We start from the raw sequence: 186,059 nt of genomic DNA on the forward strand, positions 1-186,059 counted from the left end.
ACCGAAGGCTCCATGGTCAAAGTCACGCCTGAGGGCGTGGAGCTGATCGCGTTTCCGTTTTAACCCCCTTCATATCATTCTATTTTTTTGAACAATAACGGCAAATTGTTTCGATTTTAATCAGCCCGTGGTCGGCCTATTATTTATCACATCAGGGCAACATGCCCTATCCCAGACAAAACACTTAAGGAATACGACCATGAAATCCATCAAAACTTTCGTTGCAGTTGCGGCTCTCTCCCTGGTTTCTTTCGGTTCTTTCGCGCAGAGCGTGAGTGCAACCGCCTCTACCCTTGACCGCGCAGAAGCGAAAATCGCTGCACAGGCTGCTGAACAGGGCGCGTCTTACAAAATCACCAGCGCGAAGGTCGACAACCGCGTCTATATGACCGCAGAACTGACGAAATAATGATTGCCCTTCGACAAAAACAGACCGCCAGAATGCGGTCTGTTTTGTTATGAATTGATGGCAACAACGGCTCAAGATTTAACCGCGCAACCGTTTTCCTTGCCCGTATAACATGCTATTCTCTGTGCCCTCGAAAGCAGTGTGTTTCGCACCACAGGAGTTTTAAGACGCATGTCTTCCCGCAATAATCCGGCGCGTGTCGCCATCGTGATGGGGTCCAAAAGCGACTGGGCTACCATGCAGTTCGCCGCCGAAATCTTTGACATCCTGAATGTTCCGCACCACGTTGAAGTGGTCTCCGCGCACCGTACACCGGACAAACTGTTCAGCTTCGCCGAAAGCGCCGAAGAGAACGGTTATGAGGTGATCATTGCTGGTGCGGGCGGCGCAGCACATCTGCCGGGCATGATTGCCGCCAAAACCCTGGTGCCGGTGCTGGGCGTCCCGGTACAAAGCGCCGCGTTAAGCGGTGTGGACAGCCTCTACTCCATCGTTCAGATGCCGCGTGGCATTCCCGTCGGCACGCTGGCGATTGGTAAAGCGGGTGCCGCCAATGCCGCCCTGCTGGCCGCGCAGATCCTGGCGACGCACGATAAAGACTTACACCAGCGTCTGGCGGCGTGGCGTAAAGCCCAGACCGACGAGGTGCTGGAAAATCCAGACCCGCGGGGTGCCGCATGAAGCAGGTTTGCGTTCTCGGTAACGGCCAGCTAGGCCGCATGCTGCGTCAGGCTGGCGAACCGCTGGCGATTTCCGTCTGGCCCGTCGGCCTGGACGCCGAGCCGGAAGCGGTACCGTTCCACCAGAGCGTCATTACCGCTGAGATTGAACGCTGGCCGGAGACCGCCCTGACCCGCGAGCTGGCGCGTCATAACGCCTTCGTTAACCGCGACGTGTTCCCGATCATTGCCGACCGTCTGACGCAAAAGCAGCTTTTCGACAAGCTGGGTCTCGCAACCGCACCGTGGCAACTCCTGTCTGATAAAAGCGAGTGGAACGACGTCTTCGCCATGCTGGGCGAACTGGCGATCGTGAAGCGCCGCGTGGGTGGCTACGACGGCCGCGGCCAGTGGCGCCTGCGCGCAGGCGACACCGCCGAGCTGCCGGATGATTGCTACGGCGAGTGCATTGTTGAGCAGGGCATCAACTTTAGCGGTGAAGTGTCGCTGGTTGGCGCGCGCGGTCATGACGGACATACCGTGTTTTATCCGCTGACGCATAACCTCCATCAGGACGGCATTCTGCGCACCAGCGTGGCCTTCCCGCAGGCCAATGCTGACCACCAGGCGCAGGCGGAAGAGATGCTCTCTGCCATCATGCACGAGCTCGGGTACGTGGGCGTGATGGCGATGGAGTGCTTTATCACCCCGTCTGGTCTGCTGATCAACGAGCTGGCACCGCGCGTGCACAACAGCGGCCACTGGACGCAAAACGGCGCCTCCATCAGCCAGTTCGAGCTGCACCTGCGCGCGATTACCGACCTGCCGCTGCCGCAGCCGGTGGTGAACAGCCCGTCGGTGATGATCAACCTGATAGGAACCGATCTGAACTACGACTGGCTGAAGCTGCCGCTGGTGCATCTGCACTGGTATGACAAAGAGGTTCGTCCGGGTCGTAAGGTTGGCCACCTTAACCTGAACGACAGCGACACGGGCCGTCTGAGCGCCACGCTGGAAGCCATGATCCCGCTCCTGCCGCAGGAATACGCGAGCGGTATTGTCTGGGCACAGTCAAAGCTTAAATAGTTATCCCTCCGCCGGGGAGTTGACCTCCTCTTTCCCCGGCGTACAATTCCCGCCCATTGCTGCTTAGCTTTCTTCTGGAATAACCATGAACGATGGAACGGACTATCGCGCGATCCTCGCGTCCGATACCCCTTTAATCGACGTTCGCGCGCCGATCGAATTTGCCCAGGGCGCGATGCCAGCGGCAGTCAACCTGCCTTTAATGAACGATGACGAGCGCGCCGCCGTCGGCACCTGTTATAAACGTCAGGGACCAGACGCCGCGCTGGCGCTCGGCCATCGCCTGGTGAGCGGCGACACGCGTGAGGCCCGCATCACCGCATGGCGCGAAGCCAGCCTTGCCCATCCTGAGGGCTTTCTCTGCTGCGCGCGCGGCGGCCAGCGCTCGCATATCTCGCAGGCCTGGCTGAAAGAGGCGGGCATCGACTACCCGCTGATCCGCGGTGGCTATAAGGCCCTGCGCCAGACGGCAATTCAGGTGACCATTGAGCAGTCGCAAAAGCCGATGGTGCTTATTGGCGGCTGTACCGGGAACGGTAAAACCCTGCTGGTGAAGCAGCATGCACAGGGTATCGATCTGGAAGGACTGGCGCACCATCGCGGTTCATCGTTTGGTCGCACGCTGACGCCGCAGCTTTCCCAGGCCAGCTTTGAAAATCACCTTGCAGTTGAGCTATTGAAAAAAGACGCCGCGCGCTGGGTACTGGAAGATGAAGGCCGGATGATTGGCTCTAACCACCTGCCAGCCTGCCTGCGCGACCGCATGGTTGAAGCCCCTATCGTGGTGGTAGAGGATCCGTTTGAGATCCGTCTTGAACGCCTGCGCGAAGAGTATTTCGACCATATGTGCGCGGATTTTTCTGCTGCCTACGGCGAGGAAGCAGGCTGGAAAGAATACAGCGAGTATCTGCATCACGGCCTGTTCGCCATTCGTCGCCGCCTGGGGCTGCAGCGCTTTGCGGAATTTACCGCGCTGTTAGATTCCGCGCTGTTGGAACAGCAACGATCTGGCCGCACGGACGCGCACTTCAGCTGGCTTGCGCCGCTCCTGAAGGACTATTACGACCCGATGTACGGCTATCAGCTGGAGAAAAAGGCGGAGAAGATTGTCTATCGCGGGACGTACGGCGAGGTTGCTGAGTGGCTTAATCGCTGAAAAATAAAGGCCGGGTGGCGGCTACGCCTTACCCGGCCTACGCGTACTGTTGTAGCCCCGGTAAGCGCAGCGCCACCGTGGAACAGACGGCTTAGAAGTCGTAACGCAGACGCACCAGGTTCATGTCGCCCAGGTTGTCGGTGCTGGAAGTGAACACGTGTTCGTAATCCACGCGGAAACCGTAATCCAGCTGGAAGCTGATACCCACGCCGTTGTCGATGCGCTGGTAGTTACGGCCGTTCACGTACTCAATGCGGTCACCCATGAAGTAAGGCTGGATGGATTTAACCGCGTACTGACCGATTGGGAATTTATAACCTGCGAAGTACTCAATACCCCACGCGTCGCCCGCAAAGTAATCGTTAACAGACACTTTTTTGGTGGTCAGGAAGTTCTGGTACCAGCCGCCGCCTGCGGAGAAGGTCCAGTTGTCCGGGGTCCAGCTCAGCGCGGTACCGAGAATGTTCTGGTCGTAGGTTTTGCTGTCGCCGTTGTCCGGGTTACGCATGTCGGCGCGGGTGTAGTTCCACGCGGCGCCCCAGGTCAGGTCGGTAGTCAGGTGGTAATCCAGGCCCAGTGAACCGCCGCCTTTACGCTTGTAGCGCAGGCCGTTGCCCGGCAGGTATTCACTGTCTTCAAACAGGTAGGATGCATAAATATCAGCATCGCCCACGGTTTTCTTATATTTCAGCATCTGGCGTGAACGGTAAGAACCGTCGTAGTCGCCGTTGATCCCGTTACCTGGCGCCTGAGCGATCATGTCGTAGTCCCAGATATCAGTTTTCGCGCCCACCACATCATAGTAAACGCTGTTCTGTTGACCGAAGGTCAGCGTACCCCAGGTGTCGCTCTTCAGACCGGTGTAGAGCATACGACGCGTGGTGTCGTGTGCGCCTTCGGCGTAGTGGTGATCCCAGTTAAACTGCGCAGGAATGTTCACACCCAGCTCGTAGTAGCTGATCCAGCTGATGTCATCAAACAGGTAGTAATCTGCAGCGAAACGGAAGCGGGTGCCGCCGTCAAAGCCGTTACGCTTGTAGCTGTTTTTACCGTCGTCGCCGGTCATGTTCTGGAACTGAGGACGAATACTGCCGCCAACGGTGAAGTTCAGGCGGCTCAGCGGGTTACCCGCCTGAGGATCCTGCTTAAGAACGGTGATTTCCGCCTGAGAAGCGAAGGTCGTTAATGCCACTGCCGCGCCGATCGTTACCGCCAGCGCTGATTTTTTTATAGTCATTATTTTTCCTTAATAGACACGCTGCTAAATATTTAGCGGGTGAATATTAACTGGAAATAATCGGGCTGTGTGGTTGGGTTTTTAATGTTTTGTGCTACTAAATGAGTGGGTATTATCACTTTGTGCTACTTAAACACTACGCACCGGCATAAAAATCCGGTGCGTAATTATCACCATACTAAATCAACTCGCAAACTGACGGAACAGGGCTTTGCCCTTTAACAGCCGCGTGCCGAGCCAGCCTCCGCAGAGAGAAAGCAGCGCAGCGCCGCACAGAGGCAGAGTCAACCAAAGACGCCAGTCAGGCTCCCACGGGAAGTCGAAGACCTTTGTCTGCAGCACCGCCAGCGCCGTCTCTGCGCCAATGGCGGCCACCAGACCGGCCACCAGCCCCAGCAGCGCAAACTCGCTCCAGAGCGTCATTCGCAGCAGCCGCTTACCGGCCCCCAGCGTGCGGTATACCACCAGCTCCTGATGGCGCTGGCGCATGCCCACCTGCACCTGGGCCAGCAGCAACAGCACGCCGCAGATCGTCACCAGCACCACCATCACCTCCAGCGCGCGGCTCACCTGCTCCAGCACCTGCCCCACCTGCTTCAGGATCGCCCCAATATCCAGCAGGCTGACCGTCGGAAACTCCCGGTTAAGCTGGGTCAGCATGCCGTTGCCGTTTTCCCAGCGGAAGCTGGTCAGCCAGCTCTGGGGCTGCCCGTCCAGCGCCCCCGGCGGGAAGATAAAGAAGAAGTTGGGCCGCAGGCTTTCCCAGTCCACTTTACGCAGGCTGGTCACTTTCGCGGTGAAATCCTGGGTATCCCCTGTGAAGGTGACGCTGTCTCCCAGCTTCACGTTCAGGCGCGTCGCCAGTCCCTCCTCCATCGACACTTCTCCCGCTTTCGGCGGCCAGGTGCCGGCGGTTATCGGGTTGTGGTCAGGGCGTTTCTCCTGCCAGGTGAGGTTCAGCTCGCGGTTCAGCGACTCGTCCTTGTTCCCCTCCGTTGGCTGCCCGTTGATCTGCGTCAGACGCGCGCGAACGATGGGATAGAACGACTCAGGGATGATGTGATGCTCCGCCAGGAAGCCCTTCAGCGGCGTAACCTGCTCAGGGGCGATATTGATCAGGAAATAGTTCGGGCTTTCCGGCGGAAGCTGCTGCTGCCAGCGATCGAGCAGATCGCCGCGCAGCACCAGCAGCAGTGCCAGCAGCATAAACGACAGCGAGAACGCCGACAGCTGGCTGAGCGTAGACCAGGGCTGGTGCAGCAGACGGTTGACCGCCAGGCGCACGGGCAGGGATTTTACCGTCACCCTTTTCATGAGGTTGAGCAGTATCCAGCCCAGCACGCCGCACAGCAGCGCCAGCACAACCGCCCCGGCCAGCACCGCCCACAGCAGCGTGCTGCCGCCCATCAGCCACGCCAGCAGCCCCACCGCCACCGCAATAATCACCGGAAGGTAGAACTTCAGCGGCCAGACGTTCGCCACGACATCGTTGCGAAGCACGCGCAGCGGCTGCGTGGCGAGCAGCAGGCGGTAAGGCCGGAACCCCACCAGCACCGAGATCACCGTCATCGCGCCCATCGCCCACAACCACGGCCAGAGGCTGGCCGGCGGCAATGCGGCCGGGAGCACCGGTTTTAGCATCACCATCAGCAGTTTTTCAAACAGCAGCCCCATTATTCCGCCGGTCAGCGCCGACAGGACCAGCAGCATCAGCCACTGGCCGACGATCAGCTTGCGCAGCTGCGCCCGGCCCGCCCCCAGGGTTTTGAGGATCGCCACCAGGTCGTAGCGGCTGCGGCAGTAGTGCCCCATCGCCACGGCCACCGCCGCCACCGCCAGCAGCAGGGTCAACAGGGCCGACAGCAGCAGGAACTGCTGAGAGCGCTCCAGAGATTTACCGAGCGCCCCCTCGTCCTGCTCCAGCCCGTACCAGCGGTGTTCCGGTTTGAGCTGCGGCAGAAGCCATTTTTCATACGCGTCAAGCTGGGTGGGCGTGCCGCCAAATTTATAACGCCAGGTAACGCGGCTGCCCGGCTGTACCGCATGGGTGGCCGCGACATCCGCGGTGTTCATCAGCAGACGCGGCGCAAGCTGGAACGGGTTAAATCCGCCGTCGGGCTCCTGCACCACTTCCCCGGCAATCCTGAGGGTAGCGTCACCGACGTCGATACTGTCGCCGGGTTTCAGGTTCAGCAGCGCCATCAGACGCGATGCCAGCAGCACCGTACCGGGCGTCGGCTTTAATCCCGGCGGGCGGGTCTGCAAGTCACCGTACATCGGGTAGATATCATCGACGGCCTTGACGCTCGCCAGCTGCGGCGTGTCGCCCGCGAAGGTCATGGTCTGGAAGGTGAGCTGCTCCCCCACCTTCAGCCCTTCTTTGCGCGCTGCGTCAATCCAGCCCGGCGGCACGGGGCGGGAGCTTTCCAGCGCCCTGTCTCCCGCCATAAACTCCCGGCTCTGCTGGCTGAGCCCTTTTTCCATGCGGTCACTGACGCTGCCGAGCGCCAGCACGCAGGCCACCGCCAGGCTGAGCGCCAGCCAGACAATCAGCAGCGAGGGCGAGCGCCACTCGCGCCAGAACCAGCGGGTAATCATGCTTCCTCCTGCAGAACACCGTTGACCAGCCGCAGGCGACGGTCGCAGCGCGCCGCGAGCTGCGGATCGTGGGTCACGAGGATAAGCGTAGTGCCGTGCTCGCGGTTGAGCGAAAACAGCAGGTCGGCAATCCGGTCTCCGGTTTTACGGTCAAGGTTGCCGGTAGGCTCATCGGCAAACAGCACCTCAGGGCGGCCGTTAAACGCGCGGGCCAGCGCCACGCGCTGCTGCTCACCGCCGGAAAGCTGGGCGGGAAGATGGTCGAGACGTTTACCCAGACCGAGCTGTTCCAGCAGCGCCTTCGCGTGAGCGCGGCTTTCACGGCTGTTTTCACCGCGCAGCAGCGCCGGGAGCTCGACGTTTTCCAGCGCGTTCAGGGTCGGGATCAGCATAAAGGACTGAAAGACAAAACCAACGTGACGCGCGCGCAGCGCGGCCCGCGCCTCTTCATCAAGCTGATGCAGCGGCTGCCCGACAAGGTGGACCTCACCGCTGCTGCCGTCGTCCAGACCGGCTAAAATCGCCAGCAGCGTGGACTTACCGGAACCGGATTCGCCAATCAGCGCAATGGTTTCAGCGCGTTTGACAACGAGTTCAACTCCGGTAAGGATGGAAAGCTCGTGCTCCCCCTGACCGACGGACTTCTTAAGATGATGAACTTCAACACTGTTTTCCGCTGGCATTTGCCCTTCCTGTTTTTGATTCTGATGACTTTCCGCGCGGCGGCAGCGGACACGTTACTGGTTCTCGGCGACAGCCTGAGCGCAGGCTATCGCATGGCGGCCAGCGCGGCCTGGCCCGCTCTGCTCAATGACAAATGGCAGAGCAAAACGGCTGTAATCAACGCCAGCATTAGCGGCGACACCTCGCAGCAGGGGCTGTCGCGCCTGCCTGCGCTGCTCAAACAGCATCAGCCACGGTGGGTGCTGGTTGAGCTTGGCGGTAATGATGGCCTGCGCGGTTTCCAGCCTCAGCAAACGGAGAATACACTGCGCACCATTTTGCAGGACATCAGGGCGGCAAACGCCCAGCCGCTGCTGATGCAAATTCGCCTGCCCGCCAACTACGGTCGTCGGTATAATGAGGCCTTTAGCGCGATCTACCCCAAGCTTGCCAAAGAGTTTGATATTCCGCTGCTGCCATTTTTCATGGAAGAGGTCTATCTCAAACCCCAGTGGATGCAAGACGACGGGATCCACCCCAATCGCGATGCGCAGCCGTTTATTGCCGACTGGATGGCAACGCGGCTGGCTCCTTTAGTTAAACATGACTCCTGATTAAGCGGAGATCCTGACAGGTAAAGTTATGCAAAAATCGGTCTTAATTACAGGATGTTCCAGCGGAATCGGCCTGGAAAGCGCGCTCGAATTGAAGCGCCAGGGGTTTCGGGTTCTGGCGGCCTGCCGCAAACCCGACGATGTCGAACGCATGAACGGTCTGGGCTTTACCGGCGTGCTGCTGGATATGGACTCGCCGGAGAGCGTTGCGCGCGCCGCGGACGAGGTGCTCGCACTGACCGGTAATCGTCTGTACGGCCTGTTTAATAATGCCGGCTACGGCGTGTATGGCCCGCTGGATACCCTCTCCCGCGAAACGCTGGAGAAGCAGTTTTCGACCAACTTCTTCGGCGTGCATCAGCTCACCATGCGTCTGCTCCCCGCGATGCTGCCGCACGGTGAAGGGCGCATCGTGATGACGTCGTCGGTGATGGGGCTAATTTCCACCCCGGGCCGCGGCGCCTACGCCGCCAGCAAATATGCGCTGGAGGCCTGGTCCGACGCCCTGCGTATGGAGTTACGCCACAGCGGCATTAAGGTCAGCCTGATTGAACCCGGCCCGATCCGCACCCGCTTTACCGAAAACGTTAACCAGACGCAGGCGGATAAACCGGTCGAGAACCCCGGCATCGCCGCACGTTTTACCCTCGGGCCAGAGGCGGTGGTGGCCAAAGTGCGCCATGCTTTTGAGAGTGAACATCCCAAAATGCGCTATCCGGTGACGCTGGTCACCCATGCCGTTGGCTGGTTAAAACGCCTGCTGCCGGGCCGGATAATGGACAAAATTTTACACGGTTGAGTTGAAGCGCCGACGCGCATCCCCATGTAAAGAACAAACCGACAAAAGAGAAAGCCGCATGTCCGTACAGAATATCGTCAATATCACAGAAGCTAACCTGCAACAGACGCTTGAACAGTCGATGACCAAACCGGTCCTGTTCTACTTCTGGTCTGAACGTAGCCAACACTGTCTGCAGCTGACGCCGGTGCTGGAAAGCCTTGCCGCCCAGTACAACGGTCAGTTCATTCTCGCGAAGCTGGATTGTGACGCCGAGCCGATGGTCGCGTCTCAGTTTGGTCTGCGCGCCATTCCTACCGTCTATCTGTTCCAGAACGGCCAGCCTGTTGATGGCTTCCAGGGGCCACAGCCGGAAGAGGCAATCCGTGCCCTGCTGGATAAAGTGCTGCCGCGCGAAGAAGAGCTGAAAGCGCAGGAAGGCATGGCGCTGATGCAGGAAGGCAAATACGACGAGGCGCTGCCGCTGCTCAAAGAGGCGTGGCAGCTGTCAAAACAGAACAGTCAGATTGGCCTGCTGCTGGCGGAAACGCAGATCGCCCTGCACCGCTCAGAAGACGCGGAAGCCGTACTCAAGACGGTTCCGCTGCAGGATCAGGACACCCGCTATCAGGGGCTGGTTGCACAAATTGAGCTGCTGAAGCAGGCGGCGGATACCCCGGAAATTCAGCAGTTGCAGCAGCAGGTTGCCGACAACCCGGCGGATGCCGCGCTGGCAAGCCAGCTGGCGCTGCAGCTGCATCAGGTGGGGCGTAACGAAGAGGCGCTTGAGCTGCTCTTCAGCCATCTGCAAAAAGATTTAGCCGCCGCAGACGGTCAGGCGCGCAAGATGTTCCAGGAGATCCTGGCCGCGCTGGGCACCGGAGACGCGCTCGCGTCGAAATATCGCCGTCAGCTTTACGCGTTGTTGTATTGATGCACTTTGCCCGGTGACGGCTTCGCCTTACCGGGCCTACAAAAGCACGAATCGTAGGCCGGGCAAACGCAGTGCCGCCCGGCACAATCACCGCACCTTTTTCAACTGCGTCACCACCAGCTGGTGACGCGCGTTGTAGAACTTCCGATAGGTCAGGTAGCAGGCAATGATGGTGGACAGGCTTGCCGTGGAAAGCAGCATAAACGTCACCATGATCTGGTACTTAATCGCTTTTACCGGATCGATACCGGCAAAAATCAGCCCCGACATCATGCCCGGCAGGCTTACCAGCCCCACCGTTTTGGCGGAATCTACCGTAGGGATCAGCGATGAGCGAATGCTCTCGCGAATCAGCCGCGCCGAGGCCACTTTTGGCGTTGCCCCCAGGCTCAGTTTCTCCTGCAGCTGCTGCTGTTCGCTGCTGAAACGCTGGCCGAGGTTGTTATAACAGAGACCAACGGCCACCATCGCGTTCCCCGCAATCATCCCGGAAATAGGGATAACCTGCATCGGCGTAAACTCAATCGAGCCGGAAAGTACCAGCACCGCCAGCGTGAGCGCCGTTCCGGTGGTAATCGCGATAAACGATGAAACAAACGCCTTATCGATGTATTTACTGCGCTTTTGCGCATTCCACGCCGCGTTAAAGCAGATAAAGAGCACCATCAGCAGCGTCAGCACCGCGTGGTTAACGTTGAAGATATACTTCAGCACATAGCCGACGATGATGAGCTGAATCACCGCGCGGCAGATACTCCATACGATATCTTTTTCCAGCCCCAGCTTTTCGCGGTAGCTGACCACAATCGCAATCAGCACCAGCACCATCGAAAAGGCCAGCGATTCGTTGGTAATGTTGTGTTCACCCACGGTTTGCCTCCTGCATTTTCCCGCCGTGCGGCTGGAGCGTAATCACGTCATCCGCATGGGTTATTTCGTTAGCGTCGTGCGTCACCCACAGCACGGCAATGTTCTGCTCCCGGGCGTAACGATGAATAATCTCGTTAACGTTGCGCTTGTTGACGTCATCGAGCGCGCTGGTGATTTCATCCAGCAACAACACCTTCGGTAAAAACTGCAGGTTGCGGATCAGCGAGACCCGCTGCTTTTCGCCACCCGACAGCGCGTTGATGGATTTGCTCAGCGTCTCCTGCGCCAGACCAAAGCGGGCCAGATCCTGGATAAACTTTTCCGGCTCCGGCGTTTTATTGCGGATTTGCCACGGGAAAATCAGGTTGTCATAGACCGTATCGCCAAAAAGCACGGGCGTTTGCACGCAGTACGAGACCTGCTGGCGATAGCTTTCCGGAGAAAGCGAGGCGATATCCTCGCCTTCAAACAGAATGACGCCATCCGTCGGGCTGAGGAGTGACGCCACAATCTTCAGCAGCGTGCTTTTACCACAGCCTGAGGGACCCGTGATTAATTTAAACTCGCCCGGCGACAGGCTAAACCCGACGTGCTGCAGGATCGTGTTTTCCCCTACTCGAAATCCGACATCCCTGAGCAGTAATACGTTTCTTTTATCGTTCATCGCGCTTCCGTTGACCGCTTCGTGTAATAACCGCCTGTAGCATAATCCTTTCGCCCGCACAGAGCGAATAGCCTCACGCTGAAGCAAGTGTTAAACTTTTTGTTTGCAAATTGTCACCTTCATCACTACAGGAAGTATGCGGCATGGCACATATCTTTTATGAGTTTCCCTCCCTGAAGCCTGGTGTTCCTGATGTCGAAACATTAATGGAAGTCATCAAATCGTCGGAGCTGACGCGTTTTGTGATAGGTGCAGAGGTGGTGGACTTTGTTAAGAAGGCGCTCATCGTGAACACCACGATCGGCAGCTTCAAAAATTGCTATTTCGCCTTCGACAACGGAACACACTTCCTTGAATTTGACGGTGAAGGCAAATCAAAACGCTTCAATGAGGTGCCGGACTGGTTCGTCTCTCCGGCGGAATTTTCACGCACCCAGTGGCTTATCAACCACAATCTTGCGGATGTGAAAGCCACACAGTTCATTGACGTCCTGATGTCCTACCCGCTGAAAGCGCGCCGCGCGCACTGCAATTTGCTGTTCGGACTGGAGCTGGAAAAGGTGAACGCGGTTCCGGCCGCGGCGTCAGCGGCAGGTAAAATCGGCAATAAAAATGGTAAAACCACCAAGCCCCGCGTCACCGATCTGGGCTCGTTCGAGCTGTTCAGCCAGTTCTTTGCGCGCATGAAAACCGCCGTGCTGGCCGATGAGTTCCCGACTCTGCAGATCCTGACGGGCATGGATAACCTGGCAAAAGCGCCGCATAATTTAAAGCAGGGCATCAGAACCTGGTTTAAAGCCATCGCGGGCGACCTTCCACCGAATAACAAACGCGTTGAAGCGGGGAATGCCGTTCTGTTCTGCGCCCCCATTCGTGAACAGATCCAGCGTATCGAAGCGCTGGGGCTGGAGAATTACTACCAGGGATTATCGAAAGCCATTGCTGAAGCGGGTGATGGATTCATCTCTGACTTTACCTATACTTACGAGCAATAAATACACACTTTCACTCGCCACAGCATGCAAAACAGGAGGTTTTTATGCTTATCGTTGTTCCCGTCCTTATTTTCGTTGCGCTGGTTATCGTAGGCGCCGGCGTCAAAATTGTCCCTCAGGGTTATCAGTGGACCGTCGAGCGTTTCGGCCGATACACCAACACACTCCAGCCAGGCTTAAGCCTGATTGTTCCCTTCATGGACAGAATTGGTCGCAAGATCAACATGATGGAGCAGGTTCTGGACATTCCGTCCCAGGAAGTGATCTCCAAGGATAACGCCAACGTCACCATCGACGCCGTCTGCTTTATTCAGGTGATTGACGCGCCGAAAGCGGCCTATGAGGTCAGCAACCTGGAGCTGGCGATCGTCAACCTGACGATGACCAACATCCGTACCGTGCTCGGCTCGATGGAGCTGGACGAGATGCTTTCCCAGCGCGACAGCATCAACACCCGCCTGCTGCACATTGTCGACGAGGCTACAAACCCGTGGGGGATCAAAGTTACCCGCATCGAGATCCGCGACGTGCGCCCGCCGGCGGAGCTGATCGCCTCCATGAACGCCCAGATGAAAGCCGAGCGAACCAAGCGCGCCTATATTCTGGAAGCCGAAGGGGTACGCCAGGCGGAGATCCTCAAAGCGGAAGGGGAAAAACAGTCGCAGATCCTGAAAGCGGAAGGTGACCGCCAGTCCGCGTTCTTACAGGCGGAAGCGCGTGAGCGTTCAGCCGAAGCGGAAGCCCGCGCGACCCAGATGGTGTCCGAGGCGATTGCCGCTGGTGATATTCAGGCCGTGAACTACTTTGTCGCGCAAAAATATACCGACGCGCTGAAAGAGATTGGGTCGGCGAACAACAGCAAAGTGGTGATGATGCCGCTGGATGCCAGCAGCCTGATGGGCTCTATCGCGGGCATAGCCGAACTGATCAAGGACAGCGGAAACGAGCGTAAAAAATGATTGAGCTGATCGTTGCACATCCTCATGCCTTCTGGCTAAGCCTCGGCGGCTTATTGCTGGCGGCGGAGATGCTGGGCGGCAACGGCTACCTGCTCTGGAGCGGTGTTGCCGCCGTCATTACCGGTCTTATGGTCTGGATCCTTCCCCTGGACTGGGCGTGGCAGGGCGCGCTGTTTGCCGTGCTGACGCTGGTGGCCGCCTGGCTGTGGTGGCGCTGGCTCAACCGGCGGGTTAACGAGCAGAAGCCGGTGGACGCCCACCTTAACCAGCGCGGACAGCAGATTGTCGGCAAGCGTTTTACCCTCGACACCGCGCTGGTGAACGGACGTGGGCACATGCGGGTAGGTGACAGCTCGTGGCCGGTGGTGGCCGACGATGACCTCAGCGCCGGCACGCGGGTGGAGGTCATCGCGGTGGAGGGCATTACCCTGCGGGTAAAAGCCTGCTAAGCGTGGGTTTTGCGGTGGCAGCAGCCGGCAAGATTATCGATGATCGGGCAGTCGGCGCTGTCATCCCCCGGACAGGACGCCGCGAGCTGCAGCAGCTGTTCGCGCATCGCCTGTAGCTCGACGATGTGGCGTTCAATTTCGGCCACCTTTTCCAGCGTGCGTTTTTTCACGTCGGCGCTGTGACGCTTTGGATCGTTGAACAGGTTAACCAGCTCGCCGCACTCTTCCAGATTAAAACCGACCTGTCTTGCCTGGCGCAGCAGCGTCAGTTCATCCAGATGCAGCTGCGTGTAGCTACGGTAGCCGTTTTCACTGCGCAGCGGCGGCGTCACCAGCCCCTTCTCTTCATAAAAGCGAATCGCTTTGCTGGTTAAGCCGGTTTTTTTTGCCACATCACTGATATTCACATTTCCCCCTTGACCTTCCCCTTGATGGAAGGTTTAACCTTCATAACAGTTAGTGAAAAGCGTTACTCCGGTCAACAACTGACCAAAATATTATACGGGAGTTTTGTTATGTCTCACACTATTGACCTGACGCTGGACGGTCTCTCCTGCGGCCACTGCGTCAAACGCGTTAAAGAAAGCCTGGAACAGCGCCCTGATGTGGAAAGCGCTGACGTGACTATCGATCATGCCGCCGTGACCGGCAGCGCCAGCGCGGATGCGCTGATTGATACCATCAAGCAGGCCGGTTACGGGGCGGAGTTAAGCCACCCAAAGGCTAAACCGCTGGCAGAGTCATCATCCCCGTCGGAAGCACTGACAGCGGCCACTCCTGAGCTTCCGGCAGCGGATGATATTGATGACAGCCAACAGCTGCTGATCAACGGCATGAGCTGCGCCAGTTGCGTCTCCCGGGTACAAAACGCCCTGCAGGCGGTACCGGGTGTCGCGCAGGCACGGGTCAATCTTGCGGAGCGTACTGCGCTGGTAATGGGCAACGCCTCCGCCGCAGAGTTAGTGCAGGCCGTTGAGAAAGCGGGCTACGGCGCGGAGGCCATCGAAGATGATGCCGAACGCCGCGAGCGCCAGCAGGAAACGGCTATCGCCACCATGAAGCGCTTCCGCTGGCAGGCGATTGTCGCCCTGCTGGTCGGTATTCCGGTGATGGTGTGGGGCATGCTCGGCGACAACATGATGGTCACCGACGACAACCGCACGCTGTGGCTGGTGATTGGTTTGATTACCCTTGCGGTGATGGTGTTCGCAGGCGGACATTTCTATACCAGCGCCTGGAAGAGCCTGAAAAATCGTACCGCGACGATGGATACCCTGGTCGCCCTCGGTACCGGCGCGGCGTGGCTCTATTCGATGAGCGTGAACGTCTGGCCCCAGTGGTTCCCGATGGAAGCGCGGCATCTCTATTATGAAGCGAGCGCGATGATTATCGGCCTGATTAACTTAGGCCATATGCTGGAAGCCCGCGCCCGCCAGCGCTCCTCGAAAGCGCTGGAAAGATTGCTTGATTTAACCCCACCGACGGCCCGCGTGGTCACGGACGAAGGGGAAAAAAGCGTTCCGCTGGCCGAGGTTCAGCCCGGCATGACGCTGCGTCTGACCACCGGCGACCGGGTTCCCGTTGACGGCAAGATAACCCAGGGCGAAGCCTGGCTGGATGAAGCGATGCTGACCGGGGAGCCTATCCCTCAGCAGAAATCAGACGGCGACGCCGTGCATGCCGGTACGGTCGTGCAGGACGGCAGCGTGCTGTTCACCGCCAGCGCCGTCGGCAGCCATACGACGCTGTCGCGTATTATTCGCATGGTGCGCCAGGCGCAGAGCAGTAAACCAGAAATTGGCCAGCTTGCTGATAAAATCTCGGCCATTTTTGTGCCGGTGGTGGTCGGCATTGCCCTGCTGAGTGCGGCGATCTGGTACTTCTTCGGCCCGGCGCCGCAGATTGTGTATACCCTGGTGATCGCCACCACGGTGCTGATCATCGCCTGCCCTTGCGCCCTTGGTCTGGCGACGCCAATGTCGATTATCTCCGGCGTAGGCCGCGCGGCCGAATTTGGCGTGCTGGTGCGGGACGCGGACGCGCTGCAGCGGGCCAGCACCCTGGACACGCTGGTGTTTGATAAAACCGGCACGCTGACGGAAGGTAAACCGCAGGTGGTCGCCGTCCACACAGTGGGCATTTCGGAAGAGGATGCACTGCGTCTCGCCGCCGCGCTGGAGCAAGGCTCCAGCCATCCGCTGGCGCGCGCCATTCTTGATAAAGCCAATGCGTCTGCCCTGCCGCAGGTGAACCAGTTCCGCACCCTGCGCGGGCTCGGCGTGAGCGGTGAAGCAGAAGGCCACGCGCTGCTGCTGGGCAACCAGGCGTTGCTCAATGAAAACGGCATTGATACCGCCGCGCTGGACAGTGAGCTCAAGGCGCAGGCGTCACAGGGCGCCACCCCGGTTCTGCTGGCGGTGGATGGCAAAGCCGCCGCGCTGCTGGCCGTGCGCGATCCGCTTCGCCAGGACAGCGTGGATGCCTTACAGCGTCTGCACCGTGCGGGATATCGTCTGGTGATGTTGACCGGGGATAACCCAACCACCGCCAACGCCATCGCGAAAGAAGCCGGTATTGACGAGGTGATTGCGGGCGTACTGCCGGATGGCAAAGCGGACGCCATTAAAAACCTGCAACGTCAGGACCGTCAGGTGGCGATGGTCGGCGACGGCATCAACGATGCCCCGGCGCTGGCCCAGGCGGATGTGGGGATCGCAATGGGCGGCGGGAGCGACGTGGCCATCGAAACCGCGGCCATCACGCTGATGCGCCACAGCCTGATGGGCGTGGCCGATGCGCTGGCCATTTCGAAAGCTACGCTGCGCAACATGAAGCAGAACCTGCTGGGGGCGTTTATCTACAACTCGCTCGGCATCCCGATTGCTGCCGGTATTTTGTGGCCGCTGACCGGTACGCTGCTTAATCCGGTCGTCGCGGGTGCGGCGATGGCGCTCTCCTCCATCACCGTGGTCAGCAACGCCAACCGGCTGTTGCGGTTTAAACCGAAGGATTGAACCTTGTACCCGTACGCGCTAGCATGAACCTTTACGTTTATGGAGCGCGTATGGGTCTGTTTCATCGTATAAAAACATCGTTTCGCGCCCTTTTCCCTCGCCGTTACGCCTGGCCCGGTCTGGATATTTCGCTTCCCGGCGGGCAACACCTGCACCTGGTTGGCAGCATCCATATGGGCACGCAGGATATGTCTCCCCTGCCCCCCGGCCTGATTAAACTGCTGAAACACGCCGATGCGCTGGTCGTTGAGGCGGACATTTCGGGTCAGGAGTCACCGTTTGCCGGGCTCGAGAGCGATCTCACCCTGGCGGAGCGCCTGGATGAAGCCCAGCTTGCGGAACTGACGCGCGTCGCCGATGAGACGGGCGTCTCGCTCTCCATGATTGACACCCTGCCGCTGTGGCAAATCGCGATGGTATTGCAGGCTACGCAGGCGCAGCGTCTGGGGCTGCGGGGTGATTACGGCATTGATTACCAGCTGCTGAACGTGGCAAGGGCGCGCAGTTTGCCCATCATCGAGCTGGAAGGAACGGACAGCCAGATTGCGCTCCTGCGACAGCTTCCCGACGACGGTCTGATGCTGCTGGATGATACGCTGACCCACTGGCACACCAACGCGCGCCTGCTGCAAACCATGATTGGCTGGTGGCTGGATGCGCCGCCCGCGGACGGCAGACTGGCGTTACCGTCGACCTTCAGCGAATCGCTGTATGATGTGCTGATGAATGCGCGCAATAAAGCCTGGCGGCAGACACTGCATGCCTTACCTGCGGGGCGTTATGTGGTGGCGGTCGGGGCGTTACATTTGTACGGAGAAGGGAACTTGCCGTCGTTGCTGAAATAAAAAAATGGCCAATATTTCTATTGGCCCGTCAAAGAGGAATTTCATCGTTTTTATTATGCCGAAGGAGACCTTCGGTTGAGCCGATTGTCGCTCAAAGTGACCATCACTGCCAACACTATTGCGCAAGATGGTGCTATTTTTTAGACAAACGTCAGGCGTATGCTGTTGGCATGATTTGTCTGTCGTAAGAAGGATAGCTATGACTCCCGCCGTTAAATTACTCGAAAAAAACAACATTTCTTTCCGGATCCACACCTACGATCACGATCCGAATGAAACCAACTTTGGTGATGAAGTGGTGCGTAAGCTGGGGCTGAACGCTGACCAGGTTTATAAAACGCTGCTGGTGGCAGTGAACGGCGATATGAAGCACCTCGCCGTCGCGGTGACGCCCGTGGCAGGACAGCTGGATCTTAAGAAAGTCGCCAAAGCGCTGGGGGCGAAGAAGGTAGATATGGCGGATCCGATGGTGGCGCAGCGCACCACGGGCTACCTGGTGGGCGGCATCAGTCCACTCGGGCAGAAAAAACGCCTGCCAACGCTGATCGATGCCCCTTCACAGGAATTTGACACCATCTTTATCTCCGGCGGCAAACGCGGGCTGGACATTGAACTTGCCGCGGGCGATCTGGCAAAAATGCTGGACGCGAAGTTTGCGGATATTGCCCGCCGGGAGTAAAAAAAGCCGGGTGGCGGCTACGCCTTACCCGGCCTACATTTTGCACCCGTAGGCCCGGTAAGCGCAGCGCCACCGGGCAACACAACGGCACTACTGCCAGCTCACCTCACCTTTCGGCTCATACGCATTCACGTCAATCGGCGAATTCTGCTCGATATACTGCTTCAGCACTTCCGCGTCGATAAAGCCAGTGTTCACGTATCCCGGTTTATTATCAATATGCGGATAGCCGTCGCCGCCGGTGGCGTTAAAGCTTAACGTCGCCAGACGGTAGGTTTTCGCCGGGTCAACCGGTTCGCCTTTGATCTTCAGGTCGTTAAGCTTGCCGTCTTTCGCTACGAAGCTCACGTTGGCAAACTGCGGATAGGCCCCGGAATCCGGCTTCATCTGCGCCACGGCGGTCAGGTACTCAACAACCTCCTTCCCGCTCATGTCGGCATAAACCACCACGTTACCGAACGGCTGCACCTTCAGAACGTCTTTATAGGTGATGTTTCCGCCTTCGATGGAATCACGAATGCCACCGCCGCTCATTACGCCAAAATCAGCCCCGGTGCGCGCCATTTGCGCCGCCAGCACCAGGTGGCCCATGTTGGTCTGCACGAAGCGAACTTTACTGCGATCCCCCTCCAGACGCCCGTTCAGCGTGCCGATTTTCACATCCAGCTGCGCCTTGCCTTTGTTCTGGAACGGCGTCAGCAGGGAGAGCATCTGCTGGTTTTCAGCGATCTCTGGCGTGTAAAGTACGCGCTCGCTTTTCCCGTCAGGGTACGTGACTTTCTTCTTCAGGTTGACCGGAATGAGCTGATAATGGACCAGCTTCATCTCGCCGTTACGGAACTCAAAGTCTGCCCGACCCACGTATTTGCCCCACTCGTGCGCCTGCACAATCCAGATACCGTTCTGACGGTCTGGCGCGCACGGCGTACCCGGGACGTAGTCCACCTGCTTTTTGTTCTCGGATGCCATACACACCGGATCCTGTGAGTGACCACCCACAATCATCGCCAGAGAGCCCGCAGGCAGGCTGCGCGCCATCTCCACGTCACCGGGCGCGTTAGAGCCGTGCTCACCGTTGTCGTAGTGCCCCATGTGCGTGGTGGCGATAATAACGTCCGGCTTTTCGTTTTGCTGCAGCTCCTGAATCACCAGCTTCGCTTCGTCTGCCGGTTTGCGGAATTCGATATCGGTGAAGAACTCAGGGTTGCCAATTTTCGCCGTATCGTCGGTGGTTAAGCCGATGACCGCGATCTTCAGATCCTGACGCTTAAACAGCGCCCACGGCTTAAACAGACGCTCGCCAGTACTTTTTTGGTAAATATTGGCGGAGAGGAACGGGAATTTGGCCCATTTTTCCTGCTGACGGAGTACGGTCAGCGGATTATCAAATTCATGGTTACCGACGGCCATCGCGTCGTAGCCAATCAGATTCATGCCGCGAAAGTCGGGTTCGGCGTCCTGCAAATCGGATTCCGGCACGCCGGTGTTGATATCGCCGCCTGAGAGCAGCAGCACGCTGCCGCCCTGGGCTGCGACCTCTTTACGAATGCCGTCCACCAGCGTTTTTTGTGCCGAAAGGCCATATTCGCCGTATTCACTGCGCCAGAAATGACCGTGGTGGTCGTTGGTATGCAGAATGGTAATTTTATAGGTTTTGTCTTTTTCATACGCCTGCGCGGGCAGGCTTACCAGCCCCCACGCCGCGATGAGCGCCAGCGCGACGCCCCGCTTCATTAACTTCATCTTCTCTCTCCCTGACCAATAGACAAAGGCAGAAATTACAGTGACTAATAAGAATAGACAAATAAGTTTTCATAATTGCGACTTTCTTCAAATGTCGCAGGCGGGTATGTTAGTCGGATAATAATTACTCCCTGCACTTCTGCTAACAAAACGTGGTATTTATGGCAATCAGTGAATCAACCCAGCCCGTTCCGGGCGCGCCGGCGTCGCGCACCTCCTTTAAAGTCTTAGGTGCAATCAGTCTTTCACACCTGCTCAACGACATGATCCAGTCGTTGATTCTGGCAATTTATCCGCTGCTGCAGTCCGAGTTTTCGTTAACCTTCGTGCAGATCGGGATGATCACCCTGACCTTCCAGCTAGCTTCCTCGCTGCTGCAGCCGGTGGTGGGCTACTGGACGGATAAATACCCGATGCCGTGGTCGCTGCCGATCGGCATGTGCTTTACCCTAAGCGGTCTGGTGCTGCTCGCCATGGCCGGGAGTTTTGAAGCCGTGCTGATCGCCGCCGCGCTGGTGGGTACCGGCTCGTCCGTGTTCCATCCGGAGTCCTCCCGCGTGGCGCGGATGGCGTCCGGTGGTCGTCACGGCCTGGCGCAGTCACTTTTCCAGGTGGGCGGTAACTTTGGTAGCTCTCTCGGCCCGCTGCTGGCCGCAGTAATCATTGCCCCTTACGGTAAAGGCAACGTGGCGTGGTTTGTGCTGGCCGCGCTGCTGGCGATTATTGTGCTGGCGCAGATTAGCCGCTGGTATGCCGCTCAGCATCGCGTCAATAAAGGAAAACCTAAAGCGAAGGTTATCAATCCCCTGCCGCGCAATAAGGTTATCCTGGCGGTAGCCGTCCTGCTGGTGCTGATTTTCTCGAAATACTTCTATATGGCGAGCATCAGCAGCTATTACACCTTTTATCTGATGCAAAAATTCGGATTATCGGTACAAAATGCGCAGATTCACCTGTTTGCCTTCCTGTTCGCCGTTGCGGCCGGCACGGTCATTGGCGGGCCTGTGGGGGATAAGATTGGGCGTAAATATGTCATTTGGGGCTCTATCCTCGGTGTGGCGCCCTTTACCCTCATTTTGCCGTACGCCAGCCTTGAATGGACGGGAATTTTAACCGTGATTATTGGTTTTATCCTCGCTTCCGCGTTTTCCGCCATTCTGGTCTATGCCCAGGAGCTGCTGCCTGGCCGTATCGGTATGGTTTCCGGACTCTTTTTCGGTTTTGCCTTCGGCATGGGCGGTCTGGGTGCAGCGGTGTTAGGGATGGTTGCGGATCACACCAGCATCTTCCTGGTTTATAAAATCTGCGCTTTCCTGCCACTTCTTGGGATGTTGACCATATTCCTGCCTGATAACCGCCACAAAGCGTGAATTACGGGCAGCCAAAGTGTGACATTGGCTGCCTGACACCCTGATGCCATAAGGGTTTCTTCTTTCTCCTCTCGCTGAATTTATCAAAATGCGCTTTTTTACGCGCATATTGCTGTTTTATTCAAACTTCAACAATTATTCATAAACATAAGAGTAAAAATTGTCATAAACTATTACTCGGTTTTTTGGTTTTTCACCAAAAAGGAACACCCACAACGAAAGGAGACGGAATGCACCACGCCACACCGCTTATCACCACCATTGTTGGTGGACTTGTGCTCGCTTTTATCCTCGGCATGATTGCCAATAAACTGCGTATTTCTCCTCTTGTCGGCTATCTGCTGGCAGGTGTGCTGGCGGGACCGTTTACGCCAGGTTTCGTTGCGGATACCAAACTGGCCCCTGAACTGGCGGAATTGGGCGTGATTCTGCTGATGTTTGGCGTCGGTCTGCACTTTTCCCTGAAGGATTTGATGGCGGTAAAGTCGATTGCCATACCGGGAGCGATCGCCCAGATAGGGGTGGCGACGCTGCTTGGGATGGCGCTTTCGGCCGTGCTGGGCTGGTCGTTAATGACCGGTATCGTATTTGGGCTGTGTCTCTCAACCGCCAGTACCGTGGTGCTGCTGCGCGCGCTTGAGGAGAGACAGCTGATTGACAGCCAGCGCGGGCAGATCGCGATTGGCTGGCTGATTGTTGAAGATCTGGTCATGGTCCTGACGCTGGTGCTGCTGCCCGCCGTCGCCGGAATGATGGAAAAAGACAATGTCGGCTTTGCCTCGCTGGCGCTGGATATGAGCATCACCATCGGTAAAGTGGTGGCGTTTATCGCCATCATGATGCTGGTGGGCCGCCGTCTGGTACCGTGGATCATGTCCCGCAGCGCGGCGACCGGCTCCCGCGAGCTGTTCACCCTCTCCGTGCTGGCGCTGGCGCTGGGCATCGCCTTTGGTGCCGTTGAGCTGTTTGATGTCTCCTTTGCCCTGGGCGCGTTCTTCGCCGGGATGGTGCTGAACGAATCCGAGCTGAGCCACCGTGCGGCGCACGATACGCTGCCGCTGCGCGATGCGTTTGCCGTGCTGTTCTTCGTCTCCGTCGGAATGCTGTTTGACCCGCTGGTGCTGATCCAGCAGCCGCTGGCCGTGCTGGGCACGCTGGCGATCATTATTTTTGGTAAGTCGCTCGCCGCCTTCTTCCTGGTGCGAATGTTCGGCCACTCCCCGCGGACGGCGCTGACCATTGCCGCCAGCCTGGCCCAGATTGGCGAGTTCGCCTTTATTCTGGCCGGTCTGGGCATGGCCCTGAACCTGCTGCCGCAGGCCGGACAAAACCTGGTGCTGGCGGGGGCGATCCTGTCGATTATGCTGAACCCGGTCCTGTTTGCCCTGCTGGAAAAATACCTCGACAAAACCGAAACGCTGGAAGAGCAGACGCTCGAAGAGGCCATCGAAGAAGAGAAGCAGATCCCGGTGGATATCTGCAATCACGCCCTGCTGGTCGGCTTTGGCCGCGTGGGCAGCCTGCTCGGCGAGAAGCTGATGGCGCAGGGTATTCCGCTGGTGGTGATTGAAACCTCACGCACCCGCGTCGACGAGCTGCGCGAGCGCGGTATTCGCGCGGTGCTGGGCAATGCGGCGAACGAAGAGATCATGAATCTGGCGCATCTGGACTGCGCCCGCTGGCTGCTGCTCACCATACCCAACGGCTATGAAGCGGGTGAGATTGTGGCCTCCGCTCGCGCGAAGTGCCCAACGATTGAGATTATCGCCCGGGCGCACTATGACGACGAGGTGGAGTACATTACCGAGCGCGGTGCAGATAAGGTGGTGATGGGCGAGCGCGAGATTGCGAATACCATGCTGACGCTGCTGGAGAAACCGCCGGTTGAAGAGGCGGTGACGGGGTAGGTTTGGTGCGGCCTGATGCCCTCACCCTGGCCCTCTCCCACGGGGAGAGGGAACAAACATTAAAAAAGGCAACTTACGTTGCCTTTTTACATTTACCGATCCCAATACGCCTCTTCGAGGCTGTCTTCCCGTTCCGGCAAGCCACGCGTTAAGCGCGGTGAGTGCTGGTTCAGCACCTGATAGCTTACGCGGTTGGCGTACTTGCACACCTGCGCCAGCGACGAATAGGTCAGCCAGCTGAACTTATGCTTGCTGGAATTCGGCACGTTGGTTTTGTGGTAGGCATTGGCGGTAATGTCGTGCAGCAGCGCGGCCAGCGCGCCGTCGCCTGCGCCGTTGGTGTTCATGATCTTCTCCGGACCACCCATATATGGCGCGATGTGAGAGTAGATGCGCAGCGGGTTAATGCAATCTTTATAACGCATGCCGCGGCTGAACTCGTACTGGTTGAACTCGGCAATCGCGCCGGGCAGCAGCGGATGCTGGGTTTTGCGTTTGCTCTCTTCCTCCGTGAAGCCGGCCATATACAGTCCGACAGGGCCCGCGGTGCAGAGCACCAGATCCACCCAGTCCAGCGCTTTATCGGACGCCAGCAGCGGATCGCTTTCACCGGTCAGCGCTTCGGCCTCCTCTTCGTTCATCGCCAGAATCGAGACGTGCTCTTTCAGGAACGCCTGCCACCACTCTGGGTTATCGGCAATCACGAATTTGGTGCCCAGCGTCAGAACGACCGGCACGTCGTACTTCTTCGCGTACTCAATCGCCTTCATGGTCGCTTCAGGCATCGGCTCGCCCGGCTTGCAGCGCACCAGGTAGGAGGTCAGCACCAGCGCCGAGGCGCCCGCAATCACCTCTTCGGGAATGCTTTCCGCGCGCAGCTTGTTCATATGCCCAGGACTGATGGCAAAGGTCCGCTCGCCGGATTCGCCGATCAGCGTAAAGCAGCGGCCAATCGGGCCGTCGACGCCCTGAAGATAGTTCAGATCGGTACGGCTGGAGGTGTTGCACAGATAGCGGTAAGCGTAGCCGCCGATTTCAATGTTGCTGCACATCACGCCGAGCAGTACCGAACGGTCGTCGGCCAGCACGGAGTAGTTATGCATGGTATTGCCGATGGTACCGCCGGCGAACTGATGGGTAATCAGGTTTTCGCGCACCAGCTCCTGGTACAGCGCTTCGGCAACGTCATCCTCAATCACCAGCGAGTGCCCGGCGCTCAGACCGTAACGGGCGACAAACGCATCATCCACTTTCGCCTCAATGTCCACCAGCGTCTGATCGATACCGACGACCCACGCCGCGCTGGTTTCATTTTCTGGCTGGATTTGCTGCAGGAGCGGATCGCGGGCATCGACGGGGAAGTAGTGTTTGGATTTACGTTTACCGGGAAATTTCATGGTCTGAACTGTACGAAGAATATGGGCCGGGAATGGTAGCACAAACCCGGCCCGGAGTGCGATCAGCGGCTGTTCGTCACCAGTGAGACCATCATGTCGATATGTTCAGGCGAGTCGTTAAGCGCCGGAATGTACTCGTACTTTTCGCCGCCAGCCTCCAGGAAAAATTCCCGGTTTTGCACCGCGATCTCCTCCAGCGTTTCCAGACAGTCTGCCGAGAAGCCCGGCGACATCACCTGAATATGCTTCACGCCCTTCTCGCCGAGCATTTTGAGGGTTTCATCAGTGTACGGCGTCAGCCACGGCTCGCGGCCGAAGCGCGACTGGAAGGTCATCATCACCTTCTCCGGCGGCAGGCCAAGGGCGGAGACCAGTTCGCGGGTGGTATCGCGGCAGCGCTGCGGGTAATCATCACCCTCGTTAGCGAAACGCTGCGGGATCCCGTGATAGGAGAGCAGCAGCAGATCCGGCTCACCGTGCTTTTCAAACGACGCGCGCGCGCTGTTAGCAAGCGCCTTGATGTAGAGCTCGTTATCCGCGTAGTCGCGAATAAAGGTCACGCCCGGAATGCGGCGGCGGGTTGCCAGTATGCGCGCCAGCTCGTCCCAGACGGCGGCCACCGTCGAGCAGGAGTACTGCGGGTAGAGCGCCAGCACCACGATATGGTCCACGCCCTGCGCCAGCAGGGATTCTACCGCGCTTTCCAGAGAGGGTTTGCCGTAGCTCATGCCGAGCGCGACGGGCATCTCCGGCAGGCGGGCGGCCAGCGCTTTTTCCTGGCGACGGCTGTAGACCATCAGCGGCGAGCCCTCTTCCATCCATACGGACTGATAGAGTTTGGCGACGCGCGGAGAACGAATCGGCAGAATGACGCCACGCAGCAGCGGCCACCACAGCAGTCGCGGAAAATCCACGACGCGCGTGTCGCTTAAAAATTGTCGCAGGTAGCGTTTTACCGCGTCTGATGTAGGTGCTTCTGGAGTGCCCAGATTGGCAAGCAGGATGCCGGTTTTCGCCTGACTCATTCACGCCTCTTAACCATTTGAATGGTTGTCAATTGTAGCGGAAATGCGTTTAAACGGAACCCATTGCTGCAATAGGTAAGATGAGAATATTTCTCACCCGGAGGACCCGGGTGAGAGAAGTGCAATTAGCCGAGGATTTTTTCCAGCTCTGCACGTACGTCAGCCACGGCTTTGGTGCCGTCGACTTTGGCGTATTTGGTGTTACCCGCCTGCGCTTCTTTGGTGTAGTAGCCGATCAGCGGCGCGGTCATTTGATGGTATTCCACCAGGCGCTTGCGCACGGTCTCTTCCTGATCGTCTTTACGGGTGGTCAGCTCTTCGCCAGTCACGTCGTCTTTGCCTTCAACCTTAGGCGGGTTGAATTTGATGTGGTAAACACGGCCAGAAGCAGCGTGTACGCGACGGCCAACGATGCGGTCAACGATCAGCTCGTCCGGTACGTCGAACTCCAGAACGTAGTCCACGTTGATGCCCGCTTCTTTCATGGCGTCAGCCTGAGGAATGGTGCGTGGGAAGCCGTCCAGCAGGAAACCGTTACGGCAGTCTTCCTGAGCAATGCGCTCTTTGACCAGAGCAATTACCAGCTCGTCGGTCACCAGCTTGCCTGCGTCCATGATGTCTTTCGCCTGTTTACCCAGCTCGGAGCCAGATTTAACAGCGGCGCGCAGCATATCACCGGTGGAGATTTGCGGAATACCGTATTTCTCCATGATGAACTGAGCCTGAGTTCCTTTACCCGCGCCCGGAGCGCCAAGCAGAATAATACGCATTGCGAAAATCCCCTCAAAAGTCGTTTCAATTTTTCAAAAGCGCTAAACAATACCACCAGAACGGGCATCGCTCAAGGAAGGCAGGAAGGCTGAAACGGTTAATGGGGGGAGATAATTTGGAGTTGTGCGGTCTGGTGCCCTCACCCCGGCCCTCTCCCACGGGGAGAGGGAGAAGACCAGGAGAGGCGTGGTCAATTACGCCAGCAGCAGCGCATTCACACGTTTAATGAAGAGGTTAGGATCTTCCAGCGTGCCGCGTTCGGCCAGCAGGGACTGATCCAGCAGGAGTTCAACCCACTCGGCAAAGCGGGCGTCGTCCTGGGTATCCGCCGCGCGTTTCACCAGCGGATGATCCGGATTAAGCTCAAAGATATATTTCACTTCCGGTACCGCCTGGCCCGCTGCCGCGAACAGCTTCGCCATCTGGGTGCTCATTTCGTCGGCATCGGTGGTGACGATGGCCGGGGTGTCGGTCAGACGGTGAGTGAAACGCACCTCTTTCACGCGGTCGCCCAGCAGGGTTTTCACGCGCTCAACGAACGGCTCCAGCGCCTTCTCGGCTTCTTTCGCGTTCTCATCCACTTCATCCGCCAGCTTGTCGATAGATTCGTCGGCTTTGGCAACGGACTGGAACGCCTTACCGTCGAACTCGGTCAGGTAGTTCATCATCCACTCGTCGATGCGGTCAGAAAGCAGCAGCACTTCGATGCCTTTCTTACGCAGCAGCTCCAGGTGCGGGCTGCTCTTCGCCGCGGCGTAGCTGTCGGCGGTGATGTAGTAGATCTTCTCCTGCCCTTCTTTCATGCGGGAGACGTACTCTTCCAGCGACACGGTCTGCGCGGAGGAGTCGGTGTGCGTAGAGGCGAAGCGCAGCAGTTTGGCGATGGTTTCAACGTTCGCGGTGTCTTCTGCCGGGCCTTCTTTCAGCACCAGGCCGAACTGTTTCCAGAAGGTCTGATATTTTTCCGCATCGTCTTTCGCCAGTTTTTCCAGCATCTGCAGCGCACGTTTGGTCAGGGCGTTGCGCAGGTTACGGGTGACGGTGCTGTCCTGCAGAATTTCACGGGAGACGTTCAGCGGCAGGTCGTTGGAATCGATCAGGCCGCGGACAAAGCGCAGGTAGTTCGGCATGAACTGCTCGGCGTCGTCCATGATGAAGACGCGCTGCACGTACAGCTTCAGGCCGTGCTTGTGATCGCGGTTCCACATGTCCCACGGCGCCTGTGCCGGGATGTACAGCAGGCTGGTGTACTCCTGCTTACCTTCCACACGGTTGTGGCTCCAGGTCAGCGGGTCGGTAAAGTCGTGGGCGATGTGCTTGTAGAATTCGTTGTACTCGTCGTCTTTAATTTCAGACTTGTTGCGCGTCCACAGCGCCTGCGCCTTGTTGATTTTCTCCCAGGAAACCACGGTTTCACCGTCTTTCTCTTCCTGTTTTTCAATCTCAACCGGCAGGGCGATGTGGTCGGAATATTTGCTGATGATGGAGCGCACGCGCCAGTCGTTCAGGAAATCATCTTCCCCTTCACGCAGGTGCAGGGTGATTTCGGTGCCGCGGTCCGCTTTGGTGATGTCATCAACGGTGTATTCGCCTTCCCCTTTGGATTCCCACAGCACGCCGTTTTCAGCGCTGTCGCCCGCCGCACGGGTGCGCACGGTGACTTTGTCCGCCACGATGAATGCCGAGTAGAAACCGACGCCGAACTGGCCGATCAGCTGGCTGTCTTTCGCCTGGTCAGAGCCCATGGACTCCAGGAACGCCTTAGTGCCGGATTTCGCGATGGTCCCGAGGTGGTCGATCACCTCGTCGCGGTTCATCCCGATGCCGTTATCGGCGATGGTCAGGGTGCGGTTCTCTTTATTAAACGAGACGCGCACGCGCAGCTCGCCGTCGCCTTCGTACAGATCCGGGTTAGACAGCGCGCGGAAGCGCAGCTTGTCCGCCGCATCCGAAGCGTTGGAAATCAGCTCACGCAGGAAAATTTCTTTGTTGGAATACAGGGAATGGATCATCAGGTGCAGAAGCTGTTTTACTTCTGACTGGAAACCACGGGTTTCTTGTCCTTTCATCTATGTCGACCTCAACAATGCCATTTAATGGGGTTTTAAAACGTTGAGTGAGAGATGGGGATACGGGGGGAAATTTTCAAGCGGAGGCCGCGCGCGCAGCCTCCGTTTGGTCAGAAAATAATCTTGTGACGTCCGGCCAGAGAGTGCGACAGCGTGGTGCCGTCCACCATCTCCAGCTCGCCGCCGACCGGCACGCCGTGGGCGATGCGGCTGGCGTCAACTCCATACTGCGAGCACAGCTCGGCGATGTAGTTGGCGGTTGCCTCCCCTTCCACCGTGGGGTTGGTGGCGAGGATCACCTCTTTGATCGTTTCGGACTCAAGACGCTGTTCAAGGCGGTCAAGACCGATATCGTCCGGGCCAATACCGTCCAGCGGGGAGAGATGCCCCATCAGCACGAAATAGCGGCCGGAAAACTGCCCGGTTTGTTCGATGGCGTAGATGTCCGCCGGACTCTCCACCACGCAAATCTGGCCGTTTTCCTGACGACGCGGGTTCGTGCAGATGTTACACACGTCCTGCTCGGTAAAGGTACGGCAATCCGCACAGTGACCGATTTCTGACATGGCGCGGGTTAAAGCCTGCGCCAGGCGCATCCCGCCGCTGCGGTCGCGCTGCAATAGCGTAAACGCCATGCGCTGCGCCGACTTCGGGCCAACGCCCGGCAGGCAGCGCAGTGCTTCCATTAACTGCGTGAGCAGCGGACTGGTTTGCATCAGAACGGCATCTTGAAGCCAGGCGGCAGCTGCATGCCGCTGGACACGGAGGCCATTTTCTCTTTCTGGGTTTCGTCGATACGGCGAGCGGCATCGTTAAACGCGGCTGCAACCAGATCTTCCAGCATCTCTTTGTCGTCTTCGAGCAGGCTCGGGTCGATTTCAACGCGACGGCAGTTGTGCGCACCGTTGATGGTCACCTTGACCAGACCGGCACCGGATTCACCCGTGACTTCCAGCTGAGCGATCTCTTCCTGCATCTTCTGCATTTTTTCCTGCATCTGCTGAGCCTGCTTCATCAGGCCACCCAGACCGCCTTTTCCACCAAACATAGGCTTCTCTCTTCTTTCACGTTTAAGGATTACAACCGTAAGTCAGACTCACGATCAAATGGGGCGAATACTCTCTTCATCCAGATCGGCGTCGAAGAACCGGCGCAGGGTCTGAATGTTGTTATCCGCAATAATCGCCTCGCGCGCCTGCGCGAGCTTCTCTTCATAAATGGCCTGGCGCCACTCGAGCGGCGTTTTCACTGCCGGATTATCATCTTCAATGATAGTCAATTCAACCGGTGCCCCCTGTAATGTGGCCAGCGCCTCGGCCAGCGCCTTTTGCGCGCCAGGGGAATTGAGGTGCCGCTGGCCCGGACGCAGGTGCAGACGCACCTGATTGCCGTCCTGCTCTTTCCAGGCGTTCAGCGCGACCTGCTCGACCAGCTTCGGCAACTGGAGTTTGCTGACCTCGGCGGCCCAGGCATCGCGCGCAATCGACTCTTCGGCAAGCTTCGCGGAAAGCTCCGGCGTTTTTTCATGCTCCAGCGCCTTTTTCAGCGCTTTCGGCGTGGCCACCTCTTCCTTCACGGTTTCAGTGATGGTGGTTGCCTTCCAGCGGTAAGCCTCTTCTTTCACCGGGGCTTTCTGCTCGAGCGCGGACGGTGCCGGACGCGACTGTACGCGCTCCGTTACCGAGGCCAGTCGTTCAAGCGCGGCGTTGTTCACCGGCCGCGCTCTTCCAGGCGCTGCCGGTTCACTCTTTTTTGGTTTGGTTACTCCCTGGGCACGCTGCAGCTGGCTGCGCGCGGCAAGCACCGAACTGGTGGCATCCGACAGCGGTACGTTCTGCTGCGGCGGCGTCGGCTGCGGCGGCACCTGCTGCGGTGACATCACCGCCGTGGGCGCGACCGGCGCGAAAGACTGTCGCGGCACTTCCGGCTCCGGCAGCGGCATGCGCGGGTGGAACGCCAGCGCGCGCAGCAGCGTCATTTCAACGCCCATACGCGGATCCGGCGCAAACGGTAGCTCTTTGCGGCCAATCAGCAGCGTCTGGTAATAAAGCTGCACGTCGGCAGGCGGCACGGTGCGGGCAAGCTCACGCATCCGCTGTTCAATGGCCGCCATATCCGCACCAATCGCGGAAGGAGAAAGCTGCAGCATCGCCACGCGGTGCAGCAGACTGAGCATCTCAACCAGCAGCCCTTCCCACTCAATACCGCGGGCAGCGGCCGCGTTCACCTGCGACATCACGCGTTCGCCGTTAGCGGCAATCATCGCTTCGATAAGCGACAGCGCCTGATCGTCATCCAGCGTGCCAAGCATGGTGCTGACCGCCTCGGTGGAGAGCTTGCCGTCACCGCTGGCAATCGCCTGGTCGGTCAGGCTTAATGCATCACGCAGGCTGCCGTCCGCCGCGCGGGCCAGCAGCTGCAGGGCGCGCGGTTCATGGACAATCTTCTCTTCATCAAGAATATGCTCAAGCTGCGCACGGATCTGTTCGACGTCCAGTGCCTTCAGGTGGAACTGCAGGCAGCGCGATAAAATCGTGACCGGCAGCTTTTGCGGATCGGTGGTCGCCAGCAGGAACTTCACGTGCGCGGGCGGCTCTTCCAGCGTCTTCAGCAGGGCGTTGAAGCTGTGGCGCGAGAGCATGTGCACTTCATCGATCAGGTAGACCTTGAAGCGGCCGCGCGCCGGGGCGTACTGCACGTTGTCCAGCAGGTCGCGGGTATCTTCAACTTTGGTGCGCGAAGCGGCGTCGATCTCGATCAGATCGACAAAACGCCCCTGCTCGATCTCCCGGCAGTTATCACACACGCCGCACGGCGTGGCGGTGATCCCGGTTTCGCAGTTGAGACCTTTTGCCAGCAAACGGGCAATAGAGGTCTTACCGACGCCGCGGGTGCCGGAAAAAAGATAGGCGTGATGGATGCGACCTAGCGACAACCCGTTCGCCAGGGCCGTCAGCACATGTTCCTGACCGACAACGTCAGCAAAGGTTTGTGGTCGCCATTTACGGGCTAACACCTGATAACTCATGGGCAGGCTCTGCAACGCTGGAAGGTGAATTTATGGAGGGGAATGCTATCACAACCTCACCCATTGAGCGAGGTTGTGAAAACCGGGATTAGTGACCCGGGAAAGGCACCAGGCTGTAGCTGGTAATACCCTGTTTTTCCAGGCGCTGTTCACCGCCGAGATCGAACAGGTTGATGATGAAGGCCGCGTCGGTCACTTCCCCACCCAGACGGCGGATCAGCTTCACGGTCGCTTCAATGGTGCCGCCGGTCGCCAGCAGATCGTCAACCACCAGCACTTTGTCGCCAGGCTTGATCGCGTCAACGTGGATCTCCAGCTGATCGGTGCCGTACTCCAGCTCGTAGCTTTCTGCAATGGTTTCACGCGGCAGCTTGCGCGGCTTACGCACCGGCACAAAACCTACGCCCATCGCCAGCGCAACCGGTGCGCCAAACAGGAAGCCACGGGCTTCGGTACCTACTACTTTGGTGATCCCGGCGTTTTTATAACGCTCGACCAGCAGTTCAATGCTGAGCGCGTACGCTTTCGGGTCTTCCAGCAAGCTGGTGACATCACGGAAAAGAATGCCAGGCTTTGGGTAGTCCTGGATGCTTTTGATGCTGTTTTTCAGATATTCAAGCTGCTGTGCAGTTGCGGTCATCGGTTTGTGCCTAAATGAAACAGTGTTACTCACGGCGCGCAACGGGTCGGCAAAGGTAACAATTGTTTAACCTTTAACCAGGCGCGCCTGTGCTCGAAAACGGTCGAATTTACTGGCTGTACGCAATAATTGCAACAGCCATGATAAGGCTTCAGTGCTTTTGTTGCTTTTCATCAACCACGGGGATCCGCCACATGAAGATAAGCAGGCAGGTCAGGATGACCAGCAGCAGGATCCGCACCCACATCATTTTCACCAGCCATAATGAAATGGCGAAGGTGATGAGGATCACCGCGATCGCGCGCGGCTTGGCGCCGGGCGGCATGGCCCGGTGTTTTTGCCAGTGCCGCAGATAGCCGCCAAACCATGAGCGATAGAGCAGCCAGTGGTGAAAACGCGGTGACGAGCGGGCGAAGCACCAGGCCGCCAGCAGGATAAACGGCGTGGTCGGCAGCAAGGGTAAAACCACACCCAGCGTGCCAAGCACTACCGCGAGCCAGCCAATGATGATTAAAATAGTACGCTGCATAATGCGAATCGTTATCAAACTGAACGGCTACTTTACCACTGGAGAGCGCCTTGAAAACAGCACTGCTTCTTGAGAGGCTGCAAAATCAGCTGATTGCTCTGCGGGAGCAGGCCACGCCGCTGATGGGGCACGCCACGCTGAAACCGCGCTTTGACCGGCAGCTTTTTCGTACCCGCAGCACCGTTATTCAGGATTACCTGGCTGAAGCGCAGACGAACCTCGACGAGCTTCGCCATGCGGTTGAGCATGAACAGCAGGAACAGGTGGCGTGGCTTGCGGCGCATCTCACCGAGCAGATCACCGCGCTGCATCGCGAAATCGCCGCCTGGCCGCTGCGCGCCTGGGACAGCGCCTCGCCGGGGCTTGGCAAATGGCAGCGCAAACGGCTGGAGAACCAGGAATTTGAACGCCGACTGTTTGAGATGAAGCGCGAACGCGAGGTGCGCCTGAACAACAGCGAAACGCTGGAAGAGCAGCAGCTATTGATGCGCGAGATTAGCGCGCTGGAAGGACGCATCGTCCGCTGCCGTCAGGCGCTGGATGAAATTGAACGCGTCATAGAACGTTTGACCCGTTAACAGGAGCCACACCCATGTCACTGGAAAATGCACCCGATGAGGTCAAGCTGGCCGTCGATTTGATTATGCTGCTGGAGAATCATGAGATCCCCGCCGGGACGGTGCTTAAGGCACTGGAGATTGTACGGCGGGATTTTGAGGGGAAACTTCCCCCTCACCCTAACCCTCTCCCACAGGGAGAGGGAAAATAGATTAAGCCGGAGTTGGGTCGTCGCCTTTAATGTCGCGCTTCACTTCCGTATGCTCATCACCTTTCTCGTTACGCAGGTGAACCTCAAGCTGGTTGAAGGCGATATTAATATCGTTTTCACGGCACAGACGATCGATAGAGCGGTTAAGCTCATCCACCGTGTAGCTGCGGTCACGCAGTTCACGCACGTATAAACGCAGCTCGTGATCCAGCGTACTCGGCCCAAAGGTGGTGAAGAAGACCGCCGGAGCCGGATCGTGCATCACTTTCGGATGTTCAGACGCCGCCTTCAGCAACACCTCTTTCACCTTATCCAGATCCGATCCATAGGCCACGCCCAGGCGGATCACCACGCGCGTCACCGTATCCGAGAGCGACCAGTTGATCAGACGCTCGGTCACGAACGCTTTGTTCGGGATGATCACCTCTTTGCGATCGAAGTCGGTGATGGTGGTCGCACGAATGCGGATCTTGCTGACCGTTCCCGAGAACGTGCCGATGGTGACGGTATCGCCGATACGTACCGGACGTTCAAACAGAATGATCAGGCCGGAGACAAAGTTACCGAAGATCTCCTGCAGGCCAAAACCAAGACCGACCGAGAGGGCGGCCGCCAGCCACTGCAGTTTATCCCACGAGACGCCAAGCGAACCAAAGACCGTCATCGCTCCAACAATAATGATGACGTAGTTGAGGATCGTGGTGATGGCGTAGGACGCCCCCTGGCGAAGATTCAGACGTGACAGGAGCAGCACTTCGAGCAGGCCAGGCAGGTTGCGGATCAGCGCCCAGGCGACCACCGACGACACCAGCGCAAACAGCAGGCTGCCCATGGTCACGCTTTTCATGACCGCCGCGCCGGCTTCGGTTCCGTTGTATTGCCAGAGGGTAATACTGTCGAGATAGGCGAAAACGGTAATAAGATCGGACCAGATCGCCCAGAACATCACGGCAAACAGGGCGATCATCACCAGCATGGTGATGCGCAGCGTCTGCTGGTTAACCTGCTCCAGCGCGATGGTCGGCTCTTCCTGCGGCTCCGCGCCCTCGGCCCCCTCTTTCACCTGATGTTGACGACGCGCGATGGCACGGCGATAGGCGATGCGGCGGGCCGCCACGCTCAGGCCGCGCAGCACGGTCTGATAGAGCAGGTTCCAGACGATCACCAGATAGACCGTTTCAATCCAGCGCCCGGACAGGCGCAGCGTGGTATAGAAGTAGCCCGTTGCCGTCAGCACCATCAGCGCCAGCGGAATGATCGCCAGCACGGTCACGGTGGCCAGACGGATATTGTGGGACTCTTTATCACGCCAGCTGTCGCGGCACATCGGCCACATCAGGATAGCAATCAGCAGCAGGTTCAGCAGGATGACCAGCTGGCCCAGCACATCATCCATCAGATGCAGCGGGGAAAGCTCAGAGACAACCGACCAGAAGTGCAGCGGCAGCAGCGCCAGGCTGATGCGCACAATCTGACGACGCCAGTGGCTGGTCAGCTGCGCAGGCATGTTGAAATGACGCACCGCCACGCCGTCTTTTTCCAGCACCTTCCAGCACAGGCCAAACACCAGCCAGAACAGCGCCAGTTTTTTACTGAACGCCCACAGCAAATCGCTGACGTTGAGCTGCATGGTGAGCAGGATCAGGCCCACGGCCAGAATAATCAGGCACACCGGCAGGGCGCGAATGAGATCGATCAGAATCGCTTTTGGCGTGTGGAGCTGGCTATCGTTACGCAGCTGCCCCACTTCGGACGCCAGCTTCGCCTGGTATTTTTTCAGCCAGCCCAGACGCCAGCGAATCAGGCCTGCGATCAGCAGCAGCGGTAGCCCCGCCAGCAAGGCAATCATCACCGCAGGCCAGGCTTTCTCCCAGTTCACGGTGATCTTCATGCTCTTGATCTGCGTTTTCAGCGTCTCAGGGAAGGATTTAATCCAGTCCCAGTCCATCGGTTTGTTGCTGTTTACCCAGAAAATCTGCTGAGTCAGGATCTCCTGCAGACTTTTCGAAACGCTCACCAGCTGCTGCTGGTTGATTTGCAGGTTAATGGCCATCATCAGCTGGTTGCCCAGCTGCTTGTTGAGCTGATCCAGCAGCTCGCGACGCATATCCACGACCTGGAGCAGCGCGTCGTGCACTTCCGGGTTCACGTCGCTGGAGTGCCCTTCTTCAATTTTGGCGACAAAGGTATCGCTCTGGAAAAGGGCATCGCGCTGCTGGTTGACGTCAAACTGTTCCAGACGTAAATCCGCAATGCGGTTGGTCATGTCTTCCAGCTCATCGGCGGACGGAAGCGTCTGCTGCTGCTGGTAGAGAATACGCGACAGCAGGAGGCTGCCTTTCAGGACCGCGATCTGCTCTTTGATGTTGCGTTCCGCCTGCAGGGCGCGATCCAGCCAGTTCTTCACCTTGATATTTTGCTGAACCAGCGAGTTGCCGTTTTCGGTCGCCAGTATCAGGCGCTGGCTAAGCTGGTGGTTGGCTTCGAGCTCCTGCTTCACCAGCGGGTTGGCCTGGATGCGGGCGGTTTCGTCAGGGGATACGGCCTCCTGGGCGGTTTTTTCCGTCAGCGTCAGGCGCTTGCTGTTAACCGCCTCCTGCAGCAGCTGTAGCTGGTGTTCCAGACGATTAATGTTCGCGGTGACGTAATCGCGCTGTTTCTGCAGGGTGTCCTGCAGCACCGTATTCCCTTCCAGACTTTTACGCTGCTGTTCAATCTGCGCATTGAGCAACGTCTGCTGCACCAGCAGCAGGGTTTGCTGCGTCGGGCGCAGCGTGCCCTCTCCTACCGTTGTGCCGTTGAGGCGGTTACGGATCTGCTGCAGCTGCTGAGACGCGGCGTACATCGCATTTTGCACGCGCTCGGGCTGGGTCTGCAGTGAAACAAGCTGGCTGTTGTAGGTGGCGAGATCGGACTGCGCCGTTTGCAGGTCGTCGAGCAGTTGCGCCACGCGCGACTCGAGCTGGCGTAAGGAGAGCGCGGCGAGCGTTTTGCGCGTTTCGTCGTCGTTATCCACGTCGCTCAGGGCATTCAGCGATTCCGTCGCTTTGCGCATGTTTTCTGGGGCCTGGGCCACCTTCTGACGAAGCTGTGCGGTTTCGGCCTTAACGCGTTCAATTTTATCCAGCGTTTCCAGCGTTTCCGTCAGATCCTGCTGCGTCAGTTTTTCCTGAGGAGAGAGTTCTTTTTGTTTGTTCAGCGTGTCGAGCTGCGACTGAACATCCGCACGCGTGGGGATATCGTTGCTGTTGTCGGCGCGGGCCCAGGTCAGCGGCGCCGTGGCGAAGAAAAACAGCATCGCAAAGAGCAATGCAAAAACAGGATGTTGCGAGCGATTGATGGGCAGCATAGTTGTGAATGATGTCAGAAGATGACCGAAAATAGTCCGGCGTGAAGAATATCACGCTCGCCGGAAGCAGAATAGCGCGAACGTGAGCCTCTGAGATAAATCCTGGAAATGAGTCAGGCAGTTAGCGACGGCGCGTCGCTGCGCAGCGTCGGGCAGAGCTGTAGCATTTCCAGTAAAATCGCGACGTAGCTGCGGGCCTCCGTTTTAAGATCAAACGACTGTGGCGCAAACAGCCAGTTTTCCATCAGACCGGAAATGTAGCTACGCATCAGAATCGCCGCCCGGCGGGTCAACAGGTTGGCAGGCAGCAGTTTTGCCTGCATGCACTGATTCAGGTTGTATTCAATACGGTCATAGCTCTCCAGGCTGAGGCTGCGTTGCGCCTGCTGAACAATCGCCATCTCGCCCACGAACTCGCATTTATGAAAGATTATTTCCATCATTAATCTGCGACGTTCTTCAACTACCGTAGCTTCAAGGATATATACTAATATTTCTCTCAATACTGAGAGTGGATCGTCAGGGAATTTTGCCCGATACTCACTCTCGAGATCGCTAATGCTGGACTCTGAAAGCTCCCAGATTTCACTGAACAGATCTGACTTGTCTTTAAAATGCCAGTAAATCGCTCCCCGCGTCACACCGGCAGCCTGAGCAATTTGTGCCAGCGAGGTAGATGAAACACCCTGCTGCGAGAACAAACGTATTGCCACATCCAGAATGTGTTGTCGGGTTTCCAGCGCTTGTTGTTTAGTTTTTCGTGCCATAGGTGGGTGAATTTACAGGAGTCAGATTTACATACATTTGTGAATGTATGTACCATAGCATGACGATAATATAAACGCAGCAATGGGTTTTTAGACTCAGGACCCTTGATCAATTTGAAATCGGACACTCGAGGTTTACATATGAACAAAAACAGAGGGTTAACGCCTCTGGCGGTCGTTCTGATGCTCTCAGGCAGCTTAGCGCTAACAGGATGTGACGACAAACCGGCTCAACAAGGAGCTCAGCAGGCGCCAGAAGTAGGCGTTGTGACGCTCAAATCTGAACCTCTACAAATCACTACCGAATTACCCGGCCGTACAAATGCTTACCGCATTGCGGAAGTACGTCCTCAGGTTAGCGGCATTATCCTGAAACGTAACTTCACCGAAGGCGGTGATGTGAAGGCCGGTGAGTCTCTGTATCAGATTGATCCCGCAACCTATCAGGCGTCTTATGAAAGCGCTAAAGGCGATCTGGCTAAAGCACAGGCCGCGGCTAAAATTGCTCAGCTGACGCTGAACCGCTATCAAAAACTGCTCGGTACCAAGTACATCAGTCAGCAGGATTACGATACCGCCCTGGCGGATGCCCAGCAGGCTAACGCAGCCGTGGTGGCAGCCAAAGCGGCCGTCGAAACCGCGCGCATTAACCTGGCCTATACCAAAGTGACCTCGCCTATCAGCGGTCGTATTGGTAAATCTTCCGTGACGGAAGGGGCTCTGGTTCAGAACGGTCAGACCACTGCGCTGGCGACCGTGCAGCAGCTCGATCCGATCTACGTTGACGTCACGCAGTCCAGCAATGATTTCCTGCGCCTGAAACAGGAGCTGGCTAACGGCACCCTGAAACAGGAAAACGGCAAAGCCAAAGTGGAGCTGATCACCAACGACGGTATCAAGTTCCCGCAGGAAGGTACCCTGGAATTCTCTGATGTGACGGTCGACCAGACCACCGGTTCCATCACCTTACGTGCGATTTTCCCGAACCCTGACAAGAATCTGCTGCCAGGTATGTTCGTTCGCGCACGTCTGGAAGAAGGAACGAATCCAACCGCACTTCTGGTTCCACAGCAGGGTGTGACCCGTACGCCACGCGGCGATGCGAGCGCGCTGGTTGTTGGAGCAGATGACAAAGTCGAAACGCGCAATATCACCGCCACACAGGCGATTGGCGATAAATGGCTGGTGACGGAAGGTCTGAAAGATGGCGATCGCGTGATTGTTTCTGGTTTGCAAAAAGTTCGTCCTGGCGCGCAGGTTAAAGCACAGGAAGTGAAATCTGACGATAAACAACAAGCTTCGGCCGCTGGCCAGTCAGAACAAACCAAGTCTTAACTTAAACAGGAGCCGTTAAGACATGCCTAATTTCTTTATCGATCGCCCCATATTTGCGTGGGTGATCGCCATTATCATCATGCTGGCCGGGGGACTTGCGATCCTGAAGCTGCCTGTCGCGCAATATCCAACGATTGCGCCACCGGCGGTGACTATCTCCGCAACCTACCCGGGGGCTGATGCGAAGACGGTGCAGGACACCGTCACTCAGGTTATCGAACAGAACATGAACGGTATCGATAACCTGATGTACATGTCCTCAAACAGTGACTCTACCGGTACAGTTCAGATCACCCTGACCTTCCAGTCAGGTACGGATGCTGACATTGCGCAGGTTCAGGTGCAGAACAAACTGCAGCTGGCGATGCCTCTGCTGCCGCAGGAAGTACAACAGCAGGGTGTGAGCGTCGAGAAATCGTCCAGCAGCTTCCTGATGGTTGTCGGCGTTATCAACACCAACGGCACCATGACGCAGGAGGATATTTCCGACTACGTGGGTGCCAACATGAAGGACGCCATCAGCCGTACTTCCGGTGTGGGTGACGTTCAGCTGTTCGGTTCTCAGTACGCGATGCGTATCTGGATGGATCCGAACAAACTGAACAACTTCCAGCTGACCCCTGTTGACGTGATCAATGCGATTAAAGCGCAGAACGCCCAGGTGGCAGCCGGTCAGTTAGGCGGTACGCCGCCGGTGAAAGGCCAGCAGCTTAACGCCTCGATCATCGCACAGACCCGTCTGACCTCTGCCGATGAGTTCAGCAAAATTCTGCTGAAAGTGAATCAGGACGGTTCCCAGGTTCGCCTGCGCGACGTGGCTAAAGTCGAGCTGGGCGGTGAGAACTACGACATCATCGCGAAGTTCAACGGTAAACCGGCTTCCGGTCTGGGTATCAAACTGGCGACAGGGGCTAACGCCCTGGACACCGCCACGGCGATCCGCGCAGAGCTGAAGAAGATGGAACCGTTCTTCCCGTCAGGTCTGAAAATCGTTTACCCATATGACACCACGCCGTTCGTCAAAATTTCGATTCACGAAGTGGTTAAAACGCTGGTAGAAGCCATCATCCTGGTGTTCCTGGTGATGTATCTGTTCCTGCAAAACTTCCGCGCGACGCTTATCCCAACGATTGCCGTGCCGGTTGTTCTGCTCGGGACCTTTGCGATCCTGTCGATATTTGGCTACTCGATAAACACCCTGACGATGTTCGGGATGGTGCTCGCCATCGGCCTGCTGGTGGATGACGCCATCGTCGTGGTCGAGAACGTCGAGCGCGTAATGGCGGAAGAAGGTCTACCGCCGAAGGAAGCGACCCGTAAATCAATGGGTCAGATCCAGGGCGCGCTGGTCGGTATCGCGATGGTACTGTCTGCGGTATTTATCCCGATGGCTTTCTTCGGGGGCTCTACCGGTGCGATTTACCGTCAGTTCTCGATTACCATCGTTTCCGCGATGGCGCTGTCGGTGCTGGTCGCATTGATCCTGACCCCTGCCCTGTGTGCCACCATGCTGAAGCCAATTCAGAAAGGCGGTCACGGCGAGCATAAAGGGTTCTTCGGCTGGTTTAACCGCATGTTTGATAAGAGCACGCACCACTACACCGACAGCGTGGGCAACATCCTGCGCAGCACCGGTCGTTACCTGCTGCTCTATATCATCATCGTCGTGGGGATGGCGTTCCTGTTCGTTCGTCTGCCAAGCTCGTTCCTGCCGGATGAAGACCAGGGCGTGTTCCTGACGATGGCACAGCTTCCTGCGGGCGCGTCGCAAGAGCGTACCCAGAAAGTGCTGGACGAAGTGACGGACTACTACCTCACCAAAGAGAAAGACAACGTTGAATCCGTGTTTGCGGTTAACGGCTTTGGTTTTGCGGGTCGTGGTCAGAACACCGGTATTGCCTTCGTTTCTCTGAAAGACTGGTCTGAACGTCCAGGCAAAGAGAACAAGGTTGAAGCCATTACCGGCCGTGCGATGGGCACCTTCTCGCAGATTAAAGATGCGATGGTGTTCGCCTTCAACCTGCCAGCGATTGTTGAACTGGGTACCGCGACCGGCTTCGACTTCCAGCTGATTGACCAGGGCGGTCTGGGTCACGAAAAACTGACGCAGGCGCGTAACCAGCTGTTTGGCGAAGTGGCTAAGCACCCTGACCTGCTGGTCGGCGTGCGTCCGAACGGCCTGGAAGATACGCCGCAGTACAAAATCGACATCGACCAGGAGAAAGCCCAGGCGCTGGGCGTATCCATCAGTGACATTAATACCACGCTGGGCGCCGCCTGGGGCGGTAGCTACGTTAACGACTTCATCGACCGCGGTCGCGTGAAGAAAGTGTACGTGATGTCCGAGGCGCAATATCGTATGTTGCCAAACGATATCAACAGCTGGTTCGTGCGCGGCAGCAATGGTCAGATGGTACCGTTCTCGGCGTTCTCAACGTCTCGCTGGGAATACGGTTCGCCGCGTCTGGAACGCTATAACGGTCTGCCATCGATGGAGATCCTGGGTCAGGCCGCTCCGGGCCGAAGCACCGGTGAAGCCATGAACCTGATGGAAGAGCTGGCGAGCAAACTGCCTTCGGGTATCGGCTACGACTGGACCGGTATGTCCTATCAGGAACGTCTGTCCGGAAACCAGGCCCCTGCCCTGTACGCGATTTCACTGATCGTCGTCTTCCTGTGTCTGGCAGCGCTGTACGAGAGCTGGTCAATTCCGTTCTCCGTTATGCTGGTGGTACCGCTTGGGGTTATCGGTGCGCTGCTTGCGGCAACGTTCCGTGGACTGACCAACGACGTGTACTTCCAGGTAGGCCTGCTGACAACCATTGGCTTGTCGGCGAAGAACGCGATACTTATCGTTGAATTCGCCAAAGATCTGATGGAGAAAGAAGGTAAAGGTCTGATTGAGGCAACGCTTGAGGCTGTTCGTATGCGTCTGCGCCCAATCCTGATGACATCACTGGCGTTTATCCTCGGCGTACTGCCGCTGGTTATCAGCTCCGGTGCTGGCTCCGGTGCGCAGAACGCGGTTGGTACAGGCGTGATGGGTGGTATGGTTACCGCAACCGTACTCGCTATCTTCTTCGTACCGGTGTTCTTCGTGGTGGTTCGCCGCCGCTTCAGCCGGAAAAATGAGGATATTGAACACACGCATTCGGTAGAACCTCACTGATACCGGTTTCACATGATAAAAAGGCCGCATTAGCGGCCTTTTTCATTTTCAGAAAAAATCATAAATTACGCTTATTGTGGTTCTATTTATTTTCTGCCATCTTAATTAGACATATCATAATTAACTGATAACTTAATCGGTGAATTCAGGATTTTTTTAATTTCATTTCCCCGCTTAAGCTATTAGGAATATTCCTAATAAGAAGTTCTGACAAAGAGAAGTTCGAATCTGAACTTTTCAGGCCATTTTGCTAAGCCAATGAAACGTAAGGAAGCGATAAAAAATCGCGTTAATTTGGATAAAAAAAGGGTGTCCAGGACGGAACATTGCGTACATGCTCGCAGTCTACGGTTTTATTTGTAATTTTTCGTAATAGCGCGATGAAATCCAGGAAGGAGTGGCTTATAGTTAAGTTATCAGGAACACAGCACTCATGTAGCTAAGTCAGTTGTATCCATCCCGACTATGATGTTCGGTGAGTAAGAAATCACTCAGAAGGGGATGCGCTATGGACGAGTACTCGCCAAAAAGGCATGATATCGCGCAGTTGAAATTTCTCTGCGAATCCTTGTACCATGACTGCCTTGCCAACCTTGATGAAAGTAACCATGGCTGGGTAAACGACCCAACGTCTGCCATCAATTTACAGTTGAATGAGCTGATAGAGCATATCGCAACCTTCGCACTTAATTATAAAATTAAGTACAATGAAGATAATAAGCTCATTGAGCAAATTGATGAATACCTGGACGACACCTTTATGTTGTTCAGTAGTTACGGCATTAACGCCCAGGATTTGCAAAAATGGCGTAAATCGGGAAACCGGCTATTCCGCTGTTTCGTCAACGTGAGCAGAGCTAACCCGGTTAGTCTTTCCTGTTAAAATTATTACAATTACTAAGGTGAATTTATGTCTGATAAACCACTCACAAAAATCGATTATTTGATGCGCTTACGACGTTGCCAGTCAATTGACACGCTCGAACGCGTCATAGAAAAGAATAAATACGAGCTTTCTGATAATGAACTGGCCGTATTTTATTCAGCCGCGGACCATCGTCTTGCTGAACTGACCATGAATAAGCTGTATGACAAAATCCCTACTTCTGTATGGAAATTTGTCCGTTAATGTTTGAAGGGTGTCTGTAGAGTTCTACGCCACGTTCTAAGCTGTTTTTACCTATCCCGTTATGCTCCCTGTGCCCAGGCCAGGTCTCCGTGTAAAACGTGTTTATCAGCAACATTGTTGTGACGCCAGTCACATCGGCTTTTCGGGAACGTTCCCCTCCCGACCTGTTCCTATTACTCTGCGGTAATCTTTTCCAGAGAGGTTTCCTATGAGCGTAGAAAAACAGAAGATGATTGCCGGTGAACACTACCGCCCCGGCGATGAGACGTTACGGGCCGACAGACTGCGGGCCCGCCATCTGGTGTACCGCTATAACCACACCGCGCCCGATGAAAAGACAGAACGCCAGAACATCCTGGCGGAACTGCTGGGGCAAAGCGAAGGCGCTTATATCGAACCGAGTTTCCGCTGCGACTATGGATATAACATCTCTCTGGGTAAAAACTTTTACGCGAACTTCGACTGCGTGATGCTGGATGTCTGCCCCGTTCGTATCGGCGATAACTGCATGCTCGCGCCGGGTGTGCATATTTATACGGCCACCCATCCGCTGGATGCAGAGGAACGGAACAGCGGCGTGGAGTTTGGCAAACCCGTCACCATTGGGAATAATGTCTGGATCGGTGGTCGGGCGGTTATTAACCCTGGCGTCACCATTGGTGATAATGTGGTGGTGGCCTCCGGTGCCGTGGTGACGAAAGACGTCCCGGCTAACGTTGTCGTGGGCGGCAATCCGGCAAAAATCATCAAAACGCTGTGAGGGAGTGGGGAGCCAACTGTTATGGTCTTTTAGCGCCAGACTGTTACTTTTTTCAGCCCAATGGCTCCCCTAAAATTGGCAGACACCCTGTATTGTCAACTCTCATAAAGGCAAAAAATGACCGAGATACAGCGCCTGCTCACCGCCACCATCGACGATCTTAACCTCCGCGAAAAGCGCGACAATCGCCCGCGCTTTAGCATTAGCTTTATTCGCAAACATCCTGGACTGTTTGTCGCCATGTATGCCGCCTGGCTGGCGACGCTTATTGTGATGCTGAAGTCTGAAACGCTGGTAGACTCCGTCTGGCTGCTGGTTGTGCTGTTTGTGGTCTTTAACGCCTTTTTCTTTTTCGACGTGAATCCGCGCTACCGTTACGAAGATATCGACGTCCTCGATTTCCGGGTCTGCTATAACGGCGAATGGTACAACACGCGTTACGTGCCAGAGGAGCTGATCGACAGCATTCTGCACTCTCCGGCCGTTGAAACCGTGCAAAAAGAGAAGCTGCAAAAAATGGTCTCTACCAAAGGTCAGCTCTCTTTCTATGACGTCTTTACCCTTTCGCGCCCTGCTGCTGCGTAATGAGCGCCTGCAGACGCCGGATCCCCGGCGCAAACTGAGAAGCAGAGGTATTGCCGTAACCTAAAACCAGACCGGTTTGCCCCTGCTTCGCCTCCAGGTAGTACCCGCTCAATGCAGCGGGTGCCAGCTGAAACGCCCTCGCCTGCGCCACCAGTTTCTGGTCATCAATATCGTCTATCGCCAGCGTCAGATGCATCCCGCCTTCACCGGCCAGAATACGGTGCGGCGCATGAAGCTCTGCGCCCAGCACCTCCCGCAGCTGGCGGTATCGTTTACGATAGAGTCGACGCATGGCGGCAAGATGACGGGCATAATGACCTTCTTCGATAAACAGCGCCAGCGTGCGCTGTTCGGCACGATGCCCACCGCGCAACAGCGAGCCGATGGCCGGACGAACCGCCTTCGCCAGCGCAGGCGGCAAGACCATGAACCCTATTCGGAGCGACGGAAACAGCGTTTTACTGAACGTCCCGAGATAAACCACGGGTGCGTTGTTTACCATTCCCAGCATCGCCGGCACGGGCTCACCGGCATAACGGAATTCGCTGTCGTAATCGTCTTCTATGATCCACGCGTTGTGCTGCCGGGCGAGCTCCAGCAGCGCCAGACGCCGTCGGGCGCTGAGCACGCTTCCGTAGGGGAACTGGTGTGAAGGTGAGGTAAAAATTAACGAGGGAGAAGGGGCATTCAGTCCCTCCCAGCACATCCCCTCGTCATCAACCGGGATCCCCGTCATGGTCAGGCCGGTTTTAACAAACGCGCTTTTTGCCCCGCTATAGCCGGGGTTTTCTACCCAGGCGATATCCCCCGGCTCACTCAGCAGCATTGTGCACAGGTTGACGCCCTCAAGCGCGCCTTCCGTGATCACAATCTGGCTCGCGTCGCAGTCGATACCGCGAGACAGGGCGAGATGCCGGGCAATCGCTGCCCGCAGCGACGGTTCACCGGCCGGGTCGCCATACCCCAGCAGGGCATTTCCCTCCTCCCGCATCACGCGATCGTACAATCGCCGCCACAGCGGCAGAGGGAAATAGTTGATGGCGGGTGTCCCCGGCGTAAATGCCAGTACCGGGGTATCCCGCTGCACCGGCGCAGGCAGCAGGCCAACCCGCCGGGCGAGCCTGATGTCAGGGTCCGGCAATGTCCGGGTGGCCGAACGGTAAGCCAGCTGTGCCACCCGCGTTCCCTGGCGGTTACGCTGCAAATACCCTTCCAGCGTGAGCTGGTCCAGCGCCGCATTGACGGTATTGCGGGAAAGGGAGAGCTGCAGGGCCAGCGTTCGCGAACCGGGAAGCTGGCTGCCGGACAGGAGCCTTCCGCACAGAATCGCCTCCCGTAAAGCAAGATAAAGCGCGCGCTGGAGCGTCTCTTCCCCGCGTTTTTTCAGGGCTGCGTTGAGCAAGGTATAAAATTCATCACCCGGTATATTCATCTTGCCTCCTCGTGGCACCATCAAAACATAGCGCAGTGGTTCTTTTTAAGGAACCAGCAATTCACTAGTCTGAAACTCTTTTCAACGTCACGGAAATGAAGATGAAGACATTCAATCAGTTCGGACAGCCAGTGGGCGAAGCGCTTAGCGACTGGCAACCTCGTCAGCCCCCATCCCGGGTCGTGCTTCAGGGCCGGTATTGTCGCCTTGAACCGCTGTGCGTGGAGCATGCCAACGCGCTGTTCTCCGCCTATTCCCTGGCCGGAGATACGCGCAGCTGGACGTGGCTGCTGCGTGAACCCGACGCTACCGCAGAGGAGTTTGCCGAATGGGTGGCGAGCGTAAGTGAGTTATCCGACCCCATACACTTTACCGTTATCGATAACCGGACTCAGTCACCCGTTGGAACGCTGTCCCTGATGCGGATCGATCCTAAAAACGGGGTCGTGGAGGTGGGGCACGTTCACTTCTCGCCTCTTTTAAGCCGCACGCCCATGTCAACAGAGGCGCAATATCTGCTGATGCGGTATGTGTTCGATACCCTGGGCTACCGGCGTTATGAGTGGAAGTGCAATAGCCTGAACGAACCTTCCCGCAAGGCCGCCCTGCGTCTGGGTTTTCAGTTTGAGGGGCGTTTTCGTCAGGCGCTGGTGATAAAAGGCCATAACCGGGATACCGACTGGTTTTCGATTCTCGATAAAGAGTGGCCGACGCTGGCGAACGCCTTTGAAAGCTGGCTTGCCACCGACAATTTTACTGCCGATGGCAAACAGAAAAGATCCCTGGAAAGCTGGCGAGAAACGCGCGTTTAGCGTCTTTTTTTACGTCCCTGAACCGCCTTAAAGCGCGGATTGGATTTGCATATCACGTACAAGCGTCCCTTGCGTTTGACTATCTGGCAATCCGGGTGACGCTGTTTTGCACTGCGCAATGAGTTAAGTACCTGCATGGTTAGCCCCGCTTCGCATTGAGAAAACCACCAAAACGCTTGCGGAAGCGCGCTGCGCTACCGTCCGTGGAGAACGTTTTCTGCTTACCGGTATAAAACGGGTGCGATTTTGAAGAAACCTCGATGGTGATGTACGGATACGTTTCACCGTCGAGTTCAATTTCGCGGTCGGTCTTAATGGTTGAGCCCACTTTGAAGTATTCATTCGCGCTGGTGTCATGGAAGACCACGGTGCGATAGGCGGGATGGATATTGGGTTTCATCGTCAATCCTTTATGTTTTGTTATAACATAACAAAATAATATCCAGGCCAGATTCAAAAAACAACCCCTCCCCTCTGATGATATTTTCTGGTTTACCTGAGATAAAATGAAAACCAGGCCAGCCACGTGCTATAACTATATCATTTCGCGGTAAAATCTTTCTCTTCAGGCAGGGAACTCAGTGCTCAGGAACGGGTATACGAGGAAGGACACGACAGCATGAAAACCCGACATCTGGTCAGTCTGGTGACTGGCGTACTCATCTTTTCCGTGCTGGTCCCCATTTGCCTGAGCATCTGGCTGGCCCATCGCCAGGCGGAAGATAAATTTGTCGATGCGCTGGAAAACTATGCCTCACGTGTGTTGATACGCACCGACAAGGTCGTGGATCAGGCGAAAGAAGCGCTTAATCATCTGCAGGCCTTTGAGGGCGTGCCGTGCAGCCCGTTGCAGTTAAGAGAGATGCGACGGGTCGCTTTCTCGTGGCGATACGTTCAGGAAGTGATTTATATCGACAACCTCAGGCCGCTCTGCTCCTCTCTTGAGCAAACCAGCCATGCCGCCCCTTTCCCCCCGCCGATGCGCATTACCGAAGACGGTTACAGCGCATGGCTGACCACGCAAAACGATCTTGGGTTTCATCGCTACATGGCCGTGCTGGGGCAAGGTCATTACCTTGTCCTGGTCGATCCGGCCTCACTGGTGGATGTCATCCCTTTCGGCGAGATAGCGATTGATGCTGCCCTGGTAGGAAGCACAACACACCGTATCTTCGCCAGCAGCAATACACTCGATCCGCATATCCGTGACATGATCAAAGGTCAGGAGATGACCAGCATACAGTACGACGGTTCAATGTACGTTATGAAGCCTGTACCTGAACTGGGGTTTACCGTTGTCGCATGGGCTACGCTCAAACCGCTGGCGGAAACCTGGCACCGGCAGCTGCTTTTATGGCTGCCCTTCGGCGTCCTGATAAGCCTGCTTGCCGCGCTCTTTGTCCTGCGGATACTGCGTCGCATCCAGTCGCCGCGCAACCGCCTGCTTGACGCCATTAATAGCCGCGATTTTGTGGTTCACTATCAGCCCATCGTGGCGCTGTGTAGCGGAAAAATTGTCGGCGCAGAAGCGCTGACGCGCTGGCCGCAGCCGGACGGAAGCAGCCTCTCGCCTGATATTTTTATTCCCCTTGCTGAGCAAACCGGGCTTATCTCTCAGCTGACGCAGCTCGTTATCGAAAAAGTGTTCGAGGATATGGGCAGTTGGCTGCACCTTCACCCCGATCAGCATATCTCCATCAACCTCGCGCCCGCCGATTTGACCTCCGGCACGCTGCCGCCGCTGCTGAGTCACTTGCTGAACAAATGGAAGGTCCACCCGGGCCAAATCGCCCTTGAGGTCACCGAGCGCGGCTTTGCCGATCCCAAAATCAGCGCGCCGGCAATCGCCGCATTCCGCCGTTCGGGGCATCCTGTCTATATTGATGATTTTGGTACGGGCTATTCCAGCCTGAGCTATCTGCAGGATCTGGATGTCGACACGCTAAAAATTGATAAATCGTTCGTGGATGCGCTGGAGTACAAAAACGTGACGCCACACATTATTGAAATGGCGAAGTCGCTGAATCTGGCGATGGTGGCGGAAGGCGTCGAGACCGCCGGGCAGCTCGCCTGGCTGCACCAGCACGGCGTGCAGTACGGGCAGGGCTGGTACTACAGCAAAGCGCTGCCGAAAATGGAATTTATCCTTTGGGCAGAGAATAACCTCGGCACGCACGCTACTTAAGATAGGATTTGATCACCTGCAGCACCACGCCAAGATCGGCTTCACGCTGCGCTTCTTCAGGTTCTTTCACCACATGATCGGTTAAATGCCCTTCGATCACCTGCATCATCATGCCGTTGACCGCCCCGCGGATCGCCGCCAGCTGCTGTAACACCTCGGCGCATTCGTGATCTCTGTTCAGCATTTTCTCCAGAGCGTTGCTCTGCCCCTGAATTTTCTTCAGCCGAGTCAGTAACATTTTCTTGTCGCGAACGGTATGTGACATCTCTCTATCCCTTATTTTTGGCTTTTAAAGCATAACACGCTCTACTCCCCCTGAGTATTTTTCTACTGGGGGGTAGTATTACCCTACTGGGGGGGAGTAGTATTTGCAGACATTTTCCACGCCGGAATCCCCCATGACCGATTTTGCTTCACTTCTGCAGCAGGGTAATGCCTGGCTGTTTGTTCCCAGCGCCATCCTGCTTGGCGCGCTGCATGGCCTGGAACCGGGCCACTCAAAGACCATGATGGCCGCCTTTATCGTGGCTATCCGCGGTACGCTGAAACAGGCGGTCCTGCTCGGCCTGGCGGCCACGTTTTCCCATACGGCAGTGGTCTGGATCATCGCTATGGCGGGTTTATGGTTTGGGCGGGGATGGGATGCGCATACGTCTGAACCCTGGTTCCAGCTGATCTCAGGGGTATTGATCGTTGCGATCGCCCTGTGGATGGCGTGGCGAACCTGGAAAGAGAGCCAGCCACACGATCATCATCACGACCATGATCATCACCACCACCATGATCATGACCATCATCATGAACATCACCACCACGAACACCCGCTGGTTGAAGAGGAGTGGCAGGATGCTCACCAGCGCGCGCACGCGCAGGATATCAACCGCCGCTTTAGCGGACAAAACGTCACCACCGGACAGATCGTCATGTTTGGCCTGACCGGCGGGCTTATCCCCTGCCCGGCGTCCATTACCGTTCTGCTGATCTGCCTGCAGCTGAAGCATTTCGCCCTCGGCGCGACGCTGGTGTTCAGCTTCAGTATTGGGCTGGCGTTAACCCTGGTGGCTTCCGGTGCGATTGCCGCCTTAAGCCTCAAGCACGCGACAAAACGCTGGCCCGGGTTTAACGAGCTTTCCCGTAAAGCGCCGTGGATTTCCGCTGCGCTGATTACCGTGGTAGGAATTTATATGAGCCTGCACGGTCTGAGCGGCATTCTGGCGTAAGCCTGCGGCCACGCCCTGTGGCCGCATCTCAATGATCCGTTAAGGATTTTGCTGCCAGCTAAAGGTGTAGCGAAGCTGGCGTGTTTGCAGAATGAATTCCGGTGAAACGCTGGGGCTCCAGGAGTCGTCGCCGCCCACGCCCATATGGAAAGCATCGAGGTTGAGCCAGCACCCCGGCTCTTCCCGCAGCAGATGGTGATGGGTTGTCTCGCGCAGCTGCTGCTGGCTGTAGCGGCTCACCGAGAAATGGAACCGGCCATGTACCTGATGCGTTCCCAGCACCAGCTCCCGCGTATCACAGCGCAAACCATTTTCCGTCGGGAAGATATACGGCGTGTGCATCTCCGCCAGGGGTAATGTCCAGCGTCCCTGCTGTGCCGCCAGCGTTCTGTCCGGGTAGTTTTCATGCGGCCCCAGCCCCAGCCAGGACACGTTTTCCGGCGTTTCGGCGAGATGAACGCTCAGGCCAATACGTGCGGGTTCCGGGATATCGGACGCAATATCCACCTGAATATCGCCGTGCAGCCTCCCGTGGTCATCCACCCGCCAGACTTTACGGCTCAGGAACAGCGTTTTGCCATGATACTCCCCGACGTGAAGGGTATTGACCACGACTTCGCCCGCATGCTGCTCTGCCTCACAGTACAGAACGCGTGAGGTGAAATTGTACATGCCCGCCGCTTTCCAGCGTTCAACCCAGGCATTCGGATCGATCCTCGTCGCTTCACTCACGCCAATATCATTGTCCAGCGGCGCACGGCTGACGTTATCCGTCAGAGGTGACATCAGCGTTTCCACGCCATTTCGCCACCATTGGGTCAGGTTTCCGGATGCACGATCGAACTGCCAGCGCTGTTGACCATGCGCGATCGCCAGGATGCGGTCGTTTTGCGTCAAAACCGGCGGCTCGCCCGCAGAGGCTGGCGGTGCGACAAACAGCGGAGACGGAAGCGGCCACTGCTCCCACGCGCAGCGATGGTCAGCCGGTGACCACGGCGTTGCACGCGGCTGGCGCACTTCAACATTCAGCCAGACTTCCCCCGGTTCGGCTTTCAATTCCGGCAGAGCGATCTCCAGACGCTGAGCGCCTTCAGGGGCTATCGCCAGCATCACCTCGCCCGAAGCCAGTACCTTCCCATCCCGGGCAACCGTCCAGCTCAGCACTTCGTTATCGGTGTGGCGGAACAGGTAGCCGCTTTGCACCTCAATCACCAGCGGAGAGGTGCTGACCCGCGTAAAGGTGAAGAACTGCTGCGCGCGCTGCGCCTCGTACAGCGCCGGGTGCGGCGTGCGATCGGGGAAGACCAGCCCATTCAGGCAGAACTGTCGGTCGTTTGGCTTATCGCCAAAGTCCCCGCCGTATGCCCAGAACGAATTGCCCTCTTCATCTTGCTTCGTCAGAGCCTGATCGACCCAGTCCCAGACAAATCCCCCCTGCAGGCGAGGGTGGCTGCGAAACGCCTGCCAGTATTTCGCGAACCCGCCGAAGCTGTTCCCCATCGCGTGGGCGTATTCGCAGAGGATCAGCGGGCGTGTTTCATCCGGCATGCCGATCCATTTCTTGATTGACCATTTAGGCACCGCCGGGAAGGGTTGATCCTGATCGACCCGGGCATACATCGGACAGACAATATCAGTCGCCGCCGTGTTCGCGCCGCCACCTTCATACTGCACCGGACGCGTCGGATCCGTGGATTTCACCCAGCGGTACAGCGCGTCGTGATTTGCACCGTGGCCGGACTCATTGCCCAGCGACCAGATGATAATTGAGGGATGATTACGATCACGCTGCACCATGCGGGTCACGCGCTCGCTCATGGCGGGCAGCCAGCGCGGATCGTCAGCAAGGCGGCTCATCGGCACCATGCCATGGGTTTCGATATTGGCCTCGTCAACGACGTACAGCCCGTAGCGATCGCAAAGCCGGTACCACAGCGGATGGTTCGGGTAGTGCGAGCAGCGCACGGCGTTGAAGTTGTGCTGCTTCATGATCTCGATATCGCGACGCATCGTCGCTTCGTCCATCACCTGGCCGTTTTCCGGGTGATGCTCGTGCCGGTTAACCCCACGGATCAGCAGCGGTTTACCGTTGAGCTTCAGCAGGCCGTTGCTGATTTCAATCCGGCGGAAGCCGACATCGCAGGCCTCCGTCTCCAGCACGTTGCCCTGCGCATCCAAAAGCGCGATCGTCAGGCGATAGAGTTCCGGGGTTTCTGCACTCCATAACGCCGGGGCTGTAACCGGGATCGCCGCCGTTAACCGCTCGGCCCAGTTGCCGCGCTCGTCCACAATGGCAGAGCCTGGCCGTTGGGTAGTGCTGCCACAGCGTTCACCGTTGCGCCACAGCGTTATCGCCACGTCGCACTCCGCGTAGTCAGCGCCTGTCAACGCGACCTCAACTTTCAGCACCGCGCGGTCCAGCTCCGCATTCAGATCGGTGACCACATGATAATCCGCAATGTGCGTCTCCGGCTTATGCAGCAGGGAGACATCACGGAAAATGCCGCTCATGCGCCACATGTCCTGATCTTCCAGATAGCTGCCGTCGCACCAGCGCAAGACCATGACCGCCAGGCGGTTCTGCCCTGGGCGTAATGCCGCCGAGAGGTCAAACTCGGCGGGCAATCGACTGTCCTGGGAATAGCCTATCCACTGCCCGTTGCACCACAGATGGAACGCCGAGTTCACGCCATCAAAAATAATTCGGGTTTGCCCGCTCTGAAGCCAGGCGTCATCCACGTCGAATGTGAGCGAGTAACAACCTGTCGGGTTTTCCTGCGGTACAAAAGGCGGGTTAACGGGGATCGGATAGGTGACATTGGTATAGATGGGCGTATCGAACCCCTGCATCTGCCAGTTCGACGGCACGGGCATCGAGACGACATCAGCGCAATCTTCGGTGACCCATGCCTGAGGAACCCGCTCGGGAGCAGAAAAGTAGCTAAACCGCCAGATCCCGTTGAGGGAGCGCCTGCTGAGGGATCCAGCGTCATCCCTGGCGGAAGATTCATTACGCCAGCTGTGCAACGGCGCGTGTGCGGGCAGACGGTTCCACTGGGTAACGCCGGGGTTTTCCCAGTCCCGACGGGCCAGGATGTCGCTGAGGGTCAGCGAAGGTGTATGAGACATATCAACCTCTTTGCGAAGCGCTCACAATTTTGGTTAACATGCCCTGGCACTCTGCGACGGTAAAGCGTTCGATCGCAGGGTAGCGAGTCCGATCACAAAGTTTTATTTGCGGGCAAGCTGCTCGGCCAGAAGTGCCAGACTTCTGAGCTGCTGCGCCAGATCCTCGCGTTCGGCCTGCTGTGGCGCGCGGCGCGCGGTGGAATGCCGGGTAACCAGCGCCACCGGCAGCTGAACCTGCCAGCACGTCTCGCCTTCGGTGGGGGCCAGCAGCCACTCCACGCTGCGCTCGCCCGCCTCGCGAAATGCCTGGCGAATGGTCGTCAGCGGCGGGGAAAACCAGGCGCTGTCAGCCGTATCGTCGAACCCGACCACCGACATCTGACCTGGAATCGCGATCCCCTTTTCAGCACAGGCGCGCATCACTCCGAGCGCCATTTGATCGTTAGCCACAAGAATGGCATCCGGCAATGCGCTCCCCGACAGCAGCACATGTCCTTTCTCATAACCGCTGGCCGCGCTCCAGTCCCCGTAGACCACCGCAGCGGCGTCATGCCCCGCGCGGGCCAGAGCCGCTTTCCAACCTGCCAGACGCGCCCGAGCAGAGACCGAGCTTTCCGGCCCGCTCAGCAGGGCAATATGCTGATGCCCCAGCGAAAGCAGGTGCTCAACGCCCAGATGCGCCCCCTGCCCGGCGTTAAACACGAGGCTGTTTACCTGTGCTGAAGGCGAGACATCAAGGAACAGCACCGGAACCGGTGATGCCAGCGCCCTGAGCGCTTCAGCGTCAGGATCGTCGAGCGGCACATTCACCAGCAACGCCTCCACCCGCTGTGCCAGCAGCGCCTGAAGCGCGGCCTGACACTGCTGCGGCTGCTCCACCATAGAAATGAGGACGCTCGCCCCCTGTTCCGCCGCGCGGGATTTTACCGCCGACACAATTTGCGAAGGCGCATGCAGGGCCAGATCGGTGGTGATGAGTCCCAGCGTGCGGGTGCGTTTACCCGCCAGCTGCTGTGCCCGCAGGTTAGGCACGTAGTGCAGCTCCGCCATCGCCTGCTGCACCTTTTCCCGCGTGCGGGCAGAGACATGCTCCGCGTCGTTAATGACGCGAGAGACGGTCTGATAAGAAACCCCCGCAAGGAGGGCGACATCATAGAGAGTGATCGCTTTCATGCATTGTGGCATCGCGTGAGTTGTGGCCCATTATTGTGGCACAGCGACGCCGCTAAAACATGTGAGCGCTTCGCAAAATTAGACAACCCGCTCCGGCTGCGCGATTTCAGCAACGCGCGGCTTCTGGCGGAACCAGGGCAGACAGAGCTGGATAAGTGGGCCAATGGTCAGGGCATACACGACCGTTCCCACCCCAAACGTGCCGCCAAGCACGCACCCAATCAGCAGGACGGACACCTCAATGGAGGTACGCACGCTGCGAATGGACCACCCCAGACGGGCATGAATGCCGGTCATCAGGCCGTCGCGCGGGCCAGGCCCAAAACCGGCGCCAATGTACATGCTGGTCGCAATCGCGTTCATCACGATGCCCGACACCAGGAAAGCGATGCGAACAGGTAACGAATCCAGTTCCGGAATAAGCGCCATGCTGGCGTCCGCCGCCAGACCGATACAAATCACGTTGCTGATGGTGCCCAGGCCCGGCATCTGGCGCAGGGGGATCCACAGCAGCAGCACCGCAGCACCGGTTAAAATGATCACCGTCCCGATGGTCATCCCCAGCTGTATCCCCACCCCAAGGTGAAAAACATCCCAGGGATCGACACCCAAATCGGAACGAATAAACATCGCGGTGGACAGGCCATACAGTCCTAAACCGACATAGAGTTGTAGCAGACGACGTACCATTTTTATCTTCTCCAGTGAACCAGGCTTTCATCCTGACCTAAAATGGCACTATGATTAATGTCCAGTTTTCAAATAGTGGACTGCATATGTCGTCACGTCGCTTCGGAAGCCAGTCGCTGGTACGCCTTTTAGGCCACTGGCAGCAAACCTCATCCCGCACGCCGCTCTGGCGGCAGTTGGCCGATGCGCTGCGCCTGTTAATCCTTGATGGACGTCTGGCATTGAATACACGGCTACCGGGGGAGCGCGAGCTGGCCACGGCGCTGGACGTAAGCCGGACCACCATCAGCAGCGCCCTCGCCCATCTGCGCGAGGAGGGATATCTTGAGAGCCGCCACGGCAGCGGGTCACGCGTGATCCTCCCGGATACGCGCGCCGTTCCCACACTTTCCGCAGCGAGTGCCGCACTGGATCTCTCCACTGCCGCTCTCAATGCCGGGCCGGAGATCCACCAGGCGTATACCCATGCGCTCACGGCCATTACGCAGCACCTCTCGCTGACGGGCTACGATCAGCTAGGACTGCCAACGCTGCGGGAGGCCATCGCTGCGCGTTATACCGCGCGGGGCCTTCCCACCCGCGCGGACGAAGTGATGGTGGTCAATGGCGCCGTCAGCGGCTTCGCGCTGGTCCTGCGGATGATGACCGGGCCCGGGGATCGCGTCGTGGTCGATCACCCCACCTATCCGCTGGCGATTGCCGCCATTCAGGGCGCGCAGTGTCGGCCCGTGGGGGTGTCGCTGCCGGAAACGGGCTGGGATACGGATGGCTTCGCCGCCACGCTTGCCCAAACCGCGCCGCGCCTGGCGTATCTGATGCCTGATTTTCATAACCCCACCGGGCGCTGTATGGATATCGCGACGCGCAAGGCCATTACCGATATTGCTGCGCAAACCCGTACGGCGCTGGTGGTGGATGAAACGATGGTGGATCTCTGGTTTGACGCCCCACCTCCGCCTCCGCTGGCCTCCTTTAACCCGCAGGCCACCGTCATCACCTTAGGCTCCGCCGGAAAAAGTTTCTGGGGCGGGCTGCGTCTCGGCTGGATCCGCGCCTCCTCGCGCACGATCGCCACGCTTGCCCAGACGCGAGATACCCTCGATTTAGGTTCACCGCTGCTGGAACAGCTGGCGGCGCTGTGGCTCATCAACAACAGCGAGACGTTTCTACCCGCCCGCCGCAAAATGCTGGCGGAACGACGCAATCGATGCGGTGAACTGCTGCGTGAACATTTCCCGGACTGGACATTCCATGAAGCGGAAGGCGGGCTCTCTTACTGGATCGAGCTACCGGGCATGCTGGCGACACAGCTTGCCGCGCGGGCTGAGATTCTGGGGATTAATCTGGGAACCGGTACGCGGTTTGGCTTATCGGGCGCGTTTGACCGCTATTTGCGGATGCCCTTCTCGCTCGAACCAACAGAGCTTGAACAGGCGCTGCTGAGGATTAAACCGTTATGGCTCGCCCTGAATAAAAACGTGCCAGCCGTTAAACGCAGCGTGATTTAATAGCAAAAGTTTGAAGCCGATCATAAAAAATAAAAACTGCTGACTGTCACGGATACAGTCAGCAGTTTTCACCCATCCGGAATTAATGCTGAGCAGGAATAGGAAACCCTTTCAGTGAAATAACGAAGTTTTCACCGTCTTTCTTTATTTTTGCGCCAGTATCACACCAGTCAGACGCAATACGAAAGAACTCATCACTTCCGACATTCCAGCCAAGACGTACATGCTTCACGTAGCCTGAACGCAGCAGATCGCAGGCCTCTTTGTAGTCACTGGCAGTTGACAGTTGTTGTTTCATTTTCTCTTCTTCAGAAGTTTACGTAGAGCCTTGATTTCTTTAGGAGTAAATGGAGAAACACTCTCTTCTTCCGTATGCTGATTATCAATATCCTCTTCCGATACTCCCGCCTCTTCTACTGCTTCGAACGCCAGCAGCAGCAGTTTCTCTGTCGTCACGCTTAAGTTCTCGTTATTCACTTCCGCATAGTGGCGAAGCCTTTCTTTTAGCGCGTCATCAATCTTAACGTTTAATACCGCTGTAGCCATGTTTGTCACTTCCCTTCGGAATAAGTACTTTATTTAATACACGAAGTTAACAATGTTATCCAGATATATATTTTTTTGAGTTATGCCAGAAAATAAACGGCCAATGATAAAATGCCCGACTATTATTACAGGTTTATGACAATAATATTTCATCGCGATGAAATATATATTACACGATATAGGCATAATATTATTGTGGGATAGCAGTCAAAAGTGAGAGGTGAAAGCAGAAAGATTTTATGAGGGCGGAAATGGGTGGGGGCCCTGCCAGCTACATCCCGGCACACACGTCGTCTGCCCTGGCTGCTTCCTTCCGGACCTGACCTGGTGAACAGAGTAGCGTTGCGGGAGAACCAACAGAGCCCCCATTGAGAGCATTGATAACCAACGCGCTGGCGCATTATCCCTGTGCGAAGGCCCAATTGCAAGCCGCCAGGAACCGGATGCTGGTTTCTTGCGCAAACAGGGGCAGCAATCATGACGTTCTTCGTTTACCATGGCTCTCCAGAAACTCCCCACAGGTGAAGGTATGGACGAGCACGACTCCTTTCCACAGCGCGTATGGCAAATCGTGGCTTCAATCCCGGAGGGCTATGTTACCACCTATGGTGATGTCGCGCGCCTGGCCGGTTCCCCGCGCGCGGCGCGACAGGTTGGAGGCGTCCTGAAACGGCTGCCGGAAGGCAGTACGCTACCCTGGCATCGGGTGGTGAACCGTCATGGCGTCATCTCACTCACCGGGCCGGATCTCCAGCGTCAGCGTCAGGCGTTACTTTCAGAGGGGGTGCAGGTGTCAGGGTCGGGTCAGATCGATTTGCAGAAGTACCGGTGGGTGTATTAACCCCTCTCCCGAAGGAGAGGGGGATACCCATTACATCTGAGTGGGTGGGGTTGGCAGGGACGGCTGATTGGTCTGCGGGGCGATCGGCACTTCGGTCTGCTGCACAGGCACCAGGTTCAGGTCGATTTTGGTCCCACCGTTGTTAATCGCTTCCTGGACCGTATCGGTGATAAACACCAGCTTACCGTTGATGGTGACCGCTGCGCTCAGCAGAATACGGGCATTAGGCTGCACGTCCGACGGGTTATACGGCAACACGAAGCTAAACGGCGCCTGCTTGCCTTCAGTACGGACGGCACGCTGAGCCACGACTTTCGACGGCGCGTCGGCCAGGGAAGCATCAGACAGCGTCACCGTTAATACCGCATCCGGCGGCAACGCAACTTTCTGTTTAATCCAGATGGTACCGGAAACGTTAGGCTGCTGAATGGACTGCTGCGAAAGGGTATTAATCCCGTTCGGGTCAGCTGCTGGCACTGGCACCTGGGCGCTCTTACCGGCACAGGCGGACAACGCCACCGCAATCGCTACACCACTTAGCATAGGCACGAGTTTCATTGAAGTCTCCTTATCATCAATGCACCAGCGGGATCGATCCCATCCGATGTCGTTTCAATCACATAACGTAGTTAAGTGTGGCACAACTCACTGATTAATGCCTGAAATCATCCCGATATTCAGATTATTCTACCCATCGGACCACTTTCATTTCTGCGTTATACTCTGCCTATCTTTCGCTACGGCGTTTATTGAGGACAACTATGAGTCAGGCACTGAACAATCTGCTGACATTACTGAATCTGGAAAAAATTGAGGAAGGACTCTTTCGCGGACAGAGCGAAGATTTAGGCTTACGCCAGGTCTTCGGTGGGCAAGTCGTTGGACAAGCGCTGTACGCTGCAAAGGAGACTGTCCCGGCAGACCGTCTGGTGCATTCATTCCACAGCTACTTCTTACGCCCTGGCGATAGCGCGAAACCCATCGTGTATGACGTTGAAGTTCTGCGAGACGGTAACAGCTTCAGCGCGCGCCGCGTCGCGGCCATTCAGAACGGTAAGCCAATCTTTTACATGACCGCCTCCTTCCAGGCGCCAGAGCCGGGTTATGAGCATCAGAAAGTCATGCCCCCTGCCCCCTCGCCGGACGATCTCAAATCGGAGACGGATATCGCTCGCGCATTGGCGCATCTGCTGCCGCCGCAGGTCAAAGAGAAGTTTCTCTGCGATAAGCCGCTTGAGATCCGCCCCGTCGAATTCCACAACCCAATGAAGGGCCACACCGCCGAGCCAAAGCGTCAGGTGTGGATCCGTGCCAACGGCACCGTGCCGGAAGATTTCCGCGTCCATCAGTATCTGCTGGGCTATGCGTCTGACTTCAACTTCCTGCCGGTGGCGCTACAGCCTCACGGCGTCGGCTTCCTCGAAAAAGGGATGCAGGTCGCGACGATCGATCACTCGATGTGGTTCCACCGTCCCTTCAACATGAATGAGTGGCTGCTCTACAGCGTGGAGAGTACGTCGGCATCCAGCGCCCGCGGGTTTGTGCGTGGGGAGTTTTATACTCAGGACGGCGTGCTGGTCGCTTCAACGGTGCAGGAAGGGGTGATGCGTAACAGAGGTTGATGTAAAAAGCCCGGTGGTGCGACGCTTACGGGGCCTACGTTTTGTGCTGTTGTAGGCCGGGTAAGGCGAAGCCGCCACCCGGCAAGACACTCAGATCATGCGTTATACGCATTCTCGCCGTGGCTGTTCACATCCAGACCTTCGCGTTCCTGCTCTTCCGGTACGCGCAGACCGACCGTCATGTCCGCCAGCTTGTAGCCGATGAACGCGACAACCGCAGACCACACCACGGTGATAGCAATACTTTCCAGCTGCACCAGCACCTGATGAACCATGGTGACGCCTTCTGCATAGCCCACACCACCGAGCGATTTCGCCGCGAAGATACCGGTCATGATACAGCCGACAATCCCGCACACGCCGTGAACGCCAAATACATCGCAAGGGTCATCCACGCGCAGCAGACGTTTCAGTGCGGTCACGCCCCACAGACCCGCCAGACCGGACACCAGACCGACCAGCAGCGCGCCGCCGACACCGACATAACCACACGCAGGGGTGATACCAACCAGACCCGCAATCGCCCCCGAGCAGGCACCCAGCAGGGAAGGTTTACCGCGCACCGCCCACTCGCCAAATACCCAGGAGAGGATTGCACCCGCCGTGGCCACCACGGTGTTCACGAAGGCCAGCGCAGCAATTTCGTTCGCGGCACTGGCTGAGCCGGCGTTGAAGCCAAACCAGCCAAAGTAGAGGATCGCGGTACCGGTAAAGACCATCGGCAGGTTGTGCGGTTTGAACGCCTCTTTACCGAAGCCCACGCGTTTGCCAATCAGGTATGCGCCCACCAGACCCGCGACCGCGGCGTTGATGTGTACAACGGTACCGCCCGCGAAGTCCAGCGCACCGTGTGTCGCCAGCAGACCGCCACCCCAGACCATGTGCGCAATCGGCACATAGGAGAGCGTCAGCCAGACCACCACGAAGATCAGGACCGCAGAGAAACGAATACGCTCGGCGAGCGCGCCCACAATCAGCCCGACGGTAATGCAGGCGAAGGAGCCCTGGAACGCCACGTGAATATACTGATAGAAGCTGCCCATCAGCGCGGTCAGTTCAATGTTTTTCAGCATCACCCAGTCGAAGTTACCAAAGAACGCGTTGCCCGTGCCGAACGCCAGCGAGTAACCGTAAACCACCCACAGCACGCAGACCAGTGCGAACGTCACGGCAACCTGCGTCAGCATGGAGAGAACGTTTTTGCCACGGATCAGGCCGCCGTAGAACAGCGCAATGCCCGGAATGGACATGAACAGCACCAGCGCGGTGCTGATCATCATAAAGGCGTTATCGGCTTTGTCGGCCACCGCAGGGGCAGCAGCCATCGCCAGGCCCGGCAGCAGCGCCAGCGAACCCAGACCCGTTTTAAGTGTTGCTATCTTCATTTTCTCGATCCCTATCACTGTGTGCCAGGCGTTAATTACAGAGCCGCTTCGTCAGATTCGCCGGTACGGATGCGAATGACGCGCTGCAGTTCGGCAACGAAAATTTTGCCGTCGCCAATTTTGCCGGTGTAGGCCGCTTTGCTAATGACATCAATGACTTCATCAAGCTGATCGTCAGCAATCGCGACATCAATTTTTACTTTTGGCAGAAAGTTAACGCTGTATTCCGCCCCGCGATAAAGCTCGGCATGACCCTTCTGACGACCAAAGCCTTTCACTTCGGTGACAGTCAGTCCCTGAATACCCATTGAAGACAATGCTTCACGCACGTCTTCGAGTTTGAATGGTTTGATTACAACCGTAACCAGCTTCATAGATCCCCTCCAGTCAGAATTCGGTAATGGCCGCAGCTTACGCGGAAGGTATTGCAAGGGATGTGCCAGAAATGAAAACGGGAGGGAATCGCGGTGCGATGTGCGTTACACGCTCCTGATAAATGAACCGGTGAAAAAAAACGCACCATGCCGGTGCAGGGTGCGTTTCAGTTTTGCACCAACAGGAATGACTGTTAGCGCGGCGCCTCATTTTAGTGCATCAGGCGCTAAGCGACTCTTCATCACGCACGCTGGCGGCCAGCTCTTCACCCGCCAGCTGCAGCTGGTACATCTGCCAGTAGCGCCCTTTTGCTTCCAGCAGCTCGCGGTGCGTACCGCGCTCCACGGCCTGTCCGCGATGCAGCACCAGAATAGTGTCCGCGTCGACGATGGTGGAAAGACGGTGGGCAATCACCACCAGCGTCGTATGGTCGCGTACGGCGGCCAGCGCCTGCTGAATCGCCTGCTCGGTACCGGAATCTATGCTGGCCGTGGCTTCGTCAAGAATCAGCACCTGCGGCGTTTCAATCAGGACGCGCGCCAGCGCCAGGAGCTGTTTTTGCCCCACGGAGAGATTGTTGCCCTGCTCGCCCAGCTTCGTGTTGATCCCGTCGCTGAACCCGCGCGCCAGCTCTGCCAGCTGCACCGTTTCCAGTACTGCCCAAACCTGCTCCTCCGAATAGTCCCGTCCCAGGGTTACGTTGGCAAAGAAGGTATCGGCCAGTACGACCGGATCCTGCTGCACCATCGCAACGCCTTTACGTAACACCGTGTGGCTAAGAGACGCGAGCGGGCGTCCGTCGAGGCGGATTTCGCCTTGCGTGACCGGGTAGTAGCCCATCAACAGGCTGGCGAGCGTGCTTTTACCGCTGCCGGTATGACCCACCAGCGCGACGAAACCGCGCGACGGAACGTCAAGCGTGATGTCCTGCAACACCAGACGGTCTTCACGATAGGCAAACGAGACGTTATCAAAGGCGATAGTCCCGCTTTGCAGAGGTCGCTCATCATTGCCGTAGGCCTGACGCGGCCTGTCCATCAGCTCAAAGACGCGCTCACCGGCGACGACCGCCTGTTGCAGCATCGATTGCTGCGTAGTGAGCTCGATCAGCGGCTCGTTGAGGCGTCCCAGATAGCTAATAAAAGCGTACAGCACGCCCACCTCAATCGTACCGTTTGAGCTCAGGCCAAAGAGCATCAGCAGCCCACACAGCACCAGCGCTGAGAACAGGCTCAGCAGCGGTCGCAGCAGGAAACCATCCAGGCGCAGCGTCTGCATACGCGCCATATAGTGCGAACGGCTGGCTTCGCCCATGCGTTCGCCAAAGCGCGCCTGCTGGCGGAACTGCTGGATGACGCTCATGCCGTTAATCACTTCGTTGAAGCCATCGTTGATGTCGGCCAGATAGGCGCGAACCCGACGCACAATCGGCGTGCTGTAACGCTGATAAATCACCATGACGATCAGCACCGCCGGGAAGATGGTGATCGCCACCAGCGCCATGCGCCAGTCGAGGCTGAACATCGCCACCAGCATCGCGCCAATCAGCGCCGCGCTGCGTAATACCGTCGCGACCACGGTGACGTACAGATCGCGGATCACCTCGGTATCGTTGGTCACGCGCGAAATCACCTGCCCGACCGGCTGGATATCAAACTCGCTGAGCGGCTGGCGAAGCGCCGCGTCCATGACATCGGTACGCAACTGCTGAACAACGCCCACGGCGGCCCGGTTAAACAGCAGCGACTGAGCATAATGCAACCCTGCCGCCGTCAGCTGTAAGCCGACGTAGGCCACGCCTAACCCCGCCACCAGCCCGAGCGGTAGATAGCTTTTGGCGACCATGTTGTCGATAAAATAGCTGATGAGCAGCGGACCGCTCACCTCAGCAATTGCCGCAATCCAGAGCAAAAGCACGGCCACCGAGAGCGGTTTACGCCACGGTGAGCCGTAGGCCAGCAGACGTTTAAGCGTCGGCCACATCGTTTCGAGCTTACGCATTGGCGGCCTCCTCATCCTGCTCCGGCGCATCGTCCAGCGCCGCTTCAAGCTGTTGATAGCGGTACATATCGCGATACCAGCCCGGCTGCTCGGCCAGCGCGTCATGCTGCCCGCGCTGGGCAATATGGCCGTGCTGCAATACCAGAATTTCGCTGGCTTCGGTAAGCGCTGACAAACGGTGGGCACTGATGATTATCGTGCGTCCGTCACCCCACTGGCGCAGGTTATGCAGGATCTGATGCTCGGTACGGCCATCCACGGCGGAGAGCGCATCATCCAGGATCAGGATTTCCGCATTCAGCAGCAGCGCGCGGGCAATGGAGATACGCTGTTTTTGCCCGCCGGACAGCATGACGCCGCGTTCCCCGACTTCGGTGTCGTAGCCCTGCGGCAGGCGCAAAATGTCATCATGCACGCTGGCCAAACGTGCCACATGCTCGATCTCTTCCTGCGTTGCCGCCGGGCAACCAAGCGCGATGTTGTTCGCCACGGTGTCAGAAAAAAGAAACGGCGTCTGGCTGACAACCGCCAGGCGACCACGCCACTCATCCAGCAGCAGGCTGGTGAGCGGAATATCATGGAAGCGAATATCGCCCTGCGTGACGTCAAAGTGGCGCTGGAGCAGCGACAGCACGGTACTTTTACCGGATCCCGTCGGGCCACAGATGCCCAGCATCTGGCCAGGCTGCAGCGTAAAGCTGACGTTCTCCAGCACCGGATGCTCCGTATGCGGATAGACAAACTTGCGGATGTCGACATGCATGACGCCGCGCCCTTCCGGTACGGCTTCGCTACCGTCGATGACCACCGGCGCTTCGGCCAGCATGGCGCGAATGCGACTATAGGCGGCACTGCCGCGCTCCACAATGTTAAACATCCAGGCCAGCGCCAGCATCGGCCAGATCATCAGCCCCAGATACATGGCAAAGCTGGTCAATTGCCCCAGGGTGAGCGTGCCCTGTACCACCATCCAGCTGCCGCCGCCAATGGCCAGCAGGTTTGCCATGCCGATTGCGATATAGATCGTCGGGTCAAAGCGAGCATCAATACGCGCGACGCGCATGTTCTTCGCTCCCGTGTCCGCGGCATCGGCCGCAAACAGCGCTGATTGCCGGTCCTCCAGGCCAAACGCTTTGATCATGCGGATGCTGGTCATGCTCTCCTGGGTGCGATCGTTCAGCGACGAAAACGCCGCCTGCGCCAGCTTGAAGCGCTCGTGCAGCTGTTCACCATAGCGATTGATCGCCAGCGCCATGATCGGCATCGGCAGCAGGGCCAGCAGGGTCAATTGCCAGCTGATCTGCGTGGACATGACGATCAGCACCGCACAGCCCATCACCAGCGAGTCCACCAGCGTCAACACCCCTTCCCCGGCGGCAAAGACCACGCGGTCAACGTCGTTAGTGGCGCGCGCGATAAGATCCCCGGTGCGGTGGCGCAGATAGAATTCGGGATGCTGTCGGCTCAGCTGGTGATAAAAATCTTCGCGCAGCTCAACGGCCAGCTGATAGGACGCACCAAACAGCAGCACGCGCCAGACGTAGCGCAGCAGATAAACAATGACCGCCGTCAGCACCAGCGTGCCAACCCACATCAACACCCGTGCGGTGGTGTAATGCTGTTCGGTGACGCCATCCACGACGTAGCCCACCACTTTCGGCGGGATCAGCTGCAGGATGGCAATGATAATAAGCAGGGCGACTGCACCGAGGTAGCGTTGCCACTCCCGACGAAAGTACCAGCTTAATTGGGCAAATAATCGCACGCGGTTTGTTCCTGAAGGTATTTTACGAAGTTATTCAATAGGTAATGCTGTGGTGTATTTAATCTGTTCCATGGCGAAGCTTGAGGTGACGTCCGATAACCCCGGCACGCTGTTCACCAGCCGCTTGTAGAAGTCATCATAGCGCTTCATGTCGGCCACCTGGACGCGCATCAGGTAATCGTACTCGCCGGCCATGCGCCAGAAACCGAGCACTTCGGGCATCTCAGACACCTGGGTGACGAAGCGGCAATACCACTCGCTGCTGTGATGCTGGGTTTTTATCAGCACAAAAGCCGTCAACCCAAGCCCCAGTTTTTCAGGATCTAACAGCGCGACGCGCCCCAGAAGAATGCCGTCATCTTCCAGCTTCTTAAGACGCTTCCAGCACGGGGTGGTGGTCAGATTAACGGCATCTGCCAGCGCCTGCAAAGAGAGGGTACAGTCACTTTGCAGCAATGAAAGGAGCTTGCGGTCAATTTTATCTAGCATACCCACCTCACAGAGAAAATTTTTCTCCCTTCATTCTATTTTAAAGGCCAGATAGCAACAATTTTTTCTGTGCTTTTCGCTATGCTAGGCACAAAATGACAAACGGATAACGACGATGAATAGCACCTGGGTTAAACATGCGATCAGCGAAATCAATGCCGACTATCAGCGCTCGGCGGATACGCATCTGATTCGCCTTTCCCTGCCGGGATTTGACGGCATTCAGCTCTATCTGAAAGATGAAAGCACCCATCCTACCGGCAGCCTGAAGCATCGCCTGGCGCGCTCGCTGTTTTTATACGGTTTATGTAACGGCTGGATTAAAGAGGGTACCACCATTATTGAATCCTCTTCCGGTTCAACGGCGGTATCCGAAGCCTATTTCGCCCGCCTGCTGGGTCTGCCGTTTATCGCGGTGATGCCCTCCTGCACCGCAAAACGCAAAATCGAGCAGATCGAATTTTACGGCGGTCGCTGCCACTTTGTGGAAAGCGCCTGCGAAATCTACGCCGCCTCCGAAACGCTGGCCCGTGAGCTGAACGGCCACTATATGGACCAGTTCACCTTCGCCGAGCGCGCGACAGACTGGCGCGGGAATAACAACATTGCTGACAGTATCTTCCGCCAGATGACCCACGAACCGCATCCGGTTCCGTCCTACATTGTCATGAGCGCCGGTACCGGCGGCACGTCAGCCACGATCGGACGCTACATCCGCTGTCAGGGCTACGATACCCAGCTGATGGTGGTTGACCCGCAGAACTCCGTGTTCCTTGACTACTGGCAAAACCGCGATGCCGACCTGCGCAGCCCGGTAGGCAGCAAAATTGAAGGCATTGGCCGTCCGCGCGTCGAGCCCTCTTTCATCCCCGACGTGGTGGACGAGATGATGCGCGTGCCGGATGCCGCCAGCGTGGCCACTGCTCACTGGCTGGAGACGCAACTGGGCCGCAAAGTGGGTGCCTCGACGGGCACCAATATGTGGGGCGCGCTGCAGCTTGCCGAACGCATGCGCGAAGCGGGCCGCAGCGGTTCCATCGTCACGCTGCTGTGCGACAGCGGCGAGCGTTATCTCGAGACCTACTACAATGCGGAGTGGGTACAGGCCAACATCGGTGATATCGCCCCCTGGAAAGCGCAGATTGCGCAGCTGCTGAAATAAAAAAAAGCCAGACCGAAGTCTGGCTTGCTGGAAGGGTCTCACTATTCGGGGGAATAGGGGAGGTTGTTATTGTCCAGCCAATGCGTCAAAAAATGGGACACCGCTTCATTACGGCAGTGACCAATAACCGGCAGATGGGGAAGTTCTGCTTTCAGCTGCGCCATCGCATTCCCCATGATCAGACCGCGACCTACGCTACCCAGCATTTCGCGGTCGTTCATGGCGTCGCCGAACGCCATACACTCCTGCAGCGTTAATCCCAGGTGGTCGCTCAGCACCGCCAGAGCGGAACCTTTGTTACAGCCCACCGGCAGCACTTCCAGGCAATCCACCGCCGAGAAGGTCAGGTGTGCCCGGTCACCCAGCGCCTCATTCAGTTGAATCCGTAAGCGACAGAGATCGTCGTGATCGCCGCAGAAGCAGATCTTGGTCACCGCATGGGCGGGGATCCGACGCAGATCGATAAGCTGATATGTAAAACCGCTATACACATGCGCGTGCAATAATTCCGGGATGTCGCTTCCGGTAAACCAGCCCCGATCGTTGAAGACGTGGATGCTGGCCTGCGTGTCCCAGGTACTGTGCAGCACGATGTCCGCCACTTCCGGATTGAGATCCTGTCGGTGCAGCACATCACCTTCTACAGAATGAATTCGCGTCCCGTTGCCGGTGATCAGAAAGGCGTCGAGGGAAAACGCGCCCAGCAGGTGGCGCATCTCCAGCACATGGCGGCCAGTGGCAAACGTCAGGGTGACATTACGCTCGTGCAGACGCTTCAGCGTGTTCAGGGTTTTCTCCCCTAAACGGTGATCCGGCATTAACAGCGTACCGTCCATATCAAATGCAGCGAGCCGAGCCATGATTACTCCCGAAATGTGATGCGGTTAACTTGTGCAACAGTATCGTGTGAGATATACGGAAGTAATAGTGAAAAGATGATAATTATTGTTCCGGGTTTAGCATGCGCCAGCTCAATCGACTTAATCAGTATCACCGGCTCTGGCAGCCTTCCGAGGGTGCAACGCAACAGGTCACCATCAGCGAGCTGGCCGCCCGCTGTTTTTGCAGCGAGCGGCATGTCCGAACGCTGCTGCGTCAGGCACAGGAGGCGGGCTGGCTGAGCTGGCGAGCGCAGTCTGGCCGCGGTAAACGGGGTGAACTGACGTTCCATGTCGCGCCTGAATCTCTGCGCAATACCATGATGGAGGAGGCGCTGAGGCGGGGAGAACAGCACAACGTGCTTGAGCTGGCCCAGCTCGCCCCCGACGCATTGCGATCATTGCTGCATCCCTTTTTAGGCGGGCAGTGGCAAAACGATACGCCAACGCTGCGCATCCCCTATTACCGCTCGCTGGATCCGCTTCATCCGGGTTTCTTACCCGGTCGGGCGGAACAGCATCTGGCAGGACAGATCTTTTCCGGACTGACGCGCTTTCACGGCAACAGCAGTGAACCGACTGGCGACCTTGCCCATCACTGGGAGGTGTCGGCGGACGGTTTGCGCTGGCATTTTTATATTCGTTCCACCTTACACTGGCATAACGGCGATAAGGTCGAAACCGGACAGCTTCAGCAAAGCCTGAATGCGCTTTTTGCCTTACCCGCCCTGCGGAAACTGTTCCAGAGCGTCCTGCGCATTGACGTCACCCACCCTCAGTGTCTGACGTTCACGCTGCACCAGCCGGACTACTGGCTGGCACACCGCCTGGCCACCTACTGTAGCCGGCTTGCACATCCCGAACAGCCCATGACGGGCTGCGGCCCCTTCAGGCTAAGCGTATATGAGCCCGATCTTGTCCGTCTGGAAAGCCACGAGCAGTACCATCTCAGCCACCCGCTGCTTAAGGCTATCGAATATTGGATCACACCGACGCTGTTTGACTATGGGCTGGGTACCAGCTGTCGCCATCCGGTGCAGATCGCCATTGGCGAGCCGGATGAACTTGAAAGCCTGCGCCTGGTGACGAACAGTACCAGTCTTGGCTTTTGCTATCTCACCCTGAAGCAAAGCCCGCGGCTGAGTGAAATGCAGGCACGACGGCTCATCAACATCATTCATCTCTCATCGCTTCTGCATACGCTACCGCTTAACGAGGGGCTGATTACCCCAACAGAGGAATTACTGCCCGGATGGGCGATCCCTCAGTGGTCGGATCTGGCACATGTCCCCCTACCGGAGACCTTAACCCTGATTTACCATTTGCCGGTTGAGTTGCACACGATGGCGCGTCAGCTAAAACAGTACCTTGCACAGCAGGGCTGCGAGCTAACGGTTATCTTTCACGACGCAAAAACCTGGGACGGATGCCAGCAACTGGCGGATGCGGATCTCATGATGGGTGACAGGCTGATTGGCGAAGCGCCGGAATATACGCTTGAGCAGTGGTTACGCTGTGATGCCCTCTGGCCACACCTGCTGAGCGCGCCGCAATATGCTCATCTGCAGGCCACGCTGGATGCGGTACAGACTCAGTCCGATGAGCAGGCCAGACATGCCGGGCTCAGGGCCATTTTCTCCGGACTCATGGAAAAGGCGGTGATCACCCCACTGTTCAATTATCAATACCAGATCAGCGCCCCGCCGGGTGTCAACGGCATACGCCTCAACACTCGCGGCTGGTTTGACTTTACCGAAGCCTGGCTGCCCGCCCCCAAAGCGTGAAGAAGCTGGTCGCCGTCGTGGTCAGACGGTAACATAACGTTTTTACCGTAACAGTCGAGATGATTTATGAAACGTGCCGTCGTCGTGTTCAGCGGAGGACAAGATTCTACTACCTGCCTGGTTCAGGCTCTTCATCAGTACGATGAAGTTCACTGTGTGACTTTCGATTATGGTCAGCGTCATCGCGCTGAGATCGACGTTGCCCGTGAACTGGCCCTGAAACTGAGGGCACGCGCGCACAAGGTGCTGGACGTTACGCTGTTAAATGAACTGGCCGTGAGTAGCCTCACGCGGGACAGTATTCCCGTCCCGGACTACGAACCCGATGCCAGCGGCATTCCGAATACCTTCGTGCCGGGCCGTAATATCCTCTTCCTGACCCTGACGGCGATCTACGCCTACCAGGTGAAAGCCGAAGCGGTGATCACGGGCGTGTGTGAAACAGATTTCTCCGGCTACCCGGACTGTCGTGATGAGTTCGTGAAGGCGTTAAACCACGCCGTCAATCTGGGGATGGCGAAAGAGACGCGCTTTGAAACCCCGCTGATGTGGCTGGATAAAGCCGAAACCTGGGCGCTGGCGGACTACTGGGGCAAGCTGGACCTGGTTCGCAGCGAAACCCTCACCTGCTATAACGGCATCAAAGGCGACGGTTGCGGCCAGTGCGCCGCCTGTAATCTGCGCGCGAATGGGCTAAATCACTATCTGGCCGATAAAGCCGGCGTGATGGCCGCTATGCAGAAAAAAACTGGGCTAAAATAGGGCTACTTAACCGTGCTGTCGAACAGTTTCACGCCGGCAGCACGGGTGACTTTCATCAGCGTTGTCAGCGTTGGGTTGCCGTTGTCTGATAAGGTTCGGTATAGCTGCTGACGAGACAGGCCTGCTTTGGCAGCGATTGTACCTATGCCGCCGCGGGATTCGATGACACGTCTTAGCGCGATTAAGTATGCTGGGATCCCCTGTTCCTCATAAATCTCATCCAACGCAACCTGCAGATAGAGTTGGGCGTAGGAAGGGTTTTCGCGAAGCATTTTTACGACGGCTTCATCATGGCTGACGGAACTAGAAAATTTTCGTTGGCTCTTGCTCATCCGGTTTATCCTTTTGATGTTCTCTCCAGTAATCTATTGCCAGTTTCACATCAGTCTTTTGACTCTTTTTGTCACCGCCGATCAGCAACAACAGGATCTTCCGATGTTGAAGCGCAAAATAGATTCGATAGCCGGGACCACAATCAATCTTCAATTCCCAGATACCCTCTCTAAGGTATCGGTAATCGCCGAAATTCCCTTTCTCAGCACGGTCAATTCGCAGAAGGATCCGAAACGCTAACTCCGGATCCTTTCGCTTTATCTTTGCTACCCACTCCTCAAACGGCACTTTCCCGTCACGGGTCCGGTAACGTTCAACAACGTAGTCCCTGTCCATTATTCTATCCCTGAAAAACCTTTTTGTCTTTTATAAAAGACAAATTCCTACGCGATCATCAGCTCCAGCTTTTCGCGCAATTCCCCTTCCAGCGGCAGCGCTTTCTGCGTTTTCAGATCGATACAGACAAAAGTAATCAGCGCATCAGCGACCACCTGCCCTTCGGGATCGAGCGTCACCACCTGGCTTAACACGCCGCTTTTGCCATTGATCTGCTGCACCTGGCTGGCCACCGTGAGTACATCGCCCAGCACGGCCGGACGACGGTAGTTGATGTTGATATTGACGACCACGAACGCGATGTTGTGCGCGGTCAGCCACTGAAAGCTTTCGCTGTTTTCCAGCCCGTCCCAGCGCGCTTCCTCAAGAAACTCCAGGTAGCGGGCATTGTTCACATGCTGGTAAACGTCGAGGTGAAAACCGCGTACTTTAATTTTTGTCTGCATAGCGCAATAGCCTTTACTGTTATTGTAGGATGAGAGGTCATAACTGGTATGACCTCTTTATCCTGGCAAATTTTTGCCGCAGTGCAAGAAATTGCGTGATTACAACGTCAGGTGTGAGAGGTTGCGCTCAACCAGCGCGCTCCCCATGCCCGGAACCTGTTTGAGATCGTCGACCGTTTTGAAAGGACCATACTCTTCACGATAGCTGACGATAGCCTGCGCTTTTTTCAGTCCGACGCCATTCATCACACGGGCGAGATCCTCGGCAGAGGCTGAATTGATGCTGACCCGCGTACCATCATCGTCCGCATTTTTACCGGCTTCGGTCGCTTTAGTCTGCCCTTGCGCCGGCATCGCTGCGTCGGATTTGCTCTGTGTCGTCTGTTGTTTGGCGGCAGGCGTCGCCGCCAGCGCCCCCGCGCTCATCCCGGTGGTGGCAATAGCCAGCGTAATTAACAGTGCTTTGATTCCACATTTCATGCTGTTATCTCCTTGTTTGTTGACAGCCCCGTCACGATAGCCGCCCGAGAAAACCGGCACAAACAGCAGAGTGCAGAAATGGAAAAGGCCGCGAAAGCGGCCTTTAGTTATTGCAGAGCGTTACGAAAATCTGCGAGCAGATACGTAATTATTGCTGCTGAGTGATGATGTCGCCCAGCTTAATTTTGGCATCTTTACGCAGGTTGCTCATCATGGCTTCGAAGGCAATCTGAGCATTGTTCTGGGTAATCCCCTGGACCATCGCCTTCTTCTGCGCGTCTGGCAAGGTACCGGCTTTCACTTCATCCAGCGCCAGCAGAACGACGTTACCCTGCGCATCGGTGGTAGTACCGAAGCTTGGCTTGTCCTTCGCAGGCAGAGTCAGGCCAAACGCGGCCTGGCTGATTGGATCCTGACCGGTACGGCTCAGCGTTTTCGCCTCACCGAAGCTCAGGCCAGCCGCTTTCAGCGCATCCTCTTTACCCGCTTTCAGATCGGCCAGAATCTTCTCAGCATCCAGCTTCGCCTGCTGTTCCGCTTTGTTGTGCTTAACCTGAGCGACGACCTGATCCTTCACTTCCGCCAGCGGTTTGACCGCTTCTGGCTTGTGCTCGCTGACGCGCAGCACAAACGCACGATCGCCATCAACGGTAATGATGTCAGAGTTACTGCCCGGCGTGCCGTTCTCGCCGACCAGACCACCGTTGAAGATGGCATCTGAAACCGGTTTGAAGTTCAGCTCTTCCGGCAGGTTGTCACGGCCAAACCAGCCCGTCTCAACCGCTTTCACCCCAGCCGCCTGCTCGGCACCCGCCAGAGATTCGTTGTCGTTGCTGGCAGCATCGCTCACCTTCTGCTGCAGTGCATAGTAGGCATCCAGCGCTTTTTCCTGTTTCACTTTCGCCGCGATATCGTCGCGAACCTCAGCCAGCGGCTTGGTTTTCGCCGCGGTGATGTCGTCCAGACGCACGACCAGGAAGCCCACGGAAGATTTAATGACGCCAGACAGTTGGCCTTTCTCTTTCAGGCCGGCATTTTTCAGCTCGTCCGGCGTGGTCGCGTCTTCCAGCCAGCCCATATCGCCGCCGTTTTTCGCAGAGATAATGTCGGTGGATTTCGCTTTCGCGACGGTCGCGAAATCAGCGCCTTTGTTCAGCTCATCCAGTACCGCTTTGGCATCCGCCTCGGTTTTGGTCTGAATCACGCTGTAGCGGTTACGCTGCGGCTGTGTGAACTGATCCTGATGCTGGTCATAGTAAGACTGGATTTCCGCGTCAGACGCGGTTTCCTGCAGCGCGGCAGCATCCAGCTTGATGTAGCTCACACGGAACTGCTCTGGAGAAACAAAGGTATTCTTGTTCTGCTCGTAATAAGCGTTAACGTCAGCGTCGCTCACCTGCTGTTTCGCGGCAAGGGCGTTCACATCAATGGTCGCTTCACGTACAACGCGCTGCTGTGCTACCAGCGCGGCCAGTTCATCCGTTTCACCTTTGAGCATGAAATCAGTGCCGACAACGGCATTGATGAGCTGCTGAGTGGTCAGCTGGTTACGCAGAGCCTGCGCGTACTGATCGGCCGTCATCCCCATCTGGTTAACGATGCTGTTGTAACGCGCGTTGTCGAATTTACCGTTAGACTGGAAGGCTTGCGTGGAGAAAATGGCTTTTTTCACCTGCTCATCGCTGATGCCAAGGCCCAGTTTTTTGGCATACTGATCCAGCAGCGCTTCGTCGATAAGACGGTTCAGAGTCTGTTGGCGCAGGGTTTTCATGTACCCTTCGTTCGCTGCCAGTTCAGAGAATTGGTCGCCCAGCTGTTGCTGCATACGGTTACGTTCACCGGCAAAAGCATTCTCGAACTGACCGCGGCTGATCTCCTGGCCATTCACTTTTGCGGCATAGTTCGCGCCACCGCCAATAAGGTAACTGCTCACGCCGGTCAATATGAACGACACGATAATGATACCGAAAATAATCTTGAGCACGAGACTGTTAGCAGCCGTGCGTAAGCTGTCCATCATGGTGTAACAACACTCCGCTGTAGGTGACTGGTTACCTGACGCTGACGGAAAATCCTGCCCGTCGCGCGTAAAGTCGTATTGTGACAAGAAAACGGGGCGATTGTCAGCCCACAACTCGCATAAACTCGCACAAATCAGGTCTGGACAAACAAAAAAGGCACATCAAACGATGCGCCCTTGTACTATCCGGCTTCCCTGAAACGGGAAAGCAATCAGTTTACTGCGTCTTTCAGCGCTTTACCTGCACGGAAACCCGGCACTTTAGCGGCAGCAATGGTGATCTCTTTACCGGTCTGAGGGTTGCGGCCAGTACGGGCAGCACGCTCTTTAACAGCAAAAGTACCGAAGCCTACCAGTGCAACGTCGTCCCCAGCCTGCAGAGATTCAGTAACAGAAGCAATTAATGCATCTAACGCACGTCCAGCTGCAGCTTTAGAAATATCAGCACCAGCAGCAATTTTGTCAATCAGTTGAGATTTATTCACTGTTCTCTTCCTCTCTTTATAATTTATATCGCGCCTGAATCCTTCACAACGCGACCGCGCAGCAGTTATATCAGGCCTGCCATGACCTTACAACACCCGTTGTTGATGGCTGACCTAATCAGCAATCTAAATTAGCTATACAAAAAAAGGCTGGCAAGTGCGAAATGACTTACCAGCCTTGTTTTTATTGACGCTCTTTGCGCGAGGTCACTATTTTGCGGTTACAACCTGCATTCCTGACGGTTCATTCTGCAATGCGAGACTAAGAACTTCCTCAATTCGCTTAACAGGATGAATCTGCAGGTCGGCAATCACGTTGTCCGGAATCTCTTCCAGATCGCGTTTATTTTCGTAAGGGATCAATACGGTTTTGATCCCACCGCGGTGTGCCGCCAGCAGTTTTTCTTTTAAGCCGCCAATCGGCAGAACCTGGCCACGCAGCGTAATCTCACCGGTCATCGCCACATCGGCACGCACCGGGTTCCCTGTCAGGCAAGAAACCAGAGCGGTACACATGGCAATACCCGCGCTTGGACCATCTTTCGGCGTCGCCCCTTCAGGTACGTGCACGTGGATGTCGCGTTTTTCGTAGAAATCAGGGTTGATCCCCAGTTTCTCCGCGCGCGCGCGCACCACGGTCAGCGCCGCCTGAATGGACTCCTGCATCACTTCACCCAGCGAGCCGGTGTAGGTCAGTTTGCCTTTACCCGGTACACAGGCGGTTTCGATGGTCAGCAGATCGCCGCCCACTTCCGTCCATGCCAGACCGGTCACCTGGCCAACGCGGTTTTCGTTATCCGCGCGACCGTAGTCGAAGCGCTGAACACCGAGATAGGCATGCAGATTATCGCCGTTAATCACAATGTGTTTCAGGCTCTTATCCAGCAGCAACTGTTTCACCGCCTTACGGCACAGTTTAGAGATTTCACGCTCAAGGCTACGCACGCCCGCTTCACGGGTGTAGTAGCGAATGATGCCAATAATCGCGCTGTCCTCGACGGTCAGCTCGTTGGCTTTAAGCGCGTTACGCTCAATCTGTTTCGGCAGCAGGTGCTGTTTAGCAATGTTCAGCTTCTCGTCTTCGGTGTAACCGGAGAGACGGATCACTTCCATACGGTCCAGCAGCGGAGCCGGAATGTTCATGGAGTTCGACGTCGCCACGAACATGACGTCGCTCAGGTCGTAGTCCACTTCCAGATAGTGATCGCTGAACGCCACGTTCTGTTCTGGATCAAGTACTTCCAGCAGGGCAGACGCTGGATCGCCACGCATGTCCGACGACATCTTGTCGATCTCATCCAGCAGGAACAGCGGGTTTTTAACGCCCACTTTCGCCATCTTCTGGATCAATTTACCCGGCATAGAACCGATGTAGGTACGGCGGTGACCGCGGATTTCCGCTTCATCGCGCACGCCACCCAGCGCCATACGGATATACTTACGTCCGGTCGCTTTAGCGATGGACTGACCCAGAGAGGTTTTACCCACCCCTGGCGGTCCTACCAGGCACAGAATTGGGCCTTTGATTTTGTTTACACGGCTTTGAACCGCGAGGTACTCAAGAATGCGGTCTTTCACGCGTTCCAGGCCGTAGTGGTCGGTATCGAGGATTTCCTGCGCCTGACGCAGGTCTTTTTTGACCTTGCTGCGGGCGTTCCACGGAACCTGCACCATCCACTCAATGTAGCCGCGTACGACGGTCGCTTCAGCCGACATTGGAGACATCATTTTCAGCTTCTGCAGCTCGGCTTCGGCTTTCTCTTTCGCCTCTTTCGGCATCTTGGCCGCGTCGATCTTACGCTTCAGCGCTTCGTTTTCGTCCGGCGCATCGTCCATCTCGCCCAGTTCTTTCTGAATGGCCTTCATTTGCTCATTCAGATAGTACTCACGCTGAGATTTTTCCATCTGCTTTTTCACGCGGTTGCGAATACGCTTCTCAACCTGCAGCAGATCGATTTCGGACTCCATCATCGCCATCAGATATTCCAGACGTTCGTTAACGTCGGACATTTCCAGCACAGACTGTTTGTCAGCCAGCTTCAGCGGCATATGTGCAGCGATGGTGTCCGCCAGACGTGCAGGATCGTCGATGCTGTTCAGCGACGTCAGCACTTCTGGTGGGATTTTCTTGTTCAGCTTGATGTAGCCTTCAAACTGGCTAATCGCGGTGCGAACCAGTACTTCCTGCTCGCGCTCATCAAGTTCAGGCGAATCAAGGTACTCTGCTTTGGCAGAGAAATGTTCGCCGTCGTCTGACAGAGTGGTAATACGCGCACGCTGCAGGCCTTCAACCAGCACCTTCACGGTGCCGTCAGGCAGCTTCAGCATCTGCAAAATAGAGGCCACGGTCCCGACGGTGAAAAGATCGTTTACACCCGGCTCATCCGTTGATGCTTCTTTCTGCGCCACCAGCATGATTTTTTTATCATGATCCATAGCGGCTTCGAGGCAACGGATAGATTTTTCCCGCCCTACAAATAAGGGTATGACCATGTGCGGATAAACCACCACATCGCGCAACGGCAATACGGGGATTTCAATGCGTTCAGAACGCTCAGGATTCATAGAGCTCTCTCTTAGTTAGTGTCCGCCAGGTAAGCTGGTCATGTCACTGTGCTTCACATAACCATTAACATGTATCCAGTATATGGGGATGTTTCCCACACATTCAACGCTATGAATACGGAAAAAGTAAAGGGGAGATAAAATCCCCCCTTTTTGATTAACTGCTTGTATGATTTGGTGAATTATTCGCCAGATGCCTGCTGGGCTTCCGGTTTACCGTAAATCAGCAGCGGCTTGGTTTGACCGCTGATGACGGACTCGTCAATCACCACTTTCTCAACGTCTTCCATCGACGGCAGATCGTACATGGTGTCGAGCAGTGCCGCTTCAACGATAGAACGCAGACCACGAGCACCGGTTTTACGGACCATCGCTTTTTTGGCAATGGCATCCAGCGCTTCGTCGCGGAATTCCAGGTCAACGCCTTCCAGATTGAACAGCGCCTGATACTGCTTGGTCAGCGCATTTTTTGGCTCTTTCAGGATCTGGATCAGCGCGTCTTCACTCAGCTCATTCAGCGTTGCCACAACCGGCAGACGACCGATGAACTCAGGGATCAGACCGAATTTGATCAGATCTTCCGGTTCAACCTGAGACAGCAGCTCGCCTTCGTTCGGTTTTTCAGCCGTCGATTTCACCGTTGCGCCAAAACCAATGCCAGAGCCGGTTTCAACACGGTGGGAGATGACTTTATCCAGACCGGCAAACGCACCGCCACAGATGAACAGGATCTTGGAGGTATCAACCTGCAGGAACTCCTGCTGAGGATGTTTACGACCACCCTGTGGTGGAACGGCGGCTACCGTACCTTCGATCAGCTTCAGCAGTGCCTGCTGTACGCCTTCACCCGATACGTCACGGGTGATGGACGGGTTGTCGGATTTACGGGAGATCTTGTCGATCTCATCGATGTAAACAATCCCGCGCTGGGCTTTCTGTACGTCGTAATCGCACTTCTGCAGCAGTTTCTGGATGATGTTTTCGACGTCCTCACCCACATAACCGGCCTCGGTCAGGGTGGTGGCATCCGCCATGGTGAACGGAACATCAAGCAGACGCGCCAGGGTTTCAGCCAGCAGCGTTTTACCGGAACCGGTTGGGCCGATCAGCAGAATGTTGCTTTTACCCAGTTCCACGCCATTGCTGGTGTCGCCGTTACGCAGGCGTTTGTAGTGGTTATAGACCGCTACCGCCAGCACTTTCTTGGCCTGCTCCTGACCGATGACGTAGTCGTCAAGATGATGACGAATTTCATGCGGCGTTGGCAGCGCGCTGCGCTCACGGTGCGGTGCGACTTCTTTAATCTCTTCGCGAATGATGTCGTTACATAAATCGACACATTCGTCGCAGATATACACGGACGGCCCGGCAATCAGTTTACGCACTTCATGCTGGCTTTTGCCGCAAAAAGAGCAGTACAGCAGTTTGCCCGAACCATCTTTGCGTTTATCTGTCATGAGTCCAAACCTCTTTTTAAGTTCTTTGTGCCGCACATGACGACGCAAATGCCATTCTAAGACGCAAGCTGCATCAAGCAGCGTGCCGCCCTACCTTAGTATAGCGGCACACTCGCGTCGCGGGCATCAATTACGATGGGTCAACACGGAGTCGACTAAGCCGTACTCAACTGCCTCTGAAGCAGAGAGGAAGCGATCGCGCTCGGTATCGCGCTCGATCTGCTCGAGAGGTTGACCCGTATGCTGCGCCATAAGTTCATTCATGCGCGCTTTTACTTTCAGAATTTCGCGGGCGTGGATTTCGATATCCGTCGCCTGCCCCTGGTAACCGCCCAGCGGCTGGTGAATCATCACGCGGGAATTTGGCAAGCAGAAACGCTTACCCTTCGCCCCTGCGGTTAACAGGAACGCGCCCATAGATGCTGCCTGACCCATACAGATCGTGCTGACATCCGGTTTGATGAATTGCATGGTGTCATAAATGGACATCCCTGCTGTAATCACGCCACCCGGGGAGTTAATGTACAGGTAAATGTCTTTTTCCGGGTTTTCCGCTTCCAGAAACAGCATCTGCGCCACGATCAGGTTAGCCATATGGTCTTCCACCTGGCCGGTCAGAAAGATAACGCGTTCCTTGAGCAGACGGGAATAGATATCAAAAGAACGCTCACCACGTGAGGTCTGTTCAATAACCATTGGCACCAGAGCCATATGGGGTGCAAAGTTATCTCGTTCGCCACTGTATGACATTTCCGTCTCCTGGATCAAAATTGAAAACACCTGCTGTACTGATTGTAACCTTACGGACGGATTATCAGCCAGTCTCATTCATCATGATTACGTACTTATGGGGTTCACAGTGCCCTATTTCAAGCATAACAACCTTTTGTTGTTACGCTAACACCGAAAGGGCGTTTTAGCACTCTTCCTGGGCTCTGGCTGCGATAAAAAAAACCCGCTGCCGCAAGGCAACGGGTTTTCTGTTCAAACTTTAAACCGTTGGGGCGAAATTACGCCTGCTGGTTCATCAGTTCGTTGAAAGAGGTCGCTTTTTCGGTCACTTTCGCTTTCGCCAGTACCGCTTCAACCGCCTGCTCTTCCAGGGCTACGTTGCGCATGTTGTCCATCAGCTCTTTGTTCTTACCGTAGAACTCGATCACTTCTGATGGATCTTCGTATGCAGAAGCCATCTCTTCGATCAGGCCTTTCACACGCTCTTCGTCAGCTTTCAGCTCGTGGGTACGAATCACTTCGCCCAGCAGCAGGCCAACCACAACGCGACGTTTCGCTTGCTCTTCGAACAGCTCGCGTGGCAGTTCCATCGCTTGCTGCTGGTTGCCACCGAAACGCTGTGCAGCCTGACGGCGCAGAACGTCGATTTCGCTGTCGATCAGGGCAGCAGGAACGTCGATTTCGTTGGCTTTCACCAGACCTTCGATCGCCTGAGACTTCACGCGGTTGCGCACAGCGCCGTTCAGCTCGCGCTCCATGTTTTTACGCACTTCGGTACGCAGGCCAGCAACAGAACCGTCTTCCACGCCGAAACGTTTGATGAACTCTTCAGTCAGTTCTGGCAGTTCGCGCTCTTCCACTTTCTTCAGGTTGATGACGAACTTCGCTGCTTTACCCTTCAGGTTTTCAGCGTGGTACTCTTCAGGGAAGGTCACGTCGATGGTGAACTCTTCGCCCGCTTTGTGGCCTTTGATACCGTCTTCGAAGCCTGGGATCATACGACCCTGGCCCATTGCCAGTACGAAGTCAGACGCTTTGCCGCCTTCGAACTCTTCGCCGTCTACAGAACCGGTGAAGTCGATGGTCACACGGTCTTCCGCGTCAACAGCGCCTTCTTTCTCTTTCCAGTTCGCCTGCTGCTTACGCAGGGTGTCCAGCATGCCGTCAACGTCTTCGTCAGTCACGGAGACAATCGGTTTTTCAACTTCGATAGATTCCAGACCTTTCAGCTCAACTTCCGGGTACACTTCGAACTCTACGGAGTAGGTGAAGTCTTCGCCCAGTTTGTATTCGCCTGGAACGTAGTTTGGCGCACCGGCCGGATTGATTTTTTCTTTGATGATCGCATCGATAAAGTTGCGGCTCATCAGTTCACCCAGCACATCCTGACGCACGGAAGCGCCATAACGCTGAGCAACAACATTCATTGGTACTTTGCCCTTACGGAAGCCGTCAATACGTACTTTTTTTGCTACGTTGACCAGCTCGCTTTTCACAGCAGTTTCGATGCTGTCAGCAGCGATAGTAATCGTTACACGGCGGCCAAGGCCTTGAGTGGTTTCAACTGAAACTTGCATCTTGTTACCTCAAAAAAATCACAGTGCTCGGTCAACTCTGAATCTGTCTGTTATACCGGGATGCTCTCTTAGTGCAGATTCACATTCCCTGTCGCCAGAATCATCCCGAAGACATTCAATAAGACGCGGCATTATAGCGGCATCACTTAGGTGAGTCGAGAACGGTTGGGGCATGTTGCTGCGGCTTTTTTCACACTTTAAGGCTATTTTTAGCCTTAAAATCGCACCATCCGCTCAAAACTCAGACAAAACAAAACGGCCCGGAGGCCGTTTTGAGGAAATCTGTAAGCAACATACTGGAAAAGCTCCAGCCGTTGCAAATCCGATTTATCAGGCGATAGTGCCTGCACCGCGACAGGGCGGCGATGCGAAAACCGTATCCTGCAAGCCTTCCCATTCCTTAATGGTGTAGGTATGCAGTGCCAGCGCATGCACGGTCGTGGAGAGCTCTTCCGTCAAGGTGCTGTAGATCAAGCGATGTCGGTTCAGGAAACGTTCTCCCGTGAAGCGATCGCTAACCAGAACCACTTTAAAGTGGCTTTCAGAACCTGCCGGTACGTTATGACGATAGCTTTCGTCGACGACTTCGAGGAACACAGGGTTGAACGCTGCCCTTAATTTATCTTCTATATGCTCACGTATCATCATGAAATTACTCCTCCGACAACGCCAGGATGTCACCCATCCCTTTAAATGTTAGCCGCTTTTACCGTTTCCATTACACCTTGACAACAAATATTTAGCTTTCGTCTGATTTTCTCATTCAAACGAATGAAGTTCACTGTGAGGCTCATACCTTTTGTCATCCGTGGAAGGAGAAAATGGGTGAGCTGGTCAGTTTTCGGACAAGACGATGAATTTACATGCGTTGACCACTTCCCCTGACCGTTGGCGATGTTATGATGGCGGCAATTTTTCTCTCTATTATGCTTACGATTCGTGAGAACCTTAAAATGTTAAAAAAATTCTTCTTTCCATTGGTAGCCCTTTTTATGCTGGCAGGCTGCGCTACCCCGCCGACCACCATTGATGTCTCACCGAAAATCACCCTGCCTCAGCAGGATCCAAGCCTGATGGGCGTCACCGTGAGCATTAACGGCGCCGATCAGCGTCAGGATCAGGCGCTGGCAAAAGTGACCCGCGATAACCAGCAGGTGACGCTCACCGCCTCCCGCGACCTGCGCTTCCTGCTGCAGGAAGTGCTGGAGAAACAGATGACCTCCCGTGGTTATATGGTTGGCCCAAGCGGCGCGGTGGATCTGCAGATCATCGTGAACAACCTGTACGCTGATGTGTCTCAGGGCAACGTGCGCTACAACATCGCCACCAAAGCGGATATCGCCATCATCGCGACCGCGAAGAACGGTAACAAGATGACCAAGAACTATCGTGCGAGCTACTCTGTAGAAGGCGCGTTCCAGGCATCGAATAAAAATATTGCTGATGCGGTTAACAGCGTGCTGACGGATACCATTTCCGACATGGCGCAGGACACCAGCATTCACGACTTCATCAAGCAGAACGCGCGTTAATCCTGCCCGCTGACCCGGTCTATCGCCGGGTCAGTTTTATAAGAACATGTCCAGCCATTACTTACGCATTTTCCAGCAACCGAAATCAGAGATTCTGCTGATCCTCGGCTTTGCCTCGGGTTTACCCCTCGCGCTCACCTCCGGCACGCTTCAGGCGTGGATGACGGTCGAGAACATCGATCTGAAAACCATTGGCTTCTTCTCGCTTGTGGGTCAGGCCTATGTATTCAAGTTTCTGTGGTCTCCGGTCATGGATCGCTACACGCCGCCATTCCTCGGGCGTCGTCGCGGCTGGCTGGTGATGACGCAGCTCCTGCTGCTGCTGGCCATTGCGGCGATGGGTTTTCTTGAACCCGCCACGCAGCTTCGCTGGATGGCCGCGCTTGCGGTGGTGATTGCCTTCTGTTCCGCCTCTCAGGATATCGTGTTCGACGCCTGGAAGACGGACGTGTTACCAGCGGAAGAGCGCGGTGCCGGTGCGGCCATCAGCGTGCTGGGCTATCGCCTCGGGATGCTGGTCTCCGGCGGGCTGGCGCTGTGGCTGGCAGACCGTTACCTAGGCTGGCAGGGGATGTACTGGCTGATGGCTGCTCTGCTGATCCCCTGCATTATCGCGACGCTATTGGCGCCCGAACCGAGTGACGTTATCCCGGTTCCCCGCTCGCTGGAGCAGGCCGTCGCCGAACCGCTGCGTGACTTCTTTGGCCGCAACAACGCCTGGCTGATCCTGCTGCTTATCGTCCTTTATAAGCTGGGCGATGCTTTTGCCATGAGCCTGACCACCACCTTCCTGATCAGGGGTGTCGGTTTTGATGCAGGTGAAGTAGGCGTGGTGAATAAAACGCTGGGGCTGTTTGCGACCATTGTCGGGGCACTGTATGGCGGCGTGCTGATGCAGCGCCTGACGCTGTTCCGCGCGCTGCTGATCTTCGGCATTCTGCAAGGCGCCTCCAACGCAGGCTATTGGCTGCTGTCGATTACCGACAAACATACAATCAGCATGGCTGCGGCGGTATTTTTTGAAAATCTCTGCGGCGGTATGGGGACAGCGGCCTTTGTCGCCCTGCTGATGACCCTGTGCAACAAGTCATTTTCCGCTACGCAGTTCGCACTGCTCTCGGCGCTCTCTGCCGTAGGCCGCGTTTATGTAGGCCCAATTGCCGGCTGGTTCGTGGAAGCCCACGGTTGGCCAACATTTTATCTCTTCTCGGTCGTGGCTGCCGTGCCGGGGATTTTATTGCTGCTGGTGTGTCGCCAGACGCTGGAATATACCCAGCGGACCGAACACTTTATGCCGCGCACCGAATATCACCGCGCCTACCGTTTTGCGTTACGACTGTTAATGATGGGCAGCATTGCGCTGGCACTCTGGCTTGTGGTGCTCATTATTAATGCCAGCACGTCTCTGGCACTCCCCTTCGGGGCCCTTCTGCTGGACGCCGGTGCCCTGCTGGCCATCGTTGGGATCCTGACCGGGGGTCTGCTCGATTTCATGGCGTTGCGTAAAACGCAGCTGACCTGAAGAAAAATACGAAAGGTTATTTCCCGTTGTAATCACTAACCGAAATTATAACGGTGAAATAGCCACCAGCGACGAAAAAAAATATTTGTTGTTTTGTGCGGGATAGGATTTGGAAATTATTGGCTCCGGTTCCAAAACGCTATTTTTCATTAAACGATTCAGCATGTGATAGTTTGATTTTTCGTTTTTTAGATGTCTTTTTATTGATAATTAATTGTTAATTTTTTGTTTGTTTTTAACAATGGTTATACCAATTGCCCCTTTTAGGGTATGCTTGGGGGTCCTTTCGTTATAAAGCCCATCTCATGCGGCTTCGGTCATAAAAACCGACATAATTTGCAACACTTGTGACACGTGCGGCAGAACCCGGTAACACCTTCCTGACACAGGCCTAATGATGTTTACAGTAATGTAACCTTCCCGTAAAATGCCCGCACACTTTAAACGCCACCAGACTCCCGTGGAATTGAGGTCGTTAAATGAGACTCAGGAAATACAATAAAAGTTTGGGATGGTTGTCATTATTCGCAGGCACTGTATTACTCAGTGGCTGTGATTCTGCACTACTAGACCCCAAAGGACAGATTGGACTGGAACAACGTTCACTGATATTGACGGCTTTTGGCCTGATGTTGATTGTGGTTATTCCAGCCATTTTGATGGCTGTTGGTTTCGCCTGGAAGTATCGTGCGAGCAATAAAGATGCGAAGTATAGCCCGAACTGGTCACACTCCAATAAAGTGGAAGCTGTGGTCTGGACGGTACCTATCCTGATCATCCTGTTCCTTGCCGTACTGACCTGGAAAACCACTCACGCACTTGAGCCGAGCAAGCCGCTGGTTCACGATGAAAAACCTATTACCATCGAAGTGGTCTCCATGGACTGGAAATGGTTCTTCATCTATCCAGAGCAGGGTATTGCTACCGTGAATGAAATCGCCTTCCCGGCGAACACTCCGGTTCAGTTCAAAGTGACCTCCAACTCCGTAATGAACTCCTTCTTCATCCCGCGTCTGGGTAGCCAGATTTACGCGATGGCCGGCATGCAGACTAACCTGCACCTGATCGCGAATGAAGCAGGCACCTATGATGGTATCTCCGCCAGCTATAGCGGCCCGGGCTTCTCAGGTATGAAGTTCAAAGCTATTGCAACGCCAGACCGTGCCGCTTTCGACCAGTGGGTTGAAAAAGCGAAGCAGTCTCCAAACACCATGTCTGACATGGCGGCGTTCGAAAAAGTGGCTGCACCTAGCGAATACAACAAGGTGGAGTACTTCTCTAACGTGAAACCCGATTTGTTCAAAGATGTGATTGGCAAATTTATGGATCACGGCAAGAGCATGGACATGACCCAGCCTGAAGGCGAGCACAGCGCGCACGAAGGTATGGAAGGCATGGACATGAGCCACGCGGAAACCGCTCACTAAGGGGCCGAGGAAGAAAATGTTCGGAAAATTGACACTGGATGCAGTGCCCTACCATGAACCGATTATCGTGGTTACGGTGGCTGCAATTATCATTGGTGGCGCGGCCTTACTGGCCTTAATCACTTACTTCGGTAAGTGGAGCTACCTGTGGAACGAGTGGCTGACTTCGGTTGACCACAAAAAACTCGGTATCATGTACTGCATCGTCGGTATCGTCATGTTAATTCGTGGCTTTGCGGATGCAATCATGATGCGTAGCCAGCAGGCACTCGCCTCTGCGGGTGAAGCCGGCTTCCTGCCACCGCACCACTACGATCAGATCTTTACCGCCCACGGCGTTATCATGATCTTCTTCGTGGCGATGCCGCTGGTTATCGGTCTGATGAACGTGGTCGTTCCGCTGCAAATCGGCGCGCGCGACGTGGCGTTCCCGTTCCTGAACAACCTGAGCTTCTGGTTCACGGTTGTCGGCGTTATCTTGGTTAACCTGTCACTGGGTGTGGGCGAATTCGCGCAGACCGGCTGGCTGGCTTACCCACCGCTGTCAGGAATTGAGTACAGTCCGGGCGTTGGCGTCGACTACTGGATTTGGGCGCTTCAGCTCTCCGGTGTCGGTACAACCCTGACCGGTATCAACTTCTTCGTGACCATTATCAAGATGCGTGCCCCTGGCATGACCATGTTCAAGATGCCGGTATTTACCTGGGCATCTCTGTGCGCCAACATCCTGATTATTGCCTCCTTCCCAATCCTGACCGTCACCATCGCGCTGCTGACCCTGGACCGCTACCTGGGCACCCATTTCTTCACGAACGATATGGGTGGCAACATGATGATGTACATCAACCTGATTTGGGCCTGGGGTCACCCGGAAGTGTACATCCTGGTTCTGCCTGTGTTCGGTGTGTTCTCCGAAATCGCAGCAACCTTCTCGCGTAAACGTCTGTTTGGTTACACCTCTCTGGTGTGGGCAACCGTGTGTATTACCGTTCTGTCGTTCATCGTTTGGCTGCACCACTTCTTCACCATGGGTGCGGGCGCGAACGTAAACGCCTTCTTCGGTATTACCACCATGATTATCGCCATCCCGACCGGGGTGAAGATCTTCAACTGGCTGTTCACCATGTACCAGGGCCGTATCGTGTTCCACTCAGCAATGCTGTGGACCATCGGCTTCATCGTGACCTTCTCCGTAGGTGGGATGACCGGCGTACTGCTGGCGGTACCGGGTGCTGACTTCGTTCTGCACAACAGTCTGTTCCTGATTGCGCACTTCCATAACGTTATCATCGGTGGCGTGGTCTTCGGCTGCTTCGCTGGCGTAACCTACTGGTGGCCAAAAGCGTTCGGCTTCACGCTGAACGAGAAATGGGGTAAACGCGCGTTCTGGTTCTGGATCATCGGCTTCTTCGTGGCATTTATGCCGCTGTACGTGCTGGGCTTCATGGGTATGACCCGTCGTCTGAGCCAGCAGATCGATCCGCAGTTCCACCCAATGCTGATGGTTGCAGCGGGCGGTGCCGTGCTGATTGCCTGTGGTATCGCATCTCAGCTGATTCAGTTCTACGTGTCTATTCGCGACCGCGACCAGAACCGTGACCTGACCGGTGACCCATGGGGTGGCCGTACGCTGGAGTGGGCGACCTCTTCTCCACCGCCTTTCTATAACTTTGCCATCGTGCCGCAGGTTCATGAACGCGACGCATTCTGGGAAATGAAAGAAAAAGGTGAAGCGTACAAGCAACCTGCTCATTACGAAGAGATCCACATGCCGAAAAACAGCGGTGCGGGCATTGTGATTGCCGCTTTCGCAACGGTATTTGGTTTCGCAATGATCTGGCACATCTGGTGGATGGCGATTGTTGGCTTCGCTGGCATCGTAATCAGCTGGATTGTGAAGAGCTTTGACGAGGACGTGGACTACTACGTACCAGTCCGTGAAGTTGAGAAGCTGGAAAATCAGCATTTCGACGAGATTTCTAAAGCGGGGCTGAAAAATGGCAACTGATACTCTGGCGCACTCAACTGCCCACGCGCATGAGCATGCGCACCACGATACAGGACCGACCAAAGTCTTCGGTTTCTGGATCTACCTGATGAGCGACTGCATTCTGTTCTGCTGTCTGTTCGCGACCTATGCCGTTCTGGTGAACGGCACAGCGGGCGGCCCGACCGGCAAGGACATCTTTGAACTGCCGTTCGTTCTGGTTGAAACCGCACTGCTGTTATTCAGCTCCATCACCTACGGCATGGCGGCTATCGCCATGTACAAAAACAACAAGAGCCAGGTTGTGTCCTGGCTGGCGTTGACCTGGCTGTTTGGTGCTGGATTTATCGGGATGGAAATCTATGAATTCCATCACCTGATCATGGAAGGCTTCGGCCCGGATCGCAGTGGCTTCCTGTCCGCGTTCTTCGCGCTGGTCGGCACCCACGGTCTGCACGTGACCTCCGGTCTGATCTGGATGGCAGTACTGATGTTCCAGATCTCCCGTCGCGGCCTGACCAGTACTAACCGTACCCGTATCCTGTGCCTGAGCCTGTTCTGGCACTTCCTGGACGTGGTGTGGATCTGTGTGTTCTCTGTTGTCTATCTGATGGGGGCGATGTAATGAGTCATTCTAACGATCATGGCGCTTCCCACGGCAGCGTAAAAACCTACATGACAGGTTTCATCCTGTCGATCATCCTGACGGTGATCCCGTTTTGGATGGTGATGAGCGGTTCTGCGTCTAAGCCGGTTATCCTGGGTGCAATCCTGGTGACCGCGGTGATTCAGATTCTGGTGCATCTGGTTTGCTTCCTGCACATGAACACCAAGTCCGATGAAGGCTGGAACATGACCGCCTTTATCTTTACCGTGATTATCATCGCTATCCTGGTAGTCGGTTCCATCTGGATTATGTGGAACCTCAACTACAACATGATGGTTCACTAAGAGCGGCGAGTATGTTTAAGCAATACCTGCAAGTAACGAAACCAGGCATCATCTTTGGCAACCTGATCTCCGTGATCGGAGGGTTCCTGCTGGCCTCCAAAGGCAGCATTGATTACACCCTCTTTATCTACACGCTGGTCGGTGTGTCACTGGTTGTTGCGTCCGGTTGTGTATTTAACAACTACATCGACATGGATATCGACAAGAAGATGGAAAGGACCAAAAATCGGGTGCTGGTGAAAGGCCTGATCGCCCCTTCCGTCTCGCTGGTGTACGCCACCTTGCTGGGTATTGCTGGCTTTATGCTGCTGTGGTTTGGTGCTAACCCGCTGGCCTGCTGGCTGGGGGTGATGGGGTTCGTGGTGTATGTGGGCGTCTACAGCCTGTATATGAAGCGTCACTCCGTCTACGGCACGCTGATTGGTTCTCTCTCCGGCGCTGCGCCGCCGGTGATTGGCTACTGCGCGGTCACGAATGAGTTCGACAGCGGTGCGCTGATCCTGCTGGCTATCTTTAGCCTGTGGCAGATGCCGCACTCCTATGCCATCGCGATTTTCCGCTTTAAGGATTATCAGGCAGCGAACATCCCGGTTCTGCCGGTCGTGAAAGGCATCTCCGTTGCCAAGAACCACATCACGCTGTACATCATCGCCTTTGCCGTGGCAACGCTGATGCTCTCTCTGGGTGGTTACGCTGGATACAAATATCTGGCGGTAGCGGCTGCGGTGAGCGTCTGGTGGCTCGGCATGGCGCTGCGCGGTTACAAAGTGGAAGATGACAAAGTCTGGGCGCGCAAGCTGTTTGTGTTCTCGATTGTGGCCATTACTTCACTGTCCGTGATGATGTCCGTGGACTTCATGGTGCCGGATTCACATAACCTGCTGACTTACGTCTGGTAAGCCACAACAGGTGAATAAAGGGGTGCTTCGGCACCCTTTTTTATTCACCGAATCTATTAATAACGCATGTAATATTTGTTAAATAACCCTTTATTTACCCCGCCCCTTCCCCGCACTACACTATGGCCTGCTTTTGAACTGAGGTGGTAATGAACGATTATAAAATGACGCCAGGCGAGCTACGCGCGACCTGGGGCTTAGGGACTGTCTTCTCGCTACGGATGCTTGGCATGTTTATGGTCCTGCCTGTTCTGACCACGTACGGTATGGCGCTGCAGGGGGCCAGCGAGGCGCTGATTGGCCTCGCCATTGGCATTTATGGTCTGGCGCAGGCGGTGTTCCAGATCCCGTTTGGCCTGCTCTCTGACCGGGTGGGCCGCAAGCCGCTGATTGTCGGCGGGCTGCTGGTCTTTGTGCTCGGGAGCGTTATTGCCGCCCTCTCCCATTCCATCTGGGGGATTATTCTTGGCCGCGCTCTGCAGGGCTCCGGCGCGATTGCCGCCGCGGTGATGGCGCTGCTGTCAGACTTAACCCGCGAGCAGAACCGCACCAAAGCCATGGCATTTATCGGCGTCAGCTTTGGCGTGACGTTTGCGATTGCGATGGTGCTGGGCCCCATCATTACGCACACATTGGGCCTGCACGCCCTGTTCTGGATGATTGCCGTGCTGGCAACCATCGGTATAGCCTTAACCCTGTGGGTGGTTCCGGACAGCAAAAACCACGTCCTCAACCGTGAGTCGGGGATGGTAAAAGGCTGCTTCAGCAAAGTGATTGTCGAGCCGCGCCTGCTTAAGCTGAATTTTGGCATTATGTGTCTGCACATTCTGCTGATGTCGACCTTTGTTGCCCTGCCCGGCCAGCTTGCCGCAGCGGGTTTCCCGGCGGCTGAGCACTGGAAAATCTATCTGGTTACGATGCTGATTTCGTTTGTCTCCGTCGTGCCGTTCATCATCTACGCTGAAGTGAAGCGCAAAATGAAGCGCGTCTTCGCGGGCTGCGTGGCGGTCCTGCTGATTGCCGAGATCGTGCTCTGGGGTGCTGGCCCGCACTTCTGGGAGCTGATTGCCGGCGTGCAGCTGTTCTTCCTGGCATTTAACCTGATGGAAGCCCTGCTCCCGTCGCTGATCAGCAAAGAGTCCCCCGCCGGTTACAAAGGCACGGCAATGGGCATTTACTCCACCAGCCAGTTCCTCGGCGTGGCGATCGGCGGCTCGCTTGGCGGCTGGGTGGACGGACTCTTTGATTCACAAACCGTGTTTCTCGCGGGGGCGCTGCTGGCGACAGTCTGGCTGCTGGTCGCCGGTACCATGAAAGAGCCGCGCTACGTGAGCAGCCTGCGCGTAGAAATTCCGGATGATGTGGAGATGAGCGATGCGCTGAAACAGCGTCTGGAAGCTAAAGACGGGGTCACAGAGGTGCTGATTGTTCCCGAAGAGCGCAGCGCTTACGTCAAAATTGACAGCAAGGTGACCAACCGCTTCGAGGTCGAGCAGGCGCTCAAGGCGTGAAAAAAAGCCCGGTTAAACCGGGCTTTTTATATTAATCGCGGAAGTTTTTAAACTGGAACGGCTGCCCCAGATCGCCGCCGCGCACCAGCGCCATCACGGACTGGAGGTCGTCGCGGGACTTACCGGTCACGCGAATCTCTTCGCCCTGGATCTGCGCCTGCACCTTCAGCTTGCTGTCTTTGATGAGCTTCACAATCTTCTTCTGCACCGCGCTCTCGATGCCCTGCTTCAGCTTGGCTTCCACAAACCAGTTCTTACCGCTGTGAACAAACTCGTCCGGCACATCCAGAGACGTCCCTTCGATGCCGCGCTTTAACAGCTTGGCGCGCAGAATGTCGAGCAGCTGATTTACCTGGAAATCAGACTCGCTCAGCACCTTAATGGTCTTATTTGCGTCGTTCAGCTCAAACGACGCCTCAACGCCACGAAAATCGAAACGTGACTCAACTTCGCGGGTTGCGTTCTCAACGCCGTTGCGAACTTCCTGGATATCAACTTCGGAAACAATATCGAAAGATGGCATCTTTTCTTCTCCCTTCACTTTTGTTGCGTTGCATAATACCCGCTACGAGGCATAACTCAACAGAAGCTTAGCTGTATAATTAAGCTGTAACACCTGGCGCAGTTGCAGGTGAGGAGGAACAATGAAAATTACAGTGCTCGGATGTGGAGCCCTTGGTCAGCTATGGCTGACCGCGCTGTGCAAGCACGGACATGAGGTTCAGGGCTGGCTGCGCGTGCCCCAGCCCTATTGCAGTGTAAACCTGATTGGTGAAGACGGAAGCATCTTTAACGAATCCCTCACCGCGAACGATCCTGATTTCCTGGCGCAAAGCGACCTTTTACTGGTGACGCTCAAAGCGTGGCAGGTTTCAGACGCGGTCAAGACACTGGCCGCCCAGCTCCCCCCCACTTCGCCCATACTGCTGCTGCATAACGGCATGGGGACCCTTGACGAGCTGAAAAGCGTTCCGCAGCCCCTGCTGATGGCGACAACCACGCACGCTGCCCGTCGCGACGGCAACATCATCGTGCATGTCGCGAGCGGGGTGACCCACATCGGCCCTGCCAGAACGCAGGATGGGGACTATAGCTATCTTGCCGATGTGTTGCAGAAGGTGCTGCCAGACGTGGCCTGGCATAACCATATTCGTCCACAACTCTGGCGCAAGCTGGCCGTAAACTGCGTGATCAATCCGCTGACGGCGCTGTGGAACTGTCCGAACGGAGAGCTGAAAAATCATCCTCAGGAGGTTGCACTGCTCTGTGCGGAAGTCGCGGCGGTCGTTGAGCGGGAAGGCCTGCATACCTCGGCAGACGATTTGCGCTGTTATGTCGAGCAGGTTATCGAGAGTACGGCTGAGAACATCTCCTCGATGCTGCAGGATGTTCGGGCATTACGCCACACGGAGATCGACTACATCACCGGCTATCTGCTAAAACGCGCCCGCGCGCACGGCATCGCGGTGCCGGAAAACGCCCGTCTGTATGACCTGGTTAAACGTAAGGAGAGTGAATATGAGCGCGTCGGCACTGATCTGCCTCGCCCCTGGTAGCGAAGAGATGGAAGCGGTCACCACCATTGATCTGATGGTGCGCGGCGGTATTAACGTGACAACCGCCAGCGTCGCCAGCGACGGCAGCCTGGCGATTACCTGCTCGCGCGGCGTGAAGCTGCTGGCCGATGCTCCGCTCGTGCAGGTGGCCGACGGGGATTACAACATCATCGTCCTGCCCGGTGGCCTGAAGGGCGCGGAGTATTTTCGCGACAGCCCGCTGCTGGTTGAGACCGTGCGTCAGTTTCATTTATCCGGGCGCATTGTCGCGGCAATCTGCGCCGCCGCCGGAACGGTGCTGGTTCCGCACGACATTTTCCCCATCGGCAATATGACCGGCTTCCCGGGGCTGAAAGACACCATTCCGGAAGATCAGTGGGTGGACAAACGCGTCGTCTGGGATCCGCGCGTCAACCTGCTGACCAGCCAGGGCCCGGGCACCGCGATTGATTTTGGCTTAAAGATTATCGACCTGCTGGTCGGGCGCGAGAAGGCGTACGAAGTGGCGTCATCACTGGTGATGCCAGCGGGGATTTATAATTACTATGAAGAGTAGTGCATAAAAAAAGCCGGGTGGCGCGAGGTAAAAGCAAAACGGCAACCAAAGGTTGCCGTTTTTAATGTTTGCGCCCTCTCCCTGTGGGAGAGGGTCGGGGTGAGGGCATCAGGCCGCACGCTACGGACGATACACCTTCACATTCGCAAAGCCCTGCTCGCGCAGATACAGCGCCTGCAGGCGACTCATCACCCCACGCTCACACCACAGCAGGTACGTTTTGCTCTGGTCGAGGTCGCCAAACTTCGTGCTCAGCTTATAGAACGGCAGAGAAACCACCTCCACACCCTCCACCTGCAGCGGTTTGTCATCCTGCTCGTCAATGGAGCGGATATCCAGAATCGCGTCGTTCGCGCCGAAACCGCTCACGGTCTCCACTTCAACCACGTCCTGCTCGGTCTGCTGAGCGATCTCGCGGATATCAATGTTGGACGCTTCTTCCACCACTTTATCCAGAATGCTGAAATCGAAGTTCTCTTCTTCCGCTTCGATCTTCGCCTTCACCGCTTTCACCGTTGGGCTTTTTGAGATCACGCCGCAGTATTCCGGCATGGTGCGGGCAAAATCTTCGGTGCCGATTTCGCGCGCCAGATCGATGATGTGTTCTTTATCGTGAGAGATCAGCGGACGCAGGATCAGCGTATCAGACACGTTGTCGATCAGGCGCAGGTTGGTCAGCGTCTGGCTGGAGACCTGGCCCAGCGCTTCGCCGGTGACCAGCGCCTGCACGCCGTAGCGTTCAGCCACTTTGGACGCCGCACGGACCATCATGCGCTTCAGGATGACGCCCATCTGGCCGTCGTCCACTTTCTCCAGAATCTCGCCGACCACCGGTTCGAAATTGATTGCCACGAAACGCACGCGGTGGGAGCTGCCGAAGCGGTTCCACAGATAATGCGCCACCTGACGAACGCCGATCTCGTGCGCCGCGCCGCCCAGGTTGAAGAAGCAGTAATGTACGCGGCAGCCGCGGCGCATCAGCATATAGCTGGAGACACCGGAGTCAAAGCCGCCGGAGATCAGGGACAGAACATCTTCCTGGGTGCCGATCGGGAAGCCGCCGATGCCTTCATAGCGGCCTTTCACCAGCAGCAGGCGATCGTTTTCGATCTCCAGATTAACGGTCACATCCGGGTTGGTCAGACGCACGCGCGCCGTCTCAACGTGCTGGTTCAAACCGCCGCCGACGTAACGCTCCACTTCAATGGAGCTGAACTCGTGCTTGCCGCGACGCTTTACGCGCACGCAGAAGGTTTTGCCTTCGATCTGGTCGCGGTACTGAACCAGCGCTTTCTCGAAGATGTCGTGCATATCGCTGAACGGGACATCTTCCACTTCCAGAATATGGTGGATACCCGGAATACGGGTCAGGGCGTCGCGAATATCCTGACGTTTGTTTTCGTCTTTGGCACGGACCTCAACGTGGTCCCAGTGGCGCACCACGGCGAGGGTTTCGTCGTAGTGCTTTAATACGTTACGAATGTTCCCGGTGAGAATTTTAATAAAGCGCAAACGCACAGATTGGCTTTTGATGGTGATTTCAGGGAACAATTTAATGATAAACTTCATGGCGGCAATGTTTCTTAGGCAAGCCTGTTAAGGCTTGTAATGGAAAAGAGTACAGCAGCCCACACCCGTGGCTGCATCCAGGCGCGCAAGTATACCACCATCGCGCCGCTCCTGTGCACATTGCGCGTTATTTGCTTATCCGCCCGAGTCCGTTACCATGTCGGGGCGAAGAATATAAGAGTCAATTCACTATGCCGAAGAAGAACGACGCACCGGCCAGTTTCGAAACTGCGCTGAGTGAACTGGAGCAAATTGTTACCCGCCTCGAGAGCGGCGATCTCCCGCTGGAAGAGGCGCTCAACGAATTCGAGCGCGGCGTCCAGCTGGCGCGCCAGGGTCAGGTTAAGCTGCAACAGGCCGAACAGCGCGTGCAGATCCTGCTGTCCGACAGCGAAGAGGCGAAAACCACGCCTTTCACACCGGACGCCGAGTAAATGGATTTTGCCAACGAGCTTCAGGCGCGTGTCGTGCGCGCCAACGACGCCCTGCGCCGTTTTATTGCGCCACAGCCTTTTCAGAACACTCCACTGGTTGAAGCCATGCACTATGGCGCACTCTTGGGTGGAAAGCGCCTGCGCCCGTTCCTGGTGTACGCCACAGGCAACATGTTTGGCATCAGTGATAACACGCTGGACGCCCCAGCAGCCGCCGTTGAGTGCATCCATGCCTACTCGCTGATCCACGACGATCTCCCGGCCATGGACGACGACGACTTGCGTCGGGGTCAACCCACCTGCCATATCAAGTTTGGCGAAGCGAATGCCATTCTGGCGGGTGATGCCCTGCAGACGCTGGCGTTCTCGATTCTGAGCGATGCGCCGATGGCCGAAGTGGCTGACCGTGACCGTCTGGCAATGATTTCCGAACTGGCCATGGCCAGCGGCGTGGCGGGCATGTGCGGCGGACAGGCCCTGGATCTTGAAGCCGAAGGACGTCAGGTTAATCTGGAACAGCTGGAGCGTATTCATCGCCATAAAACCGGGGCATTGATTCGTTCAGCCGTTCGCCTGGGCGCGCTGAGCGCGGGTGAGCAAGGGCGCAAAGCCCTGCCGATTCTGGACAGATACGCAGAAAGTATCGGTCTGGCATTTCAGGTTCAGGATGACATTCTGGATGTGGTGGGCGATACTGCAACATTGGGTAAACGTCAGGGTGCAGACCAGCAGCTTGGCAAAAGTACCTACCCCGCCCTGCTGGGTCTTGAGCAAGCCCAACGTAAAGCCCGGGATCTGATTGACGATGCCCGCCAGTCGCTGAATCAGCTGGCCGCGCAATCGCTGGATACCTCGGCACTGGAAGCGCTAGCGGACTATATAATCCAGCGTGATAAATAAACTATATATCTCGATGAGCCTTTGATGAGTTTTGATATTGCCAAATACCCGACACTGGCGTTAGTTGACTCCACCCAGGAGTTACGTCTGTTGCCGAAAGAGAGCCTGCCGAAGCTGTGCGACGAACTGCGTCGCTACCTGCTCGACAGCGTAAGCCGCTCCAGCGGCCATTTCGCCTCCGGGCTTGGCACGGTAGAGCTGACCGTGGCGCTGCACTACGTCTATAACACGCCGTTCGATCAGCTGATCTGGGACGTGGGTCACCAGGCTTATCCGCACAAAATTCTGACCGGACGTCGCGATAAAATTGGCACTATTCGTCAGAAAGGCGGTCTGCACCCGTTCCCGTGGCGCGGGGAAAGCGAGTACGACGTATTGAGCGTCGGGCACTCCTCCACATCTATTTCTGCGGGCATCGGGATTGCCGTTGCTGCCGAAAAAGAGAACAAGCAGCGCCGCACCGTCTGCGTGATTGGCGACGGCGCCATCACTGCCGGTATGGCCTTTGAGGCCATGAACCATGCGGGCGACATCAAGCCGGACATGCTGGTTGTGCTTAACGATAACGAAATGTCGATTTCCGAAAACGTTGGCGCGCTGAACAACCATCTGGCGCAGCTGCTCTCCGGCAAGCTTTACTCCTCGCTGCGTGAAGGCGGCAAGAAAGTCTTCTCCGGCGTACCGCCGATCAAAGAGCTGCTCAAGCGTACCGAAGAGCACATCAAAGGCATGGTCGTGCCGGGCACCCTGTTTGAAGAGCTGGGCTTTAACTATATCGGCCCGGTTGACGGCCATGACGTGCTGGGACTGGTGACCACGCTCAAGAACATGCGTGACCTGAAAGGCCCGCAGTTCCTGCACATCATGACCAAAAAAGGGCGTGGCTACGAACCGGCGGAAAAAGATCCGATTACCTTCCACGCGGTACCGAAATTTGACCCGTCCAGCGGCTGTCTGCCGAAAAGCAGCGGCGGCATGCCGAGCTATTCAAAAATCTTCGGCGACTGGCTGTGCGAAACCGCCGCAAAAGACAACAAGCTGATGGCGATCACCCCAGCCATGCGCGAAGGCTCCGGCATGGTGGAGTTCTCCAGAAAATACCCTGACCAGTATTTCGACGTGGCCATTGCCGAGCAGCACGCGGTGACGTTTGCAGCGGGCCTGGCGATCGGCGGCTACAAACCGGTTGTCGCTATCTATTCCACCTTCCTGCAGCGCGCCTACGATCAGGTGATCCACGACGTGGCGATCCAGAAGCTGCCGGTGCTGTTTGCAATTGACCGTGCGGGCATCGTCGGCGCCGACGGCCAGACGCACCAGGGCGCGTTTGACCTGTCGTTCCTGCGCTGCATTCCGGATATGGTGATCATGACGCCAAGCGACGAGAACGAATGTCGTCAGATGCTGTTTACCGGCTACCACTATCAGGATGGCCCTAGCGCCGTTCGCTACCCGCGCGGCAATGCGGTGGGCGTTGAGCTGCAGCCGCAGGAGAAGCTGGCGATCGGTAAAGGTCTGGTCAAACGTCGCGGTGAAAAAGTGGCGATTCTGAACTTCGGCACGCTGATGCCTGAGGCGGCGAAAGTGGCTGAAACGCTGAACGCCACCCTGGTCGATATGCGCTTTGTGAAACCGCTCGACGAATCCCTGATCCTGAGTATGGCTGAGGCGCATGACGTGCTGGTCACGCTGGAAGAGAACGCGATTATGGGCGGTGCGGGCAGCGGCGTGAACGAGGTGCTGATGGCAAACCGTAAAGCCGTTCCGGTGCTGAACCTCGGCCTGCCGGACCATTTCATCCCGCAAGGTACCCAGGACGAAGCCCGCGCGGCGATTGGCCTGGACGCTGCCGGTATCGAAGCTAAAATCCGCGCCTGGCTGGACTGAACCCTCCCCTTTTCCGCTCCTGCTATGCTTAAACGTATTGTTTAAACAGCAGGAGCGGACCGTGCAATACACAACATTAGGAAAAACAGACCTTAAGGTATCCCGGCTTTGTCTGGGATGCATGACCTTTGGCGAACCCGATCGGGGAAACCACGCCTGGACGCTGCCGGAAGAGAGCAGCCGTCCGATTATCAAACGCGCCATCGAGGGCGGCATTAACTTCTTTGACACCGCCAACAGCTATTCCGACGGCAGCAGCGAGGAGATTGTCGGCCGCGCCCTGCGTGATTTTGCCCGTCGGGAAGACATCGTGGTTGCCACCAAGGTGTACTATCCGGTGGGCGACCTGGCTCAGGGCCTTTCTCGCGCGCAGATCCTGCGTTCCATTGATGATAGCCTCAGGCGTCTGAACATGGATTACGTCGACCTGCTGCAAATTCACCGCTGGGATTACAACACGCCCATTGAGGAGACGCTGGAAGCACTCAACGACGTCGTCAAAGCCGGTAAAGCGCGCTATATCGGCGCGTCGTCTATGCATGCCTCGCAGTTTGCTCAGGCGCTGGATCTGCAGGCACAGCACGGCTGGGCGCGCTTCGTCACCATGCAGGACCACTACAATCTGATCTACCGTGAAGAAGAACGTGAGATGCTGCCGCTGTGCCATCAGGAGGGCGTGGCGGTGATCCCGTGGAGCCCGCTCGCGCGCGGCCGCCTGACCCGTCCGTGGGGAGAAACCACGGCCCGTCTGGTCTCGGATGAAGTGGGAAAAAATCTCTACGAAGGAACAGAGGCCAGCGATGCCCTGATCGCTGAACGCTTAGCCGGAATTGCCGACGATACCGGCGCAACCCGCGCCCAGGTAGCGCTGGCATGGCTGCTGGGTAAACGCGGCGTCGCGGCGCCGATTATCGGCACATCCCGGGAAGAGCAGCTTGACGAACTGCTGAATGCAGTGGATATCACGCTGACGCCGGAGCAGGTTGCCGAGCTGGAGACGCCGTATCAGCAGCATCCGGTGGTGGGGTTTAAGTAACCCCCATCTTTTGTAGGCCGGGTAAGGCGGAACCGCCCCCCGGCAATACAGAGCGCACAAACTCACGCGAAGTGATCGTACCCTTTCCAGTCCAGCGTAACCGGCTCACCGTCTTTCACAAACTTCAGCCCTTCACTCTCCGGCATGATCTGCCCGATACAGGTGAATTTCGCGCCGAGGTGCGCTAATGCCACGTCGAGCGTTCCGCGGTTCAGCTCCGGAACGGTAAAGCACAACTCATAATCTTCGCCACCGGACAGCGCCCAGCGCAGCGCCTGCTCAGGTTCGACATGACGAAGCAGTTCCTCTGACAGCGGGAACAGATCCAGGTCAACGCGCGCGCCGACACCGCTGGCCTTCAGAATATGGCCGAGGTCGGAGATCAGCCCGTCAGAGAGATCGATAGCCGAGCTTGCCCGCTCGCGCAGCGCCTGACCGTGCAGAATACGCGGCGTCGGGCGCAGATGGCGTTTCACCAGATACGCCGCATCGTCGGTATCCTTCACGGTTAAGCGATCCTGGAGGATCGCCAGCCCCGCCGCGCTGTCGCCCGGCGTACCGGTCACATAGATCCAGTCGCCGGGTTTTGCGCCTGAGCGCTTCAGCGCGCGGCCGAGCGGCACATACCCGTGGATCGCCAGCGTCATCGACAGCGGCCCGGCAGTGGTATCACCGCCAATCAGCTGCATATCGTAGTAGTTAAGCTGCTCAAACAGCGCATCGCTAAAGGCTTCAAGCCAGACTTCGTCTACCTCTGGCAGCGTTAGCGCCAGGGTTAACCACGCGGGATCGGCCCCCATCGCCGCCAGATCGCTGACGTTAACCGCCAGCGCCTTATACGCCAGATCGGCAGGATCGATATCCGGTAAAAAATGACGTCCGCACACTAAGGTGTCGGTGCTGATTGCCAGCGTCTGTTTTTCGGGAATATTGAGAAGTGCACAGTCATCGCCGATGCCGGTTTCAACATCAAGACGAGAGGTTCTGACACGGTCGAAATAACGGGCAATCAGGGAAAATTCGCCGCATGCCATACGTTATGCCTCAGCAAATAAAAGAAAAAACCGGAGCCGCACTGCCCGTCAGGCAATGCAGAACTCCGGTTTGCGGATCACTTTTTGTGGGGACGGATCGCAGGTGCTGCTTTATCAAGTACGCCGTTTACAAACTTGTGGCTGTCTTCAGCACCGAAGGTTTTCGCCAGTTCGATCGCTTCGTTAATGGCCACTTTGTACGGCACATCATCACGTTTAGACAGCTCAAACAGCGCGATACGCAACACTGCTTTTTCTACCTGACCCAGCTCTTCAAGCAGACGGGACAGGTAAGGTTTCATCAGACCATCGAGATACGCGCTATTAGTCGCCACTCCCGACAGCAGTTCACGGAAGTACAGAACGTCAACGTCTTTCACGTCCTGTTCTGACAGGAACTGGTATTCAACATCAGCGATGTCGTTCTGGGACAACTGCCAGGAGTAAAGTGCCTGGACGGCACATTCACGGGCGCGGCGACGAGCAGCAGGTTTCACGGAATTCCCCTTACAAAAAAATCAGGCCTTGATGGCTTTCAATACATTGATCATTTCAAGCGCGGTCAGTGCAGCTTCTGCACCTTTGTTACCGGCTTTGGTGCCAGCACGTTCGATGGCTTGTTCAATACTTTCGGTAGTCAGCACGCCGAACGCGACAGGAATTTCAGCATCCTGCGCCACGTGTGCCAGACCATTGCTTGCACCGCCCGCAACGTATTCGAAGTGCGCAGTGCCGCCACGAATAACGGTACCCAGCGCAATCACCGCGTCGTATTTACCGGTTTTCGCCAGCGCGCCCGCCGCCAGTGGCAGTTCGTAAGCGCCTGGAACCCAAACAACGGTAATGTTGTCATCTTTAACCTGGCCGATACGTTTCAGGGCGTCAATGGCACCTTCCAGCAGGCTGTCGTTGATGAAGTTGTTGAAACGCGCAATGGTGATGGCGACGCGAGCGTCCGGGGTAGCTACAGCAGCTTCAATAATGTTCATACTCTTCCTTTACGGGTTCATTTGGCCCCGCAGGGGGGCGGATTTTATCATAATACTTTGCGCACTGCTTCCCTATTTCGGGAGCAATTACGCTGTCGTTAAGTGGAGGCAGACATCCGGACCTACCGGACGAATCTCGCTGAATTTGAGTTGTGGTGCATCGGCCAGTTTTTCAAGGCCGGGCAGCACAAACAGGCCGCGCGCGTCGTGACCTAACAGTTTAGGCGCAACGTAAACAAGCAGTTCATCCACCAGTCCGGCCTGTAAGAGCGCACCGGCGAGCGTTGGCCCCGCTTCCACCCAGATACTGTTCACTTGTTGCTTGCCGAGCAGCATCATCAGCACCACGAGATCCAGATGGCCGTTATGCTCCGGCACCATGATGCTGCGCACGCCTTCCGGCCATGTGCGCGTATCGTCCTTCGTGCGGGCAATCCAGGTTTCACCCGGCTGCTGGACGATGCGGTGCTCTGGCGTCACGCGGTTCTGACTATCAATGATAATACGCAGCGGCTGACGCAGGTTCTCCTGCGGGTACAGGGCCTGGGTATCGGCATTCAGCTCGTCCCAGCGCACGGTCATGGCCGGATCGTCAGCCAGAACGGTTTCACTGCTGGTGAGAATAGCATGGCTTTGCGCGCGCAGACGTTGCACATCGCGCCTTGCCTGTGGCGATGTGATCCACTGACTCTCGCCGTTTGCCATCGCCGTACGACCGTCCAGCGAGGCGCCCAGCTTAAGCTGGATATACGGGAACCCGGTACGCATGCGCTTCAGGAAACCTTTGTTGAGCGCTTCCGCGTCCTGCATCATCAGGCCATGGCTGACGTCAATGCCTTCCTGCTGCAGGCGATACAGACCCCGTCCGGCCACCTGCGGATTCGGATCCTGCATCGATGCGACCACGCGCGAAACCCCCGCGGCAATCAACGCGTCGCAGCACGGCGGCGTACGCCCGTGATGGCTGCAGGGCTCCAGCGTAACGTAGGCCGTCGCACCGCGCGCCTTCTCGCCGGCCATGCGCAGCGCATGAACCTCAGCATGCGGTTCGCCTGCGCGATAGTGAAAGCCCTCCCCCACGATCTCGCCATCTTTAACGATAACGCACCCGACGTTCGGGTTGGGATGGGTCGTAAAACGACCGCGCTGCGCCAGCTTCATGGCTCGCGCCATGTACATCTCATCGTGCATGAGCTTAATCCTGTAAGCGGGCGATCTCTTCGCCAAACTCTTTGATATCTTCGAAGCTGCGGTAGACCGAGGCAAAGCGGATATAGGCGACCTTATCGAGCTTTTTCAGCTGCTCCATCACCAGGTTACCGATCATTTTGCTCGGCACTTCTCGCTCACCCAAACCACGAAGGTAAGATTTTATGTGGTTTAACGCCATCTCCACGTCGTCCGCGCTGACAGGACGTTTTTCAAGGGCCTTCAGCATTCCGCTGCGCAGTTTCTCTTCGTTAAACGGCTCACGCACGTCGTTACTTTTTACCACGCGCGGCATGACCAGCTCTGCCACCTCAAAGGTCGTAAAACGCTCGTTGCACACCAGACACTGCCGACGACGGCGTACGGATGACCCTTCGCCCACCAGGCGAGAGTCGATGACTTTGGTATCCACAGCGGAGCAGAATGGGCAATGCATACGGTATCCCTGTTATCTGGTTAACTGATTTTCATTTTACCCTGATCTGGCCTGACAACAAAGGAAGAGCTTTTTGAGACAAAGGATCTATGTCTGACACAATGATGCTGGCTACCATTAGGACGATCCGTTATTTCAAGGAAATAAACGCAATGACAAGACGTTACCTGAAAATATTGCTGGTGGGGAGCCTCTTCACCCTTAGCGCCTGTGCACAGCAAACCGAAGTCCGCCAGTTGAAACAGAGCGTCAATACGCTCAATACGGCGATGGACAAACTGAACAAAGAAACGGTGAAAATCACCCAGCAAAACGCGCTGAACGCCAAATCCAGTAGCGGGGTTTATCTGCTGCCGGGCGCGAATACGCCTGCGCGGCTCAATAGTCAGATCGGCACGCTAAAAATGTCTCTGGTGAATGTGGCGGCGAATGCAGATGGTACTCGCGCAACATTACGCATCCAGGGAGAGTCCAACGATCCGCTTCCGGCCTTCAGCGGCACCGTCGAGTGGGGCCAGATCCAGGGCACCACGGAGAATTACCAGGAGGTGAACGTGAAGAATCAGCTCTTCACCGCCCCGGCCAGTGTTTTAGCACCAAGCGATGTGGATATTCCGCTTCAGTTAAGCGGCCTTACGCCGGAACAGTTAGGCTTTATCCGCATTCACGACATTCAACCCGCCGCGCACTAATCCCCTCCTTTTTAGCGGAGTGAAATGTCACTCCGCTAACATTTACATTTCGTATGGATTGGCAACATAAATGATTGCCGCTACAATCCCGGCCGTTTAAAGTACGCAAACGTGAACGCAATCGATTACGCGTGTGAGAGATATGTGAAACAACACATATTTTTGTGAGCAGGGATTCCTATAATAGGCACCGCAGAAACACGAAATATTTAGAAACGCAATTCGCGCATTTTTCACTCCCGGAAGGGAATTTCAATCAGTGGCATGATTATGAAAAAAACATTACTCGCAGCTGGCGCCGTGCTGGCACTGTCCTCTTCTTTCACTGTTAACGCAGCGGAAAACGACAAACCACAATACCTCTCCGACTGGTGGCACCAGAGCGTTAACGTGGTGGGCAGCTACCACACGCGCTTTTCTCCGAAGCTGAACAACGACGTTTATCTGGAATACGAAGCGTTTGCTAAAAAAGACTGGTTTGATTTCTACGGCTACATCGATATTCCAAAGACCTTTGACTGGGGTAACGGTAACGACAAAGGTATCTGGTCCGACGGTTCCCCGATGTTCATGGAAATTGAACCGCGTTTCTCTATTGATAAACTGACGGGTACCGACCTGAGCTTTGGTCCGTTCAAAGAATGGTATTTCGCCAACAACTACATCTACGATATGGGTGATAACAAAGGCAGCCGTCAGAGCACCTGGTACATGGGTCTGGGTACAGACATCGACACAGGTCTGCCAATGGGGCTGTCTCTGAACGTGTATGCTAAATACCAGTGGCAGAACTATGGCGCTTCAAATGAAAATGAGTGGGATGGCTACCGTTTCAAAGTAAAATACTTTGTGCCAATCACTCAGGTTTGGGGTGGCCAGCTGACCTATATCGGCTTCACCAACTTCGATTGGGGCTCAGATCTGGGTGATGACAAGAACCGTACCAGCAACTCTATCGCGTCCAGCCACGTTCTGGCCCTGAACTATGATCACTGGCACTACTCTGTCGTCGCGCGTTATTTCCATAACGGTGGCCAGTGGAAAGGTGGGGATACCTTGAACTGGGGTGATGGTGACTTCACGTCTAAATCAACCGGTTGGGGTGGTTACCTGGTTGTCGGTTACAACTTCTAATCAGTGCATGTTTCGCCCGGTGGCGCTACGCTTACCGGGCCTACGACCCAAATGTAGGCCGGGTAAGGCGTAGCCGCCACCCGGCTTTTTACTGCCTCACCTTCCGCAAAAAATCCGCCAAAGACCTGTCCGCACTCTCGCTAAACCGCCTTTCCGTAGTCACAATATTGAGGCATCTGTCGAGCCGGAAACATCGATAGTCATCGCGCCGTTCACACCACGCGGCCAGCAGCCAGCGCTCTCCCCAGAAGAACAGCCCCAGCGGCTGAACCTCACGATTAGACAGCTGTCCTGCTTCATCACGGTAATGCAGCGCCAGCACCTGCTGGCCGGAAATCGCCTGATGAATCCTGTCAAAGTCGCTGCGGGAGTGGCTTTGCATGCAAAAATCCGGGGCGTAGATTCGCGTCTGCTCCGCCTTTCGACGACTTTCCTCGGGCAGAATCGCCAGCACCTTTTCCTGAGCCGACTCCAGCTCGCGCGACAGCGATTCCCCACCCCAGGTTTTGAGCAGGCGAATCGCGACGATCAGCGCCTCGGACTCCTTATTTGTCAGCATCAGCGGCGGCAGGTCAAAGCCCGACATGAGCCGATATCCGCTCCCCGCCTCACCTTCCACCGGCACGCCGGAAAGCGACAGGTCGCGGATATCGCGATAGACCGTACGCTCAGACACGCCAAGCCGGTCCGCCAGATGCGCTGCCGTTGTCAGACGCCTGCCCCGCAGGATCTGCACAATCTGAAACAAACGGTCAGCGCGTCGGGTCATATCTTAGTCCGCTCTCAGGCAGGTTGATGGAGCCCGACGCGGTTACCCTCGCTGTCGGTAAACAAGGCGATAGTGCCAATGCCATGCGGCAGTTCCAGCGGGCCAAATACGCACTCGCCGCCCGCAGAGGCTATGCGATCGAGCGTGGCCGCCAGATTGTCAGTATGCAGGTAAATAATAGCGCCCTGCAAAGACGGTGTAACGCCGTCAAATTTTGCCAGTGCGCCTCCGGTGGCGGGATCTTCATGCGGGAAAACCGCCAGCTCCGCACAGTCCATTTTCTCGCGACGCAGCGCAAGCTGCATCACCGGCTCATAAAATTTAATCGCGCGATCCATATCCGAGACCGGAATTTCAAACCAGTTAATGACGCTTTTCATACATCCTCCTGCCTGTTGTTTGGGTTCAGAAGGAGTCTACGACAGGGCTCCTGACAGCATACTGTCAGGAGTGTTTGTCAGGAGGAGAAAAAAAAATCCCGGTCAACCGACCGGGATTTCGATAACGCGCTAAACGTCGCCTTACGGCAGAATGGACGGCTGATCCGCCCCTTCTTTCTCGACTTTCTGCTGGAGCAGGTGCTCGCGCTTCATGCCGAGTTTTAGTGCCAGGGCGGACGCGACGTAGATAGACGACGCCGTACCGATGGTGACACCAATCAACATGGTCAGCGAGAAGCCTTCCAGTACCGGACCACCGAAGAGGAACAGCATCAGGATCACCATCAGGGTAGTACCGGAGGTGATCAAGGTACGGTGCAGCGTCTGGGTCAACGACACGTTAAAGATTTCGTACGGCGTACCGCGACGGATCTTACGGAAGTTTTCACGAATACGGTCAGATACCACGATACTGTCGTTCAGTGAGTAACCGATAACGGACATCAGGGATGCCACAATCGTCAGGTCAATCTCAATGTGGAACAGAGACAGTATGCCCATGGTGATCACCACGTCGTGCGCCAGGGCGATAACCACACCGGCCGCCAGTCGCCACTCAAAGCGGAAACCGACGTACACCAGGATGGAAATCAGCGCCACCAGCAGCGCCATCGCGCCGGTCTGCGCCAGGTCAGCACCCACGCTTGGGCCGACGAACTCAATACGCTTAACCGCTGCGTTCTGGCTGGTTGTTTCGTTAATCACGTTAACAACCTTACTGCCCAGCTCCTGGCTGCCGTTGGCATCGTGCACCGGCGGCATACGCACCATGATGTCGCGGCTGCTGCCGAAGTTCTGCAGCAGCGGCTCTTCAAAGCCCGCTTTCTGCAGCGATTCGCGCATCTGGTCCATATCGACCGGTTTTTCCAGGGAGATCTCGATAACCGTACCACCGGTGAAATCGAGACCCCAGTTAAAGCCTTTCACGCCCATAATGATGATGGACAGAATCAGCAGGAAACCTGAAATGCCGAAGGCCCAGTAGTCCCAGCGCATAAAGTCCCAGACTTTACGGCCGTGGTTCAATTGTTCAACAGTATATTCCTGTGCCACAACGCACTCCTCAGATAGACAGCTTTTTGACGCGCTTGCCGCCGTACAGCAGGTTCACGATGGCACGGGTGCCGACAATAGCGGTAAACATTGACGTTGCGACACCGATACCGGTTGTAATCGCAAAGCCTTTGATCGCGCCAGTACCCACTGCATACAGGATAAGAACCTTAATCAGTGTTGTTACGTTCGCATCGAAGATAGAGCTGAACGCGCCTTTATAACCTTCATCAATCGCCTGCTGAACAGAGCGACCGTTGCTCAACTCTTCTTTGATACGTTCGTTAATCAGTACGTTGGCGTCGACCGCCACCGCAAGGGTCAGAACGATACCCGCAATACCCGGCATGGTCAGCGTCGCCCCCGGCAGCAGGGACATAATGCCGATAATCAGCACCAGGTTCGCGATCAGCGCGGAGGTCGCAATCAGACCAAACTTCTTATAGAAGAAGATCATGAAGAGGATAGAGACCACCAGACCGGCCAGACACGCTTCCAGGCCCTGCTGGATGTTTTGCATCCCCAGCGTTGGACCAATGGTACGTTCTTCAACAATCTGAATTGGCGCAATCAGCGCACCGGCACGCAGCAGCAGAGAGAGCTGACGCGCTTCGTTCGGGTTGCTAATACCGGTAATACGGAAGCTGTTACCCAGACGAGACTGGATGTTGGCGATGTTAATCACCTCTTCCTCTTTCACCAGCACCGCACGACCATTCGCATCTTTCTTACCGCTGTCTTTGTACTCCACGAACAGGGTTGCCATCGGCTTGCCGATGTTGTCCTTGGTGAAGTTCGACATGATGTTACCACCCGCGCTATCGAGCGAGATGTTAACCTGCGGCTGGTTGTATTCGTCCTGGCTCGAGGTGGAGTCGGTGATATGGTCACCGGTCAGAATCACGCGTTTGTACAGCACAACAGGCTGACCTTCGCGAGTCTGTTTCACTTCGGAATCACCCGGAATACGGCCTGCTGCGGCAGCGGACTGATCGACATTGGAATTGACCAGACGGAATTCCAGCGTGGCGGTCGCCCCCAGAATCTCTTTCGCACGCGCGGTATCCTGGATACCCGGCAGTTCAACCACGATACGGTCAGCACCCTGGCGCTGCACCAGCGGCTCAGCCACACCCAGCTGGTTTACACGGTTACGCAGAATGTTGATGTTCTGCTGAACGGCATATTCACGCGCTTCTTTCAGACGCGCATCGGTCATCACCGCGCGCAGCTGGTTGCTGCCCTGCGAGGAGATCACCAGGTCACGGTGACGTTGGGTCAGGTAATCTACAGCCTGATCGCGCGCCGCGCTGTCGCGGAACGTGATGCTCATGCCGTAGTTATCTTCTTTACGCACGGTGGTGTAAGCGATGCCTTTATCACGCAGATCGCTGCGCAGGCTGTCGATATTCTGTTCCTGCAGCTTGCCGAGCGCGGTATCCATATCCACTTCCATCAGGAAGTGAACGCCGCCACGCAGGTCAAGACCGAGTTTCATTGGCTCTGCATTCATCGCAGCCAGCCAACGCGGGGTTGCAGGGGCAAGGTTAAGCGCCACGACGTATTTATCACCCAGCACGCCCATCAGCGCTTCACGTGCGCGGAGCTGCGTGTCGGTGGTGTCGAAGCGAGCAAGAATTGCCCCCTCTTCCAGAGCCACAGACTTAGCGGTAATTTTTTCTTCTTGTAACGTTTTCTGGACCTGGATCAGCGTTTGCTCACTGGCGGCGACACCGCGCGCGCCAGTGATTTGAACAGCCGGATCCTCACCATACAGGTTGGGAAGCGCGTACAGCAGGCCGACGAGAATCACGACGACCAGCATGATGTACTTCCACAAAGGATAACGGTTTAACACGGCAGTTCCCTTTGGGAAAAGTTGGGATTACAGCGCCTTCATGGTGCCTTTCGGCAGAACGGCAGCTACGAAGTCACGTTTGATGACCACTTCAGTGGTGTCGTTCAGGGCGATAGCAATGTAGCCGTTTTCAGCCACTTTGGTTACGCGACCGACCAGACCACCGTTAGTCAGCACTTCATCGCCTTTCGCAATGGAGTTCATCAGGTTTTTGTGCTCTTTGGTGCGCTTCTGCTGTGGACGCAGGATCATGAAGTAGAAGATCAGACCGAACACAACCAGCATCAGAATCAGAGACATCGGGCTGCCCTGCGCTGGAGCACCTGTTGCCGCTACCGCATCAGAAATAAAAAAGCTCATTCAAATTCCCTCATTATTAAAATTAATCAACGTTCAACGGTGGAACATCCCGCCCCTGACGTTGGTAGAAATCGGTCACGAAGCTCTCTAATTTACCCTCTTCGATAGCCTTACGTAAACCAGCCATTAAGCGCTGATAATAACGAAGATTATGAATGGTATTGAGACGCGCGCCCAAAATCTCATTGCAACGATCGAGATGATGCAGGTACGCGCGAGAATAATTGCGACAGGTATAGCAATCGCACTCGGAATCGAGCGGGCTGGTGTCACTCTTATGCTTCGCGTTACGGATTTTCACCACGCCATCGGTAACGAACAAATGGCCGTTACGCGCGTTGCGGGTTGGCATGACGCAGTCGAACATATCAATGCCGCGGCGTACGCCTTCAACCAGATCTTCCGGTTTACCCACGCCCATCAGGTATCGTGGTTTATCCGCCGGGATTTGCGGGCAGACATGTTCCAGAATACGGTGCATGTCTTCCTTCGGCTCACCCACAGCCAAACCGCCGACAGCGTAGCCATCAAAACCTATCTCTACCAGACCTTTAACCGAGATATCGCGTAAATCTTCGTAAACGCTGCCCTGGATAATGCCGAACAGCGCATTTTTGTTCTGCAGGGAGTCAAAACGGTCACGGCTTCGCTTCGCCCAGCGCAGAGACATTTCCATAGAACGCTTGGCGTAGTCCCAGTCGGCCGGATACGGCGTGCATTCGTCGAAGATCATCACGATGTCAGAGCCGAGATCGTACTGAATCTCCATTGATTTTTCGGGATCGAGGAAAATCGGATCGCCGTTGATCGGGTTACGGAAGTGAACGCCCTGCTCGGTGATCTTGCGGATATCGCCCAGGCTGAAGACCTGGAAGCCGCCGGAGTCGGTCAGGATAGGGCCTTTCCACTGCATGAAGTCGTGCAGGTCGCCGTGGAGCTTCATGATCTCCTGGCCCGGACGCAGCCAGAGGTGGAAGGTGTTGCCGAGGATAATCTGCGCGCCAGTGGCTTCAACTTCTTCCGGCGTCATCCCTTTTACGGTACCGTACGTGCCCACAGGCATAAACGCGGGGGTTTCCACCACGCCGCGATCAAACACCAGGCGACCGCGACGCGCGCGACCGTCGGTGGTATCGAGTTCAAATTTCATTTTTTCTCCGACGTCAGAAAAACAGTCCAACGTTGTAACACGGTGCCGCGGACTTATTCCCCGACACGCTCATTCAAAGCCTGCGGATTGTACGTGATAAACATCGCGTCACCGTAGCTAAAAAAGCGATATTTTTGTTCTACCGCAGACTTGTAGGCATTCATCGTATGCTGATAACCCGCGAATGCGGAGACCAGCATAATCAGCGTCGATTCAGGCAGATGGAAGTTGGTCACCAGCGCATCAATCACTTTGTACTGGTAGCCTGGGTAGATAAAGATCTGCGTATCGCCAAAGAATGGCTCAATAAGATCGTTCTTCGCTGCCTGCGCGGCGCTCTCAAGTGAGCGCACAGACGTCGTACCGACCGCCACGACGCGGCTGCCGCGCGCTTTCGCCGCCAGCACCGCGTCCACCACGTCCTGAGGCACTTCAGCATACTCAGAGTGCATGATGTGATCTTCAATGCTGTCCACGCGCACCGGCTGGAAGGTACCCGCGCCGACGTGCAGCGTCACGAACGCCATCTCAATGCCTTTCGCGCGCAGTTTTTCCAGCAGCGGCTCATCAAAGTGCAGACCTGCCGTTGGGGCCGCGACCGCGCCAGGCTTCTGGCTGTAGACGGTCTGATACAGCTCGCGGTCGGCCTCTTCGTCCGGACGCTCAATATACGGCGGCAGCGGCATGTGGCCGATGGCGTTCAGGATATCAAGCACCGTGCGCTCGTCGTTAAACGCCACTTCGAAAAGCGCGTCGTGGCGCGCGGTCATGGTCGCCTTGATGCTCTCATCATCGCCCAGCAGCAGCTCCGCGCCCGGCTTCGGGGCTTTGGAGGCGCGAATATGTGCCAGAATACGTTTATCATCGAGCATACGTTCGACCAGCACTTCAATCTTGCCGCCGCTGGCCTTACGGCCAAACAGGCGCGCCGGGATCACGCGGGTATTGTTAAAGACCAGCAGATCGCCAGGGTTGAGCTTGTCGAGCAAATCGGTGAAAGTACCGTGCGTCAGCTCGCCCGTTGGCCCATCCAGTGACAGTAAGCGACAGCTGCTGCGTTCAGGCATGGGATAGTGAGCAATCAGGGATTCAGGTAGTTCAAAGGAGAAATCGGCGACGCGCATGACGTATACTCGTGACTTAAAAACAGGCGGCATAGTCTAGTGCTCACACCCTTTTGCTGCAACAACTAGCCGCCCCCGGACAAATAAAACGCATGAATTTTCTCGCTCACCTGCATCTCGCGCACCTCGCTGACAGCTCCCTCTCGGGCAATTTGCTGGCCGATTTCGTACGCGGTAATCCCGCAGAAGACTACGCCCCTGAGGTTGTCGACGGGATTTTTATGCACCGCCGCATCGACGTGCTGACGGATAAACTGCCGGAAGTGACGGAAGCCAAAGCGTGGTTCCGCCCTGAAACACGCCGCGTTGCGCCGATCACGCTCGACGTGATGTGGGATCACTTCCTGTCGCGCCACTGGGAGCAGCTGTCGCCGGAGCTACCCCTGCCCGAATTTGTGCGCTATGCCCACCAGCAGGTGTCGATCATTCTGCCCGACTCGCCGCCGCGCTTTGTCAATCTGAACAACTATCTGTGGTCGGAACGCTGGCTGGAGCGCTATCGCGAGATGGACTTCATCCAGAACGTGTTAAATGGGATGGCGAGCCGTCGCCCGCGACTGGACGCGCTGCGGGATTCCTGGTATGACCTGGATGAACATTACGATGCGCTGGAGACCCGCTTCTGGCAGTTCTATCCCCGCATGATGGCGCAGGCGAAAAACAAACAGCTCTGACAGAATTCGTATTGATAGGTAAAAGCTGGCGGAACGATTGTCACCACCTCTTTGTCTTATCCATGAACACTCTCTATACTGGCTCGCGTTGCGTTCCAAATAACCTTAGTATCTACAGGAGAATCATATGGTTCTGGTAACTCGTCCGGCTCCGGATTTTACAGCTGCAGCAGTTCTGGGCAACGGTGAAATCGTTGAAAACTTCAACTTCAAACAGCACACCAACGGTAAAGCGACCGTTCTGTTCTTCTGGCCAATGGACTTCACTTTCGTTTGCCCGTCTGAGCTGATCGCGTTCGACAAACGTTATGAAGAATTCCAGAAGCGTGGCGTAGAAGTGGTTGGCGTCTCCTTCGACTCTGAATTTGTACACAACGCATGGCGTAACACCCCTGTCGACAAAGGCGGCATCGGTGCGGTGAAATACGCAATGGTTGCGGACATCAAACGCGAAATCCAGCAGGCTTACGGTATCGAACATCCGGACGCTGGCGTTGCGCTGCGCGGTTCCTTCCTGATCGACGCGAACGGCATCGTTCGTCACCAGGTTGTGAACGATCTGCCGCTGGGTCGTAACATCGACGAAATGCTGCGCATGGTTGACGCGCTGCAGTTCCACGAAGAGCACGGCGAAGTGTGCCCGGCTCAGTGGGAAAAAGGTAAAGAAGGTATGGCTGCTTCCCCAGACGGCGTGGCTAAATACCTGTCTGAGAACGTATCCAGCCTGTAATCGGCACGGTTTACGAGAAAGGCCCGCTTATGCGGGCCTTTTTTTATGCCTTACGCTGCGTTTCCCGCCAGATGCGCCAGGCCATGCCCGCCAGCAGGAGCACGCCCGCAATCAGCACGCCCCACACCAGCAGGGCGTTCATCCAGCTCGCCCGATCGGCCGCAGAGGTAGCGGTCAGACGCTCCTCGCCGCCTAACGCAACGTCATCCACTATGTCGGCCTGCGGCAGGTTCGCCATAGCATAGGTCTTACGCAGGTCGGCGGGGATCAGCATGTCGGGCTCTACGCTGGCAGGCTTTGCGGCGCCGTTGCCCCAGGCAAGCACGTACGGCGCTTTCTCCTGCGCGTTGAACACCAGGTCATAGCGGTCGCGATGCCCCGTGACGCTCGGCAGGTATTCTGGCAGACGCGCATTCAGCGTCGTGATTTTCACGGCCTGCACCAGGCCCCCGCTAAGCGAAACCGGTCCGGACGTTTTTCCCTCCAGACGGTAAATCACCTCTTTTTTCAGGGGGTGCCATGCGTCTTTTTCCGTACTGCGCCACGCGATCTCCACGGGAAGGACACCATCACCGTTCAGCGAAATGCTGACAGCACTCAGCGGCTGCGGGCGCGCCCAGCGCCACTGCGCTTCGCTTGTCGATAGCGGCTCCCCTTCCCCCTCAAGATTGATCTCTTCCGGGGCCGCCTGCGCAGGTGCGCTGATTGCGTTTACGCCGGTCAACGTTATCCCCTTGCTCTGCGTATTCAGCACCACCATGAGATAGCGATTCGCCTCGGGAGATAAAACCGTATCGGTATCGATCCGATCGAGCTTAAGGCGATCCTGACCGCTGGCGACGTCCAGCAGTGGCATATCTTCGCGTAGGGTATACCAGCGCTTAAGATCCTCGCTGTAGTAGACCGACGCCGTTCCCTGCCAGGGCGACTGCGGGGTATTCCAGAGCAGCTGCAGCTGGGATATGGCCAGCTCACCCGTCGTCTGCTCCGGCAAGGTCAGCAGGTAATGTTGCCCGGCGGCGGCGGCTTTTTGCCCCTCCAGCACAATCTCAACGCCGTTTCGGGAACGGAGCAGGATCTTATCGCTGTCACCGGCGTCTGAGCCAGCCGCGAGCGGCGAGGCGTCCAGCGGAAAGAGACGCAGCGCCGTGGAGTGCGCTGTGTCCTGCGGGCGCGTTGCGGCGATCAGGCTAAAGGGAACCGGCTCGCCCGACTGGTTAAAGACGCGAACATCATGCAGATCCGCTGACGTGCTCTGCTCATAGACGGCAAGCGGCAGCATCACCCGATACCACCGGGAAGGAACGGACGTGTCGAGTGAACGACCAAAGGCATAGTCCCGGGGCGATTCCACGGGTACCTCGTCGCAGAACGCCGGGCCGGAAAGCGCCAGCAGCGCGGTACACGCTACCGCTTTCATCCATTTCATTTTTCATCTCCTGTTTTTGGCGGTAGCGGCGAGAAATAGCCCACTATCAGCACCAGTATCGCCACGCCGATAAACGCCACCGCGCGCGACAGACCGCCTCCGCCCGCGCTGTCCACCAGCATCAGCTTAACCATCACCACACCCAGCAGCGCGGCACCGCAGAGCCACTCCTGCCGGGAAGCCCGACGGGTGGCATGGATCATGACTACCAGCGCGCTCAACATCCAGAACAGGGCAAAGCTGGTCTGGATAAGCCGCGAATCCCACAGCGATGCCATATTCCAGGCCACGTCGCCGTACCAGGCCAGGGCGCGCATCAGCGCACCGTTTAGCCACCAGAAGCCAAACGCCATGAGCGCGACGGCAGGCCACGGGCGCGCTTGCACAAGCCACGCCGGGTAGTAGCGATCCACCGCCCGATAAAAGACCACCAGACCCAGCAACGCGAACGCGGCACCTTCCTCAAGCGGGTTCACCAGCGGCAGCCAGGTCTGACGATAGACCACGCCGTCCTGGAAATTGGTCACCACCAACAATACCAGCAGCGCCACGACTACGGGAATCGGTGCCAGGCAGGCGTAGAGCGCAGGCCACTCCCGGAACGGCCACACGCGACGCCGTACCGCAGCAGAGAGCGCCATAATCACCCCGCCGCCTGCAGCCATCGCCAGTCCGCTACCCCAGGCCGCCATGCCCCACGGCAGGGACCGGGCAAACCAGTAAAGCTCGGCGGCCAGCGCCAGTAAAATCATCCAGAACAGCGACAGATGCAGCCCCATCGCGATGCGCGGCAGGAGTCTTTCGCCGTCGCGCCGCAGCAGCATTAGCGCGGCAGGAAGCGCAACGCACCAGGCCAGGTTTGACCAGTCGGCGGAGACGATCTGCTGGTGCCAGAGCTGATAACCCACCATCAGCAGCATAACCGGCCAGAGCAGCCATTTGCTGGCGTCCAGCTCTCGCCACGCCAGACGAGCGGCCACCTGCCGCCAGCCCCAGGCCGACGCCGCCGTCAGCGCCAGCACGCCCGCCAGAATCGGTAATTCCTTCGTCAATGCCAGCCGCGATGCGCCCAATAGCGCCACGAGCCAGAACAGCAGACCACCTGCCAGCAGCGCCCAACTGACCGGCAGGAAGAGAGTCCGCCACAGCCAGGCCGCAGCCAGCCAGCAAAGGCTAAGGATGGCGAAGATAAGGAGCAGGCTCAGCGGCGTAACGCCGTTTGTTTGCGCCCACAGCGCGCTGCCGAGCGCCAGCACCAGCAGCGCCGTCCCGCTATAGCTCATCCGCCGCTGCTGCTGTTGCACGCCCAGCCAGAGGATACCCAGCCCCTCCAGCGCCCAGGCCATTGCCGTCCAGCGCGCCGACAGCGCCAGCGGAATGGCGAGCGTGGCAAACCCGCCGCCGATCGCCAGCGCCGCCATGACCAGCGGCCGTCCGAGGGAGGGATAGCGCCGCAGCGCGAGGTACGCGAGGGTGAGATAAAATGCGCCGTATCCCAGCGCGCTCAGCGAGGGGCCATATTCCCAGTACCGGGTCATGCCGTACTGCATCCCGAAGCCGATCAGCGGCGGGGCAAACAGCAGCACGCCGTCAACGATCTGCTTCCCTTTCTCCTGCGCCCGCAGCGACAGCGCCACGCTCAGCACGCCGAATATCAGCGTATTGGCAATCAGGAACAGCTGGCAAATCCAATAGTCTTCAGGCTGGTAGTCATTCAGCCCCCACAGGCCGCCCACGCCGAACGTGAACAGCAGCCCGAGCAGGTTCAGCTCGCGCCAGTGCTGCCAGATGCTGATAGCAAGAATGCCGATGGACAGCAGGAGGTAGAAAGAGAACAGCGCGACAAAGCTGCCGCCCCCGGTAGACAAGAGGAGCGGGGCAAGATAGCCGCCGAGGCTCGCCAGCATGGCAAGGCTTAGCGCCTTCTGCAGCACCGCCAGCCCGACGCTCGCCGCGCAAATCACCACCAGCAGCGCAAAGGCCAGCGTCATCGGCAGCATTTGCCAGAGCCGGAAGGCGCCAAACACCGTCAGGTAGAGCACGCCGGTCGCTCCGCCCTGGAGGATCAGCGCATAGACGCGCTGCCTGTGCCGCAGTCGCCACCCGACTGCCAGCAGAACAATGGCAAACAGCGCGGTTGCCACGAGGCGCAGCTCAAGCGGGAACAGGGAATGCTCGACGGTATAGCGCAGCAGGAAAGAGAGGCCGAGGAAGAGCAGCAGGATCCCCAGCTTCGCCAGCGGATTACCCTGCATGAACCAGCGCGCCAGCGACGTCAGGATGCCGCCAAAGGCTGAAGGCTGTTTTGCCACCGGCGCAGGAGCCTGAGCGGGTTCTGCCACCGCAGCGGGAATATCGGGGCGCCAGGGGTCGACAGGTGCGGGAGCGTCTTCCACCACCGGCGCGGTCATAGCCTCCGGCGCGGCGGCCTGCACCGGTTCCGGCGCGTTCTCAGGCACGCCGCGCTGCTCAAGCGCCTCTATGCGCTGGCGCAGCCGGGCAATCTCCTGCCGCGCCGCCGTACTGCGATTAAACCCGATAACCGCAAGCACGGGCGCAACCAGCAGCGCAAAAACCAGGAATAAACAGCCAAGGATGTAAAGCTCGTCCATGTTTCCACCTTCACCGTAAACGATCCGTTAAGATTGACACAAATCGTTGCATTTGCGCCATCTTAAAAGGTGGAAACATTAGCGCATTAGCTGCCGAACCAGATCGTCGCGGATACCGCAGGCAGCGCCAGCACGCCATCCTGTATCGTCGCCTTGCCCTCTTTGCTCTTCCACGCAGCCACCTTCAGCAGCGGTGAATCATCCAGCACCACTTCGCAGGCCTCGCCCCGGTTGATCGCCACCAGCACGCGCTGCTGGTTATAGACGCGAGCAAACACCACCACGTTATCGTGGGCGTACACCACCTGACAGCCGCCGTAGCGCAGGGCGAGACTCTGCTTACGCAACTTCGCCAGGCGCTGATACAGGCTGAACAGCACCTTGTCCTGTTTCTCCGGCGCCCACGGGAAGGTTTTGCGACAGAACGGATCGTTGTTGCCGTCCAGCCCCACCTCGTCTCCGTAGTAGATGCACGGTAGGCCCGGCCAGGTGAAGAGCCAGGTCACCGCCATCGGCAGACGCGCGACATCCTTGCCGAGCAGGGATTTAAAGCGCGCGGTGTCGTGGCTATCGAGCTGGTTAAACATCCGCAGCTGCTGCTGATGCGACAGACCGGCGCGGTAGTTCTCCATCCAAGCCATGCAGGTTTCAGCGTCGATATGATTCGGATCGTAGGAGATATCGGTGTTGGCGAGGAATCCCCACAGCGGGAAGGTAAAGCCGCGATAGTTCATCGCCGCATCTTCCGCATCGTTCTGCAACCACTGGCGCGCGTCGCCAAAGTGCTCGCCAAAGACGAACGCCTCCGGATGGGCCGCTTTTGCCGAGCGCGTAATCCCGGCGACGTGCTGAAGGTTATTCCGCGCCCCGCCCGCTTCGCCGAGCATATGCACTACGTCCAGACGCCAGCCGTCCATATTCCACGGCGCCTTCAGCCAGTGGCGCACGATGCTGTCTTCCCCGCCGTAAATCTCGTTCACAAGCGTTGGCGACTGGAAATCCAGCTTCGGCAGGCTCGGGTAGCCCAGCCAGTCCAGCGCACGCCCCTCCTCATTAAAGCTATACCAGTCGCACTGCGGCGAATCCGGGTTATGACATGCCCCGCCCATCGACTGGTTATGCCGATCAAACCACGCATGCGAATCTCCGCTGTGGTTGAACACGCCGTCCAGAATGAGGCGCATGCCTTCGTTTTGGGTGTTCTTACGCAGGCGCAGCAGCGCCTCGTCACCGCCAAACTGCGCGTCAACGTGGCGATAATCTTCGGTATCGTATTTATGTACGCTCGGGGCTTTAAACACCGGGTTGAGATAGAGCGCCGTCACGCCCAGTTTTTTCAGGTACGGCAGCTTTTCGCTGATGCCGTCGAGATCGCCCCCGTAGAAGGTCGATCCGCCCGCCTGCGCGGTCAGAGGCTCATCCCACGCTTTTAGGATAATGTCATGGCCCGCGGCATGGTGGTAGTAGACCTTATCCTGGTCGGCAGTGCGCTTTTCGCTGCGCGCAAAACGGTCCGGGAAAATCTGGTAAAAGACCTGATCGTTAACCCACTGCGGGCCGTTATCCGGGTAATCCACAGCAAACTGTTCCAGCCGTGCGGGCGGGAAACGGCTAAACCCCTGCGGGGTAAACCACAGTTGACGGTTGTTCCACAAAAGCTTGAAGCTGTAGCGGCGGCGCGGCTGTCCGCTACGCAGGTCGATATTCGCACGCCAGGCGGTGATCCCCGGCTGCGGCTGGCTGCGCAGCTTGTGCATTTTCAGCCCGGTCTCTTCGTTATCGATTTCGGCGCGGAGCGTCACGCGTTCAGGCTGATTTTCACCCGCCAGCCAGAGCGTAATCACCAGGTTGTCTTTGTTTTGCTTAACAAATGGGGCAACCGGAAGGTGCCAGGCGTTTAACATCACGAATCCCCTTTGATGAAATTGACGTCACCTTGCCACAGGGTGGTTAAGGATAGCTCACCATGATGGGATTTATTGGGGGAGGAGGACGGGGGAGGAGGCATCAGTGCGGCCTGATGCCCTCACCCTAACCCTCTCCCACGGGGAGAGGGGAAAAGGATGTTACTGCGCTTCCGCCAGCTGACGGTCGCGGCGGCATTTAAACACCCAGCCCACCAGCAGCAGCACGATCCACGCGCAGCCCACGTAGAGCGAAATGCGGGTGTCCGGATGGTAGCCAATCAGGCCAATGATAAACACCAGGAAAATCAGCCCGACGACGGTGGTCGCAACGCCGCCCGGTACTTTGAACTTCAGCGCTTTCGCCTCATCCGGTGACAGGCGACGGCGGAAGGCAATCTGCGACAGCAGGATCATGATCCACACCCACACCGTCGCGAAGGTTGCCAGGGACGCAATCACCAGGAAGACGTTCTCCGGCATGATGTAGTTCAGGTAAACCGAGAACAGCAGCGCCACGGTCATCACCACGACGGTCACCCACGGCGTGCCGCGGCGTGAGGTTTTGGCGAACACCTTCGGCGCACTGCCCTGCTCCGCCATGCCGTGCAGCATACGGCCCACGCCAAAGACGTCGCTGTTGATCGCCGAAAGCGACGCGGTCAGCACCACAAAGTTGAGAATGCTGGCCGCAAATGCAATGCCCATATGCTGGAAGGTCAGGACAAACGGGCTACCGTTGGTACCCACCTGATTCCACGGGTAAATGGACATGATCACGAACAGCGTACCCACGTAAAACACCAGAATACGCATCGGCACCGAGTTGATCGCGCGCGGAATGGATTTCTCCGGGTCTTTCGCTTCCCCGGCGGTGATACCGATAATCTCGATACCGCCGTAGGCAAACATCACCATCTGCAGCGACATCACCATCCCGAGCCAGCCGTTGCTGAAGAAGCCACCGTTGCTCCAGAGGTTGTGGATCCCGGTCGGCTGCCCGCCGTTGCCAATCCCCCAGATGATAATCCCAAAACCGGCCACAATCATGATGATGATGGTGGCGACCTTGAAGAAGGAGAACCAGAACTCCAGCTCGCCGAACACCTTCACGCTCATCAGGTTGACGGCGCAAATGATTAGCACCACGCTCAGCACCCAAATCCAGTGCGGCACCGCCGGGAACCAGACGCCCATGTAGATGCCAAACGCCGTCACGTCGGCAATCGCCACAATCAGTATTTCGAAGCAGTAGGTCCAGCCGGTGATAAACCCGGCCAGCGGGCCGAGGTTTTCCTGCGCGTAGCGGGAGAATGAGCTGGCGGAGGGGTTGTGAACCGACATTTCGCCGAGGGCGCGCATGATGATATATGCCGCCACGCCGCCGATGATGTACGCCAGCAGCACGCTGGGACCGGCCATTTTGATGGCATCTGCCGAGCCATAAAAAAGACCGGTGCCGATAGCCGAGCCCAGCGCCATAAAGCGGATGTGGCGCGTGCTCAATCCACGTTTAAGTTTGTTAGTGCTTTCCATTTAAATCTTGCCATTCAACACGAAAAAAACAAAAAACCACGGGGCCTTAAGCCCCGTGGTTAAACAGTTTGTTGCCGTTGATTAATGGGCGTTCGATGCGACCTGACGCCCTGCGGCACGGTCCCAGATAATCGCCAGAACCAGCGCAACAACGGTAGGCATCAGCCAGGCCAGACCCTGCTCGGACAGCGGCAGACGCTGTGTCCAGGCTGGCAGAACTTCCGCGAACGCTGATGCTTTAATCCCGTCAAGGATACCAAAAATCAGGCTGATAAACATGGCTGGCGCAATAATTCGTGAGGAGTTGTTCCACCACGGGCGAGTGAAGCTCAGCACCACCAGCACGATGCACGGCGGATAAATCGCCGTCAGTACCGGAATAGAGACCTGAATCAGGTGGCTCAGACCGAGGTTGGACACCGCCATGGAGAAGATACCAAGGATAAACACCAGGGTACGGTAAGAGAGCGGCAGATACTGCGCAAAGAACTCAGCACAGGCGCAGGTCAAGCCAACCGCGGTAACCAGACAGGCCAGGAAGATGAGCGCCGCCAGCAGCATACTGCCCGCACCACCGAAGGTGTGCTGAACGTAGGCGTGCAGGATAGCCGCACCGTTGGCGTTCTGATCGACCAGCATGGCGCTATCGGAGCCCAGACGGAACAGCGCCAGATACAGCAGCGTCAGCCCTACGCCAGCCATCAGACCGGCCCAGATGGTATAGCGGGTCAGCAGACGCGCTTCGGTCACACCGCGGGAACGCGCGGCGTTAACGATAACGATACCAAACACCATCGCGCCCAGCGTATCCATCGTCAGGTAGCCGTTCACGAAGCCGTTAGAAAACGCGGCGTTTTTGTAGGCGTCCATCGCGTCGCTAATCGGGCCGGCGGGCCAGACGATGGCCGCTACCGCCAGGACAATCAGCGCCACAATTTTCAGCGGAGCCAGGAAGTTACCCACGGTATCCAGCAGTTTGCCCGGATAGAGGGAAACCAGAATCACGATAGCGAAGTAGATCAGGCTGTAGATGAACAGCGGCATCGCGCCGTCACCGGTCAGGGGAGCGATCCCCACTTCGAAGGAAACGGTCGCGGTACGCGGGGTGGCAAACAGCGGCCCCACGGCCAGATAGCAGACGGTTGCCAGCAGAACGCCTGCCACTTTGCCGATCGGGGAGCTGAGGCTATCCACACCGCCGCCGACTTTCGCCAGCGCGATGACGGTTAGTACCGGCAGACCCACGGCAGTAATCAGGAAACCAAACGCGGCGGTCCAGACGTGTTCACCCGCCTGTAAGCCAACCATTGGAGGGAAAATGATGTTGCCTGCGCCAACGAACAGCGCAAATGTCATAAAGCCCAGCGCGATGATGTCACGCGATTTTAAGTGATGGGTCATAAAACCTTACTGCCTGTGGATGTGGTGTTGAAAACATTGAGATTTTCGATATCCCTGATGGGACGATACAGCCGAAAATTTGCTCAATTTCAGCGGGAAATGCTCCCGTCCTGGCGTGGAGAAGAATAGTTTTTCGATTTACCACGCAAATACAGTCGGTCTGACAGTATCTGGGGCGCAATTTAAACGCTTATAACGTTTAAAGGCAAGGTGGGATCGTAAAACCAGAACAATATGCCAGCATGAAAATACGCACCAGCACAATACGCTGTTTATAAGAAAAACCCATGGCTAATCATGCGAACAAAAAACAGCCAGCCGTATAAAATTCATCCGCGTTTCGCTTGACTGCAAAGCAAACGGGCCAGCGATGGCTGACCCGTGGAAAGGTAAAATGACACGCCCGCCGTCAGGCGATCTTTTTGGCAATTAATCGTTCCGGGATAACGAAGCTGAAGCGGGTTCCTTTACCCAGGGTACTCTGAATATCGAGACGGCTTTCATGGTGGTTGACCGCGTGTTTCACAATCGCCAGCCCGAGGCCACTTCCGCCCGTCTGGCGCGATCGCGCTTTATCCACACGGTAGAAGCGCTCGGTCAGACGCGGAATATGCTCCGGCGCGATCCCCGGCCCGTTGTCCTCCACGCTAAACTCGGCCCCCGTTGGGGTATGGTGCCAGCGCACCACGATATCCGTCCCTTCCGGCGTATGATTCACCGCGTTATACACCAGGTTGGAAATGGCGCTGCGCAGCTCATCTTCACTGCCCAGCACCTTCAACGTGTTGTCGACGTCAAAGGTCAGGTGATGCTTTTTGTGGCTTAACGTCTGCGCTTCACGCTCCACGACCCGCAGCATCATCGGAACATCAATGGTGTCATTCAGCGCGAGCGTTGGCGCCGCTTCAATCTTCGAGAGCGTCAGCAGCTGCTTCACCAGGCCTTCCATCCGGTGCGTTTGCTCGCGCATGGTGTGCAGCGCTTTTTCACGCGGCGCACCTTCCAGCGTTTGCTCCTGCATCATCTCCAGGTAGCCCTGCAGCACGGTCAACGGGGTTCGCAGTTCGTGGCTGACGTTGGCGAAGAAGTTACGACGCGCCCCTTCCAGTTGGTGCATCTGGGTGACATCGCGCGCCACCATCAGCCACTGCTTATCGCTGTAGGGCATCACGCGGATCTCCAGATGGCGACCATTATTGAGCTTGAGATTGTGCGGACGGGTGAAATCACGCTTTTTCAGGTACAGCGTGAACTCGGGATAACGCAGAAGGTTGAGGATATTCTGTCCATTGTCATCCGGCCAGCGCAGGCCCAGCAGCTGCTGCGCCAGGCCGTTACACCAGAAGATCGTCCCTTCTTCGGTCGTCAGAATCACGGCATCCGGCAGCGATTCTGCACCGCTGCGAAAACGCTTAATCAGGCTTCCCAGCTCGCGGCGGCGCTTTTTATTACGCATCTGCATCTGATGCAGACCGTACAGCAGCGGCTCCCAGCTGCCGCTTCCCGGCGGCGGCGTCATGCTTCGGTCAACCCACAGCCACCAGGAGAGGCGCAGCAGGTTCCAGAAATGCCAGATGAGCAGCCCGGTGACCGACGCCAGCAGAAACCACGGCAGGTGTCCAAGAAAGGCCCCCAGAATGAAGGCCGGAATACAGCATAAAATCAGTTCAAAGACGAGCCTTTTCCATGACAGACGTTCCAGCACGCGTCACACTCCTGTCATTGTTCAGAAACGGGTAGAAAAACGATAACCCGTGCCGCGGACCGTCTGCACCATGCGATCGTGGCCGCTCAGTTCCAGTGCTTTTCGCAGGCGGCGGATATGTACGTCAACCGTCCGGTCTTCGACATACACGTTAGTTCCCCAGACGTTATTCAGCAACTGCTCGCGGCTGTAAACGCGCTCCGGGTGGGTCATAAAGAAGTGCAGGAGTTTAAATTCGGTAGGCCCCATGTCGAGGGGATTTTCACCGGTCATCACGCGGTGAGACGTCGGATCAAGGCTCAGCCCCTGCATTTCGATCACCTCTTCCACCGCCATCGGCGAAATACGGCGCATTACGGCTTTAATGCGGGCCACCAGCTCTTTGGGAGAGAACGGTTTGGTAATGTAATCGTCCGCGCCGATCTCCAGACCACGCACGCGATCCTCTTCTTCTCCGCGCGCCGTGAGCATCACGACCGGTATATCGCGGGTCAGCGCTTCACGCTTCAGGTGTTTGATAAACTGCAGTCCGGAGCCGCCGGGCAACATCCAGTCCAGCAGAATCAGATCGGGCCAGGGTTCATTCAGCTGGTTCACTGCACTGTCATAATCTTCTGCTTCAACCGGCTGGAAGCCATTTTGTTCGAGCACGAAGCACACCATTTCACGAATTGGAGCTTCATCTTCTACGACCAGAATACGTCTCGCCATACTTTGCCCTGTCTTATCTTATTTACGTTACAAGTTTGTAATTCGGCGCCATTATGCGTCAGATTTATGACAGATTTATGAAAAACAGTACCACGTTAACGGGCAAACCGTTGTTTTATTACAGCGGTTATTTTCCCTTCTCTGAACGTTTATAATCCTGCTTTCTCTTTTTTGCCACGGATCAGCTATGCGCATACTTCACACCTCGGACTGGCATCTGGGTCAAAATTTTTACAGCAAAAGCCGTGCGGCTGAACATGAAGCGTTCCTGGGCTGGCTGCTGGAAACGGCCCGGACGCACGAGGTGGACGCGATTATTGTGGCGGGTGACATCTTTGATACCGGCTCGCCGCCGAGCTATGCGCGCGAGCTGTATAACCGCTTCGTGGTGAATCTGCAGCAAACCGGCTGTCATCTGGTGATTGTCGCCGGCAACCATGATTCCGTCGCAACGCTGAATGAATCCCGCGACATCCTGGCGTTTCTCAATACCACCGTCGTCGCCAGCGCCGGGCACGGCCCGCAGATCCTGAAAAAGCGCGACGGGTCGCCGGGAGCGGTGCTGTGTCCGATACCGTTTTTACGTCCGCGCGACATCGTGCAAAGCCAGGCGGGGCTGTCGGGCGCGGAAAAGCAGCAACATTTATTACAGGCCATCACCGACTATTACCACCAGCAGCACGCCGAAGCCTGTGCCCTGCGCGGTGACCAGTCGATTCCGGTGATTGCGACCGGGCACCTCACCACCGTCGGGGCCAGTAAAAGTGACGCCGTGCGTGACATCTATATCGGCACGCTGGATGCCTTTCCGGCGCAGCACTTCCCGCCCGCCGACTACATTGCGCTCGGGCACATTCACCGGGCGCAGATCGTCGGAGGCTGCGAGCACATCCGCTACTGCGGCTCCCCCCTTTCGCTCAGCTTTGACGAAACGGGCAAAGCCAAATCCGTACATCTGGTGACCTTCTCCGGCGGAAAACTCAGCGCCGTCGACACGCTGGAGGTGCCCGTTACCCAGCCGCTGGCGGTGCTGAAAGGCGATCTCAATGCCATCACCGCACAGCTGGAGCAGTGGCGCGGCGTCGAGCAAGATCCCCCCATCTGGCTGGACATCGAAATCACCACCGACGACTACCTGCACGATATGCAGCGAAAAATCCAGGCGCTGACCGAAGATTTGCCGGTTGAGGTCTTGCTGGTGCGCCGCAGCCGCGAGCAGCGCGAAAAAATCCTGTTAAGCGTTCAACGCGAAACGCTCAGTGAACTGGGGGTCGAAGAGGTGTTTGAACGCAGACTCTCGCAGGAGGAAATCGACGAGGCGAAGCGCGCAAGGCTCAGTGAACTGTTCAGCCATACCCTGCATGCGCTCAATGATGAGGAAGAAAACGCGTGAAAATTTTGAGCCTGCGACTGAAAAATCTTAACTCCCTCAAGGGCGAGTGGAAAATTGATTTTACCGCTGAGCCGTTTGCCAGCAACGGGCTGTTTGCCATCACCGGCGCGACCGGGGCAGGTAAAACCACCCTGCTCGACGCCATCTGTCTGGCGCTTTATCACGAAACGCCGCGACTGCAGAAGATCTCCCAGGCGCAAAACGACCTGATGACGCGCGACACCGCCGAGTGCCTGGCGGAAGTGGAGTTCGAGGTAAAAGGCACCGCCTATCGCGCCTTCTGGAGCCAGAACCGCGCGCGCAACCAGCCGGACGGGAACCTGCAGGCGCCGCGCGTGGAGCTGGCGCGCTGCGAAGATGGCAAAATCCTGGCCGACAAAGTGACGGATAAGCTGGAGCAAACTGCCGCGCTCACCGGGCTGGACTACGGGCGCTTTACCCGCTCCATGCTGCTTTCTCAGGGGCAGTTTGCTGCCTTTCTCAACGCCAAACCAAGCGATCGCGCCGAGCTGCTGGAAGAGCTGACCGGCACCGAAATCTACGGTCAGATTTCCGCCATGGTATTTGAGAAACACAAAGCCGCCCGCAGCGTGCTTGAAAAGTGTGAGGCACAGGCGGCGGGCGTCGTGCTGTTGAGCGAAGAACAACAGCAGCAGTTACAGCAAAGTTTGCAGGCACTTACTGACGAAGAGAAAACCCTGCTGGAACAGCAGCAAAACCAACAGAAAGATTTTCAGTGGCTTACGCGCCATGATGAGCTCGTGCGCGAGCAACAGCGCGTCACCGCGATGCAGCAGCAGGCGCAACAGGCGCTGACGGACGCTGCGCCTGAACTGGCAAAACTGCAGCTTGCTCTCCCCGCCGCCCAGCTTCGGCCGCTTTGGGATCATCAGCAGGAGCAAACCGCGCGCCTGACGCAAACCCAGCAGCGAATTATCGAAGTAAATACTCGCTTACAGGCCAGAACCGCGCTGCGTTCACGTATCCGCAATACCGCCCTGCGTGACCACGAGCAGCGACAGGCCGAACTGTCGGCGCTGGCGCAGTGGCTGGCGGAGCACGAGCGCTATCGTCTGTTAGGCCAGGAGATTGCAGGCTGGCGTGCCCAGTTCTCGCAGCTTAACCGCGATAAAACGCAGTTAGCCTCGCTTGCTGCGCGGATAGGTGAATTACGCAACAGGCTGGCTGCGATGCCGGAAAATGCGCTGACGCTGACGGCGGATGAGGTCAGCGCGGCCATGGAGCAGCAGTCCCGGTTACGCACGCTGCGCCAGCAGCTGACGTCGCTGCATGCCCGCTATCAGCCGCTGCAAAAGCGCCTGCGCCAGAGCAGTGAAAGCGTGCAGAAGGCGCAGGCCGAACAAAGTAAGCTTAATGAAACGCTGACGCTGCGCCGCCAGCAGTACAAAGAGAAAAACCAGCACTATCTCGATCTAAAAGCCCTGTGCGAAACCGAAGCAACAATTAAGAAGCTGGAGCATTACCGTTCCCAGCTTGAGGCGGGCAAACCCTGTCCGCTGTGCGGTTCCTGCGAACATCCGGCCATTGAGCAATATCAGTCGCTTGAGCTGACGGATAACCAGCGCCGCCGTGATGCCCTGGAAAAAGAGGTCGCCGCCCTTAAAGAGGAAGGCCTGCTGGTGCTGGGACAGGTCAATGCCCTGACTCAGCAGATCCAGCGCGAGACAGACGACGCGCAGACGCTTTCTCAGGAAGAGCAAGCGCTCACTAAAGAGTGGGTGGCAGCCTGCACGTCACTGAACATTACCTTGAATATTCAGGACGATATCGCGCCATGGCTGAACGAACAGGAACATTATGAGCGCCAGCTTTATCAGCTCAGTCAGCGTCTCACCCTGCAGAACCAGCTGAGCGAACAGGAAACGCAGGAGCGGCAGTATCAGCAGCAGCTGGCGGCCACGCGGCAGGCGCTGGAGCATGCCCTGCTCGCGCTCTCACTTAACGCACCTGAAGAGGGTCAGGAAGCCGCCTGGCTTCAGGCCCGTGAAGCTGAATTCGCGCAGTGGCAGGAGAAACAAACGCAGCACGGCGTGCTTCAGGAACGTATAAACGCCCTGAAGCCACTGCTCGACGCGCTTCCGGCAACGAACAGCGAAGACGCCGAACCGGTTATCCCTGATAACTGGCGCGCCATCCACGACGAGTGCGTGTCGCTGCAAAGCCAGCTGACCGCGCAACAGCAGCAGGAAGCGCTGGAGCGAGAGCGCCTGCAGCAGTCGCAGACGCAGTTCACCACGGCGCTCTCGGCGAGCTGCTTTGCCGACCAGGACGCGTTTCTTGCCGCCCTGCTGGATGACGATGCCATTCGCCATCTCGAACAGCGAAAGCAGTCGCTGGAAAACCAGATACAGCAGGCCGCGGCGCTGTGCGGGCAAGCGAACCAACAGCTACAGTCTCATCTGGCGCAGAGGCCGCAAGGGCTCAACGCCGATGTACCCACGCTGCAAAGCCAGCTGCAGCAGCTGGCGCAACAGCTGCGCGAGAACACCACGCATCAGGGCGAGATCCGCCAGCAGCTTAAGCAGGACAGCGATAACCGGCAGCACCAGCTGGCGTTGATGCAGCAAATTGAAGAGGCCGCGCGCCAGGCGGATGACTGGGGGTACCTGAACGCGCTGATCGGCTCAAGCACCGGCGACAAGTTCCGTAAGTTCGCCCAGGGGCTGACGCTGGACAATCTTGTCTGGCTTGCTAACCAGCAGCTTAACCGTCTGCACGGGCGTTATTTATTGCAGCGTAAGGCCAGCGACGCGCTGGAGCTGGAAGTGGTGGATACGTGGCAGGCGGATGCGGTCCGCGATACCCGTACCCTCTCCGGCGGCGAGAGCTTCCTGGTCAGCCTGGCGCTGGCGCTGGCGCTTTCCGATCTGGTGAGTCATAAAACGCGGATCGATTCGCTGTTCCTGGATGAAGGGTTCGGGACGCTCGACAGTGAGACGCTGGATACGGCGCTGGATGCGCTCGACGCGCTGAACGCCACCGGGAAAACCATCGGCGTGATCAGCCACGTAGAGGCGATGAAAGAGCGTATTCCGGTGCAGATCAAAGTGAAGAAGATTAACGGGCTGGGGTATAGCAAGCTGGATAAGGTATTTGCGGTGGAATGAATGGGGGATCGTGCGGTCTGATGCCCTCACCCTGGCCCTCTCCCACAGGGAGAGGGTACAAACATTAAAAACGGCAACGCAAGTTGCCGTTTTGCGTTTATTCGGGCCACAGCCACGCTGCGCCGCGCACGCCGCTGGAGTCCCCGTGCAGCGCTTTGCGGATCGGGGTTTCACACTCGCCGCCGAAGACCCACTGCTTCACCAGGTTCGGCACCGTGGCGTACAGCCGATCGACGTTGCTCATGCCGCCGCCGAGCACTATCACGTCAGGATCGAGAATATTCACCACGTGGGCCAGCGATTTCGCCAGCCGCATTTCGTAGCGGCTAAGCGCCAGCTCCGCCACCGGGTCCTGCGCTTCGACCAGACGCATGATCTCGTTACCCTTGAGCGGCTGGCCGCTCAGGCGATGGTAGTCGATCGCAAAACCGGTACCGGAGATAAACGTCTCAATACAGCCCTGTTTTCCGCAGTAGCATGGGACTTCAGTGCGGTATTTGAGTTCGTCTTCATCCATCCACGGCAGCGGGTTGTGTCCCCACTCGCCCGCCGTGCCATTACCGCCGATATGGGCACGCCCGCCTAACGCCACGCCCGCACCGCAGCCGGTACCGATGATCACCGCAAACACGGTCTGGGCACCGGCCGCCGCACCGTCGATGGCCTCAGAGACGGCGAGGCAGTTGGCATCGTTGGCCAGACGCACTTCCCGGTTCAGGCGCGCGCTTAAATCTTTATCAAACGGCTGACCGTTGAGCCAGGTGGAGTTAGCATTTTTAACCACGCCGGTATACGGCGAGATCGACCCCGGGATCCCCATCCCGACGCTGCCGGTTTGTCCTGTGGCCTGCTCGGCCATCTCAACCAGCCTGGCAATGGTCTCGATCGTCTGGTGATAATCATCGCGCGGCGTAGGCAGACGGTGGCGGAACAGCTGTTCCCCCTGCTCGCTCAGTGCGATAACTTCTGTTTTGGTGCCGCCCAAATCAATGCCAATACGCACAAGACTCTCCTCATTATTTTGATTATCAACAGAGTAGAAGCACGCATCCCGATTAGCAATGCAAGCGATGCGACAATTCGTTATCATGCCCGCTGATTTAACGACAAGGCCGTGGAAATTATCATGCTGTGGTTCAAAAATTTGATGGTTTACCGTCTCAGCCGCGACGTTTCGCTGCGTGCAGAAGAGATGGAAAAACAGTTAGCCGCTTATACCTTTTCCCCTTGCGGTAGCCAGGATATGGCAAAAACCGGTTGGGTTCCGCCAATGGGTTCACAAAGCGATGCATTGACCCACGCCAGCAGCACGGGTCAAATCATCGTCTGCGCCCGTAAAGAAGAGAAGATTCTGCCCACGCCGGTGGTTAAGCAGGCGCTCGAGGCGAAAATTTTCAAGCTGGAAGCCGAGCAGGGCCGCAAGCTGAAAAAGACCGAAAAAGATTCGCTGAAAGACGAAGTGCTGCACTCTCTGCTGCCGCGCGCCTTCAGCCGCTTCAGCCAGACCATGATGTGGATCGACACCGTTAACGGGCTGATCATGGTGGACTGCGCCAGCGCCAAGAAAGCAGAAGATACGCTGGCCCTGCTGCGCAAAAGCATCGGCTCGTTACCGGTCGTTCCGCTGGCGCTGGAAACACCAATTGAGTTAACGCTGACCGAATGGGTACGCAGCGGTGCTGCGGCACAGGGTTTCCAGATCCTTGATGAAGCCGAGCTGAAAGCCCTGCTGGAAGATGGCGGCGTGATCCGCGCGAAGAAGCAGGATCTGGTCAGCGACGAGATCGCCGTACACATTGAAGCGGGTAAAGTGGTCACCAAGCTGGCGCTCGACTGGCAGCAGCGCATCCAGTTCGTGATGTGCGACGATGGCTCCGTGAAGCGTCTTAAGTTCTGCGACGAGCTGCGCGATCAGAACGAAGATATCGACCGGGAAGATTACGCCCAGCGTTTTGACGCGGACTTCATCCTGATGACCGGCGAGCTGGCCGCGTTGATTCAGAATCTGGTGGAAGGTCTCGGCGGCGAAGCGCAGAGATAACGGGTAAAACGTAGGCCGGGTAAGCGTTAGCGCCACCCGGCTAATTTTTTATTTCAGGTAGCGGCACAGATAAGAGGTAGGCTCAGCCACCTGCAAATGAAATTCGCTGTGGCCAGGGACGTTGAAAACTTGCCCGGCAGCGTAAACTTTCCATTCCGTTTCACCCGGCAGCAGGACGTTCAGCGCGCCGCTGACCACCGTCATCTCTTCCGCTTCCGCCGTGCCAAAGGTGTATTCCCCTTCCGCCATTACGCCAACGCTGGCGCGGCCAGTGCTGCTGCTGGTAAAACCAATGGATTTCACTTTACCGGAAAAGTATTCGTTACTCTGAAGCATGAACTGGCCCTTATATTTTTAGATAAAAATTCACTATAGGGGCCATGCTCATCACCTGTCACGCAAAATCATTACATGAGCAGTTCCGAGGCCAGGCGAGCCATCAGAACGTTGGATAACAGCACCGGCACATCCAGCGCTTTTTGCAGCAAATCACGATGATGCTGGTGGAAACCCAGGCAGTCCAGAATCAGGACATCGGCCCCTCTTTCCAGCAGTTCCTTCCCGGCAGCAATGAGTTTGGCCTCACTGTCCCAGAACGGATTGGCCAGCGCGTACAAGGGCACTTTTTCCAGCACGTGCCATTTTGCCTCCTGGTTATCCATGAGCTCCTCAATGGGGACAATCACCCCCACCTGATGACCATCCACGATGGAGGCCACCAGCGGCGGAATGATGCGCATCGGTTCCAGCAGAATCGCATTGCGCGCCATGAGCCCCTTAATGGGGGCCGTGCTCATCAGCAAAATAACGTCATAACCTTGATTATCGAGCACTTCTATTACGCCCTGCAGCGAGCGCTCGATTTTCTGGCGTGAAACATGCGCCAGTTTACCGTCACTTAATAACGTCGCCAGGGGATCCTCCCCCGCCTCGACAGCGTAGTCCTCCATGACCTCTTCCCGACTCATCTTCCCCAGCAGGCTCAGATGCGTTATCTGTTGTTCAGATACATGCTCGGTTAAGAGCGGTAACACTTCGCTTACAGGGACCACACCAATGGTGAGGATCGCCAACGTTGCCTTCATCTTTATCGCCTTCCATTACTCCAACATCGTGCACACACAGGTACAGGCTCACTACGCTGCACAGTTCATTTTTTCAACAAAACAGCACCAAGCGTAGCAGGTGATCCCGACATCGAAATGTAAAGATCGCCTGCCGATACCAGAGTTACTTGTAATAACTAAATATTAACTCCTGCTTAACTTTCACGATGAGTAAAAAGTGTGATTCAGGCACGATCCTGGAGCGTTTAGGAAAACATTCAGGTTATGTCGGGATCTTCGTAGCGCCGTTTCGCATCCAGCGCTTCCTGTTCAGTCTCGTGTTCACTGATCAGCGAGTCCGGTTTTGGGTGATCGGCACGCAGTTGATACCAGGTCACGGTATGACCCGTATGGCCTTTTTCAACGGTAACAATGCGCGCTTCACGCGGATAGGGAGGTCTGGTTGGCATAGCTCATCCTTTTTTTATGTCTGAGCTATAAGTATAGACGCCGCTTAGCTGGCACAAGCCAAACGCAGGGCGGTAATAATCTGAATCACAACGTCTTCGGGAGAGGCTGACGCATCCACCACGTGGTGAGCCGCTTCGCGGTATAACGCATCGCGTTCCGCCAGCACTTCACTCACCTCTTCGTTCAGCGGCCTGGAGGTTAGCGCAGGGCGTTGCCCCTCTTCCGGAAAGGCTTCCAGACGCCCAACCAGGGCCGACACCGGCGCACTGAGGTAAATCACAATCCCTTTTTCGCGCATAAACTGACGATTACACTCCGCCAGAACAATGCCACCCCCGGTCGCAATCACCGCAGACGGGGTGGTGACCGCTTTCAGCGTGGCCGTTTCGCGCGCGCGAAAGCTTTCCCATCCCTCTTGTTCAACAATCTCAGCGATGGTTTTTCCAGCCTCGGTTTGCAGCCAGTGGTCGGTATCCACAAACTGGCGATGACACACGCGTGCCAGCTCCAGGCCAACGGTGGTTTTCCCACAGCCGCGGGGGCCAACTAAAAAGATGGGTTGGGTCATAGCCAGGTGTTCCCCTTGATGCCGGATGGCTGAAGAGTGTAAAGAAATAATTGCAGAAGATGTTGCGATTACTTTACTGCAAAGCGGTACGGGATGACAACCCTGTGGAGGCCACACTGTACCACAAATTGACAATAATTATCATTACGCTGTACGGCGCTTCACTTCCAGCAGCCATTTATCCAGTTCGGCAGCAAACTGCTGGCGATCGCGCTGTGACAGGCTATCCGGCCCACCGGTCTGCACGCCGCTGGCCCGCATCGTATCCATAAAATCGCGCATAGTGAGCTTCTCGCGAATGGTCGACGGCGAGTATCGCTCTCCGCGCGGATTGAGCGCCGCCGCCCCTTTCTCCAGCACTTCGGCAGCCAACGGAATATCCGCCGTGATCACCAGATCCTCCGCGCTGCACAGGCGGACAATTTCGTTATCCGCTACGTCAAACCCGGCCGGCACGCGTAAAGAGCGGATGAAGCGCGAAGGCGGTACGCGAATATTCTGGTTCGCCACCAGCGTCAGCGGCATCTGAACGCGCTCGGCGGCACGAAATAAAATCTCTTTAATCACATTCGGACACGCGTCCGCATCAACCCAAATCGCCATATTGTCTCCCCATAATAACTCTGCCGACTATTGTCGCCTGCATTTCGTTGTTAAGCTATCAATCAGAGAAAACAACGCATAATGACGGAGAATCGTGATGGACAAGAAAATCGGGTTTATCGGCTGCGGTAACATGGGCAAAGCCATCCTGGGCGGTCTGATCGCCAGCGGGCAGGTGTTGCCGGGTCAGATTTGGGTCTATACCCCGTCACCGGACAAGGTCGCCGCGTTGCGCGATCAGTACGGGATCAACGCCGCCGAAAGCGCGCAGGAAGTGGCCCAGGTCGCCGATATCGTCTTTGGCGCCGTCAAGCCGAACATCATGATCAAAGTGCTGAGCGACATCACCTCCAGCCTGAATAAAGAGACGCTGGTGGTGTCGATTGCCGCGGGCGTCACGCTCGATCAGCTGGCGCGCGCGCTGGGCCACGACCGCAAAATCGTCCGTGCGATGCCAAACACCCCTTCACTGGTCAACGCCGGCATGACCTCCGTCACGCCTAACGCCCTGGTGACCTCAGAAGACGTGGCGGATGTACTGAACATTTTCCGCTGCTTCGGTGAAGCAGAAGTGATTGCCGAATCGATGATCCATCCGGTAGTCGGCGTCAGTGGTTCTGCGCCTGCGTATGTCTTCATGTTTTTAGAAGCGATGGCCGATGCCGCCGTGCTTGGCGGAATGCCGCGCGCCCAGGCGTATAAGTTCGCCGCGCAGGCCGTCATGGGCTCAGCCAAAATGGTGCTGGAGACCGGCAAACACCCGGGTGAGCTGAAAGATATGGTGTGCTCCCCTGGCGGTACCACCATCGAAGCAGTGCGGGTGCTGGAAGAGCGCGGATTCCGCTCGGCCGTCATTGAGGCCATGACAAAATGCATGGAAAAATCAGAGAAGCTGAGTAAATCCTGATCGTTTCAGTCGGGCGTCAGGCGGCCACTTCGGTACGGCTGCGCCCGGCATTTTTCGCTCTGTACAGCGCCACGTCAGCCGCCTTTAGCCATTCCCGATAATGTCCAAATTGCGGTCCCCAGGGGGCAACGCCTACGCTGATGCGCAGCGCCTCTTTTGGCGCGCACGGTAGCGACAGCGTTTCCAGCCGCTCATGCACCCGGGACATCACGGCGATCGCGCTTTCCGCCGCGGTCTGCGACATAATCACCGCAAACTCATCCCCGCCAAACCGGCCGATGGCATCACCTGACCGCACCGACATCTGGAGCTGGCGCGTGATGGCAATGATCGCCTCATCCCCCACGGCGTGCCCCCAGGTATCGTTGATATTTTTAAAGTGGTCGATATCAATCAGCAAAATCGTGGCGGTGCAGTGGTCACGGCGGCAATGCTCAAATTCATTTCGCAGCAGCATTTCCCAGTGGCGTCGATTAAAGACCCCTGTCATGCCGTCGCGTGTGCTCATCATTTCCAGCCGCTGCTTGTGCTCAGCAAGCCTGACGGCGGTGCGGTGGCTGAGCCAGGCAAACAGCATGGGATAAAGCACCAGCACCGGCAGCGTTAAGCCCCACTCCACCGGGTCGGGGTTAAAGACGGCCACGCGGCCGACAAGCGGCAGCGTCACCAGCGCGGAGAGCAGGGTCAACAGGATCCCCGGAATAAACAGACGACAGCCCCCGGAGCCCATCATGTTCATCCCTACCATCATCACCAGCGCCGCCGTGGGTAACGCGCTCATCCCCATCACGCCGATCCAGAGCCCGGCAATGATGGCATCGATCTTAAGATTGAATACTTCCTGCTGATGAGGTGACGCGGCCCGGCAGGATAACTGCCAGGCGAAATGGGGCCAGACGAACGCCCAACCGACCAGTAAAAGCCACCAGCCGCCGGGTAAAAAATGGGTGACCAGCATTCCTGCAACCGGGAAAAACATCGCTGCCAGCCCCACGGCGCGCGCCAGCCGAACCCGCCGGGCAAACTGAATGCCGGCGCGGTGAGGGTCATCCTGAGAAAGGGTTAAATTCCACTCTTCCCGAATGCGCTTTTTGTTGTAATACGTTTCATCATTCATCATTTTTGGGAATATTCTGAAACATTTTCCCAAATTATAGAGAGGGGGTCTGCGGGGAAAGTATGAAATTTCGGGTGAGCCGCCGGAGCCGCTCACCCGTTCGAACTACACTTTTTTCTTCAGGCAGGCACTCATGAACTTGCTGCGGTCATCCCCTTTCAGAGACTGTTCGGTGGCCTTGGCATTACACTCGCGCATCTTTTGCTGCTGAGGCGTCAGGCTTTTTTCAGCTGGCTTCGAGGCGCCGTTTTTGAGGCAGTCGCTCATGTAGGTCTTGCGAGCATCGCCCTTCAGACTCTGAGACGTCGCCTGCTGATTACAGGTGGTCATACGCTGCTGCTGCGGCGTTAACGTTTTCTCTTCCGCGTTCGCCGAGGCGACCAGGAACAGGCCGGAGAGCAGAGTAACCAGTAATGTTGTTTTCATTGCACCATCCTTTTGTGAACATTCCCTGTAAGTCTGGTTCGTGACAGGAAAAAAACCACCCGGCAGATGTGATTTCCACCGGGATTTTTATCATTTCAGACCCAGCGCCGCCTTCATGGTGTAGAACAGATCCGTTTGATCCGTCAGGCCTACCACGTTAGCCGCGTGCGGGCCGTAGGCGGCAATGCGCAGCTGGGTGCCCGTGTGCTCCATGGACTCTTCTTCAGAGTTACCGTAGCTCATCACCATGACGGCACCATCTTTGGTGTTCAGCGCCTGCGTCAAGCCAGGGGCTTTGGTATCTGGCGGAATGATCTGGCTGGCGTGCGCGTGGTCCGCGGTGACGATCACCAGGGTGTTACCGTCTTTTTTCGCGAACGCGAGCGCCTTCTGCACCGCTTCGTCCAGATCGACGGTTTCGCCAATCTGACCGCACGGATTCGCCGCATGATCCTGCTTATCGATTGACGCGCCTTCTACCTGCAGGAAGAACCCTTTTTCGCTCTTGCTCAGCAGAGAGATCGCTTTATCGGTCATCGCCGCCAGCGTTGGTACGCTGTCCGTGCGTTTCGGGTTTGGCGTACAGGTCACCGCAGGCTTATCGATATTGCCGTGATACGAGGCTTTTGGACCTTCCCAGCGCACGGGCATGTTGCCGTCGGAGAACAGCCCCAGCAGCGGCTTGTCCTGGTTCGCCTCGCTTATCGCCGCCAGAGCATTTGCGTCACTCACCAACTGATAGCCACGAGCCTGCGCCTGCTCGCGCAGCGTTTTGCCCTGCCATTCGCCCGCCGTCGCGGTTTCCGCGAAGGTTTTCGCGCCGCCGCCCAGCGTCACGTCAGGACGTGCGTTCAGCAGTTGTTCCGTAATCGAGCCTTTGCCGCCTTTTTCCAGGGCATTTGTAGGGCATTTTTCGCTGGTCACTGACGGGCCGTAGCACTTACGCGAGGTCACGTGTGCCACCAGCGCCGCAGGCGTCGCATCCTGAAGTTCAGCGGTGGAGACGTTGCCGGTCGCCAGGCCCGCCGCTTTTGCCATCTCCAGAAGGGTTTGATGATCGTGTTCGTGAATATCCACGCCCAGCGCACCATTATAGGTTTTCACGCCGGTGGACCACGCCGTGGCAGAGGCCGCGGAATCCGTTACGTAATCCGGTTTACCGGTTTTTTTATCCAGCGCGTAGTGGGTATATTGTCCGGTCAGCGGTAAGGCATCGATACCTTTAAAAAAGCCACCCGCTCCCTCGGCATAATTTCGCGCCGCCGTGATTTCGGAATCGCCCATTCCATCGCCAATCAGCAGAATAATATTTTTTGCCGGTTTCTCATTCAGCGAAGCGCGAATAGCGGCCGTTTGATCTTCTGATAAACGGCGCGCGCCGCCAGGCTGGGTGATATCCCCTTTTGCCGCACGATTATCCAGCACGCTGGTTTGCGTCGTATCTGCATAAATGGCAGGGGTAATTAACAGGGGAAGTAATGCAATGAAAAGTGCGCTCTGTTTCAATTTATTTTCTCCATGTACAAATACATAAAAATAAAAACAGAGCGACTATAGGCATCCTGCATGACAATTCTATGACACGTCGTTACGTCCTGTGACGGTTTAGCTGCGCGGATGCCTTAACAGCTTCTTTACGTACTGGTGAAGCATCTCCGCATCCTCAACCGGTACTTGCGATTCAGGCCTGACGCTCTCCAGCGCGCCTTCCACGCTCTCAATCAACGCCTGCTGATCGGTTTTCGCCATTTGTCGCAGCAACGCGGTGACCACAATCTCAAGCGCTTCGACCTGAGCCACCAGCTCTTTTGACTCTTCTTCCTTTTGTGCCAGCTTGACCAGCAATTCAGCAATGAGGTTTTTCATCGTGCCAGTTCCTTTTCAGTTTTGTCTGACGTTATCACTCTGAATCCCTATTGCAAAGAGAAGAAATTAATTATGGTATGCAAAAGTGACACAGGAACGAAAATAAAGAGGTAGCGCCGTGAGCGAAACGTTTTTCTAAAAAAAGACGCCGCATTTTGTTATATAAAAATGCGGCTACCATAAGAATATATAATACATCTACTAAAGTGTTATCTCACCGATTTGGCCTCCGCCATTTGTCGGCGGCGTCGCAGCGCAATAGCCAGCTGGATAATATTGATTAAAACAACAATCGCTGTCGCCGCAAATACCCAACGAAAACCGGCCATTGCGGAAACGGATGCGCCAATAAGCGGACCGGCAACATTCCCCAGATACATAAATGACTGGTTATATCCAAAAATTCGCCCCGTCACCTGGTCGCTGGAATATTTGACCAGCAGGGTCTGTACCGCAGGCAACATGGCGCCGTCAGCAAAGCCGAGCAGAAATCGCAATATGCCAAGCTGAAGCGGAGAAGTGACAAACGACATCGCGAAGAAGAGCACCACCGCAAAGATCAGCGTCGCCATCAGGATGCGCGCCGTGCCGATCCTGTCCCCCAGTTTACCCAGACGCGGCGCGGAAATCAGGGCGGATACGCCCGGCACGGCGGCAATCATGCCGCTCAGAAAAGCGATATTCGTGCTCTCCGGCTCCATCGACTTGATAAACAGCGCCAGAATCGGACCGACCGAACCGTTGCAGAGCTGGATGACCATGGTGGTCACAAACAGGCTAATCATCAGCCCCGGATAAGGCAGCGAGGCAAAAACGGCCTTGCCGCTGAGGCGTTCAGCTTTACTGATAACCGGGCGGCCCCCTTCTTTGATCAGAAAGAGCGTGACCAGAAAACTGACCACCAGCAGGATCGCGGTGATAATAAATACCGCGCGCAGCCCGACGTGGTCCGCCAGAAAGCCCCCCAACAGCGGCCCGCCGATGACGCCGCTGATCTGTGCCGTGGAGAGCGTACTCAGCGCCCAGCCGCTACGCTCGCGCGGCACCTGAGAGGCGACCAGCGCCATGGCGTTTGGAATATACCCGGACGTCAACCCCATCACCGCCCGCAGGAAAAACAGCTGCCAGACGTTGGTGGCGAAGGCCTGCAGCAGAATAGCAATCGCCATCCCGAGCGAGGCGCGCAGCAGCATCAGTTTACGGCCTTTTCGATCTGCCAGGCTGCCCCACATCGGTGACACAATGGCGGAGACCAGAAACGTGACGCTGAACGTCAGACCGGACCACATGGAAAGCGCTTCATGCGAGGTCACCCCCAGCTGCGACACGTACAGCGGCAGGAACGGTAAAATCTGGCTGATGGCCAGCCCGGTAAAGAAGCAACCGAACCAGACCGAGATAAGATTAACTTTCCAGGATTCCATAACGAAATAGTCTTCATTTTTAGGCGAATTCGCCGACAGATTAGCAAGTTACGCGTGTCAACGTCGCACCAGAGATGCGGCCCGACAGACTTTGGTGTTTTATCTTCCCAGTCATCATATTTGTGAAATAAGTCACAATTCATCCATTTTCTGGCGGAATATTATGCTTCACCGGCAGAGGCCAAAACCGCGCATTCCCAGATGAAAATGGTTAGCATGCGCCGCGTTATACTCCGGTCCCAGGCCGTTCCCGTAGTAGCCACAGCTCGCCGCCAGCATGGCCTTCAGCCAAGGCTGCGTTGTTGTCGCCTTCCAGCCATTCAGCACCGTGACGCGTTCACCGTTCGCCAGACGAAAAGCGGCAATATCCAGCGCCTCCGCCGTGGCATGTTCACTGCGGCGCGCGTCAGGGCGGTTATAAATATTGCGGCAGGCAAAGCTGCCAAGGTGGTCGATACGCGCGAGCTCGCTGCCCGTATAGCGTTTTGTCAGCGGCCGGGCCTGCTGGCTGATAAAGAGGGCTGAGCTGAGCGCCAGCGGGCAGCTGGCAAGAAAGCTGCTGTTCAGGCCGACAGGGCCGAAGTCACGCACGCGCACGACGTTGTTAAGGGGACACGCGCCGCCGCTGTCCGCTACCGGCTGGGTGCGGATGAGATCGCGTTGGTTAGCCTGTAACAGCAGGCTCGCGCACGCCTCGGGAGTTAAACGCCGAAGCTTATACTGAGTGATTCGGCCTGGCGGATCGTCAAGCGTCAGCGGCGTGAAAGGGTTGTAGTAAGTCGGCAACCAGCGGTAACCCAGCGTTGCGATGGTCAAAATGATAAATCCGGTCAGCAGCGTTTTTCCTCTCACTCTCCCCCCTCAACATTCCCCAAAACATTATGGCAGAAGGCCGCGAAACCCGCCGGGCATCGTGGTATGTTATTGGCTTTTCGTCAGACTGGAAGAGAGTGAGATGGCTAAGCAGCGCGTAGGTATTGTCTTTGGGGGAAAATCAGCGGAGCACGAAGTGTCATTGCAATCGGCTAAAAATATCGTTGATGCGATCGATAAAAGCCGTTTCGACGTGGTGCTGCTGGGCATTGATAAACAGGGCCAGTGGCACGTTAACGATGCCAGCCAGTATCTGCTCAATGCTCACGATCCGGCACACATCGCCCTGAATCCTTCAGAAGTGAGCGTCGCCACCGTACCCGGCGTCGTGAAGGGGCAGCTTATCGACGCCGGCAATGCGCAGGCTCTCGCCCAGATCGACGTCGTCTTCCCTATCGTTCACGGTACCCTGGGGGAAGATGGTTCCCTGCAGGGAATGCTGCGCATGGCCAACCTGCCGTTCGTCGGCTCGGATGTCCTCGGCTCTGCCGCCTGCATGGACAAAGACGTGACCAAACGCCTGCTGCGCGATGCCGGGCTGAATATTGCCCCGTTCGTTACGCTCACCCGCGCCAACCGCGACAAACACACCTTCGCGCAAATTAGCGGAGAGCTGGGTCTGCCGCTGTTTGTGAAGCCTGCAAACCAGGGCTCCTCCGTGGGCGTCAGCAAAGTGACCAGCGAAGCTGAGTTCACGCAAGCTGTCCGCCTGGCGTTTGAGTTCGACCATAAAGTGGTGGTTGAGCAGGGCATCAAAGGCCGTGAAATTGAGTGCGCCGTGCTGGGCAACGATTTTCCACAGGCGAGCACCTGCGGCGAAGTGGTCTTAAACAGCGACTTCTACTCGTACGACACCAAATACATTGATGATAAAGGCGCGCAGGTTGTCGTGCCTGCGGATCTCGATCCGGCGGTTAACGATAAGATCCGGGCGATCGCCATTCGCGCTTATCAGACGCTCGGCTGCTGCGGCATGGCGCGCGTGGATGTGTTCCTGACGGCGAAAAACGAGGTGGTGATCAATGAAATTAACACGCTGCCGGGGTTCACTAACATCAGCATGTATCCGAAGCTGTGGCAGGCGAGCGGCCTGAGCTACCCAGAATTGATCACCCGCCTGATCGAACTCGCGCTGGAGCGTCACGCCGCCGACAGCGCGCTTAAAAGTTCCGTAAACGGTTAATCGGCGCCCTTCGCCGACTCTGCCTCATCCGCTGTCGTCTCTTCAGGACGACGGCGGATAATCAACCCCGCCAGCCAGAAACTGATAACCCAGGTCACCAGCCCGACGGCATAGGTTTGCCAGCCTTTTGCTTCAAACCCCAGCAGACCCACGACACCGTTAAGAATAAAGATCAGCCCGATAGCGAAGGCGTAGTAGTGCCAGTCACGGCGTAGTTTGGACGTGAGCTTCATAACAACTCCGGCAGGAAAAAAAGACATCCTCTCACAGTTTTACGACCAGGTCTGTGGCAGATACGGAAATTCTGAAACGCGACGCAATTTCACTTAAGTTAATAAATTGTGACGTGCTGCAGAAATCAACAATCCAGGAGGATTCCGTCGCGTAAATTACCACGATTCTGATATTGACAAATGCGATGACCTGTCAAACTCACCCTGTACGAAGCGTATTAACAGAGCGATTTATCCGGAGGTCATCATGGCTGACTTTACATTGTCGAAACCGATTTTTGGCGGAAAACCAAAAACCTCCACGGCGGGTAATATCGCGTATGCCCTGTTTGTCCTGTTCTGCTTCTGGGCTGGCTCGCAGCTGCTCAATATGCTGGTCCATGCGCCTGGCGTTTACGAACACCTGATGCAGGTGCAGGATAACGGACGCCCGCGAGTTGAGATTGGTTTTGGCGTCAGCACCTTGTTCGGCCTGATTCCCTTCCTCGCGGGATGTATGATTCTGGGCGTTGTGGCATTAGTGCTGCGCTTTCGCCGCCGCCGTTAAAGCCCCATACAGCGAGCCCGGCGATCGTCCACGCGTTTTGCGAACCACGCGGTGGTCAGGTTACGCGTGATCTTCGGGCTTTCCAGCTGAATACCCGGCAGGATAGCCCTCGGTAACGTTTTCCCGCTTTTCTGCTCTGCAAGCGCAAACACCTTCTTGTACAGATCCGTTTTCTCAAAGGCCAGGCTATCGCCTTTCTCAAGCTGGCGGCGAATGTCGCTGTTGCTCAAGCCAAGCGTTGCCGATAATTTCCGTACGGCAAGCTCGGTGCTTCCCGCCTCGCTGCTGCCGTAAGCGATGAGATCGCCGTCAAGCGCCAGCTTAACGCCGCTTGCGCGGCTGACCGCACTCTGGAATGCCGCATTACGGCTGGCATACCAGCCGGCGTTAAAATCGGCAAAGCGATACAGCGGCTCATCGTAGTTCGCCGGGTAGTTCAACAGGTGATACGTGCCGAACCACAGTCCACCGCGCAGAGAGAAGACCTCTTGGCGTACCGTACCGTCGATTTTCCACGGATAGCCGTCGGTGTGTTTCTCCGCGAACGCGATGCTTACCTGCATTGGGCCACCGGTGTGGACCGGGTTCAGTGAACCAAACAGCTTCTGCCCCATTGGGACCATGCTGATGAAATCATCAAAGATGGCGCTAAGCTGTTTTTCGGTTTTCACCGTATCCAGCCGCTCGCTGTAGCTTTTGCCGTTCGGCGAGGTGATTTTAAGCGCGGTATGCACGAGGAACACCGGGATATGCATGGACTCCGCGCGGCGGTCGATCTCTTTCCAGGCGATTTTATTCAGCCCCGGCACAGCCGGATCTGACTGGTACATCGACTCCTGCTGTGCCACCGCCAGCACCGAACAGATGTTCTCCTCGGTCGGCGCGATCTTTTGGCTTTCAAAGGTTTTTGCCAGCGCGTCTGCCCACGCATTGCGATCTTTCACGCTGGCGGGCATTTTCTGCCGCACAACGCTCGCCACATCAACGGGCTTCTCGCCCTTTTTGAGCGGAGCGGCCCCCTTTTCGGCACAGCCTGCCAGCACAAAAGCGGCCAGAATGGTCAACGGTAATGCGCGCGGTACGGCAAAAGGCATAGCAACGTCCTGTATTAGCTAAATGTGTTGGTGACTTCCTGCAGGTCACGATCGTCCAGCTCGCGTTCAAAGCTGCGCAGACGTTTGTAGATGGACATCAGTTCCACCAGCGTGGTCCAGGAGCTGATCAGGTACTGGAATGAACTTCTGACCTGATCGAAAACGTTAGTAATTTGGGTCATCAGTCCCAGGGTAATTGTCCCTGCAACAATTGACGGGAACAACAGGACTATTCCAAAAACAGTATCGGCCTGAAGATATAAAATACGAGCGATGTTGAAATACATGTAGTGGAAGTAGAGCTTAAAGTAGTTAAAACGGACGTTCTGAAATAACTCTTTTACCGTTGGTGGCGCAGCTCGTGATGGGTCATCCTCACCGTAAACAAGTTCTTTACGGTAAGCCGCTTCCACGCGCTGATTTTTAAATTGTAACCCCGGCAATTTGATCCCCACCACAGCAAGAAGCCCCGTTCCCATAAGAGACCAAACCAGTGCCGCAATAACCAAACCATAGGGTAAATGACCAACAACTGGAAGTTCAGGCACATGCGGTGAAAGTGCAATCAGAATCGGTAAAAAAGCGATAAGTTTCATCACAGCATTAAGCAAGCTGACCCCCATGTCCTCCAGCGTTGAGGCAAAACGCATGGTGTCTTCCTGCACACGCTGTGCAGCACCTTCGATGTGCCGCAGTCGTTGCCAATTTGCCATGTAATATTCGTTCATAGCTGTACGCCAACGGAAAACGTAATGGCTAACGAAGAAATTGTTCAGCACTGCCACTGTTACTGCAATCATGGCAATGCCGGTAAAACTAACGAGACTGGCATAGAGTTCACCAATCGGAACCTTATTCGGGGCGCTTAGCGCTTTTTGGATCAAATCGTAGAAGGGTGCATACCATGCATTAATTGCAACGCTCACTTCCACCATGAACCAGGTAACGAAAATGATCAGTGCAGATCCCAAAATCGACCAAAACTGCCAACGATGCGGAGAATACTTGAACCAGAAGAGTGCAAACAGCCCCACACATACCGTGTAGTAGACATAAAATACGATAAAGCTGAGCGACCAGAAGCGCGCCGCGCTAATCGGCACCTCGCCTGTCGCCCCCGTGATGCGCGTCAGCCATGCGCCGCCGCCCGCCTGCCAGAAAATGACAGCGATCAGTGCCCAAATAAATGCCGACAGGAAAAAAGGCCCCGGCTTTGGGAAAAAAGACTTAAACATAATGCTTCCTTCTTGTTGTTATGGCTGTTGCTGTGTACAACACGTCACCACACGAAAACCTGCCCGAGCCAGCCTCCCGGCTCCGGCAAAAAGGTCAGACCCGAGCGTTAATTATTAGTTCGCTTTCCAGTTTTCAAGAATTGTTTCGGTGCGTTTCACTGCGAGAGGATTCGCCGGCGCAATGAAGTTACGCCAGACGTCGTTGTGATGGTTAATCAGAATCTGTGCTTCAGCAGCCGGGCGGTTGGATGTGGTATGGGCATCTTCCGCCACGGTGATGTGATAACCCCGGCTAACGCCGTTCTTGATCGTCGCATCGACGCAGTAATCGGTGGCGCAGCCGCAGATGACAAACTCGCGAATGCCCTGCTCCCGCAGCAGCGTCTCAAGCCCGGTGTTGTAGAAGGCATCACAGGCCGTTTTGGTCACGTAAAGCGCGTCAGCAGGCTGATGGAGTTCAGGCAGTAGCGCAAACCCTGCACTCCCCTCTTCCAGCCCCCCGGCCTCGGTGTGCTGTATAAAAATCACCGTGTCGGCTGCCTGCGTAAGCTGGTTGATCAGAGAAACACATTTTTCGCGCTGATGACGAGGGGTTTCAAACACCCCGTTCTGCATATCGACAACCAAAACCACACGCTTCTCAGACATACCGTTCTCCGTAAGATTGAGTGACACTGGTGCCTATCATAAGCCCGATATCACAAAATGGGAGATGGCTCGCAAGTAAATTGTTCATATTTACCCATGGTTACGTTTTTCTCGCTATCGTTATGCAATTCGGGGCATTGCACGGTACCGATTAGTAGTATAAATACCCATTACTTTCCTCATTCACTTCATGGATGCTTTTCGTTGAAACGTTGTCTGCTCTCTTTTGCCGCGCTGTGTGCGGTGAGCTTCTCTACCGCCCAGGCAGCCCAACCGCTGACGGCTCCCGTTTTAGCTTCAGATATTGCCGATCGCTACGCGAACCTTATCTATTACGGCAGCGGCGCGACCGGAATGGCGATGGTCGTCATCGACGGAAACCAGCGTGTATTCCGCAGCTTTGGCGAAACGCGCCCGGGAAATAACATTCACCCGCAGCTGGATTCCGTCATCCGCATCGCATCCTTAACCAAGCTCATGACCAGCGAAATGCTGGTGAAACTGCTCGACCAGGGCGTGGTGAAGCTCGACGATCCGCTCAGCAAATACGCGCCGCCAGGTGCCCGCGTCCCCACGTATCAGGGGACTCCGATCCGGCTTGTGAACCTTGCTACCCACACCAGCGCCCTGCCGCGTGAGCAGCCAGGCGGAGCGGCGCATCGTGACGTGTTTGTCTGGCCAACGCGCGACCAGCGCTGGAGCTATCTGAGTACCGCCACGCTGAAAGCAGCACCGGGCTCGCAGGCCTCTTATTCAAACCTGGCGTTCGACCTGCTGGCGGATGCCCTCTCAACGGCGGCTGGCAAACCCTACACGCAGCTGTTTGAAGAGCAGATCACCCGTCCGCTCGGCATGAAAGACACCACGTTTACCCCGTCCCCGGACCAGTGCCGTCGCCTGATGGTGGCGGAGAAAGGCGCCAGCCCCTGTAATAACACACTGGCGGCCGTGGGCAGCGGCGGCGTTTACTCCACCCCTGGCGACATGATGCGCTGGATGCAGCAGTTCCTTTCCTCGGATTTCTACTCGCGCAGCAGCCAGGCCGATCGTATGCAGACCCTGATTTATCAGCGTACTCAGCTGCATCGGGTCATCGGGATGGACGTACCGGGTAAAGCCGATGCGCTCGGTATGGGCTGGGTCTATATGGCACCGAAAAATGGCCGTCCGGGTATTATTCAGAAAACCGGCGGCGGCGGCGGGTTCATCACCTATATGGCGATGATCCCCCAGTCAAACGTGGGCGCGTTTGTGGTGGTGACCCGCTCTCCGCATACACGTTTCGTCAATATGAGTGACGGTATTAATAACCTGGTGGCAGAACTGAGCGCCAATAAAGCCCAGGTGCTTACCGCGTCCAACTGATATTAATATTCCGTGGGCAAGCGGTTGATGCTGACCAGCTTGCCCCGGCTCATATTGATATAGTTTCCCTGTCGCAGGGCGGCCAGAACTTCGGCAACAACAGAACGTGAAATGCGTGTGCTTTGCTGAATATGATTCATCACACCGATTTTTGAACGCAGCGTTTCATCCCACTCGGCCATATTTAACAGCATCGCGCGGATCTGGTGATAGGAGTTATTGCCCACCAACTGCATATCGCGTTTTTCAAGAATGTAATTTATCCAGGATAACCAGCAGAAGGCCTCTTTCCACAGCGAATACTGCTGGATCTGTTGACGGGTAGTTTCCGTGGATAAATAAAAACCGGTACAGGCCGTTTTAGCCATCACTCTGTATTCCTGAGAGTGATTAATGACCACCGTAGACAGACCGAAAATAAAAGGTGCCGTCGCAATCCCCACCAGCAGCTCATCGGAAGGGCGATAGACCTCAATAACGCCAGTTTGTAATACGATCGTTCGAGGCTCAATTGATTCGCCTGACGTAATTAATTGTTGAGGAGCACATGTAAAAGGGGTACTGGCTGCTATTAACCCCTGTTCGAGCCGGCGTAATTCAGAAAGTGGTTTCGCATTAACGTTCATGCAGACCTCAAGTCATCCGTATTTGTCGGTTCAATATTATTTTTATTGCTTCTGTAAAAAGCGGGGGAAGATAACCCCTCCCCCCGTTTTTATTCTTTACCAGGTATATTTCACACCCAGGTTTGCGCCCCAGTTCTGGTCAACGTCACCGCCGCCCAGATAAGTGGCATCCGTGTAAGCGCTGAAGTTCTTCGTGAAGCTGAACTGGGTGCCCAGCCCAACACGAACAGCGGATCCTTTCACGCCGTTATCAATGCTGTCACCGTTAATATCGGCATTGTTATCGGCGTCGTCATAGACCCAGGCCAGTTTGAAGTAAGGCGTCAGAGCCTGATCGCCGCCGTAGTTGAAGGTATAACCCGTATCAACACCAAGTTCATAACGCAGGCTATCGTAAGATTGTCCATCAACGCGCATGTCATTGCTCAGACGATAATCATCACCAGACTGGAACAGACCCGATACGGCTGCGTATGGGGTAACGTAGCCAGAGAGGTTTGGTTTCCAGTCATAGCCCAGCTTCAGCCCAAAACCAACAGCGTCACTGGTGGTATTGCCGTCAACATACTGGCCGTTGCTCATGTTAGCGGAAAGATCGCTGTTGAAGCGGGTGTAGCTCAGGGAGCTGTCGAGGAAGAGATCGTTCGTAAACTTCGCTGACGCGTAGATCATCGCCGTCTGGCTATCCTGATCGACCTGACCGGTACGATCGCTGATATCTCCCTTCGCGAAACCTGCCGCCCCACCGACGATCCACTTCGCGTTATTACCGTCAATCTGGGTATCCAGACCCACCATAATACCGCTCACGTCCTGATCGTAGCTGATAACGCCATTGTCACCGTCGAAATTGCCGCCGAAGTAGCTCACCCACGCTCCACCATTATCCGCCAGGCCGTGACGGCTGTTGGTCAGACGCGCACCTACGGTATCCTGCTGCAGATTCCAGATATTGGTATTGGCAGAAGGAATGCTCAGCGCCATATTGGCGTAGTCGGTCAGCGCTTTCTGCTGGAGGACAACGGTGTCACCCTGCTGCTGCGCCTGGTAGGTATAGGCCCCTAAATCGGCTCTGTTTGCAGCAGTAAAGCTGGCTGCAGTATCCGCATTATTGTCATAGATGCGAACGATCTCTTTGTTTTTGTAATCAGCAACGGAACCCGCTCCGGTCGCGTCATCGATACGGACCTGATAGTTACCGGCGACGTCACCGTTCACCGCCAGATGGCCGTCAGAGTTAATGGCCACTACGCCGTAGTCATAATCAGCGCTGCGCTTATCGTTAGTGATATAGCGTGCGTTGTTCAGATCGCTGTTCAGCACGTAATCACGGCTGGCAACGTTCAGCACGCCGCCATCGGTCAGTACCATATTGTGCGTATCAACCTGACCCAGCCCCAGCGCCAGCTCTGCACCGTTATCCACGGTGATGGTGTTGGCATAGAGCTCGGCCGTTTCTTCCGTCAGCGCCGCACGGCTATCGCAGTCCAGATACAGATGGTCGGTAGCCACGCCGCCGCTGTCGCCGATATTCAATGAGGACGCATTGGTCAGAGTGATGGCATCCGCCAGCAGGCCTGAGTTTTCAACGTTGACCTGAGACTGGTTGTTGACCGTCAGGGTGTCGATGTTAGACACCTTACGGGTATCCCACTCGGAGCCGTTGTCCAGCGCGATGTTAAACAGACCGCTCTGATACACCGCTTCGCCCGCAACATGTCCGTTGTCGTCATAGGTGGAGTCCGGCCAAATGCTGTTAGGGGACAGAGCGTTCCAGTCTACGTTGCTGTAGCCCTGGCCATACATCTGCGCCGTGCCGATAGCCTCGACGCTGGACTGTGCTGCGCCGACCCATTTGCTGCCGTTGGTAAGCGTCACATCCAGCTTATCGGTGCCATCCCAGCCGTTGGAGGTTGGGTTATAGATGCCGTCTTCTGTGGTATCGGTTGCCGGATCGCCATTCGGGTAGAAGTTGTTGTCGAAGGTGCTGGAGAACAGAATATCGCCAGTAACGGTGGAATGATCGAACGTGGCGGTGGTTTGCATCGCGTTATCAGACGCGCTGGCGGCCACAATCAGCGCCGCATCGTCTGCCGCTGTCGCGCTGGTTTCACCATAGTCGCTCGGCTTCGCGGTTTGACCGTAGAATCCGCTGGTACCTAAATCGCTGTACGCACCTGAAGTCAGTACCGAATCTTTCACCAGTAGCGTGTCGGTAAAGACGTTGCTGCTGTTGGCTACGCCTTCAACGCCGTCGTATGGCGTATTATCCAGCTCCTGGTACCCCTGCGTCAGGGTAATCCCCGCGACGTGAGAATTATTCTGAATAACAATATCCGATTCCACATCCAGGGTAATCGCATTACCCAGATCGTACGTATCCAGATAGTGTCTTTCCGTATTTTCCCCATTCACGACATCATACGCATAATGCTCGTACGTATCGTTAAGGGTGGAATTATCAACGGTCAGGCTAAAACGATCGTATTGCGTATGATGGGTGCCGTCAGCATCCACGCCATCAGCACATGTGGTGGTCATACACTCAGAAGTAATCATGCCGTTAATGGTGCTATTGGAAATACTCAACGCATTCGCCCGGCCATTGATGCCATCATCCAGGTAGTACGTTGAAATAACACCATTCACGGTGGCTTTATTAATCACGGGATAAATATCACCATCATGGATGGCATCCGAGTAATCCCAGTCGGCATAACCATAATACCAGGGGGTGGACGCTGTATTATCATATCCGAAGGTATTATATGTCGTACCGGAAATATCCTTCGCATTGGCCTGAGAAGCGATAGCCAGGGTGCAGGCTAATGCAAGTTGAGATACAACGAGTTTCTTTTTCCATGTTTGCATTGGGTCATCCCTCCTCAGGGACGTAAGCAAGTTTGTCCATCAATGAATTTGCAATATTTAATTGCGGAGGGAATTATGCAGTTTCATTTCGAAAAGGTTCAATGAATGTTTCCATTAAGTCCGTATTCAGACAAAAACACATTCAGACCACAAACCATAAGGCGTCATAAAATAAATATTATAAAAACAGAATGTTAATACACGGCTAAACCAATCGGAAAAACACACCGGAAAATAATAAATCATTTTTAATTATACTTTCATTTCCATATAGAAATAACACGAATATTTCATTCTCCTCTCAGCGTTATACTGACCTGCATTATATATTATTTATGACAGGCAAACTCACCTGCCGCATTTCACAAAAGCAAAATGCCCACTTTAGTAAAACACCCGTCTTCACTTTGATGTACACTAGCCCTCTTTGTTCCACAAACATCAGGCATACCATGACCGATTTAATTGCACGCCCACGCCGCCTGCGCAAGTCACCTGCACTGCGCGCTATGTTTGAAGAGACAACCCTGAGCTTAAACGATCTGGTGTTGCCGATTTTTGTTGAAGAAGAGATCGATGACTACAAGGCCATCGAGGCCATGCCGGGCGTCATGCGCATTCCGGAGAAATATCTGGCGCGTGAGATCGAACGTATCGCCAACGCGGGGATCCGCTCGGTGATGACCTTCGGCATCTCCCACCATACTGACGCGACCGGCAGCGACGCGTGGAAAGAAGATGGCCTCGTCGCCCGCATGTCGCGCATCTGCAAAGAAACCGTGCCGGAAATGGTGGTGATGTCCGACACCTGCTTCTGTGAATACACCTCGCACGGCCACTGCGGCGTGCTGTGCGATCACGGCGTGGATAACGATGCTACCCTGCTTAACCTCGGCAAGCAGGCTGTTGTCGCGGCCGCGGCAGGCGCAGATTTCATCGCACCTTCTGCCGCGATGGACGGACAGGTTCAGGCGATTCGTCAGGCCCTGGACGCGGCCGGTTTCACTGACACCGCCATCATGTCCTACTCCACCAAATTTGCCTCCTCCTTCTACGGCCCGTTCCGTGAAGCAGCCGGTACGGCGCTGAAAGGCGATCGTAAAACCTATCAGATGAACCCGCTGAACCGCCGCGAAGCGATTCGTGAATCCCTGCTCGATGAAGCCCAGGGCGCAGATTGCCTGATGGTAAAACCGGCTGGCGCGTACCTGGATATCCTGCGCGACATCCGCGAGCGCACCGAGTTGCCGCTGGGCGCTTATCAGGTGAGTGGTGAGTACGCGATGATCAAATTCGCCGCCCTGGCGGGTGCCATTGATGAAGAGAAAGTGATCCTGGAAAGCCTGGGGGCGATCAAACGCGCGGGCGCGGATCTGATCTTCAGCTACTTCGCGCTGGATCTGGCCGAGAAGAAAATTCTGCGTTAATCCGCTTTAGCGCCGGGTGGCGGCTTCGCCTTACCCGGCCTACGCTCTGCTCAAATCTTCACCCAACTGCAATACAATCGACATCTGCGCCTTCTACTGTCTTCGCAAGACGGCAGGAGGAGTGACCATGTTTAGCCTCGATAGCGTTCTCGACGATCTTTGGCCTCAGGCGAGGCCCGCACCCTGGCAAAAAAGTCTGTTAAAAAGACTGTTCTACGAAGACGAATTTCAGCAATTTGCCGCAGCCCACCGCCACCTGAAAGGCCTGGATATGGTGGAGCAGGTTCTGGAACACCTGGATATTCTCTGCACCGTTTCCGCCCGCGATCTCGAACAAATCCCCGAACATGGCCCGCTGGTCATCATTGCCAACCACCCGACGGGTACGCTGGACGGACTGGCGCTGCTGTATGCCGTCTCCCGCGTGCGGCGCGATGTTAAAGTCGTAACCAACCGGATGCTGACCCACCTTGAGCCCCTCAGCTCGCTGTTTATTCCGGTGGACAATATGGGCGGCAGGACGGCGAAATCGTCGCTGGTGCAGATGGAACAGCATCTGCAAAATGCGGGCGTGCTGATCTTCTTCCCGGCAGGCGAAGTTTCCCGCCCCACGCGCAAAGGCATTCGCGACAAAAAGTGGCACTCCGGCTTTATCAAACTTGCCGGCAAGCTGCGCGCCCCGCTGCTGCCGGTGCATATTCAGGCACATAACAGCCTGCTCTTTTATGCCAGCACGCTGGTCTCCCCGACGCTGTCGATGCTGCTGTTGATGCAGCAGATGTTCCGCCGCCGCCACAGCCAGCTGCCGATCAAAATCGGCCAGCAGATTGCGTGGCATCACTGGCACAGCGCTAACCTTTCGTCGCGTGAGATGGCCGAGCAGTGCCGTCAGCACGTGATGCGTCTTGGCAAGGGAGTGCCCGGCGTCTTTAAAACCCAGTGCGCCATTGCCCGTCCGGAAGACCGGGCCACCCTGAAACGCGCGCTGGCGCAGGCCGAATGTCTGGGCAAAACCAGCGACGGTAAAACCATCTATCTTTGGCAGCGAAACGGTCAGGAAGACGCCCCGCTGCTGCGCGAGCTGGGCCGCCTGCGCGAGATTGCCTTTCGCGCGGTGGAGGAAGGGAGCGGCAAACGTCGGGACACCGACAGCTACGACGATGATTATCTGCACCTGATCCTGTGGGATGAGGACGATCTGGAGATCGTCGGGGCGTATCGCTTTATGCCGACGGCCATGCAGATCGAAAAGCGCGGCGTTGAGGGGTTGTACAGCTATAGCCTGTTTCACTACGACGACAAAATGCAGGACGTGCTGGAACACGGCATTGAGCTGGGGCGCAGCTTTATTCAGCCGCGCTACTGGGGGCGCCGCGGCCTGGACTATTTATGGTCCGGCATTGGGGCTTATCTGGCGCGTTATCCGCACTACCGCTACCTGTTTGGCCCGGTCTCGATTTCCGGTGGCTTACCGCCTGCCGCGCGGGATCTGCTGGTCGCCTTTTACCGCCTGTGGTTCCCGGCGACGCATCCGCTCGCCGCCTCGCGCCAGCCGTATCCCGCGTCCCTGCCGGACGTGCTGGCGCAGTTTGGCGGCGTGGATTACGTGGACGATCTGACGAAGCTGAAATCCCTGCTCGGCAATCTTGGCTGCGGCATTCCGCCGCTCTACAAGCAATATTCCGAGCTGTGCGAGCCCGGCGGCGTGCAGTTTATTGATTTTGGCAGCGACCCGGCATTCAACAACTGCGTCGACGGACTGGTGCTGGTGGATTTGTGTTACCTGAAGGCGAACCGCTATCAGCGGTATATTGAGGCGCACCTTTAAATGTGCGGTATTTTGTAGGCCGGGTAAGGCGTAGCCGCCACCCGGCAATTGTGCACCGTTTTCGCCGGGTGGCGCTGCGCTTACCCGGCCTACGGGAGCGACGGATTAAGGACGATAAAATGGCTTATCGCCCAAAATCGTCGCCCGCTGCATAATCCGGCGCTGCGGCAGATAGTCCGCATTGGCATAATGCTGCGTCACGCGGTTATCCCAGATAGCCAGATCGTTCTCCTGCCAGCGCCAGCGCACCTGGAACTCCGGTTTGGTGATATGCGCAAACAGGAAACCTAACAGCGCCTCACTCTCTTTTTCCGTCACGTCCACGATGCGCGTGGTGAACCCTTCGTTCACAAACAGCGCCTGTTTGCCCGTCACCGGATGGGTCCGCACCACCGGGTGCAGCAGCGGAGGATGTTTCGCCACAGCTTCCTGCCAGCGCTGATGTTCCTCTTCCGTTTTACGGTACTTGTACTCCGGGAACGATTTCTTGAAATCATGCTCCGCCCGCAGCCCGCTCAGCAGCGTCCGAAGCGGCGCGGAGAGCGCCTCATACGCCGCAATCCCGCTGGCCCACAGCGTATCGCCCCCCGTCTCCGGCAGCCGTTTCGCCGCCAGAATCGCCCCCGCAGGCGGCGTGTCGATAAAGGTCACATCGGTATGCCAGTTATCGTTATCCGGCGGGTTATCGTTGTGGGTGTCGAGGACGATAATCTCCTCCACCCCTTCCGCATGCGGATAGACCGGGTGGATATGCAGATCGCCAAAGCGCAGGGCCAGCGCGCGCTGCTGCTGCGGGGTGATCGCCTGCTCGCGCAGGAACACCACCTGATGGCGCAGCACCGCGTGGTACAGTTGCTCAAACTGGTTATCGCTCAGCGGACGGGTCACATCCAGGCCCGACACCTGTGCACCAATGTACGGCCCCAGCGGGGTGATAGTCAGACGTTCACTCATTGTATTTCTCCATGCCAGGGCGTCAGACGGCGCTGTAACGCGCGCAGCCCCAGTTCTAATCCGAAGGCGATCGCGGCGATCACCGCGATCCCTGCCAGCACCACGTCAGTCGCCAGGAACTCTCCCGCCGACTGCACCATAAACCCAAGGCCGCGCGTGGCCGCAATGAGCTCCGCCGCCACCAGCGTGGACCAGCCCACGCCAAGGCCGATGCGAAGCCCGGTTAAAATCTCCGGCAGTGCGCCCGGTAAAATCACGAACAGCAGCACCTGCGTACGGCTGGCTCCCAGCGACTGCGCCGCGCGGATCCGCACCTGCTGGGCACTCTTCACGCCCGCCAGCGCCGACATGGCAACCGGGGCGAAAATCGCCAGATAGATCAGCAGGATTTTTGACGTTTCACCGATGCCGAACCAAATCACCATCAGCGGCAGATAGGCCAGCGGGGGGACCGGGCGGTAAAGCTCAATCAGCGGGTCGAGGATGCCGCGCACCGTCGGGCTCAGCCCCATCGCAATCCCCACAGGAATGCCGATAATCACCGCCGCCAGCAGCGCCACCAGAATACGCGCCAGGCTGGCGCCTAAGTGCTGCCAGAGCGTGGCGTCCATAAAGCCCTGCGGGCCGGCGATGGTAATGAGTTTGGTCAGCACCTGTCCCGGCGGCGGCAGAAACAGCGGGCTGACCCACTGCAGGGCAGCAACTGCCCACCACACCGCCAGCAGCACCAGCAGCGTGCCGACGCTCAACGTGATTTGACGTGAGAAAGGCCAGCGCAGCGCCAGACGCGTGCGGCGCGTTTTTTCACTGAAGACGATGCTCATGAGAAGGCCTCCCGCTGTTCAAACACGCGGCTTAAAACGTACTCACGCTGTTCGATAAACAGCGGATCGGATTTGATGCTGCGCACGGGTTCCCCCGCGACGTAGCGGCGGGCGAATTCCAGCGGCAAGCGCTCCAGCACACGGCCCGGCCCCGGCGAGAGCAGCACCAGCTCGGTGGCCATAAATACCGCCTCTTCGATATCGTGGGTAATCAACAGCACCTGCTTGCCCGTCTCATGCCAGAGGCGCAACAGCAGGGTTTGCATCTGCTCGCGAGTGAAGGCGTCGAGCGCCCCGAACGGCTCGTCCAGCAGCAACAGCTGCGGATTCGCTGCCAGCGCGCGGGCAATCCCGACACGCTGTCGCTGGCCGCCGGAAAGCTGCCAGATATAGCGTTTTTCCGCGCCTTCCAGCCCCACTTTTTTCAGCATCGCCCGCGCCGTTTCCAGCCGCTGTTCACGATTGATGCCCGCAAGCTGCAGCCCAAACGCCACGTTTTCCTGCACGTTGCGCCATGGGAGCAGGCCTTCATTCTGGAAGACCACGCCGCGCTCGGCGCCGGGGCCTTCCACCTTTTTGCCTTCCAGTTGAATGGAGCCATGCTGATAAGGGACAAACCCGGCGATCAGATTCAGCAGCGTGGTTTTTCCGCATCCGGACGGACCCAGCACCACCAGCAGTTCACCGCTGTCCAGCGTCAGGTTGATCTCCTCCAGCGCGGGTTTGCCACCGTAATCAGCAGACAGATTTGTAATATTCAGCATGGCGGACTCCTTATTTCACAAAACGATCGGTCACGTACTGGCTGTAATCCGTCGCTACCGCGGGCACTTTGCCCTGCTCTTTCAGGAAGGTGGCGGTATCAACAATCGCTTTGTTTACCGGCCCGGTCAGCTGCTGCACCTGCTGCGCGGGGGTCAGATAGGTATTGCCCTTCACCAGCCCCGGTACGTCCGCTTCCGGTACGCCGCTCAGGCGGGAGAGTTTTTCCAGGTTGGCGGGCTGCTTCAGCCATTCATCCGGGTTACTGATGTACGGCTGCTGGGCGTCAATCGCGCTTTTCGCGAAGGCTTTCACCACCTCAGGATGTTTCTCGGCGAAGTCTTTACGCACGACCCACACGTCGAGTGTTGGCGCGCCCCACTGGCCCACTTTTTCGGAGTCGGTCAGCACGGTGCCGTCTTTTTCCAGTTCGTTCACGGCCGGTGCCCACACATAGGCCCCGTCAATGTCGCCGCGCTGCCAGGCCGCAATAATCGCCGGCGGCTGGAGGTTGATGATTTGAACCTGGCCCGGCTTGATGCCCCAGTGTTTGAGCGCCGCCAGCAGGCTGTAGTGGGTGGTGGAGATAAACGGCACGGCGATGCGTTTGCCGATCAGGTCTTCCGGCTTGGTGATGTTTTTCTTCACCACCAGCGCTTCAGAGTTACCGAGCTGCGAGGCGAGCAGGAACACCTCAATCGGCACCTGCTGGCTGGCCGCGACCGCCAGCGGGCTGGAGCCGATATTGCCGATCTGCACGTCACCGGAGGCTAACGCACGCACCACGGACGCGCCGCTGTCGAACTTGCGCCAGTCAACTTTCGCGCCGCTCTCTTTTGCAAAGGTGTTATCCGCCTGCGCGACTTTCGCCGGTTCCGCAGAAGTTTGATACGCGACGGTGACGTCCACCGCCTGCGCCTGAAATGCCCACAGCGCCAGTGCGCCGAGTAGTGTGATTCGCGATGAAATTGCCATAGTACCTGCTCCCCTTGTTGTTATGAGGGCAGTATTTCCAACGCGGGAATTTTGATAAAGGAATAAAAATGAATCGCTCATAACGATTCGTTTTTAGATAAAAAGCGGGAAAGGATAGTTGGTTTTGTGCGTTTGTTTATGCCGGGTGGCGCTGCGCTGTGCGATCCGTAGGCCGGGTAAGGCGCAGCCGCCACCCGGCAAAAAACTCAGCGCTCCGCGTTAAGCTCAGCAATATCCTTCGGCGTAGTGCGACAGCAGCCGCCAATCAGCTTCGCTCCGGCGTCCAGCCACTGGGGCAGATACCCCGCCAGCGTCTCGCACGCTTCGCCGTGGTGGTGCCAGGTTTTGGTCACCGCATCATAATGCTCGCCCGAGTTCGGGTAGACCACCAGCGGCAGCGGCGTCAGGCTTTGCAGGTGCTTCAGTGCCGCCGTGGTGTTTTCCAGCGCGATACAGTTAATGCCCAGTGCGACGATATGCGGAGAGTCGGCCAGCGCGCTGACTACGTCACGCAGAGGCGTGCCGTCGCTCAGGTGTTCACTGTCCCGCAGGGTAAAGGAGAACCACGCCCGGGCGCGGGGATACCCGGCCAGAAGGGCCGCCAGCGCCTTAATCTCGGCAAAAGACGGCAGCGTTTCGCAGGCCAGCAGGTCAGCGCCCGCATCCAGCAGCGCTTCCACGCGCGGGCGGTGGAAGTCGGTGAAGGCTTCCGCACTGCGCACGTAGTCGCCGCGATACTCTGAGCCATCCGCCAGATAGGCTCCATACGGTCCAACGGATCCCGCCACCAGCAGCGTGCCCGCATGCGGATTTTCAGCCAGATACGCTTCACGCGCCTTACGCGCCAGCTCCACGCTTTTGCCAATCAGCGCCCGGGACTGCGCCTCGTCCAGGCCGCGCGCCGCAAAACCCGCAGGCGTGGCCTGATAGCTGGCGGTGATCGCCACCTGCGCACCTGCGCGGTAATAATCAAGATGCACTTCGCGGATAAGCTCCGGGTTTTCCATCAGCACTTTGGCAGACCAGAGGCTGTCTGCCAGGTTGCAGCCGCGCGCTTCCAGCTCCGTCGCCATCGCGCCATCCAGCACCACAAACGGCTGCTTTTCAAGGAGGGCGGTAAGCGGATTATTCTGCGACATGTTCGGGCTCCTGCGATGTCATATTTCGGGTCAGATAGTAGGCACCATAACACAGGGCGACAAACGGAATCCCGCAATAAAGGGCAATGCGCTGGCTTGGGTCAAACCACAGGCCGACACAGGCCACCACGCAGAGGATAAAACCGAGCACCGGTACCAGCGGATACCACGGCGCACGGTACTGCAGCGCAGAGAGCGGCTGCCCGGACTGCAGATGGCGACGACGGAAAACGAAGTGCGACGCGCAGATGCTGATCCAGACGGCCACCACCGCAAAGCCAGAAATCGCCGAGAGCGCGACAAACACCGTGTCAGGCGCCACGACGCTTGAGAACAGCGCCAGCACGCCGCCGAGCATAGAAACCGACAGCGCCGTCAGCGGCACGCCGTTTTTGTTCACTCGGGCAAAGCAGCGCGGGAGCGTTTTCTCATTAGAGAGCGACCACAGCATGCGCCCGGAGGCGTACAGTCCGGAGTTCGCCGCCGAGAGGATCGCCGTCAGGATCACGAAGTTAAAAATATCCGCCGCGTAACGAATACCGACCTTTTCAAACACCAGCACGAACGGGCTCTTTTCCACGCCCGCCTGCTGCATCGGGATCAGCGCCGCCAGCACAAACACGGTGCCGATAAAGAAGATAATCAGGCGCGCAATAGTGGTACGGATCGCGACCGGAATCACCTTGTGCGGATTTTCCGTTTCCCCTGCGGCAATACCGATAAGCTCGGTCCCGGAGAAGGCAAAGTTCACCGCCACCATGGTCATCAGGATCGGCAGACCGCCGTGCGGGAACCAGCCCTCGGCGGTGATGTTGCTTAAGCCCGGCGCGGGTGAACCGTCCTGCATCGGAATAAAGCCAAAGACCGCCGCGCCGCCAAGAATAATGAAGGCAATGATGGTGATGACTTTCACCAGGGAGAACCAGAATTCACCTTCCGCAAAAAAGCGCGTTGAGATGACATTCAGGCCAAAAATCACCACGCAGAAGACCACGCACCACGCCCAGACGGGCACCTGCGGGAACCAGTACTGCATGCAGAACCCGGCGGCGGTAAAGCTCGACCCGAGCGCCACCGTCCAGGTGAGCCAGTAAAGCCACGCCACGGTGTAGCCCGTCGCCGGGCCAAGATAGCGGGCAGCATAGACGTGGAACGCGCCGGTTTCCGGCATCGCCACGGAGAGTTCGCCCAGACACTGCATCACCAGCCAGACCACCAGCGCGCCGATCAGGTACGCCAGCAGCGTGCCCGCCGCCCCGGTCGTGGAAATGATGTAGCCGGTATTGAAGAATAACCCTGTCCCAATCACGCCACCCAGCGAGAGCATGATCAGGTGGCGTGTTTTCATGGTGCGCTTAAGCTGCCCATTTTCTTGTTGTGTTTGCATATTACCTTCTATACGTATGGACATCTAAACATCCAAAGAAGGTGTGTTATACCGCGATTGTTAATAAAAAGCTAGATGACCAGACGCAAACGGGCGCGCCGCGCGCTGAGTCTGGGGTGGGTTGTGAGGATCACATAGAGAATCGGACGCCAGGCCATAAGCACCTCCGCAAGCAGATACTTACAGCATGGTGCGGGAAAAGGCGATCTTCGGTCAGTCGAAAGTGGTATCCGTAAAGCGCGAAGTCATACCGTAACACTGCCCGCAAGACGGGTAAGGCGCAGCCGCCACCCGGTGCAAGGTTGGTAATTCTCACAATCGGTTCTATAGTCGTCACAGTTTCTTAGTAACCAGGACTGACTGATGCGCTTTAACGGACTGACTAAAGGTTTCTTTATTTTCATTCTCGCCCTTGTGACCTGGGCCTTCTTCGACGTGCTGTCGCCCTACTTCTCCGCGATACTGTGGGCCGCCATTCTGACCGTTATCTTCAACCCGGTAAAAAACAAGCTGCGCGCCGCGCTGGGGGATCGCAACGGGCTGGCCTCGCTGTTGACCATCGGTATTATCTGCCTGATCGTCTTTATTCCGCTGATGGTGATCCTCTCCTCGCTCGCCATTGAGCTGAATGTGGTTTACACCAAACTGCAGGAGAACAACACCCAGTTCCCGGAAGTGGTGGCGAGCATCTTCAACCACCTGCCTGACTGGGCCAGCGGCTTCCTCGCGGATCACAACCTGACCAACGCGGCGCAGATCCAGAAAAAACTCTCCGATGTCGCCCTGCAGGGCGGACAGTATCTCGCCGGCAGCGCGTTTCTGATTGGCAAGGGGACGTTTGGCTTTGCGATTAGCTTCGGCATCATGCTGTATCTGCTGTTCTTCCTGCTGAAAGACGGCCCGTATCTGGTACGCCAGATCCTCGACTCCCTGCCCCTGTCCGATTTTGCCAAGCAGCATCTGTTCGCCAAATTCGTCGGCGTGTCACGCGCCACGGTAAAAGGGACGGCGGCGGTGGCCGTGGTTCAGGGCATCCTCGGCGGGATTGCCTTTGCCATTGCCGGTATCGACGGCAGCGTGCTCTGGGGCGCACTGATGGCGTTCCTCTCGCTGGTACCCGCCATCGGCTCAGCGATTGTCTGGGTGCCCGCCGCTATCTTCCTCTTCGCCACGCACCAGATCTGGCAGGGGCTGTTTATTGTCGGCTTTTTCGTGATTATCGTCGGGCTGGTGGACAATATTCTGCGCCCGCTGCTGGTGGGGAAAGACACCAAAATGCCGGACTACCTGATTCTGATCTCCACTCTCGGCGGCATGGAGCTGTACGGCATTAACGGCTTTGTGATCGGGCCGCTCATCGCCGCGCTGTTTATCGCCTGCTGGAACCTCTTTTCCGGACGCGATCACGAAGGTAACGCCGAAGAGCTGGACGCGGATTTCATCGAAGAAGGAAAAAATCCTCCAGATTTGTAAGGACGTGACGATAAAGACCACACCAGGCGGCACTGTGCCGCCTTTTTTTTCGCCTTAAATCAGACGTTTTCTATAATTTGAAGAACGCCATCCTACTCATGTCGTAAAAGGATCATCTGGTGCGAATCGCGACGATAACAAACTGGGCCTATGGGGCCACGGTCTGCCTGACCATCGCCTCCGGCATCATCATGCTGATGGCGTCCAGTGCGGATACCCTCGAACGTCAGGCCGTTGAACAACGGCAGAAATTTGATCAGCTGACGGAAGATATCGAAACCGATATCTGGGCGCAGTCTGATTTAGCGCGGCTGTACGTCATTAAAAAAGATCCTCAGGTGCTCAAGGAATATAACCAGGCAGAAAACAGCCTGAAGCGCATCGAGCTTCGTCTGGAAAAACTGCAGGATAACGGCGCATCGGATGAAGAACTGGCCCTGCTGCATGAAGGAATAAAGATCGTCGATGAGCTGCAGGACGAGCAGCAAACCGCCCTCGCCAGCCTGGAACGCGGTGAAGACGCCCAGGCCGTAGCCTTGCTCTATGGTCAGCCCTATGAGCAGGAGCTGGATCGCGCGCAGAATCAGATCGATCACTTTCGCCAGATACTCGACAAGCGCGTTATCGGCTCCGTAAAAGATGCGACAAAAAAATCGAAAGCGCTGCGTACCGCCTCTGAGCTGACGGTCGGCCTGACCGCCCTGCTGTTCCTGTTTGTGCTCGGCTTTATATTAAAGCGCCGCGTGCTGCGCCCCGTGGTACGCCTGAGCGACGTGGTGCACCGTCTGGCATCCCAGGATTACGCGGTTGAAACGCCCAATTTCAACCAGATTGATGAGATAGGCGATATGGCTCAGGCCATCAGCATCTTCCGTGAAAACGGCCTGGCGCGGCAGCGTCTGGAAAAAGAGCGCGATGCCGACTGGGCCATCCGCGAGCTGCTGGCGCGCATGACCCAGCGGCTGCAGGGGTGTGAGAACTTTAACGATGTGATTAACGTGGCGGAGCTGTTTGCCCCCAATATCGCGCCGGGGATCGCGGGCCGACTCTACGTCCTTGACCGCGAGCCGTGGCAGATGCGCTGCGTCGCGCAATGGCTTTCGCCGATTGGTGAAGAGACGACGTTCCACCCGGACGAGTGCTGGGCCGTGCGTCGCGGGCAGAGTCACCCGCCGGTGAACGGCGAGCCGGATATTGCCTGTTATCATCTTCCGGCATCCCAGGCGGAAAGCGCGCTTTGCGTGCCGCTTATCGCTCAGGGTGAGGCCATTGGCCTGCTCTCCTTCCAGAATATCACGGCGGATAATGCCCCTTCCCGCGCGTATCTGGAGCTGATGGCCGAGGCGCTCGGGCTTGCGCTGGCCAACCAGCGTCTGCGCGACGCGTTGCTGGAAAAAGCGTTGTTTGACCCGCTCACCGGCCTGCGTAATCGTCATCATCTGGAAGATACCCTGCAAACCCAAACGGCACAGGCGATACGCACTGGCGTACCGTTAAGCTGCATGATGATTGATATCGACCACTTCAAGAGCATTAACGATCGTTTCGGCCATGAAGCGGGCGATCTGGTGATCAAAAGCGTGGCGTCAATTGTTCAGCGGGCCGCACATGACAACGGGCTGGCATTCCGCTACGGCGGCGAGGAGTTTCTGGTGTTGCTTTCCGGTGCCGATGAAGCAGAAGCGTACGCCTGCGCGCAGAAGATTTACACCGGCGTGCATGAGCTTTCGCTTCGCTACGGGCTGACCGAGATTGGGCCGGTGGACGTGTCGATTGGCATTGCCAGCTACCCACAACATGCCCAGACCGACAACCTGCTGCGCGCTGCGGATGTGGCGCTATACCGGGCAAAAGAGCTGGGACGCGCGCGGATTGTGAGTTTTGGGATGCTGGAGGCGGGCTGACGCTGATTCTCTCGCCCTGACTTTCCCCGATTCAGGCGCGCGTGATAGCCCAAAGCACGACAATCCCCAGGGCATTGCTCCGCTTTTCCACATACAGGGTGGTATCGGAATAAACGTTACCCTGCGGGTTACAGATGCGGATCTCTTTCTTTAATTCCGGCTCGTAGACTTCCGCACCCGAGCAGGTGTGGCGGGTACTGGACTCATACCGGTAAGGTTTGCTCCAGGCCGAATAGTCCCCCTCCAGCAGCCAGGCCGTTGTAAAGACCGCGAACATGGCAACCGGCAGGCTGCAAATAAAGAAGCCGAGGTAGATTTTTACCGCGTCAGCAAGGCGCTTACCTTTCAGTCTCCCCTTTCTGATGAAATAGACCATCGGCACCAGCGCCAGCAGCAACGCCCCACAGGCAAGGTACTGCTCCCCGCGGATCGAAAGGTATGTCACGCGGTAAATATTGACTGACCAGACCACAAAAGCCGATATCAGTGCTATCCCGCCCGCGATGAGAGGGATCCAAAAGGAAAAACGCGCTTTTTTCATGGTGGACTCGTCCTTGTCATTCTTGTCGGGTCAGAAGGTCAATCATTGCCCGGGTGGCTGCTGACTGACGTCGGTGCGGGGCAAACAGCACGGAGAAAGGTCGCGATCGTCCCCGAAGGTGCGGCAGCACCTCAACTAACTGGCCGCCCTGTATTCTGTCGCGGACGATAAATTCATAGCTTTGGCAGATCCCCATCCCCTGCTCCGCCAGCGAAACCACGCCGAGTACATCGTCTGATATTTCGATAGCTGAACCCGGCATCCAGTCAATATCGCGCCCTTCATCATGAAATACCCAGGGGGCGATACGCCCGGTGCGCGGCATGATAAACGGCAGGCACTGATGGCGCTGCAGCTCTTCCAGCGTCTGAGGCTTTCCTCTCCGATGCAGGTAGTCCGGGGAGGCGACCAGGAGCAATGACGCGTCTTCCAGCTTACGCGCCACAAGTCCACTGTCAGGCAACTGTCCCAGACGGATCGCCAGATCGAACCCCTCTGCGATCAGGTCAACGTTGCGATTGGTAATGTTCAGCTCCACCTGTACGCGTGGGTAGCGTTGATTATAATGCGCCAGCAGCGGCGGCAGGCGGTAGTGGGCATAGGTGGTTGGGACACTCATTCTCACGCGACCGGTCAGATCGCCCTCCTGACCCCGGCCAACGCGTTCGGCGTCATCGAGCAGAGAAAACGCAGAACGCGCCTGCTCAAGATAGACGCGTCCGGCTTCAGTCAGCCCCACCCGGCGGGTCGTGCGCTGTAACAGTTGCCGTCCAAGACGCGCTTCCAGACGGGTGACCGCGCGGCTCAGTACCGAAGGGGTGGTTGAAAGGGCAACCGCTGCGGCAGTAAACGAGCCGTGCTCAACCACAGCAATGAAGACTTCTACGTCGCCGAGGTAATCGAATTTCCGGCTCATTTTGCTCTCTCAGGAACAAATGTTTTTCAATTTGGCTAATTTATCTCCCGTTGGGCGATGAGTAAAGTGGCCAGCATTCATCACCTGAACGCGCTACTGGAGCCTGTCAATGTTCAACCGCCCCCTTATTCTGCCCGCCATCGCAATGGCGGCGTTGTTCGCTTTCCCGAGTGTTGTCAACGCGGCGAACCACCCGCCTCTGGAGCGCTGGCGAAGCTATGCCGGTGTGAGCTGGGATACCGCTCAAGACGGGAAGATTCCTGCGACGTTTTCCGGTTCGGTCAATGCACCTATTGCAGGTATCCACTTTGATGCAATGGACCGGGCCTTTGTCAGCACGCCCCGGCTGGTTTCCGCCGCAGCACCCGCCACGTTAAGCATTCTGGATACGACGGCGCAGTCTGGCCCTGCCCGCCTGACGGCGTTTCCCTCCAGCGAGGGGAATGCGGTGAACACCGATCCCGCTCAGAGCCTGCGGAACGTGCTCGGTTTTTATATTGACCGTAAAAACGGCTGGCTATGGGCACTGGACATGGGGTTTGTTGCAGGCGAAACAGAGTCCCCCACGGGGGCGCAGAAACTGGTCGTACTGGATCTCCGCTCTGGCCGCACCATCAAACGTATCGCCCTGGACGACGTAGCGGACCGCAAGGCCAGTTTTCTTAATGATGTGGTGGTCGATGAGAACCGCCGTGTCGCCTATATCTCCGACAGCGGCTCGCGGAGTGCGCCTGAAAACCAGGTGGGACTAATTATCGTCGATTTCGCTACCGGTACAGCCCGGCGCGTGCTCGATCGTCATCCTGCGCTGCAGATTGAGCCAGGCGTAAACGTCGTCTCGCACGGGGTTGAAGTCTGGCCTGGTAAACCATTACTGATTGGTATCAATGGTATTGCGCTTTCACCCGATGCGGGCACGCTGTACTGGACGGTGACAACCGGCACGCACGCCTATGCGGTACCAACTGCGATACTGAGGCAGCCTGCGTCAACCAATGCGCAAATTGCCGGGCAGATCCGCGATCTGGGTCGCGTGGGGGGCAACACCGACGGAATGGTGACAGATGTAAAAGGTAACCTCTACATTACCGATGTCACACGCAATGGTATCGTCAGATACGATCCTGAAACCCATTCCATGTCGCTGATTGCGGCAAGCGAAGAGGTGCGCTGGCCAGACACGCCGGCAATCCGTCCGAACGGAGACCTGGTATTTACCTCGAGTCGCCTCAATGACCACTTCGCGGGAACCGTTAAACCGGGAGAAGAACGCTATGATTTGTGGCGCTTGCGTCTCGATGCTTTACAAAAATAAGGGCAAGTAAACCAGGAGACCTGCATATATGGGCTCATAATTTCACACGTTCTTATTTCCTTAAAGGCTGAACGTGATGTCTTCCCCATGCTCAGAAAGAAGTGGTTAATATTGCGCTCCTGGAAATTCCGTGAGGCGCGTTTTACTTCGCGCTTCACCGAAGTAACGCACGTTTGCACAACGTAGACTGGGCCTTCGTTAATCAGAGGATGATAAAATGAAAACCCAGCAGGTCGATTTTGCTTCTTTATATTTTGGTACACCGGTCGCCATTATCTCCAGCCAAAATCCTGACGGTTCAACCAACCTGAGCCCGGTCTCCTCGTGGTGGATCCTCGACCGGAATATCGTGTTCGGGCTTGGCACCTCCGGAAAGTGTTATGAAAATATCACAGGTAACCCCGATATTGTTCTGAACATCCCGGACAGCAGGCTCTGGCCGAATATTGAAGCTATCGCAAATAAAACGGGAAAAGCATCGCCACCGGAATGGAAGAAAAAAATGGGATATGTTTTTGAACAGGACAAGTTTAGCTGCAGAAATTTCCATAAGGAAAAGGCGGTGACGATTAACTCGTTGAGAATTAAAGAGTGTCCTGTACAAATAGAGGCTAAGGTTGGCGGGATAGCGCCCCTGACCGGTTCGCAGGGGAACCTGGTGTCCGTTGATGCCACGATAACCTGCGTCCACATATCTGAGGCTTTATTAATTCGTACTCAGAGAGGAGTAAAATTTAATGTGGAGAAATGGAACCCCCTCTATTATCTATTTCGCCACTATTTCTCGCTGGGTCACCGACTCGGTCACAACTTCCGCCACGATGAGTAACCCGGTCTTTTTTGCAGCGGAAAGGTTTAAACTTTTCGTGATATTCTTTCTTTACGCCCCTTAGTTCCTATACTCGAGCCATATTCGCCACTGTATTAAGACCTGTCACGCGCAATTCATAGCGCATGACAGGTGAAGATATTTTGTTCTGGAAAAACGTCTATGTCGAAACTGGATTTGAGATCCAAAAAAACCTGGGGCGCGCTGGCAGCGATCGCCGTTGTCGCCGGTACGCTGGCATCTGCTTTTGCATGGACGGCGGGCTGGCTTGGATCACGCACGGTCAGCCAGGCACTGGTAGGGGAAACACCGAAACCCTTCCCGCCGGGTTTTCGCCGCGCGCATGGAAAAGGCATCTGCTTTGCCGGCACCTTTACGCCAAACGGCTCGGCGGATTCCCTTTCAACCTCCCGCCTCTTTTCACAGCATGAAGTGCCCGTGGTGGGTCGATTCTCTATTGGTACTGGCGATCCGCATGCCCCGGATAGTACGACCAAAACCCTGAGCATGGCGCTACTGCTAAAGACAGATGACAGGCAACAATGGCGAATGGCGATGAACAACGAGCCTTTCTTCGCCACGCACAGCCCGGAAGGTTTTCTGGCCTTGCGAAAAGCCACGGCCGTTGATGCGGCCACCGGGAAACCGGATCCGCAGCGTCTCAAAGACTTTTTAAAAGCGTACCCGGAGGCGGAGAAATACCTTAAATGGGCGGCACAAAAACCCGCGCCCGGCAGCTTCGCGGGCGCGACGTTTTACAGCATTAACGCCTTTTACCTTGTGAACGCGCAGGGGGAACGTCAAGCCGTTCGCTGGATGATGCGTCCGCACGAGCCTTTCCTGTCGATAAGCGATGAGCAACGACAGAAAGCCGATGACAACTTCCTGTTCGAAAACCTGCGTCAGCGCCTGGCGCAGAAGCCCCTCTACTGGGATTACGTTTTGCAGCTCGCACAGCCGGGCGATCCGGTGGATGACCCTTCCCAGCCATGGCCGGACGATCGCAAAAAGGTGGTAGCCGGCACGCTGGAAGTGACGCGGGTCGAAGCACAATCCACAGGCGCGTGCCGCGACGTTAACTTTGACCCTTCTGTCGTTCCTGCAGGCGTTGCGGTGTCTGATGATCCCATCTTAAACGCCCGCTCCGCGGCCTACTCCCACTCTTTCAGCCGCCGTGAGCGGGAAATCGGCTACGGCAAGGCCACCGAAGCCGTGCAAAAGCAGGAGGTAAAATGAGCTCAAATAAAGACAGGCGAGAGCACGCGCCGCAGCATTTCAATACCCTGGCGCGAAGCCTGCACTGGCTGATGGCGGTGATGATCCTGACCATGCTTTTCATCGGTGCCGCGATGATGACGTCGTTACATCACCGGATTTGGCTAATCGACCTCCACCGGCCGCTGGGGATCGCCATTTTACTGCTGGCACTGGTTCGTCTGGTCAACCGACTTCTGAGCCGGACGCCCCCACTTCCTGCCGATTTGCCCGTCTGGCAGGTGCTTGCCGCAAAGGCATCACACTGGATGCTGTATGGGTTAATGCTGGCAATGCCGCTGCTGGGCTGGGCGCAACTGTCGGCAGCGGGCCTGCCAATTGTCATGTTTGATGGCGTCAACCTGCCGGCAATTGTCCCGACCAGTCCGGCACTCTTTGCCTGGTGTCACGACGCCCATAGCCTTCTGGCAAAGTTGCTTTTTGCCGTGGTGCTGGTCCATCTCTCCGCCGCACTCGTTCATGCGTGGATCTACCGGGACGCAGTGTTTGCCAGCATGGCGAAAGGGGGTAAGCCGGCGTCAGCCATCCGGGATGACCTGAAGTAAGGCAAGCGCCAGGGGACACGCACAATCAGAATGTTCGTGTCCTCGCTTATCATCGCCATCCTGAAACAGCGCACACAACCGGGGCGCGTATTTAGCCGCTAAATTCGCGCGCCAAAAAGCCATGGACACCCCACAATTATCGTGGAAGATAATATCTCTCAATTAAAACGATTATTTTTTAAACAGAAGAGCATTTATGCCCGCAATTTTAGCTTTTATCAAAAAGTTAAGCGTCGCTCGCGTATCAAACATCCTGACACCCGCAACACATAACTCATTGATTAAAATGACTTTACATCAATAAAAACGATAAAACCCCCTACTCCCCAACAAAATATATCAACTCGTGTGATATCTAAATTATAATTCTTATACTTCTGTTAAAAAGGTGGAGGTCAAAATGCGATTAACCCTACTGCTGTTATGCTGTCTGGTACAAAGTGTAACCTGGGCTGGCGACCTGCCAAAACCAGTTGGTAAACCCATTTTAACGATTTACGGTAATATAGAAAATACCAACGAAAATGGAAAAGCAGTGTTTGATCTCGCCAGCCTTGAAAAACTCGGAGTAGTGAGTTTCGAGACGACCTCTCCCTGGTATAACGGTCGTACGAAGTTTGAGGGTGTCCCCATGAGCAAGCTCATGGATTATGTGGGTGCAAAAGGTACGAACGTGAATGTTATTGCGCTCAATGATTACTCAACCGTCATCCCTCTCAGCGACTTTAAAAAATACAACGCCATCCTTGCCTTAAAGGTTAATGGCGAATATATGCGCATTCGCGATAAAGGCCCATCGTTCATTGTATACCCCTATGACAGTCTTCCTGAGTTGAATAATCAGATTTATTACTCACGATCAGCATGGCAGGTAAGCAAAATGAAGATTGAGTAGCCGTTCAGGAGAACATAATGAACAGGATACTGGTTGGTATCATTTTTTCTCTTTTTATCACGACAGGATATATTGCATACCTTGTTTATGATCGACAGCAGGAATTGCAAAAACTGACTCAATACACTGAGTCCTGGTCCGTGGCACAACTGGTATCAGAGTATTACCGTTTTGAATCATGGCTTGGTCTATACGCAACCGATACTGATGACGTTACGATAGACCAGGTCCGCATGCGCCTCGAAATTATGCTCAGTCAGGGCGATTTAATGAAGGGGGGCGATTTAGGTCGCTACATTGATAGCGATAAAACGCATCAGGAGCTCGCTTTACGCTTAGAAAAAATACTGGCCTATCTGGATAGTCATCTTGAAAAAATGAGCCATCCGGAGTTACAGGCCTACCTGACAAATATGCATGAGCTCGACGCACCGCTCAGCCAACTGTCTGCAACGGCATTAACGAAAGATATTAATACGGTTAATGAATCCAACAACAAAATACAAATCCTGTATTATATTTACTCCGCACTTTCTTTGCTCCTGGTGATTTTAAGCTTTATTCTTGGCTTCTTAATGATCTACCAGAATAAAAACATTCTGAAAGCACACATGCAGGTTAAAAGCCTGGCTGATGAACTTCAAATATCAAAAGAAAAACTGCAAATTCAGAACTCGAAGCTGGAGTATGATGTTTATCATGACTCCCTCACCGGCATGAAAAACCGCCTTTTCTTCTGGGACGATCTCAACAAAATTAATCTTCAGGCAGATAAAAACCACGTCCCCGTCACCGTAATGTTATTTGATTTAGACCGCTTCAAAGAGGTCAACGATACCTATGGCCATGATACGGGAGATTTGCTGCTGAATCAGGTATCCCGACGGCTTACCTCGATGAGCAGCGCAACGGATACGTTTTACCGTTTGGGCGGCGATGAATTCGCCCTTCTCTCCAACGGACTCACGGAAACCGCCGCTGTTTCGCGCGCCAAAGAAATAAGCGATCATATCAGCCAGCCCTATACGATTAATAATCAGCTGATAAAAATTGCCACCTGCGTGGGCATCGTTTTATCTGATAATGAACGCCGCTCTGATTACCTTTATAAATTTGCCGATCTGGCGCTCTACGAGGCGAAAAAAGAAGGTTCGCAGCAGATCAAGGTCTTCCGGCAGTGGATGCTGCAAAGACTGCAGGAAAGCAGGACCCTTGAACATGATATGGCTCTGGCAATCGATCACAATGAATTCGTTGTGTATTACCAGCCTATTGTCGATTCATTCAGCAATGAAATTTACGGCTATGAAGCGCTTATTCGCTGGATACACCCGGTGAAAGGGATACTCGCGCCAGATTATTTTATTTCCGTCGCTGAAAAAACGGGAATGATCAATGAGATCGGCAAGTCGGTGCTTGAGATGGCCTGCCGGGAAGCGGTGTCCTGGGCGGTCCCGGCCAGGATCTCGGTGAACGTCTCACCCGTTCAGCTAGGCACGAAATCGTTTACCACGATGGTGCAGTCCATCCTGAAAGAGACGGGGCTACCGGCCAACCGACTCGAGTTAGAGGTAACAGAGTCTTCGCTCTTCAGTGACAGCAACATGCCGATCACTATTCTCAAAAAGCTCCGGGCACTTGGTGTCAAAATTTCCATCGATGATTTCGGAACCGGATATTCCTCGCTCTCGCGACTGAGTGAACTTAATTTTGATAAAATTAAGATAGATAAGTCCTTTGTGAATCCGATATCCACGCAGGATGATGCCCTTAATATCGTTAAGTTAATTACCGGCATGGCGAAAAGCCTCAATATGCGGGTCATTGCTGAAGGTGTTGAAACCGAAGCGCAGCTTGAACGTCTTCAGGCGCTTGGCTGCGATCTCGTGCAGGGATACCTGTTCGGAAAACCACAGGCTGAGATTGACAGGAAGATTAGATACGGTTGAAATGGTTGTCCGGTTGTTTCTGGCCCAAAATCACGTAGACGGTTGATAATCAAAGGTTAAAAAATGAAAAAAACAGCCCAGGAGTATACGCCTGTTGATTTATCTCGTTGGCCAAGGAAGGAGCATTTTGAAGTCTTCCAGTCATTCGCTGAATGCACAATTAACCAAACCGTTCTCATTGACATCACCGCGCTGCGAAAACATATCAAAGCGGTGGGTTGGAAGTTTTACCCGACGATCATTTTTCTCTTGTCTAACATCATGAACCGGCATCCTGAGTTCCGTATGGCCATGAAGGACAATGAGCTTGTCATATGGAATGAAGTTCATCCCAGCTACACCATTTTCCACCCCGAAACGGAGACGTTTTCGTCATTGTGGAGCCACTATGACGGCAATATTCATCACTTCCAGAACACGTATGCAGAAGATACCGCCCGCTATGGAAATAGCCTTTCCTACTGGCCTAAGGAAGAGTCCCGGGAAAATGTCTTTTTTGTCTCGTCTATTCCGTGGGTAACGTTTACGAACTTTACGATGAACATTGCTCACATGAAGAACTTCTTTTCGCCTATGTTCACGTTTGGAAAATACTACGAGCAGGATGGAAAAGTGCTGTTGCCGCTCGCGGTGCAGGTCCATCATTCGGTGTGTGATGGCTTTCATGTGGCAAGAATGTTTAATGAGTTGCAGGAGATGTGTGATGGTTTGTCGGGGCTTTCAGAGGAGAGGAATGGCTAATGCACAAGGGACAAATGTTGTTTATTTGATAGTCGGAAGACTACGTTTAAAGATGGTGCGATAACAGGAACAGAACCAACAGCATAAAAACATTGATTTTCAATCACTTTATTTCATTCGATCTTTTAGAATACCCCCATAAGTACCCCCAGATGTCAGTATGTCACACAGTTCTTTTTTTAGTGGCGTTCAAAAGTATCAGGTATCAGCCTTGATATCTGAAATCATTCCTTTGGCATCCAAGGCTACTACTGGGTCGAATTCATGTTCACACGTTCATTCGGCCGCCAAAGATTTCATCGGGTGCATTAAAGTGTTTATTGCTGAGTTACTCTACAAAGAGTTTGCTTCATCATCTTGTTTACTTAGGGACCAGGGGCATATCCCCAGCCAAAAATGAGCGGATCGCACTGTCGATTATCTCGCGAGTGAGCACCGACTCTTCCACGATGATTTGCAAACCAATGCCGCTACGATAGCCAGATTGAATGCGGTAGCCAGGAGTAACTACAGGCGGGTTGTCGCGCATGACTTCGGCCAAGCGTTTATCAATGTAGTCGAAATAGGTTAATCCACCGAATTGAGGATAAGAAACGCGGGTACGTTCTACCACCGTATGGCTAACCACCTTCCCTTTCGCATTGTAGTTTGGTGTTGTATCCATGCGGGCTTCATCTTCCTGCTGGTTTTGGCTCAACATGGCATGAGCTTCCTCAAACACCAGATTTTCCACAATATCCGCACGCGCTACGTCAATGGTAATGATCTCCGCATTCCAGTACACATCTGGCGAATTACCCAAGAATAAAACATCGCTCCAGGTCCACATCCAACCCGCAGCAATGGCCTCTGCATTTTCAGAATCGCAATCATCATAATGCAGCCCTCCGCAGCGGTGACGCTCGCGGTGGATCAGATTCTTGACGTGTTGTGTCCGGGCACGACGCCGACGGCGGGAAAGAGTATTAAATGGTTTGTTTCTGCGGATCATGGTTCACTCTGCGCGTGCTCGCTGGGAGGAATCCAGCTGCACAGTTTAGCTCATGGAAATAAGGAAATCTACTTGCTAACAAGAGGGCAAAAAATATGGGAGCTTGGGCAATATGCTGTATATCATTAATGTGCAGGGACGAAGTCAATGTGCTCATGGACACGCGAATAAAAATCTATCCAGATGTCGAAAACTTATTACCGTACCTCAAGCTCACGGGTAATAGCCTTTGGCTGGCCCTCAACCATCAAGTCATACCAACGAACCTGCATTATATTGATTTGCACAGAGTGCGTCTTTGCACGTAAGCAGCCAGTTAAGCATCCCACCGAGATTTGGATCTACGTCATGAGCGCACGTTAATAGTTTTAGAAATCAAGCAAATTAGCATAATATCTCTTAACTGAAGGGGTATGGAGCCGCAGAAATAAATGAAGACACGGCAGTATGCGCAAAAATCTATCTTCGATCTGGAAGCAATCTTCGAACAGTCCCGCAACAATGTTAGTGAACTTGAACAGCTGTTGAGCGAGCTGACCTTTCGCAACACTGCCAGGGCGCGGACGCTGACGTCTAAAATCGAGCAATCTCTAACTGCACTTAGCGACCGCAGCGAGGTCGCCATGTCGGCTTCCAACCCATCAACACGTAATCCCGATTCGGCGTCCATACAATTTTCTCAAGCTGTGCCCCACAGTGCACCTGCAGCTGTAGAGCAACTGCAACAGAAGGCTATCCCAGACACTGCCATGCGACAGCAATTCGACAAAGACCAAATTGATCTAGGTCCACTCCCATCTTTCTCTCCGTCAGATAAGGCGAATGATGCGCGAGCAATACTGGCAGCATGGACAGCCCTCGAAGCACTGTCGCCTCAAGGTTATAAACGCCCAGAGGATATGGCAACCGGCGACCGCTCCAGGGTTGCTCTATTGGAGCGAGGTGTTCCTTGGGGACCAAATGCCCGCAGCAAGCCTAGTTATAAGCTTTATTTCGAGGTCGTCCTCGGCTCCATCGCTCTCGACAAGGCCACGGACGAGCTGGTCAAGGTTTTTGGCGAGGATGAGGAGAGTTCACGCCCAGACGGTAAGAAAGCGGCCATCGGCTCGATCCTGATCGACAAGGAAGGTTATGTGCTTGAGGAAAAAGGCGTTGCCGTTTCCAGTTTTGCCTGGGCACTCAAGCCGGCTCTCGATCTGAAGCTTGGGAGCTTAGGGAATTGGCCGAATGTTGAGCCGCGCATCATCGAGCATCTGGATCGAATAGTTCGCCGCTACAACGAGGATGGAGAACCCATACCGATCGATTTGGATGTCGTTCTTAATGCTTTTAAATGGCTTGTGTCTCAGTTCGGTGTACCCGAACATTTGGTTGAGCCACCCACATTCGCGATTAAGGTGTTTCATCATTTCAAGGCCAAGTCGCCGCCTGAACCTTCGTTACTGAATTCCTTCTATCTTGAAGATCTCGGTGAAGCAACCAAATTGCTCGAGACGGGCAAAGCCGGAACCGGTTTGCGCCGCTATATGGGAATTGGCAGGCCTGACCAAAAAATCGACGTGCTATCGCCCATTTCCGCAGTTGAGCCTTTCGTCGCGCCGTCGCTCATGCCGCAGGCTCGTTGGCCTTCGAAAGGCGGCCATCCATTGGTACTGCTTCAACAGGCTGCCGTGAATGCGGCGCGTGCTGAGCTGAATGATGCTCCAGGTATCATCGGTATCAATGGGCCACCGGGTACTGGAAAGACCACTCTTCTGCGAGATATTGTCGTTGGGTGCATTCTTGATCGGGCCACGGCGATGTGCGGCTTCAATAAACCGCAGGATGCCTTTTCCACAACAGGCGAGAAGCTGGCATTCGGTTCCAATGCATTCCTGCACTTCTACAGGTTACATGCGTCCTTGAGGGGCCATGAGATCGTCGTAGCCTCCTCCAATAACAAAGCAGTCGAAAACGTCAGTAAAGAGCTTCCTCTCAAGGAAGCCAATGGTCGCCATGAACAGATCGCCTACTTCCGGTCCATCAGCGACCTGATTGCGAATCCCAAACGCGCCGGCTATTTCGAAGCCGAGGCCGAGGGGGACATCCCATCCGACCCTGTCGAAACCTGGGGATTGATTGCCGCGGCTCTCGGCAAGAGCAGCAACCGAGGCGCGTTCCAGCAAAGTTTCTGGTGGAATGAAGACGGTGGTTTCCTTACCTACCTGAAAGCAGCTCGCGGCTTAAACGTCTTGCGTGAGATCAAAGATGAACAAACTGGCGAAATCATCGATCGCGTGATGCCCAGCGTGGTCGTCAATGAGCGGCCCAGCACCAACGAAGCGGACGCTTTAGCGGCCTGGCAGAAAGCACGAACCGTTTTCCTTAAACTCAAGGAGACGGTAGACACCGAAATCGCCAGCATCGAAGAGATGCGACGGGATATCCAGGCACTCAAGGGAGCGACTACCGAACTACAAAGGGTGGAACAGCGTCGTCCGAGTCTGATTGAAGCTGTCGAAGAGGCACACCAGACTGCTGAATCCTACCAATGGGAGCATGAGAAGGCAAAATCGCAGATCGAGCAGGACAAGATCATGCTCAACAGCCATCTTGCTTGCCGTCCAGGTTTCTTCTCCCGTTTGTTCGCAACTGCGGCCTGGAAGTCGTGGAGATCGACACTGCAGAAGCTCTCGGCGACCTTGCAGCAATCAGTCTTACGGGCGCAGGAGACAGACGGTGCCCTGGAGCTTGCAAGGACTAAGTGGAGCAATATTAAGTCTCAGTTACAGCAACTCGACCAAGAAATTTCCAGCAAATGTCAGGCTGTCTCGAAATTGAAGGCAGCCGAGGCAGAGGCACGCAACCGCATGGGAGACAGAGTCGTTGATGAGAGATTCTTCGAGCGCGAGCACGAGGCTATCCACCTGACTGCGCCATGGCTTCCCGATCAGGTTCATCACCTGCGAGAGGATCTTTTCGCCGCTGCCCTGACTGTGCATAAAACGTTCATTGATGCTTCGGCCAGCCGCTTGCAACACAATCTTGGGCTATTGATGTCGGGTATGGTGGCTGGTGCCTTCCAGTCTTCCGCGCACCGTGAACTTCTCCCCGACCTTTGGTCGAGCCTTTTCATGGTTGTGCCAACCGTGTCCACGACATTCGCCTCTGTTCGGACGATGTTCGGGGATCTGCCACCAGAGAGCATTGGCTGGCTTCTTGTAGATGAAGCGGGCCAGGCCGTTCCTCAGGCAGCAGTTGGAGCTATCATGCGGGCAAAGCGCTCCATCGTGGTAGGTGACCCGTTGCAAATCCCACCTGTAGTTTCACTTCCTGAAAAGCTGAACGCCGAAATCTGCAAGTTCTTTGACATTGACCAAGTCGAATGGTCTGCCCCCGCAGCATCTACGCAGACCCTTGCTGATCAGGCATCACGCTTCAAATCCACCTTCGTCATGGACGTAGGTGATCGAGAAGTCGGGCTGCCACTCCTCGTTCACAGGCGTTGTCAGAACCCAATGTTCGATGTTTCTAACTCCATCGCCTATGCCGGGCAGATGGTCCATGCTGTCGGGCCTAAAAGACCTGGATCTATCGGCTCGGCTTTGGGGAGATCTCACTGGGTGGATATCAATGGCGATGCTGAGACGAAGTGGTGCCCCGAGGAGGGCGAAGCGGTTGTACGAATGCTCAAAGAGCTGGCAGCATCGGGCATTACAAATCCAGACGTATTTATTATCACACCATTCAAGATCGTAGAGCAGAACATGCGTCGGCGTCTCGACAGAGAAACCGACCTGCTGCGAACGTTCGGCGTAAAGTTGGATGAGTGGTGCCGTGATCGTGTAGGCACGATCCACACGTTCCAGGGCCGAGAGGCGGACACGGTCATCCTGTTGCTGGGTGCGCCGAAAGCGAGTCAGCAAAGGGCGCGTCAGTGGGCAGCAAGCCCGCCAAATATAATCAATGTAGCCGTCTCACGCGCCAAGCAAAACCTGTATGTGGTCGGCTCGGTTGCTGCATGGGCAGGGGCGGGAACTAGTCTGCAGGTCCTGCATCGGCAATTGGCGCAATCAGACTGACAATCTCCGAGGTGGCCCTCATTGTTGAGGGCTCATCGCGAACAATCTGCAACCTACGTCAGTATCGGACCGGTCGTTACATGTCAAACACTGACATTGCTCACATAATAGTCTAGTAGTCATTACCCACCGCCCATCCGAGCTTGATAATTCTTACCGCTCCCCTTATACCCACACTGAGGAATAACCTCTGACAAGGCTAAGGAACACGATTATGGGGCTTAAACCTGGTCCAAAACCAATTGCAAAATCAACAGGAAAACCCGATCAACGCAGACGTGATAATAAGGATACACCCGGCAATACCCCGGGACTGAAACCGAGCAAGTCAACTGGGAAGTAATCGTTCAAGGGTATGGAGAATTCATCTATGCCCTTATCCCGTCAAATATGTCCGCTTTAGCCCGCTTAGTGCCAAAAGAGGAAGAATTTAACATTGAGATAAATTTCAAAAATCAGATTGATTGTTTTAAAGTTCTATTATTAAAAGGCTTGGTCACAAGCCAAAACAACTGACCACTGCCTGTCAATACTTAAGCGAAAGTATTTTGGAAATAAAACAATGACATAGCCAAAACACAATCTCATTAGCTCAGTTTAATACTTTGTGGGATAATTTTTTAAGAGTTTAATAAATGACAAGGGAATGAGTCACTTGCCATTTATTAATTAAGGATGATTATTTCTTACGGCTCTCATAGAAGTTAATTAATTCATTGACTTCTTCTTTACGAGGAAGGAGTTCTATTAATGGATTATTCTTAAGATATTGTATTGCATATCTAAAGCCACCATCATTTTTATCCATCATTTTGTTTATGTGCCTTGAGTTATTATTATAATTTCGGATGGATTCTAGGCTACTTTCAAAGAAGCTCAGCGCATATATTTTATCATTATTTATAGATAGAGCCCTTGCAGACAACTGCGCTAATACTAATGTGGCACTGTAATAAGTTTGATTTTTAAGCTCGGCACTATCAAGTCTTACTTTGCTTGCATAACTCATTCCTTCGATGAGGTCATCAATTGTGTGTGCCGATATTAATTCTGACTTAGCCCTTTGTAACCAGTAGTGCATATCTTCACGATAGGTATGTGCAATCTCCTTATATATATCCCTAATAAATTTATGGACATTCCTTCCATTCCCAAGTTCATTTAGTTTATCAAAGCTTATAAGATTCCTTGATGCTGCAAGAAATCCTTTTGACGCAAGAGATATTATTAACTCAGATACTGTTTTATAAGATGCAGGGTTTTTATCAATATAATCACTGATAACTCTTAAAAGCCAGGATGGTGAATTGCAGATTATAACTCCACTTGGTTCTGTGTTAGTTGACTCCAATTCAAATAATCTATCATTTTGCGAAATAAAACTCTGAATATCAAAGTATTTATTGTGACTGATGATATGACCATATGTGGCTTTATTAAAAGCTGCAATTAAAATCAAAACAAATATAGAATCTTCATCAAATTGCTTATTAAATAAATTAGAACCACTTAGTCTATTTTTATACTCGCTATAGTATCGATAAGCAAAATTCAACAACGTCTCTGAAGATTTATAAAGTGGTAGTCCCTCAAAAGAAAGCTTATCGTTGAGATAGTTACCTTCTTCATTAATCAAGTTATTTTTTATCTGAATTTCGGTATGTAATATCTTTCTGTCCTTTAACTTGAATCTATATAACTCTGCATCACCAAAACTCGAGCATAAAACAATTTTGTTACTAGGATGCACCCTTATGGTTAAAATCTCATCAATGCTTTGTGCATTAAAGAAATTAGAGTCGAAAACGAATATATGATTCTCGAATTTTATCAATGAATTTTTAATGGAAGGATCGAATGTATCAGTCGAAGAGTAATAAGAGGCATTATATTCTTTTTTTGCCTCAATGATTTGAAATAAAAGTACAGATTTTCCGCTGAAACGTCGACCTGTAATTAGGATATAGTCATGATCCCGTAGTGCTTTAATTGCATCATCACAGACATCTCGCTGAGAAAAAGTTATAGAATTTCGAAGAATTCTTTTGTTACCCACTATTTTAGTTACAGGGCCTCCATTAGCAAATAAATTTATAGCTTCTTCTTTCATTAACTTGGAATCATCGAGTTCGAAACTTCTTGTGGGGGATTTTCGCTCAACATTCTGAAGTATGTTATTTAACCATTGATATATCTGATCGTAAGTGTCAAAGGTAATTACTTTTTCGATGCCGTACTCCGAAAGAGCTATTTTTTCTTCTAAATTTAAATATCCTTTCTTCAAATAAATTGATTTCTTAAATGGTGTACTTCTTGATAAATGCATTAAATCAAGCTCGCCATCAAGACTGCAACCTATGAAAAGGAAAGCTGAGTTTTTAGCCTCCTCAGATAAAAAGGATAGCATGGATTTATTTTCTTCTATACTGTGTGCATATTCACGCCAAGTAAATATCAGATTTTGATCTTCGTATTTAATATATTCAGTAATATCGCCATGAATTTTGAATAGACATTTATTAGCGGATATATATTCTCTCTGAACTGCTCGATTTGGATGCAGGATTTTGTATTTTCTATTAACGTTCTCTATAGCATCATCAATATTAAACGTGAAAATGTGAGGCCAATCTAAATTTATTATTTTTGTCTTTTCGTGATCAGAGAGTTTACACTCTGAAAAAATGTTACCTAATAATGCCTTCGATTTTCGTTTGGGTATATATTCCTCCATACTTAGAAGTCCAAACGCTTTTTTAAGCTGGCTGATTCTTAGAATTTCATCTATTTCTGTTTGTGTTAACCCTTCTTTTTCTGCCGCTATATTCCTAATCAACTCCGTAAGTTTAATAGCATCAGGAACTTTACCATTTTTTGCTCTAATATCTCTAGTAAATCCACTGCCAAAAAAAGGTATCAATTGAGAAGCCTTAAATAAAGCCACAATCTCATGCTTCAAGTTTGGTTCAGAATGATGTTGTACTTGCATTTTATCCTCGGTACAATTTGAATTGTAAATTTAGCTCAGAAAATTTATTTTAGATACCTGTTCGCTAGCGAACATTCGGATATTGTAAAAAAACCTGTTCATTTTATCAACTCTTGGCTTAACTCATTTCACTCTAGGAGAGATTAATAATCTGGTTTAGATCAGAAACTAACACTTAAGTTATAAACCTAAGTTGAAATATATATTTTATTGCAAACATGAAACATGATCTAACCCAGTGACTCTCAAAAGTAAGGTCATTGAACAAGAACTCATAAGGGCTTTATCCATTTGCGCTCCTCACTCAAAGCAGACCTTGTGACCTCGATTTCTGGCAGATTCGAGTCAAGAGTGAACATTGCTAACATCAATCGGCCTCGATCAACGGGAGAGCAGATCGCCCTTATCGCTTAGCTAGTTTACTTAAGATGCTGGTTCAACCAAATACAAGTACCTTCAATGTCATACGCTTTTTGCCCAAATCCCTTCGCAAGAAGGGATTCTGGTAAATACTCGTCGTATTTATCCAAGAACTTTTCTGGAACATCTTCGGCAAGATCAAATGCAGATGGTAAGCCTGACAACAGCATTTTTTTAAGCGCCTGTTGAACCGTTGCTACACTTGCATCATCAATCTCTATAACACCGGCTAATGAATTGGCTTTAAAGCCATACCGTATGAGCAAGGCTGTAATCGTATTCACAACTTTATCCCCCATCCAGGGAATTACATAACAGTGTTGCCCACTCGTAATAAAATACTCATTTTGCAGGTCATAACGCCGAAAGTTACTACAGCCTTCAGCAAATAGATTTCTGGCGGCAGAATCGGCATAATCTACTCTCTTGCTACCTATCGCTATGCGGTAATCACTTTCCCTATAGATAGCGAGCATTTCCTGACGTACGGCATCATGAACAGACATTCCTCCCCCACTAAATTGTGGTGGCTGACCGCCTTTGGTTGCCTCTACATAGATAACTTTTTTCTCTGTCTCGATCTCTGTCACTTTCCAGCGCCGCCCACCGAAGATGATATGTTGGTCTGGTAGCAGTGGGGAGTCCACAGGCACTGTTCCAAGGGTTCTGTTTCCGGTGACAATGCGGAACTCTTCCGGTGTATTGAACACGGCATAAAACGTGTAATGGTTAGTCAGTTTCTCACCCTCTGCCCCAACAACCATTTCGCCGCTAGCAAGTTGAGTGAGTAGGCCACATGCTCCCATATGTTTAAGCAGGCTTTTGAAATCGTTTAAATCTACATTTCTGAACGGCCCTGTCTGGCATAGTTGTGACCAGAGTTGGTCGGCACGAACTCCACCCCATTGTGCGGTAATTGCAAGAATCTGGTGTAGCAGCGTGGAGTAATGCATCTGCCGGGAATCGGCAGGCTCAAACCATTGTTTAGAGATCATCAACCTGATCATTGCCATCGACTGCACCAACTGGAGTCGTAGGTGATCAACGATACTACTACTCACAGTAAGCTCATTTTCTGTAATTAGCATTCTGAGTATTGATGGGGAATCGCGTCGCCCAGAACGCCCCATACGCTGGCGCAAACTGGAAACAGAATGCGGAGGCGTAACTTGAATAACCGACTTAACCTTACCGATATCAATTCCCAACTCAAGCGTCATTGTACAAACAGCTGTAGTGGGCAAATTTCCTTTCTGAAGACGAGATTCAAGCGCCTCACGTAATTCCTTGGCAAGGGAACCATGGTGGGGGAAAAATTCATTCGGAACAATTTGTTCCTCACACATGTCGCTCAGCGTTGCCGCAATGCTTTCAGTGCGCTTTCGGCTGTTTGCAAAGACCAAATGAGAATCGCCACGACAAAGTCTATAAATGTCGGCGCAAACGTCATGTTCAGCTGAACTCTGAAGTTCTTCCTCTTTTTGGATCACTCGCTCCAGGTACCCTTTGACCTGTACCTGAAGAGTAGCAGTGCTATTACTATCTGTAACAGTTACGCAGGGGAGTCGTTTGTCCGGGCGCAACAGTTCGGGCACTTTCTCCAGTTCCCCCAGCGTGGCACTCAACGCAACGCGGGGAATTGGATTTACCTGGCGTCCTAGCACATGGTCAATTCTATTGAGCAGAGAAAGTAGCTGTACACCACGCTCTGAGCCAATAAAAGCATGAAACTCATCAATAACGATGTATGCGACTGAAGAAAATGCCTGTTTGAGCCAGCCCATTGAGTTTATGAGCAAAGACTCAAGCGACTCAGGTGTAATCAGTAAAATGCCAGCAGGGTTCGTCCGAGCCTTCTTCTTTTTGCTTTGTGGTACATCCCCGTGCCAGGGAGTCACTGGCATTTCCAATGCATCTCCAAGGCTCTCAAGACGACGGTGCTGATCGTTAATCAACGCCTTCAACGGACTAATATAGACGATGCCAAATCCATTAGTGAGATCTGCAACTGCCGAACAGGCAGGAAGAAAGAAAGCCTCTGTTTTACCCGCTGCTGTACCTGCACTGATTAGCACGTCTCGATCACGGGCTAAAATTGCCGGGATAGAACTCTCCTGCAAGGGCCTTAATGTAGACCAACCCTGCTTGTAAACCCACTTACGGACGCGGGGATCGAGGCTATCGTAGGCACTGCTCATAGTTTGAAGTTCGCCAGTCCGTCGTCGTCATCGCTTTCCTCCGTAGTGGCGTCATCCATATCGCTGGGCCTGTCCTCTTCAATCGCCACACCCTCGATTAGAGTTTGCCAGTTCATCGTTCTGTTTTGTTCCAGCACGGCCAGCATGTCCAGGAAACCTTTTATGGTATTACGGGGGGTACGGAAGTAAGCGTCTCCAATGGTTTTACTACAGTGATGCAGAAATCCAGTCAGTGCATCATCTGGTACCAGATAATTCTCTGGATCTCCACCTGCATAAACATGACGAAGGTTTCTCAGCAAAATATACAGTTCCTCAGGGGTGAGGTTGGCAAGATGCAAAGTGGGGGATGAGTAGTCAATCACTCCTGCTTTTTGCGCGAACCGGTTTTCCGCCAGACGCGACTGGAGCGCCTCATAGCTGTAAAGACCTTTACGCGGATCGAAAAGAAACTCTGGCGTACCCCCGAGGATAAAACCAATGTTCTCGGCTGAGCCTTGCAGGCAATCATTCAGGATCCGCAAAATCTGTTCGTAGTTCGCTGTTCTTGCTTGCGTATTATTCAGCTTAAAGAGGTTCACCATTTCGTCGAGGCTGACCAAAAGACCGGCATAGCCTGCCTGGCGGACAAAAAGGCTCATCAACTTTAAAGAATCATAGAATGAAGCGTCTGAGATAATAGTCCGAACGTCGAGATCGTTACGGGCATCAGTTTTGGTGGTGTACTCTCCCCGCAACCAGCGAATAGCATTTGATTTTAGCGTTTCGTTATCCTGTTCATGCCCGCGCCAGAATGCATCAATGACCTTCGCAAAGTCATATCCCCCCACCATATCTGACAGAGCTGCCAGGCGTTTATGAATAACTGATGAAACCTCGGAGCCGTCCGTGTCAGCTTCCTTCCTTGCCTCCGTAACGAACCTTTCAACAACGCTAAGTAACGCATTACCATCCGGCTTGTTTCTGGTGGACATGTTTTTCATAAGCTCTGAATAGAGGTTACGAGCCTGACCTCCCGATGAGTGAATACGTCTGTCAGGGGAAAGGTCAGCACTGACTGACACCAGCTTCTTCTCTAACGCTATAGAGCGCACAACACTCAGAAAGAAAGTTTTACCTGAACCGTACTCACCGATGATAAGTCTGAAGCTTGCCCCACCGTCAGCAATCCTCTCAATATCCTGATGGAGAGCGGTGATCTCATTCACACGGCCAACCTGGATATGCTGAATACCTATCCTTGGCGTTACACCTGACTTAAGTGACTGAATAATAGCGTCACGTTCTTTCACTCTTATACGTGTTACAGACATTCACTATCCCTCTAATTCTTTGGCAATTTCCAGGTCAACCCAGATATCATCATCGGCATCGTCCAGCACCGGAGCATCAACCACCGCATAGGACCAGTCATTGATCACCTCAAGCGCACCGCCGAGCATCAAATTCAAATTTCCGCACAATTCTGTCGCCTCTTTTCGGGACCACTGTTCTTTCTCCAGCAAACTGCGATAAAGCTGGCTATGTGCGGAGTCAAGCCCCCCCGTTTCCGTTAATGAGGCTGGAGCGCTTTCTAGCTCTTCCGGTTCTTCTTCGGTGAAAATTGTGTTCAGCAATTTACGAACATCATCCGTGGCAGATTCGTGGCGGGCAAGTACATTAGCATCCAGTGTGAACCCTGCTGCTGGCTGATCAGTTGGTACAGACGAGACGAGATCATGTTCAGTTGCGGAATGCTGATGGATATTGCTCGAGACAGATGAGGGATCCAGCCCCAAACTTGAATAAATCTTCTCAAGCTGTTTGATTTCGGCAGGCGCTATTTTCCCATCCGAACAGGCAACACTAACGATAACCTTACCCACAGCAGCTTTTTCCGCGGCCCCCATCAACTCAATCCTGCTTTTCATTCCTGTCATATTGGCTGGGGTATGAAGTTGCCACGTTAAATACGCATGTAGAGAGCGTTTTTCATCATCGGTGAAGCCAGGATTGTTGTTGATGGCATTCTCAAGCACTTTCTGTTCAGCTTGATCAAGAGAATCGTCAATCAAGGCGACCATCGCCCCTAATCTGAGCGTCATTACGGCTGAGATAAATTCAGGAGAAGGTGAGAAGCGTCCACCTTCGGCGGCAGGGAATAGAACAAGTGTCCCATCAACATCCGCCTTCACATGGTGATAATACGGGTCAGGTGCCAGACCGTAACCCATCTTCAGAGCAAAGGCCTGCATCAAATCGGCCTCTTTTTTATTGATCTTATTGGGGCAACTGGCATTCATATGTGCCCAAAAGTCAGCAACTGAGACTAACCCCTCCTTGACGAGGATCGCCTCATCAGCCCAGCGTTTGAATGAGCTTAATATTTTTTCTGCGCTTTCATTAACGATCTCTGAAGGGAGCAACATAATTGCAGCCGTATCATTGACTGACGTACCTTTCCTACCAAGGTAGCGACTATAAGCATCAAGTTCATCCGTACATATGTCGGCAAGAGACATAATTTTCTGGACAGGGCTCTTCAACGCACTTGGATCAGGCAGGTCGGGAACAGGAAGTCGAACACCTCGCAAACTAGGACTTGCTGGTGTGTAATCTAACCTTAGGCGCGTTTTATTCGCCTTAACGACCATCCCTTCACCATATTTGAGGGTGTAACGCCGTTTGAAAAGCGCAGCAAACTCTTTAGCACAGCGGCGAGCCGGGGTACGCAGCGAATACTCGGTGTGGTTTATTACCCAGTTCAACGCCAGTTCAGCTGATACAGGAACTCCTTCATGTACAGTTTTTGCCAGAGCCAGCTTAAATTGCATGCTGTTGCTGAAACCTGAATTGCTATCGAGCTCAGTGGCTAAGCCCATGTTCGGGCGCAGAATAGACATGGCTTCGAGTAATTGGGTCGAATATCCACGGAAGGAGCGGTTCTCAATGAATACCGATCTTAACCGAGCGACTTCATTGAACAGATTACAGAACTCAGCATCAGGGAATTTTGGGTCAGTGGAATCTACGAGCGCTTTTCTTTCCAGGCCGTAGAGGTAGATAAAAACATAGCCGATAGGACACGATGGATCAGACCTATCGCTGGCAAGCCAACTGACATACGCACCGCGTGCTTCTGAGGAAAGAGAGGAAAAACTGGGCCAGTATCCTAATGAACTGTCCTCGTAAAGATAAGAAGTAGGTTTTATCTTACATGTGTCATCAATTAATGATGCCTCACTTCCATCGTCATAATAGCCGCCTGATTCCTGACCGGAGGGCTTCATACGTTGCCCCACGTAAATGTGGCCACCGCTAATTGCTACACCAGCTACAGTTATCATCTCACCCGGAAGTACCCATCGAGCTAGTGCACCTGCTGACTTTGAGGTATTCCTGTAATGATTGGTTGTCACCTGAAGTTCAAGACCCCGGCCACCGCTCAATGTAAAAGTTGCAAGGTTATCGTCTTCACTATCATCGTTTCGCACAACCGCCTCCTTTTTCTTGATGTCAGCAATCCATTCTTTAGGCGGTGCTTTGACGGTCCTTGAAACAAGAGACTCGGTGGATCTATGCTTTTTCTTTTTGAAAAACAACAAATAAACAACATAAATCGCCGCTAAAAATATCCATAACTCCATGAGAAGCAACCTTAAAATAACTTTTCACATATACCGGGTCGATGTTTATGAAAAATATGGCAAGAGGATTAGTCTTAAAATAATACATCTAAATCGCATGGGTTAAAAACAAAATGCGTCAAAAATTAAAGCATTGATTGAATTGAAAATAATTATCGATTAAGCATTTCTAACAAGAAATGAATCTTAAAGGGAGTGAAGTTGTGCTTGGCTCTTAGCCGTATTCACACTAGCAGGAGGCGAAGATTCAGGTTCCATGACCTCGAATATATAGGGGATAGTTGGCTTTTCAGGTTGGGATAGCTTTTTCGTTATAACAAAATGGATGTTTGAGAGACTATCTAAATGTTTCTTAGATCGGTCCATTTATCCCCATAACATCTGACCAAACATACACTGCAAATTGACGCGATTTCCAAATTTTCTGTCCTAAATTTGTTCCACAGAAAAGTAAAGAAGGTAGGAGTGCTGTGTAATTACTTGATATGACTGGTGCCGATAATAGGAGTCGAACCTACGACCTTCGCATTACGAATTATAAGAACTACCTTTTAACTCAATAACATACCCTG

General features: G+C 55.5%; 166 protein-coding genes, 1 other RNA gene, 1 pseudogene and 1 other annotated feature (1 of these 169 cut by a window edge). Of the genes and pseudogenes, 70 read left to right on the top strand and 98 right to left on the bottom strand.

Translation table 11 applies throughout. From position 1 onward, the window contains the following. The 5 genes from lpxH to mnmH all read left to right on the top strand — a co-directional run. A protein-coding gene (lpxH, locus tag BMW97_RS08735; RefSeq protein ID WP_045909872.1) for a UDP-2,3-diacylglucosamine diphosphatase crosses the window boundary here: on the top strand, window positions 1–63 show its end. 660 nt of this gene lie to the left of the window's left edge; the window shows 63 of its 723 coding nt (coding positions 661–723); its start codon lies beyond the left edge, outside the window; it ends in the stop codon at window positions 61–63. Between the two features lie 136 nt (window positions 64–199). Further along, window positions 200–409 (top strand): YdgH/BhsA/McbA-like domain containing protein, encoded by a 210-nt coding sequence (locus tag BMW97_RS08740; protein WP_008499325.1) that lies wholly within the window; start codon window positions 200–202, stop codon window positions 407–409. Between the two features lie 171 nt (window positions 410–580). Beyond that, window positions 581–1,090, top strand: a complete 510-nt coding sequence (gene purE, locus BMW97_RS08750; protein ID WP_045909730.1) for a 5-(carboxyamino)imidazole ribonucleotide mutase — start codon at window positions 581–583, stop codon at window positions 1,088–1,090. Continuing rightward, window positions 1,087–2,154 (top strand): 5-(carboxyamino)imidazole ribonucleotide synthase, encoded by a 1,068-nt coding sequence (purK, locus tag BMW97_RS08755; protein WP_045909731.1) that lies wholly within the window; start codon window positions 1,087–1,089, stop codon window positions 2,152–2,154. The genes purE and purK overlap by 4 nt, the downstream gene beginning before the upstream one ends. 85 nt (window positions 2,155–2,239) lie before the next feature. Next, window positions 2,240–3,310, top strand: a complete 1,071-nt coding sequence (gene mnmH / locus BMW97_RS08760) for a tRNA 2-selenouridine(34) synthase MnmH (RefSeq protein ID WP_045909732.1) — start codon at window positions 2,240–2,242, stop codon at window positions 3,308–3,310. 91 nt (window positions 3,311–3,401) lie between these two features. On the opposite strand, the gene BMW97_RS08765 is transcribed toward mnmH, so the two are convergent. The 3 genes from BMW97_RS08765 to ybbA all read right to left on the bottom strand — a co-directional run bounded on the left by BMW97_RS08765 (window position 3,402) and on the right by ybbA (window position 7,828). Next, a complete protein-coding gene (locus BMW97_RS08765; RefSeq protein WP_045909733.1) occupies window positions 3,402–4,547 on the bottom strand; it encodes a porin in 1,146 nt (381 codons plus the stop codon). A 183-nt stretch (window positions 4,548–4,730) separates the two neighbouring features. Continuing rightward, a complete protein-coding gene (gene ybbP / locus BMW97_RS08770; RefSeq protein ID WP_045909734.1) occupies window positions 4,731–7,145 on the bottom strand; it encodes a putative ABC transporter permease subunit YbbP in 2,415 nt (804 codons plus the stop codon). Next, window positions 7,142–7,828, bottom strand: coding sequence for a putative ABC transporter ATP-binding protein YbbA (gene ybbA, locus BMW97_RS08775; protein ID WP_008499319.1), 687 nt, complete (start codon window positions 7,826–7,828; stop codon window positions 7,142–7,144). The genes ybbP and ybbA overlap by 4 nt, the downstream gene beginning before the upstream one ends. Between ybbA and tesA the strand changes: the two genes are divergently transcribed. The 3 genes from tesA to BMW97_RS08790 are packed head-to-tail and all read left to right on the top strand — an operon-like array spanning window position 7,799 to window position 10,134. Then, on the top strand, window positions 7,799–8,422 hold the full coding sequence (tesA, locus tag BMW97_RS08780; protein ID WP_028015818.1) for a multifunctional acyl-CoA thioesterase I/protease I/lysophospholipase L1: 624 nt from the start codon (window positions 7,799–7,801) through the stop codon (window positions 8,420–8,422). The two genes, ybbA and tesA, sit on opposite strands and share 30 nt — an antisense overlap. Window positions 8,423–8,450: 28 nt before the next feature. Beyond that, window positions 8,451–9,221, top strand: a complete 771-nt coding sequence (locus tag BMW97_RS08785; protein ID WP_045909735.1) for an SDR family oxidoreductase — start codon at window positions 8,451–8,453, stop codon at window positions 9,219–9,221. A 58-nt stretch (window positions 9,222–9,279) separates the two neighbouring features. Next, window positions 9,280–10,134: a co-chaperone YbbN gene (locus tag BMW97_RS08790; RefSeq protein WP_023293125.1), complete on the top strand. Its 855-nt coding sequence runs from the start codon at window positions 9,280–9,282 to the stop codon at window positions 10,132–10,134. Window positions 10,135–10,221: 87 nt separating this feature from the next. Here BMW97_RS08790 and fetB read toward each other — a convergent pair whose 3' ends face one another. Further along, on the bottom strand, window positions 10,222–11,004 hold the full coding sequence (gene fetB, locus BMW97_RS08795) for an iron efflux ABC transporter permease subunit FetB (protein ID WP_023617520.1): 783 nt from the start codon (window positions 11,002–11,004) through the stop codon (window positions 10,222–10,224). Further along, window positions 10,997–11,668: an iron efflux ABC transporter ATP-binding subunit FetA gene (gene fetA, locus BMW97_RS08800; protein ID WP_045909736.1), complete on the bottom strand. Its 672-nt coding sequence runs from the start codon at window positions 11,666–11,668 to the stop codon at window positions 10,997–10,999. Before fetA ends, fetB begins: the two co-directional genes overlap by 8 nt. A 143-nt stretch (window positions 11,669–11,811) precedes the next feature. Here fetA and BMW97_RS08805 point away from each other — a divergent pair, with 143 nt between their 5' ends. From BMW97_RS08805 to BMW97_RS08815, 3 genes are read left to right on the top strand one after another with little or no spacing between them, the layout of a single operon-like run. Next, complete coding sequence (locus tag BMW97_RS08805; protein ID WP_045909737.1) at window positions 11,812–12,663, top strand: hypothetical protein; 852 nt, start codon at window positions 11,812–11,814, stop codon at window positions 12,661–12,663. 44 nt (window positions 12,664–12,707) lie between these two features. Beyond that, on the top strand, window positions 12,708–13,622 hold the full coding sequence (locus BMW97_RS08810) for an SPFH domain-containing protein (RefSeq protein ID WP_008499312.1): 915 nt from the start codon (window positions 12,708–12,710) through the stop codon (window positions 13,620–13,622). Then, window positions 13,619–14,071 carry an NfeD family protein gene (locus BMW97_RS08815; RefSeq protein WP_045909738.1) on the top strand — a complete coding sequence of 151 codons (453 nt, stop codon included), beginning with the start codon at window positions 13,619–13,621 and terminating at the stop codon, window positions 14,069–14,071. Before BMW97_RS08810 ends, BMW97_RS08815 begins: the two co-directional genes overlap by 4 nt. On the opposite strand, the gene cueR is transcribed toward BMW97_RS08815, so the two are convergent. Continuing rightward, window positions 14,068–14,478, bottom strand: a complete 411-nt coding sequence (cueR, locus tag BMW97_RS08820) for a Cu(I)-responsive transcriptional regulator (protein ID WP_045909739.1) — start codon at window positions 14,476–14,478, stop codon at window positions 14,068–14,070. The genes BMW97_RS08815 and cueR overlap by 4 nt on opposite strands. A gap of 108 nt (window positions 14,479–14,586) precedes the next feature. Here cueR and copA point away from each other — a divergent pair, with 108 nt between their 5' ends. From copA to ybaK, 3 genes are all read left to right on the top strand, one after another. Beyond that, entirely contained in the window at window positions 14,587–17,085 is a 2,499-nt protein-coding gene (gene copA / locus BMW97_RS08825; RefSeq protein WP_045909740.1) for a copper-exporting P-type ATPase CopA, read from the top strand. A gap of 50 nt (window positions 17,086–17,135) precedes the next feature. Continuing rightward, window positions 17,136–17,930 (top strand): TraB/GumN family protein, encoded by a 795-nt coding sequence (locus BMW97_RS08830; RefSeq protein WP_045909741.1) that lies wholly within the window; start codon window positions 17,136–17,138, stop codon window positions 17,928–17,930. Between the two features lie 199 nt (window positions 17,931–18,129). Then, the gene (gene ybaK / locus BMW97_RS08840) at window positions 18,130–18,609 is read left to right on the top strand and encodes a Cys-tRNA(Pro)/Cys-tRNA(Cys) deacylase YbaK (RefSeq protein WP_045909742.1); all 480 of its coding nucleotides are present in this window, start codon (window positions 18,130–18,132) and stop codon (window positions 18,607–18,609) included. A 90-nt stretch (window positions 18,610–18,699) separates the two neighbouring features. On the opposite strand, the gene ushA is transcribed toward ybaK, so the two are convergent. Next, the gene (ushA, locus tag BMW97_RS08845; protein ID WP_045909743.1) at window positions 18,700–20,352 is read right to left on the bottom strand and encodes a bifunctional UDP-sugar hydrolase/5'-nucleotidase UshA; all 1,653 of its coding nucleotides are present in this window, start codon (window positions 20,350–20,352) and stop codon (window positions 18,700–18,702) included. Window positions 20,353–20,513: 161 nt separating this feature from the next. Between ushA and BMW97_RS08850 the strand changes: the two genes are divergently transcribed. Together BMW97_RS08850 and ybaL are read left to right on the top strand one after the other, a co-directional pair. Next, entirely contained in the window at window positions 20,514–21,722 is a 1,209-nt protein-coding gene (locus BMW97_RS08850; RefSeq protein ID WP_021241625.1) for an MFS transporter, read from the top strand. A 230-nt stretch (window positions 21,723–21,952) separates the two neighbouring features. Then, complete coding sequence (gene ybaL / locus BMW97_RS08855; protein ID WP_045909744.1) at window positions 21,953–23,629, top strand: YbaL family putative K(+) efflux transporter; 1,677 nt, start codon at window positions 21,953–21,955, stop codon at window positions 23,627–23,629. A gap of 92 nt (window positions 23,630–23,721) precedes the next feature. On the opposite strand, the gene BMW97_RS08860 is transcribed toward ybaL, so the two are convergent. The 9 genes from BMW97_RS08860 to BMW97_RS08900 all read right to left on the bottom strand — a co-directional run bounded on the left by BMW97_RS08860 (window position 23,722) and on the right by BMW97_RS08900 (window position 33,088). Next, window positions 23,722–25,026: an inosine/guanosine kinase gene (locus BMW97_RS08860; RefSeq protein ID WP_045909745.1), complete on the bottom strand. Its 1,305-nt coding sequence runs from the start codon at window positions 25,024–25,026 to the stop codon at window positions 23,722–23,724. Between the two features lie 62 nt (window positions 25,027–25,088). Then, the gene (gene hemH / locus BMW97_RS08865) at window positions 25,089–26,051 is read right to left on the bottom strand and encodes a ferrochelatase (RefSeq protein ID WP_045909746.1); all 963 of its coding nucleotides are present in this window, start codon (window positions 26,049–26,051) and stop codon (window positions 25,089–25,091) included. Between the two features lie 125 nt (window positions 26,052–26,176). After that, window positions 26,177–26,821: an adenylate kinase gene (adk, locus tag BMW97_RS08870; protein WP_006809841.1), complete on the bottom strand. Its 645-nt coding sequence runs from the start codon at window positions 26,819–26,821 to the stop codon at window positions 26,177–26,179. Between the two features lie 195 nt (window positions 26,822–27,016). Further along, complete coding sequence (htpG, locus tag BMW97_RS08875) at window positions 27,017–28,891, bottom strand: molecular chaperone HtpG (protein WP_045909747.1); 1,875 nt, start codon at window positions 28,889–28,891, stop codon at window positions 27,017–27,019. 110 nt (window positions 28,892–29,001) lie between these two features. Then, window positions 29,002–29,607, bottom strand: a complete 606-nt coding sequence (recR, locus tag BMW97_RS08880; protein WP_008499298.1) for a recombination mediator RecR — start codon at window positions 29,605–29,607, stop codon at window positions 29,002–29,004. Continuing rightward, a complete protein-coding gene (locus BMW97_RS08885) occupies window positions 29,607–29,939 on the bottom strand; it encodes a YbaB/EbfC family nucleoid-associated protein (RefSeq protein WP_003858972.1) in 333 nt (110 codons plus the stop codon). The genes recR and BMW97_RS08885 overlap by 1 nt, the downstream gene beginning before the upstream one ends. Before the next feature lie 54 nt (window positions 29,940–29,993). Further along, the gene (gene dnaX / locus BMW97_RS08890) at window positions 29,994–31,919 is read right to left on the bottom strand and encodes a DNA polymerase III subunit gamma/tau (RefSeq protein ID WP_045909748.1); all 1,926 of its coding nucleotides are present in this window, start codon (window positions 31,917–31,919) and stop codon (window positions 29,994–29,996) included. Next, window positions 30,600–30,664, bottom strand: a sequence feature (DnaX frameshifting element). It overlaps the preceding gene by 65 nt. 88 nt (window positions 31,920–32,007) lie before the next feature. Continuing rightward, window positions 32,008–32,559, bottom strand: coding sequence for an adenine phosphoribosyltransferase (apt, locus tag BMW97_RS08895; protein ID WP_000127359.1), 552 nt, complete (start codon window positions 32,557–32,559; stop codon window positions 32,008–32,010). Window positions 32,560–32,710: 151 nt separating this feature from the next. Next, complete coding sequence (locus tag BMW97_RS08900; protein WP_013095896.1) at window positions 32,711–33,088, bottom strand: DUF454 family protein; 378 nt, start codon at window positions 33,086–33,088, stop codon at window positions 32,711–32,713. Window positions 33,089–33,138: 50 nt separating this feature from the next. Here BMW97_RS08900 and priC point away from each other — a divergent pair, with 50 nt between their 5' ends. Next, entirely contained in the window at window positions 33,139–33,666 is a 528-nt protein-coding gene (priC, locus tag BMW97_RS08905) for a primosomal replication protein N'' (protein ID WP_045909749.1), read from the top strand. A 14-nt stretch (window positions 33,667–33,680) separates the two neighbouring features. Continuing rightward, window positions 33,681–33,857 (top strand): pleiotropic regulatory protein RsmS, encoded by a 177-nt coding sequence (rsmS, locus tag BMW97_RS08910; RefSeq protein ID WP_045909750.1) that lies wholly within the window; start codon window positions 33,681–33,683, stop codon window positions 33,855–33,857. A 1-nt stretch (window position 33,858) separates the two neighbouring features. Here rsmS and mscK read toward each other — a convergent pair whose 3' ends face one another. Together mscK and acrR are read right to left on the bottom strand one after the other, a co-directional pair. Then, window positions 33,859–37,206, bottom strand: a complete 3,348-nt coding sequence (gene mscK, locus BMW97_RS08915) for a mechanosensitive channel MscK (protein WP_045909751.1) — start codon at window positions 37,204–37,206, stop codon at window positions 33,859–33,861. A gap of 113 nt (window positions 37,207–37,319) precedes the next feature. Further along, a complete protein-coding gene (gene acrR / locus BMW97_RS08920; RefSeq protein WP_045909752.1) occupies window positions 37,320–37,973 on the bottom strand; it encodes a multidrug efflux transporter transcriptional repressor AcrR in 654 nt (217 codons plus the stop codon). Window positions 37,974–38,114: 141 nt separating this feature from the next. Here acrR and acrA point away from each other — a divergent pair, with 141 nt between their 5' ends. The 6 genes from acrA to BMW97_RS08950 all read left to right on the top strand — a co-directional run bounded on the left by acrA (window position 38,115) and on the right by BMW97_RS08950 (window position 44,951). Next, window positions 38,115–39,308, top strand: coding sequence for a multidrug efflux RND transporter periplasmic adaptor subunit AcrA (gene acrA, locus BMW97_RS08925; protein WP_045909753.1), 1,194 nt, complete (start codon window positions 38,115–38,117; stop codon window positions 39,306–39,308). A gap of 22 nt (window positions 39,309–39,330) precedes the next feature. Continuing rightward, complete coding sequence (gene acrB, locus BMW97_RS08930; RefSeq protein ID WP_045909754.1) at window positions 39,331–42,477, top strand: multidrug efflux RND transporter permease subunit AcrB; 3,147 nt, start codon at window positions 39,331–39,333, stop codon at window positions 42,475–42,477. A 508-nt stretch (window positions 42,478–42,985) separates the two neighbouring features. Next, window positions 42,986–43,360 carry an Hha toxicity modulator TomB gene (tomB, locus tag BMW97_RS08935; protein WP_008499288.1) on the top strand — a complete coding sequence of 125 codons (375 nt, stop codon included), beginning with the start codon at window positions 42,986–42,988 and terminating at the stop codon, window positions 43,358–43,360. A gap of 27 nt (window positions 43,361–43,387) precedes the next feature. Then, window positions 43,388–43,606 carry an HHA domain-containing protein gene (locus tag BMW97_RS08940; RefSeq protein ID WP_008499287.1) on the top strand — a complete coding sequence of 73 codons (219 nt, stop codon included), beginning with the start codon at window positions 43,388–43,390 and terminating at the stop codon, window positions 43,604–43,606. Window positions 43,607–43,814: 208 nt separating this feature from the next. Continuing rightward, window positions 43,815–44,366 carry a maltose O-acetyltransferase gene (gene maa / locus BMW97_RS08945; protein ID WP_045909755.1) on the top strand — a complete coding sequence of 184 codons (552 nt, stop codon included), beginning with the start codon at window positions 43,815–43,817 and terminating at the stop codon, window positions 44,364–44,366. 117 nt (window positions 44,367–44,483) lie between these two features. Continuing rightward, entirely contained in the window at window positions 44,484–44,951 is a 468-nt protein-coding gene (locus BMW97_RS08950; protein ID WP_045909756.1) for a YlaC family protein, read from the top strand. Here BMW97_RS08950 and BMW97_RS08955 read toward each other — a convergent pair. Next, window positions 44,923–46,383 (bottom strand): MocR-like pyridoxine biosynthesis transcription factor PdxR, encoded by a 1,461-nt coding sequence (locus tag BMW97_RS08955; protein WP_045909757.1) that lies wholly within the window; start codon window positions 46,381–46,383, stop codon window positions 44,923–44,925. The genes BMW97_RS08950 and BMW97_RS08955 overlap by 29 nt on opposite strands. Before the next feature lie 101 nt (window positions 46,384–46,484). On the opposite strand from BMW97_RS08955, the gene BMW97_RS08960 reads away from it, so the two are divergent. Further along, a complete protein-coding gene (locus BMW97_RS08960; RefSeq protein WP_045909758.1) occupies window positions 46,485–47,195 on the top strand; it encodes a GNAT family N-acetyltransferase in 711 nt (236 codons plus the stop codon). Here BMW97_RS08960 and ykgO read toward each other — a convergent pair. Together ykgO and BMW97_RS08970 are read right to left on the bottom strand one after the other, a co-directional pair. Next, window positions 47,192–47,332 carry a type B 50S ribosomal protein L36 gene (gene ykgO, locus BMW97_RS08965; protein ID WP_003859006.1) on the bottom strand — a complete coding sequence of 47 codons (141 nt, stop codon included), beginning with the start codon at window positions 47,330–47,332 and terminating at the stop codon, window positions 47,192–47,194. The two genes, BMW97_RS08960 and ykgO, sit on opposite strands and share 4 nt — an antisense overlap. A 2-nt stretch (window positions 47,333–47,334) precedes the next feature. After that, window positions 47,335–47,595: a type B 50S ribosomal protein L31 gene (locus BMW97_RS08970; RefSeq protein ID WP_006176933.1), complete on the bottom strand. Its 261-nt coding sequence runs from the start codon at window positions 47,593–47,595 to the stop codon at window positions 47,335–47,337. 219 nt (window positions 47,596–47,814) lie between these two features. Here BMW97_RS08970 and BMW97_RS08975 point away from each other — a divergent pair, with 219 nt between their 5' ends. Further along, window positions 47,815–49,380, top strand: coding sequence for an EAL domain-containing protein (locus tag BMW97_RS08975; RefSeq protein WP_045909759.1), 1,566 nt, complete (start codon window positions 47,815–47,817; stop codon window positions 49,378–49,380). On the opposite strand, the gene BMW97_RS08980 is transcribed toward BMW97_RS08975, so the two are convergent. Further along, entirely contained in the window at window positions 49,373–49,645 is a 273-nt protein-coding gene (locus tag BMW97_RS08980; RefSeq protein WP_045909760.1) for a metal-sensing transcriptional repressor, read from the bottom strand. The two genes, BMW97_RS08975 and BMW97_RS08980, sit on opposite strands and share 8 nt — an antisense overlap. A 133-nt stretch (window positions 49,646–49,778) precedes the next feature. Between BMW97_RS08980 and BMW97_RS08985 the strand changes: the two genes are divergently transcribed. Then, window positions 49,779–50,600: a nickel/cobalt efflux protein RcnA gene (locus BMW97_RS08985; protein WP_045909761.1), complete on the top strand. Its 822-nt coding sequence runs from the start codon at window positions 49,779–49,781 to the stop codon at window positions 50,598–50,600. A 39-nt stretch (window positions 50,601–50,639) separates the two neighbouring features. Here the strand turns inward: BMW97_RS08985 and BMW97_RS08990 are convergent, their stop codons facing one another. The 3 genes from BMW97_RS08990 to BMW97_RS09000 form a co-directional block, all read right to left on the bottom strand. Then, window positions 50,640–53,729, bottom strand: a complete 3,090-nt coding sequence (locus BMW97_RS08990) for a beta-galactosidase (protein ID WP_045909762.1) — start codon at window positions 53,727–53,729, stop codon at window positions 50,640–50,642. Window positions 53,730–53,831: 102 nt separating this feature from the next. Then, on the bottom strand, window positions 53,832–54,902 hold the full coding sequence (locus BMW97_RS08995; protein ID WP_045909763.1) for a LacI family DNA-binding transcriptional regulator: 1,071 nt from the start codon (window positions 54,900–54,902) through the stop codon (window positions 53,832–53,834). A gap of 78 nt (window positions 54,903–54,980) precedes the next feature. After that, window positions 54,981–55,592 carry a membrane protein YczE gene (locus tag BMW97_RS09000; RefSeq protein WP_032656565.1) on the bottom strand — a complete coding sequence of 204 codons (612 nt, stop codon included), beginning with the start codon at window positions 55,590–55,592 and terminating at the stop codon, window positions 54,981–54,983. Window positions 55,593–55,678: 86 nt separating this feature from the next. On the opposite strand from BMW97_RS09000, the gene BMW97_RS09005 reads away from it, so the two are divergent. After that, entirely contained in the window at window positions 55,679–57,100 is a 1,422-nt protein-coding gene (locus BMW97_RS09005; protein WP_045909764.1) for a MocR-like transcription factor YczR, read from the top strand. An 82-nt stretch (window positions 57,101–57,182) separates the two neighbouring features. Here the strand turns inward: BMW97_RS09005 and BMW97_RS09010 are convergent, their stop codons facing one another. The 3 genes from BMW97_RS09010 to ffs form a co-directional block, all read right to left on the bottom strand. Then, entirely contained in the window at window positions 57,183–57,398 is a 216-nt protein-coding gene (locus tag BMW97_RS09010) for a hypothetical protein (protein ID WP_008503298.1), read from the bottom strand. Further along, entirely contained in the window at window positions 57,395–57,646 is a 252-nt protein-coding gene (locus tag BMW97_RS09015) for a hypothetical protein (RefSeq protein ID WP_023310587.1), read from the bottom strand. Before BMW97_RS09015 ends, BMW97_RS09010 begins: the two co-directional genes overlap by 4 nt. 262 nt (window positions 57,647–57,908) lie before the next feature. Further along, an RNA gene (ffs, locus tag BMW97_RS09020) (signal recognition particle sRNA small type) lies at window positions 57,909–58,005 on the bottom strand. An 84-nt stretch (window positions 58,006–58,089) separates the two neighbouring features. Here ffs and BMW97_RS09025 point away from each other — a divergent pair. Next, window positions 58,090–58,487, top strand: a pseudogene (locus BMW97_RS09025) (MGMT family protein). Window positions 58,488–58,517: 30 nt separating this feature from the next. On the opposite strand, the gene BMW97_RS09030 reads toward BMW97_RS09025, so the two are convergent. Continuing rightward, window positions 58,518–59,045, bottom strand: coding sequence for a YbaY family lipoprotein (locus BMW97_RS09030; RefSeq protein WP_045909766.1), 528 nt, complete (start codon window positions 59,043–59,045; stop codon window positions 58,518–58,520). A 203-nt stretch (window positions 59,046–59,248) separates the two neighbouring features. Here BMW97_RS09030 and tesB point away from each other — a divergent pair, with 203 nt between their 5' ends. Further along, window positions 59,249–60,109: an acyl-CoA thioesterase II gene (gene tesB / locus BMW97_RS09035; protein WP_023293157.1), complete on the top strand. Its 861-nt coding sequence runs from the start codon at window positions 59,249–59,251 to the stop codon at window positions 60,107–60,109. A 95-nt stretch (window positions 60,110–60,204) separates the two neighbouring features. On the opposite strand, the gene amtB is transcribed toward tesB, so the two are convergent. The 5 genes from amtB to BMW97_RS09060 all read right to left on the bottom strand — a co-directional run bounded on the left by amtB (window position 60,205) and on the right by BMW97_RS09060 (window position 66,124). Then, window positions 60,205–61,494 carry an ammonium transporter AmtB gene (gene amtB, locus BMW97_RS09040; RefSeq protein ID WP_045909767.1) on the bottom strand — a complete coding sequence of 430 codons (1,290 nt, stop codon included), beginning with the start codon at window positions 61,492–61,494 and terminating at the stop codon, window positions 60,205–60,207. A 35-nt stretch (window positions 61,495–61,529) separates the two neighbouring features. Next, window positions 61,530–61,868, bottom strand: coding sequence for a P-II family nitrogen regulator (gene glnK, locus BMW97_RS09045; RefSeq protein ID WP_008503304.1), 339 nt, complete (start codon window positions 61,866–61,868; stop codon window positions 61,530–61,532). Between the two features lie 220 nt (window positions 61,869–62,088). Then, window positions 62,089–63,870, bottom strand: coding sequence for a SmdB family multidrug efflux ABC transporter permease/ATP-binding protein (locus BMW97_RS09050; RefSeq protein WP_045909768.1), 1,782 nt, complete (start codon window positions 63,868–63,870; stop codon window positions 62,089–62,091). Continuing rightward, complete coding sequence (locus BMW97_RS09055) at window positions 63,863–65,635, bottom strand: SmdA family multidrug ABC transporter permease/ATP-binding protein (RefSeq protein ID WP_045909769.1); 1,773 nt, start codon at window positions 65,633–65,635, stop codon at window positions 63,863–63,865. Before BMW97_RS09055 ends, BMW97_RS09050 begins: the two co-directional genes overlap by 8 nt. A 30-nt stretch (window positions 65,636–65,665) precedes the next feature. After that, the gene (locus tag BMW97_RS09060) at window positions 65,666–66,124 is read right to left on the bottom strand and encodes an Lrp/AsnC family transcriptional regulator (protein ID WP_008503307.1); all 459 of its coding nucleotides are present in this window, start codon (window positions 66,122–66,124) and stop codon (window positions 65,666–65,668) included. Between the two features lie 115 nt (window positions 66,125–66,239). Between BMW97_RS09060 and BMW97_RS09065 the strand changes: the two genes are divergently transcribed. Then, window positions 66,240–67,286: a PLP-dependent cysteine synthase family protein gene (locus BMW97_RS09065; RefSeq protein WP_045909770.1), complete on the top strand. Its 1,047-nt coding sequence runs from the start codon at window positions 66,240–66,242 to the stop codon at window positions 67,284–67,286. A 41-nt stretch (window positions 67,287–67,327) separates the two neighbouring features. On the opposite strand, the gene cof is transcribed toward BMW97_RS09065, so the two are convergent. Further along, window positions 67,328–68,146 (bottom strand): HMP-PP phosphatase, encoded by an 819-nt coding sequence (cof, locus tag BMW97_RS09070; protein WP_045909771.1) that lies wholly within the window; start codon window positions 68,144–68,146, stop codon window positions 67,328–67,330. A 101-nt stretch (window positions 68,147–68,247) separates the two neighbouring features. On the opposite strand from cof, the gene BMW97_RS09075 reads away from it, so the two are divergent. Together BMW97_RS09075 and queC are read left to right on the top strand one after the other, a co-directional pair. Further along, complete coding sequence (locus BMW97_RS09075) at window positions 68,248–69,948, top strand: SgrR family transcriptional regulator (protein WP_045909772.1); 1,701 nt, start codon at window positions 68,248–68,250, stop codon at window positions 69,946–69,948. Window positions 69,949–70,014: 66 nt separating this feature from the next. Beyond that, the gene (queC, locus tag BMW97_RS09080; protein WP_045909773.1) at window positions 70,015–70,710 is read left to right on the top strand and encodes a 7-cyano-7-deazaguanine synthase QueC; all 696 of its coding nucleotides are present in this window, start codon (window positions 70,015–70,017) and stop codon (window positions 70,708–70,710) included. Between the two features lie 2 nt (window positions 70,711–70,712). On the opposite strand, the gene BMW97_RS09085 is transcribed toward queC, so the two are convergent. From BMW97_RS09085 to bolA, 11 genes are all read right to left on the bottom strand, one after another. Continuing rightward, window positions 70,713–71,042, bottom strand: coding sequence for a helix-turn-helix domain-containing transcriptional regulator (locus BMW97_RS09085; RefSeq protein WP_045909774.1), 330 nt, complete (start codon window positions 71,040–71,042; stop codon window positions 70,713–70,715). Continuing rightward, complete coding sequence (locus tag BMW97_RS09090) at window positions 71,014–71,379, bottom strand: type II toxin-antitoxin system RelE/ParE family toxin (protein WP_045909775.1); 366 nt, start codon at window positions 71,377–71,379, stop codon at window positions 71,014–71,016. Before BMW97_RS09090 ends, BMW97_RS09085 begins: the two co-directional genes overlap by 29 nt. 47 nt (window positions 71,380–71,426) lie before the next feature. Beyond that, window positions 71,427–71,825 carry a YbgC/FadM family acyl-CoA thioesterase gene (locus tag BMW97_RS09095; RefSeq protein WP_090392649.1) on the bottom strand — a complete coding sequence of 133 codons (399 nt, stop codon included), beginning with the start codon at window positions 71,823–71,825 and terminating at the stop codon, window positions 71,427–71,429. Between the two features lie 99 nt (window positions 71,826–71,924). Then, window positions 71,925–72,305: a helix-hairpin-helix domain-containing protein gene (locus BMW97_RS09100; protein ID WP_045909776.1), complete on the bottom strand. Its 381-nt coding sequence runs from the start codon at window positions 72,303–72,305 to the stop codon at window positions 71,925–71,927. 148 nt (window positions 72,306–72,453) lie between these two features. Then, window positions 72,454–74,325, bottom strand: a complete 1,872-nt coding sequence (gene ppiD, locus BMW97_RS09110; RefSeq protein WP_045909777.1) for a peptidylprolyl isomerase — start codon at window positions 74,323–74,325, stop codon at window positions 72,454–72,456. Between the two features lie 212 nt (window positions 74,326–74,537). Then, window positions 74,538–74,810: a nucleoid-associated protein HU-beta gene (gene hupB, locus BMW97_RS09115; protein WP_002444653.1), complete on the bottom strand. Its 273-nt coding sequence runs from the start codon at window positions 74,808–74,810 to the stop codon at window positions 74,538–74,540. A 210-nt stretch (window positions 74,811–75,020) separates the two neighbouring features. Beyond that, the gene (lon, locus tag BMW97_RS09120; RefSeq protein WP_023334706.1) at window positions 75,021–77,375 is read right to left on the bottom strand and encodes an endopeptidase La; all 2,355 of its coding nucleotides are present in this window, start codon (window positions 77,373–77,375) and stop codon (window positions 75,021–75,023) included. 182 nt (window positions 77,376–77,557) lie between these two features. Further along, complete coding sequence (gene clpX / locus BMW97_RS09125; protein WP_045909778.1) at window positions 77,558–78,832, bottom strand: ATP-dependent protease ATP-binding subunit ClpX; 1,275 nt, start codon at window positions 78,830–78,832, stop codon at window positions 77,558–77,560. Between the two features lie 126 nt (window positions 78,833–78,958). Then, a complete protein-coding gene (clpP, locus tag BMW97_RS09130) occupies window positions 78,959–79,582 on the bottom strand; it encodes an ATP-dependent Clp endopeptidase proteolytic subunit ClpP (RefSeq protein ID WP_008503317.1) in 624 nt (207 codons plus the stop codon). Between the two features lie 260 nt (window positions 79,583–79,842). Further along, on the bottom strand, window positions 79,843–81,141 hold the full coding sequence (gene tig / locus BMW97_RS09135) for a trigger factor (protein ID WP_008503318.1): 1,299 nt from the start codon (window positions 81,139–81,141) through the stop codon (window positions 79,843–79,845). A 330-nt stretch (window positions 81,142–81,471) separates the two neighbouring features. Continuing rightward, window positions 81,472–81,789 carry a transcriptional regulator BolA gene (gene bolA, locus BMW97_RS09145; protein ID WP_021241655.1) on the bottom strand — a complete coding sequence of 106 codons (318 nt, stop codon included), beginning with the start codon at window positions 81,787–81,789 and terminating at the stop codon, window positions 81,472–81,474. A 305-nt stretch (window positions 81,790–82,094) separates the two neighbouring features. Here bolA and BMW97_RS09150 point away from each other — a divergent pair, with 305 nt between their 5' ends. The 8 genes from BMW97_RS09150 to BMW97_RS09185 all read left to right on the top strand — a co-directional run bounded on the left by BMW97_RS09150 (window position 82,095) and on the right by BMW97_RS09185 (window position 90,970). Further along, complete coding sequence (locus tag BMW97_RS09150; protein ID WP_045909873.1) at window positions 82,095–82,673, top strand: lipoprotein; 579 nt, start codon at window positions 82,095–82,097, stop codon at window positions 82,671–82,673. Between the two features lie 46 nt (window positions 82,674–82,719). Beyond that, window positions 82,720–84,195: a muropeptide MFS transporter AmpG gene (ampG, locus tag BMW97_RS09155; RefSeq protein WP_090392651.1), complete on the top strand. Its 1,476-nt coding sequence runs from the start codon at window positions 82,720–82,722 to the stop codon at window positions 84,193–84,195. Between the two features lie 479 nt (window positions 84,196–84,674). Continuing rightward, entirely contained in the window at window positions 84,675–85,622 is a 948-nt protein-coding gene (gene cyoA, locus BMW97_RS09160) for a cytochrome o ubiquinol oxidase subunit II (protein WP_008503322.1), read from the top strand. 16 nt (window positions 85,623–85,638) lie between these two features. After that, on the top strand, window positions 85,639–87,630 hold the full coding sequence (cyoB, locus tag BMW97_RS09165; RefSeq protein ID WP_014168864.1) for a cytochrome o ubiquinol oxidase subunit I: 1,992 nt from the start codon (window positions 85,639–85,641) through the stop codon (window positions 87,628–87,630). After that, window positions 87,620–88,234 carry a cytochrome o ubiquinol oxidase subunit III gene (locus tag BMW97_RS09170; RefSeq protein ID WP_008503324.1) on the top strand — a complete coding sequence of 205 codons (615 nt, stop codon included), beginning with the start codon at window positions 87,620–87,622 and terminating at the stop codon, window positions 88,232–88,234. The genes cyoB and BMW97_RS09170 overlap by 11 nt, the downstream gene beginning before the upstream one ends. Beyond that, the gene (locus tag BMW97_RS09175) at window positions 88,234–88,560 is read left to right on the top strand and encodes a cytochrome o ubiquinol oxidase subunit IV (protein ID WP_006176899.1); all 327 of its coding nucleotides are present in this window, start codon (window positions 88,234–88,236) and stop codon (window positions 88,558–88,560) included. The genes BMW97_RS09170 and BMW97_RS09175 overlap by 1 nt, the downstream gene beginning before the upstream one ends. Before the next feature lie 11 nt (window positions 88,561–88,571). Continuing rightward, window positions 88,572–89,459 carry a heme o synthase gene (cyoE, locus tag BMW97_RS09180; RefSeq protein WP_013095848.1) on the top strand — a complete coding sequence of 296 codons (888 nt, stop codon included), beginning with the start codon at window positions 88,572–88,574 and terminating at the stop codon, window positions 89,457–89,459. 149 nt (window positions 89,460–89,608) lie between these two features. Continuing rightward, the gene (locus tag BMW97_RS09185; RefSeq protein ID WP_045909780.1) at window positions 89,609–90,970 is read left to right on the top strand and encodes an MFS transporter; all 1,362 of its coding nucleotides are present in this window, start codon (window positions 89,609–89,611) and stop codon (window positions 90,968–90,970) included. Window positions 90,971–91,001: 31 nt separating this feature from the next. Here BMW97_RS09185 and BMW97_RS09190 read toward each other — a convergent pair whose 3' ends face one another. After that, window positions 91,002–91,493 carry a YajQ family cyclic di-GMP-binding protein gene (locus tag BMW97_RS09190; RefSeq protein ID WP_023293165.1) on the bottom strand — a complete coding sequence of 164 codons (492 nt, stop codon included), beginning with the start codon at window positions 91,491–91,493 and terminating at the stop codon, window positions 91,002–91,004. Between the two features lie 121 nt (window positions 91,494–91,614). Here BMW97_RS09190 and panE point away from each other — a divergent pair, with 121 nt between their 5' ends. Together panE and yajL are read left to right on the top strand one after the other, a co-directional pair. After that, window positions 91,615–92,526 carry a 2-dehydropantoate 2-reductase gene (panE, locus tag BMW97_RS09195; protein ID WP_023616113.1) on the top strand — a complete coding sequence of 304 codons (912 nt, stop codon included), beginning with the start codon at window positions 91,615–91,617 and terminating at the stop codon, window positions 92,524–92,526. Next, a complete protein-coding gene (yajL, locus tag BMW97_RS09200) occupies window positions 92,489–93,082 on the top strand; it encodes a protein deglycase YajL (protein WP_045909781.1) in 594 nt (197 codons plus the stop codon). Before panE ends, yajL begins: the two co-directional genes overlap by 38 nt. 120 nt (window positions 93,083–93,202) lie before the next feature. Here yajL and thiI read toward each other — a convergent pair whose 3' ends face one another. Next, window positions 93,203–94,651 (bottom strand): tRNA uracil 4-sulfurtransferase ThiI, encoded by a 1,449-nt coding sequence (thiI, locus tag BMW97_RS09205; RefSeq protein WP_045909782.1) that lies wholly within the window; start codon window positions 94,649–94,651, stop codon window positions 93,203–93,205. Window positions 94,652–94,842: 191 nt separating this feature from the next. Between thiI and xseB the strand changes: the two genes are divergently transcribed. The 4 genes from xseB (at window position 94,843) to BMW97_RS09225 (ending at window position 98,908) form a co-directional block, all read left to right on the top strand. Further along, a complete protein-coding gene (gene xseB / locus BMW97_RS09210; protein WP_045909783.1) occupies window positions 94,843–95,085 on the top strand; it encodes an exodeoxyribonuclease VII small subunit in 243 nt (80 codons plus the stop codon). After that, window positions 95,086–95,985 carry a (2E,6E)-farnesyl diphosphate synthase gene (gene ispA / locus BMW97_RS09215; RefSeq protein WP_045909784.1) on the top strand — a complete coding sequence of 300 codons (900 nt, stop codon included), beginning with the start codon at window positions 95,086–95,088 and terminating at the stop codon, window positions 95,983–95,985. It begins immediately after the preceding gene. Between the two features lie 24 nt (window positions 95,986–96,009). Next, window positions 96,010–97,872 carry a 1-deoxy-D-xylulose-5-phosphate synthase gene (gene dxs / locus BMW97_RS09220; RefSeq protein ID WP_045909785.1) on the top strand — a complete coding sequence of 621 codons (1,863 nt, stop codon included), beginning with the start codon at window positions 96,010–96,012 and terminating at the stop codon, window positions 97,870–97,872. 61 nt (window positions 97,873–97,933) lie between these two features. Further along, on the top strand, window positions 97,934–98,908 hold the full coding sequence (locus BMW97_RS09225; RefSeq protein ID WP_045909786.1) for an aldo/keto reductase: 975 nt from the start codon (window positions 97,934–97,936) through the stop codon (window positions 98,906–98,908). A 62-nt stretch (window positions 98,909–98,970) separates the two neighbouring features. On the opposite strand, the gene thiL is transcribed toward BMW97_RS09225, so the two are convergent. The 5 genes from thiL to nrdR form a co-directional block, all read right to left on the bottom strand. Beyond that, entirely contained in the window at window positions 98,971–99,942 is a 972-nt protein-coding gene (gene thiL, locus BMW97_RS09230) for a thiamine-phosphate kinase (protein WP_045909787.1), read from the bottom strand. A gap of 77 nt (window positions 99,943–100,019) precedes the next feature. Then, a complete protein-coding gene (gene nusB / locus BMW97_RS09235; RefSeq protein WP_006809908.1) occupies window positions 100,020–100,439 on the bottom strand; it encodes a transcription antitermination factor NusB in 420 nt (139 codons plus the stop codon). A 21-nt stretch (window positions 100,440–100,460) separates the two neighbouring features. Beyond that, complete coding sequence (gene ribE / locus BMW97_RS09240) at window positions 100,461–100,931, bottom strand: 6,7-dimethyl-8-ribityllumazine synthase (RefSeq protein ID WP_006176874.1); 471 nt, start codon at window positions 100,929–100,931, stop codon at window positions 100,461–100,463. An 87-nt stretch (window positions 100,932–101,018) separates the two neighbouring features. Beyond that, complete coding sequence (gene ribD, locus BMW97_RS09245; RefSeq protein ID WP_045909788.1) at window positions 101,019–102,122, bottom strand: bifunctional diaminohydroxyphosphoribosylaminopyrimidine deaminase/5-amino-6-(5-phosphoribosylamino)uracil reductase RibD; 1,104 nt, start codon at window positions 102,120–102,122, stop codon at window positions 101,019–101,021. Window positions 102,123–102,126: 4 nt separating this feature from the next. Beyond that, window positions 102,127–102,576, bottom strand: coding sequence for a transcriptional regulator NrdR (gene nrdR, locus BMW97_RS09250; RefSeq protein WP_008503337.1), 450 nt, complete (start codon window positions 102,574–102,576; stop codon window positions 102,127–102,129). Window positions 102,577–102,728: 152 nt separating this feature from the next. On the opposite strand from nrdR, the gene BMW97_RS09255 reads away from it, so the two are divergent. After that, window positions 102,729–103,268, top strand: a complete 540-nt coding sequence (locus BMW97_RS09255; RefSeq protein ID WP_045909789.1) for a SadB/YajI family lipoprotein — start codon at window positions 102,729–102,731, stop codon at window positions 103,266–103,268. Between the two features lie 270 nt (window positions 103,269–103,538). Further along, on the top strand, window positions 103,539–104,402 hold the full coding sequence (locus BMW97_RS09260) for a nucleoside-specific channel-forming protein Tsx (RefSeq protein WP_045909874.1): 864 nt from the start codon (window positions 103,539–103,541) through the stop codon (window positions 104,400–104,402). Between the two features lie 88 nt (window positions 104,403–104,490). Here BMW97_RS09260 and BMW97_RS09265 read toward each other — a convergent pair whose 3' ends face one another. From BMW97_RS09265 to queA, 7 genes are all read right to left on the bottom strand, one after another. Further along, on the bottom strand, window positions 104,491–105,171 hold the full coding sequence (locus tag BMW97_RS09265; protein WP_045909790.1) for a helix-turn-helix transcriptional regulator: 681 nt from the start codon (window positions 105,169–105,171) through the stop codon (window positions 104,491–104,493). A 14-nt stretch (window positions 105,172–105,185) separates the two neighbouring features. Next, the gene (locus BMW97_RS09270; protein WP_008503341.1) at window positions 105,186–105,551 is read right to left on the bottom strand and encodes a VOC family protein; all 366 of its coding nucleotides are present in this window, start codon (window positions 105,549–105,551) and stop codon (window positions 105,186–105,188) included. Between the two features lie 141 nt (window positions 105,552–105,692). Further along, window positions 105,693–106,664 (bottom strand): protein translocase subunit SecF, encoded by a 972-nt coding sequence (gene secF, locus BMW97_RS09275; RefSeq protein ID WP_045909791.1) that lies wholly within the window; start codon window positions 106,662–106,664, stop codon window positions 105,693–105,695. 10 nt (window positions 106,665–106,674) lie between these two features. Next, on the bottom strand, window positions 106,675–108,522 hold the full coding sequence (gene secD / locus BMW97_RS09280; RefSeq protein WP_072052285.1) for a protein translocase subunit SecD: 1,848 nt from the start codon (window positions 108,520–108,522) through the stop codon (window positions 106,675–106,677). Between the two features lie 27 nt (window positions 108,523–108,549). Beyond that, window positions 108,550–108,882, bottom strand: coding sequence for a preprotein translocase subunit YajC (gene yajC / locus BMW97_RS09285; protein WP_003859109.1), 333 nt, complete (start codon window positions 108,880–108,882; stop codon window positions 108,550–108,552). A 22-nt stretch (window positions 108,883–108,904) separates the two neighbouring features. Further along, the gene (tgt, locus tag BMW97_RS09290; protein WP_003859110.1) at window positions 108,905–110,032 is read right to left on the bottom strand and encodes a tRNA guanosine(34) transglycosylase Tgt; all 1,128 of its coding nucleotides are present in this window, start codon (window positions 110,030–110,032) and stop codon (window positions 108,905–108,907) included. 53 nt (window positions 110,033–110,085) lie between these two features. Beyond that, complete coding sequence (gene queA / locus BMW97_RS09295) at window positions 110,086–111,156, bottom strand: tRNA preQ1(34) S-adenosylmethionine ribosyltransferase-isomerase QueA (RefSeq protein ID WP_045909793.1); 1,071 nt, start codon at window positions 111,154–111,156, stop codon at window positions 110,086–110,088. A 92-nt stretch (window positions 111,157–111,248) separates the two neighbouring features. Between queA and acpH the strand changes: the two genes are divergently transcribed. Together acpH and BMW97_RS09305 are read left to right on the top strand one after the other, a co-directional pair. After that, complete coding sequence (gene acpH, locus BMW97_RS09300; RefSeq protein ID WP_045909794.1) at window positions 111,249–111,830, top strand: ACP phosphodiesterase; 582 nt, start codon at window positions 111,249–111,251, stop codon at window positions 111,828–111,830. Window positions 111,831–111,957: 127 nt separating this feature from the next. Then, window positions 111,958–112,560: a peroxiredoxin gene (locus BMW97_RS09305; RefSeq protein ID WP_008503347.1), complete on the top strand. Its 603-nt coding sequence runs from the start codon at window positions 111,958–111,960 to the stop codon at window positions 112,558–112,560. A gap of 43 nt (window positions 112,561–112,603) precedes the next feature. Here BMW97_RS09305 and BMW97_RS09310 read toward each other — a convergent pair whose 3' ends face one another. From BMW97_RS09310 to phoB, 7 genes are all read right to left on the bottom strand, one after another. Continuing rightward, entirely contained in the window at window positions 112,604–113,989 is a 1,386-nt protein-coding gene (locus BMW97_RS09310; RefSeq protein WP_090392654.1) for a DUF3999 domain-containing protein, read from the bottom strand. Further along, a complete protein-coding gene (locus tag BMW97_RS09315; protein WP_045909796.1) occupies window positions 113,986–116,601 on the bottom strand; it encodes a DUF2339 domain-containing protein in 2,616 nt (871 codons plus the stop codon). Before BMW97_RS09315 ends, BMW97_RS09310 begins: the two co-directional genes overlap by 4 nt. An 86-nt stretch (window positions 116,602–116,687) precedes the next feature. After that, window positions 116,688–118,505 carry a maltodextrin glucosidase gene (gene malZ, locus BMW97_RS09320; RefSeq protein ID WP_090392656.1) on the bottom strand — a complete coding sequence of 606 codons (1,818 nt, stop codon included), beginning with the start codon at window positions 118,503–118,505 and terminating at the stop codon, window positions 116,688–116,690. 162 nt (window positions 118,506–118,667) lie between these two features. Continuing rightward, window positions 118,668–120,041, bottom strand: a complete 1,374-nt coding sequence (gene proY, locus BMW97_RS09325) for a proline-specific permease ProY (protein ID WP_008503261.1) — start codon at window positions 120,039–120,041, stop codon at window positions 118,668–118,670. Between the two features lie 81 nt (window positions 120,042–120,122). Next, a complete protein-coding gene (gene brnQ / locus BMW97_RS09330) occupies window positions 120,123–121,442 on the bottom strand; it encodes a branched-chain amino acid transporter carrier protein BrnQ (protein ID WP_045909798.1) in 1,320 nt (439 codons plus the stop codon). A gap of 409 nt (window positions 121,443–121,851) precedes the next feature. Next, entirely contained in the window at window positions 121,852–123,147 is a 1,296-nt protein-coding gene (gene phoR / locus BMW97_RS09335) for a phosphate regulon sensor histidine kinase PhoR (protein ID WP_045909799.1), read from the bottom strand. A 21-nt stretch (window positions 123,148–123,168) separates the two neighbouring features. Continuing rightward, window positions 123,169–123,858, bottom strand: a complete 690-nt coding sequence (phoB, locus tag BMW97_RS09340; RefSeq protein WP_045909800.1) for a phosphate response regulator transcription factor PhoB — start codon at window positions 123,856–123,858, stop codon at window positions 123,169–123,171. Window positions 123,859–124,045: 187 nt separating this feature from the next. Here phoB and sbcD point away from each other — a divergent pair, with 187 nt between their 5' ends. Continuing rightward, window positions 124,046–125,251, top strand: coding sequence for an exonuclease subunit SbcD (gene sbcD, locus BMW97_RS09345; protein ID WP_045909801.1), 1,206 nt, complete (start codon window positions 124,046–124,048; stop codon window positions 125,249–125,251). Then, entirely contained in the window at window positions 125,248–128,379 is a 3,132-nt protein-coding gene (gene sbcC / locus BMW97_RS09350) for an exonuclease subunit SbcC (protein WP_045909802.1), read from the top strand. Before sbcD ends, sbcC begins: the two co-directional genes overlap by 4 nt. A 97-nt stretch (window positions 128,380–128,476) precedes the next feature. Here sbcC and mak read toward each other — a convergent pair whose 3' ends face one another. Further along, complete coding sequence (mak, locus tag BMW97_RS09355; protein ID WP_090392658.1) at window positions 128,477–129,382, bottom strand: fructokinase; 906 nt, start codon at window positions 129,380–129,382, stop codon at window positions 128,477–128,479. A gap of 123 nt (window positions 129,383–129,505) precedes the next feature. On the opposite strand from mak, the gene rdgC reads away from it, so the two are divergent. Then, entirely contained in the window at window positions 129,506–130,420 is a 915-nt protein-coding gene (gene rdgC, locus BMW97_RS09360) for a recombination-associated protein RdgC (RefSeq protein ID WP_023310540.1), read from the top strand. A 48-nt stretch (window positions 130,421–130,468) separates the two neighbouring features. On the opposite strand, the gene ppnP is transcribed toward rdgC, so the two are convergent. The 5 genes from ppnP to BMW97_RS09385 all read right to left on the bottom strand — a co-directional run bounded on the left by ppnP (window position 130,469) and on the right by BMW97_RS09385 (window position 133,108). Then, entirely contained in the window at window positions 130,469–130,756 is a 288-nt protein-coding gene (gene ppnP / locus BMW97_RS09365) for a pyrimidine/purine nucleoside phosphorylase (RefSeq protein ID WP_008503270.1), read from the bottom strand. Window positions 130,757–130,827: 71 nt separating this feature from the next. Continuing rightward, the gene (locus tag BMW97_RS09370; RefSeq protein WP_045909804.1) at window positions 130,828–131,505 is read right to left on the bottom strand and encodes an AroM family protein; all 678 of its coding nucleotides are present in this window, start codon (window positions 131,503–131,505) and stop codon (window positions 130,828–130,830) included. Between the two features lie 239 nt (window positions 131,506–131,744). Beyond that, a complete protein-coding gene (gene yaiA, locus BMW97_RS09375) occupies window positions 131,745–131,936 on the bottom strand; it encodes a protein YaiA (RefSeq protein WP_023334675.1) in 192 nt (63 codons plus the stop codon). Window positions 131,937–131,980: 44 nt separating this feature from the next. Further along, window positions 131,981–132,505 (bottom strand): shikimate kinase AroL, encoded by a 525-nt coding sequence (aroL, locus tag BMW97_RS09380; protein WP_045909805.1) that lies wholly within the window; start codon window positions 132,503–132,505, stop codon window positions 131,981–131,983. Between the two features lie 144 nt (window positions 132,506–132,649). Beyond that, on the bottom strand, window positions 132,650–133,108 hold the full coding sequence (locus tag BMW97_RS09385; protein WP_010428006.1) for a YaiI/YqxD family protein: 459 nt from the start codon (window positions 133,106–133,108) through the stop codon (window positions 132,650–132,652). 97 nt (window positions 133,109–133,205) lie between these two features. On the opposite strand from BMW97_RS09385, the gene proC reads away from it, so the two are divergent. Continuing rightward, window positions 133,206–134,015, top strand: coding sequence for a pyrroline-5-carboxylate reductase (proC, locus tag BMW97_RS09390; protein ID WP_032656527.1), 810 nt, complete (start codon window positions 133,206–133,208; stop codon window positions 134,013–134,015). Between the two features lie 16 nt (window positions 134,016–134,031). Here the strand turns inward: proC and adrA are convergent, their stop codons facing one another. The 6 genes from adrA to BMW97_RS09420 all read right to left on the bottom strand — a co-directional run bounded on the left by adrA (window position 134,032) and on the right by BMW97_RS09420 (window position 139,700). Continuing rightward, the gene (gene adrA, locus BMW97_RS09395; RefSeq protein WP_045909806.1) at window positions 134,032–135,135 is read right to left on the bottom strand and encodes a diguanylate cyclase AdrA; all 1,104 of its coding nucleotides are present in this window, start codon (window positions 135,133–135,135) and stop codon (window positions 134,032–134,034) included. A gap of 102 nt (window positions 135,136–135,237) precedes the next feature. Then, complete coding sequence (psiF, locus tag BMW97_RS09400; protein ID WP_008503278.1) at window positions 135,238–135,558, bottom strand: phosphate starvation-inducible protein PsiF; 321 nt, start codon at window positions 135,556–135,558, stop codon at window positions 135,238–135,240. A gap of 90 nt (window positions 135,559–135,648) precedes the next feature. Next, on the bottom strand, window positions 135,649–137,064 hold the full coding sequence (gene phoA / locus BMW97_RS09405; protein ID WP_045909807.1) for an alkaline phosphatase: 1,416 nt from the start codon (window positions 137,062–137,064) through the stop codon (window positions 135,649–135,651). A 99-nt stretch (window positions 137,065–137,163) separates the two neighbouring features. Then, the gene (iraP, locus tag BMW97_RS09410; RefSeq protein WP_023293178.1) at window positions 137,164–137,424 is read right to left on the bottom strand and encodes an anti-adapter protein IraP; all 261 of its coding nucleotides are present in this window, start codon (window positions 137,422–137,424) and stop codon (window positions 137,164–137,166) included. Window positions 137,425–137,633: 209 nt separating this feature from the next. Beyond that, complete coding sequence (locus tag BMW97_RS09415) at window positions 137,634–138,848, bottom strand: multidrug efflux MFS transporter (RefSeq protein ID WP_045909808.1); 1,215 nt, start codon at window positions 138,846–138,848, stop codon at window positions 137,634–137,636. A gap of 168 nt (window positions 138,849–139,016) precedes the next feature. Next, window positions 139,017–139,700 (bottom strand): extensin-like domain-containing protein, encoded by a 684-nt coding sequence (locus BMW97_RS09420; RefSeq protein WP_045909809.1) that lies wholly within the window; start codon window positions 139,698–139,700, stop codon window positions 139,017–139,019. 103 nt (window positions 139,701–139,803) lie between these two features. Between BMW97_RS09420 and ddlA the strand changes: the two genes are divergently transcribed. Next, window positions 139,804–140,904, top strand: a complete 1,101-nt coding sequence (gene ddlA / locus BMW97_RS09425) for a D-alanine--D-alanine ligase (RefSeq protein ID WP_045909810.1) — start codon at window positions 139,804–139,806, stop codon at window positions 140,902–140,904. Here ddlA and BMW97_RS09430 read toward each other — a convergent pair. Further along, window positions 140,901–141,137 (bottom strand): DUF2754 domain-containing protein, encoded by a 237-nt coding sequence (locus BMW97_RS09430; RefSeq protein WP_032656524.1) that lies wholly within the window; start codon window positions 141,135–141,137, stop codon window positions 140,901–140,903. The genes ddlA and BMW97_RS09430 overlap by 4 nt on opposite strands. Window positions 141,138–141,384: 247 nt before the next feature. Between BMW97_RS09430 and BMW97_RS09435 the strand changes: the two genes are divergently transcribed. Continuing rightward, complete coding sequence (locus tag BMW97_RS09435) at window positions 141,385–141,684, top strand: DUF2755 family protein (protein ID WP_008503287.1); 300 nt, start codon at window positions 141,385–141,387, stop codon at window positions 141,682–141,684. Here BMW97_RS09435 and BMW97_RS09440 read toward each other — a convergent pair. The 3 genes from BMW97_RS09440 to BMW97_RS09450 all read right to left on the bottom strand — a co-directional run bounded on the left by BMW97_RS09440 (window position 141,681) and on the right by BMW97_RS09450 (window position 144,661). Further along, complete coding sequence (locus tag BMW97_RS09440) at window positions 141,681–142,778, bottom strand: DUF1615 domain-containing protein (RefSeq protein ID WP_045909811.1); 1,098 nt, start codon at window positions 142,776–142,778, stop codon at window positions 141,681–141,683. The genes BMW97_RS09435 and BMW97_RS09440 overlap by 4 nt on opposite strands. Before the next feature lie 14 nt (window positions 142,779–142,792). Next, entirely contained in the window at window positions 142,793–144,013 is a 1,221-nt protein-coding gene (gene sbmA, locus BMW97_RS09445) for a peptide antibiotic transporter SbmA (protein ID WP_045909812.1), read from the bottom strand. Between the two features lie 114 nt (window positions 144,014–144,127). Next, on the bottom strand, window positions 144,128–144,661 hold the full coding sequence (locus tag BMW97_RS09450) for an isochorismatase family protein (protein WP_045909813.1): 534 nt from the start codon (window positions 144,659–144,661) through the stop codon (window positions 144,128–144,130). A gap of 204 nt (window positions 144,662–144,865) precedes the next feature. Here BMW97_RS09450 and ampH point away from each other — a divergent pair, with 204 nt between their 5' ends. Continuing rightward, window positions 144,866–146,026, top strand: a complete 1,161-nt coding sequence (gene ampH / locus BMW97_RS09455) for a D-alanyl-D-alanine-carboxypeptidase/endopeptidase AmpH (RefSeq protein WP_032638396.1) — start codon at window positions 144,866–144,868, stop codon at window positions 146,024–146,026. A gap of 2 nt (window positions 146,027–146,028) precedes the next feature. Here ampH and BMW97_RS09460 read toward each other — a convergent pair whose 3' ends face one another. Beyond that, on the bottom strand, window positions 146,029–146,652 hold the full coding sequence (locus BMW97_RS09460; protein ID WP_045909814.1) for a helix-turn-helix domain-containing protein: 624 nt from the start codon (window positions 146,650–146,652) through the stop codon (window positions 146,029–146,031). Between the two features lie 96 nt (window positions 146,653–146,748). Then, a complete protein-coding gene (locus tag BMW97_RS09465) occupies window positions 146,749–149,523 on the bottom strand; it encodes an autotransporter outer membrane beta-barrel domain-containing protein (protein ID WP_090392660.1) in 2,775 nt (924 codons plus the stop codon). A 452-nt stretch (window positions 149,524–149,975) separates the two neighbouring features. Between BMW97_RS09465 and hemB the strand changes: the two genes are divergently transcribed. Together hemB and BMW97_RS09475 are read left to right on the top strand one after the other, a co-directional pair. After that, window positions 149,976–150,950 carry a porphobilinogen synthase gene (hemB, locus tag BMW97_RS09470; RefSeq protein ID WP_045909816.1) on the top strand — a complete coding sequence of 325 codons (975 nt, stop codon included), beginning with the start codon at window positions 149,976–149,978 and terminating at the stop codon, window positions 150,948–150,950. A gap of 127 nt (window positions 150,951–151,077) precedes the next feature. Continuing rightward, a complete protein-coding gene (locus BMW97_RS09475; protein WP_045909817.1) occupies window positions 151,078–152,778 on the top strand; it encodes a bifunctional ornithine lipid synthase OlsF in 1,701 nt (566 codons plus the stop codon). A 105-nt stretch (window positions 152,779–152,883) separates the two neighbouring features. On the opposite strand, the gene tauD is transcribed toward BMW97_RS09475, so the two are convergent. The 6 genes from tauD to mmuP form a co-directional block, all read right to left on the bottom strand. Continuing rightward, on the bottom strand, window positions 152,884–153,732 hold the full coding sequence (tauD, locus tag BMW97_RS09480) for a taurine dioxygenase (RefSeq protein WP_045909818.1): 849 nt from the start codon (window positions 153,730–153,732) through the stop codon (window positions 152,884–152,886). Beyond that, window positions 153,729–154,556, bottom strand: coding sequence for a taurine ABC transporter permease TauC (gene tauC / locus BMW97_RS09485; protein WP_008503401.1), 828 nt, complete (start codon window positions 154,554–154,556; stop codon window positions 153,729–153,731). The genes tauD and tauC overlap by 4 nt, the downstream gene beginning before the upstream one ends. After that, entirely contained in the window at window positions 154,553–155,320 is a 768-nt protein-coding gene (gene tauB, locus BMW97_RS09490) for a taurine ABC transporter ATP-binding subunit (protein ID WP_045909819.1), read from the bottom strand. Before tauB ends, tauC begins: the two co-directional genes overlap by 4 nt. A 10-nt stretch (window positions 155,321–155,330) precedes the next feature. After that, window positions 155,331–156,293 (bottom strand): taurine ABC transporter substrate-binding protein, encoded by a 963-nt coding sequence (gene tauA, locus BMW97_RS09495; RefSeq protein ID WP_001018397.1) that lies wholly within the window; start codon window positions 156,291–156,293, stop codon window positions 155,331–155,333. Window positions 156,294–156,499: 206 nt separating this feature from the next. Then, on the bottom strand, window positions 156,500–157,432 hold the full coding sequence (mmuM, locus tag BMW97_RS09500; protein ID WP_045909820.1) for a homocysteine S-methyltransferase: 933 nt from the start codon (window positions 157,430–157,432) through the stop codon (window positions 156,500–156,502). Then, the gene (gene mmuP / locus BMW97_RS09505) at window positions 157,419–158,819 is read right to left on the bottom strand and encodes an S-methylmethionine permease (protein ID WP_045909821.1); all 1,401 of its coding nucleotides are present in this window, start codon (window positions 158,817–158,819) and stop codon (window positions 157,419–157,421) included. Before mmuP ends, mmuM begins: the two co-directional genes overlap by 14 nt. 363 nt (window positions 158,820–159,182) lie before the next feature. Between mmuP and BMW97_RS09510 the strand changes: the two genes are divergently transcribed. Together BMW97_RS09510 and BMW97_RS09515 are read left to right on the top strand one after the other, a co-directional pair. After that, a complete protein-coding gene (locus BMW97_RS09510) occupies window positions 159,183–160,292 on the top strand; it encodes an AI-2E family transporter (RefSeq protein ID WP_045909822.1) in 1,110 nt (369 codons plus the stop codon). Between the two features lie 119 nt (window positions 160,293–160,411). Further along, a complete protein-coding gene (locus BMW97_RS09515) occupies window positions 160,412–162,196 on the top strand; it encodes a diguanylate cyclase (RefSeq protein WP_045909823.1) in 1,785 nt (594 codons plus the stop codon). Between the two features lie 31 nt (window positions 162,197–162,227). Here BMW97_RS09515 and BMW97_RS09520 read toward each other — a convergent pair whose 3' ends face one another. Together BMW97_RS09520 and BMW97_RS09525 are read right to left on the bottom strand one after the other, a co-directional pair. After that, window positions 162,228–162,737, bottom strand: a complete 510-nt coding sequence (locus BMW97_RS09520; protein ID WP_025912602.1) for a hypothetical protein — start codon at window positions 162,735–162,737, stop codon at window positions 162,228–162,230. 16 nt (window positions 162,738–162,753) lie between these two features. Then, window positions 162,754–163,653, bottom strand: coding sequence for a LysR family transcriptional regulator (locus tag BMW97_RS09525; protein WP_045909824.1), 900 nt, complete (start codon window positions 163,651–163,653; stop codon window positions 162,754–162,756). A gap of 109 nt (window positions 163,654–163,762) precedes the next feature. Between BMW97_RS09525 and BMW97_RS09530 the strand changes: the two genes are divergently transcribed. From BMW97_RS09530 to catA, 7 genes are all read left to right on the top strand, one after another. Next, a complete protein-coding gene (locus tag BMW97_RS09530; protein ID WP_045909825.1) occupies window positions 163,763–164,968 on the top strand; it encodes an L-dopachrome tautomerase-related protein in 1,206 nt (401 codons plus the stop codon). 217 nt (window positions 164,969–165,185) lie between these two features. Further along, complete coding sequence (locus BMW97_RS09535) at window positions 165,186–165,797, top strand: flavin reductase family protein (protein ID WP_045909826.1); 612 nt, start codon at window positions 165,186–165,188, stop codon at window positions 165,795–165,797. A gap of 162 nt (window positions 165,798–165,959) precedes the next feature. Next, window positions 165,960–167,033 (top strand): catalase family peroxidase, encoded by a 1,074-nt coding sequence (locus BMW97_RS09540; protein ID WP_045909827.1) that lies wholly within the window; start codon window positions 165,960–165,962, stop codon window positions 167,031–167,033. Then, window positions 167,030–167,617 carry a cytochrome b gene (locus BMW97_RS09545; RefSeq protein WP_045909828.1) on the top strand — a complete coding sequence of 196 codons (588 nt, stop codon included), beginning with the start codon at window positions 167,030–167,032 and terminating at the stop codon, window positions 167,615–167,617. Before BMW97_RS09540 ends, BMW97_RS09545 begins: the two co-directional genes overlap by 4 nt. 400 nt (window positions 167,618–168,017) lie before the next feature. After that, window positions 168,018–168,512: a putative pterin-binding protein gene (locus BMW97_RS09550; RefSeq protein ID WP_024909477.1), complete on the top strand. Its 495-nt coding sequence runs from the start codon at window positions 168,018–168,020 to the stop codon at window positions 168,510–168,512. A gap of 17 nt (window positions 168,513–168,529) precedes the next feature. Then, complete coding sequence (locus BMW97_RS09555; protein WP_045909829.1) at window positions 168,530–170,461, top strand: putative bifunctional diguanylate cyclase/phosphodiesterase; 1,932 nt, start codon at window positions 168,530–168,532, stop codon at window positions 170,459–170,461. 63 nt (window positions 170,462–170,524) lie between these two features. Next, window positions 170,525–171,202: a type A chloramphenicol O-acetyltransferase gene (catA, locus tag BMW97_RS09560; RefSeq protein ID WP_045909830.1), complete on the top strand. Its 678-nt coding sequence runs from the start codon at window positions 170,525–170,527 to the stop codon at window positions 171,200–171,202. Between the two features lie 361 nt (window positions 171,203–171,563). Here the strand turns inward: catA and BMW97_RS09565 are convergent, their stop codons facing one another. Further along, the gene (locus BMW97_RS09565; RefSeq protein WP_139177194.1) at window positions 171,564–172,193 is read right to left on the bottom strand and encodes a hypothetical protein; all 630 of its coding nucleotides are present in this window, start codon (window positions 172,191–172,193) and stop codon (window positions 171,564–171,566) included. 431 nt (window positions 172,194–172,624) lie between these two features. Between BMW97_RS09565 and BMW97_RS09570 the strand changes: the two genes are divergently transcribed. Then, window positions 172,625–176,254, top strand: coding sequence for a DEAD/DEAH box helicase (locus BMW97_RS09570; protein WP_090392664.1), 3,630 nt, complete (start codon window positions 172,625–172,627; stop codon window positions 176,252–176,254). A 679-nt stretch (window positions 176,255–176,933) separates the two neighbouring features. Here BMW97_RS09570 and avs5 read toward each other — a convergent pair. The 4 genes from avs5 to BMW97_RS09590 all read right to left on the bottom strand — a co-directional run bounded on the left by avs5 (window position 176,934) and on the right by BMW97_RS09590 (window position 185,487). Then, on the bottom strand, window positions 176,934–179,243 hold the full coding sequence (gene avs5, locus BMW97_RS09575; RefSeq protein ID WP_090392666.1) for an AVAST type 5 anti-phage protein Avs5: 2,310 nt from the start codon (window positions 179,241–179,243) through the stop codon (window positions 176,934–176,936). A 419-nt stretch (window positions 179,244–179,662) separates the two neighbouring features. Next, entirely contained in the window at window positions 179,663–181,861 is a 2,199-nt protein-coding gene (locus tag BMW97_RS09580) for a DEAD/DEAH box helicase (protein ID WP_090392668.1), read from the bottom strand. Further along, window positions 181,858–183,174: an ATP-binding protein gene (locus BMW97_RS09585; RefSeq protein ID WP_090392670.1), complete on the bottom strand. Its 1,317-nt coding sequence runs from the start codon at window positions 183,172–183,174 to the stop codon at window positions 181,858–181,860. Before BMW97_RS09585 ends, BMW97_RS09580 begins: the two co-directional genes overlap by 4 nt. Before the next feature lie 3 nt (window positions 183,175–183,177). Continuing rightward, window positions 183,178–185,487, bottom strand: a complete 2,310-nt coding sequence (locus BMW97_RS09590; RefSeq protein WP_090392671.1) for a tellurite resistance TerB family protein — start codon at window positions 185,485–185,487, stop codon at window positions 183,178–183,180. Between the last annotated feature and the right edge of the window lie 572 nt (window positions 185,488–186,059).

Origin of the sequence: Enterobacter sp. NFIX58 (genome assembly GCF_900110475.1) — a bacterium.
Taxonomy (GTDB): Bacteria; Pseudomonadota; Gammaproteobacteria; order Enterobacterales; family Enterobacteriaceae; genus Enterobacter; species Enterobacter quasiroggenkampii.

Excerpts from the sequence above, each read along its gene's own strand:
- BMW97_RS08740 (WP_008499325.1), top strand. The coding sequence starts at position 200 with ATGAAATCCATCAAAACTTTCGTTGCAGTTGCGGCTCTCTCCCTGGTT.
- purE (WP_045909730.1), top strand. The coding sequence starts at position 581 with ATGTCTTCCCGCAATAATCCGGCGCGTGTCGCCATCGTGATGGGGTCC.
- purK (WP_045909731.1), top strand. The coding sequence starts at position 1,087 with ATGAAGCAGGTTTGCGTTCTCGGTAACGGCCAGCTAGGCCGCATGCTG.
- mnmH (WP_045909732.1), top strand. The coding sequence starts at position 2,240 with ATGAACGATGGAACGGACTATCGCGCGATCCTCGCGTCCGATACCCCT.
- BMW97_RS08765 (WP_045909733.1), bottom strand. The coding sequence starts at position 4,547 with ATGACTATAAAAAAATCAGCGCTGGCGGTAACGATCGGCGCGGCAGTG.
- ybbP (WP_045909734.1), bottom strand. The coding sequence starts at position 7,145 with ATGATTACCCGCTGGTTCTGGCGCGAGTGGCGCTCGCCCTCGCTGCTG.
- tesA (WP_028015818.1), top strand. The coding sequence starts at position 7,799 with ATGAACTTCAACACTGTTTTCCGCTGGCATTTGCCCTTCCTGTTTTTG.
- ybbA (WP_008499319.1), bottom strand. The coding sequence starts at position 7,828 with ATGCCAGCGGAAAACAGTGTTGAAGTTCATCATCTTAAGAAGTCCGTC.
- BMW97_RS08785 (WP_045909735.1), top strand. The coding sequence starts at position 8,451 with ATGCAAAAATCGGTCTTAATTACAGGATGTTCCAGCGGAATCGGCCTG.
- BMW97_RS08790 (WP_023293125.1), top strand. The coding sequence starts at position 9,280 with ATGTCCGTACAGAATATCGTCAATATCACAGAAGCTAACCTGCAACAG.
- fetA (WP_045909736.1), bottom strand. The coding sequence starts at position 11,668 with ATGAACGATAAAAGAAACGTATTACTGCTCAGGGATGTCGGATTTCGA.
- BMW97_RS08805 (WP_045909737.1), top strand. The coding sequence starts at position 11,812 with ATGGCACATATCTTTTATGAGTTTCCCTCCCTGAAGCCTGGTGTTCCT.
- BMW97_RS08810 (WP_008499312.1), top strand. The coding sequence starts at position 12,708 with ATGCTTATCGTTGTTCCCGTCCTTATTTTCGTTGCGCTGGTTATCGTA.
- BMW97_RS08815 (WP_045909738.1), top strand. The coding sequence starts at position 13,619 with ATGATTGAGCTGATCGTTGCACATCCTCATGCCTTCTGGCTAAGCCTC.
- copA (WP_045909740.1), top strand. The coding sequence starts at position 14,587 with ATGTCTCACACTATTGACCTGACGCTGGACGGTCTCTCCTGCGGCCAC.
- BMW97_RS08830 (WP_045909741.1), top strand. The coding sequence starts at position 17,136 with ATGGGTCTGTTTCATCGTATAAAAACATCGTTTCGCGCCCTTTTCCCT.
- ybaK (WP_045909742.1), top strand. The coding sequence starts at position 18,130 with ATGACTCCCGCCGTTAAATTACTCGAAAAAAACAACATTTCTTTCCGG.
- ushA (WP_045909743.1), bottom strand. The coding sequence starts at position 20,352 with ATGAAGTTAATGAAGCGGGGCGTCGCGCTGGCGCTCATCGCGGCGTGG.
- BMW97_RS08850 (WP_021241625.1), top strand. The coding sequence starts at position 20,514 with ATGGCAATCAGTGAATCAACCCAGCCCGTTCCGGGCGCGCCGGCGTCG.
- ybaL (WP_045909744.1), top strand. The coding sequence starts at position 21,953 with ATGCACCACGCCACACCGCTTATCACCACCATTGTTGGTGGACTTGTG.
- BMW97_RS08860 (WP_045909745.1), bottom strand. The coding sequence starts at position 25,026 with ATGAAATTTCCCGGTAAACGTAAATCCAAACACTACTTCCCCGTCGAT.
- hemH (WP_045909746.1), bottom strand. The coding sequence starts at position 26,051 with ATGAGTCAGGCGAAAACCGGCATCCTGCTTGCCAATCTGGGCACTCCA.
- adk (WP_006809841.1), bottom strand. The coding sequence starts at position 26,821 with ATGCGTATTATTCTGCTTGGCGCTCCGGGCGCGGGTAAAGGAACTCAG.
- htpG (WP_045909747.1), bottom strand. The coding sequence starts at position 28,891 with ATGAAAGGACAAGAAACCCGTGGTTTCCAGTCAGAAGTAAAACAGCTT.
- recR (WP_008499298.1), bottom strand. The coding sequence starts at position 29,607 with ATGCAAACCAGTCCGCTGCTCACGCAGTTAATGGAAGCACTGCGCTGC.
- BMW97_RS08885 (WP_003858972.1), bottom strand. The coding sequence starts at position 29,939 with ATGTTTGGTGGAAAAGGCGGTCTGGGTGGCCTGATGAAGCAGGCTCAG.
- dnaX (WP_045909748.1), bottom strand. The coding sequence starts at position 31,919 with ATGAGTTATCAGGTGTTAGCCCGTAAATGGCGACCACAAACCTTTGCT.
- apt (WP_000127359.1), bottom strand. The coding sequence starts at position 32,559 with ATGACCGCAACTGCACAGCAGCTTGAATATCTGAAAAACAGCATCAAA.
- BMW97_RS08900 (WP_013095896.1), bottom strand. The coding sequence starts at position 33,088 with ATGCAGCGTACTATTTTAATCATCATTGGCTGGCTCGCGGTAGTGCTT.
- rsmS (WP_045909750.1), top strand. The coding sequence starts at position 33,681 with ATGTCACTGGAAAATGCACCCGATGAGGTCAAGCTGGCCGTCGATTTG.
- mscK (WP_045909751.1), bottom strand. The coding sequence starts at position 37,206 with ATGCTGCCCATCAATCGCTCGCAACATCCTGTTTTTGCATTGCTCTTT.
- acrR (WP_045909752.1), bottom strand. The coding sequence starts at position 37,973 with ATGGCACGAAAAACTAAACAACAAGCGCTGGAAACCCGACAACACATT.
- acrA (WP_045909753.1), top strand. The coding sequence starts at position 38,115 with ATGAACAAAAACAGAGGGTTAACGCCTCTGGCGGTCGTTCTGATGCTC.
- acrB (WP_045909754.1), top strand. The coding sequence starts at position 39,331 with ATGCCTAATTTCTTTATCGATCGCCCCATATTTGCGTGGGTGATCGCC.
- tomB (WP_008499288.1), top strand. The coding sequence starts at position 42,986 with ATGGACGAGTACTCGCCAAAAAGGCATGATATCGCGCAGTTGAAATTT.
- BMW97_RS08940 (WP_008499287.1), top strand. The coding sequence starts at position 43,388 with ATGTCTGATAAACCACTCACAAAAATCGATTATTTGATGCGCTTACGA.
- maa (WP_045909755.1), top strand. The coding sequence starts at position 43,815 with ATGAGCGTAGAAAAACAGAAGATGATTGCCGGTGAACACTACCGCCCC.
- BMW97_RS08950 (WP_045909756.1), top strand. The coding sequence starts at position 44,484 with ATGACCGAGATACAGCGCCTGCTCACCGCCACCATCGACGATCTTAAC.
- BMW97_RS08955 (WP_045909757.1), bottom strand. The coding sequence starts at position 46,383 with ATGAATATACCGGGTGATGAATTTTATACCTTGCTCAACGCAGCCCTG.
- BMW97_RS08960 (WP_045909758.1), top strand. The coding sequence starts at position 46,485 with ATGAAGACATTCAATCAGTTCGGACAGCCAGTGGGCGAAGCGCTTAGC.
- ykgO (WP_003859006.1), bottom strand. The coding sequence starts at position 47,332 with ATGCAGGTACTTAACTCATTGCGCAGTGCAAAACAGCGTCACCCGGAT.
- BMW97_RS08970 (WP_006176933.1), bottom strand. The coding sequence starts at position 47,595 with ATGAAACCCAATATCCATCCCGCCTATCGCACCGTGGTCTTCCATGAC.
- BMW97_RS08975 (WP_045909759.1), top strand. The coding sequence starts at position 47,815 with ATGAAAACCCGACATCTGGTCAGTCTGGTGACTGGCGTACTCATCTTT.
- BMW97_RS08980 (WP_045909760.1), bottom strand. The coding sequence starts at position 49,645 with ATGTCACATACCGTTCGCGACAAGAAAATGTTACTGACTCGGCTGAAG.
- BMW97_RS08985 (WP_045909761.1), top strand. The coding sequence starts at position 49,779 with ATGACCGATTTTGCTTCACTTCTGCAGCAGGGTAATGCCTGGCTGTTT.
- BMW97_RS08990 (WP_045909762.1), bottom strand. The coding sequence starts at position 53,729 with ATGTCTCATACACCTTCGCTGACCCTCAGCGACATCCTGGCCCGTCGG.
- BMW97_RS08995 (WP_045909763.1), bottom strand. The coding sequence starts at position 54,902 with ATGAAAGCGATCACTCTCTATGATGTCGCCCTCCTTGCGGGGGTTTCT.
- BMW97_RS09000 (WP_032656565.1), bottom strand. The coding sequence starts at position 55,592 with ATGGTACGTCGTCTGCTACAACTCTATGTCGGTTTAGGACTGTATGGC.
- BMW97_RS09005 (WP_045909764.1), top strand. The coding sequence starts at position 55,679 with ATGTCGTCACGTCGCTTCGGAAGCCAGTCGCTGGTACGCCTTTTAGGC.
- BMW97_RS09010 (WP_008503298.1), bottom strand. The coding sequence starts at position 57,398 with ATGAAACAACAACTGTCAACTGCCAGTGACTACAAAGAGGCCTGCGAT.
- BMW97_RS09015 (WP_023310587.1), bottom strand. The coding sequence starts at position 57,646 with ATGGCTACAGCGGTATTAAACGTTAAGATTGATGACGCGCTAAAAGAA.
- BMW97_RS09030 (WP_045909766.1), bottom strand. The coding sequence starts at position 59,045 with ATGAAACTCGTGCCTATGCTAAGTGGTGTAGCGATTGCGGTGGCGTTG.
- tesB (WP_023293157.1), top strand. The coding sequence starts at position 59,249 with ATGAGTCAGGCACTGAACAATCTGCTGACATTACTGAATCTGGAAAAA.
- amtB (WP_045909767.1), bottom strand. The coding sequence starts at position 61,494 with ATGAAGATAGCAACACTTAAAACGGGTCTGGGTTCGCTGGCGCTGCTG.
- glnK (WP_008503304.1), bottom strand. The coding sequence starts at position 61,868 with ATGAAGCTGGTTACGGTTGTAATCAAACCATTCAAACTCGAAGACGTG.
- BMW97_RS09050 (WP_045909768.1), bottom strand. The coding sequence starts at position 63,870 with ATGCGTAAGCTCGAAACGATGTGGCCGACGCTTAAACGTCTGCTGGCC.
- BMW97_RS09060 (WP_008503307.1), bottom strand. The coding sequence starts at position 66,124 with ATGCTAGATAAAATTGACCGCAAGCTCCTTTCATTGCTGCAAAGTGAC.
- BMW97_RS09065 (WP_045909770.1), top strand. The coding sequence starts at position 66,240 with ATGAATAGCACCTGGGTTAAACATGCGATCAGCGAAATCAATGCCGAC.
- cof (WP_045909771.1), bottom strand. The coding sequence starts at position 68,146 with ATGGCTCGGCTCGCTGCATTTGATATGGACGGTACGCTGTTAATGCCG.
- BMW97_RS09075 (WP_045909772.1), top strand. The coding sequence starts at position 68,248 with ATGCGCCAGCTCAATCGACTTAATCAGTATCACCGGCTCTGGCAGCCT.
- queC (WP_045909773.1), top strand. The coding sequence starts at position 70,015 with ATGAAACGTGCCGTCGTCGTGTTCAGCGGAGGACAAGATTCTACTACC.
- BMW97_RS09085 (WP_045909774.1), bottom strand. The coding sequence starts at position 71,042 with ATGAGCAAGAGCCAACGAAAATTTTCTAGTTCCGTCAGCCATGATGAA.
- BMW97_RS09090 (WP_045909775.1), bottom strand. The coding sequence starts at position 71,379 with ATGGACAGGGACTACGTTGTTGAACGTTACCGGACCCGTGACGGGAAA.
- BMW97_RS09095 (WP_090392649.1), bottom strand. The coding sequence starts at position 71,825 with ATGCAGACAAAAATTAAAGTACGCGGTTTTCACCTCGACGTTTACCAG.
- BMW97_RS09100 (WP_045909776.1), bottom strand. The coding sequence starts at position 72,305 with ATGAAATGTGGAATCAAAGCACTGTTAATTACGCTGGCTATTGCCACC.
- ppiD (WP_045909777.1), bottom strand. The coding sequence starts at position 74,325 with ATGATGGACAGCTTACGCACGGCTGCTAACAGTCTCGTGCTCAAGATT.
- lon (WP_023334706.1), bottom strand. The coding sequence starts at position 77,375 with ATGAATCCTGAGCGTTCTGAACGCATTGAAATCCCCGTATTGCCGTTG.
- clpX (WP_045909778.1), bottom strand. The coding sequence starts at position 78,832 with ATGACAGATAAACGCAAAGATGGTTCGGGCAAACTGCTGTACTGCTCT.
- clpP (WP_008503317.1), bottom strand. The coding sequence starts at position 79,582 with ATGTCATACAGTGGCGAACGAGATAACTTTGCACCCCATATGGCTCTG.
- tig (WP_008503318.1), bottom strand. The coding sequence starts at position 81,141 with ATGCAAGTTTCAGTTGAAACCACTCAAGGCCTTGGCCGCCGTGTAACG.
- bolA (WP_021241655.1), bottom strand. The coding sequence starts at position 81,789 with ATGATGATACGTGAGCATATAGAAGATAAATTAAGGGCAGCGTTCAAC.
- BMW97_RS09150 (WP_045909873.1), top strand. The coding sequence starts at position 82,095 with ATGTTAAAAAAATTCTTCTTTCCATTGGTAGCCCTTTTTATGCTGGCA.
- ampG (WP_090392651.1), top strand. The coding sequence starts at position 82,720 with ATGTCCAGCCATTACTTACGCATTTTCCAGCAACCGAAATCAGAGATT.
- cyoA (WP_008503322.1), top strand. The coding sequence starts at position 84,675 with ATGAGACTCAGGAAATACAATAAAAGTTTGGGATGGTTGTCATTATTC.
- cyoB (WP_014168864.1), top strand. The coding sequence starts at position 85,639 with ATGTTCGGAAAATTGACACTGGATGCAGTGCCCTACCATGAACCGATT.
- BMW97_RS09170 (WP_008503324.1), top strand. The coding sequence starts at position 87,620 with ATGGCAACTGATACTCTGGCGCACTCAACTGCCCACGCGCATGAGCAT.
- BMW97_RS09175 (WP_006176899.1), top strand. The coding sequence starts at position 88,234 with ATGAGTCATTCTAACGATCATGGCGCTTCCCACGGCAGCGTAAAAACC.
- cyoE (WP_013095848.1), top strand. The coding sequence starts at position 88,572 with ATGTTTAAGCAATACCTGCAAGTAACGAAACCAGGCATCATCTTTGGC.
- BMW97_RS09185 (WP_045909780.1), top strand. The coding sequence starts at position 89,609 with ATGAACGATTATAAAATGACGCCAGGCGAGCTACGCGCGACCTGGGGC.
- BMW97_RS09190 (WP_023293165.1), bottom strand. The coding sequence starts at position 91,493 with ATGCCATCTTTCGATATTGTTTCCGAAGTTGATATCCAGGAAGTTCGC.
- panE (WP_023616113.1), top strand. The coding sequence starts at position 91,615 with ATGAAAATTACAGTGCTCGGATGTGGAGCCCTTGGTCAGCTATGGCTG.
- yajL (WP_045909781.1), top strand. The coding sequence starts at position 92,489 with ATGAGCGCGTCGGCACTGATCTGCCTCGCCCCTGGTAGCGAAGAGATG.
- thiI (WP_045909782.1), bottom strand. The coding sequence starts at position 94,651 with ATGAAGTTTATCATTAAATTGTTCCCTGAAATCACCATCAAAAGCCAA.
- xseB (WP_045909783.1), top strand. The coding sequence starts at position 94,843 with ATGCCGAAGAAGAACGACGCACCGGCCAGTTTCGAAACTGCGCTGAGT.
- ispA (WP_045909784.1), top strand. The coding sequence starts at position 95,086 with ATGGATTTTGCCAACGAGCTTCAGGCGCGTGTCGTGCGCGCCAACGAC.
- dxs (WP_045909785.1), top strand. The coding sequence starts at position 96,010 with ATGAGTTTTGATATTGCCAAATACCCGACACTGGCGTTAGTTGACTCC.
- thiL (WP_045909787.1), bottom strand. The coding sequence starts at position 99,942 with ATGGCATGCGGCGAATTTTCCCTGATTGCCCGTTATTTCGACCGTGTC.
- ribE (WP_006176874.1), bottom strand. The coding sequence starts at position 100,931 with ATGAACATTATTGAAGCTGCTGTAGCTACCCCGGACGCTCGCGTCGCC.
- ribD (WP_045909788.1), bottom strand. The coding sequence starts at position 102,122 with ATGCACGATGAGATGTACATGGCGCGAGCCATGAAGCTGGCGCAGCGC.
- nrdR (WP_008503337.1), bottom strand. The coding sequence starts at position 102,576 with ATGCATTGCCCATTCTGCTCCGCTGTGGATACCAAAGTCATCGACTCT.
- BMW97_RS09255 (WP_045909789.1), top strand. The coding sequence starts at position 102,729 with ATGACAAGACGTTACCTGAAAATATTGCTGGTGGGGAGCCTCTTCACC.
- BMW97_RS09260 (WP_045909874.1), top strand. The coding sequence starts at position 103,539 with ATGAAAAAAACATTACTCGCAGCTGGCGCCGTGCTGGCACTGTCCTCT.
- BMW97_RS09265 (WP_045909790.1), bottom strand. The coding sequence starts at position 105,171 with ATGACCCGACGCGCTGACCGTTTGTTTCAGATTGTGCAGATCCTGCGG.
- BMW97_RS09270 (WP_008503341.1), bottom strand. The coding sequence starts at position 105,551 with ATGAAAAGCGTCATTAACTGGTTTGAAATTCCGGTCTCGGATATGGAT.
- yajC (WP_003859109.1), bottom strand. The coding sequence starts at position 108,882 with ATGAGCTTTTTTATTTCTGATGCGGTAGCGGCAACAGGTGCTCCAGCG.
- tgt (WP_003859110.1), bottom strand. The coding sequence starts at position 110,032 with ATGAAATTTGAACTCGATACCACCGACGGTCGCGCGCGTCGCGGTCGC.
- queA (WP_045909793.1), bottom strand. The coding sequence starts at position 111,156 with ATGCGCGTCGCCGATTTCTCCTTTGAACTACCTGAATCCCTGATTGCT.
- acpH (WP_045909794.1), top strand. The coding sequence starts at position 111,249 with ATGAATTTTCTCGCTCACCTGCATCTCGCGCACCTCGCTGACAGCTCC.
- BMW97_RS09305 (WP_008503347.1), top strand. The coding sequence starts at position 111,958 with ATGGTTCTGGTAACTCGTCCGGCTCCGGATTTTACAGCTGCAGCAGTT.
- BMW97_RS09310 (WP_090392654.1), bottom strand. The coding sequence starts at position 113,989 with ATGAAATGGATGAAAGCGGTAGCGTGTACCGCGCTGCTGGCGCTTTCC.
- BMW97_RS09315 (WP_045909796.1), bottom strand. The coding sequence starts at position 116,601 with ATGGACGAGCTTTACATCCTTGGCTGTTTATTCCTGGTTTTTGCGCTG.
- malZ (WP_090392656.1), bottom strand. The coding sequence starts at position 118,505 with ATGTTAAACGCCTGGCACCTTCCGGTTGCCCCATTTGTTAAGCAAAAC.
- proY (WP_008503261.1), bottom strand. The coding sequence starts at position 120,041 with ATGGAAAGCACTAACAAACTTAAACGTGGATTGAGCACGCGCCACATC.
- brnQ (WP_045909798.1), bottom strand. The coding sequence starts at position 121,442 with ATGACCCATCACTTAAAATCGCGTGACATCATCGCGCTGGGCTTTATG.
- phoB (WP_045909800.1), bottom strand. The coding sequence starts at position 123,858 with ATGGCGAGACGTATTCTGGTCGTAGAAGATGAAGCTCCAATTCGTGAA.
- sbcD (WP_045909801.1), top strand. The coding sequence starts at position 124,046 with ATGCGCATACTTCACACCTCGGACTGGCATCTGGGTCAAAATTTTTAC.
- rdgC (WP_023310540.1), top strand. The coding sequence starts at position 129,506 with ATGCTGTGGTTCAAAAATTTGATGGTTTACCGTCTCAGCCGCGACGTT.
- ppnP (WP_008503270.1), bottom strand. The coding sequence starts at position 130,756 with ATGCTTCAGAGTAACGAATACTTTTCCGGTAAAGTGAAATCCATTGGT.
- BMW97_RS09370 (WP_045909804.1), bottom strand. The coding sequence starts at position 131,505 with ATGAAGGCAACGTTGGCGATCCTCACCATTGGTGTGGTCCCTGTAAGC.
- yaiA (WP_023334675.1), bottom strand. The coding sequence starts at position 131,936 with ATGCCAACCAGACCTCCCTATCCGCGTGAAGCGCGCATTGTTACCGTT.
- aroL (WP_045909805.1), bottom strand. The coding sequence starts at position 132,505 with ATGACCCAACCCATCTTTTTAGTTGGCCCCCGCGGCTGTGGGAAAACC.
- BMW97_RS09385 (WP_010428006.1), bottom strand. The coding sequence starts at position 133,108 with ATGGCGATTTGGGTTGATGCGGACGCGTGTCCGAATGTGATTAAAGAG.
- proC (WP_032656527.1), top strand. The coding sequence starts at position 133,206 with ATGGACAAGAAAATCGGGTTTATCGGCTGCGGTAACATGGGCAAAGCC.
- adrA (WP_045909806.1), bottom strand. The coding sequence starts at position 135,135 with ATGATGAATGATGAAACGTATTACAACAAAAAGCGCATTCGGGAAGAG.
- psiF (WP_008503278.1), bottom strand. The coding sequence starts at position 135,558 with ATGAAAACAACATTACTGGTTACTCTGCTCTCCGGCCTGTTCCTGGTC.
- iraP (WP_023293178.1), bottom strand. The coding sequence starts at position 137,424 with ATGAAAAACCTCATTGCTGAATTGCTGGTCAAGCTGGCACAAAAGGAA.
- BMW97_RS09415 (WP_045909808.1), bottom strand. The coding sequence starts at position 138,848 with ATGGAATCCTGGAAAGTTAATCTTATCTCGGTCTGGTTCGGTTGCTTC.
- ddlA (WP_045909810.1), top strand. The coding sequence starts at position 139,804 with ATGGCTAAGCAGCGCGTAGGTATTGTCTTTGGGGGAAAATCAGCGGAG.
- BMW97_RS09430 (WP_032656524.1), bottom strand. The coding sequence starts at position 141,137 with ATGAAGCTCACGTCCAAACTACGCCGTGACTGGCACTACTACGCCTTC.
- BMW97_RS09435 (WP_008503287.1), top strand. The coding sequence starts at position 141,385 with ATGGCTGACTTTACATTGTCGAAACCGATTTTTGGCGGAAAACCAAAA.
- BMW97_RS09440 (WP_045909811.1), bottom strand. The coding sequence starts at position 142,778 with ATGCCTTTTGCCGTACCGCGCGCATTACCGTTGACCATTCTGGCCGCT.
- sbmA (WP_045909812.1), bottom strand. The coding sequence starts at position 144,013 with ATGTTTAAGTCTTTTTTCCCAAAGCCGGGGCCTTTTTTCCTGTCGGCA.
- BMW97_RS09450 (WP_045909813.1), bottom strand. The coding sequence starts at position 144,661 with ATGTCTGAGAAGCGTGTGGTTTTGGTTGTCGATATGCAGAACGGGGTG.
- BMW97_RS09460 (WP_045909814.1), bottom strand. The coding sequence starts at position 146,652 with ATGAACGTTAATGCGAAACCACTTTCTGAATTACGCCGGCTCGAACAG.
- BMW97_RS09465 (WP_090392660.1), bottom strand. The coding sequence starts at position 149,523 with ATGCAAACATGGAAAAAGAAACTCGTTGTATCTCAACTTGCATTAGCC.
- hemB (WP_045909816.1), top strand. The coding sequence starts at position 149,976 with ATGACCGATTTAATTGCACGCCCACGCCGCCTGCGCAAGTCACCTGCA.
- BMW97_RS09475 (WP_045909817.1), top strand. The coding sequence starts at position 151,078 with ATGTTTAGCCTCGATAGCGTTCTCGACGATCTTTGGCCTCAGGCGAGG.
- tauD (WP_045909818.1), bottom strand. The coding sequence starts at position 153,732 with ATGAGTGAACGTCTGACTATCACCCCGCTGGGGCCGTACATTGGTGCA.
- tauC (WP_008503401.1), bottom strand. The coding sequence starts at position 154,556 with ATGAGCATCGTCTTCAGTGAAAAAACGCGCCGCACGCGTCTGGCGCTG.
- tauB (WP_045909819.1), bottom strand. The coding sequence starts at position 155,320 with ATGCTGAATATTACAAATCTGTCTGCTGATTACGGTGGCAAACCCGCG.
- tauA (WP_001018397.1), bottom strand. The coding sequence starts at position 156,293 with ATGGCAATTTCATCGCGAATCACACTACTCGGCGCACTGGCGCTGTGG.
- mmuM (WP_045909820.1), bottom strand. The coding sequence starts at position 157,432 with ATGTCGCAGAATAATCCGCTTACCGCCCTCCTTGAAAAGCAGCCGTTT.
- mmuP (WP_045909821.1), bottom strand. The coding sequence starts at position 158,819 with ATGCAAACACAACAAGAAAATGGGCAGCTTAAGCGCACCATGAAAACA.
- BMW97_RS09510 (WP_045909822.1), top strand. The coding sequence starts at position 159,183 with ATGCGCTTTAACGGACTGACTAAAGGTTTCTTTATTTTCATTCTCGCC.
- BMW97_RS09520 (WP_025912602.1), bottom strand. The coding sequence starts at position 162,737 with ATGAAAAAAGCGCGTTTTTCCTTTTGGATCCCTCTCATCGCGGGCGGG.
- BMW97_RS09525 (WP_045909824.1), bottom strand. The coding sequence starts at position 163,653 with ATGAGCCGGAAATTCGATTACCTCGGCGACGTAGAAGTCTTCATTGCT.
- BMW97_RS09530 (WP_045909825.1), top strand. The coding sequence starts at position 163,763 with ATGTTCAACCGCCCCCTTATTCTGCCCGCCATCGCAATGGCGGCGTTG.
- BMW97_RS09535 (WP_045909826.1), top strand. The coding sequence starts at position 165,186 with ATGAAAACCCAGCAGGTCGATTTTGCTTCTTTATATTTTGGTACACCG.
- BMW97_RS09540 (WP_045909827.1), top strand. The coding sequence starts at position 165,960 with ATGTCGAAACTGGATTTGAGATCCAAAAAAACCTGGGGCGCGCTGGCA.
- BMW97_RS09545 (WP_045909828.1), top strand. The coding sequence starts at position 167,030 with ATGAGCTCAAATAAAGACAGGCGAGAGCACGCGCCGCAGCATTTCAAT.
- BMW97_RS09550 (WP_024909477.1), top strand. The coding sequence starts at position 168,018 with ATGCGATTAACCCTACTGCTGTTATGCTGTCTGGTACAAAGTGTAACC.
- BMW97_RS09555 (WP_045909829.1), top strand. The coding sequence starts at position 168,530 with ATGAACAGGATACTGGTTGGTATCATTTTTTCTCTTTTTATCACGACA.
- catA (WP_045909830.1), top strand. The coding sequence starts at position 170,525 with ATGAAAAAAACAGCCCAGGAGTATACGCCTGTTGATTTATCTCGTTGG.
- BMW97_RS09565 (WP_139177194.1), bottom strand. The coding sequence starts at position 172,193 with ATGATCCGCAGAAACAAACCATTTAATACTCTTTCCCGCCGTCGGCGT.
- BMW97_RS09570 (WP_090392664.1), top strand. The coding sequence starts at position 172,625 with ATGAAGACACGGCAGTATGCGCAAAAATCTATCTTCGATCTGGAAGCA.
- avs5 (WP_090392666.1), bottom strand. The coding sequence starts at position 179,243 with ATGCAAGTACAACATCATTCTGAACCAAACTTGAAGCATGAGATTGTG.
- BMW97_RS09580 (WP_090392668.1), bottom strand. The coding sequence starts at position 181,861 with ATGAGCAGTGCCTACGATAGCCTCGATCCCCGCGTCCGTAAGTGGGTT.
- BMW97_RS09585 (WP_090392670.1), bottom strand. The coding sequence starts at position 183,174 with ATGTCTGTAACACGTATAAGAGTGAAAGAACGTGACGCTATTATTCAG.
- BMW97_RS09590 (WP_090392671.1), bottom strand. The coding sequence starts at position 185,487 with ATGGAGTTATGGATATTTTTAGCGGCGATTTATGTTGTTTATTTGTTG.